Source organism: Pseudonocardia adelaidensis (genome assembly GCF_039543345.1).
Classification (GTDB): Bacteria; Actinomycetota; Actinomycetes; order Mycobacteriales; family Pseudonocardiaceae; genus Pseudonocardia; species Pseudonocardia adelaidensis.
This window is the reverse complement of sequence record NZ_BAABJO010000003.1, coordinates 112,414-333,169: the sequence shown is the minus strand read 5'-3', so window position 1 is coordinate 333,169 and position 220,756 is coordinate 112,414. Positions and strand designations below refer to the sequence as shown.

Sequence of the window (220,756 nt, the reverse complement as noted above, 5' to 3'; positions counted from 1 at the left end):
AAGTTGCTGCGCGACATCGACGTCACCACTCCGCATTCGGCACGCATCTGGAACTACTGGCTGGGTGGCAAGGACAACTACCAGGCCGATCGGGACGCGGGGGACGAGTTCCTCGCGATATACCCCGCCCAGCGCGACAAGGCACGTGCATGTCGACGCTTCCTGCTCCGGGCCGTCCGTTACACGGCGGCCGAGGCCGGGGTGCGGCAGTTCCTGGACATCGGCACCGGGCTTCCGACCGCCGACAACACGCACGAGGTCGCCCAGCGGGTAGCGCCGGAGGCGCGGATCGTCTACGTCGACAACGACCCGCTCGTACTTGCGCACGCTCGTGCGCTGCTGACCAGCACATCCGAGGGCGTCACCCGCTACATCGACGCCGACCTGCGCGACCCGGACGAGATCCTGGCCCAGGCCGCAAGGACACTCGACTTCAGCCAACCGATCGCGCTGCTGCTGATCGGAGTGCTAGGCCACATGGCGGACTACGACGAGGCCCGGTCCATCGTCTCGCGACTGCTGGAAGCGTTGCCCCCGGCCAGCTATCTCGTGCACTGCGACGGAGACGACACCAGCCCCGCGTACACCGCCGCTCTGGAACGCTACCGGGACAGTGGCGGCGTGCCTTACAACGTCCGCACCCGCGAGCAGATCGCCGGCTTCTACGAGGGGCTGGAACCGGTCGAACCAGGCGTAGTGCCGATCCAGAGTTGGCGCCCGGAACCGAATGACATCGGTTCGCCCGTCGATGTCGCCGAGTTCGGCGGCGTCGGCCTGAAGGTCTGACGACCACGGTCAGGGTCGCCGCGTTCCGCGGAACGCGATCGCCCGGCGTGTTCAGGCCGCCGTTCTGATCCGCTTGGGCAGCAGGACGTCCAGGATCGGTTCCGGGTCCAGGCGGTAGAACGGGCGTGCCCTTCGCTGAAGGTCGAGGGCATCGACTCCCGAGGCGACCGGGCTCGCCGACGCAAGCATGATCACCCGCAGGCAAAGGTCCGCAACCGCGTTCCGCGGAACGCCGAACCGAGGCATCGCCCCACGTCAGCGGCTCGTGAACAGCGCCGTGAGGAGCGCGGCCGGAGGACCGGCGCGCCCGCCTCGACTCGGCGCGACCGCTTCGGAGGGGTTGCACCGCGCCGTGCCCTCAGCCTAAGTTTTATCAAATGTTTGACACGACCGAGGCCTCGCCGCCCCCGCTCTCCGGGGTGCGGGTCGTCGACGCCGCGACGATCTACGCCGGTCCGATGATCGCGACGCTGCTCGGGGACTTCGGCGCCGACGTGGTCAAGGTCGAGCACCCCCGCGGCGACGGCCTGCGCTCGTGGGCGTGGCACAAGGACGGCGAGTCGCTGTGGTGGGCCCTCGTCGGACGCAACAAGCGCGCGATCACGCTCGCGCTGTCCGATCCGCGCGGCGCCGCCCTCCTGCGGCAGCTGCTCGCGGAGACCGACGTCTTCGTCGAGAACTTCCGGCCCGGCACGCTCGAGCGGTGGGGCCTCGACCCCGACGACCTGCTCCGGATCAACCCGCGGCTCGTGATCGTGCGGGTCTCCGGGTTCGGCCAGACCGGCCCGTACCGGTCGCGCCCCGGCTTCGGCACCCTCGCCGAGGCGATGTCCGGCTTCGCCGACACCAACGGGCCCGCGGACGGGCCGCCCGTGCTCCCCCAGTGGCCGCTCGCCGACGGCGTCGCCGCCCTCGCGGGCGCGTTCGCGACGATGACGGCGCTGCGGCACGCGGAGCGGACCGGCGAAGGGCAGGTCGTCGACCTGTCGATCTACGAACCGCTGTTCTGGATCCTCGGTGCCCAGACCACCGCCCACGACCAGCTCGGCATCGTGCCGACCCGCCAGGGCAGCCGCACCGCCTTCAACGTCCCGCGCGAGTGCTACCGCACGCGGGACGGGCGCTGGGTCGCGCTCTCGGGCGCGACGACCGCCACCGGGCGACGGATCCTGCGCGCGGTCGGGCGCGACGACCTCGCCGACGCCCCGTGGTTCGACGAGATCTCCGGGCGCATCGCCCACCGCGACGAGATCGACGACGCCATCGCGAGCTGGGTCGCCGAGCGGGACAACGACGAGGTGCTCGCGACGTTCGACGCCGTCGGCGCCACCGTCGGGCCGGTCTACTCGATCGCCGACATCGCCGCCGACCCGCACTTCCGGGAGCGGGGCAGCATCACCACCGTCGAGCACCCCGCGCTGGGCGCGCTGCGGATGCAGGGTCTCATCGCGAACCTCACCCGCACCCCGGGCCGCGTCCGCGCCGCGGGTCCGCGGCTGGGCGAGCACAACGGCGAGGTCCTGCGCGACCTGCTGCGGTGCCCGCCCGACGAGCTCGCGCGGCTCGAGGCCGACGGCGTCGTCGGGCCCACCGCGCCGGACGCCGACTCCGTCCACCCGAGCTGACCCCCGGCACCGCATCTCGAAGAAGAGGACAAACCCGGATGTCGACAACGACCCCACCCGAGCCGCGGCACGTCCGCCGCGTCGCCCTGGCCAGCGCCATCGGGACGATGCTCGAGTACTACGACTTCTACCTGTACGGAGCGCTCTCGGCCACGATCTTCGGATCGCTGTTCTTCCACAGCACCGACGCGGCGGTCGGCACCCTGCTCGCACTGGCGACCTTCGGTGTCGGATTCGTCGCCCGCCCGCTCGGCGGGGTGGTCGCAGGACACTTCGGGGACCGGGTCGGCCGCAAGTCGGTGCTGATCGCCACGCTGGCGTTGATGGGTGCCTCGACCGTCGGGATCGGCCTGCTGCCCACCTACGAGACCATCGGCACCGCCGCGCCGGTCCTGCTCGTCGCGCTGCGCGTCCTGCAGGGCCTCGCGCACGGCGGCGAGTGGGGCGGGGCGGCGATCATGACCGTGGAGCACGCCCCCGAGGGCCGCCGCGCCTTCTACGGCACGTGGCCGCAGATGGGCGTCTACGCCGGCATCGTCGTGTCGAACATCGTGCTCGGCGCGTTCCTGCTCCTGCCGGAGGACCAGTTCCGGTCGTGGGGCTGGCGGGTCCCGTTCCTGCTCGGCTTCGTGCTCGTGGTCGTCGGGCTGTACCTGCGCCGGTCGATTGCGGAGTCACCGGAGTTCGCCCGCGCGGCCGCGGAGGCCGGGGAGCCGGTCAAGGTACCGATCGTGGAGGCCCTGCGCACGAGCGGACGCGGCATCTTCGTCACCTTCGGCGCCAAGGCGGCCGAGACCGGCACGTTCTACCTGATCACCGTGTTCGCGCTGACGCTCGCGAGCCAGGGGTCCGGGCCCGGCCAGGGCGTCGCGCTGAACGGCGTGCTCGTCGCGAGCCTCGTCTCCATCGGCACCGTCGGCCTGTTCGGCACGCTCGCCGACCGCGTCGGGCGAAGGCCGGTGTACGTCTTCGGCGCCGCGTTCATGGCCGTGTTCGCCTTCCCGTTCTTCTGGCTCGCCGGCACCGGCTCCCCCGCCGCGCTGTGGGTCGCGCTGGTCGTCGGGCTCGCGGTCGGCCACGCCTCGATGTACGGGGCGCAGACGCAGTACTTCTCCGAGCTGTTCGACGCGCGCGTGCGCTACAGCGGCGCCTCGCTGGGCTACCAGCTCGGCGCGGCGCTCATCGGCGGGTTCACCCCGCTCGTCGCCGCCGCCCTGATGCTGCGCTCGGGCGGCGAACCGTGGCCCGTGGCGCTCTACGTCGTCGGCCTGTGCCTGGTGACGGTGCTGGTCGTCACCCTCTGGGGCCAGGTCCGCACCCGCACCGCGCCGGCCACAGCCGGCGCGCCCACCACGTTGTGAAGGAGGTCCAGCAGATGACGGCCATTCCCGACCACACGCTCGCGGCGGTCGTCCGCGCGTTCGGTGAGCCGATCGGCATCGAGGAGGTGCCCGTGCCGCCCACCGTCGACGCGGGCGGGCTGCTCGTCGAGGTCGTCGCGTGCTCGCTGTGCGGCACGGACGTGCACTGCTGGGAGGGCTCGCTGGCCCTCGACATCCGGCTGCCGCTGATCCTCGGGCACGAGATGGTCGGCCGGATCATCGCGATCGGCGACGGCGCGCAGGTCGACTCCGTCGGCCAGGACCTGCGGATCGGCGACCGCGTGATCTGGACCCACTCGTTCTGCGGGCGCTGCGAGATGTGCACGCGCAAACGGCCCGCCATGTGCCGGAACCGCACCGCGTACGGCCACGTCTCGATGGAGGACTGGCCGTACCTGATGGGCGGGTTCGCCCGCCACGCGTACGTCCTGCCGGGGTCGGGCCGCGTCCGCGTGCCGGACGCGGTCCCGGACGCGCTCGCCAGCATGGCCAGCTGCGCGCTGCGCTCGGTGGTCAACGCCGTGGAGCAGGCGGGGCGGGTGGGCCCGGAGCACACCGTGGTCGTCCAGGGGGCCGGTCCGCTCGGGATCCTCGCCACCGGGCTCTTCGCGCAGGCCGGTGCGGGGCGCGTCGTGACGGTCGGCGCGCCCGACGCGCGCCTGCGGCTCGCGACGGAGTTCGGCGCCGACGAGGTGATCTCCCTCGACGAGGTGCCGGACCCGGCCGACCGGCTCGCCCGGGTGCGCGAGGCGACCGGTGGGCCGGGTGCCGACCTCGTCGCCGAGTTCTCCGGACACCCCGCCGCGTTCGCGGAGGGGGTCGAGATGGCCGGCCTCGGGGCCCGCTACCTCGTGGTGGGCCAGCTCGGCTCCGGCACCACGCCGATCGCCCCCGGCACGATCACGAAGAAGAACCTCACCGTGATCGGCTCGTTCTCCGGCGACGTCTCGCACTACCACGAGGCGCTCGTGGTGCTGGAGCGCTACGCCGACCGCCTGCCCTTCGACCGGCTGATCAGCGGGCAGTACCCGCTCGACCAGGTCAACGACGTGATCGGGCGCATGCAGGCGTTCCAGGAGATCAAGCCAGTCCTGCTCCCCGGAGGTTCCCCCCGATGACCGGTACCGACCTCGTGGCCACCCTGGCCTCGACCGAGCGGTCGGGCGCCGGTGGCCCGGTCGCCCTGTCGATGCTCCTCGGCGGGGAGTGGACCGCAGCCGCGGACGGCGCGGTGTTCGACTCCTACGAGCCGCGCAGCGGCCGCGTCTGGGCCACGCTCCCCCGCTCGTCCGCCGCCGACGTCGACCGTGCCGTCACCGCGGCCCGGCACGCCCTGACCGGCGAGTGGACCCGCATCAGTGCCGCCGACCGGGCCCGCTTCCTGATCCGCATCGCCGCCGTCGTCGACCGGCACCGCGAGGAGCTGGCCGTCATCGAGTCGCGGGACAACGGCAAGCCGCTGCGGGAGGTCCGCGCCGAGATCGACGCGATCGTGCGGTACTTCGAGTACTTCGCCGGCGTGTGCCAGACCGTCCTCGGCGAGACCCACCCGCAGGCGGCCTCGGCGTTCACCTACACCCGCCGCGAGCCGGTCGGGGTGGTGGGCGCGATCGTGCCGTGGAACTCCCCGCTGCTGATGCTGGCCTGGAAGCTCAGCCCGGCGCTCGCGGGCGGCAACACGATCGTGCTCAAGCCCGCCGAGGAGACCTCGGTGTCCTCGATCGCCTTCGCACACCTGATCGCCGAGGCCGGGCTGCCGGACGGGGTGTTCAACGTCGTGACCGGCCTGGGCGAACCGGCGGGCGCCGCGCTCGTGGCCCACCCGGGAGTCGACAAGATCGCCTTCACCGGGTCCACCGAGGTGGGCAGGCAGATCGCCGCCACGGCCGCGGCCGACCTCAAGCTCGTCACGTTCGAGCTGGGCGGCAAGTCCCCGACGGTCGTCTTCGCCGACGCCGACCTCGACACCGCCGTGCACCGCACCGCGTACGGCATCTTCTCGGCGGCAGGCCAGACCTGCCAGGCCGCCTCGCGCATCCTCGTGCAGGACTCGGTCCACGACGAGTTCCTCGACCGGTTCGCCGCGCTCGCCCGCCGCATCCGGGTCGGGGACCCCCTCGCCCCCACGACCCAGATGGGCGCCCAGATCTCCGCGCAGCACCGCGACAAGATCGCCGGCTACGTCGAGAGCGGCAGGCAGGACGGGGCGACGCTCGTGTGCGGCGGCTCGCGGCCCACCGACCCGGCGCTCGCCGACGGCTACTACTTCAGCCCGACGATCCTGGACGGCGTCGACAACTCGATGCGGATGATCCGCGAGGAGATCTTCGGCCCGGTGACCGGGGTGATGACCTTCACCGACGAGGCCGACGCGCTGGCCAAGGCCAACGACACCGAGTACGGCCTCGCCGGGTCGGTCTGGACGCGGGACGTCGCCAGGGCCCACCGGGTGGCAGCCGGGATCGAGGCCGGGCTGGTCTGGGTGAACACGACCCGCACGATCAACCACCTCGTGCCGTTCGGCGGCTACAAGCAGTCCGGGTACGGCCGGGAGGGCGGCCTGCAGGTCATGGAGCACTACACGCGGGTCAAGTCGGTGTGGGTGGACATGCAGGACGAGCTCCCGAACTGGTACGCAGACCTGTGATGGCACCCGAGAACCAGACGCGGCCGCGGCTGCGCACGCTGCTGTTCGTCCCCGGCGACCGACCGGACCGCATCCCCAAGGCCGCCGCCGCGGGTGCGGACGCGATCGTCGTCGACCTCGAGGACGCGGTCGCCCTGTCGCGCAAGGACGCGGCGCGGCGCGCGGCCGCCGGAGCGCTCGCGGCCCTCCCGGCCGGCGGGCCGGTGGTCACGGTGCGCATCAACGCCGTCGACACCGGCCTCGCCGAGGCGGACGTCGAGGCGCTCGAGCCGGTGCTCGGCCGGGTCGACCTGGTGATGGTGCCGATGAGCTCGAGCCCGGACGCCGTCCGGCGCGCGGCCGCCCTCCTCGCGCAGGCCGAGCGCCGGGCGGGCCTCGAGCAGGGCCGGACCCGCATCATCCCGCTGGTCGAGACCGCGGCGGGGATCGCTGCGGCACGCGACGTCGCCGCCGCCGACGAACGGGTGCTCACGCTCGCCTTCGGCCCGGCCGACCTCTCCCGCGAGCTGGGGGTGACCCCCACCGCGGACGGCGAGGAGCTGTTCGTCGCCCGGTCCCAGCTCGTGCTGGCCGCCGCGGCCGCCGGGCGCCCGCAGCCGATCGACGGGCCCCACCTCGACCTCGACGACGCCGAGGGCCTCGCACGCTCCGCGGCGGCGGCGAGGCGCCTGGGGTTCGGCGGCAAGCAGGTGCTCCACCCCCGCCAGCTCCCCGTCGTCGCGGCGGCGTTCGCCCCCACCGCCGAGCAGCTGCGGTGGGCGCGGCGCGTGGACGAGGCGTTCCGCGAGGCGGAGGCCGCCGGCGTCTCCTCCATCCGGCTCGACGACGGTACGTTCGTCGACTATCCGATCGCCCACCGGGCGCGGGCCCTCCTCGCCGAGGGCGGCTGACCCGACGACCGACCAGGAAGGGGCCCGATGCCGGGCAAGCGGGATCGCGGCGCGACGACGAAGGCCGAGGAAGCCTTCACCGCGATCCGACGGCAGATCGAACGCGGGCAGCTCCCGGGCGGCGCGAAGCTGACCCTGCAGAGCCTCTCGGACGACATGCAGATGAGCCTCACACCCATACGGGAGGCGCTGCGGATGCTCCAGGCGCACGGGCTCGTCGAGTACCGCCCGCACCACGGCCACGTCGTCACCCGGTACTCGATCCCGCGCGCCGAGGAGATCTACCTGCTGCGCCAGACGCTCGAACCGCTGGCGACGAGGCTCGCGGCGCAACGGGCGTCCGCGCAGGAGCTCGAGGAGATCCGCGGGCTGCACGAGGAGTTCCGCGCCGCCGCCGAGAAGGAGGGCGGGGAGCAGGGGGTGGTCGTCGACCTCAACGCCCTGTGGCACCGGGCCGTGTACGAGGCCGCCCACTCCGCGTTCCTCGACGAGTTCATCGACCGCCTCTGGACCGGGGTGCCGTACCAGGCGATCTGGTTCATCCACCGACGCCACCGGTCCGTGCTCGACCACCTCGCCGTCACCGAGGCGCTGCTCGCCCGCGAGGCCGACGCGGCAGGCGGTGCCATGCTCACGCACATCGAGCGCGGCAAGAAGGCCACCATCGAGCACCTCCGCGCCATCGGCGCTCCCGACACCTGACAGCTGCGAGACTCCGCCCGTGGACCTGCGTCAGCTCGAGTACTTCCTCGCCGTCGTGGAGCACGGCGGGGTGCACCGGGCGGCGGCGCTGCACGTCGCGCAGCCGTCGCTGAGCCAGTCCCTGCGCCGCTTGGAGAGGGACCTGCAGGCGGACCTGTTCCACCGCGTGGGGCGCGGCCTGGTGCTCGCGCCCGCGGGCGAGGCCCTCATCGGGCCGGCCCGGCAGATGCTGGCTCTCCCTCGCGCTGGCCTGCGACCTGCGGATCGCGCCCGAGACGGCCGTGTTCAACACCGCGTTCCTCGGCGCCGGTCTGTCCGGCGACCTCGGCGGGATCTGGTTCGCGACCCGCATCCTCGCCAGGCGAGAACCCGCGAGCTGTTCCTGCTCCCGGCGCAGCTGCCCGCGCGGGAGGCGCGGGCCGCGGGCCTGGTGACCAGGGTGACCCCCGCCGAGTCCTTCCCCGCCGACCTCGCCGCCCTCACCGCACAGCTCGCGGCGAGCGCCCCGCGCGCCGTCCGGGCGATGAAGGCCAACCTGCGCGACGCGGACCGGATGCCCGTGGCCGACTACCTCGACGTCGAGAGCGAGCGGATGGTCGCAACGTTCCACACCGACGACGCCCGCGAGGCGGCCCGGGCGTTCCTGGAACGGCGGGAACCGGTCTTCACCGGCAGGTAGTGCGGGTGGCCGCCCGGTGCAGGTCCCGGCAGCGCCGAGCGGTGAGCGGCTCGGGGCCGGCGTACCCGGCCAGTACGGCCGCCGCACCGGCGAAGTCCTGGCCGGCGGTGTAGCCGTTGGTCACCACGACCGTGGCCAGGCCGGCCGCGGTCGCCGCGCGCAGCCCGACCGCCGAGTCCTCCACGGCCAGCGCCTCGGCGGCCGGCAGGCCGAGTGCGGCGAGGGCGCGCAGGTAGACCTCGGGATGCGGCTTGAGCTCGGCCACGTCGTCCCCCGTCACGACGACCTCGACCGGATGCCCGCCCAGCAGCCGGTCGAGGAGCGGCTCGACCCACGACCGGCTGCCCGTGGTGGCCACGGCCAGGCGGATACCGGCCGTGGCGAGATCGGCGACCAGCTCGGGCAGCCCGGGACGGGCGACGATCGCCCCGCTCACGACGCGCTCGGTGAACAGGGCGGTCTTCGTGCGGTGGACGCGGGTGGCGAGCTCCTCCGCGGCCGCGTCGCCGAGACCGCGGGCCCGCAGGTCGGCGGCGATGCGCCGGCTGCCGCCGGTGATCGCGAGCAGGCGCCCGTACTCGGCGACGCCCCACTCGACGTCCACGCCGTGCTCGGCGAACGCGGTGTTGAAGGCGGGCCGGTGGCCGTCGCGTTCGGTGTCGGCGAGCGTGCCGTCCACGTCGAAGACCACGGCACGCAGCTCGGGTCCCATCGCTACCCGCCGTCCGCCGCGACACCGGCGCGGTCGCGGCCGACCAGCCGCCGGGTCGCCCGGGCGACCGCCTCGACCGACAACCCGAGGTGCGCGGCGACCGCGCTCCCGGGCCCGCTCGCACCGAACCGGTCGATGCCGACGACGGCGTCCCGGGGCCCGGCGACCGCCCGCCAGCCCGTGGGCGACCCGGCCTCGACCCACACCACCGGGGCGGCGGGCAGCCGGAACGACCCGGCGCGCAGGGCCTCCTCGAACCGCTCGCGCCACATCACCGACACCACGCGGGCCCGGACCCCACCGGCGCGCAGCACCGCCGCCGCCTCCAACGCCAGTGCCACCTCCGAGCCACTGGCGGCGAGGACCACGTCGATCGCGCCCGGGGGGTCCGCGACGGTCCGCGCGCCGCAGCGCCGGACGTCCGCGAGGCCCTCGGCGCCGAGCACCGGGAGGTCCTGCCTGCTCAGCACGAGGGCGGTGGGGCCGTCGAGGTCGGCGGCCGCGAGCTCCCACGCCAGCCCGGTCTCCGCGGCGTCGGCGGGGCGGAGCACGGTGAGGCCCGGGATCAGGCGCAGCGACTCGAGCTGCTCGACGGGCTGGTGCGTCGGCCCGTCCTCGCCCACGTACACGGAGTCGTGGGTGAACACGTGGACGACCGGGAGCCGCATCAGCGCGGACAACCGCAGCGCGGGGCGCAGGTAGTCGGAGAAGACGAGGAACGTGCTGCCGAAGGGGCGTAACCCACCGTGCAGCGCGATCCCGTTCAGGGCCGCGGCCATCCCGTGTTCCCGGATCCCGAAGTGGATCGTGCGCCCCGCGAAGTCCACCGGGGTCACGTCCCCACCGGGGATCGCGGTGCCGGTCGACGACGCGAGGTCGGCCGAGCCGCCCACCAGCGCCGGATAGGCGTCCGCCAGTGCTGCGAGCGCGGCACCCGACGCCTTCCGGGTGGCCATCGGCCCGCCGGCCGCCCGGTCATCGACCAGCGGGCGGTCGGCGGGGTCGGGGGGCGCCGGGATGCGGTCCAGGGGGAACTCCGCGGCCAGGCAGGGGTGGGCGGTGCGCCAGCGGGCGTGCGCGCGCACCCACTCCGCCCGGTCGGCGGCCCACCGGGCGCGCCGCTCGGCAACCGCGAGCCGCACCGCCGGCGGCACGTGGAACGGGGTGTCCGGCCAGGACCACCGGCGCCGCATCTCCGCGATCGCCGCCTCGCCCAGCGGGCTGCCGTGCGCCTTCGACGTGCCCGCGACGCCGGGGGCGCCGTGCCCGATCGTGGTGCGGACGGCGATGAACGCCGGCCGCTCGTCGTCGGCGGCCTCCGCGTACGCGCGGTCGAGGGCATCCAGGTCGGTGCCGTCCTCCACCCGCAGCGTGGCCCAGCCGTAGGCCCGGAACCGGGCTTCCACGTCGTCGGCGCAGCTGCGCCGGGCCGGTCCGTCGATCGTGACGTCGTTGTCGTCGAAGACGACCGTGAGCCCGCCGAGCCCGAGCCTGCCCGCCAGCGACGCCGCCTCGTGGCTGATCCCCTCCATGAGGCAGCCGTCGCCGACCAGCGCCCACGTGCGGTGGCCGACGACCCGGTGCCCGTCGACGTTGCAGCGCGCGGCCAGCATCCGCTCCGCGAGGGCCATCCCCACCGCATTGGCCAACCCCTGGCCCAGCGGTCCCGTGGTGGTCTCGACGCCGGGCGTCCTGCCGTGCTCGGGGTGGCCGGGGGTGCGGGAGCCGAGCCTGCGGAACCGCGCGAGCTCCGCGACGGGCAGGTCGTAGCCCGTGACGTGCAGCAGCGCGTACAGCAGCGCGGAGCCGTGGCCCGCGGACAGGACGAACCGGTCGCGATCGGGCCAACCGGGGTCGGCCGGGTCGTGGCGCAGGTGGCGCGACCACAGCACCCACGCGGCGGGGGCCGCGCCCAGCGGGAGCCCGGGGTGGCCGCTGGACGCGGCCTGGACGGCATCGGCGGCGAGGAACCGCAGCGTCCGGACCGCCAGGTCGTCGACGTCGTCGGCCGGTGCGGCGAGCACCGTGGCCGCCCGGTCCGCCCGGTGCGTCATGCGATCCCCTCCGCCGCGGCCGCGCGCATCCCGGCGGCCCGGTCGAACATCGTCCCCGGGCCGCTGAACAGGGCGGACCCGGCACAGAACACCCGGGCGCCCGCACGGGCGACCCCCGCGATCGTGGCGGGGCCGATGCCCCCGTCGACCTCCAGCTCGACGGCAAGCCCGCGCCGATCGATCTCGCTGCGGGCCGCGGCGATCTTCGGCTCCATCCCCGCCAGGTACGCCTGCCCGCCGAACCCGGGGTTCACGGTCATCACCAGCAGCAGGTCGACCTGGTCGAGCACGTGCTCGACGGCGGCCAGCGGCGTGGCGGGGTTGAGCGCGACCCCGGCCCGGGCGCCGAGGTCGCGGATCCGCCCCAGCGTGCGGTGCAGGTGGCGGGTCGCCTCCGCGTGGACGATGACGATCCCGCAGCCCGCGTCCACCCACCGGGACAGCATCGGGTCGGGGTCCTCGACCATGAGGTGCGCCTCGAAGCCCAGGTCCACCCGGTCCCGGCACGCGGCGATCACGTCCGGCCCGAAGGTGATGTTCGGGACGAACCTGCCGTCCATCACGTCCCACTGGATCCGGTCGACGCCGGCCTTCTCGATCTCCTGGACCGCGCGGCCCAGCTCGGCGAGATCGGCCGGCAGGACCGATGCGACCAGCAACGGGGAGCCCGTCTCCGCCATCACGTCACCTCCTCGACGGCGGCGACGGTATGCGGGCCCCGCCGGTTCCTCGTCCCCCGCTGCGGGGGTTCACCGGGGGATCGCCGATTCTTCGGTTTTCACTCAAGTGTCCGCGGGGAAGTTTCGATGGACCTAGAGGTGTCGGGCACGCGAGCATCGACGGCATGACGGAGCGATGGAACGCCGGCGTCATCCCCTACGCCGAGATGGGCTACTGGCAGCCCGACTACACGCCCAAGGACTCGGACGTGCTCTGCACCTTCCGGATCACACCCCAGGACGGGGTGCCCCCGGAGGAGGCGGGCGCCGCCGTCGCGGGCGAGTCGAGCACGGCGACCTGGACGGTGGTGTGGACCGACCGCCTCACCACGTACGAGCACTACCAGGCGAAGTGCTACCGGATCGAGGCCGTTGCGGGCACGCCGGGCCAGTACATCGCCTGGATCGCCTACGACCTCGACCTGTTCGAGGAGGGCTCGATCGCGAACCTCACGAGCTCGATCATCGGCAACGTGTTCGGGTTCAAGCCGCTCAAGGCGTTGCGGCTGGAGGACATGCGGATCCCCACCCAGTACGTGAAGACCTTCCAGGGTCCGGCCCACGGGGTCGTCATCGAGCGCGAGTACCTCAACAAGTACGGCCGGCCGTTGCTCGGCGCGACCACCAAGCCGAAGCTCGGCCTCTCGGCGCGCAACTACGGCCGCGTCGTCTACGAGGCGCTGCGCGGGGGCCTGGACTTCACCAAGGACGACGAGAACATCAACTCGCAGCCGTTCATGCGCTGGCGCGACCGGTTCTTGTTCTGCATGGAGGCGGTCAACCGCGCCCAGGCCGCCACGGGCGAGATCAAGGGACACTACCTCAACGTCACCGCCGGGACCATGGAGCAGATGTACGAGCGGGCGGAGTTCGCCAAGGAGCTCGGCTCGGTGGTGGTGATGATCGACCTGACGGTCGGCTACACCGCGATCCAGTCGATGGCGAACTGGGCGCGGGCGGGCGGGGTGCTCCTGCACCTGCACCGCGCGGGCCACGGCACCTACACGCGGCAGAAGACCCACGGCGTGAGCTTCCGGGTGATCGCCAAGTGGATGCGCCTGGCCGGGGTGGACCACATCCACGCCGGGACCGTCGTCGGGAAGCTGGAGGGCGACCCGAACACGACCGCGGGCTTCTACGACACGCTGCGCCTCGACCGGGTGCCCGCCGACCCGGTCAAGGGCCTGTACTTCGACCAGGAGTGGGCCTCGATGCCCGCGGTGATGCCCGTGGCGTCCGGCGGCATCCACGCCGGTCAGATGCACCAGCTGATCCACTACCTCGGCGAGGACGTGATCCTGCAGTTCGGCGGCGGCACGATCGGGCACCCGATGGGCATCGCGGCGGGCGCCGAGGCGAACCGGGTGGCGCTCGAAGCGATGATCAAGGCGCGGAACGAGGGCCTCGACTACTACGCCGACGGCGAGAACATCCTCCGCAAGGCCGCCTCGCGCAACCGCGCGCTGGACATGGCCCTGGCCACCTGGGGCGACATCACCTTCAACTACGAGTCCACCGACACCCCCGACGTCGTCGCGACGCCGACGACGGTGTGATCGAGAGCCCCGAGGAGTCACACTGTGCGCATCACCCAGGGCACCTTCTCCTACCTGCCCGACCTCACGGACGAGGAGATCACCAAGCAGATCGAGTACTGCCTGGGGAAGGGCTGGCCGCTGTCGGTGGAGTTCACCGACGACCCCCACCCCCGCAACACCTACTGGGAGATGTGGGGCCTGCCGATGTTCGACCTGCGCGACCCGGCCGGGATCCTGCTCGAGGTCAACGCCTGCCGCAAGGCCAAGCCGGACGGCTACGTCCGGCTCACCGCCTACGACGCGAGCCTGGGCCGTCAGACCACGGCGCTGTCGTTCATCGTGCAGCGGCCGGCGGAGGAGCCCGGCTTCCGGCTCGAACGGCAGGAGGCGGCCGACCGCAGGGTTCGCTACACCACCCACTCCTACGCGACCGACCGCCCCGCGGGCGACCGGTACGGGGAGCGCTGACCGGTGGCCGGCACGCCTTTCGGGTACCAACCGGACCCTGCGGCCGGATCGGGCGACGAGGAGACCGCCCCGCACCTCCCCGCCGATGCCGTGGTCGACCTGGCCGCGGCCCGGCGGGAGGCCGGCATCGACGAGGTGCTGGGGAGGCTGAACGCGGAGCTGGTCGGCCTGGCACCCGTGAAGACGCGCATCGAGGAGATCGCCTCCCTGCTGCTCGTCGACCGGATGCGGGAGCGGTACGGGATCACCGCGCGGCGACCGACCCTGCACATGTGCTTCACCGGCAACCCCGGCACCGGCAAGACGACGGTCGCGCTGCGGATGGCCGACCTGCTGCACCGGCTCGGCTACCTGCGGCGCGGCCACCTGGTGAGCGTCACCCGCGACGACCTCGTCGGGGAGTACGTCGGCCACACCGCGCCGAAGACCAAGGACGTCATCAAGCGTGCGATGGGCGGCGTGCTGTTCATCGACGAGGCGTACTACCTCTACAAGGTCGAGAACGACCGGGACTACGGTTCCGAGTCGATCGAGATCCTGCTGCAGGTGATGGAGGCCCACCGCGACGACCTCGTGGTGATCCTGGCGGGCTACGCCGACAAGATGGACGTCTTCTTCGCGGCGAACCCGGGCATGCAGAGCCGCATCGCCCACCACATCACGTTCCCGGACTACACGGTCGACGAGCTCGAGCGGATCGCGGTCCTGATGACCGACGAGCTGGCCTACCGGCTCTCCGACGACGCCCGGCTGGTCCTGCGCTCCTACCTGGAGCGGCGCATCGGGCAACCGTGGTTCGCCAACGCGCGCAGCGTCCGCAACGCGATGGAACGGGCCCGGTTGCGGCAGGCGCGTAGGCTCCTCGACCAGGACGACCCGCGGGTCGACCTGGCGGCCCTGACCACGATCGAGGCCGCCGACCTGCTCGCGAGCCGGGTGTTCCGCGAGGACGCCCACGCGAAGACGGTGCGCTCGGCCTGATGGGGACGGACCGGACGACGAGGTGACCACCAACGCCAGGTTGCGCGCTCTGGTCGAGCTGGCCGACAGCGGATCGGTGCGCGGCGCGGCGGAACGGCTCGTGGTCACCGAGTCGTCGGTCTCGTCGGCGGTCAGCGCGCTCAGCGCGGAGGTGGGCATCCCGCTGGTCACCCGCCACGGCCGGGGCGTCCGGCTCACCCCGGCCGGGGAGCGGTACGCCGAGTACGCGCGGCGGATCCTGGGCCTGCACGCCGAGGCCGTCCTCGCCGCCCGCGCGGAGTCCGACCCCGAACACGGCGCGATCCGGCTGGCCGCGGTCACCACGGCCGGGGAGTTCCTCATCCCGGACCTGCTCGCGTCGTTCCGGGCGAAGCACCCCGGCGTGATGCTGCGGCTGGAGGTCGCGCCGCGGGGGCGGGTGTGGCCGCTGCTGGCGCGCCACGAGGCCGACCTCGTCGTCGCCGGTCGGCCCCCGGACGACCTGTTCTCCGCCCGGGTGCGCGCGGTCAGCCCCAACGCGCTGGTGGTGGTCGGTGCGCCGGACGAGCGCGCCGGGTTCGACCCGGCGCGCGCGACGTGGCTGCTGCGCGAGCCCGCGTCGGGGATGCGGGCCACCTGCGAGGCCCTCCTGGAGCGCCTCGACGTCGACCCGCCGCGCATGACGCTCGGCTCGAACGGCGCGGTCGTCGCGGCGGCCGTGGCCGGGCTCGGCGTCACGCTCGTGTCGCGCGAGGCCGTGCGCCGCGGGCTGGACTCCGGCGCGCTCGTCGAGCTGCCGGTGCCAGGTGTGCCGCTCGAGCGGCCATGGCACATCGTGAGCCAGCCGGACCCGACGCCGTCCACCCGGCTGCTGATCGAGCACGTGCTCGCCGTACCGGAGCTCGGCTGGCGCCCGCCGCGGCCCTGACCCCCTGCCAACCCCCCGCGAGGGGGATGTCCGGGCCGGCGGCGGCGGGCAGCCTCGGACCCGGCGGCTGGAACGCAGTCCGCCCTCCATCCGCCGACCGGGTTGGGAGGAAGCCGATGCCCGCCGACCGGACGACCCTCGCGCAGTTCCTCGTCGAGGACCGGCGGCGGCACCGCGCCGAGGGCGCAGACCTGGACTCCCTGATCCTCCATCTCGCGGTCGCCGGCGGGGCCGTCGCCGAGCACGTGGCGGGGGGCGCGCTCCACGGCACGCACGGCGGGATGCGGCACGAGCTCGCCATGATCGCCGAGGACTACTTCCTGCGCGCCGCCGCGCGCAGCGGCCGGCTCGCGGGGATGGCCTCCGACGAGCTCCACGTGCCATCCGCGGTGCACCCGCGAGGCGACTACCTGCTGGCCGTCGACCCGCTCGACGGATCACCGGGCACCGACCCCGACGCGTGCGCCGGCAGCATCTTCTCGATCCTGCGCACGCCATGGCCGGGGGTGGGCGCGACGGCCCAGGACTTCCTGCAGCCCGGCACGGCACAGGTCTGCGCGGGCTACGCCCTCTACGGGCAGGCCACGGCGCTCGTGCTGACCCTCGGCCGGGGCGTGTACGCGTTCACCCTCGATCCCGCGCGCGGCGAGTTCGTCCTCACCCGGGAGGCGCTCCGGGTGCCACCGCTCGCGGGCGGGTTCGTGATCGACGCGTCGCACCGGCGGTTCCGGCAGCCGGCGGTGCACCAGGCCGCGCCGCTCGCCGCCGAGGCGCACCGGATCCTCACCCGCGGCGGTGTGTACGCCGGCCCCGGCCACAAGATCCACGCGGTCAACGCCGTCGCGTTCCTCGTCGAGCAGGCCGGGGGCGCGGCGAGCACGGGACGCGGCCGGGCGCTCGACGTCGTCCCCACCGCCCTGCACCAGCGCTCCCCGCTGATCGTCGGGACGGCGGCGGAGGTCGCACTGGTCGACCGCTGCGCTGAGAGGAGGCAGAGCACATGTCACGGAAGCACCCGATCATCTCGATCACCGGCTCGTCCGGCGCGGGCACCACATCGGTGATGCGCACGTTCCAGCAGATCTTCCGCCGGGAAGGCGTCGACGCCGCATACGTCGAGGGCGACAGCTTCCACCGCTACGACCGCGCCGAGATGAAGGCCGCGATGGCCGACGCACACGCCCGCGGCGACCACACCTTCAGCCACTTCGGCCCCGAGGCCAACCTCTTCGACCAGCTCGAGGAGCTCTTCCGCACCTACGGCGAGACCGGCACCGGCAAGATCCGCAGATACCTGCACGACGAGGGCGAGGCCGCCCCCTACGGGCAGCAGGCCGGCACGTTCACCCCGTGGGAGAGCCTGCCGGACGACACCGATCTCCTGTTCTACGAGGGCCTGCACGGGGCGGTCGTCACGGACACCGTCGACATCGCCCGGCACGCGGACCTGCGCGTCGGCGTCGTCCCGGTGATCAACCTCGAGTGGGTCCAGAAACTGCACCGCGACAAGGTGACGCGCGGCTACACTGCAGAAGCGGTGACCGAGACCATCCTGCGCCGCATGCCGGACTACGTGAACTACGTCTGCCCGCAGTTCTCCCGGACCGACGTGAACTTCCAGCGCGTGCCCACCGTGGACACCTCCAACCCGTTCATCGCCCGCACGATCCCGACGGCCGACGAGTCGATGCTGATCATCCGCTTCCGCGACCCGCACGGGATCGACTTCCCCTACCTGCTCGCGATGCTGCACAACTCGTTCATGTCCCGGCCGAACACCATCGTGTGCCCCGGCGGGAAGATGGACCTCGCGATGCAGCTGATCTTCACGCCGATGATCCTGCGGTTGATGGAGCGCCGCCGGGCCGAGCTGGTGGCATGACGCGGATCGCGGATGGTGTCGTCCGGCCGGGCGGGCACGGTGTCACGTGCGCGGTGTCACGTGCGCGGTGTCAGGTGTCGGCGATGGCCTCGGTGAGCAGCGGCGGCGGCGCCTGCAGGTCGTGGGCCCGGAACAGCACCGCGTGCGCGACCCCCATCTCCTTCCCGTTCATCGCGAGGATCATCGGGATGAAGTCCGCGGGCGCGGGATGGCCCGGGAGCGCGGCCAGGTACGCGGCGTGCGCCTCCAGTGACGCGACGCCGCGCCGCAGCGGTTCGCCGGTGACGTCGACGCCGTGGGTCACGTCGAGGTTCGCGGCGATCCCCGGGACGAGGATCCACCGCACGCTCCAGGGCTCGAGTCCCTCGTCGTCGATCTGCTCCGCGAAGACCCACCGGTTGCCGGCATCGCGCACCGCGTCGACGGTCGACAGGCCGGCGGCCCGGTGGTCCGCCTGGTCGAAGCCCATCGGCGTTTCCACCGCGAACCCGGACCCGATCACGACGTCCGGTCGGAACCGGCGGATCTCCCGGCAGATGTCGCGGCGCAGGTCCAGGCCGTAGACGAGCATGCCGTCGGGGTGTTCGAGCACGGTGAGGTGCTCGACGCCGACGGCCGCGCACGCTGCCCGCTGCTCGGCGAGGCGCAGGCGCGCGGTCTCCTCCGGCGGGTTCGGCATGCCCGCCTCCCCTCGGGTGAGCAGCAGGTAGCCGACCTCGATCCCGCGCGCCGTCCAGCGCGCGACGGCGGCGGAGGTGCCGTACTCCATGTCATCGGGGTGGGCGACGACGCAGAGCACGCGCTCGAAGGACTCCTCGGGCAGGGCAGGCACCAGCTCGGTCATGGGGCGAACCGTCCTTTCGTCGGCGCACAGCACAGCGGATCTCATGCCGTCTGTCATGATCAAGCCTGGGCAGCGCGCCCCCGATTCGGCAATGCCCTCGACTCGCCCGTTCCACCATGTGCGGCGCCGCAGAGGCCCCCGGGCCACGCCTACCCCGGGTGCCGGGACCCCAGGCCGGTCCGTCAGCGGTCGAGCCAGACGGTGGCGTAGAACATGTCTCGCGAGACGTAGCGGACGATGCCCTTCACGTCGGGTTTGGCGATCGTCGAGAGGTAGCCGCGGCTGTACCAGCCCAGCACGAGGTCCTGGTTGGCGAGCAGGTCGACCTGCTGGTAGATCCGCGCCCGCTCCGCGGGGTCGGCGGCGTTGAGGGCTTGGTCCAGCAGCTCGTCCATCCGGGGGTTGGAGTACTTGCCGTAGTTGCCGGGGCCGTCGGTGCGGAAGAGCCGGTGCACGGCCGGGTAGGGCGACTCCCACGGCCCGCCCACCCAGCTCGTGAGCTGGAAGTCGTTGCTCTGCACGACGGCGGACGAGAACTGGGCCAGGTCGTAGAACTGCAGCTGGACGTTGATGCCGATCGCGGCCATCTGCGCCTGGATGAACTCGCCGAAGGCGACCCGGTTGGGTGCGTTGGAGGTCTTGAACGTGAAGTCGGGGTTCCCGCCGGATGCCCGGTACTCGTCGACGAGCTGCTTGGCGCGCTCGGGGTCGAACGCGGGCCACGCGTCCGACGCGGCCGGGTCGTGGTACGGGCTGTCGTCGCCGAAGACGCTCTTCGCGGGCTGCAGCTGGTTGTCGTACTGGCTCACGCTCAGCGCGTTCACGTTGATCGCCCGGATCACGGCCTCGCGCATCCGGTGGTCGTCGAACGGGGGCCGCGCGAAGTTGAAGTACACCCATTCGGCGCCGTTGGCCGTGGCGTAGTACGTCGTGAGGTTCGGGTCGGCCATCGCCCGCGAGAGCTCGACGATGTAGCCGCCGAAGACCACGTCGACGTCGCCGTTGACGATCGACGCCCAGCGCGACTCGGTGTCGGGGAGCGGCCGGAACTCCAGCCCGTCGAGGTGGGGAAGGCCCTGCTGCCAGTAGTCGGGGTTCTTGGCCATGACGAGGCGGTTGTCGCGCACCCAGTCCACGAACGTGAACGGGCCGGCGCCGACCGGGTGCTTGCCGATGTCGTCGCCGTACTTCGCGAGCGCGGCCGGGGAGACGACGAAGGCGAGGCTGCCGGTGCTGAAGGGTTGCGCGAAGCCGCTGGCGAAGTCGCCGGTCGGTTCGGTGAGCCGGAACTCCACGGTGGTCGGGTCGACCGCGCGCATCGACTCGATGCGCTCGGTCAGCTGGTGCGCGGGCGAGGAGACCTTGTCGATGTGCCGCTGGGTGTTGGTGATCACCGCCTCGGCGTCGAACGGGGTGCCGTCGGAGAACCGCACGCCGGGCGTGAGCGCCATCCTCCAGGTGAGCCCGCCGTCGGAGGTGTCCATCGACCGGGCGATGTAGGGCTCGATCTCGCCCTTCGGGCCGAGCTTCAGCAGGTAGTCGTAGATGGCCGACGCGGCCTGGTTCGCGTTCTGGACGGTCGGGTCGAAGCTGACGATCTCGCGGTCCATGCCGAGCAGGAGGGTCCCACCGTCCTTCGGCGCACCCTCCTGGGCCGGGTCACCGCCGTAGGGGTTGATGGTGCGGACCCGGTTCGCCACGTCGGCGGGTGCGTTGATGCCGGGCGCGGCGCCGCACGCCGCGAGCAGCGCGCTGGCGACAGCGGTCGCGACGAGCGCGAGGAACCTCGACGGGCGGTGGGCCTGCCGCATCGTTCTCAACTCCCCATTGAGTTGGTGGGGCCGGATCCGGCGACCGTAGCCCCCGGGCCCGAAGCATGGCAACCATATTGTCGACAATCTTGTGTCGCAGATGTCTAACGATCGAGCCAGAGCGTGGCGTAGAAGGTGTCGCGGGAAAGGTAGCGCTGCATCCCGCGCACGTCCGGCTTCGTGATCGTCGACAGGTAGCTGCGGGCCAGCCAGCCGACGGCGACGTCCTGGCCGGCCAGCAGCTCCACCCGCTGGTAGTCGGCCGTGCGCTCCGCCTCGTCGGTGGTGACCGCGGCCCGGTCGAGCAGCGCGTCCACCTCCGGGTTGGAGTAGCGCCCGTAGTTGAGGTTGCCGTCGCTGCGCAGCAGCCGGGCGACGGCCGGGTACGGGTAGTCGAACGTGTTCACCCAGCTGGCGAGCTCGAAGTCGGTGCCCTGCACGACCCGCGTGGTGAACTCGGCGAGGTCGAAGAACTTCGGCTCGACCTCGATCCCGACGGCGGCCATCTGCGCCTGCACGAACTCCCCGAGCGTCACCTCGGTGCGGCTGGTCGAGAACGTGAACCGCGCCTGGCCGCCGTCCGCCTCGTAGTCCGCGACGAGGCGCCGCGCCTCCTCCGGGTCGTACGCTGGCCACGCGTCCGCGGCCTCCTGCGTGTGGTACGGGCTGTCGTCGGCGAACAGGCTGCTCGCCCGGATCAGCTGGCCCGAGTACTGGCTCGCGCCCAGCGCGTCGAGGTCGATCGCGCGGATCACGGCCTCGCGCATGCGGCGGTCGTCGAACGGGGGGCGGTTGAAGTTGAAGTAGAAGAAGAACCCGCCGTTGCCGGGTCCGTAGTACTCGCGCAGGTTCGGGTCGGCCGCGGCGCGCACCAGCTCGGTGTTGTACCCGCCGTAGATCATGTCGACGTCGCCGTTCTGCATGCTGGCGTAGCGGGTCTCGGTGTCCGAGAGCGGGCGCACCTCGATGCCGTCGAGGTGGGGCAGGCCGGCCTGCCAGTAGTGCTCGTTGCGCACCAGCCGCATCCGGTTGTCGCGCACCCAGTCCTGCAGCACGAACGGCCCCGCGCCGACGGGGTGGGCGCCGATCTGGTCGCCCCACCGGGCCAGTGCCGCCGGAGAGATGATCATGCCGAGCGTCCCCGAGTTGAACGACTGGGCGAACACCACCGGGAAGTCGCCGTACGGCTCGTTCAGCGTGAACTCGACGGTGAGCGGGTCCACGGCCCGCATCCCGGCGATCTCGCTCGCGTATACGTGCGCGGGTGACGTGGCGATGTCGATGTGGCGCTGGGTGTTGATGATCACCGCGTTCGCGTCGAGCGGCGTGCCGTCGGAGAACGTGACGCCTCCCCGCAGGCCCATGAGCCAGGTGCGGCCGCCGTCCGGGGACTCCATCGACCTCGCGAGGTAGGGCTGCGCCTTGCCGTCCGGCGACATCCGCAGCAGCAGGTCGTAGACGGCGGGGGCGATGATGTTGCCGGACTGGACGGTCGGGTCGAAGCCGACGAGCTCGCGGTCGTTGCCGATCAGCAGCGTCCCGCCGCGCTTCGGCTGTCCCTCGGTGGCCGGGTCGGCGCCGTAGGGGTCGACGACGTGCACGCGCCGGTCGGCCGCCAGGTCCGACGCGGGCCGGGCCGCCCCGCAGGCGGCGGTCCCGACCAGGCAGAGGGCCGCCGCGACGGCCGCCACCAGGCGTCTCACCGCACGCTCCTGTTCAACACGGTGAGCACGGCGGCGCGGACCTCCGCCGCCCCGGGGAGGTGGGCGTCCTCCAGCCCCGGGCTCACGGGGATCGGCCGGAAGGGCGCGGCGACGCGCTCGACCGGGGCGTCCAGGTCGTCGAAGGCCGCGTGGCCGACGGCCGCCGCGACCTCGGCGCCGAAGCCCCCCGTGCCGACCGCCTCGTGCGCCACCACCAGGTGGTTCGTGCGCGCGACCGAGTCCGCGATCGTGTCGAGGTCGAGCGGCACCAGCGTGCGGGGGTCGATCACCTCGACCTCGATCCCGTCGCGCGCCAGCTCGTCGGCCGCGGTGAGGGCCTCGTGCACCATCCGGGACAGGGCGACCACGGTGGCGTCGCGGCCCGGTCGCAGCACGGCGGCACGTCCGATCGGCGCCGGGGCCACCACGTCCGGGACCTCCTCGGCCCGGAAGTAGAGCGTCTTGTTCTCGACCACGACCACCGGGTCCGGGTCGGCGATCGCGGCGGCCAGCAGCCCGGCCGCGTCCACCGCCCGGCTGGGCATCACGACCTTGAGCCCCGGCACGTGGCACAGCCAGCTCTCCAGGCTCTGCGAGTGCTGGGCGCCCGCCCGCTGGCCGGCTCCGCCCTGGGTCCGCAGCACCATCGGGACGGACAGCTGCCCGCCCGACATGAACCGCGCCTTGGCCGCCATGTTGACGAGCTGGTCCAGGGCGAGGGTCAGGAAGTCGATGTACATGATCTCGAGGACCGGTCGCAGCCCGGACTGGGCGGCGCCGATCGCGATGCCGGTGATCGCGGCCTCGCTGATCGGGGTGTCCCGGACCCGGTCGGCGCCGAACTCCTCGACCAGGCCGCTGGTGATCGTGAACGGCCCGCCCGCCGAGACGTCCTCGCCGATCACCAGCACGCGCTCGTCGGCCCGCATCGCCTCGCCGAGTGCCCGGCCCACGGCCTTCGCGTACGTGGTCCTCATGACCCGTACACCAGTGAGGCCGCGAGCTCGGGGGTGGGCCACGGGCTCTCCCGCGCCCACGTGACGGCGTCCTCCACCTCGGCGTGCGCCGCCTCCCGCACGGCCTTCGCCTCGTCGGTGTCGAACCAGCCGTGCGCGATGCCGGTGCGTTCCAGCCGCAGGACGGGGTCGCGCTGCTGCCACTCCTCGGTGGCGATGGCATCGCGGTAGCGGTCGGGGTCGCCCTCGTAGTGCCCGCGCAGCCGGTGGGTGAGCGCCTCCAGCAGGGCCGGGCCGTCCCCTGCGCGGACCCCGGCCAGCAGCCGCGCGAACTCCTCCCACACGGCGACGGCGTCGTTGCCGTCGACGGTCGCGGCGGTGATCCCCCACGGCGCGACGAGGTCGCTCACCCGCTCCACCGGGGTGTGCGCCGAGCGCGGGGTGAACTCGGCGAACCCGTTGTTCTCGCAGACCAGCACGACCGGGAGCCGCCACAGTGCCGCGATGTTCACCGACTCGGCGAACGTGCCCGCCTGCACCGCCCCGTCGCCGAAGAAGACGACCGAGACCGTGTCCTCGCCCTCGGTGGACTCACGGCGCATCCGGGCGGCGAGCGCGCTGCCCAGCGCCGCGGGCACCGTCCCGCCGACGACCCCGGTGGCGCCGAGCATCCCGTGCGCGACGTCGACCAGGTGCATCGATCCGCCCATGCCCCGGCACAGGCCGCCCGCACGGCCCATCAGCTCGGCCATCGTCTCCGGCAGCGGTGCGCCCTTCGCGATCACGTGGCCGTGCGCGCGGTGCCCGCTGTAGACGACGTCGCCGTCCCGCAGCTGCCCGCAGACCGCCGCGGCCACGCCCTCGCCGCCGGTGGAGAGGTGGATCAGGCCGTGCACCTCGTCGGAGCGCTTGAGCCGTCCGACCCGCTCCTCGAACGCGCGGATCCGCCACATCGTGCGCAGCAACGATCGCGCCTGCTCGGCGTTCACGCGGCTCCCCGGACCGTTACTCGCCGCACCGCCGCGACGATCTTGTCCTCGTCCGGCAGCACGTAGTCCTCCATCGGCTTCGCGTAGGCGATCGACGCGTCCAGCGCCGTGACCTGGACGATCGGGGCGCGCAGCGCGGAGAAGCCGTGCTCGGCCACCTCGCCCGCGATCACCGTGGCCACCGAGGAGTGCCGCGTCGCCTGGTCGACGAGCACCAGCCGTCCCGTCTTCCCGACCGAGGTGAGGATCGTGGCCGTGTCCAGCGGCGCGATCGTGCGCGGGTCGATCACCTCGACGTCGATGCCGTCGGCGGCGAGCCGCTCGGCGGCGGCGAGCGCGCGGTGCACCGTCCACCCGGTCGCGACGACCGTGACGTCGGAACCGGACCGCTTGACGTCGGCCGTCCCGAACGGCACGAGGTGCTCGCCGTCGGGCACCGGGCCCTGCTCCAGGAGCAGCAGGTAGTGGTGCAGGAAGAGCACCGGGTTGTCGTCGCGGATCGCGCTCGCCATCAGCCCCTTGGCGTCGGCGGGGGTGGAGGGGAGCGCGACCTTCAGCCCCGGCACGCCCATGAACATCCCGTAGATCGAGCCGGTGTGCTGGCCCGCCCAGCCCGCCGTGAACCCGTAGCCGGCCTTGAGCACCAGCGGGGCGGTGACCCGCCCGCCGCTCATGTAGTGGAACCGGTTGGCCTCGTTCACGACCTGGTCCATCGCGACGAGCAGGAACTCGGCCATCGTGCAGTCGACGACGGGGCGCTTGCCCGCCAGCGCCGCCCCGGCCGCCATGCCGATCTCGGCGGTCTCCGAGATCGGCGTGACCCGCACCCGGTCGGGGCCGAAGGCCCGTACGAACGGGTCGTCGGGGCTGCCGGCGACGCTCTGCCCGAACAGCACGACGTCCTCGTCGCGGGCCATCTCCAGGTGCACGGCCTCGTTGGTCGCGGCCGCATAGGTCAGTTCGCGGGTCGTCACACCGGTCACGGCGGCCTCCTCAGGCGTACACGTGGGACAGGGCCGCTGCGGGCTCGGGATGGGGGCTCGCCAGCGCGAAGTCGACGGCGGCCTGCATCTCGGCGCGCGCCTCGGCGGCGATCCGGTCGGCATCGTCCGCGGTGAGCTCCCCGCTCCCGACGAGGCGGGCGCGCAACCGCGGCACCGGGTCACCGCGCTTGGCGGCCTCGTACTCCTCGGCGTTGCCGTACTTCGTCACGGCCTCGTGCTCGGGGTAGTGCAGCGGGACGCCCGGCGGGGCGATCGAGTTGCCGTGCGCGGAGAGCCGGTAGACCCGCGACTCGACGAGCGTCGGCCCCTCCCCCGCCCGCGCGCGCTCCACGGCGGCGGCCACCGTCTCGTGCACGAGCAGCGGGTCGCCGCCGTCGATCGTCACGCCGGGGATGCTGTAGGCGCGCGCCTTCGTGGCGAGCGGTTCGCCCGCGGCGGCGTTGGCGTCCTCCAGGTCGGTGCGCACTCCGGCGCTGTAGCTGTTGTTCTCCATCACGAAGACCACCGGCAGCTTCCAGACGGCCGCGATGTTGAGCGACTCGTGGAAGGCGCCCTGCTTGGACGCGCCGTCGCCGAAGAACGTCAGGACGACCTCGCCGCGCCCGCGCAGCTGCGCGGCGTACGCGGCGCCGGTGCCCTGCGGGATGTTCTGCCCGACGATCCCGGAGGTGCCGAGGAACCCGCGTTCCGGGTCGGCGAGGTGCATCGAGCCGCCGTAGCCGCCGCAGATGCCGGTGGCGCGCCCGTAGATCTCGGCCATCAGCGCCGACGTGTCGCTGCCCAGCGCGATCGGGTAGCCGTGGCACCGGTAGGTGGACACCAGCTGGTCGCCCGGGCGCATCGCCGCCACCGACCCGACGATCGACGCCTCGGCCCCGTCCGCGAGGTGCGTGTGCCCGCGGATCACGCCGGGGTGCTCGGTGAAGGTGCGCTTCACCCGCTCCTCGAACTCCCGGATCCGGATCATGTGCCGGAACATCTCGGCCGGTTTCACGGGCGCACTCCTTCGAACTGGGCCAGCGCCGAGGCGACGGTGCGGCGGAACATCTCGTCGATGGGCAGTGCCCGCAGTGCGTCGGAGAGGACCTCGACGCCCCACGGGCCGTGGTAGCCGATCTCCGCGAGCACGCGGACGTAGCCGGGGATGTCGAACTCCCCCTCGCCGGGCAGGCGCCGGAACCGGGTGGTCTCCTCCGAGTGGTCGGGCATGTTCGCGACCTGGCCGTCGGAGAGCTCGACGTAGAGCAGCCGGCGGGGGTCGATCACCCGCAGGTCCTCCGGGGCGATCGCCATCTTCCCGAGGTGCCAGGTGTCGATCGCGATGCCGCCGTTGGGCTCGTCGGCGCCGTCCAGGATCTGCAGCACGTCGGCGAGCGAGGTCGTGTTGATGTCGAACGGCATCAGCTCGTAGGTGATGAGCGAGTCGTGGTGCCGGGCGGCGTCCCGGCACAGCGCGCCGAAGGCGTCGGTGAGCTGGGCGAGCGACGCCGCCGAGCGGGCGAGGTTGCCGATCTTGATGTGGTGGGCCCCGAGCGCGGCGGCCGCGTCGAACAGCAGCCGCCGCCGCTCGTCGGCGGCCGCCCGGCCGGGGTGGTCGGGGCCGACGAACCAGTCGTCGAGGAACTCCAGCTCGAGGTGCACGAGCCCGTGGTCGCGGAACACCGCGCCGATGTCGGCCAGGGATCGGGTCTCGAGCAGGTGCGCGAGGTCGGCGTGCCACAGCCCGAGACCGGTCATCCCGGACTCGACGGCCTGCGCGCAGCGCTCCTCCCAGCCGAACAGGCTCCATTCGCGCCCGGTGCGGATCGTCACCGGCCCGGCGGTGGTCCAGTACGCGCCCAGGATGTCGGTCACGACTTCCCCTCCTCGATCATCAGGGCCAGCGGGCGTTCGAGCAGCGCCACCAGGCGGGCGAGGAACCGCGCGGCCTGCGCGCCGTCGACGACGCGGTGGTCGCAGGTCAGGGTCAGCGCCATCACCGGCACGGCGACGACCGCTCCGTCGCGCACGCGCGGCAGCTCCCGCACCGCGCCGACGGCGAGGATCCCGGCCTGCGGGGGCACGATCACCGCCGCGAACTCGGCCACGCCGAACATGCCGAGGTTCGAGACGGTGAACGTCGCGCCGTCCAGGTCGGCCGGGGTGGCGGCGCCGGCGCGGGCCCGGCCCACGAGCTCGCGCGCCTCGGCCGCGACCGCCACCGGCGATCCCGGGTCGCGCACCACCGGCACGACCAGGCCGTCCTCGGTGTCCACCGCCACGCCCACGTGCGGGCGGGGGTGGCGCAGCACCGCACCCTCGGCGGCCGATGCGTTCATCGCGGGGTGCTCGCGCAACGCGCGACCCGCCGCGGACACGACGAGGTCGGTGACCGTGGGCGCCGGGTCGGCGAGCCCGGCCAGCTCGGCGCGCAGCCGGGCGGCGGCGCTCGCGTCGGCCTCCGCCGTGAGGGTGAACACCGGCACGGCTGCGGCGTCGGCGAGCCTGCGGACCGTGGCCTGCCGGATCCGGCCGAGCAGCGCCCGCTCCGGGGAGGGGGTGGGTTCCGCGGAACGCGCCGCGCCTTCCACGTCGTCGCGCACGATGCGCCCGTGCGGCCCGGTGCCGGCCAGCCCGTGCAGGTCCACGCCGAGCTCGCGGGCCCGCCGACGCGCCAGCGGGGAGGCGATCGGCCGGGTGGGTGGCCCGGGCGGGGCGCCGCCGAGGCGCGCGATCACCGCGCCGACCGCGGCCGACCCACCCTCCGGCACGACGATCTCCAGCACGCCCGCGGCCTCGGCCTCGAGCCCGACGACCGCCTTGTCCGTCTCGATCTCGGCGATCTCCTGGCCCGCGTCGACCTCGTCGCCCGCCCCGTGCAACCAGCGCACGATCGTGCCCTCGGCCATCGACTCCGACAGCCGCGGCATCCGGACCTCGGCCACGCTCACCAGCCCGCGACCGATCCCGCGTCGACCGGCATCGCCACCCCGGTGACGAACGACGCGTCCGGGCTGCAGAGCCAGACGACGGCCGCGGCGACCTCCTCCGGCTGCCCGAACCGGCTCATCGCCTGAGGGCGCCGGATCTCCAGCGCCCGCTCCGGCGAACCGCGCATCATCAGCGGCGTCACGATCGCGCCTGGGCACACGGCGTTGACCCGGATCCCGTCGTCGGCGTACTCGACGGCGGCGTTGCGCGTCAGGCCGACGATGCCGTGCTTGCTCGCCGTGTACGGCGACAGCAGCCGGACGCCGCGCAGCCCCGCGTTCGACGAGGTGTTGACGATCGCGCCGCCGCCGTTGCCGAGCATCGCCCGGATCTGGTGCTTCATCCCCAGGAACGTGCCGCGCAGGTTGACGGCGATGATGCGGTCGAAGTCCTCGTCGGAGATGTCGGCGAGCCGCCCGTTGCTCCCGCCGATCCCGGCGTTGTTGTGCGCGAAGTCCAGCTGCCCGTACCGCTCGACGACGTGCGCCACGAGCGCCTCGGCGGCTCCGGCGTCGGCCACGTCGCAGGGGAAGAACTCGGCCGTCCCGCCCGCCTTCCGGATCATCGCGACGGTTTCCTCGCCGCCCGCGCGGGCCGACTCCAGGTCGGAGACGACCACCGAGGCGCCCTCCGCGGCGAAGCGGACCGCGCACGCCCTGCCGATGCCCCCGGCCGCACCGGTCACCAGCCCGGCCCTACCCGCCATGCTCCCGGTCATGGCGGCGACGTTAGGAACCGCCGGGGCGTCAGACCATCGGCTCCGCGCGGCGATACGTGGTGCTGCGTGCACGCACCTCGCGCGGGGAGCAGCCGTACTCGCGCTTGAACGCCTGGGAGAAGTGCGTGGCGTCCGAGAACCCCCACCGGTAGGCGATCTCGGTGACGGTGCCGCCGTTCGCGTCGGTCAGGTCCTGGTGGCACCGGGCGAGCCGGGCCCGGCGCACCATCGACGACACGGTGTCGCCGCTGCCCTCGAACGCCGCGTGCAGGGTGCGCAGCGACACCGACAGCTCGGCCGCGATCGCCTCCGGCCCCAGCGCGGGGTCGGTGAGGCGGGCGCGCGCCACCCGCCGGGCGCGCGCCCGCAGCGCCTCCAGCCGGGCCTCCCGGTGGGCGGGCAGCAGCGGTTCCACCGCGGCGCGCAGCAGTTCGAGGGTGACGTCCCCGGCCGTCGCGCGGGTGGCCTCGTCCATCCCCGGGAGCTCCGCCATGACGGCCTCGGTGTAGCGCGCCAGCAGCCGCGCACCCGGGAGGCTGCCGAACCCGGGCACGTCCTGGACGTCGGCCAGGCGCGGGCTGGCGGCCAGCACGAGCTCCCGCGGGAACACCAGCGTGCGCTTGACGAACGGGGCGAGCACCTCGATGCCGAGGCCGCCCGTGCCGTCCCAGATGCCGAGGTCGCCCGCGGAGAGCAGGCGCTCGACCCCGCCGCGGCGGATGCGCTCGGCACCCCGCAGCACGAGCTGCACGCCGAACCGGCCCTCGCCCTCGTCGCCCATGACGCCGGCGCCCCTGCGCCCGACCCACGGGTGGCACCGGCAGTCGACGATGCTGACGGCGCCCAGCCGCCTGCGGACGACCTCGCCCGAGAACGAGCCCGGGGAGTCGTCGGGCACGCGCACGTCGAAGCCGACGTGGGTGGCGGCCAGGAGCCCCTCCCACTCCGCGGTGGAACGGGCGGACCAGCGCTCCTCGTCCGTCATCGCAGGCTCCTTCGACTGCTACGTGGTCACCCGTGAGGAGGTTAGTTGCCCGCCGCCTCCCCGTGCTCGGGTTCGGCGAGCATCTCCACGGCCTCCCTCAGCCGCTCCAGGTAGTCCGCACGTCGCCGCCGGTAGCGCTCCACGGGCGCCGAGATCGTGTACGAGCCCATGAGGATCCCGCCGCTCCAGATGGGCACGGCGATGCAGGCCACCCCGTCGGAGAACTCCTCGACGTCCGTCGCGTAACCCTGCTTGGCCACGCGGGCGAGCTCCTCGGCGAAGACGTCGGCGTCGATGATCGTCCGGTCGGTCATCCGTTCGAGCCCGTGCACGGCCAGGTAGCGGTCGCGGTCTCCGGGCTCGGCGAACGCGAGGAGCACCTTCCCCGACGCACGGGCGTTCGCGGCGCCGCGGTAACCCGGGCGCAGGTTGGTCACCTGCACCGCGTGGGTGCCCTCGAGGCGGGCGAGCACCACCGGGTTCCCGCTGCGCCACGCCGACAGGTACGCGCTCTCCCCGGTGACCTCGGTGATCCGTTTCAGCGGGGTGAGCAGCTCCGGTGGCGGAACGGTCTGCTGGGCGTAGGCGACCGACAGCACCTCCATCGCGAACCCGAACCGGTACTGCTTGCGCTCGTCCCGGGTGAGCAGCTTGGCGTCGACCAGCGTGTTCAGCAGGTGGTACACGGTGGGCACCGACGTGCCCAGCTCGGCCGCGAGGCGGGGCGCCGACCGCTCGTGCTCCGGGAGCGACGCGATCAGCATGAGCAGGTTGGCGGCCCGGGTGACCGACTGGATCCGGGTGCCGGTCCGCGGCCCGGTCGGCGCGGTCCCGCTCACCGCTCTCCCTCGCTGACGCTCGGTCGGCGCTTCGCGCGAGCACTGTGCTGGTGATTCGCTCGCTGACGCTCGCTCATCGGTCCGGGCTCCGGATCGAGACGCCGCCGTCGACCGGCAGCACCGCCCCTGTGATGTAGCGGGCCTCGTCGGACACGAGGAAGACCGCGGCGTGCCCGACGTCCCAGCCGGTGCCCTCGATCGCGAGCGGCGAGGCGGTGCGGCGGCGCTCGCGCAGCTCGTCGGACATCCCGTCTGCCGACACCATCGGAGTGTAGATCGGGCCCGGGGCGATGCAGTTGACCCGGATCCCCTGCGCGGCGTGGTCGATCGCCATGGCGCGGGTCAGCGCGATCACCGCGCCCTTCGCCGCCGTGTACGGGGTGAGCCCGCGCGGGCGGAACGCCGAGATCGACGACAGGTTGACGATCGCCCCACCGCCTCCCTCCGCCATCACCGGGACCACCGCGCGGCTCGCGTTCACGATCGTCGAGACGTTGACCCGCATGATCGTGTCCCAGGTGGTCCCGTCGACGTCCAGGATGGTGCCGGGGCCCTCGGTCCCGACGTTGTTGTCCAGCACGTCGATCCGGCCCCACCGCTCGACGGCGGCACCGGCCATCGCCGCGCAGTCGCGGTCCGAGGTCAGGTCGGCCACGTGGGCCAGTGCCTCCCCGCCGTCCTCGCCGATCATGTCGACGGTTTCCCGGGCGGACTTCTCGTCGCGGTCGACCACGAGGACCCGCGCCCCGTGCCGGGCGAACAGCACCGCGGCGGCGCGCCCCGTGCCGACGCCGGCCGCCCGCGAGCCACCGCCGGTCACGATCGCGACCTTGCCGGCGAGCCGGCGGGCCTGCGGCGCGGTCACCGCGACAGCCCCATCAGCGCCGCCGCGGTGCCGCCCAGCATCTGCCCGACCTCGTCGTCGGTGATCTCCACCCCGTGCCGGCGCGCAGTCTCCGGGAGGGCGCGGAAGGCGTCCACCCAGGTGTGCAGCGGCATCACCTTGGAGATGCCGGGACAGTCGCTGCCGAACACGACCCGGCCCAGCCCGATGCCGTGCTTGATCTCGGAGACCCGGCCGATGAACCGCGCCTCGTCCTCGATCAGCAGGCCCTGCCACAGCGAGAGCTCGAGGTACACGTTCGGCTTCCACCGCGCGATGTCCAGCGCCAGCGGGAACCAGGCGCGTTGCCCGGCGTGCAGGACCACGAAGTTCGTGTCCGGGAAGTCGGCCGCGGGCTCGTCGATGTGCAGTGGGCTCGCATAGGTGCTGACCAGCGGCGCGGCCATCGCGCCCGTGTGCACCGCCACCGGGACGCCGCGCTCGCCCGCGAGGGCGTAGAGCGGGCGGCAGACGGGGTCGGCGGGCGAGTACCCGGAGCACGGGTGCAGCTTCAGGCCGCGCGCCCCGGCGTCGAGCGCGTCCCGGACGATGTCGACCGCGTCGGGCCGGCGCGGGTCGACGCCGACGAACGCGATGAAGTGGTCCGGGTCCGCGCGGGCGAGGTCGGTGGCGAGGCGGTTCTCCTCCACGATCGACCTGTCGCCCTCGCCGAGGCGCAGCCCGTAGTCCGCGAGCAGCAGGCACGAGCGGTCGACGCCCGCCTTCTCCATCTCGGCGCGGATCTCGGCCGCCCGCGCCTCGACGTCCTGCACGGGCGCCTCGGAGTGGGCGTGGATCCCCACGACCCCTCCCCGGGCGGCGATCTCCCGCGCGGCCGCGTACCGCTCGAAGATCGACCACAGGTGGCGGTGCAGATCGATGATCACGAGTGTGCTCCCTCCGTCGTACCGCGGACCCACGCGAGGTGCTCCCGGACCGCGGCCGCGAACTCCCGCGGCCGTTCCAGGAACGCCATGTGCGGTGCGTCCATCTCCACCAGCCGAGCGCCGGGCAGCCGCGCGGCGAGGTCCTGCATGACGGGAAGCGGCGTCGACCTGTCCCGACGGCCCGCGATGCAGGTGACCGGCACGCCGATCTCGCCCAGCCGGTCGAGCACGTCGTGGCGGGCGATCGCGCGCCACGTGTCGGCCAGCGCGCCCGGGTCCATGGCGAGCAACCGCTCGCGCGCGTACGCGAGCGGTGGCGCGTCCGGGTCGCGTTCCAGCGCCTCGGGCGTGAACCACCGCGTCATGGTGTCGTCGAGCATGCCCGCGGCGCCGCGGGCCTCGGTGGCCTCGGCCCGCGCCTCCATCACCTGCGCGTCCCCGCGCGGGGTGGTGCAGGCGAGCACCAACGAGCGGACCAGGCCCGGGTGCGCGAGCGCGAGGTGCATCGCCACCATCCCGCCCAGCGACGCCCCCACCACGTCGAACCGGCCGGTGTGGTGGCCGGCGATCTCGTCGGCCATGTCGGCGAGCGTGAGGCCCGGCCGGGCCCGGCGCCGCTCGCCGTGGCCGGGGAACGTCACCGCGCGGACGGGCAGCAGGCCCAGGAACGCGACGCTCTGCCGGTCGAGCCCGACCGGGTGCAGGAACAGCAGCTCTGCCACGTCAGGACCCGGCCCGCGGTGGGAACACGAACGACCCCTCCGGCGGCAGCTCCGGGGTGATGTCGCGGTAGACGTTGCGTGTGAGAGCGGTGAAGTGCGGCGTGAGCTTCCGGGTCCACTCGCTCGGCGGCTGCATCGCCCGGTACTCGGGGGAGTCGAGGACCTCGGGGTTCTCCAGCTCGTAGAACGCCAGGTACTTCGGTTCACCCTCCACGCTCACGAACCGCCGTGCCGACAGGAACCCCGGGCACTGCATCCGCTCCGGGAAGTGCTCCTCGTCGTACCAGCGGTTGAAGTCCTCCTCGTACGCCGGATCGATGTCGATCATCACCAGCAGCAGCCCCGTGCCACGCTCACCCACGGTTGATCCCTCCCATGCGGTACGCCTCCTGGACCAGGTCCATCGCCGCGGCCATGTCGGTCAGCGACGCGATCGGCGGCTCGCCCGCGCGCGCCCGGCGGAGCACGTCGCGGACGAACACGGGGTAGTGCGGCACGTTCGTGGTGTGCACGCGGAGGTGCTCGACGGCACCGTCCGGCCCGACGACCTCCACGTCCCGCAGTCCCGTCGCGATCAGGTAGTGGGAGCGGGCCTTGACGCTGAAGCGCATGTCGAACGTCGAGTGCCGGGCCGGCAGCAGGTAGCCCGTCTCCACGTGGAAGGTCCGGCCGCCGCTGCGCAGCGTCACGAGCGAGTAGTCCTCGACGTCGAGCCCGTGGGCGGTGTTCGCCATGACGGCCGCCGCCACCTCCACCGGGTCACCGAACAGCACGCGGGCCAGGTCGATCATGTGGACGGAGAGGTTGATCGTGCAGCCGCCGCCCGAGCGGGCCGGGTCGAGCATCCACCCGCAGCCGGAGTCGGTGTAGCGCGCCGGCGTCCCCGCGATCCAGCGGAACGACAGGTGGGCGATGTCGGCGTCGGCGAACCGCTCCCGCATCACCGTGAGCAGCTCGCTCTGCCGCCACACGAACGGCACGGCCGCGAACGCACCCTCCGCCGCCGCGCGGTCCGCGAGCGCGCGCACCTGCCCGGCGTCGGTACCGCACGGCTTCTCCATCGCGAACGGGATGCGCCGGTCGAGCAGCAGCCCGGCCTCCCGCGGCATCTCCGCGTGCTCGCCCAGCGCCAGCACGAAGTCCGGCGACGTGGTGTCGAGCAGCCGCTCGTGGGAGTCCGACCAGGCGCACCCGAGCCGTTCACCGAGTTCCCCGGCGACGCGCGCGTCGACATCGCTGACGCCGACCACGGCGACGTCGGGCAGCTCCAGCAGCGTCGGCAGGTACAGGTCGAGGTGCCAGTGCGACGCCCCGATCACCGCAACCCGCATGGTCCCCATCAGATCGACCGGTTGATCCCGCCGTCGACCACGATCGTCTGCCCGGTCACGAAGCCGGCGCGCGGCGAGCAGAGGAAGGTGCAGAGGTCGCCGACCTCCTCGGGCCGCCCGACCCGGCGCACCGGGATGCGCTCGGCGAAGCGGCGCAGCTGTTCGTCGAGGTCGATGCCGGCCTGTGCGGCCGCCTTGCCCTGCAACTCGCGCAGGCGGCCGGTGAGGATCGGGCCGGGCGCGATGTTGTTCACCGTGACCCCCTCGGCGGCGACGTCGTCGGCCAGCACCTTCGCCAGCACCGTCACCGAGGCCCTGGTGGCCTCGGAGACGACGAGCCCGGCGCTGGGCTCCTTGGTGCCGTACCCGGTGAGGTTGACGATCCGGCCCCGGCCGGACGCCCGCAGGTGCGGGAGGGCGGCGCGGGTGAGCCGGATCGCGCTCATCAGCACCCCCTCGTGCGCCGCGTCCCACGCCGCGTCGTCGGACTGCGCGAACGTCACCGCGGGAGGTGGCCCGCAGTTCACGACGAGCACGTCGAGCCCGCCCAGCAGCTCGACCGCCCGGTCGACGAGGCCGGCGACGGCCGCCGCCACGCCGAGGTCGGCCGCGACGCTGCCGGCCGCCCCGATCTCGTCGGCGGCCGCCGCGAGCCGCTCCCCGTCGCGCGAGGAGATCACCACCCGGGCCCCCTCGGCCGCGAGCGACGCCGCGCAGGCACGGCCGAGGCCCTGACTCGCGGCCGTGACGAGCGCGCGGGCGCCGGTGAGACCCAGGTCCATCAGGCCACCGGCTCGCCGAGCGGCAGCGCATCGGCCGCGGACACGTCGGCCGGGTAGACGGTGCGCAGGTCGCCGCCCTGCCACTGGACGAGGATCGGCACGATGTAGTGGTTGGCGCCCGTGTCGTCGTAGCCCACCTTGCCGGGCGGCACCGCCGATGCAGGGCCTTCGGTGAAGTCCGTCGTGGCGAGGGCTTCGCGGATCCGCTCCGGGTCGCACGTGGCGCCCTTCTCCATGATCTGCGCGAGCTGGTGCACCGCCGCCCAGGACTCGCCCGCCTCCTGCGGCATGAAGACCCCGTGCTTCTGCCGGTAGGCGGCGGCGACCTCGGGCACCCCGGGCAGCTGCAGGTCGGAGTTCCACGCCGCCGCTGCCATGATCCCCTCCGCGTCCGGGCCGAGCGCCGCGGCGAACTGCGGCGTGAGCGCCCCGCCGCCACCGGACGTCGCGATCGGCGTGGTCACCCCGCGCGCCCGCAGGCCCTTGATGATGAGCGACAGGTCGGAGACGTTGCCGCCGAGCACGATCACGTCCGTCTTCGCGTCGGCGAGCCTGCTCACGATCGGGGTCGCGTCGGAGATCGCGTTCGGGAAGATGACCTGGTCGCGGACCTCGAGCCCCTGCGCTTGCGAGCCCGCGACGATGCCGGCGGTCTGCGCCTTCGTGGAGGCGTCGTCGCTGCCGGCGACGGCGACCGTGCGCAGCGGCCGGTTCTGCTCGCCGAACACACCGGCGAGCGCCTTCATCGTCTCCGTGCCGAACGCGGACGCCTTCGGGGCGATCTGGAACAGGTACCGGTAGCCCTTCTGCGTCAGCTCGTCGACGAACGACTGCGTGATCAGCGGCACCTTGTGCGTCTCGGTGGCGATCACGGTGGTCAGGGTCATGCTGCTCAGGTACGAGCCGACGACCGCCGACATGGTGCCGCCCTGCAGCATCTGCTCGGTGACGGTCTTGGCCTGCCCCGGGTTGTCCGAGCTGGTGTCGGCGCTGACGATCTCGACCTTCGCCCCGCCCAGCGCCTTGATGCCACCGGCCTGGTTGATCTCGTCGGCAGCGAACTGCATGCCGGACAGGGAGTTCTGGCCGTTCTCCGCCCAGACCCCGGAGAGCGGGTAGGGCGCCCCGATCTTCACGGTCTCGCCGCACTCGACCGCTTCGCCGGAGCGGTCCTGCGTGGCGACCCCGCCGCACGCCGAGCCGAGCGCGATCAGGCCGGCCGCGGCCACCGCAGCCAGCACCCGCCCGCTCACCGGACCGCTCCGGCCGGGAGGAACGACCCGAGGAACGCCAGCGAGGTGGCAAGGCGCTCCCGCTGGTCGGCCACGCCGGGATGGTTGTCCAGCCCTTCGACCGACAGCCGGTAGGGCTCGGCGCGCCCCGGGTCCGAGTGGGTCGAGGTCAGCACGCCCATGAGCGAGGCAAGGTCGGCGACGCCCTCCCCCGGGTAGCACCACTGCACGTCGAACCCGCGGCGGTGGAAGCGGTCCTCGACGTAGCGCGACTCGATCCGGAAGTCCTTGGCGTGGCCCGCCGGGGCGAGCGGGGCGAGCGTGCGGACCACCGGCAACGGGTCCTGCAGCGCGGAGATGGGGTTGATCAGGTCGAGGAACACCCCGACCCGGTCGCCGCCCACGCCCTCGATGATCTCGACGTACTCCTCGGCGGTGAAGTCCGAGTGGTTCTCCAGCAGGATCCGCCCGTCGCCGGGCACCTCGTCGACGGCCCGGCGCAGGGTCTCGGTGACGTAGCGCTGCTCGGCGACGATCCGGTCCGGGAACGCCATCAGCTCGTTGCGGTAGAAGCCCGAGGAGACGCGCACGAACGGGCTGCCGATCGCCTCGGCCAGCTGTGCCCACTCCCGGATGCGCGCGACGCCCGACCCGACCGTGTCACCGCTGCCCGCGCGACCCACGACGTCGCCGGAGAGCGTGATCTCCAGCCCGAGGTCGGCGGCGAGGGCGCGCAGGGCCTCCAGCCCGGCCCGCGGGCGGCCCCGGACGTGCACGGCGTTGAACTGCACGAACGCCGCGCCGAGGTCCGCGACCTCGCGCATCACGTCCTCCAGCGGGATCTCGCCCTCGGCGAGGCGGCAGTGGTAGGAGAGCGTGTCCACGCCCAGCACGACGGTCACGGCCGGTGTCCCTTCGTCAACGTTGTCGAACGGGCTCGTCAGTTCTCGTGGGTGAGGTCCTCGATCTGCGCGGCGATCCGCTCGGCGTCCGGGAGGAGGCCCGCGACCAGGCTGGGCGCGGCCGGCACCCGGGAGTCGGGCAGCCCGAGCCGCAGCGGCGGGCGGCGCAGGGCGACACCCGCACCGGCGACGCGGGCCACGACCTCGGCCCCGAAACCACCGGTCACGTTCGCCTCGTGCAGCACGGCGAGCCGCCCGGTCCGCCGCACGCTCGCGAGCACCTCGTCGGTGGGCAGCGGGTTGAGCCAGGGCAGTTCGAGGACCTCGACCGACACGCCCCGCCCGGCCAGAGCCTCCGCCGCCTGCAGCGCGCGGGCGGTGATCGCCCCCCACGTGACGACGGTGGCGTCGGTGCCCTCGCGCCGCACCCGCAGCCCTCCCAGCGGCTGCACCGGCCCGTCGAGCATGACGTCCTGCTTGCCGGTGTAGAGCGTGCGGTTCTCGATGACGAGCACCGGGTCGTCGCTGTGCACGGCAGCGACCAGTACGTCGTAGGCGTCCTGCGCGGTCCACGGCATCGCGACCCGCAGGCCGGGGACGTGCAGGAAGAACGCCTCCAGGCTCTGGCTGTGCTGCGCGCAGGCGCCGGGCGCCGAACCCTGCTGCGTGCGGATCACCACCGGCGCCGCCAGCTCGCCGCGGCTCACGTACCGCACGTTGGCCAGCTGGTTGACGATCTGGTCGAACGCGACGAGCGAGAAGTCGACCCACATGATCTCGACGATCGGGCGCCTGCCCAGCATCGCCGCACCGACCGCGGAACCGAGGATGGCCGACTCGCTGATCGGGGTGTCGAACACCCGCTCGCCGAAGTCGCGGCGCAGCCCGCGGGTGACCCCGAAGACCCCGCCCGGCTTCGCGACGTCCTCGCCGTAGAGCAGCGTCTCGGGCAGCTCCGAGAGGCACCGCCGCAGCGCGGCGTTGACGGCCTCGCCGTAGGTCAGCGAGCGGACCGAACGCCCGGCCTCCACCTCGCGGACGGCCGTCTCAGACATAGAGGTGCTCCTTCACGTTCGCCGGGTCGGCGAGGGGCGCGGCGAGCGCCTCGGCCGCCGCGCGCTCCATCTCCTCCCGGGCCGCCCGCTCGGCGCCGTCGATCACGTCCTCGCCGACGCCCGCCGCACGCAGCCGATCGCCAAGCACCACGACCGGCTCCCGTCGGCGCGCCTCGTCGAGCTCGCCCGGGCGCCGGTACTGCTCGGCGTCGCCGATGTAGTGCCCCACGAGCCGGGCCGTCATCGCCTCGACCAACGTCGGCCCGCCGCCCTCCCGGGCCACCGCGAACGCGGCGCCGAGCCGCTCGCGCACGACCGCCGGGTCGTTGCCGTCGATCCGCTCGCCGGGCATCCCGTACGCGGCCGCCCGCCGGTGCAGCCGCGGGTCCCGCACCATCTCCTCGATCGGCGTCAGCTCCGACCACGAGTTGTTCTCGCAGACGAACACGACCGGGAGGTTCAGCGCGGCCGCGAAGTTCATCGCCTCGTGCACCGCGCCCTGGTTCATCGCCCCGTCACCGAACACCGTGAGCGCCACCCGGCCCGAGCCGTCGAACCGCCCCGCCAGCGCGGCGCCGGCCGCGATCGGTGCACCGGCGCCCACGATGCTGTTCTCCCCGAAGAACCGGTGTGCCGGCGCCGTCAGGTGGGCCGATCCGCCACGGCCCCCGTTGATCCCGGTGGCCCGGCCCAGCAGTTCGCCGAACAGGGCCGCGGGCGCCACCCCGCACGCCATCGCCCAGTTGTGCCCGCGGTACGTCGCGAACACGGCGTCCTCGTCCCGGACCAGCCCCGCGGCCCCCACCGCGATGGCCTCCTGGCCGATGCCCAGGTGGATCGAGCCCACCGCATCGCCCGCCAGCCGCAGCTCGCGGACCTTCTCCTCGAAGGCCCGCATCCGCCAGACCTCACGCAGGTCGGCCAGCACCTGGTCGTCCGTCCCGCCGGTGGCCGTCCCGCCGGTGGCCATCCCGCCCGTGTCCATCCCGCCCGTGTCCACCTCAGCCCGCCGCCAGCCGCTGGCCGCCGTCGACGGCGAGCGCGACACCGGTGATGAACGCCGCCTCGTCCGAGGCGAGGAAGAGCGCGGCGTGGGCGACGTCCCACGCGGTGCCCATCCGGTTGCGCAGCGGGACGTGCGCGTTGCGTTCGGCGATCACCTGCTCCCGGGTGGCGCCGCCCCGCCCGACGCGGTTCTCGATCGCCATCGGGGTGTCCATGAGGCCGGGGAGGATCGCGTTGGCCCGGATGCCGTAGGCGGCGTTGGTGATCGCGATGTGCTCGGTCATCGTCACGACCCCGGCCTTCGACGTGCGGTACGCGACGTACGGGTAGTTGATCTCCACCGCGATCGACGAGATGTTCGTGATCACGCCGCCGTCCTGCTCGCGCATCACGGGGATCACGTGTTTGCAGGTGAGCACCATGCCCTGCAGGTTGATGGCGGTGATGCGGGCGAACGCGTCGGCCTCGATCTCGGTGATCGGGGCGTCGCCGCCGGCGATGCTCACGCCCACGTTGTTGTGCAGGATGTCGATCCGGCCCCACTGCTGCACGCAGGCGGCGGTCATCGCGGCGATGTCGTCCTCGCTGGTGACGTCCGCGCGCACGGCGATGGCCTCGCCGCCTTCGTCCAGGATCTGCTTGACCGTCTCCTCGGCCGCGGCCGGGTCGCGGTCGGCGGCCAGGACCTTGGCGCCCTCCCGGGCGAGCAGCACCGCGGTGGCGCGGCCGTTGCCTGCCGTCTGCCCCGGCGTCTGGCCCGCCCCCACCACCATGGCCACCTTCCCGGCCACGCGCTGCCCCATGTCGCAGACCCCTTCGTCACGATGCCTTTTCAAATAGTGAATACTTGCGGCAATTAGTGAACAACGGTAGGCAGGACCCCATCCCCCGTCAAGGACGCCCCGGAGATGGAGTGCCATGGCCCTCGTGCCCTACCTGTCCGAGTCCGACCTCGCCGAGGACGACCGGTCCCTGCTGGCTCGCCCGATCAACCTGTTCCGCGCGCTGGCCAACTCCCCCGAGGCCCTGCGCCACCACTCGGAGTTCGGGCAGTGGATCCGGCACGGGTGCGAGCTCGACCCGCGGCTGCGCGAGCTCGCGATCCTGCAGGTCGGCTACGTCACCGCGAGCCCGTACGAGTGGAGCCACCACATCAAGATCGGGCACGACTTCGGCGTGACCGACGAGGACGTCACCGCGCTGATCGCGGCCACCGCCGGTCAGGAGCACGGGCTCGGCGAGCTGGAGTCGGCCGTGCTGGCCGGGGCGCGCGAGATCACCAGGGACATGCGCATGTCGGACGAGACGTGGGCGTTCCTGCACGAGCGCCTCGGGAAGGCCCGTCTCGTGGACCTCGTCATGGTCATCTCCTTCTACAACGCGGTGGTCCGCATCCTCGGGACGCTGCAGATCGACGTGGAGCCCGACTACGCGGGCTACCTGGAGGCGTTCCCGCTGCCCGACGGCCACCGACCCGCTCAGAGCCCGAGGTAGGCGCGCTCGAGGTAGTCGCTGTCCATCAGCTCCGCACGGGTCCCGCGGAACGTGACCTCCCCGGTGGTGAGCACGATCGCGCGCTCGATCACCTCGAGGGCCTGCGTCGCGTTCTGCTCGATGAGCAGGATCGACACGTCGAGCTCCCGGTGGATCTGCGCCAGGCGCTCGAACATCTCCTCGACGATCACCGGCGCGAGCCCGAGCGACGGCTCGTCGAGCATCAGCAGCCGCGGCCGCAGCATCAGGGCGCGCCCGACCGCGAGCATCTGCTGCTCCCCGCCGCTCAGCGAACCGGCGAGCTGACCGGCCCGCTCGCGCAGCTTCGGGAACAGCGAGTAGACCTCGTCCAGCAACTCGGTGCGCGAGACGTCCGGGGGCGTGACGTAGGCACCGAGCGCGAGGTTGTCGGCCACCGTCAGCGACGGGAACACGCGCCGCCGCTCCGGGACGTGGGCGATCCCCGCGGCGGGAACCTGGTGCGGGCCGAGGCCGAGCAGGTCGACCTCCCCCATGGTGATCGTGCCCGCGCTCGGCCGGACGAGGCCCGAGATCGCCTTCAGCAGCGTCGACTTGCCCGCGCCGTTCGCCCCGAGCACGCCCGCGAACTCGCCGGGACGCAGCTCGAACGACACGTCGACGAGGGCCCGGATGCTGCCGTACGCGGCGCAGAGCCCCTCCACCCGCAGCGTCGCGGGCTCGGTCGGGCGGGCCGAGCGGTGGGCCCACGGCGCCCTCACCGCTGCTCCCGGAGCGTCTCGTGCTCCCGGAACGTCTGGGCGGCCTGCCGCCCGATGTAGGCCTCGACGACGTGGGGATCCGTCATGACCTCCCGCGGTGGGCCCTGCGCGATGAGCACCCCGTGGTCGAGCACGAGGACGCGGTGGGAGAGCTCCATGATGACCCTCAGCACGTGTTCGATGACGATGATGGTGAGGCCGCCGTCGTTGAGCTTCCTGATCACGCCGATGATGGCGCGGGTCTCCTGGTCGGTGAGCCCGCTCATCATCTCGTCGAGCAGCAGCAGCCGGGGTGCCAGCGCGAGCGCGCGGGCGATCTCCACCCGCTTCTGGTCCGCCAGCGGCAGCGCGTCGACCTGGGCGCCCTGCAGCGCCTCCATCCCCAGCAGCTCGGCCACCTCCGCGGCCCGGCGGCCCGCCGCGGCCATCGTCAGGCAGACGGTGCTCGCCGCGAGCGTCACGTTCTCGGCCACGGTCATGGACCGGAACAGCCGCACGGACTGGAACGTGCGCGCGACGCCCATGCGCGCCACCCGCTCCGGTGGCCGACCGCTGATCAGCTGATCGCCGATCCGGATCGTCCCCGACGTCGGCCGGACGGCACCCGCCACGGCGTTGAAGCTCGTGGTCTTCCCGGCGCCGTTGGGGCCGATGATGCCGAGCAGCTCGCCCTCGTCCACCGCGAAGCTCACGTCGTTCACCGCGACGAGGCCGCCGAAGCGCACGGTCATGTTGTCGACGCGCAGCAGCGGGGCGCTCATCGGCTACCCCGTCCCACCGGCTGGGGTGGCGGGTCGGGCGCAGCGGCCGGTTGCGGGGCCGCCGCGGCGCCGGGCCTGCGGCGCGGCCACCGCATCGACATGATCCCGCGCGGCTCGATCCACAGGATCACGAGCACGACCAGCGCGTACACCACCAGGTTGAACCCGGCCGGGTACGCCGAGAGCTGGGAGTTGAGCAGCTGCTGCAGCGGCACGAGCAGCACGGCGCCGATCACCGGCCCCCACAGCTTCCCCGCCCCGCCGACGAACGCGATCACCGCGATCTGGGTGGCGACGGCGGCCCCGAACGCACTGTCGGGGTCGATGAAACCCAGGTACTGGATGTAGACCGAACCCGCCAGCGCGCAGGGAACGGCGCTGATGGCGAGCCCGGTCAGCTTCACCCGGAACACGAGCACGCCGGATGCCCGTGCCGCGTCCTGGTCGGCCTGCACGGCGCGCAGCTGCAGGCCGAGGCGCGAGCGCAGCACCACCCACGTCACGACGAACGCCGCCGCCGCGAGCACCAGCGCCACGTAGTAGAAGGCGAGCTTGTCCTCGAACGCGAACCGCGCCGGGTCGTTGCCGAGCAGGGGCAGCGTGAGACCCACCTCGCCGCCGGTGAAGCCCTCGAAGTGGCCGGTGAGGATCGCGAACACGAGCGTCAGCGCGAACGTGGAGAGCGCCAGGTAGATGCCTCGCAGGCGCAGGGTCACCACACCGAGCAGCACCGCGACGACGACGGCCAGCACGACCCCGAAGCCGAGTGCCGGGTAGGCGTTGATCCCGTAATGCGCCTGCAGGATCGCCGAGGTGTAGGCGCCGAGACCGAAGAAGATGCTGTGGCCGAAGGAGATCTGCCCGCCGAACCCGCTGATCACGTTCCAGCCCAGCGACGTCGCCATGAAGATCAGGGTGAGCGTCGCGACGCTCAGGACGAACTGGGTCTGGATGAACCAGAACGGCAGGCTCGCGACGAGGACCAGCACCGCCGGACCGAGCACGCCGGTGGAGCGCAGCGCCGATCGCAGCCCGGTCATGCGTGGGCCCCCCGCCCGGCCAGGATCCCCTGCGGCCGCAGGACCAGCACGAGCACGAAGGCGAGGAACAGCCCCACGTCCTGCAGGTCGACCGCCACGTAGATGGCGGTGAGCTGCTGGATCACGCCCACGAGCAGGCCGGCGACGAACGCGCCGACCACGTTGCCGAGCCCGCCCATCACCACGGTGACGAACGCGATGATGAGGAAGTTCGCGCCGGTCGTCGGCGTCACGGGGTAGTACGTGGCGAGCACGCAGCCCGCCACCCCGGTGAGCATGATGCCCACGCTGAAGCTCACGGCGTAGACCTTGTTCGGGTCGATCCCGACCATCGCCGCCATGTCCCGGTCGTCGACCGTGGCGCGGATGGCCTTGCCGTACAGGGTGCGCTGCAGGAGGTGGTAGAGCACCAGGAACACCGCCAGCGCGATCACGAACGACACGAGCCGCGCCTGGGCGATGAACACGCCGAACACGTCGTAGACGGCGGGGAGGACGCCCTGCACGGCCCGCGGTGACGGGCCGAACGCCATCAGCAGCAGGTTCGAGATGAGGATCGAGACAGCGAGGGTCAGCACGAGCTGCCCGTGCTGGGCGTCGACGGCGCTGATGCCGCGGATCGAGAGCGTCCGCCGGACGAGAACCCGGTGGACGGCGGCCCCGAGGAGGAACGACACCACTGCGACCGGCACGATGCCGAGCAACGGGCTCAGCCCGAGCGAGGTGAACAGCAGCACCGCTCCGAACATCCCGAGGGTGACGAAGTCCCCGTGCGCGAAGTTGATCACTCGGGTGATCCCGAAGATCAGCGTGAGGCCGCTGCTGAACAGGCCGTACAGCCCGCCGACGAGTATTCCGCTGGCCAGTGTCTGCAGGAAGCTCGTCACGAGAACCTCCACGACGGTGGGTAGGGATCTGGACGCGGCTGCTTCCCCGTGGATTTCACAGATTTCACATCATGAAGCGCTCTTAAAATCCGTGAAGGACATTAACGACGCGTCGACACGCGCGTCAAGGTGCATCCGCACGCCCGGAACCGGTCGGTCAGGTCAGGCACTCGACGGTCCCCCACGACGGGGGTGGGCCGCGGTCGGCTCCGCCCGTCGCCTCCTGCACTCCGGCCCGGTAGGCCGCGAGCCGCTCACCGCGCACGTCCGGTGCGACGCGCAGCACGACCCGCCCGGCCACGAGGGTGTGCTCCAGTGCGAGTGGCTGCCCACCCTCGTCGTAGCCGAACTCCCCGGCGAGACGTACCTGGTCCGCGATCTGCCGGCGCCGCGCGGCGGCCGCTTCCGGCGTCGCGAGGACCTCGACGACGGCGCCGTCCGCGATCCGGCGGGGGTCCTGCGGCCCGGGAAGGCTCTCGTCGTGGAAGGTCGGCGCCACGACGCCCGGCGCGATCGGGGCGCCGGGCGACCCCGGCGCGCACCAGGCCGGCGCGGCCGCCGCCACGCCCCGGTCGCGCAGGGCCGACACCACCGCCGCCGCGGTGCGCCGGTCGGCGTCCTGCGCGCCGCCTGCCCCGCTGCAACCCGCCGTCAGCACCCCGAACAGCACCACCAGCACGGCCGCGCGCGGTCGCGCCGCGTTCACCGGTCAGCCGCCGAGGGCCGCGATCCCGGTGAACGGCTTGCTCGCGTCGATGTCCCACAGCTCGGCGAGCAACGCGGACGCGTCCCACCCGGATCCGGAGAAGTCCACGGCGTCGCGGAACTTCGCCTCCAGCTCCTGCTCGGACAGCGGCGCGCGCCGATCGCCGCGGGGGACGTCGGCGCGCTCCACGAACGTGCCCCGGCCCGCGGTCTCGACCTCGACGACCGCGTAGGCGAACTCCCACTCGGCGGGGCCGACCGGCGGCGTCGGCGACTCGGTGAGGGTCGCGCGCTCCACGAGCGCCCGCGCGTCCGGCCGGGTCACCGCCTCGTCCGTGAACGTACGCAGGCCCAGGCCCCGGTCCAGCACCGCAGCGGCCGCGACGTACTCGGCGCTGAACTTGCCCTGCAGCCCCGAGCCCGGCCGGTGGTGGATCAGCGGGTCCCCGCCGCCCGGCTCCATCGTCACGGTGATCCGCCGGACCTCGTCCGCGTCGATCGACTCGCGCTCGGCGAGCCGGAGCGTCGCGTCGGCGAGGCGCTGCGTGTTGTAGCAGGCGGGGAACTTCTTGACGTTGATGCCGTGCCGCCGCAGCGCCCACGGCTCCCGCAACGCGGACGGCACGGCGGAGAGCCGCGAGCGGTCGGCGAACATCGCGAAGTACCCGAGCGGCGCCTCCAGCTGGTCCGGGTCGGCCGTGAAGCCGTTCGCCGCCAGGGTCGCGGACACCACCGCGTCCCGCGCAGCGAGCCCGGCGTGCAGCGGCTTGGTCATCGTGCCGAAGTTCTGCCTGCTGCCGCCCGCCATCGTCGCCGCGAGGGCGATCGCGCAGCGCGTGCGCTGCACGTCGCTGCCCAGCAGGCGCGAGACCGCGGCGGCGGCGCCGACAACGCCGAGCGTCGCGGTCGAGTGCCAGCCCTTCGCGTAGTGCTCGCGCAGCGACGCGAACCCGTCGGCGAGCGCGGTCACGACGTCGAACCCGACGACGTAGGCCTCCAGCATGTCCCGCCCGCCGGCCCGGGCCTGCTCGCCCGCGGCCAGGATCGCGGGCCACAGCACGACGCTCGGGTGTCCGTAGATCTGGTCGGTGACGTCGTCGTAGTCCAGCGCGTGCGCGGCCGTCCCGTTGACGAGCGCCGCCGTCGCCGCGGACGCGCGGGCACCGGTGGTCAGCAACGTGGACGTCGCCGCGCCGGGCTCGACGGCGGTCTGCGTGAGGATCCGGACGGCGTCCTCGTTCCGCGCCGCGATGCTGATGCCGACCGTGTCGATGAGCGTGCGCCGCGCGAGCTGGAGCACGTCGTCGGGCGCGGCCGAGACGTCGGTCTCGACCGCGTGCTCGGCGACGGCGCGGGTCACCGCGGGCAGGTCCTCGTTCATCACGTCTCTCCCTGTTCTGCCGGGTCCCTCGTCGTGATCAGTGCGTCGAGCGCCAGCGCCCCGGTGACTCCCACCCGCACCGGGTTGAGGTCGATGGCCTCCAGGTCGTCGATGCCGACGGCGGCCTCGGAGAGGGCGACCAGGAGCCGCACGAGCGCCTCCCGGTCGTGCCGCGGGCCGCCGCGGTAGCCGTCCAGCAGCCTGCTGACCCGGGTCCGGGCCAGCAGCCGCCGCGCGGCCCCCTCGTCGACCGGTGCGGGTGCCATGGCGACGTCGCCGATCAGCTCGGTCAGCACCCCGCCGGCACCGACCAGCACGAACGGCCCGAGGTCGGGGTCGACCGTGATCCCGGCGACGACGTCGACGCCGTCGGCCACCAGCTCGGAGACGAGGACGCCCTGGTAGCCGTCCGGGTCGAGCGCGCGGGCGCGGCGGTCGAGATCGGCGAAGCGCTCCCGCACGGCGGCCGCATCGGGCACGCCGACCTCGACGAGGTGCAGCTCGCTCTTGTGCGCGATGCCCGAGCCGGTGGCCTTGAGCACCACGGGACACCCGATCCGGGCCGCGGCCCGTTCCGCGTCGTCCGCCGTGGTGACGAGCTCCTGCACCGGGAACGGGATGCCCGCCGTCGCGAGCCGCAGCCTGCTGTCGTGCTCCGAGTGCGCGCCGCCCGCGGCCCCGGCCGGCGCGGAGGAAGCGGCGACCGGCGGGTACGGCCGCGTCAGCGCCTGCACGACGGCGACGGCGTCGAGCGCGGACGTCGTGACCGGCACTCGGGCGCGGCGGTAGACCGCCTCCTCGTCCTCGTGCAGCGGGGCCGGGCCGATCAGGATGATCGGCAGCCGCGGTTCGGCGGCGGCCACCGCCGCGATGGCCTCCGCGAGGCGGATGCGCCACTGCGGCGTCGGCACCGGGGTGAGGTAGAACAGCAGCGTGCCGGCGGCCGGGTCGCCGGCCAGCGCGCGCAGGTTCTGCTCGGCGGTGTCCGGTCCGGCCGCCCCGATGTCGAACGGGTTGAGCACCCGGGCGAACCCGGCGGTGCGACCCATCGCCCCGGCGGTGCCCGGCGACAGGGCCGGGGGCTCCAGGTCCGCGGCGGACAGCAGGTCGGCGAGCAGGATCGCGCCCGCCCCGGACGTGCTCGCGCCCACCACCCCGCGGTGGGCCGGCATGCGGCCGTCGGCCAGCACCGCGGCGGCCAGGGCGAGGGTCTCCAGCGTCGGCACGGAGACCACGCCGTCGGCGGCGAACACCGCTTCGAACGCGCCCGCCGCACCGGCCAGCCGGGACGAATGCGCCTGCGTCGCCTCGCTCCCCCGCGCCGAGTTGCCGAGCTTCAGCGCGACGAGCGGCTTCCCGCGTTCTGCCGCCTGCCGGGCGAGCGCGCGGAAGGACGGCCCGTCGGACACCCCGTCGAGGATGAGGGCGATGACCTCGGTGTCCGGGTCCTCGAGCAGGTGCCCTGCGATGTCGACGAGCCCGAGGTCCGCCTCGTTGCCGCAGGAGACGAACGTGGACAGGCCGTGGCCGTGCCGGGCGAGCGCGGGCACGAAGCCGCCGAGCATCGCGCCGCTGTGCGACACGAGGCCGACGCGGCCTGCGGGCAGGCGCTGCGAGTGGGTGTGGTTGTAGCCGAGGGGAAGGGGCACGGCCGTGCGGTAGACGCCGTTGCAGTTCGGGCCGAGGATGCGGATCCCGGTGCGCCGGGCGAGGTCGGCCAGCTCGGCCTGCAGCGCGGCGCCCTCCTCGGTGCCCATCTCGGCGAACCCGCTCACCGCGACGATCGCGACCGCCACGCCGGCCCCGGCGAGCTCCGCCACCGCGCGCACCGCCGCCGCGGCGGGCACCAGCACCAGCGCCACGTCGACGTCGGGCGGGAGCTCGGCGATCGAGCGCAGCACCGGGACACCGAGGATCTCGCCGCCGCGCGGGTTGACCGGGTAGACCTTGCCCGGATAGCCGGCGTCGAGCAGGTTGCGCAGCGGCTGGCCGGAGAACTTCCGCTGGTCGGCGCTCGCCCCGACCAGCGCGATCGAACCCGGGTCGAGCAGCGTGCCGACCGCGTCGCGCGTGCTGCGGCCCCGGGTCAACCCTCGCTCCGGAACGGCGAGGTGATGGGCTCCTTCCACGGCGACAACGCGCCGGCGTAGCTCCGGGGCCCCAGTCGGAAGTGCTGCGCCTGTTCGAGCGTCTCGACGAACGGCATGTCCATCGGGTAGAGCCGGTCGCCGCGCGGCCGGCCCCCGGCCTTCGAGACGTGGCCGTACAGCCGGTGCCCGAGGATCTCCTCGGCCAGCACGACGGACTCGATCAGCTTGTCGAGGTCGACGCCGGTGTCGAAGCCGAGCTCGGACAGCAGGTAGATCAGGTCCTCGGTGGGCGTGAGCGCCGCCGCGCGCCCGTTGCCGCAGTAGGGGCAGCCGGCCATGCCGCCGATGCTGGAGTCGAGCACGACGGTGTGCCGGTCGTCGAGCGTCTTCAGCGCCTCGTACGCGCTGATCGGCGCCATCCCGCGGGTGTTGTGCAGGTGCAGGTGGAACGTCGTGACGCTCGGCCAGCGATCCTGGATGGCACGCAGGTCCTCCTCGACCTGGTTGGGCAGGTGCCAGCCCATCGGGTCGCCGAGGAACACCTTCGTGACCGCGACGCCGTTGCCCGTCCACAGCTCGTACTGGCGCTCGAGCATGTCCATCCGCTGCTCGTGGCGGAACAGGCCGAGCCAGTTCGAGCCCCACGCGGCGTTGACGCCCATCTCCGCCTCGGTCACCCCGGCGGCGGCCGCCTTCCCGACGATCTCCTCCCAGGAGGCGATCTCCTGGTCCTGGGACCGGTTGGTGTTGCGCCGGGCGAACACGTCGCACAGGTGCACCCGGGTGAACGGCCGCTCGTCGTCGGGCGACAGCTTCTCCGGCACGTACGCGTCCCGCCGTTCCACGCCGCGCGCGTTGAGCGCGAGCGCCGTGTACGTGACGCCGGGAGCGGGCGTGAACCGCTCGACGATCTCGTCGATGTGCGCCATCTGCGGCGTCCACTTCGGGCTCACGAAGCTCCCGACGACGATCCGCTTCAGGCCCGTCTGCGAGAGCGAGTCGAGCAGCCGGACCTTGTCGTCCACCGGGACCCCGGCGTCCTCGATCTGCAGGCCCTCGCGCATGCCCTCCTCGACCACCACCACGTCGGGGTAGCCGTCGGGGCCGTGGATGGCGCCCGCCATCTGCGTCCCTGTGGTCATCGGTCCTCCTTCCTCCGGTCCGCGAGCTCCGCGAACACCTCGTCGGTGTGCTCGCCCAGGAGCGGCGGGGCCATCCGGAACTCGGGGTAGCGGCCGCCGTCGCGGATCGGCAGCGCCACCGTGCGGTAGTCCTCGATCCGCGGGTGCGGGACGTGCGGCAAGGCCCCGATCGCCGCCACCTGCTCGTGGGCGACCACCTCGTCGAGCGTCTGGATGGGGGTGCACGGGACGCCCACCGAGTCGAGCAGCCGCACCCAGTGCTCGGTGTCCTTCGCCGAGAGCGTCGCCGCGAGCTCGGTGAACAGCTCCTCGCGGTGGGCCACGCGGTCGGCGTTGTGCGCGAACCGGGGGTCGTCCACCAGGTCGGTGCGCTCGATCGCGCCGCACAGGCGCACCCACAGGCCCTCGTTCCCCGCCGCCACGATCGCGTACCCGTCCGCCGTGGGGAACGCCGCGTACGGGTAGATCCCGATCGTGCCCGAGCCCAGCCGCTGCGGCACGACGCCGGCCGCGAGGTAGCCCATGATCTGGAAGGGCAGCCACATCAGCGCGGTGTTCAGCAGCGACGTCTCGATGTGGGTGCCCGTGTCCGTCCGTTCCCGGGTGCGCAGGGCGTCGAGCACGGCGATGGCGGTCCACATCCCGGTGCCCTGGTCCAGCACCGACACCGGGATGCGTGACGGGGGCCGCCCCTCCTCCCCCGTCAGGCTCATCAACCCGCCGAACGCCTGCATCAGCGGGTCGTAGGCGGGCGCCGAGGAGAGCGGCCCGCCGGAGCCGTAGCCGGTCATGTCGCAGTAGACGAGCCGCGGGTTGATCTCGGCCACGTCCGCGTAGCCGAACCCCAGCTTCGCCATCGCGCCCGGCCGCAGGTTCTGCACGAACACGTCCGCTGTGGCGAGCAGATCCCGCATCCGCTCCGCGTCCGCCGGGTCCTTGAGGTCCAGCGAGACGCTGCGCTTGTTGCGGTTGAGCGCCGAGAAGATGCAGCTCTCGCCGTCCCAGAACGGCGGGCCCCAGCCGCGCGTGTCGTCACCGACACCGGGACGTTCGATCTTGATCACGTCCGCGCCGAGGTCGGCGAGGATGAGGGTGGCGAACGGGCCGGCCACGCTCATCGTCGAGTCGACCACCCGGATCCCGTCGAGCGAGCCGGCCATCAGCCGTACTCCCCCGTCGTCAGGACCTGCGGATCATGGCTCGGGATGACCTGCGCGCCGAGGCGGTCCATCTTCGCGAAGCTGTCCATGTAGTCCAGCAGGTTCGTGAACGACCCCGACGGGATGTGCTCCAGCCGGTCGTCGCCCTCCCAGTTCACCTGCATGTCGATGGTGTCGCCCGCGATGAGGAACCGGTCCGATCCGCTCTCGACCAGCACGCCCTGCGAGCCGGGCGTGTGGCCCGGCAGCGCGACCACCTCGACGCCGGGGGCGATCTCCGCGTCCCCGCGCACCGTGCGGAAGCGGTTCACCACCGCCGCCCACGGCGGGCAGATCCGGTCGGTGTTCTCGAATGCCGGGCGCGTCGGGGCGGCCGGGTCGACCGCGTAGAGCAGCTCGTCCTTCTGCACGATGTAGTGCGCGTTCGGGAACAGGTGGTTGTTGCCGCAGTGGTCCCAGTGCAGGTGCGTGTTGACGACCAGCCGGACGTCCTCCGGGTCGACGCCCACGTCGCGCAGAGTCGTGAGCGGGTCCTCGTCGGCGGTCCGGTGGAAGTCGTACCCGTGGTGCTCGCGCACGTACTCCGGCGGCGGCGTGCCGCTGTCGACGATGATCGGGTGCTCGCCCCCGGTGATCACGAACATGATCTGCGGGACGTCGTGGAACTCGCCCCAGTGACGCTGGTACTGCACCGCCGCCACCGGGAAGTTCCGGATGACCCCGGCCGGCAGCGCCTGGATCCGCAGCTTGCCGTTCACGACTTGTCCTCCCCCCCGTCGGCCACCAGCACCGCCCCGTTGACGTACGTGGACCGCCCCGACGCGGCGAACACGATCAGGTCGGCGATCTCACCCGGGGTGCCCCACGCGTGACCGGGGCGCGCGATCCCCTTGCCCCACTCCAGCCGGTTGGCCGCGGCGCCCTCGTCGGCCAGGTGGCCGCCGCCGAACTCGCGGCCCCACTTGGCGAACCGCTCCTCCGTGTCCACCAGCCCCGGGACGACCGCGACGACCCGGATCCCGTACCCGCCCAGCTCGCTGGCCAGGATCTTGCTGAGCCGGTTCTCCGCCGCCTTGGCCGGACCGGTGCACGACGACAGGAACGGCGGAGCCGTGACCCGGATGGCCGTCGCGCCCGACACGTTGACCACCACACCGGAACCCTGCTCGATCATCATCGGCGCGAACCGCTGCGTCAGCCGGAACTGCGCGAAGAAGTTGATCTCCATTCCGTGCCGCAGCTCCTCGTCGGTCACCTCGAGGAACGGCTTGTACGTGCCGGTGCCCGCGTTGTTGACCAGCACGTCGATCCGCCGGTGGCGGTCCCGCACGAACGCCACCAGGCGGTCGAGGTCGTCGAGCCGCGTCACGTCGGCCGAGACGGTGTCGACCGAGGCCGACGTCGACGCCTCGATGCTCGCCGCCGCCTTCGCGAGCTGCTCCTCCCGCCGCGCCGCGATGACGACCCGGGCACCCTCGGCGGCGAACAGCCGCGCGGTCTCGTACCCGATCCCGCTGCTGCCGCCGGTGATGACGACGACCTGGTCCCGCAGGCCGAGATCCATCTCTCTCCTCCTAGTAGGACTTGGGAAGCCCGAGCACCTGGTGCCCGATGTAGGCGAGGATCAGGTTGTTGTTCACCGGCGCCACGACCGGCAGCCGCGCCTCGCGGAACTTGCGCTCGATGCCGAACTCCTCGGCGAGGCCGTACCCGCCGAAGGCGTCCATCGCCGCGTTCGCCGCCGCCCAGTTCGCCTTCGACGCCAGCAGCTTCGCCGCGTTCGCCTCGAACCCCGGCTGCTCGCCGCGGTCGAACTTCGCCGCCGCCTTCCAGCGCACGAGGCTCGCCGCCTCAAGGTCGGCGTAGGCCTGGGCGAGGGGGAACTGCACGCCCTGGTTCTGGCCGATCGGGCGGCCGAAGACGACCCGCTCGCGCGCGTAGGCCGCGGCCCGGTCGACGAACCAGAAGCCGTCGCCGAGCACCTCCGAGGCGACCAGGATCCGCTCGACGTTCATCCCGGAGAGGATGTAGCGGAACCCCTTGCCCTCCTCCCCCACGCGGTTCTCGACCGGCACCCGCAGATCGTTGAAGAACACCTCGTTGGTCTCGTGCGAGGTCATCGTGCGGATGGGTCGCACGGAGATCGCGTCGCCCGCCTCGCGGATGTCGACGAGGAACACCGACAGCCCGTCGGACTTCTTCTCCACGTCCTCGTAGCGGGTGGTGCGGGTGAGCAGCAGCAGGTAGTCCGAGTGCTGGAACCGGGATGTCCAGATCTTCGAGCCGTTGATCACGTAGTGGTCGCCGTCGCGCCGGGCGAACGTCCGGATCCGGGTGGTGTCGGAGCCGGCGTCCGGCTCCGTCACGCCGAACGCCTGCAGCCGCAGCCGGTTCGCCGCGATCTCGGGCAACAGCCTCCGCTTCTGCTCCTCGCTGCCGTGCCGCAGCACCGTGCCCATCGTGTACATCTGCGCGTGCGCGGGCACGCCGGTGCACCCCGACCGGTTGATCGTCTCGAGGATCAGCGACGCGTCCGCCACGGTGCCGCCACCGCCGCCGTACTCCTCCGGGATCAGCACGGCGAGCCAGCCCGCCGCACCGAGCGCGTCGACGAACTGGGAGGGGTACTCGAGCTTCGCGTCGCGTTCCTGCCAGTACTCCTGCGGGAACCGGGAGCAGAGGTCGGCGACCGCGTCCCGGATGGCCACCTGGTCGTCGGTCAGTTCGAAGTCCACGTCACGTCCTCTTCCTCCCCATCAGAGGTAGTCCTCCGCCAGCGCGAGATCACGGATCTCGGCCACGGTCCCGCTGCGCCGCAGCGTCCCGGTCCGCAGCACGTAGCCGCGGTCGGCGAGCTTCAACGCGGGCCGGGCCATCTGCTCGGACAGCAGGATCGCCGTCCCCCGCTGCTGGACCTGCCGGATCGCCGCGCTGGTGTCGCGGATCGCGATCGGCGACAGCCCGAGGAACGGCTCGTCGAGCAGCAGCAGGTCCGGGGCGGCGGCCAGCGCCCGCGCGATCGCGACGATCTGCTGCTGCCCACCGCTGAGGGTGCCTGCCGGCTGCCTCCGCCGCTGCGCCAGCAGCGGGAACGTCGAGAACAGCCAGTCGACGGTCTCCTTGCGTCCGTCGCGGCGCGACCCGTGGCAGCCGCTGAGCACGTTGTCCTCGACGCTGAGGGTCGCGAAGACCCGCCGCCCCTCGGGCGAGAGCCGGATCCCGTGGCGGGCGCGGTGGTTCGTGGAGTACCGGCTGATGTCCTCGCCGCGGTAGAGCACCCGGCCCGCGGCGGCGCGGACCGTGCCGATGATCGTGTGCAGCACGCTCGACTTGCCGGCCCCGTTCGCGCCGATCAGCACCGCGGTCTCGCCGGGCGCCACCGCCAGGTCCAGGCCGTGCACCGCGTGCACACCGCCGTAGCGGACGTCCACGCCGGTGAGCTGCAGCAGCGGTTCGGCCGTCACGACACACCTCCGCCGGTCGGCACCCGCGAGTCGTCCTGGTCGCCCGGGGCGTCCTCCGGCTCCCCGAGGTAGGCGCTGATCACCCGCGGGTCGGCGAGCACCTCGCCCGGCAGGCCGGCGGCGAGCGGCTCACCGGTGTCCATCACGAGCACCCGGTCGCAGATCCGGCGGACGAGGTCCATGTCGTGCTCGACGAGCAGCACCGCGCACCCCCGGTCCACGGCCCAGGCCACGACCTCGTCGACCCGGCGGCGCTCGCTGCGCTCCAGGCCGGCGGCGGGCTCGTCCAGCAGCAGCACCCGTGGCTCGACGGCCAGCGCCAGCACCAGGCCGAGCGACTTCTGCAGCCCGTAGGGCAGGTCGCCCGCCCGGTCGTCCAGGCGGTCGGCGAGGCCCATCCGGGCGAGCAACCGGTGCAGGTCCGCCGGGTCGATCCAGCGGGTGCCGTACGCCCGGGCGCGCTCGAGGTTCTCGCGCACGGACGCCCCGGCGAACACCGAGGTCTGCTGGTAGCTGCGGGAGATCCCCTTCCGCGCCAGCCGCCCCGGCGAGAGCCCGGTGATCGCGTCGCCCGCGAGCCGGACGGTGCCGCCGGACGGCGGCAGCTGGCCGGCCAGGACGTTCACGAGCGTGGTCTTCCCGGCCCCGTTCGGCCCGATCACCCCGAGCACCTCGCCGGGGGCCACGCCGAAGCTGACGCCCGACACGGCCGTCACCCCGCCGAACCGCTTCGACACCGCGGTTACCTCGAGCAGTGCGGGCTCGTCCGGCCGGGCGTCGACGGCCCGCTCCGGCCGGAGCCCCGCCTCGCCTGCGTCGTCGGCGGGACCGCGGGCCCGCGCCCGCTCGGCCCCGTCGACCAGCCCGCGGGCGGCCCGCGCGGCGGACGCGACCAGTCCGGTGACCCCGTCGCGGGCGACCAGCACGACGACCACGAGCACGGCGCCGAGCAGCAGCTGCGCGTACTCGGCCTGTTCGGCGAAGGTGTGGGTGAGCCACGACAGGATGCCCGCGCCGACGATCGGGCCGAGGATCGAGCCGGAGCCGCCCACGACGGCGCCCGCCACGTGGTTGACCGCCATGAACGGGCTGAACGAGTCGGGATGGGCGTTGCCGATCTGGTTGACCAGAACCAGCCCGGCCAGCCCCGCGATCCCGGCACCGGCGGCGAAGGCGAGCGTCTTGTACAGCCACGGGCGCAGGCCGAGGCTGGCGGCGAGCGGCTCGTTCTCCTTGATGCCGGCGAAGTGGCGCCGCCACCGGAGGGTGACCGCCACGACCACCAGCACCCCGACGATGCCGAGCACGACCGAGTAGCGCAGCAGCGGGCCGCGCGCGGCGAACACGCTCTCGCCGAGCCGCGCCGGCGGGAACCCGGAGATGCCGCTGTTGCCACCCAGCCAGGCCGGGCCGGCCTGGACGAGGAGCACCGTGACCTGCGCGAGCACGAACGTCACCAGCGCGAAGTACGTGCCGCGCAACCGCAGCACCATCGCCCCGATGGGCAGGGCGACCAGCGCCGGGATCGCGAAGCACAGCACGGCCAGCACGACCGCGTTGTCGGTGAGCCGGGACGCGGTCAGCGCAGCCGAGTACCCACCGACCGCCATGAACGACGGCGAGGCGAACGAGAGCAGGTCGACGCGCAGGAGCAGCCACACGTGCAACGTGGCCAGCACGGCCACGATCACCGTCGGCGTGAAGAACAGTACGAAGGGGCTCGCGGTCAGCTTCGGCAGCGTGAACGCGACCACGAGCACGGCCAGCGCCACGACCTCGGCGCCCACCAGCCGCGTGTACAACGTGCCGCGGGCGGTACCGACGAGGCTAGACATGCTCCACCTCCCGGCCGGCGAGCCCCGTCGGGCGCACCACGAGCAGCACCAGGACCACGCAGAACAGCAGGAGCGGGGCGACCTGGCCGCCGACGTAGATGCCGGTGAACGACTCGACGAGACCGATCAGCAGCGCGGCGAGCACCGCCCCGGACATGCTTCCCAGCCCACCGAGGATCACCGTCAGGAACGAGACCATGAGCACCTGGTCGCCGATCGAGGGCGAGAGGGCGAACAGCGGCGTCACCAGCGCCCCGGTCAGGCCCGCGATCCCGGTGGCGATGCCGAACGCGACCGGGAACAGGATCTTCGGCCGCATCCCCTGGGTGACCGCGGTGGCCCGGTCGTCGGCCATCGCCCGCAGCCCGCGCCCGGTCTGCGTGCGGTAGAGGAACACGTGGACGGCGGCCACGGCGATCGCCGCGATGCCGATGACGACCAGCCGCCCGTACGGGACCACCGCGCCACCCATCGCGACGCCACCCTCGATCGGGAAGTGGTAGGCCACCGCCCGCGGACCGAAGACGATCAGCAGCGCCGCCGTGATCGCGAGGCCCAGGCCCAGCGTCAGCACGATCGTGGCCAGGTGGTCGTCGATGCGCCGCTCGATGACGAGGATCTCGAAGACCGCGCCCAGCAAGGCGGTGACGGCGACGGCGACGACCACGCCGACGACGAACGGCATCCCCAGCTGGCCGGTGACGGCGTAGCCGACGTAGCCGCCCAGCGCGTAGAAGGCGCCGTGCGCGAAGTTGATGACCCGCAGGATCCCGAAGATCATCGAGAAGCCGAGCGCCATCAGCGCGTACTGCGCACCGAGCGTCAGCCCGCCCACGAGCGCCGCGACGACCTGGCCCATCAGCTCACCTCCAGGCGCACCAGCGGCTGCATCTGCCCGTCCTGGACGAAGCCCGCGTAGAAGGGGAACGACATCTCCTGCTGCACCCCGAACTCCTCCTTCCCGGTCCACACGCCGTGGCCGAGAGAGGCGTCGTCGAGCGGATCGGCCCGTAGCTCCTCCGCGACCGCCTTCGTGTCCGTGGTCGTGCCCGCCGCCGAGATCGCCCGCAGCAGCGCGCGGGCGCCCGGCATCCACCCGAGCGTCAGCGACGTGGCCTCCCGGCCCGCGAACTGCTCGTACCGCGCCGAGAGCTCCTTCATCGCCGGGTCGTCGAGGTCGACCATCGAGTAGAAGAAGAAGTTGCCCAGCACCTCGTAGCCGCCCGCGACCCGGGCGATCTCGGCCGTGCTCTCCCCACCGAGCCGGCAGAAGGCCCCCTGGTAACCGGCCTGCCGGAGCTGCTTGATCATCGTTCCGGCATCGCCGGCCGGACTCGACGCGACGTCGACGAGGTCCGGGCTCGTGCTGAGGATGCGCGACACCAGCGGCGCGAAGTCCTGGGTGCCGCGCTGGTAGCTCTCCTGGGTCACCGGCAGGCCCGCCTCGCGGAACCGGATGGCGTTCACGTCGGCGATGTCCGACCCGCTCTGGTCGTTGGTCGCCACGACCGTCACCTTCTGGAAGTCGAACCGCTTGCGCGCCTCGGCGATGATCGGACCGGCCCACACCGAGGGCCCGGGCGCGACGTGGAACACGAGGGGGTACTTCGGCTCGAGCGCGTCGCGCCCGAACCCGTTCGCCACCAGCAGCATGTCGTTGCGGCCCGCGAGCGGCTTCATCCCGGTGACCTCCGTGGCGCCGAGCGGCCCGATGACGAACCGGATCCCCTGGGAGACGAAGTCACCGGCCGCGTTGGCCGCCCCCGCACTGGTGTAGCCGGTGTCGTACGGGTGCACCGTCACCGTGCAGGTCCGGTCGCCGACGCGGAGCCCGCCCGCCTGGTTGACCTCGTACGCGGCGAGGTCAGCCGTGCCCTTCATCGACAGCCCGAAGTCGGCCGCCGGGCCGGAGAGCGGGCCGAGGGTGCCGATCTCGACCACGCACGGGCCGCCCTCCTCGGCCGCGGCGGCGGTCTCGATCTTGTCCGCGCCGCAGCCGGTCACCGCAAGGGCCAGGCAGGCCGCCACGGCGGCGGCCGTTGCCCTCGGTACTCGCACCTGCTCGTCTCCTTCGCCTCGCCATCGATGCGGGAGCCGTTCTCCACAACGCGCTATCGGCCCTTCCACCGGGGTGGCCGCTTCTCGAGGAAGGCGCGGATGCCCTCCTCCCTGTCCTCGGACAGGTACGGGTTCGGGCCGACGTTCAGCCGGAGCGCGGAGTGGACCGGCAGCTCCCAGCCCTTCGTGGTCATCTCCTTGTAGCGCCGCAGGGTGAGCGGCGCGTTCGCGACCACGGAGCGCGTGAGCTTCTCCGTCGCGTCCCGCAGATCGGCGGACGGGACCACGCGGTTGTAGAGCCCCCAGCGCAGCGCCTCGTCGGCCGTGAGGGGCTCGCCGGTGTAGAGCATCTCGAGCGCGATGGCGCGGGGGATCAGCCGTGGCAGCAGGACCGTGGCGAAGTTCGCGCCCATCCCGCGCTTGGCCTCCGGCATCCCGATGACGGCGTGGTCGGCGGCGATGCGCAGGTCGCAGGCCAGCGCGAGCTCGCAGCCACCGGCCAGGACCGGGCCGTTGATCGACGCGATCGTCGGCTTGTAGGTCTCCGTGATCGCCTCGTAGACGTTGCGCTGGGTGCCGGTCATCGGAACGGGGATCTGCCTGCCCTGCCGGGCGAACTCGTCGAACTCCTTCAGGTCCGCACCCGCGCAGAACGCCTTGTCCCCCGTGCCGGTGAGCACCACGGCCCAGATGCCGTCGTCGATGCTCGCGTCGCTGAACCGCCGCACGAGCTCGGCCGCGACGGCGGTGCTCATGGCGTTGCGCCGCTCCGGCCGGTTGATGGTCACGTAGGCGACGTGCTCCTCCACGCGGAACAGGACCTCGTCGTCCGGGCTCACCGCGGGACCTCCTCCGGTCGGGCCGGGTGTGTTCGAAATATCGACAACATGTACGGTATCTCGATAATCTGGTTCGGACGGTAGGCGACCGGACAGGCGACGGTCAAGGCATGTCGTAGGCTGATGGCAGCTGTTGGGCGCCGCTTATACCTCGACGCTCCGTCCAGTTGCCGATATCTCGAACAGCGTCGGGAGGCGATGCGACATGGCACGCACGGTTCCTGCGGTCAGCCGCGCGATGGACATCCTCGAGCTGTTCCTCGACACCGACGCCGAACTCAGCCCGCGCGAGTTCGCCACGCGGCTCGGCCTCCCCCGCACCACGGTCTTCGAGCTGGTCAACACGCTCGTCTCCCGCGGCTACCTCAAGCGGGTCTCCGCCGAACCCGCCCGCTACCGGCTCGGCGTGCGCGTGTTCCAGCTGGGGAGCGTCTACTCCGACCGGCTCGACCTCGCCCGGGAGGGCCGTGCGGTGGCCGAGGACGTCGCCGCGCGCTGCGACGAGACCGTCCACGTCGCGGTGCTGGACGGGCACCACGTCGTCTACATCGCCAAGGTCGACAGCACCCGCTCGGTGCGGATGGTCTCGGCCGTCGGCCGCCGCCTCCCCGCCCACTGCACCGCGGTCGGCAAGATGCTCCTGGCGGGGCTCTCGCCCGATGCCGTCCGGGCCCGCCTGCCCGAGGACGAGCCCCTCCCCGCGTGGACCCCGAACACGATCACGTCCGTGCGGCGGCTCGAGCGCGAGCTGGAGAAGATCCGCATCGACGGCGTGGCGTTCGACCACGGCGAGTCCCACGCCGACGTCACCTGCGTGTCGGCTCCCGTGTTCGACCACCGGTCGGAGGCGGTCGCCGCCATCAGCATCTCGGTGCCGACGAGCCGGTGGGACCAGAAGAGCGACACGGCATGGGTGGAGCTGGTCGTCGAAGGCGCCGCACAACTGTCGCGCCAGCTCGGTGCCGTCGAGCACGGTGATCCTCCCTCCTAACGGTCGTCGGTCAGGGCGGGCGCCGGTCGCAGCTCCCCGACCAGCGCGTCGGGCAGCGGCACGCAGGCCCGCCACGGCGGGGCGTCCGGCCGGACCCGCGTGGCGATCTGCGTGGCGGCGTCGGGGTCCGTGCCGCCGTCGGCAGGGCCGATGGGCAGGTCGTGGCGCGCGGCCAGGTCCAGCAGCGCGGAGGAGGTCATCGCGGCGGCGCTCTCCTCGAGCCGGTCCCTCACCTCGTCGGCGTGCCGGCGCCGGTCGACGTGGCGGCCGAGGCGCTCGTCGGCCGCCCAGTCGTCCCAGCCGAGCGCCGTGCACAGCCGCCGCCACATGGCGTCCTCGAGGAGCGCGATGACCACGCGCCCGCCGTCGGCCGTGCGCAGGGTGCCGTACGTGGGCTCCCGGCGCCCCTCGACGGCCGACGGCTTGACCCGGCTCCACGCGAGCGCGGCGTCCAGCATGCTCATGTCGAGGTGGACACCGCGGCCGGCGTGCCAGGCCGCGGTGATGGCGAGCGCGGCCGAGCTGCCGGCGGCGAGATCGACCCACGGAACGCCGATCCGATCGACGTCACCGTCACCGGCCAGTGCTCCGGCGACGGCCTGGAGCGAGATGTCGTGCGTGGGGTGGCGCGCGAGCGGCCCGGTCTGCCCCGCTCCGCTGATCGAGCAGTAGACGAGCTCCGGCCGGAGGGCGTGCAGCGCCGGGGCGTCGCAGCCGAGCCGGGCCGCCACCCCGGGCCGGAACCCCTCCACGACGACGTCGTGGCGACGCACGAGCCGGTACAGCCCCTGCCTGCCGTGCTCGGTCTTCAGGTCGAGCGTGATGCTGGACTTTCCGGCGTTGACGTTGCCGAACATCTCCGGGTCGAGGGACCGGGACGCATCGCCGCTCGGCGGCTCGACCTTGGTCACCTCGGCGCCCATCGCGGCGAGGAGCAGCGTGGCGTACGGGCCGGGTAGCTGCTGGCTCAGATCGAGCACGCGCATGCCGTCCAGGGGACGCATCACACCACCGCCAGCGGGTGCAGCGGGCTCGCGGTGCTGCCCTCGAGCAATAGCGGAGCGGCCACGAACAGGAAGGCCGGCGCGGCGAGCGAACCGAGCTCGGTCAGGTCGAGGTTCTCGAGCATCGGGATGCCGTGCTGGTGCAACAGCGTGAGGTGGGCGGGGAAGGTGGTGCCGGGCGGGGACGGCTGGACCTCCACCGCGTAGTTGTCCGCGCCGACGAGCGCGACGTCGCGCTCGGCGAGCCAGGCCGCCGCCTCGCCGGTGAGACCGGGCTCGTCGTCGTGGTAGGCGGGCGCACCGCCGTGCGTCTCCCACCAGCCGGTGCGCAGGAGCACGGCGTCCCCGGCACGCGGGGTGACACCGATCCGGCGGCATTCGGCCTCGAGGTCGTCCGCGGTGACGGGCGCGCTCGGCGCCAGGGCACGGCCACGCGCGGCGACGAGGTCGAGCAACACGCCCCGGGTCACGACCGGCCGCAGCTTGTCCGCCCCGCACCGGCCCGCGCCGCGGGTCGAGCGCACCGACGCGGCCGGGTGGCCGTTGTACAGCTCGTCCCCCGTCCACGCGTGCCCGAGGGCGTCGAGGTGGGTGCCGGTGTGGCTGGCCAGCGTGACGGTGTCCTCGGCGAACCGGAAACCGTCCGGTGAACGCGCCCCGAGCGCGTAGTCGCCCGCATCGCGGTCCATGAAGCGGCGCGGCGGGTGGCGGTGCGGCGGCACCGAGGTGGACGGCCCGATCGGCTGGGCGAGGGAGACGACGCGGCCGTCCCGGACCTCGCGCACCGCGGCCAGCACGGCCTGCGGGCCGAGCAGGTTCAGCGTCCCCGCCTCGTCCTCGGTACCCCAGCGTCCCCAGTTGCTCATGCGGTCTCCCCTTCCCGCGACGCGACGAGCCGGGTCGCCTCCTCGACGAGGGCGCGCTTGAGGATCTTTCCCGTGACCGTGCTGGGGAGCGCCGCGACGACAACGACCTCCCACGGGACCTTGTAGCCGGCGATCCCCTCCCGGCACCACGCCCGCAGGTCCGTTCCCGCCACGGAGGCGTCGCGCGTGGTGACGAAGGCGACCACGACCTCGCCGCGCGTGGGGTGCGGGGCACCGACGACGGCGGCCGACTCGACACCCGGGTGCCGGCAGAGGAACCCCTCGACCTCGGACGGCGAGACGTTGATCCCGGAGGTTTTGATCATCTCGGTGAGGCGGGAGCGGAACTCGACCGACCCGTCGGGGCGCAGCGCCACCCGATCCCCGGTCCGGTACCACCCGTCCTCGGTCATGGCGGCGGCCGTCGCCTCCGGCTGTCCCAGGTAGCCGGGCATGACCCGGCCGCGGACCTGCAGCTCCCCGGTGTCGTCGACGACCCGCAGCTCCACCCCGGGCAGGGGCGGCCCCTGGCTGACGAGTCGATCCTCGAGCGGGGCGTCATGGCGGGTGACGCAGCAGTTCCCGTACGTCTCGGTGGAGCCGTAGATGTTGCAGATCCCACTGATGCCGAGGTCCACCGCGACCTTGCGGATCTGGTCCGGGCGCCCGATCGTCACGCCGGTCCGCAGGGACGGGATCTCCCGGATCCGGTCGGCGAAGGGCATCAGCGCGTCGACCAGGCTCGGGAGCAGGTACGCCGCCGTGCAGCGCTCCCCGGCGAGGAGCCGGGCCGCGTCGTCCGGGGCGAACTGCTCCTGCAGCACCAGGCACGCGCCGTGGGTCAGCGTCGCGACCAGCGCGTTGGCGCTGCCGAAGCTCCAGAACAGCGGCGAGCCGAGCCACACCCGGTCATGACCGCCCAGGCCCATCCGCTCCCCGATGTGGAAGCCGTTCACGACGAGATCGCGGTGCAGCAGCGGCACGGCCTTGGGAGCGGCGCTGGACCCGGAGGTGTAGAGGACGAACGCGGTGTCGCTCCGCGCCGGGTCCACCGGTGGCGCGAGCGCGCCGGCGGAGGCCACGACCTCGGCCCACCGGCGTGCGCCCCTGGGCATCTCCTCGGGCTCGCCGAGCAGGACGACGTGGCGCAGCGCGGGGAACCGCTCGCTGCGCCACTCCCCCGGCGGGGCCGCCCACAGCTCGGGGAGCAGCGTGCGGAGCTCGCCGAGCAGGTCGGTCGAGCGGACGGCCGGTGCCATGACCAGCGCGGCACACCCCGAGGACGCGACGAGCTGGTCGAGGTCCCACGCCTTGACCCAGGTGTTGAACGCGTCCACCGGAGCGCCCGCACGATGGGCCCCCAGGGCGATCGCCGGCCAGGCGGCGACGTTGCCGGCGAGGAGGCCGACGCCGGCGCGCGGGCCGGCGCCGATGGACCGGAGCGCTCGCGCGGCCCGCTCGGCCGCGCGGTCCAGCTCGCCGTACGTCCAGCGGACCTGCCCCGCCACGAGGGCGGGTGCGTCTGGCCGCCGCGCTGCCTCGTCGGCGGCGACCTCGTCGAGGGTGCAGGCCGCGGGTTCCGTCACGGGACGAGCACCGCCCTCCCGGCGACCTGGCGGCGCTCGACGGCGTCGTGCGCGAGGGCCGCCTCGTGCAACGGCCACGTCCGCGCGGCCATGGGCGTGATCGCCCCACTCCTGACCAGGTCGACCACGTCGCCGAGGTCGCTCCGGTCGGCGTGTGCCGATCCGTACACGCACAGCTCCTTCACGATCGCCAGCCCCGGGTCCAGCGGCAGGAGCGCGGGTTCGGTGTTGCCGACGAGGACCAGGCGACCACCCGGGGCCAGCGAGCGCAGCGCCACCGCGAACGCCGGCGCTCCGGTCAGCTCGAGCACGACGTCCGCGCCCCGGCGCCCTCCCAGCTCGGCGACGCGGCGACGCACCCGGGCCGCATCCGGCGCGATCAGCACGGCGGCGGCCCCCAGCCGCAGCAGCGGCTCCTCCTTCGCGGGGCTGCCGGTCAGCGCGACCACGGTGGCGCCGAGGTGGCGGGCCAGCGCCACGGCGTGGACGCCGAGTCCCCCACCGGCACCGGTCACGACCACGACGTCCCCCGGGCCGGTGCCCGCCCGCCGCAGCGCGCGCAGCCCGGTGCCCACGCCGCACGACAGGATCGAGCCCGTCGCGTCGTCGACGTCGTCGGGGATGGGCACCGCGTTCAGCGGGCTCGCCACCACGTACTCCGCGTACCCGCCGGGGAGGTCCTCCCCGTAGAAGCCGGGCCCGAGCCGGCAGTGGGTCGTGCTGCCCGCCGTGCAGTCCGGGCACGCGCCGCACGGGATGCGCTGCACGAGCGCCACCCGGCGCCCCGACCACGCTCCGGGGTCGCGCACGCCGCTCCCGACGGCGACGACCTCGCCGGCGATCTCGTGCCCGATGACCGAACCGGCGGTCGCCGCCAACACCCCCCGCCGGGCGAGCAGGTCGTGCCCGCACACCCCGCAGGCCCGGACCCGGACGAGCAGCTGGTCCGCTGCCGGATGCGGGACCGGTCGCGTGGCCGGCACGAGGACGTCCGGACCCCCCGTCCCGGCGAGCTCGACCACCCGCATGGTCGTGGGCACGGTGTCCGCGGAGGGCACGTCAGCCGCCCGCGGGCAGCTCGAACCAGTAGTCGGCGGCGGTGCCCTGCGGCTCGTCGGCGAATCCCACCTCGACCCGGGTGCCGATGGCCAGCGCCGCGACGGCCGCGTCCTTGTCGCTCAGGTCGAGCCCGCGGACGTAGCCCACGAGCGCGGTGTCGGCGCCGTCGAGCGTCACGTACGCCAGTGCGTACGGAGGGGCCGGGAGGTTGCGGAAGGGCTCGTAGACGATCGTGAACATCTCGATCGCGCCGGTGCGGGCGACCTCGACCCAGTCGGTGGTGTCGACGTGGTCGCGGTCGCAGAAGGACCTCGCCGGTACGAGCACCCGCCCGCACGCCGGGCACCTGCGGCCGAGGATCCTCCGCTCCGCCAGCGCCCCGAGGAACGCCGAGGTGGTCTCGCCGAGGGCGTGCCGGTAGCTCAGGTCCCAGGTCTGCTCGTAGAACTGCGGCCCGCCGGCGGCCGGAGCCGGGATCGTCGTCATGCGATCTCCTCGAGGTCGTCGCTCAGCACGAGCGCGGAGTAGAACTGGTGGTCGCCGCCGATGGCGCTCGCCACGGCGGTGCGGGCATCCGCCACCTGGTGGGCACCTGCCCGGCCCTGTACCTGCAGGGTCGCCTCGGCGAGGCGGGCCACCCCGGTCACCGCGATCGGGTTGGAGCAGAGCACGCCGCCGGACGGGTTGACGACGATGCCGTTCGCCCCGAGCGCGAAGTGGCCCTCGGCGATCCGCCGCGGGGCCTCCCCCTTCGCCGCGAGCCCCGCCGCCTCGATCACGTGCAGCTCGACGCTGGAGAACGGGGCGTAGATCTCGGCGACGTCGAGCTGGCGGCCCGGATCGGTCACCCCGGCCCGGGTGTACGCCCGCTGGAACGCGACGGCGAGCGCATCGGCGTCGGCGTGGTCGGACACCGACCGCGGCCCGACCCGGTCGCCCATCCAGAACGTCTCGGTGTTCTGGCCGATCCCGCGGATCCAGGCAGGATGCAGGCCGTGCGCGCGGGCGTACCGCTCGGACACCAGCACCGCCCCCGCCGCACCGGTGGAGGACGGGCACGCGTCCCCGAGCTTGATCGGCCACGCCAGTACGCGGCTGGCCAGGACCTCCTCGACCGTCACCGGGGTGCGCAGGTGGGCCTTCGGGTTGAGCGAGGCGTGCCGCCGGTTCTTGACCGTCACGCGCGCCATGTCGGTCTCGTCGGCTCCGTAGAGGTGGTTGTAGCGCATGGCCGACAGCGCCAGCATCGTGATGGTGTTCAGCGGCACGGGCCGCTCGTAGCCGACGTCCCACATCTTGTTCAGCACCGACTGCGCCGACCCGGACTCGGAGACCCGGTCGGCCCCGGCGACGAGGACGACGTCGAACATCCCCGAGGCCACGTGGGTCCAGGCCGCGATGATCGCGCTCATCCCGGTGGCGCCACCGTTGTTGACCCGCATGAACGGCTTGCCGGAGGCGCCGAGGGCCTCCACGCACCACCGCTCGCCGTTGCCGACCCCGATGAGCGCGTCGGGGGCCAGCGGGAACACGACGGCGTCGACCTCGTCCATCGTGATCCCGGCGTCGGCGAGGGCGAGCAGCGCACCCTCCCGGACCAGCTCGGGGAACGTGACGTCGGTGCGCCGCGTGACGTACTCGGACTGCCCGACGCCCAGAACGCCGACGTGCTGGCGGTTCATGCCTTCCTCTCCTCGCCGAAGACCATCACCGTCGCGCCCTGCCCGGCGAATCCGTTCAGCCCGATGCCCGCGGCCACGGCGGGTGGGCCGGTGTCCGCCTCCCGGCGCGCGACGGATCCTGCGGCGGCCAGCATGCGGGCGAGGCCTGCCACGTGGGCGGGCGCAGGCGCGGAGGCCAGCGAACCCGACGCGTTGACGGCAGCGCCGTCCGCGAGTCCGAGGGTGGCGGTCGCGGCGACGACGGCCGGCTCGCTGGGACCGGCGATCTCGACGCTCGTCCAGCCCGCCGGACCGCAGCCCGTGGCCGTCACCTGCTCCCGCGCCCCGGCCAGCGCGGTCTGCACCCGGAGATCTCGTGCGCCCATCTCGTACCGGTCGGTCGACCAGCCGGCGTCGTGGACCCAGGCGAGCTCCCGGCCCGGCTCGAAGGAGCCCTCGACGGCGAGCACCGCCGCGTACACGCCGTCGCAGCGCGCCGGGAGGTCGTCGCGGGTGAGCGGCCAGCTCACGACGTCGTCGCCGGACGGCCCGCCGTCGGTGATCCAGGTGGACGCCTGCAGGGCGGCCGCGAGGGTGTCGTTCATGCCGACGGCGCGCAGCACGTAGGGCTCGGCGCTGACGAGCTCCGCGAAGTCCGGGTGCACCGACTCGCTCGGCTTGCCCCAGCCGACGACGAGCACGGTGCGCCCCTGACCGGACAGCAGCCGCAGGTAGCCGTACACCAGCGCGTGCTCGCCGGACGACGCGATCATCGTGACGTCGAGGCCGACCCCGCCCGCCGGGCCGGCGGAGGGCATGCAGGAGATGACGCGCCCGTCGACCTGGTCGTTGCCGCTGAGGACGACACCGTCCAGTGCGCAGCGGTCGAGGCCGGCCCGTTCCAGCACCGCCCGGGACGCCTGGAAGATCATCTCCTCGAGGCTGCGGTGTTCCTCCCGCTCGACCACGTCCGTGTGCACGGCGAGAACGGCGACGTGCGGTGTGTCCGGGTCCACTTCTCGGCTCGCTCTCTCCTCGGATCAGGCGGAGACCGTGTCCGCCGGTTCTGCCAGGTCGTTCTCGATGGCGTGGGACGTGGCCGTCATCCGCCTGACCACGCTGGTGAGGTGCTGGCTCAACGCTGCTCTCAGCGCGGAGACGTGGACGGCCGCGGCGAGCGCCCCGTCCGGGCCGAATACCGGGGTCGCGAGGCCGACGATCCCCTGGATGCTCTCGCCGCGGCTCACGCTGAAGCGCTTGTTCCGGATCGAGGCGAGATCGCGGTCGAGATCGGCCGGGCTCGTGCGCGTCGTGGAAGTGATCGCCGGGCGGGGCTTGGCCATCATCGCCTGGTAGACGTTGCGGTCGAACGCGGCGAACAGTTTGCCGACCGCCGTGCTGTGGAGCAGGAGGCTGCGGCCGAGCTCCAGGTCGAGGTTCACCCGTTGCCGACCCGCGAACCGGGACACGTAGATCACCCGGCTCCCGCTCCTCGTCGCCAGGTAGACGTCGAAGCCGATCGCCTCGACGAGGGCCTCGAGGTGCCGGCGGGCGAGCCGGTTCACCGCGATGCTGTCCATGACGACCATGGCGGACCGGATGGCCAGCGGGCCGATCCCGTAGCGCCGATCCGTGAGGTGCAACAACCCTGCGTCGACCATGGCCTTGAGCAGGTCGTGGGTGCTGCTGAGCGGTGCGTCGAGCGCGGCGGCGATCTCGGTGACGGTGCCCGGGCCGTGGGCGGCGAGGTGCTGGACGACGTGGAAGATCCGGCTCAGGCGCTGCCTATCCACGGATCGTCACCTCCGCTGCGCCGACCACCCGGTCCGCCTGCGAACCGGCCTCGGCGTCCCGCGTGGCGTCGTGTTCGAGCAGCAGGTCACGGCCCGCGGTCTCGGGCTCACTCGCCGCCGACCGAGAGGCCCTGGACGCAGCGGACCAGCACCAGCAGGATCGACGCCGCGACGCCGAGGGCGGCATGAACATGTGGTCGGTCCTCCCGGATGGCGTCATCGACAGGGGAGAGACCTTCGGGTTCTCGAAGTAGTGCTCCGAGGATCCGAAGACGTGATCCGACCGTAAGCGCCGCCCAGGACGAGCTCAAGCAGCCTTCGAGATCCCGGAGGGACTGCGGGTCACCACCTCCGCGGTCAGGAGGTCGCGGGTCAGGAGGTCGCGGGTCAGGAGGTCGCCGCGTCGAGGAACCTCTCGAGCTCGCCGCGGATGTCGGGTCCGCACGGCTGGAACACGATCTCGGTGACGCCCCGGGCGGCGGCCTCGTCCAGCCGCCGCCGGATCCGGTCGCGGGTGCCGCTCATCGTCGCGTCCTGCAGCATCGAGTGACCGCCCGCGTCCCACGCCGCCCGGTCGGCCTCGCTGAGCTCGACGCAGTGCCCGGAGTGGACCGCCAGGTGCCGCTGCTCGCCCGGGGTCCGGTCCACGACGTCCATCCACTCCGCGCCGCCGGGGAGCGCCCGCACGGCCGAGGGACCTCCGAACTCGTACGCGCCGTGGTGGGCGAGTGCCCAGCCCGGGCCGGCCGCGAGCCGCGCGTGGTCGGTGTCGGTGGGCTCGCCCTCGTCGAGCACGGTGCCCCACACGAGGTAGGGCACCCATGGGTACTCGCTCGCGAACGGGGGCAGCTGGAGGGTCACGTAGAGGCCGTCCCCGAGCCGCTTCGCCACCTCGTGGCCCTTCGGGCCCAACGCGCCGATCAGGATCGGGACGTCGACCGGCCGGGCCGGGGCGTGCCCGTCGGGGTGCAGCATCCGCATCCGGGCGCCCTCCCACTCGACGACCTCGCCCCGCAGGAGCCCGCGGTAGGCGCGGATGTAGGACTCCATGTAGGCCCAGGTGATCGCGCGGTGGCCCATGGCGCGGCGCCCGGTGAACCCGGTGCCGAACGAGACCGCGACCCGGCCGGGGGCCAGCGCGGCGAGGGTCGCGGTGGCCGCGGCGTTGACCATCGGGTGCCGCAGGCTCGGGACCAGCACCCCCGGCCCCAGGCCGATCCGCTCGGTCCGCTCGGCAGCCAGCGCGAGCGTCATCCACACGTCCGGGCTCTGCTGGGGTGTGTCGTAGACCCACGCGCGCGCGTACCCCAGCCGCTCGGCCAGGGCGATGTTGTCCGGCGAGTCCAGTGCGGTCGGGAATGCGCAGGACACCTCCATGGGGCCCTCCGTTTCACTCGTCGGACGGGTCAGGGCAGGCCTGCGTGCGGGACGTCCACGTCGACCGCCAGCAGCTGCGCCTCCCGGACCGGCCGGCGCTCGTGCTCGGGGAAGGAGGGAGCCGCGCACAGGAACAGGGTGCGGCCGTCGGCGCCGCCGAGCATGCAGGCGAACACCCCGGTCCCGGCCGGGATCTCCTCCTGGATCTCGCCGCCCTCGCGGACCCGCAGGACGCGGTTGTGGAGGGCGTCGGCCACCCAGATCGACCCCTCGGCGTCCGCGCAGATGCCGTCGGGGGCCACCTCGAGGAGGGTCACGGCCTCACCGACGTCCTCGGTCTGCGGCGGCTCGCCGAACTGCGCCCACACCCGGCGGCCGTGCAGCTCGCCGTCGTCGCCGACGTCGAACGCGGTCAGCCGCCCGGCGAACGTCTCCGCGACGACCAGCACCCGGCCGGGCAGGAGCACCATGCCGTTGGGGAAGCCGAGGTCCTCGGCCACGGTGGTGACTGTGCCGTCGAGGTCGACCCGCGTGAGCGTCGTGTAGCGCAGCGGTGCGCCGCCCATGAGGTCGAAGCCGAAGTTGCCCACGTAGGCACGCCCGTGGTCGTCCACGAGCATGTCGTTCAGGACGCCGGTGACTGCGCCGGACAGGTCGGCGTGCTCCTCCAGCCGCCCCGAGCCGTCGCGGACGAGGAGGCGGTGGTCGCGCACGATCAGCGCCCGGCCGTCGGGCAGGAACCCGATCCCGGACGGCTGGCCGGGCACGTCGGCCACGACCTCGGCGCCGCCCCGGCCGTCGGTGGCCACCACCTGGTTGGTGTAGAAGTCCGACACCCAGAGCCGGTCCTCGTGCCAGCGCGGGCACTCGAGGTACGAGTACCCCTCGAGCACGACCCGTGGCCGCCGGGTGGACAGCTGTTCCCGCCCCATCGTGACCTCGTCTCCCGTACGCCGTCGTCGGCAGTGCGAAGGGCCTTCTTGTCGGGTTCGGTTACTGAGCGCATAGTTATCTCGGTCCCGGGGCGTGTCAAGCCGGACGGCCGGGTGAGGAGGAGCGGCTCATGCCGACGAGCGAGCGCCGCCGCGGCGGCGGGCGGCATCCGGCGGGCGCGCTCCTGGCCGCGCTCGAACCCGGCTCCGTTCCGGACGGGTTCTGGCGCGAGGACACCGCTCCGGTCGCCCGCGCCCTGTTGTCCTCGGCCGTCCGGTGCTTCGCCGGCAAGGGCTTCCACGCCACCACCACCCGCGACATCACGGCCGCGATCGGGCTCAGCCCCGGCGCGCTCTACGTCCACTTCGCCTCGAAGGAGGAGGTGCTGTTCGAGGTCGCCCGCACCGGTCACGAGCGGGCGCTGGAGGCGTTGCGGGCCCGGGCGGGCGAGCGCGACAGCAGGCAGCTGGTCCGGGGGCTCGTGACCGCCCACGTGACGTGGCACGCGCGCCACCACACCGTGGCGCGGGTCTGCCAGTACGAGCTGGCGGCCCTCGCGCCGGAGCACCTCGATGCCGTCCTGGACCTGCGGCAGCGCTTCGCCGCCGAGCTGCGGGCCGCCGTGGAGCGGGGCACCCGGGAGGGCGCCTTCGACGTGCCCGACGTCAACCGGGCGGTGCGGGCGATCCTGTCGCTCGGGATCGACCTGGTGCGGTGGTACCGCCTCGACGGCGCCGACTCACCGGAGGACCTCGGCGACTTCTACGCCGACCTCGCCCTCCGGATGATCGGGTCGAGCCGAGCGGAGCGTCAGGACAGCACGCGGATCTGGAAGGGGTAGTCGTACGGCCGGTCGTCGGCCGCCCGGACGGCGCCCTTGATGTGGCACCACGCGGACACCACGAACAGCACGACGATCAACGGGATGCCGATCACCGCGCCGATCACGGTGAAGATCAGGACCCAGCTGACCAGGTAGAGCACCCAGAAGCTCAGGTTGAAGTTGAACGCCCCGGCGGCGGCCCGGCGGGCGAACGGCTCGTTCTTCAGCAGCAGCCACACGATCAGAGGCCCGAGCAGGCTGAGCGAACCGGCGCTCAGGAGCGCCGCGATCGGCGCCGACAGGTGGGCGAGGATCGCTCCGACCCGGCTGCTCGCGGAGTGCGCCGCGACCGGCGTGGTGTCGGCATCGCGCTGATGGGGCTCGTAGGGCGACGACATGGGGTCCTCACTTCCGGCGGTCTCGTGCGTTCAACGAGCGGAGCCGTTCCGTCGTGCCCGGGCGAAGGGCGGCGACGCGGCAAGCGCTTGCCGCGAGGAGACGCGCCGCATAGCGTGCAGGACGTGCCGTCGCCCACCACGTCCCGGATCGGCGTCCAGGCGATGATGCTCAAGGACGCGGTCGCCGAGCTCGGTGCGTTCGAGACGCTGCGCCGCGTCGTCGACATCGGTTACCGCGTCGCGGAGATCTCCCAGATCCCGCTGACACCCGCCACGGTGGACGAGCTCGCGAAAGCGCGCGACGAGCTCGGCTTCACGTTCTCGTCCACCTCGGCCGCACTCGCCCCGGGCGGGGCGAACGATTCGATCGAGGACTCGTTCGACAAGGTCGTCTCGGATGCGCGCCGGCTCGGCGCGGAGATGGTGCGCATCGGGATGCTGCCGGTGCCCGCGCTGCGGTCGGTGGACGCCGTGCTCGGCTTCTGCGAGCGCGCCGACGCCGCCGCCCGCCGCCTCGCCGACGAGGGGATCCGGCTCTACTACCACAACCACCACGTCGAGTTCGCCAAGCACCGGGGCCGCTACCTGCTCGACGTGATCGCGGAGCACTCGCCGAACGTCGGGCTCGAGCTCGACGCGCACTGGATCGCCCGCGGTGGCCTCGACCCGGCCCGGGTGATCGGGCAGCACGCCGGCCGCGTGCGCATGGTCCACCTGAAGGACTACCGGATCGGCTGGCCGCCCGCGGAGGCGATCGACGCGCACGCCGCGGGCGACACGTCCACCTGGACGGCCGCGTGGCTCGGGGTCGTCCAGTTCGCCGAGGTCGGCGAGGGCAACCTCGACTGGCCGTCGATCATCGAGACGTCCCTCGCCTCAGGGGCCGAGTACCTGCTCGTCGAGCAGGACGAGCTCTACGGCCGCACGGTGTGGGAGTCGCTGCGGATCTCCTACGACAACCTCGTCGGCTACGGGTACGGCCACCTGTTCTGACGCGCACCCGAGCCGTCTCGGCCGGCGGTCAGCGGGCGGCGCTCGCCGCGGCGAGCGCCGGGGCGGCCGCGGCGTACCGGTAGGTCGGGTAGTCGAGGTAGCCGCCGTCGCCACCCTGGTACCAGGTGGCCTCGTCGTCCTCGACGATCGGCAGCCCGGCGCGGACCCGTTCGACCAGATCGGGGTTGCTGATGAAGGGCCGCCCGAAGCTGACCAGGTCGGCACCGAGGCCGAGCCAGTGGTCGGCGGCGGCGCGGTCGGTGCGCCGCGACCCCATCGGGACGGTCGGGTTCACGATCAGCGTGCCGTCCCACGCCGTGCGCAGCCCGAGCAGCGTGTCCGGGTCGGTGGTCGCCTCGAGGTGGACGTAGGCGAGGTCGAAGCGGCTCAGCTCGGCCAGCAGGGCTGCGTAGAGACCGGGCACGTCGGTCTCCTCCGCGCCCCAGAAGCTTGCGCCCGGCGAGAGCCGGATCCCGGTGCGCCCGGCACCGATCGCGTCGACCGTCGCCTCGACCGCCTCCACCGCGAACCGGATGCGGCGCGCGATCGAACCACCGTAGGCATCGGTGCGCCGGTTGGCCGTGGAGGACAGGAACTGGGAGATCAGGTAACCGTTGGCGCCGTGCAGCTCGACCCCGTCGAAGCCCGCGGCAACCCCTCGACGGGCGGCCTCGCCGTACGAACGGGCCTGCTCGGGCACCTCGGCGGTGGCCAGTGCCCGCGGGACGGGCACGGGCCGCGGGCCGTTCGGGGTGAACACCTCGCCGGTGGCCGGGACCGCGGACGGGCCGACCGGTTGCAGTCCGGTGGTGTCGGGATGCGAGACCCGGCCACCGTGCATGAGCTGCGCGAAGATCCGCCCGCCGTTGACGTGGACGGCGTCGGTGACCGCCCGCCAGGAGTCCGCCTGCTCGTCGGTGGCGAGCCCCGGGGTGCCCGGGTTGGACTGGCCGACGCGGTTGGGGTGCACGCCCTCGCTGACGATGAGACCCGCGGTCGCCCGCTGGGCGTAGTAGGCCGCCATCGACGGCGTCGCCCGCCCGTCGGGGGTGGCCCGGACGCGCGTCATCGGAGCCATCACGATCCGGTTGGGCAGGATCAGGTCGCCGAGCTGGTGACGCTCGAACAGTGTGGTCACGGGTGGAGCTCCTCCCTCCTCGGGCCGATCGGTGCGGTCGGCCACCGCGCGCTACGCTAGAACCTGACGCTGACGTCAGAGGCGAGGGTTTGCGTCGCGGATCACACGAGGAGGACCCATGCGGATCGGAGAGGTCGCGGAGCGCGCGGGGGTGAGCGTCCGGTCGCTGCGCTACTACGAGGAGCAGGGCCTGCTCACCAGCAGCCGCAGCCCGAGCGGCCAGCGCCACTTCGCGGAGGACGCGGTCGAGCGGGTGCAGCTCCTGCAGCGCCTGTACGTCGCCGGCCTGTCCAGCCGGACCATCGCCGAGCTGCTGCCCTGCGTCGACTCCCCCAGCGACGCGAACTCCGACGCCGCCTTCGAACGGATGATCCAGGAACGCGACCGGCTCAGCGTCCACATCGACGAGCTGCTCCACGCCCGGGACACCCTGGACCGGGTGATCGCGGCCAACCGCGACCACCGCCGCGAAATGGCGCGCGCGGGCGCCGGCGCAGTACCCGCCTGATCCCGCCTGCTCCCGCTACCGCGGAGCCATGCGGATGGCGCCGTCGAGCCGGATCACCTCGCCGTTGAGCATCGGGTTGGCCACGATGTGCTCGACCAGCCCGCCGAACTCGGCCGGGTCGCCCAGCCGCGCCGGATGGGGCACCTGCGCACCCAGCGACTTCCGCGCGTCCTCGGGCAGGCCCGCGAGCAGCGGCGTGTCGAACAGCCCCGGCGCGATCGTCACCACCCGGATCAGCAGCGGCGCGAGATCGCGCGCGATCGGCAGCGTCATCCCGACCACGCCGCCCTTCGACGCCGAGTACGCCGCCTGCCCGATCTGGCCGTCGAACGCCGCCACCGATGCGGTGTTGACGATGACCCCGCGCTCCTCCCCCAGCGGCTCGGCCGCGGCGATCCGCTCCGCGGCCAGCCGGATCACGTTGAACGTCCCGACGAGGTTGATGCCGATGATCCGCGTGAAGTCGGGCAGCGGGAACGGGCCGTTCTTGCCGAGCGTCTTGATCGCGTTGCCGGTGCCGGCGCAGTTGACCGCCACCCGCAGTGTGCCCAGCTCCCCGGCGGCGTCGAGGGCCGCCGCGACGCTCGCCTCGTCGGTGACGTCGCCCGGGGCGAACCGCACCCGCTCGCCCAGCTTCTCGGCCACCGCAGCGCCGGAGGAGGTGGGCAGGTCGAGGATCAGCACGCTCGCGCCTGCGGCGAGGAGCTTCTCCGCGGTCGCCAGCCCCAGGCCGGACGCCCCTCCGGTGACCAGCGCGACCGATCCGTTGATGTCCACTCGTACCGTCCTCTCGTCAGAAGATCGAGTATGCGCCGCGCACCGCGGCCCTCACGACGTACCGGGCCCCCGGACATGGGTGCGGTCGGTCAGCGGACCGTCCACTCCCCGGTGAACACCGGGTCGCGCTTCGCGTTGAACGCGGCGAACGCCGCCGGGGCGTCGGCGGTGGCGAAGTTGACGGCCTGGGCGCGCGCCTCGGCGGCGAGCGCGTCGCGCAGGGTGCCGTCCGCGCCTTCGTGCAGCAGCGCCTTCGACTGCGCGACCGCGACCGGCGCGGCGGCCGCGAGCCGGTTGCCGAGGTCGGCGACGAACCCGTCGATCTCCTCCGGCTCCACCACCCAGGTGACCAGCCCCAGCCGGTGCGCCTCGGCGGCGTCGATCATCTCCGCCAGCAGGGCGAGCCGCTTCGCCTGCTGCATCCCCACCAGCTTGGGCAGGAGCCACGAGCCGCCGAAGTCCAGGGAGAGACCGCGCTTGGCGAAGATCTGCGAGAACCGCGCGGTGGGGGTGGCGACGACGAGGTCGCAGCCGAGGGCGAGGTTCCACCCCGCCCCGACGGCGACGCCGTCCACCTTCGCGATCGACGGGACGGGCAGCTCGTGCAGCAGCAGGGCCACCTCGTTGATCCGCCGCATCCGGTCCAGCGGGTGCCCGGCCGACCGGCCGCCGGACAGGTCCGCGCCCGCGCAGAAGGCCCCGCCGGCGCCGGTGATCACGAGGGCCCGCACGTCGGCGTCGTCGCGGGCGGCGGTCAGCTGCTCGCGCAGGGCGGCCCACAGCTCGGTGTCGAGTGCGTTCCTGCGGTGCGGGCGGTTGAGCGTCAGGGTCAGCACGCCGCTGTCGCGGGCGGTGAGCAGGACGTCCTCGGCCATCGTTCCTCCCTGGACGCTCGGTGCTCCCGGCGCGTTTGTAGCACGAGCGCCGCGCTACCGGCCGCTCCACAGCGGGGGCCGCTTCTCGGCGAACGCCCGCGCACCCTCGGCGGCGTCCTCCGACGCCGAGACCGGACCCGCGATCTGCGCCTGCCGCTCCCACATCTCGTCCTCGGGCCACCCGCCCACCGACGCGACGATCTCCTTGCTGGCCGCCACCGCCAGCGGCCCGTTCGCGCCGATCTCGGCGGCGAGCTCGAGCGCCGCGTCGAGCGCCGTGCCGTCCGGGACGAGCCGGTTCACCAGGCCCAGCTCCCTGGCCCGCGCCGCGGGTATGTGGTTGCCGAGCAGCGCCAGCTCCATCGCCTGGTGGTAGGGGATCCGCTTCGGCAGCCGGAGCAGCCCGCCCGCGGCCGCGACCAGCCCGCGCGTCACCTCGGGGATGCCGAAGACGGCGCCCTCCGCCGCGACCACGAGGTCGCAGGCGAGCACCAGCTCGAAACCGCCCGCGAGCGCGTACCCCTCCACCGCGGCGATCAGCGCCTTGGCTGGCGGCCGTTGCGTCACGCCGGCGAACCCGCGGCCGGGCACGACCGGACGCTCCCCGCGGACGAACGCCTTGAGGTCCATGCCCGCGCAGAACGTGCCGCCCGCACCGGTGAGGACGCCGACCCGGAGCGCGTCGTCGGCGTCGAGGCGGTCCATCGCCTCCGCGATCCCCTGCGCCACCGCCGCGGTGACGGCGTTGCGGGCCTGCGGCCGGTCGATGGTCACCACGAGCACGCCGTCGGCGGGTGTCGTCACGAGCACTGGCTTGTCGTCGGGGGACACGGCGCTCCTGTCGGTCGGTGGACCCGTCTCCCGACGGGTGTGCCGGTCCGGGTCCCGCGGCTCGTCCGACCGGCGCCGTCACCGTAGCTCTACGCAGGCACCAGCTCCGTTCCGTGGCGCGGCCCTGCAGGTGATGATGGAGACCGACGCGACGGGAGATACCCGCCGGTCCCGCCGCATCCTCGACACCGTCGCCGAGACGGTGTTGCCGGCCCTGACCGCTCGCGCCTGAGCGGGTTGCGCCCTGGGCATACGCTCGCGCCCATGACGCAAGACGATGGGGCGCTGGACAGCCTGGTGCGCACCCGCATCCGCGCCCTGCGGATGGCGCAGGGCTGGTCGCTCGAGGAGCTGGCCGGCCGGGCGCACCTGAGCCCGTCGTCGCTCAGCCGGATCGAGACCGGCCGCCGCCGCCTCGCACTCGACCAGCTCGTCACCATCGCCCGGGCCCTGGACACGTCGCTCGACCAGCTCGTCGAGACCGACACCGACGACGTGGTCGCCGGCCCGACGATCGACGGCGCCCACGGGCTGATGCGGTGGCCGGTCAAGGCGGATCCGGGCATGACCGTCATGCGCCGCCGCATCACCGACCCGCCACCGGACGACCCCTCACGCCTGCGCGCCCACCCCGGCCACGAGTGGCTCGTCGTCCTCTCCGGCACCGCGGTGCTGCTTTTGGGCAACCGGCGCCTGCGCGTGGAGACCAACCAGGCCGCGGAGTTCCCCACGATGCTGCCGCACGCCATCGGCGCGGAGGGGGGACCGTGCGAGATCCTCGGCATCTTCGACCGCGACGCCCGCCGCGGGCACCGGGCCGACGAGGGGCCCGCCGCATAGGGCACTCGTGCGCCGCCGGCAGCCCGAGCACCCACCCTCTTGCCGATGAAGCAATCGATCATGCGCTGTGCGCATGCCCGGCCTACCGTGACGGCATGACGCACACGGCTGACGACCACGGCCAGGCCGAGCTCCTCGACCTCGACGCGGAAGTGCTCGCGGAGCACATCGCCGCCATCGCCGCGTGGCTGCCGGTCGAGGCGAGCCCGCGCGAGATCGTGGACCTGGGCTGCGGGACCGGTACCGGCACCTTCGCCCTGCTCGCACGCTTCCCCCATGCGCACGTCACCGCCGTCGACGCCGCGGCCGAGCACCTGCACCGCCTGCGGGAGAAGGCCCGCGAGCGCGGCGTCGCCGGACAGGTGCGCACCGTCCAGGCCGATCTCGACGAGGCGTGGCCGGACCTCGGCGAGCCCGACCTGGTGTGGGCGTCGGCCTCCCTGCACCACATGGCCGATCCCGATCGCACGCTGCGCCGGGTCCACGACACGCTCGCCCCCCGCGGCCTGCTCGCCGTGGTCGAGCTCGCCGGCTTCCCCCGGTTCCTGCCCGTGGACGCCCCGGAGAACCGGCCCGGCCTGGAGGAACGCCTCCACGCGGCGAGCGAGCCCTTCCACGCCGAGCACGTGCCCCACCGCGGCGCCGACTGGGGCCCGAGGCTCACCGCCGCCGGGTTCACCGCCGCAGGCGAGCGCACGATCACCGTCGACGTCGCGCGCTCCCGGTCCGAGGCGGTCGCCCGCTACGCCCTGCAGGGCCTGCGGCGCCTGCGCGAGGCCGTCGCCGGTGCGCTCTCGGCCGAGGACCTGACCGCACTGGACGAGCTGCTCGACACCGACGGCCCGGGCAGCATCCTGCGCCGGCCCGACCTCGCGGTGCGCACGGAACGGGCCGTGTGGGCCGCCCGGCGCGCCTGAGACGGCCTGGATCGGCCGACGCCGGTTCGACGGGTCAGGCCTCCGTCCACTCGCCCGCGTGATCGCGGACGAACTCGGCGAAGGTGCGGGGTGGGCGGCCGGTCAGGTCCAGCACGGCGGTGGAGACCCGGTCCTCCCGGCCGGCGGCGATCCCGGCGTCGACGGCGGCCAGCGCGTCGGCGAACGGAGCCGGGATCCCGCCGGCCCGGTAGCCGAGCGCCACGTCGGCGATCCCGGTGTGCTCGACCCGGATCCCGGCAGCCCGAGCGCCACCGCACTCGCCCGGCTGGCGGGTGCCCGGTAGGGGAAGCGTCAGCCCAGCAGGTCGTCGAGCGCGCCGAGGACCTCCCTGCTGCGGGCGTCCGCCTCGGCCACGACGCCGAGGAAGGCGAAGTAGCCGTGGATGAGCCCGGGACCGGGCACGTGCCGCACCTCGACGCCGGCCGCGCGCAGGCGTTCGGCGTAGGCGTCGCCCTCGTCGCGCAGCGGGTCGAACTCGGCCGTCGCGACGACCGCCGGGGGCAGGCCGGCGAGGTCGGGCGCCCGCAGGAGGTCGATGAGGGGCGCGGCTCGCTGTGCCCGGGTCGGCAGGTACTGGTCGTAGAACCAGGCCATGTCCGCGCGGGTGAGGAAGTAGCCCTCGCCGTTCTCCCGCATCGACGGCATGCCCATGGACGGGTCGGCGGCCGGGTACACGAGCAGCTGCGCGGCGAGCCCGGGCCCCTTCTCGTCGCGCGCCCGCAGCGCGGCGCCTGCCGCGAGGCTGGCGCCGGCGCTGTCCCCGGCGACGACGTGCCGCCTGCCGGGATACCGGTCCGCGGTCCAGGCGAGCGCGGCCATCGTGTCGTCGAGCGGGGCCGGGTACGGGTGCTCGGGCGCCAGCCGGTAGTCGACCGCCACGAGGGTGGCGCCGACCGCGTTGGCCACCCGCCGGCACACCGGGTCGTGCGTGTCGAGGTCGCCGACCACCCAGCCGCCGCCGTGCAGGTAGGTGACGACCCGCCCGCGGTCCTCGACGGGCGTGTACACCCGGACCGGCACCGGCCCCGCCGGGCCATCGACCACGTCGTCCGCGACCTTCCCCACGGTTTCCGGCGAGTACCCGGCACCCCGCCGGGCCATCGCGAGCGAGCGGTAGTGGCTCCTCGTCTCCTGGCCGGTCGCCCGGACGAGCGGGAGGGCACCTCCCGCCGTGAGCTGGTCGATCACCGTGCGGAACTGCGGGTCGAGCGGCATCGCTTCCTCCACGGGGGAACGGGTCCGGGTCCGGCGGGCGCGCGGAGGCTCCCTGACCCGACGGCCAGTTCGCGGCCCGCGGGGGACGGTGCGCACCGGAACGATCGCTTAGCATGCCAAACGAGCGTCACGGATCACAGCCAGATTCGAGGAGGACGGCCCGTGCCACCGGAGGACGCCCCGCTCCGCACGTTCGACGCCGTGGTGGTGGGTGCCGGCTTCGCGGGCATGTACATGCTCCACCGGCTGAGGAGCCTTGGCTGTTCGGCCGTGGTCCTCGAGGCGGGGGACGGCGTCGGGGGCACCTGGTACTGGAACCGCTACCCGGGTGCCCGCTGCGACTCGGAGAGCTACTACTACTCCTACTCGTTCTCCGACGAACTGCAGCAGGAGTGGGAGTGGAGCGAGCGCTACCCCCGGCAGCCGGAGATCCTCCGCTACCTGGACCACGTGGCCGACCGGTTCGACCTGCGCCGGGACATCCGGTTCGGCAGGCGGGTGACCGAAGCCGTTCTCGACGACGGCGACGCCTGCTGGCGGCTGCGCACCGACACCGGCGAGCGCTACTCGGCGCGCTTCTTCATCACCGCGGTGGGGTGCCTGTCCTCGGCGAACATCCCGCAGATCCCGGGGCTCGAGACGTTCGGCGGCCGGTGGTTCCACACCGCGACGTGGCCGCACGAGGGTGTCGACTTCACGGGTCAGCGGGTGGGGGTGGTCGGGACGGGCTCCACCGGGATCCAGGCCATCCCGGTCATCGCCCAGCAGGCGAAGCACCTCACCGTCTTCCAGCGCACCCCGAACTACAGCATCCCGGCGCGCAACGGGCCGATGGACCCGGCCTTCCAGCGCGAGGTCAAGGCCGGCTACGCCGCGATCCGCCGCGCCCAGCGCGAGTCGACCAACGGCCACCCGTTCGGCATCGACCCGCGGCCCGCGCTGTCGGTGCCGGACGACGAACGCGAGAGGATCTACGAGGAAGCATGGCAGCGGGGCGGGCTCCGGTTCCGGGCCGCCTTCGCCGACCTGCTGACCAGCAAGGAGGCCAACGACACGGCGTCGGAGTTCATCCGCGCCAAGATCCGGGAGACGGTGCGGGACCCGGGGACGGCGGAGAAGCTCGTCCCGTACGACCACCCGTTCGCGACCAAGCGGCCACCGATCGACACCGGTTACTTCGAGACCTACAACCGCGACGACGTCACGCTCGTCGACGTCCGGAAGTCCCCGATCGTCGAGATCACCGCGAGCGGCGTCCGCACGTCGTCGGCGTCGTACCCGCTCGACTGCCTGGTCTTCGCCACCGGCTTCGACGCGCTGACCGGGCCCCTGCTGGCCGTCGACATCCGGGGCGAGGGAGGCCGGTCGCTGCGGGACGCGTGGTCGGAGGGGCCGCGCAGCTACCTCGGCCTGCAGGTGTCCGGCTTCCCGAACATGTTCACGATCACCGGCCCCGGCAGCCCTTCCGTGCTGACCAACATGCCCACCTCGATCGAGCAGCACGTCGAGTGGATCAGCGACTGCATCGGGTACATGCGCGACCGCGGGCTGGTCCGGATCGAGGCGACGGAGGACGCCGAGCGGGCCTGGGGCGCGCACGTGGAGGAGGCCGCCCACCGGACGCTCCTCCCGATGGCCTCGACCTCCTGGTACCTGGGCGCCAACGTGCCCGGGAAGCCCCGGGTGTTCCTGCCCTACGCCGGCGGGTTCGCCACCTACGCCCGCCGGTGTGCCGAGATCGCGGCGGCGGGCTACGACGGCTTCGTCCTCACCCCGGACCGGTGAGCCGCCCGAACCGCTACGGCTAGAGCCGGCGGAAGGTCAGCGTCACCTCGACGACGGCCTTCGCGACCTCCGTCACCAGGTTCCGGAGGTCACCGGGCAGGCCGCGGACGGCCGCCGCCGCGGCGCGCCGGACGACGCCCCGGTCGCAGTCGAAGTCGAGCGCGGCGTCCAGGCGCAGGCGGTCGAGGATGGTGGCGAACGTGGAGCCGACGACGTCCATGTCGTGCGGGGAGCACAGCATGTGCTCCAACTGGACCCGCGGGCCCGCAGCACTCAGCAGGTCGACGGCGGGGAACCTCTCCGCGGCGCCCCGGCGCAGCAGCCCGCCCCGCACCTCGCGCCGGATCACCCGGTCGGCCACCAGCCCGCGCACCACCTGCGCGTACACGGCGTCGCCGACCTCCTCCACCCAGCTGCGCGTGATGTCGCTACCCGCAGGCCCGACCGCGCCGAGGAGGATCGCCTGCACCGCGTCCGCGCCGCCGTCGCGCCACTCGCCTGCCACGGCGATCCGCCCGCCGTCCACGGCGAGCCTGCGCTGCATCACCAGCTCCGCGAGCCCCGCCGTGCCGACCGCGTACCGGATCAGCTTCGGCGGCCCCAACGCCTTGCCCGAGAAGGGGTCGTGCAGGACCAGGAACATCCTCCGGGCCAGCGCGTTCTGGGTCATCCGACACCCGATCTCCCGTTCCTGCTCTCCATCGAGCCGACGGTGCGGCGGCACGGACCCTAGTGCCCCCGGGCACGCACGGACAGCGACCGCGCGGCCCGTTCAGTTCCGGAGGGTCCGCAGGATCCGGGCGAGCGACGCGCGGTCGGCCTCGTCGAGGCGGGCGAAGAAACCCTCCGCCTCGGCGGCCCGCGCGGCGCGGATCGCGGCGGCGACCTCCTGCCCGCGGCCGGTGGGGGCGACGAGGGTGGCGCGCCGGTCCTCGGGGTCGGGCCGGCGCTCGACCAGCCCGGCCTCCTCCAGCGCGTCCACCACCTCGGTGGCGGAGCGCGGAGCGATGCGCAGGTGCTCGGAGAGGGCGCCGAGCCGCACGGGCCCGTGCCGGACGAGGACGCCGAGCGCGCGAGCCTGTGCCGGCGTGACGTCCCACGGAGCGAGCGTGCGCTGGGTCAGGTGGCGCAGCTGCCGCGCGACCGCGCGGAACGCTTCGGCCAGCGACTCCTCCGGCTCCTCGGACACGCGGAATACCCTACCCGCAGGTACCGTTGTCCCCTCACGTTGAGGATACCTCAGCAATCCCCGACGGAAGGACACCCGAACTTGGGACCCGACACCTCCACCGACCGCCCGGGCCGCCCCGGCCGGCACTCCGTCACCGCCGCCGACAAGGCGCGGGCGCGTGACGTCTCACTGCGCCGGATCGCCCGGCTGTTCATCCCGCACCGCTGGTCCATCGCCACCGTCACCGCGATCATCGTCGCGTCGTCCGTCGTCGCGATGGCCTCGCCGTTCCTCCTGCGCGCCGTGATCGACGACGCGCTGCCGGACCGGAACCTACCCCTGCTGGTGTGGCTGGTGATCGGCATGGTCGCCGTCGCCACCGTCACCGCGGCGCTGGGTGTGGTCCAGGCCTGGATCTCGACGAACGTCGGCCAGCAGGTCATGCACCGGCTGCGCACCGACGTCTTCACGCACCTGCAGCGCCAGTCGGTCGCCTTCTTCACCCGCACCCGCACCGGCGAGGTGCAGTCCCGGATCACCAACGACATCGGCGGCATGCAGACCGTCGTCACCTCCACGGCCACCTCGCTCGCGTCGAACCTCACCACCGTCGTCGCCACCCTGGTCGCCATGCTCGCCCTGAGCTGGCAGCTGACGCTGGTGTCCCTGCTGGTGCTGCCGCCGTCGATCTGGCTGACCCGGCGCGTGGCGCGGATGCGGCGCGCCATCACCGCGGCCCAGCAGCGCGAGCTGGCCGACCTGAACGTCGTCATCGAGGAAGGGCTGTCGATCAGCGCGGTGCAGCTCACGAAGACGATGGGCACCGGCCCCGCACTGGTGCGCCGGTTCACCGCATCGTCGGAGCGACTGGTCGACCTGGAGCTGCGCGCCCAGCTCGCCGGGCGCTGGCGGATGGCCGCCACCACCATCGTCTTCGCCGCGATCCCGGCGATCATCTACCTCAGCGCGGGCCTGCCGGTCACCGGCGGGACGATGACGATCGGCACCCTCGTCGCCTTCACCGCGCTGCAGGCGGGGCTGTACCGGCCGATCGTCGGCCTGCTCGACGTCGGGGTGTCGCTGATCAGCTCGCTCGCGCTGTTCGCACGGATCTTCGAGTACCTCGACCTGCCGGTGGACGTCGACGACCCGGCCGCACCCGTGGACATCGACCCGGCGCGGGTCGAGGGACACGTCCGCATCGAGGACGTCACCTTCACCCACACCGGCAGCGACACCGCCGCCGTCGCCGGGATCACCCTGGACGTGCCCGCGGGCTCCACGCTCGCGCTGGTGGGCGAGACCGGCTCGGGCAAGAGCACGATCGCCGCCCTGATCGCACGGCTCCACGACCCCGACGCCGGGCGCATCACCATCGACGGCATCGACCTGCGGGACATGCGACTCGCCGACCTCGCGCGCATCGTCGGCGTCGTCAGCCAGGAGACGTACCTGCTGCACACCACCGTCCGCGAGAACCTGCGCTACGCCCGGTCGGACGCCACGGACGCCGAGATCGAGGCGGCGGCGCGGGACGCGCAGATCCACGACCTGATCGTGAGCCTCCCCGACGGCTACGACACCGTCGTCGGCTCCCGCGGCCACCGCTTCTCCGGCGGGGAGAAGCAACGCATAGCGATCGCGCGGACCCTCCTGCGCGACCCACGGGTACTCGTCCTCGACGAGGCCACCAGCGCGCTCGACACCGCGACCGAACGCGCCGTGCAGCGTGCACTCGACGAGCTCGGCCGCGGCCGGACGACGATCACCATCGCCCACCGGCTCTCCACGGTGCGGGCCGCCGACCAGATCGTCGTGGTCGACCACGGCCGGATCGCAGAGTCGGGCACCCACGACACCCTCGTCGCCCGGCACGGCCGCTACGCGACCCTCGCGGCCTGAGCACCGCGGGAGCGGCGGCGCCGGGCCGTCACGCCGTGGTGGACGGCCGTCCGGCGTGGCGGTCGGCGAACTCCCGGACCAGGTCACGGGTCCGCGTGGGCTGCTCGACCTGGGGCAGGTGACCGGTCTCGGCGAGTACGACGAGCTCCGGCACCCGGGATCGAGTCGGCGTAGGCGCGCCCGTACTCGGGGGTCACGACCCGGTCGCTGACGCCCCAGAGCAGCCGGACCGGGAGGGCGACCTCGGCGAGGCGCCCGCGATCCGGTCGGGGGGCACCGCGGTGAGGTCGGTGATCGGGTGCTCGGGCACCAGGATGCCGACGGGGTCGAGCAGGACGCGCGGCGCTGATGCGCTCGCCGGCACGCGGGTCGAGGAGCATCTCGGCGGCGGTCCAGCCTCCGACGGAGTTGCCCACGGCCGGCTGACGGGGACTCACGCGGGCGCCGCCGTGCTCTCGCGGACCAGCAGCCGCCCGCGGACGCGGACCCGCGACGCACGCGGAGCGGCCTGCTCCCCCGACAGCCGCGACAGCAGCAGCTGCGCGGCGATCATCCCGACCTCGTGGAGGGGCTGCTCGAACGAGGTGAGCGGCGGCTGGCACACCTCGAACCAGTCGGGGTCGCCGAAGGCCACCAGCGACAGGTCGCGCGGGATCGAGACGCCGAGCCGCTGTGCGGCGTGCAGGGCACCGAGGGCGAGCTCGCTGCTCGCGGCGAAGACGGCGGTGGGCCGCGGCCGCAGCGCCCATGCGGCGCGGAACGCCTCGGCGCCCCACGCCCGCGTGTGCCGGCCGTACAGCAGGTACTCGGCGGGCAGCGGCAGACCGGCCGCGTCCAGGGCCTGTCGCGCACCGTCCACCCGTTCGAGGGTGGTGCTGAACTGCTGCTCCCCGACGATCACGGCGATCCGTTCGTGGCCGAGGGCGAGCAGGTGTTCGACCACCTCGCGGGCCCCGTCGCGCTCCTCGCTCTGCACGACGTCGACGCCCGAGCGGCTGGAGTGGCGGTTCATCTCGACGACGGGCACCTGCGCGCCGGGGAGCTCCCACCGGCGCGAGGTCGGGACCAGGACCAGACCTTCGACCTGCGCGCTCGAGAGCCGCTGCAGGGCCTCCCGCTCCCGGGACGGGTCGTTGCGGGTCACCGCGAGCACCATCCCGTAGCCGCGCTGCTCGAACTGCTCCTGGAGCACGGCGGTGCACGCGGCGTAGAAGTTGTTGAGCATGTCCGGGAGGACGACGCCGACCGTGCTGCTGGAGCGGCTGCGCAGCGCCCTGGCCGCGGTGTTGGGGCGGTACCCGAGCCGCGCGGCCGTCGCTACGACCTGCTCCCGGGTCGCCGGGCTCACGCTGGGATGGCCGTTGAGGGCACGGGACACCGTCGAGATCGCGACCCCGCACTCCCGCGCGATCTGCTTCAGAGACGCAACCACGTGGAAACGTTACCGCAAAACTGATGCCTTGACCTGCGCTTAGTGAAGTCTCAGGGTCAGTGGGAGCAAACGATTCCACGAACGAGGTCTCCCCGCATGCGGATCACCGACATCCGGCACGCGGCCGTCCCGCTCACCGGGGCGGTCGCGAACGCGATGGTCAATTTCGAGCGCCACACCGTGTCCCTCGTCGTCGTCCGCACCGACCGGGTACGCGGCGGCCGGCCGGTGTACGGAGCCGCGTTCAACTCGATCGGCCGCTTCGACCAGGAGGGCATCCTCGCCACCAGGATCGTCCCCCGGCTGCTGGCCGCCGACCCGGCGACGCTGCAGCGCGCCGAGGGTCCCGGGCTCCACCCCGCCGCGGTCCGCAGGGTCGCCGCCACCGACGAGAAGCCCGGTGGCCACGGCGACCGGGCCGGCGCGGTCGCCGCGGTGGAGCTGGCCGTGTGGGACCTGAACGCCAAGCTCGCCGACGAGCCCGCCTACGCCACGATCGCCCGCGCGCACGGTCGTCCCGTCCCCCGGGATCCCGCTGTGCCGACCTACGCCGCCGGCGGCTACTACGGCGACACGGGGACCGGCCCCGACGAGCAACGAGCCACGCTGGTCGCCGAGGTGCAGCGCTACCGGGCCGCCGGCTACACCTCGTTCAAGATCAAGATCGGCGGTGCACCACTCGCCGTCGACCTGGCCCGGGTCGAGGCCGTGGTCGAGGCCGCGGGCGACCCGGCGCGCGTCGCCGTGGACGCCAACGGGCGCTTCGCCGCGCCGGACGCCGTCCGCTGGGCCGAGGCGCTGGCGCCGTACGGCCTGCGCTGGCTGGAGGAACCCTGCGACCCGCTGGACTTCGAGGCACTGGGCGCCGCCGCCGAGGCCTTCGGCGGCCCGGTCGCGACGGGCGAGAACCTCTTCTCCCGCCAGGACGTCGTGAACCTGTTGCGGTACGCCCGCCTGCGCCCGGACCGCGACGTGCTGCAGATGGACGCCGGCCTCTCCTACGGGCTCGGCGAGTACGCCGCGATGGTGGGCGCGATGGCCGACGCGGGCGTGTCCCGCAGCCAGGCGGTCCCGCACGGCGGCCACCTGCTCAACCTGCACATCGTCGCCGGGCTGGGGCTCGGCGCGTGCGAGTCCTATCCGGGGGTGTTCGCACCCTTCGGCGGCTACGGGCCGGGGACCCCCGTCTGCGCCGGATCGATCCACCCGACCGATGCGCCGGGGTTCGGCCTGGAGCAGAAGCCCGACCTCGCCGCACACCTCCACCAGCTCATCGCGTGAGCACGCACGAAGGGCCCACCATGACCGCTACGGCCACGCCACCCCCTCCCGGCACCCGCAGGTCCGGCCGCTGGTGGACGAGCCTGCCGTTCCAGGTGCTGATCGGGATGGCGCTGGGCATCCTGCTCGGGCTCGTCGTGCCCGGGGTCGCCGCCCGGCTCAAGGTGCTCGGCGACATCTTCCTGGACCTGCTGAAGGCCGGCATCGCCCCGCTGGTGTTCCTCACCCTGGTCTCGGGCATCGCCAAGGCGGGCAACCTCCGGCAGGCCAGCAGGATCGGGGTCCTCGCGCTGGTGTACTTCGAGGTGATCTCCACCATCGGGCTGGTGGTCGGGCTGGTCGCGGCCAACCTGGTGCCGCTCGGCGCCGGGGCGAGCAGCCTGGCCGGCCGCGCGGACGCGAGCTCGGTGCCCAGCGACGACGGACCGCACGGCTTCGTCGACTTCGTCACCGGGATCATGCCCGACAGCTTCGTCGGCGCCTTCACGTCCGGGCAGCTGCTCGAGGTCGTCATCGTCGCCCTGATCTTCGGGATCGGGCTGCTCACCCTCCCGGCCCGCATGCAGCAACGGGTGCACGGCGGCATGGAGGTCATCTCGCAGGCGTTCTTCGGCTTCGTCAACGTCGTGATGCGGCTGGCTCCGATCGGCGCGTTCGGCGCCATCGCCTACGCGGTCGGCACCAGCGGCACCGACCTGCTCGCCGCGCTGGCCCAGCTGATCGTGCAGTACTGGGTCGTCGTCGCCGTCTTCTTCTTCGGCGTTTTCGGCGGCGTGCTCGCGCTCGCCGGCGTCAACATCTGGCGGCTGGTGCGCTACCTGCGCCTCGAAGTGGGCCTCACGCTGAGCACTGGTTCCTCCGAGTCCGCACTGCCCGGGATCCTCGACAAGCTCCCGCGGCTCGGGGTCTCGCGGCAGGCCGTGGGCCTCGTCGTCCCGACGGGGTACGCGTTCAACCTCGACGGCACGTCGCTCTACATGCCGGTGTGCACGCTCTTCCTCGCCAACGCGTACGGCGTGCCCATGGGGCTGCCCGAACAGCTGGCGCTGGTCGGCATCATGATGCTGACCTCGAAGGGGGCCGCGACCGTCAACGGCGGCACCTTCGTCGTCTTCGCCGCGACCGTCACGGCGACGGGCATCCTCCCCACCGCGGGCCTGCCGATCCTCTTCGGCGTCTACCAGTTCATGTCCCGCGCCACCGCGACCGTGAACACCTTCGGCAACGTGGTGGCCGCGATCGTCGTCGGACGGCTGACCGGGCAGGTGGACCGCAGGACCGTCGACGCCGTGCTCGCCGGCCGGGCCGCGCCGCTCCCCCCGCCCGGCACCGCTGAGCCCGATACCGCGGAGCCCGGCACCGCCGACCGCCCGACCGTGAACACGACGCGCTGAGTGAGGAACCGGCAGAACCATGAGCACCGTCTTCGAATCGGCTCTCTTCCGCGACATGTTCGGCACCGCGCCGATGCGGGACGTCTTCGACGACCACGCGTACCTCCGCGCGGTCGTGCGCGCCGAGGTCGCGCTGGCCGAGGCGCAGGCCCGCGTCGGCGTCATCCCGCGGGAGGCGGCCGACCTGATCGCCACGAAGGCGGAGGCGGGCCGACTGGACCTCGCGGCGCTGGAGCGCGAGACCCAGGTGGTCGGCTACCCGATCCTGCCGGTGGTCCGGCAGCTGGCGGAGCAGTGCGGCGAGGCAGGCGGGTACGTCCACTGGGGGGCGACCACGCAGGACATCATGGACACCGCCACCGTGCTGCAGGTCCGCGACGCGCTGCAGCTGGTGGACGACGCCCTTCTCGGGACGCGGCGGACGCTGCGCCGCCTGGCGGGCGAGCACGTCGACACCGTCACCGCGGGCCGCACGCATCTGCAGCACGCGCTCCCCGTGACGTTCGGCTACCGGTGCGCGGTGTGGCTCTCCGCGCTGGACCGGCACGCGGAGCGGCTGGAGCAGGTGCGGGAGCGGGCGCTGATGGTCCAGCTCGGCGGCGCGGCGGGGACCCTCGCCTCGCTGGGTGCCGACGGGCTGCGCGTGCGTGCGGCGTACGCCGAGGTGCTGGGGCTGCGCGAGCCGGAGATCACCTGGCACGTCGCCCGCGACGGGCTGGTGGAGGTCGTGCAGCTGCTCGCCCTGATCGGGGGCACGCTCGGCAAGGTGGCCTGGGACGTGATGATGCTGGCCTCCAGCGAGTTCGGCGAGGTCGCGGAGCCGTTCGTCGACGGGCGGGGCGCGAGTTCCACGATGCCCCAGAAGCGCAACCCGATCTCCAGCGAGCTGATGTCCGCCGCGGCGAAGCTGCTGCGGGAGCGGGCGGGGTCGATGCTCGACGCGCTGGTGCAGGACTTCGAGCGCGCCACCGGGCCGTGGCACGTCGAGTGGGCCACGGTGCCGGAGGCGTTCCTGCTGGTGGCCACGTCGCTGTCGCAGGCGGAGTCGCTGTTCGGCGGCCTGGAGGTGCACGAGGACCGGATGCGCCGCAACCTCGACCTCACCGGGGGCCTCATCGTGGCCGAGCGGGTGATGATGGAGCTGGCCCCGGCACTGGGCCGCCAGCACGCCCACGAGGTGGTGTACGCGGCGTGCCGCGCCGCGATCGAGGGCGGCACCTCCCTGGCCGACCAGCTCCTCGCCGACGACGACCTGCGCGGCCGGCTCGGCGAGGAGCGCATCCGCGAGCTCACCGACCCGGCAGGCTACCTCGGCTCCGCACGGGAGATGGCCCGCCGCGTGATCACCGGCGCGGGATGATCCCGTTGCTTGCCATCGGAACGGCCGTATGTCAACGTTAACTTATGGCAACGTTAACCGGTGGCGGCGAGCCCAGCGCCACCGTGAAGACGGTAGCCGCGCACGCGGGCGTCAGCGCCCAGACGGTGTCCCGCGTGCTGCGCGGCACCGGGTACGTCAGCGAGGAGACCCGCGCCAAGGTCCTGGCCGCGGTGGCCGCCGTGGGCTACCGCCCCAACGCCGTCGGCCGCAGCCTCCGCGCCGCCCGGACCCCCATGGTCGGGCTGCTGATCACCGACATCGGCAACCCGTTCTACGCCGCACTGCACAAGTCCGTCGAGGCCGTGTTCCGGGGCCGCGGCCTCACTCTGATGCTGCTGAACTCCGACGACGACCGCGAGACCGAGCGCCAGCAGCTCGACCTGCTCGGCTCCTACCGGCCGAGCGGCCTGCTCGTCGCCCCCGCCGTGCACAGCACGCTCACCACCGGCGACCTCGCGGGGTTCGGCGCCGCGGTGCTGGTGAGCCGCACCCTTCCCGACCTCGCGGTCCCCTCGGTCGTCACCAACGAGCCGGAGGCGATGGGCGAGGCCACCCGCGAGCTGCTCGGCGCCGGCCACCGCCGGATCGCCGCCGTGCTCGGCCCCGAGGGCGCCTCCACCACGGCGCGCCGCGAAGCGGGGTACCGGGAGGCGATGCGCGCCGCGAGGGCGGAGCCCCTCGTGTTCTACACGGACCAGACCGGTCCGGGTGCCCGCGCCGCGCTGCGGCAGGCCCTGCACGCGCACCCCGGCATCACCGCCGCGCTCGGATTCAACGCCCCGGTGACGGAGGGGATCCTCGCCGGCCTCCGGGACGAAGGGCTGCGCTGCCCGCAGGACGTCTCCCTGGTCGGGTTCACCGACGCGCCCTGGATGGCCTTCTACCCGCCGCCGATCACAGTGGTGCGGCAACCGGTCGAGGACATGGGGCGGCTCGCGGCCCGGCTCGTCCTCGACCTCGTCGACGGCAAGCCGGTCGCCCCCGAGCCGCACGTGGTGCCCGGCACGCTGCTGCGCCGCGAATCCGTCGCCGCCCCGCCCGGCCCGAATCCCACCGAGCAAGGAACCGTGTGATGTACGAGCTGACCATCCTGTTCCACGGGTTCCCCGGCAAGAGCACCTGCCACGGTGGCCTGGGGTGGAGCACGGTCGCCCTGCTGCAGGGGCACGGCGAGACCCTGCTCGTCGACACCGGGGGCTACGGGTACCGCACCCCGCTGCTCGCCCGGCTCGAGGAACGCGGGGTCCGGCGATCCGACATCACCGGTGTGGTGCTCACCCACTGCCACTGGGACCACATCTGCAACTTCGCGCTGTTCCCGAACGCCCGTGTCGTCGTGCCGCGCCCGGACCTGGAGTGGGCAGCGGCCCAGCCGATCGGGACCTGGGAGCTGCCCGAGTTCCACGTCGAGAAGCTCGCGGCGGCCGACCACGTGCTCCGCGTCGAGGACGGCGGCGAGCCGCTCCCGCAGGTGCACGCCGTCGCGACCCCCGGCCACACCCCGGGCCACTTCGCCTACCACGTCGCCACCTCGGGGGGCCCGGTGCTGTTCGCGGGAGACGCCGTCAAGAACGAGTACGAGCTCCGGACCGGGGACACCGACATGACGCTCGACGCGGCCGAGAGCCGCCGGAGCATCGAGAAGGTCCGGGAGATGCTGCGCGCCGACCCCGACCTGGTGCTGGTTCCGGGGCACGACCGGCTCCTCGGCATGCGCGACGGCGAGATCGTCGCGCACTCGCAGCTGCGGGCGGGCGTCCGCGCGTGGCTGCCCGGCACGGCGGAGCCGACGACCACGGTCGATCTGGTCCCGGCGAGCGGAGGAACCCGGCAGTGACGACCCCCCGGCGCAGATGGCTGGTCTACGGCCTGCTGTTCCTGCTGGTCACGATCAACTACATGGACCGCTCCGCCCTCTCGGTGGCGGCGACCCCGATCTCCGAGGAGTTCGGGCTCTCGCCGGGGCAGATGGGCGTGCTGCTGTCCACGTTCCTCTGGTCCTACCTGATCTGCCTGATCCCGGCCGGGATCCTGACCGACCGGATCGGCACCCGGTGGACCAACGCGATCAGCATCGCGGTGTGGTCGGCGGCCACGGTGCTCGCCGGCCTGGTCAGGGGCTTCGGCGCCCTGGTCGGGGCCCGGCTGCTGATGGGCGTCGGGGAGTCCACGACGTACCCGGCGGCGGGCCGGGTCGTGCAGGAGTGGGCGCCGGCGAGCGAGCGCGGCCGGGTCGTCGCGACCTACAACTCCGGCGCCTACGCCGGACCGGCACTGGGTTCACTCGTCACCGCGGCCCTCGTGACCGCGTACGGGTGGCGCACCGCGTTCGTCGTGCTCGGCGGTGTCGGCTTCGTCTGGCTCGCGGCCTGGCTCGTCTGGTTCCGCGACCCCGCGCAGGCGAGGTGGCTCGGCGCCGAGGAGCGGGAGAAGATCCTCCGCGAGCGCGGCCTCACCGGGACGGACGCCGGGACCGCGGGCGCCCCCGGCGTGCTCGAGCTGCTGCGCCACCGCAGCATGTGGGGGGTGGCGCTGGTGCAGTCCGCCGCCGTCTACACGCAGTACCTGTTCCTCACCTGGCTACCCGGCTACCTGGAGCAGGCGCGCGGGCTGTCGGTCCTGAAGTCCGGGGCGTTCACCGCGATCCCGTACGTCGTCTCGATGGTGCTCGGCATCGCCATCGGCGTGGTCGTCGACCGGATGCTGGACGGCCGGGCACGCGCGGCCGGCCGGCGGCGGATCGTGGTGGCCGGCTTCCTCCTGGTCTCCTCCGTCGTGCTCCTCACGCCGTTCGTCGCCTCGATCGTGGCGGTCATCGCGCTGATCAGCGTCGCGCTCACGTGCGTGTCGAGCGCGGTCTCGATGAACCTCGCGCTGCTGGCCGACCTGCTGCGCTCACCCCGGCTCGCGGGCCGGGCCAACAGCATCGCCATGGTCGGCGGCAACGCGTTCGGCCTCGCCGCACCGATCGTCACCGGCTACGTCGTGCAGTTCACCCACGGCTACACGGCGGCGTTCGTCGTCGCCGGTGTCTTCCTCCTGCTCGGGACCACGGTGGCGCTCACGATGACGCGCACCCCCATCGGCCGCGCGGACCCCGAGCGGCGGATGCCGGTCGCGGCGGCCTGAGACCCGAGGAGGGCACCCCACATGAAGATCACCGCTGTCGTCCCCCACGTCGTGGTCCAGCGCCTCGACCGGCCGTTCGGGATGTCCCAGTGGCTCTGGGACGTGCGCGCCAGCTGTCTCGTGGAGGTGCGCACCGACGACGGCGTCGTCGGCTGGGGCGAGTGCTTCGGACCGGCCGAGGCGAACCGCGCGCTGATCGAGTCGGTCTACGCGCCGATCCTCGTGGGCCGCGACCCGGGCGAACGGGTCGAGCTGTGGGAGGCGATGTACAACCGCAGCCGCGAATGGGGCCGCAAGGGCATCTCGGTCACCGCCGTCTCCGGCGTCGAGATCGCGCTCTGGGACATCGCGGGGAAGGCGGCCGGGCTGCCCGTGCACCGCCTCCTCGGCGGGACCGCACCGGCCTCCTTCCCCGCGTACGCCTCGGCGTTCTACTACGCGGGGCACTGGGACGGCGATCTGGAGGGCGAGGCCGCGCAACTGCTCGCCGCCGGCTACCGCGCCTTCAAGATGAAGGTCGGCGGGCGTCCTGTCGACGAGGACGTCCGCCGGGTACGCCGGGTGCGCAGGGCGCTCGGCCCGGACGTGCGGCTGGGCCGTGGACGCCAACCGGGGCTTCACCGCCGCCGAGGCGATCCGCTTCGGCCGGGCACTGGCCGACGAGGACCTGTGGTTCTTCGAGGAGCCGGTGCTCCCCGAGGACCCCGACGCGTACACGCGCGTGCGCGCGGCGCTCGACGTCCCGATCGCGGGTGGCGAGTCCGAGTTCACGCGCTGGGGGTTCCACGACTTCCTGGCCCGCGGGCCCGTCGACATCCTCCAGCCCGACGCGACGGCGTGCGGCGGCATCCGCGAGACGCTGCTGGTCGCCGGCATGGCGAGCGCGCACGGCGTTCCCACCCTGCCGCACGTCTGGGGCTCGGCGATCACCGTGGCGGCGGGGCTGCACCTGATGACGGCGCTCCCGACCGTGGTGCCGTCGATGGCGCGCGAGCGCCCGCACGTGGAGCTCGACCAGGCACCCAACGTCTTCCGCGACGAGCTGTCCGACCTCGCCTGCGGGCCGGTGATGGCCGTGCCCCACGGGCCCGGCCTCGGCATCGAGATCGACCTGTCCGTGATCGAGAGGCACCGACCGTGACGACACCGACCACGACGACACCGACCACGACGACACCGACCATGACGAAGTGGTGGCGCATCGGCGCCGTGCTGATGTTCGGCCTGTTCATCGCCTACCTCGACCGGTCCAACCTGTCGATCGCCCTGCCCGGGCTGTCGCAGGACATGGGCTTCGCGGGGGACGCGTTCGCCGACACGTCGAGCTGGGCGCTTACGGCATTCCTGTTCGGCTACCTCGCCGCCAACCTGCTGGGCGGCTTCCTCACCTACCGGGTCGACCCCAAGCTCACGCTGGTCGTCACCGTGGCGGTGTTCTCGACGTGCACGCTGCTCGCCGGCTTCGTCCACTCGGTCGGCCTGCTGATCGCGCTGCGGGTCGTGCTCGGCTTCGCCGAGGGCATCTACTGGCCGCAGCAGTTCCGCGTTGCCAAGGCGTGGTTCTCCGAGCGCGAGATGAGCAAGGGCACCGCGATCATCCAGTACTACGGCCAGTACGCGGCGTTGGCGCTCGGCTTCTTCCTGCTCACCCCGCTCTACGACGCGCTGGGCTGGCGCCCGCTGTTCTGGATCACCGGTCTCGCCGGGATCGTGCTGGTGATCCCGCTCTACCTGGCGTTCCTGCGGTCCGCACCCGCCGGCTCCGTGCCCGCCGTGCCCCCGCGCGAACCGGGCACCCGCAGCCGGATGCGCTTCGCCGACTTCGGCGGGCCGCGCTTCCTGCTGCTCGTGTTCAGCTACTTCTCGAACGGCATGCTGTTCTGGGGGATCACGCTCTGGATCCCGCTCGTCATCGAGGCGCTCGGGTTCACCGGCACCGGCCGCGGCCTGCTCGCGGCCCTGCCGTACGTGCTCTCGCTGGCGCTGACCGTCCCGATGATGTCGATCAGCGACCGCACCGGGAAGCGCGTGCTCATCGCGTCGTCCGGGCTGCTCGTCGGCGGCGCCCTGGTGGCCGCGATCCCCCTCGTGGACAGCCCGGTCGGCAAGCTCGTGCTGATCTGCGTCGGCATGGGCTACTTCACCGCGACCTACACCTCGAACCTGTGGGCGATCGCCGTGACCGATCTGCGCCCGGACCTCGTCGGGCCGGCCACCGGGATCATCAACGGCTTCGGTGCCGGGGGCGGTGGCATCGTCGCGGGCTTCGTCGTTGGGCAGCTCAGGGCGGCGACGGGCTCCTACCTGCCCGGCTTCGTCGTGCTGGGCGTCATGGCGATCATCGGCGGCCTCGCGCTGCTGGCATACGGGCGCCTGCGCCCCCGGGAGCCGGGAACCACGCCGGGCCGGGTGGCCGCTGCCGCGACCTGAACCGACCGATCCCGGCGAGCGGGCCGGCACGAGTCACCGGACCGAGGGCTCCTCGATCCGGTACAGGCCGACGCCGGCCACCGCATCGAGGTAGCGGTGGACCCCGTCGATGTCGTAGCCGTCGTTGGCCTCGACCAGGATCCGCGATTCCGGGAAGGCGTCCCGCACGGCGCGCGTGACCTCGACGTCGCGCCGGTCGCCTCCGGCGCGCTCCATCCGCCGGTTCCCGCGTCCGATCTCGAGCTTGAACGCGCGGTGGCCGAGGGCGTCGTCGGCGCGGCACTGACTGCCCAAGCGGGCGTTGCGGCCACGGACATCTTCGCAGGTTCGGAACGATGCCCGAGGTCAGAACGGTGCAGGCCCCTCCTCCCGTGGCGGATCCGGTTCCGGCGGGGGCCGCGGTGGCGAGTCAGCGGCCGGCCGTTCCAGGATCCGTGGTTCGTGGCGGCGGAGCCGCCGGTCCAGTGGCGGCGCTCTCCTCCTGCACACCAGACGCGGGGTCCGGCTCGGGAAGGTCGGGTCGGATCGGTTCTCCCCGGGTGCGGTAGGCGCGGCCCAGTGAGCTGATCCACAGGAACACGCCCGGCTCGGGCTGGGTGAGCGTCCAGCCGCGGTCCTTGTCCGGGTGGTGGCGCTTGCACGCCGGCCCGATGTTGATCTCGACGGTCCGGCCGCCGCGGCCGTGTTCCCGGGTGTGGTCCAGATCGGAGCGCCGGGCCGAGCGGGTGCAGCCTGGTCCGACGCAGTTGCGGTCACGGATGCGGATGTGGTCGGCCAGCGCGCCGCGGGCGAACCGCGCCCCGGGGTGGGCGGCCAGCCGCTCGCGGAACCGGTCGCGGTCGGCCCAGGCGTCGGCGATCTCGGCCAGCACGCCGGCCCACTCGGCGACCCGGGGATCGCCGATGTAGCGGTGCAGTTCCTCGACGGTGATGTGCAGTTCGACCACGCCGCCACGGACGGCACGTGGCCGGGTGACGGTGCGGGGCCGCCGGCGCAGCGGCCCGGCCAGCAGCAGGTAACCGTTGGTGTCGACGATGGCGAACTTCCACGCCGCACCGCAGCGCTGCGCGGCGACCGCGGTGCGGGCCACGTCGGCCCCGACGGGGCCGACGAGTCCGACCACCCCTCTCGCGAGTTCACCCGGAAGACCCAACCGGGCACACGCAAGCCATCCCGCGACCTCGACCCGAGTACGCAAGTCCCGCCTCGTCGACGAGCCGCCGCGACCCGTTGAACCGGGCGGAACCGTTCGGGCCGGGCACATCGCACCGCACGGTGACGGCAGACCAACCTCCGTCCTCGATCTCGGCCTCCCTCTCGCGCCGCTGACACGACAACCGTCCGCCATCACGGCGAGCGATCATCAGCGCCAGCGACGGCCGCGAATGTTCCGATCACCCCGACGGCCTGGCCGATCCCAGCGATCCGGCCTGCGACGCTCGGCTGCCCCATCACCCCTCGCTCGCCATCCGCGCCCGGCGATCGGCGCAGAAGGTACGTCCACACAGCGCTCTCGACGGTGCAGCCCGGGGTCGGCGCTACCGCGCGCGCCGGCTGCTCAGAGGTCGACCCCGTCGACCGAGGGCCCGGTCGGCGGCATCTGGTAGCCGTGGGCCGTCATGCTCGTGTCGGGCCGCAGCCCGGACGGGACGCAGTCGGGCCAGTAGCGCTCGGGCACCGGCACCCGGACGACTGCTCCGCCCGGCGCGCGGCCGGGCGCCCGGCTCACTGCGTGACGCAGACCTGCCCGCGGTCGACCCGGCGCGGACCCTCGGCGTTCGGCCGGAGGTCCTGGTCGAAGATCGCCGTGGGCAGGAAGAGGGAGCAACACGCGTTCGGGATGTCCACGACGCCGCTGATGCGGCCCTCGATCGGGGCGGTGCCGAGGATCAGGTAGGCCTGCTCACCGGTGTATCCCCAGGTCTTGAGGTACTCGATCGCGTTGAGGCACGCGTTCCGGTACGCCTGGGTGGCGTCCATGTAGAGGTTCGAGTTGTCGCGGTGGTCGACCGAGATCCCGATGAAGGTGAGGAACTCCGAGTAGCGCGGCTCGACGTTGCCCGGCATGAAGACCGGGTTGTTGTGGATCGCGAACTTCTCCATCCCGCCCTTGATGAGGTCGACGTGCATGTCGATGAAGCCGCCCATCTCGATGGCGCCACAGAAGTTGATCTCGCCGTCGCCCTGGCTGAAGTGCAGGTCCCCGCCCGACAGCAGCGCGCCCGGCACGTGCACCGGGTAGAAGATCCGGCTGCCGCGGGTGAAGTTCTTGATGTCGTGGTTGCCGCCGTTCTCCCGGGCGGGCACGGTGCGGGCGCCGTCGCGGGCGATCGCCTCCGCCGCCGCACCCGTGGCCGTGCCGGGCAGCACGCCGTCCGCCAGGGGCGGCAGCGCGAGCGGCGGCACGCGGTCCGGGTCGGTGGCGATGAGCGCGCGCTCCCGCTCGTTCCAGCGCGCGAGCAGTTCGGGTGACGGCGCGGTGCCGAACAGCCCGGGGTGGGTGATGCCGGTCATCCGCACGCCCGGCACGTGCCGCGACGTGCACTGCTGGCCCTGGAAGTCCCACACCGCCTTGTAGGCGTCGGGGAAGTAGTCGGTGAGGAAGCCGCCGCCGTTGACCTTGGCGAAGATCCCGGAGTAGCCCCAGCCCTGGCCGCAGGCGTCGCCGACCTCCTGGGGCACCGGTCCGAGGTCGAGGATGTCGACGATCAGCAGGTCGCCCGGCTCGGCCCCCTCGACGCCGATCGGGCCGCTCAGCATGTGCGCGACGTCGAGGTTGACGTCGCGGACGTCGTTGGCCGAGTCGTTGTTGCCGATCTGCCCGTCGGTCCACTCCTTGCACTCGACGCGGAACGTGTCGCCCGGCTTCACCATCACGGCGGGCGGGATGTCCGGGTGCCACCGGTTGTGCCCCGGCACCCGCTGGTCGCGCATCGACTTCGCCTGCTCGACGCTGAACACGACCTCCGGCATGACGACTCCTTCTCATCTCAGACGTGGTGGGGGACGGACGCGGGTGCCGCGGTGCGGCGCCCGAGGACGAACCAGAGCCCGCCGAACAGCAGGACTCCGACGACGAGGTAGGTGACGGCGAGGGCGGCCGAGTCCGACCAGTGCCCGGTGACGAGCAGGAACGCCGGCACGGCAGCGGTGCCGAACGCCTCGGCGACCGTGACCCAGCCGGTGAACCGGGTGAGCCGGTCGAGCCCGAGGCCGAGCACGAGGAAGAACAGCAGCCACAGGAACGACCAGAAGAGCCAGATGACGCCGAACGTGCGGTCGCCGAGGTCGGCGAAGGAGTGCACGGCGAACCCGACGGCGCACAGCGCCACGAACAGCGAGAACCACCCGAGGCCCGCCTGCGGCCAGCCGGTGAGCGCGTTGATCCCGACCCAGAGGTAGGTGAACCCGAACAGGTACAGGCCCGCGGCCGGCGAGATCGCGCGGGCGTCCCCGGCCGCCGCGATGATCAGGTACGTCGGGGTGACGACCTGCAGCGCGCCGACGAAGAGGTTGATCGGCGCCGCGGCCCGCCGTCGACGACGCCGAGGAGCAGCAGCCCGTTGACGAACAGCACGGCCCCGACGTAGAGCAGCCCGACGTTCCCCATCTCACGCGCCCGCCTCAGTGCCTGGGCAGCCGGGCGTGCAGCGGGTGGGCGGGCCGCGGGGTGCGCGGCGCGGGGTCGCGGGTGACGACCTGCGGACGGTCCGCGCTGGCCCCCGCCGTGTCGAGCGCGGCGACCAGGCCGGGGGCGGCGAGCCGCGTGCCCGGGCTCGTGTAGACGCGGCGGGCCTCGGCGCCGCAGCGCGGGCACGCCGTCCGGGGCGTGGCCGCGCCCATCGGGCGGCGGACGTCGACATCGCCGCAGCCGGTGCACCGGTACTGGTAGGGGACCATGCTTGACCTCCATTACTTCCATTTGGAACTTATCCGTTTGGAAGCGAAAGTCAAGCGGCCCGGCGTGCGAGGAGGTCGGGGACCCCGCGGATCAGCGGGTGTCGGTCAGGCGGGTGAGCAACGCCGAGAGGGTGCTGCGCTGGTCGTCGCTGAGCGCGGAGAGCGCGGCCGCCTCGGCCTCGACGACCGCGGGCCGCAGCGATCGGCGCAGCCGCTGCCCGCGGGGCGTGAGGTGCACGAGCACGCGCCGCCGGTCGTGGACGTCGACCTCGCGGTGCACGAGCGCCTTGGTGGCGAGGTCGTCGACGATTCGGGTGAGCGTGGGCCCGGTGACGACGACGGCGCTCGCGATCTCGCTCATCGTCATGCCCTCGCGGTCGGCGAGCAGGTCGAGGATCCGCCACCGCTCGAGCGTGAGGCCGCTGTCGCGCAGCACCTTCTGCACGGCCGAGGAGACGCGGACGGCGGCGCGGTCCAGCAGCAGGGACGGCGCGACGGCGGCGTCCTCCTCGTCGGTGACTCCCACGCCTTCCCCCGATCCACTCGCCGGACCCTCTACCCAACCTAGTGCTTCCATGTGAAAGTAGCTGGGCGAGCCCGTCGCCGTGCCGCAGGTCACCTCGAGAGGGGGGACATGCCCGTCACCGATCTGCCGGACGTCCCCGCCGTCCGGCCGCGCCGCGGGGAGCGTCCCTACCGGGTTGCGCTGGTCATCCCGCTGCAGGGGCCGGCAGGGCTGTTCGGCGCGTCCTGCGAGGCCGTCGCCGCGCTCGCTGCGGCCGAGCTCAACGCCGGGAACGGGCTGCTCGGCCGCCCCGTCGAACTCGTGGTGGTGGACGGTGGCGCCCCGCCCCCGGTGATCGCGAGGCAGGTCGCAGGGCTCGTCGGCGCCGACCTCGTCGACGCCGTCACGGGCTGGCACATCTCAGCGGTCCGCGAGGCGGTGGCGCCGGCGATCGGCGGGCGCGTGCCGTACGTCTACACGTCGCTGTACGAGGGCGGCGAGCACCGCCCTGGCGTCTTCTGCTCCGGGGAGACCCCCGTCGACCAGCTCGCGCCCGCGCTGCGCTGGCTGCGCGACCACCTCGGGCTGCGGCGGTGGGCGATCGTCGGCAACGACTACGTGTGGCCGCTGCGCTCGAGCGTCGCGGTGCACGCCTACGCGGCGGCGCTCGACCTCGACCTGCTGGACGAGCAGTACCTGCCACTGGGTGCCGGCGACTTCGGCGCAGCCGCGGAACGGGTGGGCCGGGGCGGGGCGGACGCGGTGCTCATGCTGCTCGTCGGGCAGGACGCCGTGGCGTTCAACCGCAGCTTCGCCGAGCGGGGCCTGCAGGAACGGATCGTGCGCTTCAGCCCGCTGATGGAGGAGAACATGCTGCTGGCCAGCGGGCCGGGGGCCACGGCGGGCCTGTACGTCGCCGCGTCGTACTTCCGCTCGCTGACCACGGCGGGCTCGCTGGACCTCGTGGGCCGCTACGTCGACCGGTTCGGGCCGCACGCTCCGCCGCTGAACAACGCCGCCGAGTCGTGCTACGAGGGCATCCGCACGCTGTTCGCCCTCGCGCACCGCGCCGGCTCGGCACGGGTGGACCGCATGCTGGCGGTGGCCGACTCCGTCGGCTACGACGGCCCCCGCGGCGTCATGCACCTGCGCGACGGCCACCTGCGCCAGCGGGTGCACCTCGCGGTGGCCGACGACGTCGACTTCTCCGTGCTCACCCGCATCTGACCGGTCGGGTGCGTCAGCCCCCTCGGGACAAGGCGTCCCGCACGGCCTCCTCGGTGCGCGCGACGACGGCCGTGCCGTCGTCCGCGGTGATGATCGGCCGCTGGATGAGCGCCGGGTGCGCGGCCAGTGCCGCCACCCACCGGTCCCGGGACGTCGCGTCCCGGGGCCACGCGCTGACCCCGAGCTCGTCGGCGACGGCCTCCCGGGTGCGGGTGATGTCCCACGGCTCGAGCCCCAGCCGGTCGAGCACCTCCCGGATCTCGTCCGGGGTCGGGACGTCCTCCAGGTACCGGCGGACGGTGTAGTCGGCCCCCTCGGCGTCGAGCACGCTGATCGCGCTACGGCACTTGGAACAGGCCGGATTGATCCAGATCTCCACGCGGACCACGGTATCCGCGGTGCGGCCGCGGCCGGCACGCGCGATTCTGCGCGGATCCGGGCCGCGTCATCGCCCGGTCACGCGGGTGCGGGTACGGGCACGGGTGAAGCAGGCGGCGTGCAGGAACACGCGGGAACCGCGGGTGCCGGGCCAGTCCCGGGTGGCGACGACACCGCCGCAGACGACCTCGGGTACCGGGCAGAAGCACTCCTCGCACAACTGCGGTACCGGGAACGACAGCTTCTCGTGCTGCATGACGACCTCCCACGTCGCCGGGTCGTGCCGACGGCACGGCGGGTACCCGGTGGTCGTCGGCCCACACCCACGGACGGCGACCGGCCCCGGTGCAGGGCCCGGTGCAGCCGGCCGAGCCGCTGGCCACCGGCCTGCCGGGACGGTAGGCAGGAAGCACCCACCCGGAAGGCCCCGTGACAGGAGCAGCGCGTGCAGCACGCCTTCGTCTTCACCGAGGTTGCCGTTCTCGTTCGGCACTGGTTCGAGATCGACCTCATGGACAGCCACCTCGAGCACGGCGCCCGGGTCGAGCTGCGGCTCGTGGTCCCCCAGCCGCGACGCGGTTCCGAGTCGGCCGCCCAGGCGGTCGTGGTCGACCAGCCGGTTTGGCGAGCGGACCTGTTCGACCGCCTCGACGGCACCCCCGGTGCCTTCGAGGCGGCGCACTTCCACCCGTACTTCGAGGGTATCGAGCCGTGCGAACGCCACTGGGACGACGCCGTCAAGGCCGCTCCGTGGGACTGGTTGGCGAGCCGGCTGGCGGACGTCGCGGGCATCGCCGACGCCGCCGGGGTCCGGCTGCGCGACGCGGCCACCTCGAACGCGCAGGTCGCGGCCGAGGCGGAGGCGATCGTCGCTGCCGCACGGGGTCGCGCAGCGGTGCTGTGCGGCTCTGCGGAGCAGTGCCACGACTGGACCCGCGACACCGAGGCGGCCGTGCACACCATGCTCGCCACCCTGCGGCGGCCCGATCTCCTCGACCGGGACCGGGTGTCGCCCTGGCTCCCGGCAGGTGCCTGACCCGCGGGCCTGCCCAGGGGGATAGGCGTGCTCGCCGCGGCCCCTGCACGGGCCGGTGCGACATACCCTCCTCGCATGGTGACGCCGGAACGCGGGCCCGTCCGGATCGTCCTCGTCGACGACCACGAGATGGTGATCGAAGGGCTCAAGGCCATGCTCTCGGCGTTCCGCAACCGGGTACGGGTGGTCGGCCAGGCCGTCGGCGCGGAGAGCGCGATGGCCGTGCTCGACGCGCTCGCACCCGACGTCGTGCTGTGCGACGTGCGGATGCAGGGGTCGAGCGGGTTGGACCTGTGCCGGGCGGTGCGCGAGCGCACCCCGGAACGCAAGGTCGTCCTGCTGTCGGTCTACGAGGACGAGCAGTACCTGTTCCAGGCGATGCGCGCCGGGGCGTCCGGCTACCTGCTGAAGCGGATCGGCGGCGAGGAGCTCGTGGCCCAGATCGAACGCGCCCACGCAGGCGAAACCGTGATCGACCCCGGGATGGCCGCGCGGGCCGTCGACACCGCCGCCCGGCTGCAACGCGACGAGTACTGGCCCGGCGCCCGGCACGGCCTCACCCAGCGCGAGAGCGAGATCCTGTCCTTCATGGTCGCGGGGCTGTCCAACCGGGCGATCGCCACCCGGCTGGTCATCGGCGACGAGACCGTCAAGAGCCACCTGCGGTCCATCTACCGCAAGTTGCAGGTCGCCGACCGGACGGCCGCGGTGGCCACCGCCCTGCGCGAAGGCATCTTCCAATGACGCACCAGCGACCCGGGCCGGGGCTGGTCCGCGGCCTGGTCGACCCGGACGGCGAGGTCGCCCTGCTGCTCGACGTCATCCACCTGACCGCGAGCGGGCCGCAGGTCGAGCCGCTGGCCGCCGAGGTCGCCCGGCTGATCACCGACGCGACCGCGACCGACGTCTGCTTCGTGCACGTCCTCGACGACACCGAGAACGCGCTCACCCTCGCCGGCGCCACCCCACCGTTCGACCAGCAGGTCGGCCGCGTGCACCTGCCGCTCGGGCACGGCGTCTCCGGGTGGGTGGCCAAGCACCGCACCCCGGTGGTCCTCCCCGAGGGCAAGGCGTCCGACCCCCGCTACGTCCCGATCCCGCAGCTGCGCGGCACGGACTTCATCTCGATGGCCTCGATCCCGATGGAGATCGACCCCGGCGGTCTCGTCGGTGTGCTCAACGTGCACACGGTGCAGCGGCGCGAGTTCCTCCCCCGCGACGTCGAGCTGCTCCGCGTCATCGGGCGGCTGGTCGCGGGCGCGCTGAACCAGGCCCGCCTGCACCGCAGGCTCGCGGCCCGCGAGCGCATGCACGAGCAGTTCGTCGAACAGGTGATCGCCACCCAGGAAGCCGAGCGCAGGCGCATGGCGGCCGACATCCACGACGGCATCTCCCAGCGGCTCATCAGCCTCTCCTACCACCTCGACGCCGCGTCCCACGCCGCGGGCGGCGGCGAACCCGCCGAGGTGTCCGCCCAGCTCGTCCACGCGCGCGACCTGCTCGGGCTCGCCCTCGACGAGGCCCGCTCGGCCATCGGCGGGCTGCGCCCGCCCGTGCTGGACGACCTCGGGCTCGCCGGCGGCCTCGCCAGCCTCGCGCGCTCCACCCCCCAGATCGAGACGGAGGTCGAGCTGGCCGACCACCGGCTGCCCGAGCACGTCGAGATCGCGCTGTACCGGATCGCCCAGGAATGCCTGCAGAACATCGCCAAGCACGCCCGCGCCTCGTCCGCCACGCTCCGCTTCGACGTGCGGGACGGCGCCGCGCTGCTCGAGGTCAGCGACGACGGGGTCGGATTCGACACCGCCACGGCCCCCACCGGGTCCGACCCCGACGGTCGCGGCTACGGCCTGCAGTCGATGGTGGAGCGCGCCGAGCTGGTCGGCGGGCGCCTGCACGTCCGGTCGCGGCCGGGCGCCGGGACCACGGTGACGGTCACCGTGCCCCGCCGCCCGTGATCAGGCCGCCCGTGATCAGGCCGCCTGCATCCGGGCCCGCCGCCGCACCGCGTTCGCGTTGGCGGCGACGCGCTCGGCGAGCAACGCCTGCCCGGCCGCGACCAGGGCCGGGTCACCGTGCCACGCGGCCAGCGCCGGGTCCACGAGGGCCCGGCCGAACGAGAACGTCAGCGGCCACGGCGTGCGGTGGTGCTGCATCGCCTCGAGGTTGGCGGTCGCGCGTCCCGGGGGCTGCCCGCCCGAGAGGAACGCGATCCCGGCCAGCTCGTCCGGCCACGCCCGCAGCACGCCGACGGTCGCCTCGGCCACCCGTTCCGGGGTGGCGCGGCAGGCGTGGTCGGCGCCCTCGACCACCATGTTGGGCTTGAGCACGATCCCGGCGAGGTCGACGCCGAGCAGCCCGAGCTCCTCCCGGACCGCGGCGTGCACCTCGGCGGTGGTCTCCGCACAGCGTTCGATCGGGTGGTCGCCGTCCATCAGGACCTCGGGCTCGACGATCGGCACGATCCCGGCCTCCTGGCACGCCGCCGCGTAGCGGGCGAGGGCGTTCGCGTTGCTGCGCACGGCACCCGCGCTGGGCAGCTCGTCGGTGATCAGGTAGACGGCGCGCCACTTGGCGAACGCCGCCCCCATCTCGGCGTACTCCGCGAGCCGGGCCGGCAGGCCGTCGAGGCCCTCGGTGACCGTCTCGCCGGGCAGCCCGCAGCAGGGCTTGGCCCCGGTGTCGACCTTGATGCCGGGCAGGATGCCCAGCCCGCGCACGGCGTTCGCGAACGGGGTCCCGTCCGCGAACGCCTGGCGGAGGGTCTCGTCGCAGAAGATGATCCCCGAGGCGCCGTCGGCCAGGCCGGGCGTCGAGGCGAGCAGCTCCCGGTAGCGGCGCCGGTTCTCGGCGGTGGCCTCGACCCCCGCCTTCTCCAGCCGGCCGGACATCGTGGCGATGCTCTCGTCCGCGGCGAGGACCCCCTTCCCGGGTGCCACCAGCTGCGCCGCGATCTGCCTGCACGAACCCATGTCGGGAGTTCCTTCCGTCGGCGGGCTTCGTCCCGAACGTAGGGACGCGAAGCCCGGCCCGACCTCACCCATCCCGGGGAGGGGCCAGGGGAACGCCGGGTGCCGACCCCCCTGCGACCCCCCGCGAGGGGGATGTCCGCGCCCGCGGCCGCGGGCAGCGTCGGGCCCCGGCGGCTCGGACGCGGTCCGCCGTCCGCCCTCGACGCGAGGTGAGAGGAAGCCCCATGCTCGCCGCCCGCACGACGCTCGCGCAGTTCCTCATCGACGAACGGCGCCGCCACCCCGCCGCACGCCCGGAACTGGAATCCCTGCTCCTCGACGTCGCGCTCGCCTGCAAGGAGGTCGCCGAGCGGGTCGCGCTCGGCTCCCTGCGCCCCCCGGTGAGCAGCGCCGGGCGGAGCAACGTCCACGGCGAGGTGCAGCACGAGCTCGACCTGGTCGCCAACGACCGCTTCCTGCGGGCGACCGAGCGCGGCGGGCGCCTCGCGGGCATGGTCTCGGAGGAGCTCGACGAGCCCCACCTGCCGCCCGCGCAGCACCCGCGAGGGGACCACCTGCTGGTCTTCGACCCGCTCGACGGCTCGTCCAACATCGACGTGAACGTGTCCGTCGGCAGCATCTTCTCGATCCTGCGCGCGCCCCGGCCCGGGGTGGACGCGGCGACGCAGGACTTCCTGCAGCCCGGCACCGCGCAGGTCGGCGCGGGCTATGCCCTCTACGGCCCGGCCACGATGCTCGTGCTGACCCTCGGCCGGGGCGTGCACGCCTTCACCCTCGACCCGGCGCTCGGCGAGTTCGTCCTCACCCGGGAGGCGCTGAGAGTGCCGCGGCAGGCCGCGGAGTTCGCGATCAACGCCTCGAACCGGCGGTTCTGGGAGCCCGCCGTGCGCCGCTACGTCGACGAGTGCCTCGCCGGGCTGTCGGGGCCGCGGCACAAGGACTTCACCATGCGCTGGATCGCGTCCCTCGTCGCCGAGGCGCACCGCATCCTCACCCGGGGCGGGGTGTTCCTCTACCCCCGCGACACGAAGGACCCGGCCAGGCCGGGCCGGCTGCGGCTGCTCTACGAGGCCAACCCCATCGCGTTCCTCGTCGAGCAGGCCGGGGGCGCGGCGAGCACGGGACGCGAACGCATCCTGGACGTGGAGCCATCGGGCCTGCACCAGCGCATCCCGTTGATCTTCGGGGCGGCGGACGAGGTCGCGCTGATCGACCGCTTCCACCGGCAGCACAACGACCGCCGGCACGACTCGCCCCTGTACGGCGAGCGCGGCCTGTTCCGCGTCGCCACGTGATCCGCCCGAAATGGTGCGGACGCGCCGGATCGGACGCCCGCGTCCGGTTGGTGCCGCGGCCGGCTCGCCGAGCACCACCGCGGCCGATGACCCGCCAACGGGGGCGAAGCTCCTACGAGCGGTAGCTCTTCGCCAACGAACGGAGAAGGCCCACACGACCCGGTGCCCACCCTTGCCGAACCAATACACCGGACTGTAACGTACATTTTGCGATATCACACTGAGACAAAGGAGTTGCAGTGAGATTGCCTCTCCGGCGCCGCCACCGAGTCAATTCCGGACATCGCGCGCAACGCGCGGAGTGACGGCACTCGTCGCAGATCCATCGCATCCCGCGATCCCCCTCCACCAGGTTCGGTGAACACGCCCCGCACCTGCGGGAGTGGATCGAGCGGGCCGGAGCGAACGGTGAGCTGTTCGCTCGACCGACGACGCAGTATCCGAACGGTTCACCACTGCGTTCTGCGAGATTTCGTGTCGGCTTTTCCGAGCCGCCGGGAGAAGGGTGCTCAATGACGACTGTTTCAAGCGAGCGAGCGGACGAGCTCGCCGCGGCGGGCCTGGACGGGCAGAACAAGCTCACCCTGGGCCGGCTGCTCGGGACCGGGACCATCGGGCACGCCGAAGAACTACCCGACGGCACGATGCGCGCCACGGTCCGCATCCCGGAGGACGAGATGTGCTGGGAGCCCGGCATCCTCATCCTGCCGCACGGCGGCACGCTCGAGCTCACGCTCATCAACGACGACAAGAACACCCACTGCTCGGTGCTGCCCAACATCGGGGACAACCTGGTGATCTGGATGGTGAACCATTCGAAGGGCACGGCCACCCTCAACCTGCAGGGCCCGGGCATCTACTGGTACGGCTCCGCCACCGGCAACGACGAAGGCCGCGGGCTGACCGGGGCGATCGTCATCGGCGGAGAAGTTCCGCCGGAGGCCAAGCTCGACCGTCCCGCCCAGCCGCGCCCGTAGCAGAAAGGAGCAGGTGATGACCGAATACGTCGACGCCGGCCGGGCCATCCCCCTCTCACAACTCAGCGCCGTCAAGGGGAGCGCGCCGCAGGTCACCGAGAGCGTCAACTACGAGCGCATTCTCGACGCCCGCTCGGAGCCCCAGAACTGGCTCACCTACTACGGCACCTACGACGGCCAGCGCTACAGCACGCTGGACCAGATCAACAAGGACACCGTGAAGCGCCTGGCCCCCGCGTGGGTGTTCCAGGCGGCGATGGTCGGCATGCACTCCGGCGCGTCGACCTTCTCGTTCGAGGCCTCCCCGATCGTCGTGGACGGCGTCATGTACGTCTCCGGCCCGGACGGGAAGGTCTGGGCCCTGGACGCCAAGACCGGCGAGGAGCTCTGGCGCTACAAGCACGCCTCGCCGTACGACGTCTCGCTGTGCTGCGGGAACGTCAACCGGGGTGTGGCGGTGGGGCACGGGAAGGTCTACCTGTACACCCTCAACGCCCACCTCGTCGCGCTCGACGCGACGAACGGCCAGGTCGTCTTCGACGCGGTCAACGGCGACGTGCGCGCCGGGGAGAGCGGTTCGGTCGCGCCGCTCATCGTGAAGGACATGGTCATCGTCGGGAGCGCGGGCGGCGAGTTCGGGGTCCGCGGGCACCTCGACGCGTTCGACGCTCACACCGGGGAGCGCCGCTGGCGCTGCTACACGATCCCCAAGCCCGGTGAGCCCGGCTCCGAGACCTGGCCCGACGACGGCGAGGCGTGGCAGCGCGGCGGTGCGAACTGCTGGGTCACCCCCACCTACGACCCGGAGCTGGAGCTGCTGTTCCAGGGGACCGGCAACCCGGCGCCCGACTTCGACGGCGGTGTCCGCGAGGGCGACAACCTCTACACCGACAGCACCATCGCGGTGGACGTCAACACCGGCGAGATCCGCTGGCACTACCAGTTCACCCCGCACGACCTGTGGGACTACGACTCCACGATGGAGAATCTCCTGTTCGACGCCCCCGACGGGCGCAAGCTGCTCGCGCACGCGGACAAGAACGGGTACTTCTTCGTGCTCGACCGGACCAACGGCGAGCTGGTCCGGGTGTTCCCCTTCGTCGACCGGATCACCTGGGGGGAGATCACCCCCGACGGGAAGGTCACCCCGAAGGTGTACCCGGACAAGGAGGGCGAGCCGGTGCACTTCTGGCCGGGTCCCGCCGGGGGCAAGGAATGGACGCACATGTCCTACAACCCCCAGACCGGGCTGATCTACGTGCCGGTGCAGGAGGTCGGGGCGACGGCCACCCGCCGACGCCGCGAGTTCAAGGAGAGCATGCCGTACTGGGGCGCGGCCGTGGCCGTGGACCTCGAGGACTTCTACGGCTACGTGGCGGCGATCGACCCGCTGACCGGCGAGGAGAAGTGGCGCTGGCGCAACGAGTACCCGATGTGCGCCTCGACGCTGACCACGGCGGGCGGGCTGGTGTTCCAGGGCACGCCGACGGGTGAGTTCGTCGCCCTGGACGCGGAGACCGGCGAGAAGCTGTGGTCGTTCCAGTGCGGGAGCGGGCACCACAGCAGCCCCACCCCGTACAGCATCGACGGCCGCCAGTACATCGCGGTGCCGACCGGATGGGGTGGCTGGATCGAGGGCTTCCTCCCCGGGTTGCTCGGCAACAACAAGGGCGACGCGCTGTTCGTGTTCGCCCTGCCGGAGAGCTAGCCGAGCGCCGACACACGCCGCCGGAACCGTGGAAGGGAGGTGACGGCGTGGAGACCACCACCGAGTGGGAGGCCCCCGAGTTCGAGGAGTTCGGGTGTGCCCCCGAGGTGACCATGTACGTCGCGCGCTCGGAGTCCTGAGCGACGCACGGGTTGAAGGAAGGGAGGGGCACCGGACGAGGGTCCGGCGCCCCTCCTCCCGTTCGGACGTACGACGCAATGGACATGGCCCACGACGGGCTCGAGGTGGAGGTCCAGCACGATGACGACGACGACACCGTCCCGCAACGGGGCGGCGGCTGCGACCGGCCGGAACGGGGCCACGGACCCCGCGACCGCGGCGTTCCTGGAGCGCCTGCGCGCGCACTCGGCGAGCTACCACAGCGCCCACCCCTTCCACGTGCGGATGAACGAGGGCACGCTCTCCCCCGCCCAGATCCGCGGGTGGGTGGCGAACCGCTTCTACTACCAGGAGAACATCCCCCGCAAGGACGGTGCGATCCTGTCCAACTGCCCGGACGTGGAGGTCCGCAGGCGCTGGATCCGCCGGGTCGTCGACCATGACGGCGTCGCCGCCGGGGAGGGCGGCATCGAGGCGTGGCTGCGCCTGGGCGAGGCGTGCGGGCTCACCCGCGAGGAGATCCTCGACCACCGCCACCTCGTGCCCGGCGTGCGGTTCGCCGTCGACGCCTACGTGACGTTCGCCCGCACGAAGCCGTGGGTGGACGCGGTCGCGTCGTCGTTGACCGAGCTGTTCGCGCCGGACCTGATGGCCGAGCGCCTCGCCGCGTTCGAGCGCTGCTACACCTGGATCGACCCGGACGGGCTGGCCTACTTCCGCGCCCGGCTCGAGCAGGCGCCGCGCGACTCCGAGCACGCGCTCGAGGTCGTCACCGCGCACTGCCTGACCCCCGACCAGCAGGACCGCGCCGTGGCCGCGCTGTCGTTCAAGTGCGACGTCCTCTGGTCCATGATGGATGCGATCGACCAGGCCTATGCCGACTGACTCCCCCCTCACCGCACCCGCCCCGCCCGACACTTCGCGTCCCCGGCTCGGGACGCACCTGCGGCTGCACTTCGACCGCTCGCGCGGCAGGCACGTCCTGCTCGGGCCGGAGTCGGTGATCGTCCTCAACGGAACCGGCGCGGACGTCGTCCGCCTGTGCGACGGGTCGCGGACCGTCGCCCAGCTCGTGGACGAGCTGCACGCCCGCTACGACCGCCCGGTGGGCGACGAGGTGCGGGACTTCCTGGCCCGCATGGCGGCCCGCCGCCACGTCGTCCTCGAGGAGGCGGGGTGATGGACCGGCCCTTCGGCCTCCTGGCCGAGCTCACCTACCGCTGCCCGCTGGCCTGCGCCTATTGCTCCAACCCGCTCGAGCTCGCCGGCTACGACGACGAGCTGTCCACGGCGGACTGGCAGCGCGTGTTCGCCGAGGCCGCGGAGATGGGCGTGCTGCAGTGCCACCTCTCCGGTGGCGAGCCGCTGCTGCGCCGCGACCTGGTGGACCTGGTGCGCACGGCCGCCGGGCTGGGCATGTACACGAATCTGGTGACCAGCGCGATCGGGTTCTCCCGGCCACGGGCCGAGGCGCTCAAGCAGGCGGGGCTCGACCACGTGCAGGTCAGCGTGCAGGCCGACGAGCCGGTGACGTCGGACCGGATCGCCGGGATCCCGTCGTTCGAGCGCAAGCTCCAGGCCGCCGCGCTGGTGAAGGACCTCGGCTGGCCGCTCACCGTCAACGTCGTGCTGCACCGGCAGAACATCGACCGGATCGCCGAGATCGTGGCGCTGGTCGAGGAGCTGGACGCCGACCGCGTCGAGCTGGCCAACACCCAGTACTACGGGTGGGCGTGGCGGAACCGGGCCGCGCTGCTGCCCAGCCGCGAGCAGCTCGCCCGCGCCGAGGAGGTCGTGCGCGACGCCCGCGCCCGGCTGGGCGACCGGATGGAGATCCTGCACGTCCTGCCGGACTACTACAGCGAGTACCCGAAGCCGTGCATGGGCGGCTGGGCGTCGCGCCAGATCACGGTGACGCCGAACGGTGACGCCCTGCCCTGCCTGGCCGCGCACCCGCTCCCCCTGCCCCCGGCCAGCGTCCGGACGGACTCCCTGCAGACGATCTGGGACGACTCGCCGATGTTCAGGGCGTTCCGCGGCTTCGGCTGGATGCGGGACCCCTGCCGCACCTGCGAGCGCCGCGAGCTCGACTTCGGCGGGTGCCGGTGCCAGGCGTTCCAGCTGACCGGCGACGCCACCCGGACCGACCCGGTCTGCCACCTCTCCCCCGACCACGCGCTCGTCACCGACGCCGTGGACCGGGCCAACGCGGGGTCCCGTCCGCTGGACGAGCTGCTGGTCCCCCGCCCGCACCGCGGCTGAGCATGGGAGAGGAGGAGACGTCCGGCATGCGGATCGGCGGACAGGTACTGGAGAAGCCGGAGACCACGCGGTGGTTCTGCGAGCCCTGCGGGTTCATCTACGACCCGGAGGAAGGCGACCCGGACGGCGGCATCGCGCCGGGAACACCGTTCGAGGACATCCCGGACGACTGGATGTGCCCCATCTGCGGTGCGACGAAGGCGGACTTCCGCGAGCTGGAGCCGGGTGAGTTCCCGGAGGAGTGGGGACGCTGAGTCGTGATCAGGGGATACGGCCATTTCGTGACGCTCGCCGAGTCGCTGCAGTGGGACGAGACGGACATCGACTACTCGGCCGACCGCGCGGCCTGGCCACGGCTCACCGACGCCGAGAGCGCCAGGGTCCTCGGGCTGATCGCGGGCTTCGTCATCGCCGAGACGTCGGTGTCCGAGGAGCTCGGCTCCTACCAGGCGGCCGCATCCGACGACTCGATGGAGGCGGTCTTCCGCGCCCAGGCCCGTGACGAGGCGCGCCACGCCCGCTTCTTCGACCTCGTCGCGGCCGAGGTCGCCCGCGTCCCGGGGGCCGACGCCGCGGCGCGGCGGGACGCGCTGCGCACCCACGTCGGCCCCGAGCTCGTCGAGCTGTTCGAGGAGCGCCTGCCGGCCACCGCCCGGCGCCTCGCCGAGGACCACGGGGGCCTGACCTCCGCGGTCGGGCTGTACCACATGGTGATCGAGGGCGTCGTCCTCCTGGCGGGGCAGCACACGATGCTCGACACGCTCGAGGGCCTGTCCGTCGCCCTGCCGGGTCTGCGCAAGGGGGTCGAGCTGGTCCTGCGTGACGAGCGCTGGCACATCGGGTTCGGATCGCGCATCGTCCAGAACGCCGACATCGGCCGGGACGAGGCGGACGCGCTGCTCGCCCAGGGGGAGTCGGCCGCGAAGGTGTGGGGGGACCTCATCACACCCGACGCGATCGAGACAGCCGTGCGCCAGCACCGGCGGCGGCTCAAGGCCGCCGGGATCAAGTTCTGGTGAGCGGCCTCGGAGGCCCGGGAACTCAGAGCCCCAGTGCGTCCCGGACGGCGGGCGTGTTCCTCCGCGACACCGGCACCACGTCGTTGGTGCTGCCGTCCATGACCAGGAACAGCTCGTTCTTGAACCCGCGCTCGATCTCCCGGATGCGGCTGAGGTTGACCACGTAGCGGCGGTGCACCCGCAGGAACCCGGCGTCGCCCAGCTCGCCTGCGAGCTTGTCCAGGCCCGGGGAGGCGGCGCGCAACCGCCCCTGGTCGGTGAACAGCCACACGTCGTTGCCGTCCGACTCGGCGAAGCAGACCTCGGGCAGCCGCAGCAGCACCATCCGGTCGCCGCGCACCGCGACGACCCGGCGCATCGGCATGTCGGAGGGGATGGTGGGCGCCCCCGCGGGGAGCGGGTGCCCGTCGTCGGATGCACCGAGCACGATCAGGTGCCCGGCCAGCTGCCCCGCGAAGAAGACGGGCCGGATCGCCACCGGGGACGGCTCGTCGGCGAGGTGGGTGTAGACCTGGGTCGAGCCGACCCAGTCGGGGTCCTTCTCGGCTCGCGCAGTGGCGTACACGGCCACCCGGATCAGGTCCGGCAGGCAGGTGTGCCACCTGATGGCGGGCTCGACCGCGGGCGTGTCGGCGGGAACCCCCATGAGCAGGCCGGCCCGCTCGTCGGCGATCACCACCTTGCCGCCGGTGTCCACGGCGGCCACAGCCGTGATGCCACGCCCCTTGGCCTGGGCGAACGCGGCGATCAGCTCGGCGGCGCTCTCCCGGGCGCGCCCCTTCAGCGCGCCCTGCGTCTGGGCGACCGCATGGGAGAGCCACCGGCCGGTGACCTCGGGGAGCGGGGTGCGCCAACAGGAGATGTTGAGCACCGCGATCGGCTCGCGGGTCACGACGTCACGCACGGCGATACCCGCGCACGCCCAGCCGTGGAACGCCTGGCACCAATGCTCCGCGCCCCTGATCAGGACCGGGCCGTGCGTCTCCAGCGCGGTACCCATGCCGTTCGTGCCGGCCGTGGACTCCGACCAGCAGGACCACGTGGCGAGGTTGGCGTCGGCGGCCCTGGCCACGGTGGCCTGGTCGCCCCAGGTGGCGAGGATCCGGCCGGTGGCGTCGGCCACGGTCACGATGCCGTTGCGGCCCTCGACCTCCCGGGCCACGCCCGCCGCGAGCCCACCGAGCTGTGTGAACACCACGTCCTGTTCGAGCGAGTGGTCGCTACGCGCCGCTGCCCGCGGAGCCTCGGTCAGGTGCGGGTCGACCCGGTACCGCTCCCGGCAGCGGTGCCAGGAGAGCAGCACCTCGGGCCGGACCCCACGGACGTGGTCCTCGCCCTGCACGAACTGTTCCCACGCCGCGAAGACCGAGCCCTTTCCCGTACTCACCGGCGCGACGTTGTGTCGGTGACCATCGCTCATGCCGAAGAACCGCCCTTGGTCCGTCGCCGGCGCCGCACGGCACCCGCCTCGGGGCGCCCACCACCCGTCGCCGCCGAGCCGACCGCAGCCAGGCACCGTGTGGCGCACTTCCCGCTTGATCATTCGGTGCATCACCAAAGGCCAGCACCCGTTCACCATGTCTACCTCGCGCCGACTCCGTCTGTAAACTGAGCCGAAGGCCAGGTTCGTCCGTGGGATCGTCGAATGAATTGCGGTGGCGATCGGCCGTCGGTCAGCGGTCCAGCCAGGTCGTCGCGAAGAACATGTCGCGGGTCAGATACCGCACCACGCCCTTGACGTCCGGTTTCGCCACCGTCGAGAGGTATCCGCGGCTGTAGTAGCTCTCCACGAGGTCCTGGTTGGTCAGCAGCTGCACCCGCTGGTAAAGCCGGGTGCGCTCGGCCTCGTCCAGGCTCGCGGCCGCCTGGTCGAGCGCCGCGTCCACCTCGGGGTTGGAGTACTTGCCGTAGTTCTGGCTGCCTCCGGTGTGGAACACGTTCGACGCGGCCGGGTACGGCGCGTCGACCGGCCCACCGACGTTGCCCCCGACCTGGAAGTCACCGCTCAGCACGACCTCCGACGAGTACTGCGCGAGGTCGTAGAACACCGGCTTCAGAGTGATCCCGACGGCAGCCATCTGCGCCTGCAGGAACTCCGCGAACGCCACCCGGTTGGGTGCGTTGGTCGTCTTGTACTCGATCGTGGCGCTCCCACCGTCGGCCACGTACTCCTGCACGAGCCGGCGCGCCCGCTCCGGGTCGTAGGTCGGCCACGCCGCGGTCGCCTCCGGCGTGTTGTACTCGCTGTCGTTGCCGAAGTAGCCGTTCGCGGGCTCCCACTGGCCGCGGTACTGCGTGGCCCCGAGCGCGTTGCGGTCGATCGCGCGGATGAACGCCTCGCGCATCCGGCGGTCGTCGAACGGCGGCCGCTGGAAGTTGAAGAAGCTCCACTCCGCACCGTGCCCGGAGCCGTAGTAGACGCGCAGGTTGGGGTTCTGGGCACCGCGGAGCAGCTCGGTGTGGTACCCGCCGAAGATCAGGTCGACGTCCCCGTTCTCCAGCGATGCGTACCGGGTCTCGGTGTCGGGCAGCGGGCGGAACTCCAGCCCGTCCAGCCTGGGCAGGCCCGCCTGCCAGTAGTCCGGGTTGCGCGTGAGCTGCATCCGGGAGTCCCGCACCCAGTCGCTGAGCACGAACGGGCCCGCGCCGACGGGGTGCATCGCGATCTCGTCACCCCACTGCTGCAGCGCGGCCGGCGAGATGATCATGCCGAGGCTGCCGCCGGTGAAGTTGGCGGCGAACGCCGCCGGGAACTGCCCGAACGGGCGGTTCAACCGGAACTCGACGGTCAGCGGGTCGACCGCGCGCATCGACGCGATCGGCTCGGTGAACCGGTGGCCCGGCGAGGAGGCCTTGTCGATGTGCCGCTGCACGTTGACGATGACGGCCTGGGCGTCCAGCGGGGTGCCGTCGGAGAAGCGCACCCCGTCGCGCAGGCCGAGCAGCCAGGTCCGTCCCGCGTCGGGCGACTCCATCGACCGCGCCATGTAGGGCTCTGGCTCGCCCCCGTCGAGCTTGAGCAGCGAGTCGTAGACCGCGGTCGCCGCCTGGTTGGTGTTCTGGACGGTCGGGTCGAACCCGGACGCCTCCCGGTCGGTGCCCATGACGAGCACGCTGCCGTTCTTGGGCGTGCCCTCGGTGGCCGGGTCCCCGCCGTAGGGATCGATGGTGCGGATGACGCTCTCGCCACCGCCGCCCGCCGGACCGACGCCGGGGGCCGCCCCGCACCCGGCCACCAGCAGGGCGGCGAGTCCGGCGGCCGCGGCGACGAACGTCCTGGACCTCCGCCCCGCGGTCGTCGTTCTACCCATTTCGCACCAACTCCTTTGTCAGTGGCTGAGTCACATGCCGCTCGCGGATGCGCCGATGCATTCGACCGCGTTGCTCGGCGGGAAGTCGGGCCGGAAACGATTGTCCGTTCTCAGGCCACTGCATCAGCAGGCCGTCGGATGCGCAATACGGCGAATGTCTCGTCGGTGTGCGGCCCCCCGTCACACACCGACACTGGCGCTCACACACCAACTGCAGTTGCAGTGCCGGCACCGAAGTTGGTGTGTCACGCCCCCACGGCCGCGGGCGCGGTGAGGTCGGTGGCGAACCGGACCACCGCCTGGTCGATCCGGCGCAGCAGCCGGACCGCGGCCAGCAGCTCGGCGCGGCGCGACGCGTCCTGCACCCGCGAGGCGTAGGCCTCCGCGGTGTCGACGGCGTCCTCGGCCGACGCGACGGTGGGGGCAGCGGGGCTCTCGCCGTGGTGCAGCACGGCGCGCAGCCCGTCGAGGTTGGCCCGCACCCGCTCGACGGCCGGGTCCAGCGTGGCGGCCCACCCGGGCTCCCGCACCGTGTCGGAGAGCCGCGCGAGCCCGCGGGCGTAGTGGTCCACCGCGGTCAGCGCGCGCAGCGCACGCTGGTACCCGGTCCGCCCCCGGCGCCGCAGGAACGCCCGGTCGAGCGGCTTCGCCCGCTGCCGCAGCGTCCCCAACGCGTCTCCGGCCTCGCGCGCCAGCTCCACGGGCGGGGTCTGCGGTTCGCGGCCCGCGATCCGGTCGGCCGCGGCCTGCAGCACCGCCCGGACCGCGTCCACCTGCTCGTCGAGGGCCTCCTCGAAGGCGTCCCGGGTGCGCTTGGGCAGCACGAGGAAGCCCGCGAGTGCCCCCATCGCCACGCCCACCGCGGTCTCCTCGACGCGCAGCACGAACGTCGCGAGGGTGAACTGGCCGATCAGCCCGTACAGGAGCGCGAGGACCGCGGTGATCCAGAACGCCATCAGCGTCTGGGAGACCCGCACGAGGTAGAGCGCCAGGAACGCGCAGCAGAACAGCAGCGCCAGCACCAGCGGGGGGTGGTCGCCGACGAGGACGGCCAGTCCCATGCCGGCCACGACCCCGCCGATCGTCCCGACCACCCGCTCGTAGCCGCGGCTGAGGACGTCACCCCGGCTGCTGGTGCCCGCGAACACGATGAACGCCGCGATCACGGCCCAGTACCAGCGGGCGGGCGAGACGAGCTCACCCACGACGATCGCGAGGCTCGTGGCGACGCCGACCTGTACGGCCTGCCGGGTGGTGATCCGCAGGCCCGGCGGCTCCGAGTCCGCTTCCCCCGGCTCCTCCTCGCGTGCGGCGTCCCCCTCGGCGGGCTCGGCGCATTCGGGCCCCGCTCTGCGCCCCGCGCCGCCCGGCCCGGCCACCTCGTCCGGTTCGCCGGCGGTCTGCAGCGCGTCGGCGAGCCGGACCACCGCGAACGCCACCCGGTGCACGCGTGCGGCCTCGCCCACGGGCTCCTCCGGCTCCGCGGCCAGTGCGGCGACGCGCTTGGTCGCGTTCTCCAGCAGGGTCGTGCCGAGCGCGGGCGGCGTACCGCTGGCGGACGCCGCGCTCACCCCGTGCAGGGCCGCGACCAGCGCTCGTCCCCGGTCGGCGTCCATCCCGCCCGCCTCGGCCCCGCCGAGGGTGCAGACGAGCCGCTGCGCGGTCAGGGCGAGGCGTTCGGCGGCCAGTTCCGCGTCCAGAACCCGCAGGGCGAGCTCCTCCGGATCGGCCGCAGCGCGCTCGTCCTCCAGCGCGTCGGCCACCAGGAGCGCTGTCTCGTTGAGGCGGGTCCGGCGCCGCTGGACGTCCTCCAGCTCGTCCTCGAGGTCCGGTGGCCGCGCCTGGAGCAGGTCGGCGACCGCGTCGACGAGGGCGTGCACGTGGGCGCGGAAGGCGCGCAGCAGCCGCTCGAGCGCGCGCTCGGGGCGTTCGGCGAACACCACGTCGCGCACCAGCAGCGTCGCCCCGATCCCGGTCGCGGTGGCGAGCACCAACCACGGCAGCTGGGCGAGGTTCGCCCCGAGGAACTGGGTGAAGAAGAACGGCATGACCGCAGACATGCCGAGCGCGACTCCGCGCGGACCGAACCGGCGCACGTACACCGCAGCGACCATCACGGCGACGAACACGACGTCGGCGAGGACCCGGTACGGGGCGAGCAGCGTGCCCGCCACGACCGCGGCGGCGGCCGGGCCGAGCATCAGCACCGTGGTCAGCCGGCGGGCACGCTGGTCGGTCTCGTTGACCGCCAGGTTCCCGGTCATCGCCAGCACGGACCCCAGCAGCACCACCGTGACCGGGAACCCGGCCAGCAGGCGCACACCGCTCATGACGGCCGCGGCGAGGACCATCGCCGCAGTGGCGGTGCCGGCGAGGCGCAGCCGGACCAGGCCGGGATCGAGGCCGGTCAGGGCGGTGCGGAGCTCCGCGAACCGGGCCCTGAACAGCATGCGCGGAGTCTCCCACCCGGAGCGGCCGGCAGCCGTCGGACCGCGCCGGACGACCGGCGCACGTGATCAGCACGTGGTTGCCGTCGACGTCGTGGTGGAGCTGCGCACCGCGGACCCACCGGTCGCGGGCTCGCGGGAGATCGGCTCGACTTCTACGGCGCGATCGACGCGCTCAACGCCGGGGTGACCACCCTGCTCGACTTCTCCCACTGCAACAACACGCCCGACCACGCCGACGGCGCGGCGCGCGGCCTGCAGGAGGCCGGGATCCGGGCGGCGTTCTGCTACGGCTTCTTCGAGAGCGCGCCCGAGGCGACCCGGTTCGGCGACCACGCGGCCCGCGTCGCGGACTTCCACCGGATCGCCGACACCCACTTCTCCTCGGGGCGTGGGCCGCGATCGAACCGATGGCCAGGGAGTTCCACGAGCAGGTCCGGCGCGCCGGCGAGAACCGGGCCGTCGTGAACGAGCGATGGCAGCGCCCGTGACGTGGGTGCCCGACGACGCAGGGGCCTCGGCTCGTCACCTCCGCACTGCGCCGCTGCCGGCCCGTGCACCTTCGGAGTAGGCGCCGGCGGCGATGTCCTCGAGCAGGGTCGGCCCGGTGGTCGTCCACCCCAGGAGTTCCCGCGTCGCGACGCTGGTCGCGGCGAGGTCCATGGCGAAGAACGCACCGATCCACCCGAAGTGGTCCTGGACGTCGTCCGGGGGGATCGAGGTGACGGGCAGGCCGAACGCACGCCCGATCGCCTGCGCGATCTCGCGGGTGGGAACACCCTCCTCGGCGACGGCGTGCAGGCGCGCTCCCGCAGGCGCCTCGGCGAGGCCGAGGCCGACCAGGCGCGCGGCGTCGAGCCGGTGCACCGCGGCCCACCGGTGCGTACCGTCACCGGGGTAGCCGGCGGCCCCCTTCCGGCGGGCGACGGCCGCGAGTGCCGCGATGAACCCGTGATCACCGGTGCCGTGCACGGTGGGGGCGAAACGCACGCTCACCGCGCGCACCCCACGGTCGACGAACTCCAGCGCGAGGTTCTCGCTGCCGCCCCGGGGCGAGTCCGGGCCGTGGAACGGGGACGCGTCGTCCTCGGTGGCGGGCCGCTCCTGGGCCAGGGCCGCGACGCCGGACGCGACGAGGAAGGGCCGGTCGCTGCCGGCGAGCGCGTCGCCGATGGTCTGCACAGCAGCTCGCTCGGCCGCGTTCGAGGCGGCCAGGTTGGCCCAGTCGTGCTTGTTCGCGAGATGGATGACGGCGTCGGCGTCCCGGGCGCCGAGGCGGAGGCTGTCGAGCTCGTCGAGATCGCCCCGCCGAACCCCGGCACCCTTCGCCGCGAGCGCCGCGGCAGAGGCGTCCGACCTCGCCAGTCCGGTGACCTCGTGGCCGGTGGCGAGGAGCTCGTCGACCACGGCGGACCCGATCCAGCCGGAGGCTCCTGTGACGAAGACACGCATGCGGTACTCCCCCAGATTCGATGTCGGTGACTGACGTCACTCACCGACATCACCGTACTCCTTCACGTCAGTGACTGTCATCCCTACACTCGATGTCATGGGTCGTTGGGCGCCGGGAACCGCTGAGCGCCTCCAACGCGCCGCGCTCGAGCTGTTCGCCACGCGCGGGTTCGAGCAGACGACCGCCACCGAGATCGCGGAGTCCGTCGGGCTGACCGAGCGCACCTTCTTCCGGCACTTCAGCGACAAGCGCGAGGTGCTCTTCCACGGCCAGAACCTGCTGGTCCAGGCGTTCGTCGACGGCGTGGCGACCGCGCCACCCGGCGGGTCGGCGATCGAGGTCGTCGGCGTCGCGCTGCAGTCCGCGACGTCCACGTTCCCCGAGGAGCGCCGGCAGTACTCCCGCCTCCGGCAGTCGGTGATCGATCAGAACCCGGCGCTGCAGGAACGCGAGCGGCACAAGCTCGCCAGCCTCGCCAGCGCGGTCGCCGACGCCCTCCGCGCCCGCGGCGTCGACGACCTCGCGGCCACGCTGGCAGCGGAGTCGGGCATCACCGTGTTCGGCATCGCGTTCGGCCTCTGGATCCGCGCCTCCGAGCGCCGCTCGCTCGCCGACATCACCGCCGCGGTGCTGCGCGAGCTGCTGGACATGGCCGCCGCCGCGGCGGTGCCGGGCGCGGAACGGCCGTGATCACGACATCGGCACCCGGGCAGGATCGACACCGGCACGCGGCCCGGCCGCCCGCCCCTCGACCAGGCTGCCGTCACGCCGCCAACGGCCGCCCGGCGCCGAAGGCCAGCGCGGCGAAACGCTCACCGATGCGCCGATGGGTCGCGGCGTCCGGGTGGAGCGCATCGGGCAGGGGGAGCTCGGCAGCGTCCGCCTCGCCGTAGAGCTCGCGACCGTCGAGGTAGGACAGCTGCGGGTCGTCCTGCGCGCGCTGGGCCACGATGCGCGCCAGCTCGTCCCGCACCACCTCCAGGGTCAGCTTCCCCGCGGCACGCTCGGCCGGGTCACCGGTGGCCCGGAACCGCAGCGTGCCGGTGCCGAAGTCCACCGCCCCCGGTCCCGGCGTCCGCTCGTGGATCGGGCAGAGGATGGGCGACACCACCAGCAGCGGCGTGCCGGGGTGCCCCTCGCGGATGGTGTCGAGGAAGCCGTGGACCGCCGGGCCGAACGCCCGCAGCCGCATCACGTCGCCGTTCACGACGTTGATGCCGAGCTTGACGCTGATCAGATCCGCGGCGGTGTCCCGGAGCACCCGGGCGGTGAACGGGTCCACCATCGCGCTGCCCCCGAACCCCAGGTTGACCAGATCGATCCCACCACGCGCGGCCGCGAGGGCGGGCCAGGTCGTCGACGGGCTCGCGGCGTTCGAGCCGTGGCTGATCGAGCTGCCGTGGTGCAGCCACACCCGGCGGCGCGCAGGCGGCACCGGCCCGGCCGGGGCGTCGGTGCGCAGCACGACCAGCTCGGTGATCTCGGTGTGCGGCAACCAGATCTCGACGTCCTTCTCGCGATCGGGCAGCCCGGTGAAGCGGACCGTGCCGGCCGGTCCGGGAAGCGTCTCCGCTGCTCCGGTGGCCATGTCCAGGAGCAGGGTCTTCCCGCCGGTCGTCGCGGCCTGCGCCGTCAGCTCGCCGTCGACGAGCAGGTCGTAGACGCCGTCCGGCCGGGGTGGGATGTCCCGGTAGCCGACCCTGGTCCGCAGCGTGTCCAGCTCGACGACGGTGGCCCGGCTGCGCAACACCAATCGCACCCCGGAGGGCTGCGCCTCCGCCATCGCCAGCTGCCCGTCGCCCTGCGCGCGAGCCCAGCCGGGAAGCCGGTGCGGCAGCAGCCCCTGCGCGGAGCGCTCCAGCTCCAGCGCCCCGCGCACGAGGTCGCCGGTGATCGGGATCGTGTGCATGGCTCCGCAGGCTGTCACACGAGCGCGGCACCGCTGGCGCCGGCCGCGCTGGGCGAGATCGCCGACCGGATCGGCATCCGGGTGGTCGGGGGACCGCCGAGCCTAGGACTCGGGACCGGACAGGTCCGACATGTCGAGGACGAAGCGGTAGCGGACGTCGCCGCGCTGGAGGCGGTCGAGGGCATCGTGCACGCGGGCCGAGGGGAGGAGCTCGATGTCGGCGGTGACGCCGTGCGCGGCGCAGAAGTCGAGCAGGGCGGCCGTGGCCGGTCGGCCGCCGCTGCCCGCGGAGCTGAGCTTCTTGCGGCCGATGAGCAGGTCGAGGGTCTCCACGGTGACCGGCCCGAGGTGCCCGACGTGGCTGAGCGTGCCGTCCATGGCGACCGGCCGCAGGTAGGGCGCGAGGTCGTGCGGGGCGGAGATGGTGTCGATGACGACGTCGAACCGGTCCCGGGCGGCCTCCATCCGCCCCGGGTCGGTGGAGACGACGAGGTCGTGGGCGCCGAGCCTGCGGGCGTCGTCGGCCTTGCCGGCCGATCGGCTGATCACCGAGGTGCGCGCGCCGAGCGCCACGGCCAGCTTGACCGCGAGGTGGCCGAGGCCGCCCAGCCCGGCCACGGCGACGCGGGTGCCCGGCCCCACCCCGAGGCTGCGCAGCGGCTCCCAGACGGTGATCCCGGCGCACAGCAGCGGGGCCGCGGCGGCGGGGTCGAGCCCGTCGGGGAGCCGGTGGGTGAACCGGTCGCGGACGCCGTGGTCATCGCCATGTCCATGGCGTGGTCCCCGGTCAGCAACGTCTACGCGGCCACCGCCGAGGAGCCCCCGGAGGTGCACGAGCGGCGCCGGGCCCTGCTCCGCGAGAGCGTCAGGCGGGCCGTGACGACCGGCTGACGCCCAGGCTCCGTCCGGAGCGGGAGCGGGTCTCAGCGCACCGCACTGCGGGCGTCGTCACCGCGCCGCCCTGACGGGGTGATCGCCCGAGCGACCGCGTCGTTGAGCCGCGAGGCCACGATCTCGATCATCGGGCGGATCCGCGCGCCGCCGTCGCGGGCGAGGGCGCGGATCACCTCCACCGGCAGGTCGAACCGCTCGTAGCCGGTCGGGTCGCGGCGGATCAACACACCCCAGACCACGTGTGCGGGCTTCGTCGGCGGCCCGGTGGGGTACCGGCGTACCGCTCGACGCTCGATCGCGACGAGCTGGACGGTGGCGTCCTCGGGAAGCGGATACCACGGGAAGTCGACGTGCTGTTCCATCCGTCCTCCATCCTGGTGGCCCATCGCCGGGCGGCGCTCCAGGCATTCCCAGGCTTGATCAACCGAATCCCGGTCCCCCGATGAGTGGCCGGAACAGACACGATCCAATGTGCGGGTGGTGCCCTGAAGCGCCGCTGAGAAAAGACGCGGAGCTGAGGAATGCCGAGCGATCTACCGGCTCCTGCCGCCCCGCCGCTTCCGCCACAGCTCCGGCGGGGCGGCGCCGCACGCGGAGAGCAGATCGGCGAGGGCGTGGGCCAGCTCCGGCCGGTCCTGCGCCAGCCGCACGATCTCGCCCCACTCCCCCGCGGAGAGCGCACGAGCGCCGTCGTCGCCCGCGCAGTGCACGTCGTCGACGTCCGGGTCTCGGCTCACGGCGTCCGCCCGGCCTGCGCGTTCGTCGCGGTCGCCCACCCTCGGCGAGGTGGTCAGGGCCGCTTCCTGCGCTGTTCGTCGCGCCGGCGGGCGAGCTCGTCGAGGTGGGCGGCGAAGCGGGGAGCAACGCGATAGGCGGCGTGCTGCACGGGGAGCAACTGGCCGTCCCAGATCACCGCGGCGAGGCGCTGCCCCGGACCCACCCGGCCCTTCCCCGTCGGCTCGACGGCAGGGCCGTTGTGGGCACTCCACGGGATCGGCATGGTCGTGCTATTCATCCGTCTTCTCCGATTCGCGGGTCACCGAACGTCCACGGGAATCATCGGTCGGCGTCACTGTGGACACACTGAGACCAACTGTGAGCCGGCTGAAAGTGTCCGACCCGGGTTCGGTGACGGTCCGCGACCCGACGGCGAGCAGCGCGGGTCACGCAGAAGTCAAGGAGCCCCTGGGAGGTCGACCAGGCCGGCGAGGCGGGCGCGGTGGGCCCCGGCCGTGCCGAACGCGATCTGGTCGGCCTTCGCGCGCTTGAGGTACAGGTGCGCCGGGTGCTCCCAGGTCATGCCGATCCCGCCGTGCAGCTGCACGGCCTCCTCGGCCGCGGTCACCGCGAGATCGCTGCAGTAGGCCTGGGCGAGGGCGGTGGCGAGCTCGAGGTCGGGATCGCCTGCCGGAAGTGCTGCGGCGTAGCGGGCCGCGGCGTTCGCGGAGTCCACTCCGGTGGCGAGGTCGGCGAGCCGGTGCTTGAGGGCCTGGAAGCCACCGACGACGCGGCCGAACTGGCGGCGCTGCGTGAGGTATCCGACGGTCTCGTCCAGGCACCAGCGCGCGACGCCGAACTGCTCGGAGGCGAGCAGCGCCGCGCCCGCCCGCAGCGCCCGGCGGACGGCGGGCTCCGCGTTCGCGATGACCGGCGTCCCGGCCGCGCCGTCCAGGCGGACGTCGGCCAGCTGCCGGCTCATGTCGAGGGAGACGACCGGGACCCGCGTGACGTCCGTGGCGGCGACCCCGTAGAGCGCGAGGCCGTCCCCCGTGGCGGCGGGCACCAGCAGGACGTCGGCCTCCAGTGCCCCGGCCACGCTGGTGACGGTGCCGGTCAGCCGGCCACCGGTCGCAGGCACGGCGGGGATGACGCCGTACGGGGTGGTGGGCAGCGGCACGGCGAGCGCGGCCGTCCGCTCCCCCTCGGCCAGCTCCGCGAGCAGGTCGCCGTCGGTGCCCGCCAGCGCCGTGGTCGCCACGACCGCGCTGGTGAGGAACGGCACCGGGGCCACGGCGCGACCCAGCTCCTCGAGCACGACGGCGGCCTCGCGGGCCGACGCGCCCGCACCGCCGCGATCCTCGGGCACCAGCAGGCCGGCCAGGCCGAGGTCGATGGCCAACGCCTTCCACAGGGGCGCCACCAGCGAGCGGTCCCCGTCGTAGAGGGCGATCACCGCGTGCGGGTCGCAGCGGTCGGCGAGCAGCGCGCGCACCGAGGACCGCAGGTCGTCCTCGACGTCGGTGTAGAGCAGGTTCGGCTCACTCACTTCGCCTGGTCCTTCCACGGGACGTCCTTGTCGACGCGCGGCTCGGGCGGCAGGCCGAGCACGCGCTCGGCCACGATGTTGCGCAGGATCTCCGAGGTGCCGCCCTCGATGGAGTTGCCCTTGGCCCGCAGGTACCGGTACCCGGGATCGCGGCTGGTGAAGTCGACCCGCTCCGGTCGCACCATGGTCCAGTCCGAGTAACGCAGGCCCTGCTCGCCGAGCAGCTCCAGCTCGAGCCCGGACAGCTGCTGGTTCAGCCGGGCGAAGGTCAGCTTCATCGCCGCACCCTCCGGACCGGGCCGGCCCTGGGCGAGCTTCTGCCGCAACCGCACGCCGGTGAGCCGGGCGACCTCCGCCTCGACCCACAGCCGCAGCAGCCGGTCGTGCAGCTCCGGGGTGCGCCGCTCGGGGTGCTCGCGCCAGCTCCTCGCGACCATCCCGACCAGGCCGCCCTCCCGCGGGGTGGCCCGGCCGCCGATGGCCACGCGCTCGGTGTTCAGCGTCGCCGTCGCCACGGCCCAGCCCTGGCCGACATCGCCGAGCCGGTGGCCGTCCGGGATCCGCACATCGGTGAGGAAGACCTCGTTGAACTCGGCCTCACCGGTGATCTGCCGCAGCGGCCGGACGTCCACACCGGGGTCGCTCATGTCGCACAGGAAGTACGTCATGCCGCGGTGCTTGGGCACGTCCGGATCGGTGCGGGCGACCAGGATGGCGAACCGGGCGAGGTGTGCGCTCGACGTCCACACCTTCTGGCCGTTGACCACCCACTCGTCGCCGTCGCGCACCGCGCGGGTGGCGAGCGCGGCGAGGTCGGAGCCCGCGCCGGGTTCGCTGAACAGCTGGCACCAGATCTCCTCACCGGTCCACAACGGCCGCAGGAACCGCCGCTTCTGGTCCTCGGTGCCGAACGCCAGGATGGTCGGTGCCGCCATCCCCAGGCCGATGACGTTGGAGTGCGGGTTGTTGTCGGGTGCGCCCGCCGCCGCGAACAGGTCGTCCACCTCGGGCTGCCACGCCTGCGGAAGGCCGAGTCCGCCGTGACCCTCCGGGAAGTGCACCCAGGCCAGCCCGGCGTCGTAACGGGCGCGGAGGAACTCGAGCCGCTCGGTGGTGGCGGGGTCGTGGGCGGCGAGGAACCGCTCGACCCGCTGCCGCAGGTCGTCGAACGTCATCGTGACTCCTTCCGCGCAGTGGCCTGGCGGCGCAGCTCGGCGCGGGCGAGCGCGTTCTTGTGGGTCTCGTCGGGCCCGTCGGCGAAACGCAGGGTGCGGATGCCGGCATAGGCGCGCGCCAGCGGGAAGTCCTGCGACAGGCCGCCGCCGCCGTGCACCTGGATGGCCTTGTCGAGGATCCACTGCACGGTTGCCGGGGTGGCGATCTTGATGGCCTGGATCTCGGTGTGGGCGCCCTTGTTGCCCACGGTGTCCATCAGCCATGCGGTCTTGAGCACCAGCAGCCGCAGCTGTTCGATCCGCACGCGCGACTCGGCGATCCAGTCCCGGATCACGCCCTGGTCGGCGAGCGGCTTGCCGAACGCGACCCGCTCGTCGGCGCGGGCGCACATCAGCTCGATCGCCCGTTCGGCCACGCCGATGGACCGCATGCAGTGGTGGATCCGGCCCGGCCCGAGCCGGGCCTGCGCCACGGCGAACCCGTCACCCTCTCCGCCGACGAGGTTCTCGACGGGCACCCGCACGTCGGTGAAGACCAGCTCGGCGTGACCGCCGTGCTCGTGATCGTCGTAGCCGAACACCTCCATGCCCCGCACGATCTCCACTCCGGGCGTGTCCCGCGGCACGAGGACCATCGACTGCTGCCGGTGCCGGTCGGCGCTCGGATCGGTCTTGCCCATCACGATGAAGATCCGGGCGTTGGGGTTCATCGCCCCGGTGATCCACCACTTGCGGCCGTTGACGACGTAGTGGTCGCCGTCCCGCTCGATGCGGGTGGCGATGTTGGTGGCGTCCGAGGAGGCCACCGCGGGTTCGGTCATCGCGAACGACGAGCGGATCTCGCCGTCGAGCAGCGGCTCCAGCCACTCCTTGCGCTGCGCCTCCGTGCCGAACATCGACAGAACTTCCATGTTGCCGGTGTCCGGGGCCGCGCAGTTCAGCGCCGCCGGGGCGAGGTGACCGCAGCGGCCGGTGATCTCGGCCAGCGGCGCGTACTGCAGGTTGGTCAGCCCCGCACCGTGCCCACCGGGCAGGAACAGGTTCCACAGCCCGCGGCTGCGGGCCTCCGCCCGCAGCTCGGCGAGCACCGGCACCGAGTCCCACGCCCACCTGTCCGGCAGCGCCCGCAGCTGTTCGTGAAACACCGGCTCGGCCGGGTTCACGTGGTTCTCCATGAAGTCCGACAGGCGGGCGCGCAGTTCCTCGGTGTGCCGGTCGAAGGCGAAGTCCATCAGCGGTGCTCCTTCAATGCGGTGAGTCCGGCCTCGAGCATGACGTGGATGGCGTCGCCGATCCGCTCGAAGCCCGGGCCGACGGTCCGGCCGTGCAGGTGCCGGTAGTGGATGTCCTCCAGGATCGTCGCCAGCTTGAACGCCGCGAGCCCGAGGTGGAAGCCGAAACGCGACAGGTCCCGGTCGCGGTGCGCGGTGTAGCGGGCGACGATCTCGTCCTCGGACAGGAACCAGCGCGTACGTCGCCGGCACCGGCACGGCGGTGTGGCGCAGCGCGGAGATCACCCGGTGCTCACGCGCCACGTAGTGCGCGGAGGCCAGCACGTGCCCCAGCGGCGGGCGGCGCACGATCCACCGGCCGGCCCCGTCGGTGACGAGGTAGTTCAGGTTCGACCGGCCGCCCGCGACCAGCTCGGCGGACAGCCGATCACCCCTCCCGGCACCGCCCTGGCCCACCACGCACCGAGCCCCTCGAGGTCGAGGCCGGGCGGGGCCGTCACGCCGTCGACCCTCCGGCCACGTAGAGCACCTGGCCGGAGACGAACCCGGCACCCTCGCTGACGAAGAAGGACACGGCGTGGGCGACGTCCGCCGGAAGACCGGTGCGGGCCACCGGGACCTGGGCCGCCGCACCCTTCTTGAACTCCTCGAACGGCACGCCGATCCGCTCCGCGGTGGCGGCGGTCATCTCGGTCTCGATGAACCCGGGCGCGATCGCGTTGACGGTGACGCCGAACTTGGCCAGGTCGTCCGGCCGCATCTCCTTGAGCGATCCCTTGCCCGCCCGGCCGATGGGCGAGCGGGCGGTGGCGACGATGACGGCTTCGGGCATCCATACTCCTCGGTGAGTTGCTCGGCGCGGGCGACACGGGCGAGTTACTAAGCGCTTGCTTAATCGGAGCGTGCTACACGCCCGAGACGGCCGTCAACATCCGCTCCCCGCCGGTGCGCGTTAGCCGCGTCACGCAGCCGGAGGGGATAATCGGCGCGCGATGACCGACACGTCCGAGCTCACCCGCGCCGACGCCACCCGCGCCCGCCTGCTCGACGCGGCGATCGCCGCGTTCGCCGAGAAGGGTTTCCACGGCACCACCACGCGGGACGTCGCGGCGGCCGCCGGGATGAGCCCCGCCGCGCTCTACGTGCACCACCGGTCCAAGGAGGAGCTGCTCTACCTCATCTCGCGGTCGGGGCACGAGGACACCCTGCGGCTGGTGCAGCACGCGATCGCGTCCTCCGACGACCCGGCCGCCGCGCTGCGCAAGGTGATCCACGACTTCGCCGTCCACCACGCGCGCGACCACACCAGCGCGCGGATCGTGAACTACGAGCTGGCCGCGCTCACGCCCGAGCACTTCGCCGAGATCCGGGGCCTGCGCCACCGCATCGAGGCCGAGATCCGCGAGCTCGTCGAGCGCGGCGTCGCGGCCGGTGTCTTCGACACGCCCGACCCCCGAATGGCCGGCGTCGCCCTGCTGTCACTGGGCATCGACATCGCCCGCTGGTACCGCGAGACGGGCCCCTGGACCCCCGAGGACATCGCCGACCGCTATGCCGACATGGCCCTGCGGATGGTCGGGGCGTCACCGAAGAGGGGATCGTGATCCGACCCCTCGCGCTCACCCGAGAAGCCGCACGCCCGCAGTGGTCAGCCCTCCTCGGTGAGCGACAACGCGCCCGACGGGCAGTTCGCCACCGCGTCCCGCACCGCCGCCACGTCGGAGGGGTGCTCGTCGAGCACGACCACGATGCCGTCGTCGTCCTGGTCGAACACCGCGCCGGCGGTCAGGACGCACAGGCCCGCCCCGATGCAGACGTCGCGATCCGCATGAACGTGCACCCTGGCCACGAGGTCCTCCTTCACCACGTCACCTGCAGTGACGTCAGACCGTAGATGACGCTGAAGCTGCGGAAGGTCGCAGTGCCGGGTACCTCGGCCAACCCGGGGAACCGCCGCAGCAGTGCCGGGAAACCGATCCTCATCTCCATCCGGGCGAGCGGCGCCCCGAGGCAGTGGTGGATGCCGTGGCCGAAGGCGACGTGACCGACCCCGCCGCGCGTCACGTCGAGCCGCTCCGGGTCGGTGCGCAGCTCCGGATCCCGGTTGGCGGCGGGGAGCGCGCACATCACGAGCTCACCCGCCGCGATCGGCTGTCCGGCGATCTCCGTGTCGACCGTGGCGACCTTGGCGGTGCCGGTGTGCACGATCGTCAGCCAGCGCAGCAGCTCCTCGATCGCGGCGTCCACGCGCTCCGGCTCGTCGCGGACGATCGCGAGCTGGTCCGGGTGGCGCAGCAGGGCGAGCGTGCCCAACCCGAGCATGTTGGCCGTGGTCTCGTGCCCCGCGATCAGCAGCAGCGACGCGATCCCGATCAGCTCGTCGGTGGTGAGGTCGTGGCCGTGCTCGCGCACCAGCATGCCGAGCATGTCCTCGCCCGGGTCGGCCTGGGCCCGCGCCACGAGATCGGCCATGTACGCCCGCGACTGCTCCCCCAGCCGGATCCGTTCCTCCATCGAGAGGCGCAGGTCGAGCTGCCGGGTGCTGCGTTGCTGGAAGGCCGCGCGGTCGGTGTAGGGCACGCCGAGCAGCTCACAGATCACCAGCGACGGCACCGGAAGGGCGAACTCCGCCACCAGGTCGGCGGGCGGGCCGGACCGCTCCATCCCGTCCAGGTGCTCGTCGACGATCTCGCGGATGCGCGGTTCCAGCCTGCGCATCCGCCGCACCGTGAACTCGGGCGTGAGCATCCGCCGCAACCGCGTGTGGTCCGGTGGGTCGGCGGCGAGGAGGTTCCCGGCCCGCATCCGCGCGAGCTCATCGGCGCTCGGCTGCCTGACCCCCTCCGGGCGCCGGAACCTCGCCGGCAGCCGGGCGTTGCTGAAGCGCTCCGGGTCGCTCAGGACCTCGCGGACGTCGGCGAACCGGGTGACCAGCCACGTCTCCATCCCGAACGAGTTGCGCACCCGCTCGATACCCGCCCCGTCGCGCACCTCGGCCATCTCGGGTACGGGTTCGAAGCCGTTGCGCTGCATGTACACCGGCAGTGTTGGTGCTGCTGTCACGGGACCTCCCGAGGACGTGCGCGCCGGGCGGCACGCTCCCGGGATAGACGAGGAGCACCCCCTCCGTGGTTCCGCTCCGCCTCAGCAACCCCTCAGTCGCGCTCCTCGTTCACGCTGATGGGCCCAGAAGTCCTCGGGCCTTGGTGCCGACGTCGAGGCCGGGATCGCGGCCGTCCTGCGCGGTCCCGGCGCCCCTAGGATCGGCGGGGTACGGCGACAGCGCGGGAGGGACGGAGGCACGTGGACGTGCCATCGGGACGGGACCTCGAGGTGGATCTGCAGACCGGTCGGGCACACGGAGCGCGGATCTACGACTACGTCCTGGGCGGCAAGGACAACTACGCCCGCGACCGCGCCGCCGCCGAGGCCGCGATGTCGACGTTCCCGACCCTGCAGATCTCGATGCGGTCCAACCGGGCCTTCATGCACCGCGTCGGCCGGTTCCTCGCCGCCGAGCGGGGCATCCGCCAGTTCCTCGACATCGGCACGGGCATCCCCACCTCCCCCAACCTCCACGAGGTCGTGCAGGCCGTCGCGCCCTCCGCGCGGATCGTCTACACCGACAACGACCCGATCGTCCTGGCCCATGCGCGGGCCCTGATGAAGAGCACCCCGGAGGGGCGGACCACCTACGTCCAGTCCGACCTCCGCGAGCCGGACGCCATCCTGGCGGCGCCGCAGCTCACCGCCACGCTCGACCTGACCGAGCCGGTCGGCCTGCTCGCCATCGCCGTGGTGCACTTCATCGACGACGAGGACGAGGCCCACCGGGTCGTGCGACGGCTGCTCGACGCGGTGCCGTCGGGCAGCTACTTCGCGATGTCCACCGCGACCGGCGACTTCGACCCTGCGGGGACCGCAACCGTGGAGCGGGCCTACCGGGAGCGGGGCGAGGTGCTGAAGCATCGCACGAAGGCGCAGGTCGAGCGCTTCTTCGACGGCTGGGAGCTGCTGGAGCCGGGCGTCGTGCAGGTCCACAAGTGGCGGCCCGACGACTTCGCCACGGCACTGGTCAAGAACGACTCCGACGTCGCGCTGCTCGGCGGGGTCGCGCGAAAGCCCTGACCCGGCGGCGCTCCCGGTGGCGCTCCTCCACCTCTGACGGGCTACGCCACCGACGCCACCGCGCTCTCGAGGAGGAGCTCGGCGAGCTCGGCGGGCCGCGTGATCATGCAGTCGTGCCCGCTGTGCAGCTCGTGGATCCGGGTCGGCTCCCCGTCCGGCCGGGTCGCGGGGACGGGGCGGCGGGTGATGCCCTCGGGTTCGTCGCCGACGCAGAGGATGTAGGTGCGGGGAATCGCGCCCTGTGCGGGGTTGTCCGTCTCGGCGGGCTGGGTGAAGCAGCGGACCGCCTCGTCGCCGAGCGTGCTCCTGAGCCATGCGACGTCGGCGGGGTCGGTCACGCCGAACAGGCCACGCGGCGCCGGGAGCTCCGGCATCGGCGGGATGCGCCACGGTTCGTCGCCACCTGCGGCGCGATCGATCATCAGCTGGGTGACGGGCATGACGTCGACGGCGGTCTCGCCGTGCGCAGGCACCACCGCGTCGACGTACACGAGACCGGCGAGGCGCTCCGGGATGCGGTTCGCCGTGGTCGAGATCACCATCCCGGCGTAGCTGTGGCCGACGAGGACGACGTCGTGCAGGTCCTCGTCGAGGATGAGCCCGACGACGTCGTCCACGTGGGTGGTCATACCGACCTCGGGACCCAGCAGGTGCGCCTTGTCCCCGTGGCCGGTCAGCGAGGGCGCGAAGACACGGTGGCCCCGCGCCGCGAGCAGCGGAGCGACGCGGTGCCACGCCCGCCCGTCGTGCCACGCGCCGTGAACGAGGACGTAGGGGGTGTGCGAGGTGGACATGGCAGTTCCTCTCGGATCGGTGCACGCTCCGCACGACGCTAGGGCGCCGATGGGTACCGATCGGTAACCTTCGGTTCGTGAGCCTCCGCCCCGGGACCGTGTTCCTCAGCGACTGCCCGGCCCGGTCGGCCATCGAGATCATCGCCAGCAAGTGGGCGGTGGTCACGATCTTCGCCCTGAGCAAGGGCCCGTTGCGCCACGGCGAGCTCGTGGAGCTGATCGGCGGCGTCTCGCGCAAGGTGCTCACGCAGACGCTGCGCCGGCTGCAGGCGAGCGGTCTCGTCGAGCGACGGGTCTACGCCGAGGCACCACCGCGGGTCGAGTACGGCCTCACCGAGCTCGGGCGCTCCCTCGAGGAGCCCATCGCGATGCTGACCGAGTGGGCGCGGTCGAACGGTGAGGCGGTCGCCCGCTCCCGGGAAGCGGGAATCCAGGCCGCCGACGCGGACTGATGGCCCATGCGGCCCGGCGGCGTCGGGTGCGCTCCGCGGAACGCGCGCCGGGGCCCACAGCCTCGAGATCGACGTGATGCGTCGCAGTTCGAGATCGAACACGGAGGAGGTCCACGTCGTCCCGGTGGACAACTGGCCGGCCGATCATCGGCGGCGCGGAACCGGGTCGCGGCGCCGTCCGGACCGGTAGCATGCTCGAGGCCCTGCGCCACGCGGCCCAGCGGGCTGGTGACCGGCGGGAGGGCAGATGCACGGCACGCGGTCGTCCGCGGGGCGCGACGGGGGCTCGCGCGCCCGGCGTGACGAGATTCTGCGGCTGGCCGTGACGAGCGGCCTGACCAGCGTCGACGAGCTGTCGGTCGCGTTCGGTGTCACCCCGTCCACCATCCGCAGGGACCTCGCCAAGCTCACCTCCCAGGGCAAGATCGCCCGCACCTACGGCGGGGCGATGGCGCTGACCGCGCACCCGGAGGCGTCGCTGCGCCAGCGCGCGGGCGAGGCGTACCGGGCCAAGCGGTCGATCGCGCGGTGGGCGGCGGGCCGGGTCCGTCCCGGGGAGACCGTGCTGCTCGACGCGGGCTCCACCGTCGCGGCGGTCGCGAACGAGCTGCGCACCGCGACGGACCTCACCGTCGCGACCACCGGCCTGACCACGCTCGAGGTGCTCGCCGACGTCGAGGGCATCCGCGTCGAGTGCCTGGGGGGCACGCTGCGGCACGTGAGCCACGGCTTCGTCGGCCCGCTCACCGAGGCCGCCCTGGAGCACCTCACGTTCGACCGGGTGTTCCTGGGCGCCGACGGGGTGACCGCCGAAGACGGCATCTGCGAGGCGGCGCTCGAGCAGACCCGCCTCAAGCAGCTGATGGCACGACGCTCGGACGACGTCTACGTGCTCGCCCACGCCGCCAAGCTGGGCCGCCGCCCGTTCCACGCATGGGCCCGGCTGCCGGAACGCTGGACCCTGGTCACCGACAGCAGTGCACCCGAGTCGGCGCTCGCCCCGTTCCGGGAGCGCGGGGTCACCGTCCAGGTCGCCCCCGACGTCGCCGGCCTCCCTCCCGCTCGGTGACCGAGGGCGAACGGTCGCTCTCGGAGATCGGGTCGACGACCTGCTGCCCGTGATCAGCGACGTCCGGGCGGTGACCCGCGCAGCGTGCCAACCGGGCACCGATGGCCACGACCTCGCCGGGCGGGAGGGCTCCCCGCTCGGCGATGGTGTCGCTCAGCAACCCGGGGGGCGACATCCCGGCAGTGCTCAGGCGGCCTCGGCCGGGATCGCCGGGGGCTTGTGCCGCTTGTCGCCGCCCAGCTTGCGCTGCCGGAACGAGTGCACCTGCTCGAGCACGATGGCCAGCAGGATCAGCGGCAGGCCCATGGCGGCCAGCAGGTTGAGCGGCGGGAGGCTGATGTTGTTCACGCCCTCGGTGATGAACACCCCGCGCACCGCCTCCAGCGCGTGCACGCTCGAGTTGGCGAGCACGAACCGGCTCCCGGGCGACACGTCGAGCCCCAGGTCGGTGGCCTCGATCGCGACGTTCTCGGCACGCACCGGCTCGGGCGAGCGGACGCGCAGGCCCGCGGTGGGCCCGTTGATCGCGACCGCGGTGATCGTGGCGGGTCCGGTGACCTGGATGCCCGTGGACCCGCCGTTGATCGTGCCGCCACTGACGACGGCGTCCGGCGTGGCGAGACGCAGCGCGCCGTCCTCCACCTGGTTCGCCGTGAGGTCGGTGATGGCGACGTCCTGCGCCCCCGCCGAGGAGACGACGCCGTCCCGGCCACCGTCGATCGTCAGGCCCGTCAGCTGGATGTGCGCCGCGCCGCGCTCGATGCGCACGCCCGCCTTCGCATCGGTGACGTGCACGCCGTTGACCTGGATCTCCTTGCCGCCGATGTTCACACCGGCGACCCGCGAGCCCTCGATCGTGGAGTTCCTCAGCTCCAGGCCGTGGGTGCTCTTCTCGACCACCACGCCGCGCCTGCCGCCGCTCGCGCGGAAGTTGTCGATCACGATCCCGGTGCTGCCGACGTGGGTGAAGATGCCGATCGGCTGGTCGGTGGCGGAGAAGTCCGTCACGGTGACGTCGGCGGCCTGGTTCAACCGCAGACCGCCCGCCTCGTCGGCCTGGGTGCTGATGCCACTGACCTGGACGCCCTGCTGCTTGGTCACGACCAGCCCGTAGAGCTTGTTGCCCTGGGTGCTCAGGCCCGTGATCGGGCGGTCGGCGACGTCGCCGCTGACGAGCACCCCGTTGCCGCCGTTCCCCTCGGCGCGCACGTTGGCCATGCGCGTGCCGTGGTCGTCGTCGAGGAGGATGCCGTCGCCCTCCGACCCGGTGACGGTGAGACCGTCGAGCTGCACGCCCTGCGTGCCGGAGAGGTCGACGCCGATGGTGTTGCGCTGCAGTGTCGTGCGGACCAGGGACCCGGTGCTCCCCGTGCTGAACGAGATCGCCGCCCGCGCGTTCTCCTCACCGCGCGCGGGCAGGCCCATGTCGGTGATGGTGGCGTCGGTCGCGTCGAACCGCCCCTCGCCGGACACGTTGACGAACGGCCTGCCGGCCGCGTCGAACGGGAGTGGCTGCCCACCCCCGTCGACGCCCGCGAGCGTGACGTTCTTCAGCGTCAGCCGGCCGCTGCCCGTGTAGATGACGGCGGCGTCGGCCGGATCCGGCCCGCCCCTGAGGCGGACGGTCGGGATGTCGGTGATCTCGAAGTTGACGCCGGGGGTCAGGACGATGGTCGTGTTCACGCCGGCCGTGTCGCCGTCGACGGTGATCCAGTCGGCGGGCAGCATGCGGTCGAGCGCCTGCAGGTCCAGCGCACCGGGGCGTCGCGGCACGAGCGTGGCGAGCCGCCCGTTGTCGACGACCTCGACGCGGTCGGTGCGGACGGTGACCATCTGACGGGGCCGGCCGCGTTCGTCCCACGACCGGCGGGCGTTCGCCGCTTGGTCGGCCCGTTCGGCGGCATCCTTGCGGGCGCGTTCGACGGCCTTTGCGCGCTGCTCCTCGGCCTTGCGGGCCGCTTCTGCCGCATGCTTCGCATCCAGCTCGCGCTGCTTCTGCTCCGCCTCGTGCCTGCGCTGCTCGTCCCGCTCCTGCTGCGACGGGCCGCTGTGGCCCGCGCCGTTGCCACCTCCCCCGCCACCACCGCGGTTGCCACCGCCGTTGCCACCGCCGTTGCCACCACCGCCGTTGCCACCGCCGTCGTTACCGTGCCCGCCGCCGTCGGGGTTGCTGCGTCCGCCGCCGGAACCGCCGTCGTCGTGGGGCGAGGTGGCCGGGGCCACCGCCGTTCCCGGGCTTGCCGCCGCGGCCGCCGATCCCGCCGTGCCGGGGAGCGCGAGCGCGCCGACGACGAAGCCCGCGACGATGACCCGGGCGAGTCGGCGCCGGGCGGTGCGGTGCGCGGTCATGCCGCCCTCCCGCCCGGGCGAGCGTCCAACCGCACCTCGTGCCCGGTCGTGCGAGCGCGTTCACCCCGCGCAGCCCTCACGACAGCCGCTCCGACGACGCACGTCCTCGACACGTGTGCATCAATCCCCCCTGAGACGACGATCGTCCGATCGTCCCGACGGGTGATCGTGACGCATCCCGGGGAGGCCCGATCGGCCAGGCCAGCCGCTGCGCCGTCGACGGCCGCGGGACCCGGCGGGAAGCTCCGCCCTGGTCAACGCCCTGTGGCCGGCCGTGATTCGGCTGATCGGCGGAGCGCACCCCAGCTCGGGACTCCCCGCCCTTCGGCAGGTGTGATCTGCGTCATCCGGGTGATCACCCGGTCGGCCGATCTCAGCGGGCGGGCACCGTCATGACGGGAGGAAGACCGCGGTCGCCTCGTCGGCGAGCACGGCGGAGTGCGGGCCGTCCGGGTCGGTCTGGGCCAGGTGCAACAGCCCGAGGATGGCCGCGTAGGCCACCCGGGCCCGGGACGCCGCCCGGTCCGGCGGCAGGCCGAGCTCGCGGTAGGTGCGCGTCAGGAGTTCCAGCCGGGCCCTGTTCACCCGGCGGACCACGTCGCCCACCCGTGGGTCGTTGCGGTCGCCGAGCAGGCTCAGGTGCACCGACGGCGCCAGCGGCTGGACGGCGTGCACGACGGCGGCGAGCAGCTCCCGCAACCGCCGCTCGGGATCGGTGATCGCGGCGAACTCGGCGAGCCCGCCTTCGCCGTGACTGCGCGCCCACTCAGCGAGCGCCGCCGCGATCAGCTCGTCCCGGTTCCGGTAATGGGCGTAGAAGCTTCCCTTGGTCACGCCCAGCGTCCGCGCAAGCGGTTCGACCGCGACCGCGGCCAGCCCGCCGTCCGCGATCGCCTCCAGCGCGGCCCGCGCCCAGTCCTGCGCGGACAGCCGACTGGACTCGTTCACCACCGGCACAGGATACGCCGGCGTATTGACGGCACCTCGCCCCGAGGATACGGTGGCGTATCAATACGCTCCAGTATCAATACGCCTCAGTATCAAGGGGTTGTCGAATGGCACGCACGACGGTGCGCCGGGTGGTCACCGGACACGACCGCGAGGGCAGGGCCCGCGTGGTCGACGACCGCGAGGTCGAGCCCATCACGTCCGAGCTGATGCCCGGCTGTGCGATCTACCGGCTGTGGGGCCGGGACGAGCGGCCCACGTTCCCGGACGACGGCTCGCCACACCCCGCCAAGGCGTACTACCCGCCGCGGGACGGATCCCGCTTCATGATCAATACTTTCCCGCCGGGCGAGCTGGTCCCACCTCCGGACCTCGATCGGGCCGCGGCCTCGGCCGAGCTGGAGCGGCAGATGCCGGGTGCGATGGCCAGGATGGAGCCCGACGCCCCGGGGATGCACACCACCGACAGCATCGACTACGTCATGGTCGTCGCGGGCGAGGCCACGCTCGAGCTCGACGACGGTGAGCAGACGGTGGTGCGGGCGGGGGACGTCGTCATCCAGAACGGCACCCGGCACGCGTGGCGCAACGACGGCACCGAGCCCTGCACGATCGTCGGGGTCGCCATCGGCGCGGACCGCACCCCGGCTTCCGCACCGAGGCCGGTCGGCCGGTCCTGAACCCGTCGGCGAGCTGGAACCCGGCGGATCACCGCGTGATGCGGAAGCGGCGGACCTTCCCGACGCTCGTGCGCGGGAGCTCGTCGATGAGGTGCCAGGCGCGCGGCCGGGCGGCGGGGGCGAGGTTGCGGGCGGCCCAGTCCTCCAGTTCGGCGACCGACGGTGGGGCGCTCCTGTCCTTCGCCACGACGTAGGCCTCCGGTACCTGGTCGCGCACCGGGTCGGGCCGGGCCACCACCGCGACCTCCAGGACCCCCGGGGCCTGGGCGGCCGCCGCCTCCACCTCGGTGAGGCTGACGTTCTCCCCGGACACCTTGATGACGTCGTCCACCCGGCCGACGAAGCGCAGCGCGCCGTCGCCCTCGCGGACGGCCAGGTCACCCGTGTGGAACCAGCACCTGTCCCCGTCGGGCGTGAACGCCCTCGCGTTGATCTCCGGGGCGTCGAGGTAGCCGGCGAACAGGTCCCGGCCCCGCTCACCCCGCACCCAGATCTCGCCGGGGACGCCGGCCGCGACGTCGCAACCGTCGACGGCGTCGACGAGCCGGATCTCGCGCCCGGGGATCGGCGGGCCGATGACGTCGTGCGCCGGGGGTTCGCGGACATCCGCCGTGACGATCGCGACGGTCTCGGTCATGCCGTAGAGCTGGCGCGGCGGCACGCCGGCGAGCTCGCCGAACGCCCTGTGGTGCTCGACCCCGAGGCTCTGGGCGAACCAGACGTGCTCGAGGGCGAGCGGGGGCTCCCCCTCCCGGCAGCGCGCCAGGATCATCCGGATCGGTGCCGCGAACAGGCTGGCGTGCGTGACGCCGAGCTCGCGCGCGGCCGGCGCCCACCCCGACGCGGAGAACGACGCCGTCACCGCCACGCTCGCCCCCACCAGGATCGCGGGTGCGAAGCAGTAGTACTGCGCGTTGGCGTGGAAGAGCGGCAGCGTGACGAACCAGCGGTGCCGGGGCTCCAGCCGCGCGGCGGCCGCCATCGCGGCGGCGACGCAGACGTAGTTGGCGTGGGTGAGCTCGACACCCTTCGGCTCGGAGGTGGTGCCGGAGGTGAACATCACCGCCAGCCGGTCCCCCGGCGCCGCCCCGGCGGACCCGAGCACGGGGGCACCACGCACGAGCGGCGCGCCGGCCCGCAGGTCGGAGGCGTCCTCTGCGAGCTCGACGACCGCGAGCCCGCCCTCGCCCGCACCCTCGCGGAAGGCGTCGAGCCGGGCGGTGGCCACGACCGACACGGCCGGGCGCACGCGCGCGACCTGGCTGCGGATGTCGCGGGCCGCGGAGGCCGGGTCGACCGGAACCATCCAGGCCCCGAGCCGGGCGACCGCCAGCCAGGTCGCCACGAACGCCGGGCAGTTGCGCAGGACGAGGTGGACCGCCGCACCGGCCCGCACCCCCGACTCGGCGAGGGTCCCGGCCACCCGCGCGACCACGTCGTCGAACTCCGCGTAGGTCCACGCGGTCGTCTCGCCGGACTCCGCGCGGAAGAGCAGGAACGGGGACTCGCCGTGCTCGTCGACGGCTCGCCGCCAGAGGTCGTCGAACGTTCCGGAGGTATCGCTCACGGATCTTCCCCTTCGGAGGTGGACGCGCTCCAGACTGATGTTCCCCATTCCGCCGCGCAATGCGGTTCTCCGCACGTCGTGCGTGCACCGACGCACCACGCGCGCCGAGGATGAAGCGGCTGCCCTCCGGGGAGGCCCGGTGAGAGGACGACGTCATGACGGACAACACCCACATCCTGTTGATCTCGGGTAGCACCCGGACGGGCTCGACGAACACGGCGGTGCTGAGAACGGCCCAGGCCGTGCATCTCGACGGCGTGACCACCACCCGTCCCGAGCTCCTCGCCGCGCTGCCGGCCTTCAACCCCGACGACGACCACGAACCGTTGCACCCCGCCGTCGCGGAGCTGCGCCGGGAGATCGGGTCGGCGGACGCCGTGCTGTTCTGCACGCCGGAGTACGCCGGAGCGCTGCCCGGCAGCTTCAAGAACCTCCTCGACTGGACCGTCGGCGGCGGCGAGATGTACCGCAAGCCGGTCGCGTGGATCAACGCGTCCTCGCCTGCCGCGCCCACCGGCGGCGCGGACGCGCACGCGTCACTCGCGAAGGTGCTCGGCTACGTCGGCGCCGACATCGTCGAACGGGCGTGTTCCCGAACATCCATGACCAGAGCGGCGATCGGGCCCGACGGCCTGGTCACCGACGGGGCGATGCGGCGCACCATCACCGAGGTGCTCGCCACGCTGCACGAGCACGTGCGAGGCGACGGGCGGCCGGCCGGATCTCCGTAGGAGAACGATCCCGCGATCTCCTCACGGCGGCCGCTGCCCGCCACCGCGGCGCAGGCCGTCGACCAGGACACCCACGATCCTCCGCCCGTGCTCCGGCCCCCGCCCGGGCACCGGCTGGCACAGCTGGGCGATGGCGTACAGGAGGTCCTCGGCACCGATGTCGCCGCGGATCTCGCCCTCTGCCGCGGCGGCGTCGAGCAGCGCCGAGAGGGCCGGTCCCAGCCGCTCCACGAAGTAGCCCGGCAGCCCGGCGAACGCCGGGTCCCCCGAGTGCAGCGCCGAGGCGAGCCCGCGCTTGGTGCCGAGCAGCGCGGTGTACCGGTCGATCCAGCGCGTGAGCGCCTCCGCCGGTTCATGGGCTGCGGCGAGCGCGGGGCCCGCATCGGCGACGGCGTCGATCCCGCTCTCGACCACGGCCTTCACCAGTTCCGAGCGCTGCGGGAAGTGCCGGTACAGCGTGCCGACGCCGACACCGGCCAGGTCGGTGATCTCCTTCGCGGGCGCGTCCACGCCCGAGGTGTCGAAGACGGTCCGCGCGGCGTCGAGCAGGGCGTCGACGTTGCGCCGCGCATCGGCGCGGCGCCGACGCGGCGCCGGTTCCGTGGTCACCGTGGCACCACCTCCACTTGCGTAACCGGAAAGCTCTTCCGTATAGTTTCGGAAAGACGTTCCGCTTACACTACCCGACCGCACGAAGGAAGAGACCACCGTGCAGTACCGCACACTCGGCCGGACCGGCATCAAGGTCAGCCCCTACGCCCTCGGCACGCTGATGTTCGCGACCTCCATGGGCAACGACCCCCGGGACTCGGTCCGGATCATCCGCAAGGCGCTCGACGCCGGCGTCAACGTCATCGACACCGCCGACGCCTACGGCGACTCCGAGGAGGTGGTCGGCAAGGCGCTGGAGGGCCGCCGGGACGACGTCGTGCTCGCCACCAAGTTCGGCCGCCCGACCGGGCAGGACCCGAACCGGCAGGGCGCCTCGCGGCGCTGGATCGTCACCGCCGTCGAGCACTCGCTGCGCCGGCTGCGGACCGACCACATCGACCTCTACCAGCTGCACCGCCCCGATCCGGGCACCGACATCGAGGAGACCCTCGCCGCGCTGACCGACCTGCTCCACAGCGGCAAGGTCCGCGCGATCGGCGCCTCCGGCACGCCCGCCTCCGACATCGTCGACGCCCAGTGGGTGGCGCAGCGGCGCGGCCTCGCGCGGTTCCACACCGAGCAGCCGGTCTACTCCATCCTCAACCGCGGCATCGAGCGCGAGGTCCTGCCGACGACGCAACGCTTCGGCATGGGCACCCTGGTCTGGGGTCCGCTCGGCCAGGGACTGCTCACCGGCCGCGTACGCCGCGACCACAACGACCTGAAGCGCGCCGGGATGGTCCGGCACCTCTCCGACGAGCGCAGGCTCGACGTGGTCGAGACGCTCGTCCCGCTCGCGGCCGAGGCGGGCCTGCCCATGACCCACCTCGCGATGGCGTTCGCCATCACCCACCCCGGCGTCACCTGCGCGCTCCTCGGCGCACGGACCGAGCAGCACCTCGACGACCTGCTCGCAGGCGTGGACGTCACCCTCTCCGACGACGTGCTCGACCGCATCGACGAGATCGTGCCGCCCGGCACCGACGTCGGCGTTCTCGACCAGGCCTTCCAGCCGCCCGCCCTCGCGGACCCCGGCCTGCGCCGCCGACCCCTCGCCGCGCGCGCCGCGGCCTGAGCACCCGGGCTCACCCGACGCGGGTCTTCCCGTGCCGGTCGATGGTCACCAACGCCCCCGCGCCGCAGTGCTACCGCTCGAAGAGCCGGGTCGCCGTGGCGGCGAGCACCGCCTGTCGCGTCGCCGGTTCGGGCAACGCCCGCGGCCGCAGGAACTCGAGGCGGGGATCGAACACGGGAGCGTGGGAGGCGTAGGCCACGCGGTCGGCGCCGACGGCACCGACGACCTGCTCGAGCCAGTCCTGCCGGTAGACGCCGCTGGTGAGCACGTGCAGGTTGGCGGCCTGCCGCAGCGCCGCCAGCATGGCGGCGCCCGAGAGCCCGCTCATGTTCATGTGCCCGCCCCTGGTGGCGACCACCGGAACGGACGGGAAGCGGCGTGCCAGGTCGGCCAGCTGCGCGGGCTCGGCCACCCACGGGAAGCCCGCCTCGACCACGAGGGGGGCGCCGGCCGCGCGCAGCTCGTGCAGGAGCGGGGTGAGCAGGCCGACGTCGTTGATGCGGAAGTTGTCCTCCCACGGGTGCACCAGTACGCCGCGGGCTCCGGAGTCGAGCAGCTCGGCCGCGTCGGCCGCCGCCGACGGCTCCCACGGGTCCACGCGGGCGAGCGGGATGGCGCGGACCGGGTCGGCCGCGGTGCTCTCGGCGAGCGAGACGAGCCGCCGCCCGGCGCGGGCCAGGTCGCGGTCCGGAGGGAGCGGCGGTGCGACGACCACCCGGCCGACGCCGAGCGCGCGGCAGGTGTCGCGCAGTGCGGGCCAGGTGAGCTCGGGGGCGTACCGGTTGGGCCCGAGCAGTGCGAGCGCGTCGATCGCCTGCCCGTCGACCTGCTCGTCGTCCTGGTCGTCGTCCCGGAGGTCGGTCACGCACCCACCCCGTCCAGGAGCCGGCGGGCGTTCTCCCCCAGCACGAGCGCTTGCGCGGCGTCGGTGAGCCCGGCGAGCCGGATCTTGGCCAGCTCGAGGGGCACCGGGCATCCCGGCGCGTCGGAGCCGAACAGGACGCGGTGCGCCCCGAGGCGCTCGACCGCCGCGCCGATGGCCGCCGGGTACGGCATCGCCGCGGTGTCCAGGAGGACGTTGGGGAACTCCTCGGCGACGGCGAGCGCGTCCGCGGTGTGCGCGTACCCGCCCATGTGGGCGAGCACGACGGTCGCCTCCGGTACGGCCGCTGCGGCGGCGGCGATCTCCCACGGGGTGACGAAGGGGTCGTCACCGGAGTGGAACAGCACGGGCGCCCGCCGGGCCGCGGCGGCGCGCAGGACGCGGAGCACGGGCTCGCCGCCCGGGTCGGCGAGCGTCGAGACCCCGTGCAGCTTGACGCCGCGGTAGCCGAGGTCGTCGAGCGCGTGGGCCACCAGCTCGGCCGCCTGCTCGTACCACGGGTGGACGCGGACGAACCCGTGCAGACGCCCCCCGGATGCCGCACAGGTGGCGGCGATCCGCTGCAGCGCGTCCTCGTTGACCTCCGGCGCGTCGGTGATCGTCATGACCACGGCCTGGTCCACCCCTGCCGCGTCCATCTGGGCCAGCACGTCGGACGCCGCGAGGTGCCAACCGAGCGCGGGCACGTCGTCGACGTGGGTGTGGAAGTCGATGATCATCGGTTCACCTGTTCCGGGAGACCTTCCACGACGCGGTCGGCGAGCTCGCCGAACAGCCGTACCCGATCTTCCCCGGCCGACCCGAGCCGATCAACGGCGGCGGCGACGAGCGCCTCGACCAGCGCCATCGCCGGCACGAGGCTGTCGAACGGCGACGGACCCGCGACGTCGGCCGCCAGCACGGCCTCGGCGAACCGGGCGACCGGCGACAACCACCGGTCCGTGAACAGCACGATCACGGCACCCCGCTCGTGCAACTGCTCGGCGAGCTCCACCACGTCGCGCTGGTACCGGCGGTAGTCGAACACCACGGCCACGTCACCGCGCCTGGTGTCCAGCACGGCGCCCGCACGTTCGCCGGAGTCGTGGTCCAGCAGCCGTTGCGCAGCGCACCCCGGGGCTCGCCGCGTACGCGGCCGACGCGCTGCCCGCACTCGGGCTGCGGCCCGCGCCCGCGCTGCGCTCCTGCGGCGCGGACGACTTCGCCTTCTACGCCCCGCACCTGCCGGCACTGATGATGTTCGTCGGCGTCGACGCCCCCGCGGGGCTCCACAGCCCCGCGTTCCTCCCCCCGGACGAGGCCGTGCGCCACACCGCGTACGCGATGCTCGCCGGTTTCGTCGCGGCGCAGTCCGTCACGCGCTGACCCCGCACCCCCCGGGGCCCGGCGGGTGGCAACCGCAGGGCGCGTTCACCACGGCGCCACCGCCCCGTCCGGGGTGTGCCAGACCGGCAGCGTCCAGCCGCCGTCGAAGTCCTCCTCGGTGCGCTCCCGTTCCGGCAGCAGCTCGACGCCGAGTCCGGGCGCGGTCGGAGCGGCCACGTGCCCGTCCACCACCTCGAACGGTGTCCGCACGAGCCCGCCACCCAGGTGCAGCTGCTCCTGCGCGAGGAAACCCGGGACGGTGAGCGCCAGCTGCACGCTCGCCGCGAGGTTCACCGGCCCGAGCGGGTTGTGCGGCGCCAGCGCCGCGAAGTACGTCTCCCCCATCGCCGCGATCTTGCGCGCCTCGGAGATCCCGCCGCAGTGGGCGAGGTCGGGCTGCAGCACCGCCGCCGCGGACTTCTCCAGCACCTCGCGGAAGCCCCACCGGGTGAACAGCCGCTCCCCGGTGGCGATCGGCACCGTCGTCGAGCGGGCGATGTCGGCCATCGCCGCGACGTTCTCCGGCAGGCACGGCTCCTCGACGAACAACGGCGACAGCGGCGCGAGCTCACCGATGAGCACCTTCGCCACCGCGGGCGAGACCCGGCCGTGGAAGTCGATCGCGATGTCCACGTCGTCGCCGACGGCCTCCCGCAGCGCCGCGAACCGCTCCACCTGCAGCTTCACGAACCCGCGTGACTCCACCGGCCGCGCCGGGCCCGGCAACGCGGTCTTGATCATGGTGAAGCCCGCGGCGACGGCGGCCCGCGCCTTCGCCGTCAGCTCGGCGATGTGGGCGTCCTTCGTGGCCCGGTCGAACGCCTCCCAGTCCCCGACGTTGACGTGCTGGTACACCCGCACCCGGTCGCGCACCGCACCCCCGAGGAGCACGTGCACCGGCACCCCCAGGTGCTTGCCGAGGATGTCCCACAACGCCTGGTCGACCGCCGAGATCGCGCTGCAGAGGATCGACCCGCTCGGGTAGAACGTCGACCGGTACATCAGGTGCCACAGGTGCTCGATGCGGCGCGGGTCCTGGCCGACCAGGAGCTCCTCGAACTCGCGCAGCGCCGCCTGCACGACCCGCGCCTTCCCCTCCAGACAGGCCTCGCCGATCCCGACGATCCCGTCGTCGGTGTGCAGCCGGAGGAAGGAGTGGCGCGGCCGCACGTGGACGACCTCGAACTTGACGATCTTCATGAGCACCGTTCCTACTCGCCGGGACGATCGGCGCTCGACACCGCCCTCCCCCGACCCACCGGATGGCAGACTCGGGCGATGACTGAGCGGACGGCGGTCGAGGTGCCGGTCGGGGATGCCCCGCCCGCTCTCAGCCCGGCCATCCTGATCATGACGCTGGGCCGGCGGCTGCGCGCCGAGATCGAGTGCGATCTCGCCGCCTCGGGGCTCTCGCTCCGGCACCTGTCCGCGCTGGGGCACCTGGGGCGGGAACCAGGACTGTCGTACAGCGAGCTCGCCCGGCGCGCGGGCATCACCGTGCAGAGCATGCAGGCCACGCTGCGGCAGCTCGAGGCGCTCGGGGCCGTCGAGCGCCGCACCCCGTCCGGCCGGGGCCGGACGGCCGAGCTGCACCTCACCGAGTCCGGGCGTCGGCTCCGCACGGCCGGCATGGAGACCGTCGTCGCCGCGGACCGGCGGCTGGTCGCGGCGCTGCCCGAGCGGGAAGCGACCGCGCTGGGCCCGCTACTGGCACAGCTCCTCCGGGCCGACGGTCCCGAGCCTCGCTCCTGACCACGGTGCCGCCTGCGCGGCCGGGCACGGCGCTCAGCCGCCGGTTGCGCCGGCCCGGATGCTCGCGCGAACGAGGTCTCGTGCCGGCGCGGTGCATTCGGGCAGGGTGTCCAGCGCGAGCGGTCGGGTGGCGAGAGCGCCCTCGTGCAGCGCGAGGAGCCGCGTGGCGAGGGAAGCCCTACAGAGAGGAAGAGGATGGCTGTGTCCGAGACCATGCGCGCGATGCGGATCGCCCAGCACGGAGGGCCGGACGTCCTGGAACCGGCGGAGGTACCCGTGCCGGCCCCGCGGGCGGGCGAGGTCCTGGTCCGCGTCAGCGCCGTTGCGCTGAACAACACGGACCTGTGGACCCGCGAGGGGGCCTACGGACGCCCGGACGACCCGCAGGCGCGGTCGGGCTGGCGAGGCCCGATCGACTTCCCGCGCATCCAGGGCGCGGACGTCGCCGGCGAGGTCGCCGCCGTCGGGTCCGACGTGGACGCGAGCCTCGCGGGCCGCCGGGTGGTCGTGGATCCCGCGATCTACGACGCCGACGGGCCGGATGCGAACCCGGTGGGCCTGATGGGCAGCGAACGCGACGGCGGTTACGCCGAGTACGTGACCGCACCGGCGAAGCAGGTGCACGACGTGACGGACTCCCCGCTCACCGACGACCAACTCGCGACGCTGCCGACCGCGTACGGCACGGCGCTGGGCATGATCGAACGGGGTCGACTGCGGGAGGGCGAGACCGTCCTGGTCTCCGGGGCTTCCGGCGGTGTCGGCGTGGCACTGGTGCAGATCGCCCGCGCGCGCGGCGCGAGGGTGGTCGCCGTCAGCAGCGGATCCAAGATCGGGTCGGTGCGCGCTGCGGGGGCGCACGAGGTCGTCGATCGCGCTCGGGACGTCGTCGAGCAGATCCGTGCCGCCGCCCCCGAGGGCATCGACGTCGCACTCGACGTCGTCGCCGGGCAGCTGGTGGGTGCGGGCCTGCCGCTGCTGCGCGAAGGTGGCCGGTGGGTCGTCGCCGGTGCCCTCGGCGGATACGACGTGGCCTTCGACGTGCGCCGCCTCTACCTGCACAACACACAGGTGATCGGCTCCGCGATGCACACGCCCACACACTTCGACCTCCTCATGGCCATGGCTCGCAACGCCGAGATCCAGCCCGTCATCGCCGCGACGTTCCCGCTGGACCAAGCCGCCCGGGCGCAGGAGGAACTCGCCCGCAGGCACCACGTCGGCAAGATCGTCCTGCATCCATAGGCGAGCCCTGCGAACGCACCCGTCCAACGGCGATGCGATCCACCCCACACGGCCCTTCCCCCGGTTGCAGGTAGACTGCAACTCGGTTTCAGACGGACTGAAACAGGGAGGTCGTCGATCCAGGTGAACGCCGTTCTGCTCTCGCTGCACGTACTGGCCGCCATCGTCGCGATCGGGCCGATCTGCGTGGCCACCAGCATGTTCCCCGCCGAGGCGCGCCGAGCGCTGGACGGCCGGAACGAGAACGCCGCCACGCGGCTGGCGGTCCTCGGCCGCATCTCCCGGGTCTACGCCGCCCTCGGGATCGCCGTACCCGTGCTCGGGATGATGACGGCCGCATCCATGGGTGTCCTCTCCCAGGCCTGGCTGATCGTGTCGATGGGCCTCACCCTCGTGGCGGCCCTCGTACTCGCCTTCGTCGTGCTCCCCCGTCAGCAGAGCCTGTTGGCCGAGGTCACCGCGCAGTCCGAGACCGGATCCGGGGCCGGTGTGGGAGTGCGGCAGAAGATCGGCCGGCTCGCGATGGCGACCGGCGTGTTCAACCTGCTGTGGGCCGCGGTGACGGTGTTGATGATCGTCCGGCCCGGCTCGACGACCGGGGTCTGAGGCGTGAGCACACGGCTGCTGACCCTGCTCGCCGCGACCGAGCTCGGCTCGCTGCTGGTGCTCCTGGTCAACCTCGCCACCGTGCACGTCCCGGTCGTGGCGTCGATCCTCGGACCGTTGCACGGCTGCACCTACGTCGCGGTGATCATCGGCACGGCCATGCGGGCACGGCCGTTGAGCCTCCCGACGCTGTTCAGCATCATCCCCGGGGTGGGCGGGACGCTCGCCGTGGCCACCCTGAGGGGGTCACCGCGGTGACTGCGCCTCGGTGGTCCCGGCCCAGTGCACGGGCAGCGCGGGGTTGCCCGCGGAGGAGCCGCCGTCCACGCGCAGCACGGCGCCGGTGGTCCAGGCCGCGTCCGGCGACGCGAGGAAGAACACCGCACCCGCGACGTCGTCGGGCTGCCCGATCCGGCCGAGCACGTTGCCGGAGACGGCCGCCGTGTACTCCTCGGTGACCGGGTTGACCTCCTGGCTGCTGCCGGCGACGTAACCGGGCGACACCGCGTTGACCCGGATGCCGTGGCCGCCGAGCTCGACGGCGCAGGCCCGGGTGAGCATCTCCAGCGCCGCCTTGGACGTGCAGTAGTGCGCCGCGCCCGGTCGCGCGCGGATCGCCGCGCCCGAGGCGATGTTCACGACGCTCGCGGGCCGCCCGGCGGCGACCGCCAGCCGCCCCAAGGCCACGGTGGTGAGCATCGGGGCCCTCGTGTTGATCGCCAGCACGTGGTCCCACATCGCTGCGGTCATGTCGAGCAACGGGGTGGCCGGCCAGATGCCCGCGGCGTTCACGAGCACGTCGACCGGGCCGGAGCGCTCCCACGCGCGGTCGACGACGGTTCCGGCCCCGGGGTCGGAGAGGTCGGCGGGGATGGCGTCGACGGCCACACCGTGCGCCGAGGCGAGCGCGTCGACGCTCGCGCGCAGCGGCACTTCCCTGAGGTCGACGCCGGTGATCCGGTCGCCGGCCGCGGCGAACCTCGCTGCGATCGCGCTGCCCAGACCCCCGGCCGCGCCGGTGACCAGTACGTGCCGTCTCACGAGCCGTTCCTTCCGTTGCGGATCGCCTCGTCGAGCTCGACGAGGTTGTCGCGGCGGCGCGGCCTGCCGCGCTCCAGCGCGCCGATCATCGCGAGCACCGCCCCGATCCCCGGGCAGGCGATCCCGTGCGCGGCGGCCACCTCGAGCACCGGACCGTACTGCGCGGGCACCTCGGTGGGCCGGTGCCGCACCGCGATGTCGCGCCATATCCCCGTCCGGGTCTTCGGCTGCGTGCGCAGCCAGGCGCAGAACCGCGCGAGCGCGGCGCGGGTGCGCTCCGGCGGGGCGTCGGAGCGGAAGGCGTCGGCCTCCCACGCGTCGAAGGACTCCGGGGCGATGCCCTGCGCCGCCGCGACCGCGTACACCTCCCTGGCCAGTGCGACGGTCAGGTCGGGGAAGGCCTCGATCGTGGCGAAGATCGGGTCGTCGACGGCGGCGCTCGCGGCGCCGACGATGCCGTAGGCGAGCTTGGACCACAGGAAGCCCGCGACGTTCCCGCTCGCCACCGCGGGGCCCCACGCCTGCAGGTCGGCGACGAGCGCGCGCACCCGCGGGCTCACCGTGCCGTCGAGCTCGCCGACGACCAGCGCGCCCGGCCCGCCATCGGCGATCACGCCCGGCTCGACCAGGTCGGCGAAGAGGTTCACGAACGCGGAGACGGTCCGCGAGGCGCCGACCTCGGCCGCGATCTCCCGCTCGCACAGGCCGTTCTGCAGGCTCGCGACGTACCCGTCACCGGCGAGCCGCGGCGCGATCCACCGTGCCGCGGGTGTGGTGGCGTGCGCCTTCACCGCGAGGATCACCGCGCCGAGGCTTCCGGTCGCCTCGTCCGGCCCGCAGGCCGCGAGGGGTGCGCTGCGCTCGCTGCCGTCGGCGCTGCGGATGACGAGCCCGCGCGCCCGGATCGCCGCCACGTGCGCGGCGTCCGTGTCCACCACCTGCACGTCGTGGCCGGCCCGCGCGAGGTGGAACGCCAGCGTCCCGCCGATCGCCCCGCCGCCGACCACGGTGTACGGCCCGCTCACCAGATCCCGCCCTTCACCGCGCGTTCCAACCAGGTCACCGCCACCGGCAGCACCGCATCGTCCACGTCGAACCGGGGCGAGTGCGGCGGCCCCGGGGTGTCGGATCCGACGATCGCGTAGCCGGCCACCCCGCCCGCCTCCTGCACCGCGCGCATCAAGAGGCTCGCGTCGTCACTCGCGCCGAGGGGGTGCGTGGCCCGGACCTGCGCAAGCCCATCGGCGGCCGCGGTCAGCGCGGCGGCCACCGACGGATCCGTGTGCGCGGCCGTGGCGTGGCCCGTGCGCACCAGGTCGACGCCGGTCTCGTACATCTGCGCGGCCGCCTTCACGACGACGTCGGCGCGGCGGGCGAGCTCGGCGGCGACGTCGGCCGAGTCGGCGCGCGTCTCGAAGGCCAGCTCGGCCGCCCCCGCGATCACGTTGGCGGCGACGCCGGCCTCGAGCCGGCCCACGTTGACCCTGGTCACGGCGCCGGCGAACGGCGGGAGCGCGTGCAGGTTCAGCGCGGCCGTGGCCGCGGCGAGCAGCGCGTTGCGGCCCTGCTCCGGCGCCTTGGCCGCGTGGGCCTGGCGGCCGGTGAACCGGGCGAGGTGTTTCGAGGTGGCGATCAGCTCGGTGGCCGACGGCGCGAGCACGCCGCTGGGCAGCCCGAACGCGAGGTGGGCCGCCACCAGCACGTCGACGCCCCCGGTGACCCCGGCCGCCACCATCGGTTCGGCGCCACGCACCCCCTCCTCCGCGGGCTGGAACAGCAGCCGGACGCTGCCCGGGAAGTCGCGGGAGGACAGGGCGGCCGCCAGCGCGAGCCCGACCGCGACGTGCCCGTCGTGGCCGCAGGCGTGCATCACGCCCGGGTGGCGGGAGGCGAACCCGTCCCGGGACGGGACGTGCCCCGGGTCGTCGACCTCGGCGATGGGCAGGGCGTCCATGTCGAAGCGGAGGGCGATGCGCGGGCCCGGCCGCTCGCCGTCGAGGTCGGCGACCACGGCGGTGCGACCCCCGGACAGCCGCGCCACCTGGTCGGCGGGGACGCCTTCGGCCCGTGCGCGCTCGGCGGCCGCGTCGAGCACCGCGGCGGGCGGCAGCCCGGGATGCCCGGCGGGGTCGACGACGTCGGCGCCGGAGCGGACCCGCCAGCCGAGCTCCCGCAACGCCGTCTCGACGCGCGCGGCGGTGCGGATCTCGGTGAAGCCGAGCTCGGGGTGGGCGTGCAGGTCGCGCCGCACCGCGACCACGTCCGTGACGTCGAGGGGCGTCATTGCGGCAGGTCCGGGCCGCGGGTCGCGAACTCGGCGCGCGCGGCGGCGAACAGCTCCGGGTCGGCGAGCAGGTCGGCACCCGCGCAGGCCAGCGCGGCTGCCATCCGCAGCATCGCCTCCTGCGCGCGGGGCCGGGCGACCGCGTCGGCCATCGCCTCGGAGTGGGTGGGGGTGCCGCGGTCCATCACCTGCAGGTACGGGTGGACGGTCGGCAGCACGAGGCTCACGTTGCCGATGTCGGACGAGCCGGTGCCGCCGCGCAGCACCGGCTGCTCGACCGGTACGCCCTGGCGGCGCAGGTGGTCCGCGACCCGGCCGGCGATCACGTGGTTGTTCTTGCGCTCGGCGTAGGCGATCCCGCGGGTGATCGTCACGGTGGTGCCGGTGGCGCGGGCCGCCCCCTCGGCGACCGCCTCGACCCGCTCCGCGAGGTCCTCCACGACGTCGCCGGTCAGCGCCCGGACCATGAACGCCGCCCTGGTGTAGGCCGGAACGACGTTGGGCGCCTCACCACCGTGCGTGATGACCCCGTGCATCCGGCTGGTCTCCGGCACGAACTGGCGCAGCGCGTCGACCCCGACGAAGAACTGGATCATCGCCGCGAGCGCGCTGCGGCCCTCGTGGGGCGTCGCGGCCGCGTGGGCCGCCTTCCCGTGGAACTCCACGACCAACGGACGGGTGGCGGTGGCGTGCCGGATCGGCATCGTCGTGTCACCGGGGTGGAACATCAGCGCGGCGTCGACACCGTCGAACACGCCCGCGTCGAGCAGCAGCACCTTGCCGCCGCCGCCCTCCTCGGCGGGCGTGCCGATGCACAGGACGGTGCCCGCCAGCTCCGGCGCGGCCCTGCGCAGCGCGAGCGCCGCACCGGCGCCCCCCGCGGCGATGAGGTTGTGCCCGCAGCCGTGCCCGATGCCGGGCAGCGCGTCGTACTCGCAGAGGAACGCCACGACGGGCGAGCCCGCGCCCGCGGAGGCGCGGAAGGCGGTCGGCAGCCCGCCGACCCCCTCCTCCACCGCGAAGTCGTCGCGCAGCAGCCCGGTCAGCCGTCGGACGGCGTGCTTCTCCTGCATGGCCAGCTCGGGGTTGGCGTGCAGGTCGAGGCTCAGCTCGGTCAACGGCCGGGCGAGGCGGGCGACCTCCTCCTCGATCCGGGCGTGGATCCCGGCCGGGGCGCCGGTCACTCCCAGTACCTCCGTCATCGCAGTACCTCGCCGAGCACGCGCTGGGCGTTGGCTCCGAGGATCTTGGTGATGTCGTCGTCGGACCAGCCGTGCCGGACGAGCCAGCCCGCCGCGTTGCGGGGCGCCTCGGCCGGGTTCTCCATGCCCGCGACGTGGTCGGGCAGCGGGACGTCCTCGCGACCGGGCACCGGCTGCGGAGACCAGCCCGCCGCCGCGTACAGGCCGGCGTGGTCGCCGAAGAAGGTGTCGGGGCCGAGCCCGACGTGGTCGACGCCGACCAGCTCCGCGATGTACGCGACGTGCGTCATCACGGCGTCCAGGTCGTGCGCGGGCCGCCCGTCGACGCGGGTCGACCCCGGCGCGGCCTCGACGCCGATCACCCCGCCGGTGTCGGCGACGGCGCGCAGCACGTCGTGCGGCTTCATCCGGGGGCTCGGCCAGCAGGCGCGGGCCCCGGCGTGGGTGATCACGACGGGGGCGCTGCTGACCCGCGCGGCGTCGATGCTGGTGCGGTCGCCGACGTGGGACAGGTCGACGAGCATCCCGAGCCCGTTCATGACCGCGACGGCCTCGCGGCCCAGGCTCGTCAGGCCGTCGTCCCGGGCCTGACCGAGCCCGCCGCCCAGCGGGTTCCCGGCGTTGTAGACCAGCCCGGCGGACCGGTAGCCGGCGACCTGCAGGTCCACGATGCCGTCCAGGTCGGTGCCGATGCTGCCCAGGTCCTCCAGCGCGAGCAGCACCCGCGGGCCGTCGGGGTCGATGTCCTCGCGCAGCCGGGCCGCCCAGCGCAGCAGCCGCTGTTGGTCGGGCTCCGCGAGCGAGCTGGCGAGCACCACGTCGAGGCCCGACGCGCGCAGGCCCGCGTGGCCGAGCCGATCGGTGCCGCCGCGGCTCTGCTCGGCCCACGTCTGCGGGGTGAGCGGGTCGGGCAGCCGGATCGGGTGGTCGTGCAGCGACACCACGGGGCCGGCGAGCAACCGCTCGACGCGCTCGCGCTGTGCCGTGGTGAGGTCCTGCTCGTAGGGCGGTAGGCGGTCGACGTCGCTGGCGAGCGTGATCATGCGCGCATCGCCACGTCGCCGGTGTCCACGCCCTTCGTCTCCTTCATGAAGACGAAGAACAGGCCGGTGACCACCGCGCAGGCGCTGACGTACAGCGGCACGGCCCACAGGTTGTCGCGCGCCCCGAAGAACTGCATGACGCTCGGGGCGGTGCCGCCGAAGAGCGCGTTCGAGATCGCGTATGGCAGCGCGATGCCGATCGTGCGCACCTGCGGCGGGAACAGCTCGGCGAACACCGTGGCCAGGTTGGAGTGGTTGAGCGACAGGAACGCCATCCCGACCAGCGACACGACCAGCACGCTGGTGAAGCTCGCGTCGAGGATCGACAGCAGCGGGAACGGCAGGATCACGAACGCCACCGCGTAGACGAGCATCGTCGGCTTGCGCCCGAAGCGGTCGGACAACAGCGCCGCGAACGGGAGGAGCACCACGAAGAACGCCAGCGCGATCGTGTTCGCCAGCTGTGCGTCGGCGGGATCGGCGCCCGCGGTGAGCGCCGCGTAGGTGGGCAGGTAGGTGAGCCACATGTAGGTGATCACGGAGCCGGCGATCGAGATGCCGAACACGAACCACGCCCCGCGCTTGTGCCCGCTGGCCATGGCCCCGAGCGGCTTGTGCTCGCGCTCCCCGGCCTGCTCGAGCCGCCGGAACGCCTCCGGCTCGTCCAGCCTGCGCCGGATGTAGAGGCCGATCAGCCCGATCACCGCGCCGAGCGCGAACGGCACGCGCCAGCCCCACTCGGCCAGCGCGGCGTGGTCGAGCACCCGGGTGAGGACGGTGGCGCACAGCGACGCGCACAGGATCCCCAGCACCACCGACACCTGCTGGAAGGACCCGGCGAACGCGCGGCGCCCCGGCTTCGCCCACTCGACGAGGAACGACGCGGACGTCCCGAACTCGCCGCCCGTCGAGAACCCCTGCAGCAGCCGACCGACGATCAGCACCGCCGGGGCGAGCCAGCCGACCGCCGCGTAGGTGGGCGCCACCGCGATGAGCAGGCTGCCCAGCGCCATGAGCAGGATCGTGAGCGTCATGCCGTGGCGGCGGCCGTACCGGTCGGCGTAGACGCCGAGCACCGCGGCGCCGACCGGGCGCATGAAGAAGCTGATCGCGAACACCAGCAGCGTCGAGAGCGTCGCCGCTGCGTCCCCGCCCGGGAAGAACTGGCCGGCGAAGTAGGCCGCGAAGAAGCCGTAGACCGACCAGTCGAACCACTCGACGAAGTTGCCGATCGTGCCGCCGACGAGCGCCCGGCGCGTGCTTCGCGCGCTGCGCGGCTCGGCCGTGGTGGACGGGGTCATGTGCGGCTCCACGCGGGAAGTGAACGGAAGGTCGACTCCCATGCTCGGTCGCACATATGCGAATGAGCAATGTTTGACGTGCAATCGCAAGAAGTGATCGGTCGGAGCCGCTCAGATGAGGGATGCTGCTTACATGGACGAGCTCGACCGGCGCGTGATCGCCGCCCTGATCGCTCATCCGCGGGCGAGCTGGCCCGCGGTGGCCCGCGCCGTGCAGGCCTCGGAGGCCACGGTCTCGCGGCGAGCCGCCCGGATACTCGGCACGGAGCTCGTGCACGTCGCCGCCACCCTGGACGTGCTGGCCACCGGCCGCGGCGTGCCGGTGTTCGTGCGCGTGCGCTGCGAGCCCGCCAAGGCGGTCGGGGTGGCCAACGCGCTCACCGGGTGGCCGAGCGTGCGGTTCGTCTCCCTGGTCTCCGGTGCGGCCGACTGCCTGCTGGAGATCGTCGCCGCCGACCGCAACGACCTGCTGGAGCTGACCCTGCTGCGGCTCCCCGAGCTGGACGGGGTGATCGGCAGCAGCTCCGAGGTGGTGCTGCGCCGCTTCACCACCGGCGTCGGCTGGACGCCGGGCTTCCTCGCGCCCGAGGCGGTGGCCGCGCTGCGCGCCGAGCGGATCGACCGCTGGGACCGCGCGCAACCCACGGAGCTGGCCCCTCCGCTCACTGACGTGGACGAGGTGCTGGTGGCCGCGCTGGCCGAGGACGGCCGCATACGCTGGCGGGAGCTCGCCGGCCGCGCCGGGATCATGGAGAGCACCGCGCGGCGCAGGGTGGAGAACCTGTGCCGCAGCGGCGCGATCCGGTTCCGCACGATCGTCGAGCCCGAGACGCTGGGCCTGCCCGTCACGGCGTTCCTCTGGCTCCGCGTCGACCCGCGGCGGGTCGACGCAGTGGCCGAGGAGCTGATCCGCCACCCCGAGGTGATGCTGCTCTGCGCGACGGCGGGTGAGCACACCATGTGCGGGGAGGTGGCGGTGGCGGAGTACCGCGACCTGCACCGCTTCCTGACCGGCACGCTCGGGGGCATCGCCGGCATCCGGGACGTCGACGTGACGCTGGGGCTGCGCACGCTCAAGCGAGCCTCGATCGTGCGTCCCTGGTACCCGGGCGCGGTGGAGCCCGGAACGTCCGAGATCGTGGATCACGTGTGACATGCTGACGCGGTGACCGAGGGACCGGCGGGCCCCCGCGTGTACTCGGCCGGGGAGCTCCGGGACCGGGTGTCGCCCCGGCGGGCGCGGCAGCTGGTCGAGGCGGCGCTCGCAGCGGGCTTCGACCCCGCGGCCGACCCGGCGCGGGTCAACACGCCGGCGGGTGCCGGTCACCTGCTGCTGATGCCGTCGGGGCTGGGTGACTGGGTCGGGGTGAAGGTCGCCTCCGTGGCGCCGGACAACCCGCGTCGCGGGCTGCCCCGCATCCAGGCCGTCTACGTGCTGATGGACGCGCAGACGCTGACCCCGCGCGCGGTCGTGGACGGCGTCGGCCTCACCTCGCTGCGCACTCCGGCGGTCTCCGCGGTGGCGGCAGATCGCCTGGCCCCGCCGGAAGCCGCCGAGCTGCTGGTGTTCGGCAGCGGGCCGCAGGCGGTCGAGCACGTGGTCGCGCTCGCCGACGTCCGCCGCTTCGCGCACGTGCGGATCGTGGGACGGTCGGCCGGGAAGGTGGCCGCCGCGGTGGCGGAGCTGACCGAGCGCGGCGTGGCGGCCGAGACGGGCGCGGTCGCGGACGTGGCGCGCGCCGACGTCGTGGTGTGCGCGACGTCGGCGGCCGACCCGCTCTTCGACGGCGGGCTGGTCCGCGACGGCGCCTGCGTGGTCGCGGTCGGCTCGCACGAACCGGACCGCAGGGAGCTGGACGCCGGCCTGCTGGGCCGCTCGCTCGTGGTGGTCGAGGATCCGGATGCGGCGCTGCGGGAGGCGGGCGACGTCGTGCAGGCGGTGGCCGCGGGCCGGCTCGAGCCGCACGCGCTGGTCGGGCTCGCCGCGCTGGTCCGGGGCGAGGTCACCCGGTGCGAGGACCGGCCGAACGTCTTCAAGAGCGTCGGCATGTCCTGGGAGGACCTGGCGGTGGCCGCGGGCGTGGTCTGATCCGTCGTGTGACCGGCTCCCCGGCCGGCGACCGCCTCAGGCCCGTCCCGTTCTCGTCACGTCCCGGATCGCGGCGACGCAGGCCGCGAGCACGGTGCGCACGAATGCCCGGGGGTCCTCGTGGGCCGCGGGCCGTTCCGGCACCAGTACGTGCACGATGCCCGCGTCGAGCAGGTCGAACGCGCTCACCTTCTGCCGCTCCGCCATGAGCGACGCGTGGGCGGTGTCGTGGTGGACGATCGCGCTCGCGCCCTCCGGGGGCAGCGGGGACAGCCACGCGTGCTCAGCGGCGATCACCCGGTCGGCCGGCAGCAGGGCCAGCGCGGCTCCCCCGCTGCCCTGCCCGAGCAGCACCGACACCGAGGGCACCGACAGGCTGGACATGTCGGCGAGGCAGCGCGCGATCTCCCCGGCGAGCGCGCCCTCCTCGGCCTGCGGGGAGAGCGCGGCACCCGGCGTGTCGATCACGGCGACGAGCGGGAGGCGCAGTTCCTCCGCCAGCCGCATGCCCCGGCGCGCCTCCCGGAGCGCGGTCGGTCCCAGCGGCCGGTCCGGCGTCTGGTGGCGGCGGTCCTGTCCCACCAGCACGCAGGGCACGCCGTCGAACGCGGTGAGCGCGAGCAGCAGCCCGGCGTCGCGCTGACCGTCGCCGGTACCGCTGAGCGGGATGACGTCGTCGGCGCCGAGCCGCAGCAGGTCCCGGACGCCAGGGCGGTCCGGGCGGCGGGTGAGCAGCACGGACTCCCAGGTCGACGTCGTCCGCGTCGCAGGAGGAGCAGGAGGAGCGGGTTCGACCGCGGCGCCCGACGCGGTGTGGGGCGTGAGGAGCCGCAGCACGCGACGCGCGACACCGGCCAGCTCATCGGGGGCCACGACGCCGTCGATGACGCCCTTCCTGACGAGGTTCTCGGCGACCTGGACCCCGCTCGGGAACGGCGCACCGGTGACCGCCTCGACGATGCGCGGGCCGAGGAAGCCGATGAGCGCGCCGGGCTCGGCGACCGTCACGTGCCCCAGCGACCCCCATGACGCGAAGACCCCGCCCGTCGTCGGGTTGCGCAGGTAGACGAGGTAGGGCAGGCCCGCGGCCCGGTGCGCCACGATGGCCTTCGAGATCGAGATCATCTCGACGAACGCGGGCGTGCCCTCCTGCATGCGGGTGCCACCGGAGCACGTGGCGACGAGCAGGGGGAGGCGTTCCCGGGTGGCCCGGTGGACCGCCGTGACGATCCGGTGGGCGGTGGCCCGGCCGATCGAACCGGCGAGGAACGCGAACTCGCTGGCGATCACCGCGACGGCGGTGCCGTCGATCGTGCCTGCGCCGGTCACGACGGCCTCGTCGGTGCCCGCCCGTTCCCGTGCCGCCACGAGCTGCGCCGCGTACTCCGGGTCGAGGCCGGCGAGGTCGACGGGTGTGTCCCAGCTGACGAAGGTGCCGCCGAGGACGAGCTCGATCAGGTCGCGGGCGCGCAGGCTGCTGCGGATCATCACCGCGCCGTTCCCGGGAGCTGCACGCGACCCAGTGTCGCGTGGTCGACGTCGATGAGCAGCCCCTGGCTGCGGGCGATGCCGAAGGCGACCATCGGGCCGGTACTGCCGGTCTCCTCGTCACCGAGGACGAGCAGACCGATGTCGACCAGGAAGTCGACCAGGAAGTGGAATCCGCCTGCCACACCCCTCCACCGGATCTCCTCGGCGCGATCCGGTCGGTCGCCGACGGGAAACCGGTGCTCTCACCGGCCGCCACCTCACGGGTGATCGCCGCGGCCACCGGTCCCCACCCGTCCGACACGCGCAGGACGGCGCGCGAATCGGCGCGCCGCAAGCTCGCCCTCCTCACTCAACGTGAACTCGACACGGCGAACGCCATAGCGGAAGGCATGTCGAACGCCGAGATCGCCTGGCACCTCCACGTCGGCGTCGCGACGGTCAAAAGCACAGGCCGGCAACGTGTTCGCGAAGCTCGCGGTCGACAACCGGGTTCAGATCGCCATCCTCGTCCGCGATGCCGACGGCTGAATCCGCGGCCGAGGAGGGCACCCCATGAGACCCCAGCCCCGACCGGGCGAGGTGGCCACGTCGTCTCCTTCGGTGTCAGTCGGGCAGCCGGTGCATGTCGACGACCTCGAGCCCGAGATCGCCGAATCTCGCGAGCAGCCCGTCGAGGTGGGCCCGGTCGGTCACCGGCCCGTACAAGGTCGTGCCCTTGCCCGACGCGCGGGCGACCTGCAGCTCGGGAAATGCGGCGATCGCGGCCTCGGGCAGTCGCACCGCCACGGTGAACTCGTAGCGCATCCGAACCTCCCGTCGGACGTCGGACGTTCCGCACCACGAGGTTGGGCGACGAGCGGGTGGTCGCGCGTCACCCGTCGCGGATGACGCCGCGCTCGTCACTGCCGCGGGACCGGGAGGTCGCGGGAACCGCCATCGACGTACAGCCTGGTGGTGCCGATCGACTCCTCGTTCGGGCCGGGACCGAGCCGCGCACGTCGAGGTCGATGGTGCCCGTGAAGTCCGAGTCGAATCCCGCCACCCCTACCTCCGGTGCGTCCGCTCGCCCGGGAAGATCCGGGCAGATCCGCAGGTCGGTGAAACCCGGCGGACCGCTCCCGCCCATCACTCACAGGGGATGAGTCGGTCGGTGCCCGCGCGGGCGGCGCGCGGTAGGTCCCGGTTCTTCGGCGTGCTCTACAGCAGGCAGAGCCGGCGTCCCGCGGCGACGGCCTCGCGCCGGTTGGGTGCGCCGAGCTTGCGGTAGAGCGACCGGAGATGGGTCTTGACGGTGTTCACGCTGACCGTGTGCCGGACCGCGATCTCCTCCGCGGTCAGCATCGAGGGCAGGTCGCGCAGCAGCTCCATCTCGCGGGCGGTGAGCGGCACCGCGAGTGCGACGGATCGATGGCCGGACTCCCCGGCCACGGCCGTGCCGCCGACGGAGGCGTCCTGCCATTCCTGGGCCGCCGTCCACGCGCCGAGCAGGTCGCTCAGGAAGGGTTCCAGCCACCCGGCGCGTCCGACCGTCGCGGTCAGCAGCTCACGCACCGGTTCGCCGAGGTCGTAGAACGGCCGCATCACCCGGTTGTGCACGCCGATCTCGAGGGCGCGCAGGACGGCCCGGTGCGCGGCCTCGGGCATCTCGGCGTGGGCGGTGGCGAGCGCCTCGACCAGCCACGCCGTCATCTCGGTGGTCACGACGGTCACGGGGCGCTCGCCGGACAGGACGGGGGCGATCGCGGCTCTCACCTGCTCGTGGCGGTGCCGGTCGAGCGCGACGAGCGCGCGCAGCACGTTCGTCTCACCGGTCTCGGGCAGCAGCTCGTCCACCCGCGCGACCACGGCCACGGCCTGTCCCCGCTCACCGAGCGCGAGGCTCATCCGCAGCTCGGCGAGCTCGGCGTACGCGATCAGTGCCGGTGACGGGTTGCTGTCCGGGATGTGGTGCCACAGCCATCGCATCCGCTGCAGGGCCTCATGACGCTGCGGGTATCGGTCGAACGCGATGACCGCCTCCCCGGACCGGGCCGCGCCCTCGACCTCGGGCTCGACGGTCGCACCACTCTGGAGCACGGCCACCGAGACCGAGGCCCGGCGCGTCGCCTCCTCCATGTCCAGCATCAGATGCGCGCACCAGGCGGCGATCAGGTGGGAGTACGCCAGCCGAGGCGACGACGCCCACCCGCGCTCGGCGGCGAAGGCGATCGCCTCCTCCGCCCACCGGCGGGACTCGTCGACCATGCACCGGCCCGTCGCCGCCCCGGCGAGCTGGTTCAGGCAGTCCAGCGTGAGGTGGTCGTAGCCGTGGCGGCGGCTCAGCTCGAGCGCGGCCAGCAGGTCCGCGTGGGCCCGCTCGTAGTCCCCGGCGGGGATCCGCACCGTGCCCCGGTTGGCGAGCAACAGCAGCTCGAGCTCCGCGTCGTCGGGACCGGCCGCCTCGACGGCCGGCGGAGGATCCGTGTCGAAGACATCGTCGATCATGGTCCCGAGCACGGTGTCGAGCACGGTGGGGTCGGCGCGCAGGCGGGCACGGTAGAGCAGCGCCACATCCCGGAGCCTGCGGACCCGGTGGCTCCCGCGGGTGTGGACGACCGCCGGCACCCGCGCGAGCATCTCCTCGCCGCCGACCAGGTCACCGGCCTCCAATGCAGCGGTCGCCACGAGGAGCCCCACCTCGGGGGTGTCGAGCACCTCGGGTGAGCAGCCGGCCAGTGTGCCGCGCAGGCGGCGCCCACCACCGGACAACAGCAGCCGAAGCCCGTAGCGCGAGAGGAGGACACGCACCATCGTGTCCTCGCCCGCCGCCACGGCGTGCTCGAGGGCGGGCTCGGCCTGGCCCGCCTCGGCGTACCACTCCGCGGCCTGCCGGTGACGCGCACGCGCCGCCGCCTGGCCCCGTCGGCGCAGCTCCCCGAGCAGGTAGGTGCGCAGCAGGGCGTGATAGCGGTACCACTGGCCCACCCGGCCGAGGCGGTGCACCAGCGCGTTCGCCTGCTCCAGCCGCTCCAGCAGCGCGCCCGCGTCCTCCCGCCGGGACAGGACCGCCGCGAGGTCGGCGGTCAGGTCCTCGGCGACGCACGTGTCGAGCAGGAACTGCTGCACGTCCTCGGGTTGCCGGTCCAGGATCTCCGCGACGAGGTACACGGCCACCGCGCGGTCGTCGCCCGCGAAGTTGGCGACGAACCGCGACGGTTCACCCTCCTCCGCGAGCGCCAGTGACGCCAGGCGCACCGCCGCCGGCCAGCCCTCGGTGCGTTGCCACAGCAGCGTGAGATCGTCCTCGCCGAGATCGACGCCCTGCGCCGACAGCACCGCACCGGTCTCGGCGCGGGTGAACGCCAGCTCGTCGGCGCGGATCTGCCGCAGCCGGTCCTCGAGCTGCAGCCGGTGCAGGGGGATGCCGGGGTCGCGCCGGCTCCCGATCATCAGCCGGAGCTGGTCCGGCAGGTTCCGCAGCAGGTCCGACAGGCCGCTCAACGTCCGGGCATCGGTCAGCTCGTGCACGTCGTCGAGCACGAGGGTGATCGGGGTGCCGTCGGCGTCGATCGCTTCGACGAACTCGGCCAGGAACGCCGGATCCATCGTTCGCGGGGGCTCCAGCGCGGCGAACGGGTCCTGCGCGGTGGCCGGGTGTGGTGCGGCGCCCGAAAGGGCGGCGAGGATCGCGTTCCACAGCAGAACGGGATCCGCATCGTGGCGATCGCAGGTCACCCAGCCGACCGGATGCCCTCCGTCCCGCAGCGCACGCGCGTAGGCGGCGAGCAGGGTCGTCTTGCCGTAGCCCGCTGGCGCGCACACCTCGACGACGACACCCGGCTCGCCGGGTTCGTTCGGATCACCCCCGCCGCCCACCGCGGCGAGCAGTCGGGCCCTGTCGAGGACGGTCGTCGAGACCCGTGGAAGCTGGATCTTCGGCTGTGGCACCAGCCGCCTTCCCGATCCGGTCGCCGTCACCCACCCACCGTGGCGGCCCGTGTGACCTGCGTCATCGTCCGCTGCGGGTGAAGTGTCAGTAATGCTGACCGGCCGAGCCAGGGCCTTTCGACCCGCTCCACGTGCGGGTTCCCGCGTCATCCGCGGCGGATGAGGACGAACCAGGAGCTCGGCGCCCGTGCTCGTCGAGGCCACCCGACCGGTGGGTCCGAGGAGGAGAACCGACATGGACGGCAGCGGGCTGGGCGTCCTGGTCATCGGCCTCGTGCTGTGCTTCCTCGGGGTCCGATCGCTGCACCTCGCGGTGGCGTGCTGGTCGTCGTCCTGTTCCGCACGGCGCTTTTCTTCGTCGGCGCGATCTGCGGGGCCGTGATCGGCGCGAAGCTGTTCGGGTTGCTCCAACAGGACGGGAACGTCGTCCTCTCCGTGCTGTTCGTGGCCGCATCGGGGTTCATCATCGGGTTCGCCGTCCAGCGCTTCCGGCACGGGCTGTTGTCCCTCGCCTGTGCGCTCGGCGGTGCCGGCCTGGTGCTGAGCGGCCTGGCGCGGACCTTTCCCGGGGCACTGGGATTCCTCCGGTACCCGCAGACGCCCTGGCACGCGCTCATCACCACGGTCTGCTGGCTCGCACTCGCCGGGGCCGGTTGGGCCGTCCAGCGGCGGATGGTGCGCGACCGGCAGGCGGCCCCGGGTCAGGCGTCGCTCGAGAGGATGCCGTGCAGGCGGGCGCTGGCCACGGCGTCGCGCCGGCTGCTGACGCCGAACTTGCTGTAGATCGCGCGAACATGGGTCTTGACCGTGCTGTGCGAGACGGTGAGGTCGACGGCGATCTCCTCGAACGACCGCTGCGTGGGCAGCAGGCTCAGCACCGCCCGCTCACGATCCGTGAGCGGCACGGGTTGCGCACCGAGCGTGCGCCGCGCCGCGAGCACCCGGGCCGTGGTCGGCTCCTCGGCACCGAAGCTCCCCACGTGGCGGGTCAGCAGGTCGATGACCTCCGGGGGGCTCGACGCCAGCGGTCGCAGGACGTCCATCGCCGCAGTCAGCGACAGGGCGTCGTCCAGCGCCCGGCGCGCCTCCGGGCGGCGTTCGAGACGGAGCGCGAGCTGGCACTCCAGCACCCGCGCCTCGACCTGGATCCACGGCAGCACGAACGGCACCGAGCCGTCGAGCAGGGGCGCCAGCGTCTCGCTCGCCGCGCGGTAGCGGCCGATCGCCGCCTGGTGCCGGGCTCGCAGGTACCCCACCTCTCCGGATCCGCGGAGGCCGTTCTCGGCCCGGCTCAGCGCGGCGCGCGCGAGGTCGGTGCGCCCGAGGAGCGTGGTGGCGCGGTGGACGAGCACGGCGACGGTCGCGGTGACCTCGGGCGAACCGGGACGTCCCGCGGCGACGAGCTGTGCATCGCGGAGCCCGTCCAGCCCCTCGCCCGTGCGGCCCAGGTCGAACAGGGCGGCCCCGCGCAGGGCGGTGCGCAGCACGAGCAGGTCGTCGGAGTACTCCGGCAGCGACCGCTCCGGGCCGGTCTCGTCGGCCGCCACCAGATCGAGGCACTCGGCGGGGTCCGCACGCAGGAGCGCTCCGTACGCCCGCATCGTCGACGACCACCCCGCACCGATCGTCGCCGGCCACGCCGGGTTGCCCGGCTCCGCGTCCGCGGCCTCGGCGAGCTCCGTCATCCGCCGGTAGTCGCCCTCCATCCCGGCGATCACGGCGAGCAGCGTGAGCCCGAGCGCGGCGAGATAGCCGTGGTGCTGCTGGCGGGCCCGTCCGAGCGCGGACCCGACGATGTCGCGGGCCTCGTCGGGGCGCCCCTCGCCGAGGCTCCCGATGCCCCGGTGCAGCATCGCCATCGGCCCGAGCCCCAGCTCCTCCGCCGCCTGGGACCCGGTCTCGCCCGGCGTGTCATCCGGATCGCCCGCGACGATGACCCGCCGCGACCGGACGAGCCCGCGGAGCGCGACCAGCTCGGGTGCCGGGTCGGACGGCCACGCGGCGACGGCCCGGGCGATGTGGGCGTCGGCCTGGGCGAGCGCTCCGCCCTCCGTGGCGACGAGCGCCGCGACCAGTGCGAGCCACGGATCTCCGCGGAACGGAGCGCCCAGCCAGTCGAGCGCGGTACGCACCAACTCGTGCTCGCCGGCCGCGATGAGGGTCGTCGCGTGCTCGCGCAGCAGTCGCACGACCCGGTCCGGAGCCCCGCCCCGGCGGGCGTAGGTGAGGGCCGCCGCGGGCTGCCCCTCGGCAGCAAACCAGTCCGCGGCCCGTCCGTAGAGCCGGACCATCGCGTCCGGGCGCTGCCGCCGCAGATCGGCGCGCAGGTGCGAGCGCAGCAGGCGATGCAGCCGGTACCAGGTGCGCCCCTCCCCCATGCTGAGCACGAGCCCCGTCTCCCGCTCCAGGGAGTCGAGCACCTCGCCGGCGTCCGCCCGGCCCGACAGCGCCACGGCGAGCGGGGCGGAGAGCTCGCTGCAGATGCTCACCGCGCCCAGGAGCTCACGGGTGCCCACGGGGAGCCGCGAGAGGATCTCACCCACCAGGTAGTCGGAGACCGCTCGGCCGTTGCCGACCAGGTCGGTCAGGAACCGGTCCGGGTCGGCGACCTCCCGCAGCGAGAGCGCCGCCAGCCGCAGCCCGGCAGCCCAGCCCTCGGTCTGCTCGACCAGCAGCCGCAACTGGTCCGGGCTGACCGGGGTGTCCGCCGCGACCAGCATCTCGGCCGCCTCGGGCACCGAGAAGCGCAGCAGGTCGGCCCGGATCTCGCGGAGCTGACCCGCCAACCGCATCCGGCCCAACGGCACCGGTGGCTCGGCGCGGCCGGACAGGACGAGGTGCAGCGCGGCCGGACGGTCGCGCACGAGCGCGGCCAGCCCGTGCAGCGGGTCGGGCGCGGTCAGCTCGTGGATGTCGTCCAGGACGAGCCGGACCGGACCCGGCAGGGCGGCGATCGCGTCCACGACCGCAGCCAGGAACACCGGGTCCCGGCTGGGACGTCCGGGAACGATGAGGGCGTGCAGGGGGTTGCCGGCCGGAACCGCAGCGCACGAGCCCAGGGACGCGAGCACCGCGGACCAGAACCGACGGTCGTCCGAGTCGTCGTCGTCGAGGGACACCCAGGCCGTCTGCTCCGGACGCCGGGCCGCCCACTCCGCCAGCAGCAGCGTCTTGCCGTACCCGGCGGGTGCGGTCACCACCGTGACCTGGCCCGCGGCGGCCTCGTCCAGCACCGCCAGCAACCGCGCCCGGGGTACGTGCCGACGAGACAGCTGCGGAACGGCCGTCTTCGCCAGAGGTACCCCCGGACGACGCCCTGTGTACGCCCGCCCACCTGCGGCGCTCACTGTCCGCACGGTACCCGACAGGACCCGCAGGGCAACCGCCGTCAGCCAGTCGTGGACGGACCCGAACAGCTGGTCACAGCCCTGTACGGCCCTTCTCACCCCCGGCCTCGACCCCCGCCCGGGCCCGCTGCTGCCGGCTCGGGCGCGGGGTGCCGGCGCGTCGCGTCGCGATGCCCTGGACGACGAGTGGGACGCCGACGACCACGAGCACGATGCCGAACAACCAGGTGAGCACGACGAGGCTCGTGCCCGGGTAGACGAGCACGACGGCGCCACCGAGCACCGACAGAACCCCGGAGGCGATCGCCCAGCCGCGCCCGGGTCCCTGGTCGGAGCCGAGTGCGTCCACCACACCTGCAATGCCCTGCAGGACCCACAACGCCCCGATCACCAGCCCGAGCACCAGGGCGGTCTGCAGCGTCGCACGCAGGCACAGCAGCCCGACGAGGATGGACAACGCCCCGAGCAACACGGACAGCATGCGCCCACCGGGTCCACGGCCCGCCGAGAACGCCGACACCAGCTGCAGGACGCCGGCAACGATCAGCTGCACGGCGAACAGCCACGCGATGACCACGATCGTGGCGCCCGGCCACCCGAGCACGAGCACACCGATGAGGATGCTCAGCGCGCCGGCGCCGATCACCAGGCCGGGCGAGTCCGCGATCCGCGCGACGCCGCGCACCGCCGCTGTCTGGTCAGCCGCGCCTGCGCTCATGGCTCCTCCTGGCCGTCGTCGCACCGAGCATCCGCGGGAGCCGCGGGCGCCGCATCGCCCGAACCGGATGACGCGGCACCGGCCGGCGATCACCGCGGGGCGCGGGTCACGCCGGCGCCCGCCGCCCCACGCGCCCCGCGTCGTCCTCGCCAGGAGGGACGAGACGAGGCTGAGGATGCACAACCCGATGACGAGGTCGACGATGGCGGTCGCGACTCGCCCGGCGATCGGATCCCCCTGGTCAGCGGCAGGACGACCGCCACCACGGTCGCGAGCCCGACGATCCGGGCGAAGAACGAGCGTGGGCGCGGTGCCGTCACGGCCAGCAGGTGCGCGAGTCCCGTGGGGGCCAGCGCCAGCACGGCCCCGGTGATCGCGTAGCTCACCGCGAACGAGCCGCCGACCGGCAGCAGCGGTGGCTCGGTCATGTCCAGGTCCAGCGCACCGTCGCCGATCAGCACGCCGACCAGTGCGACAAGCGCCACGACCACCGCGGTCGCCGCCCCGCCCGACCAGAGCCGTCCGGAGTCGACGACGAGTCGCGGCTCGGATCTCCGCTCCGCCGGATTCATCGTCGGGCCTCCTCGTCCAAGACCTCGACGCTCGGGATGCGGCCCCGCTCGAGCCTCGCCCGCCGCGGGCGTGCGGCGAGGACCGCCGGCCCGACGCCCCTGCGGGGGGACTCACCCGTGCCGGATGACGAAGACGCGGGTTCCGGTGCGCGACGGTGTCGTACGTCGAACGGCGAAGGGGGAGAACACCGTGACCACAGGGCTTCTCCTGATCGGTCTACTCCTGCCAGTTCTCCTCGTCGCGGCCGTGGTCGGGCCGGGACGGATCGAGGAGGACCTGAACGAGGTCGCCCCGCGCCGGCACCCGCACCGGCCGGCTCGCGAGGAGCGCGAGGAGAGCTGAACGAGGAGGCCGCGATGGGACCGGAGAACCCGAGGCCGGAGACGTTCGCGTTCACCCAAGCGGTGGTGCGGGCGGGCTGGTCGATGCGGCTGCACGCCCTGCTCGGGGAAGAGGTGGCGCGTGCCGTCAGCGCCGACATCCTCACCCTCCGGGAGGCCGAGGCCCTGCTCGACCGGCTGGCGGCGGTGATCGACGAGACCGTCGGTGCGGGCGAGGACTGACCGCGGATCGCATCCCGGACCCGGCCGGGACACGGCCCGCGGCGATCGCGTGCGGCACCGGTCCGCGCATCGTCCGAGGCGGGTGAGGACGACGTGGCAGGCGGGCGCCGACGCTGGCCCACATGGGCGGTGAGGAGGTGCGCAATGCCGGTCGGAGCAGGTGGTGAGGCGCTACGCCGGATCGAGGCGGCCCTGGTGGCGGACGACCCGAGGCTGGCCGAGGCGTTCCGCAAGTGGCACGAGCCACCGGGCAGGGACCCCGGCGACGAGGGGTTCACCTCCGTCGGCCGCTTCACGGGCCTCGTGCCGCTGCTCGGCCTCGCCGCAATGGTCCTCGGGCCGATCGCCACCGTCGCGGCGCTCCTGGTCTGGGCGGTGCTGTTCCTGTCGATCCGCCGGGCGAAGACGGATCCCGGTTAGCGATGCCGGTCGGCTACTCGTCCTCGTCCCGGCCCGACACCTTCCGGTCGACCGCCTGCTGCGCGGCACCGGCCCGATCCGGCGCCGCAACTACTGCCGGTACTTCACCGTCGTGGCCGGGGCGTCTCCGAACGCGGTGACGACGGCGTCGCGAGGATCAAGGAGCTCACCGGCGGTCTCGGCGCCCACTCCGTCGTCGAGGCGGTGGGCACCCAGGAGTCGATGATGCAGGCCATCCGGTCGACCCGCCCCGGAGGTCACGTCGGTTACGTCGGCGTCTCCCACGACGTCACGCTCGACGGCCTCGAGCTGTTCTTCTCCGGCGTCCACCTGCACGGCCGGGCCCGCACCGGTCCGCCCGGTTCCTGCCAGATCACGGAGATCACCATGTCCTGCTCGGACGGCCGGCGACGGTACAGCGCGCTCTTGTCGACCCCGGCCCGCTTGGCGACGGCCTCCGTCGAGAGCCGCCCGTAGCGCACGATCGCGCTCCTGCGGGTTCACGCAGCAGCGGTCGGGCACGCGATCGACCCACCGGTCTTCCACGCAAGCACGTTCCGGCGGCTGGCGCCGGGATCGGCTCAGAGCTCCCGCCCCCGTGCGCGCTGCTGTCGCCCGGGCAACCCGTACGGGTAGTCGCCGACGATCGGGTCGCTGGCCGCGTCCAGCAGCTGCGTCTCCTCGTCGGACAGGTGCAGGCCGGCCGCGGCCAGGTTGTCGTCGAGCTGCTCGACCGTGCGGGCCCCGAGGATCACCGATGTGACCGCCGGCCGGTCCGCGGCCCAGGCCAGTGCCACCTGCGCCATCGACACCCCCCGCGCCGCGGCGATCTTGCCGACCGCGTCGATGACCTGCCAGGTCCGCTCCTGCGCGTTGCGCGGCGCGTAGGCCTCCATGCCGCGCTCGGGGTCGTCGCCGAGCCGGCTGGCACCCGTCGGAACCTCGTCCCGGCGGTACTTGCCGGTCAGCCAGCCGCCGGCCAGCGGCGACCACGGCAGGATGCCGATGTTCTCGTGCTCGCAGACGTCGGTCAGCTCGAACTCGATCTCGCGGACCAGCAGGTTGTACTGCGGTTGCAGGGTGACGATCGGGGCGAGACCGAGGAAGTCGGTGAGCATCGCGGCCTTCTGCAGCTGCCAGCCCAGGAAGTTGCTCACGCCGGCGTAGCGGATCTTGCCGGCCCGCACGGCGTCGTCGAAGAAGCGCAGCGTCTCCTCCAGCGGTGTCAACGCGTCCCATGCGTGTGCCTGGTAGAGATCGACCGAGTCGACCTGCAGCCGCCGGAGGCTGGCCTCGAGCGCACGGGTGAGGCCCACCCGGCTGAGACCGACGTCGTTGGGCCCCTCCCCCATCGAGAAGCGGCCCTTCGTCGCGATGACCACCCGGTCACGGACGCCCGGCCGCTTCTCCAGCCAGCGCCCGATGATCTCCTCGGAGACACCGCGGGAGTAGACGTTGGCGGTGTCGACGAAGTTGCCTCCCCGTTCCAGGAACCGGTCCAGCTGGGCGTGCGACACCTCCTCGCTGCTCTCGTTGCCGAACGTCATCGTGCCCAGGCACAGGGACGACACGATCGTTCCGGTTCCGCCGAGCGTGCGATATTCCATTCCGCTGTCCTCCACGAGGGCGTCCGCAGGTCGCGATCTCACACCGCACATCCTGTCCCCCGTGGCCACCGGTGATCGGTGATCTCCGCCACCGACGTCCGGTCGTGGCGCGCCCTCCTCACCGCAACCGTCGTCCGCTGGTGGCACAGGCGATGCACGTCTCGGCCGCGGGCAACGCCTCCAGCCGCGCGTCGCCGATGTCGTCCCCGCAACGCACGCAGCATCCGTAGCTCCCCGTGCCCAGCCGGTTCACCGCGCGCTCCACGGCCGCGAGGTCCCGGCGAGCACCGGCAAGCAATCCCTGCAGCTGCGCGCGCTGCGACGCGATGGTGACGCCCTCGGGGTCGTGCTCGTCGTCGTGCGTGGTGAGGGCCTGCTCCTCGGCCAGGCCCGCGATCTGCCGCTCCAGCGCGGCGATCCGTCCCACGGTCTCCTCCCGCTCCGCAGTGAGCCGGGCGACGACGTCGGGTCCGTCCATGGAGGGGGAACGGGCCGGCGGGAGCGACGGTTCCGCCGGCGCGCGGCCGGCCAGTTGCACCGTCACCGCGCCGCTGAGCAGTACCACCACCCCGGCCAGCTGCGCCGGCGTGAGCGCCTGGCCGAGCAGCAGCCAGGCCAGCACGGCGGCGACCACCGGTTCCACCAAGGCCAGCACGCACGCCAGGGCCGAGGGCAGATCGCGCAGTGCCCGCAGCCCGACCAGGTAGGGCAGCGCGGTCCCGACCGCGGCCAGCGCCAGCACCACCAGCCACACCGGGGCCCGGATGCCGCCGAGCACCACGGGGGCGGTGAGCAGGCCCGCGGGCAGCGTCCACGGCGGGCTGACCGCGACCAGTACCACCGCGCCGATCGCCAGCCCGGCCGCGGTCAGCCCGAACGGGTCGTGCCTGCTCGCGCCGTGCTCGCCGAGCAGGAAGTAGCCGGCCGAGCAGATCGCGGCCAGCAGCCCCGCAGCGACGCCGAGCAGGTCGAGCCGGCCGCCGCGCCAGATCTCCGCCACCAGGGCCAGTCCGGCCACGGCCAGTCCGATACCGACCCACACCAGCCCGGGCAGCCGGGTGCGCCGCACCACCCGCACCCAGAGCGCCACCAGCGCGGGTGCGAGGTTGACCAGCACCATCGCCACCCCGACCGGCACCCGGGCGACGGCCAGGAAGAAGAACAGCTGCACACCGGCGACGCCGAGCAGGCCGTAGCCGAGGAGAAGCAACAGGTCGGCGCGCCCGAACCGAAGGGCCCGCGGGCGCAGCACCGCGACCACCGGAACCAGCAGCACCGCGGCGAGCGCGACGCGCATCGAGGTCACCGCGGCCGCGGACCAGCCCGTCGCCATCACCGCTTTGGCGAGCGGGCCCGAGCTCGCGAACAGCACCCACGACGTCAGGCTCAGCCCGGTCGCCCGGGCCCTGCCGGGCGCCCGCGTGAACTCCGCCTGCACCGCCACGCCCGCAGCGTGCCTGCGGGGTCAGCCACCCGACCAACGGTTTCCCGGCGGGTGGACCACCGCGGTCTCATCGCGTGGGCGTCCAGCGGAGACCGGCCACCACCGCTGTTCGACCTCGGGAGTGCTGCCGGACCGGCGCGGACCCGGCTCGCTGCGCGGTGAATACTGTGCGGTGAATACTGTGCGGTAGCGAGACCCGACGCGGCATGGTCCATGAGATCGCCCTTTCCGAACTCATCGCACGGTCCGGCGCGCCCGGGACGTGGGAGCGGAGAGTCGGAGGCTTCACGAAGGTGCACGTACGAAGCGGTGACGTGGAGAAGGCGGCGGATGTGCTCCGCGCCGGGGGCCTGGTGGCCTTCCCGACCGAGACCGTCTACGGCCTGGGCGCCAACGCCGAGGACCCCGGCGCCGTCGCACGCATCTACCAGGCCAAGGGACGCCCGCCGTCGCACCCGTTGATCGTCCACATCGGCGGTGCCGAACTCCTGCGCGACTGGGTCGAGGACGTGCCGGCAACCGTGCACCTGCTGGCCGAACGCTTCTGGCCGGGGCCGCTGACATTGGTTCTGAGGCGTGGTCGCCGGGTGCCCCTCGAAGCGACGGGTGGCCTGGAGACCGTCGCCGTGCGCGTGCCCGACCACCCCGTCGCGCTCGCGCTGCTGTCGGGCTTCGGCGGCGGCGTGGCGGCACCGTCCGCCAACCGTTTCGGCTCGGTCAGCCCCACGACCGCCGACCACGTCCGCGCGGAGTTGGGTGATGCCGTCGACTTCGTGCTGGACGGCGGTCCCTGCGACGTCGGGGTCGAGTCGACCATCGTCGATGCCACGGGAGACGTCCCGAGCATCCTCCGGCCCGGCGGGGCCACGCGCGAGGACCTCGAGGCGGTGCTCGGACGCCCGCTCGACGTCCCCTCGACGAGCCGCGTTCGGGTGCCGGGCCAGCACCCGTCGCACTACGCGCCGCGGGCGCGGGTCGTCCTCGTCGAGCCCGAGGTGATCGTCGACGAAGCCGAGCGCGCGCAGGAACAAGGACACCAGGTGGGCGTGCTCCTTCCCCCCTCCCTCGTCGACGCCCCCGTGAAGGCGCACGCCGTGGTGGCGATCCCCGGTTCGACGGCCGCCTACGCGCGCGGGCTCTACGGGTTCCTGCGCGAGCTCGACCGGCGGGGGTGTGACCTCATCGTCGCGTCCTTGCCGGTGGAGGAGGGGCTCGGGCTGGCGATCGCCAACCGCCTCCGCCGGGCCGCCGGGCCGCGATCCTCGGGCTGACCAGCACCAGCACCGACGCCGTTGGCCCGACCCCGTTCCACCCGCCCCCTCAGCCGATCTTCGCGATCATCTCGCCGGCGACGCGGCCGGTGAACACCTCGGGGATCATCTCGAGCCCCTTCGATGACGTGAGTGCCGGCGGCGCACCACGGCCTGACCCGCACCACGTGCGACGCCCCACTCCGGTCACGCTGTTCGGCTACGGGTCCCCGTCGCGCACGTATACTAACTAGTATGTCTTGCCCGGCCGCAGCAGCCGCTCGGGTGACCGAGGAGCCGGCCCGGACGGCCGGGAAGGCAGCGCCGAGACGGTTGGAGCCCCGATGACCCCGATGACACAGACAGCCGGCCGAGCCCGAGATGCCGGCGCGACACAGTCGTCGCCGGTGCGGGAACGGATCCTCGCCGCGGCGAACGAGTACTTCTACGCCGAGGGGATCCGGGCCATCAGCGCCGACCGGCTGATCGCCGCGGCGGGCGTCAGCAAGGTGACCTTCTACCGGCACTTCCCCTCGAAGGACGACCTGGTCGTGGCCTACCTGGAGGGCCGCGCGGCAGTCGAGCGCCACGCGCTGGAACAGCTCCGCGCCCAGGCCGGCCACGCCGGTGCCACCCTCCTGGCCATCGCGCGCGCCATCGCGGACATGAGCTGCTCCCCCGGGTTCCGCGGATGTCCGTTCATCAACGCCGCGGCCGAGTTCGCCGACCCCGCCCACCCCGCGAGGAAGGCGATCGCCACCCACCGGGCCTGGTTCGCGACGTTCCTGAAGGATCTGCTCGGCGAGATGGGGATCCACGACCGCGACGCGGTGGCCGACCAACTGATCATCCTGCGCGACGGCGCCATGGTCACCGGCTACCTCGGGCCCGACCCGGCCGCCCTCACCGACAGGCTGATCAAGGCCGGCCGTGCCGTGCTCAACGCTGCGAGGGCGAACACCGCGGGTGACGTGTCGCCATGAGCCGACGAGAGGCCGCGCCGTCGTGAGCACTTCCTGATCATCGAGCTCAGGAACGCATTCCACCGGGTGTTCCAGCGTGCTCGACGCTCCCCGTCACGGCGTCCGCCGAGAGCGCATGTGATGGCCGTCATGCGGATCGAAAGCTCGCGCGCAGGGATCACAGCCGTGCTACTGTCAGACTTACTAGTTCGTCTACTTCATGAAGGAGCAAGGGATGAGCGAGGCGCTCTACACGGCAGTGGCCACCTCCACCGGCGACGGCAGGGCCGGGGGCCGAGCCGTCACCGACGACGGGCTCCTGGACGTCACGCTGGCGATCCCGAAGTCGATGGGCGGCCCCGGCGGGGCCACCAACCCCGAGCAGCTCTTCGCCGCCGGCTGGGCATCGTGCTTCCACTCCGCGCTCAAGGCCGTCGCCGCGCAGCAGAAGGTCGAGTTCAGCGACTCCGCGGTCGTGGCCGAGGTACAGGTGCACGCGACGCCAGAGGGCGGGTTCACGCTGAGCGCGGCGCTGCACGTGGAGTTCGGCGGGCTGGACCAGGCCACCGCCGACCAGCTGGTGCAGGCAGCTCACGCGATCTGCCCCTACTCGAACGCCACCCGCGGCAACATCGACGTCACCGTGGACGCGACCGTCGGCTGACGGTCCGCGACGCTGTGGGTTCCGGCGCGGCGGGCTCGGCCGGCGACCTGCCGGCTGCGAGGCGCCGGATATCCGGCCTTCGAGGACGTCGGACGCCGCGCGAACGCCGGCCGCGCCCCCGTGCGATCAGGATCCGCACCCCGTCGTCTGCTGCACGGCCTGCGGTCGCGAGGACGATCTGCGCCTGCACCGCCGCTTCATCCACTGAGATGCACGTGCTCGAGCTCGCTGACTTGCCGGTCGACGGGTCCGCGGGCTCGACGGTCGGATCCCATGTCATGCCAGGTGCCCGCCGAGCCGATAACGGCCGGTGAACACTTGTTTGGCCAGAGTGCGCCGCTGGATCTCGTGCTGCTCGTCGACGGCGGCGCACAACGCGTGCCGGAGCAGCTCCAGATCGTCGGTCGTCCCGAGCGTTCCGTCGTGTTCGGTTCGAACGCCGGGGATGATCGGCCCGAGTCACGGGTACGTCCCCGGTACCTTGATCACCCTCCGGCGATCACCCTCCGGCTCAGGTCAGCCGCTCCTGGGTGTCGGTGATGCCGGCCGCCGCCGTCGTCCAACCGCCGGCGGCTCGGAGCGAGCGTCGATCACCGGACGTTGCCGGCCACCCTCTCGACCTGCAGCCGGACGATCACCCGCTCGACTTCCGGACCCTCCACGGCCGGGTCTTCGCCTCGGTACTTGCGGCTCAGCGCTTTCGGCAGCCTCTTGTCCGGATCGGCGGTGATCGTCACCGTGCCACGCAGCTGGGTGTGCCGGTACGGGTTCGTCGCGTCGCTGATCGAGATGCTCACGCGCGGGTCCCGCCGCAGGTTGCGCACCTTCCGCCGGTCCTCGGTGGCGCTGAATACGAGGGTGCCGTCGTCGAGGCCGACCCAGACGATCGATGTCTGCGGCCCCCCGTCCGGGTCGAGCGTCGCCACCGTCGCGAAGTTCGGTCCGTCGATCAGGGCACGCACGCCGGCCGAGAGAGTGATCGCCACGTCAGGCGAACTGCCGCCGGCATGACCGCTATTCCTTCTCTCGACCAACCCGCCAGCTGTCCACAGCGACGACGTAGACACCGTGACGTAGACACCGTGACGTGGACACCGTGCGTGTTCGATCTCGAGCCGAGACGCATGGGGTCTACCTCGAGGCTGTGGACACCCCGGCGCGTACTACTCGTCGATGACGTCCGACTGGTCCTGCGGCAGCACGAGCTCGGGCAGCTGGGCGAAGTGCCAGCCGTCGGCCGTCTTGGTGAACGTCCAGACCACGTCGAACCGGTCGTCCGGCCAGTCCTTGGGCGGCGTGGGCGTCACGTCCGGGAAGGCCTCGGCGATGGTGGGCAGTTCTCCGTGCGCCCAGCAGATCAGCGTGGGTCCCGGCTCCGCGGTCACCTGCTCGACGAGCTTCTCCTCGTCGCCCTTGCCGTAGTCGGTGTTCACCGCGAGGCCGAGCCGCTCGGCGAGCGGCGCGACCGTCTCGCGGGTGCGTGCGCCCTCACCGTCGTCGTTCGCCCCGGCCGCGTAGATCGCCGCCGGGCGGGCGAGCCCCGTCCGGGGCTCTCCCGACCGCGGATCGAGGAGATCCGCGAGCCGCTCCGCGCGTTGCCAACCAACTGCGGTCAACGAGCTGTCGTCCTCGTTCCCCTGTGCGTCGATGCCGGGTTGCGAGCCCTCCGGCTTCTCTCCGTGCCGGATCACCATCACCACCGTGCCCGGCGCCGCGGTGTCCGACGGTCCCTGGCTCGGCGAAGCCGTGGGCGTCGACTGCGGGCCGGCGGCGCACGCGGCCAGCACGGCCGACAGCGCCACCGCGACGACACCCACGAGCACTCGCCGCACCGACCTCCACGTGACGGATGCCACGGACGTCATCGGTCTCACCCCCGTTCTCGTCGTTCTCACTCCACCCGGTCGGACCGGTTCTCGCCACTGCCGGGAGCGCCGACGGAAACGAGGGTCTCCGCCTGCTCCACCGGCCGGGCGGCAAGGTCAGGGGGTTCGACCGGCGCCGAGGCGACGATCTCGCGCTGTCCCTGCACCGGCTGTCCCTGCACCGGCTGTCCCTGCACCGCCGACCCCTGCACCGGCTGTCCCTGCACCGGCTGTCCCTGCACCGCCGACCCCTGCACCGCCGGCCCCTGCACCGCCAGCCCCTGCACCGCCGGCCCCTGCACCTGCAGGCCCTGCTCGGGCTGTCCCTGCCGGCTGACGCCGACCCCGGGCCGGTACCGCACGTCGACGCTCGTGTGCTGGCGCCCGAGGTCGACCTCGGTGACCTCGTGGTACATGACGCGCCCACCCAGCTCGCGCTCGAGGTCGGCCACGAGTGCCGCGTCGCTGTCGTACACCTTCTTCAGCTGGACATCCAGGCGGCGGGACCGGTCGCGCAGCAGCCTGCTGTCGAACACGGCCATTGTCACCAGCAGCAGGACGTTGAGCATGACGACCAGCGCGCGGTCGGCCACGTTCATCCCGTTGACCAGGCCCATCACGAGCGCGACGAAGTAGTAGGCCACCTCCTGCTGGGTCACCGCGCTGGACCGCAACCGGATGATCGACAGGATCGCGAAGAGCCCGAAGCCCACGGCGATGTCCACCCGGACGGTGCTCAGCAGCGACATCACGACGAAGATGCCGATGTTGAGCGTCACGTAGGACAGCAGCAGGTCCGCACGCCAGTGGCGGCGGAAGTACAGCACGTAGGCCATCAGCAGGATGGCCACGAGGTCGATCACGAGGTCGATCAGGAAGCCGGAGTAGTTCGCCACGGCCTGGCTGATCAGAAGGCTGATGTTCACCGCTCGACTCCCAACGTCATCCACAGCGTGCGGGTTCGACCATGTCGAACGGCGCCGCTCCGGCTGCCACGGCGTGCGGGACGGGCAGCCGCATCGAGCGGCCACCCTCCCGGCGCTGCTGTAGCAGCTCGTTTACCAAGCACCACATCAACGTAGCGCTTAGAGGCACCGGATCCACACAGATGTGACGTGCGAGTCAGGATGTGCCACGCGGCTCTGCGGTGAGCCGCCGCACGGGCGGATCAGGCGGAGCCGATGCCGTCGAGCAGGATCTCGACGGCGAGGTCGGCGGCTCGCCCGCACTCCAGGTCGGGGAACTGGAGGGCCACCAGGCTCACGACGCTGTGCAGCAGGCCGAACGCCATGCCATCGGGCAGGTCGGCGCGGATCAGCCCCTCGGCCGCGGCTCGCCCCAGGAAGTTCTCGACCTGCTCGCGCTGCTCGAGGTGCCTCTCGAAGACGCTCGACGAGCAGCTCATCTGGTCGTTGCCCACCGGGTAGGTCCGGTTCGCTGCGACGACACCCTCGACGAGCTTGTGGAGGGCCACGGTGACCGGCGCCTCCATGAGCCGGCTCTGGGCGAGGGCGTCGTCGAGCGCGTCCAGCTTGGCCTGGAACACCCCGCAGAGCAGGGCATCCCGGTTGGGGAACCGGCGGTACACGGTGCGCCGGTCCACGCCGGCGACCGCCGCGATGGCGGAGACGCTCGTTCCGGGATCCTCGGCCAGGAGCCTGGCTCCGGCCTGGAGAACTGCGTCGAGGTTGCGTGCTGCGTCTGCGCGCATCGGGCACCTCCAAAGTTGCGCCTACAGCCTACCTCCTGTGGCAGGTGATGACTCTTACGTCACAGCCATGCGCCTAGACTAACCACAAGCGCTACGTTGCTGTGGTGCTTTGTGATAGACCTGTCACGAAGGCGGAGCGAGCCCCTCGGGGGCTGCCGCTGACCCGTCGGGCAGCACGAATGACCCAGGCATCGGAGTGACGACATGTCCGTGTTGGTGATCGCGGTCATCCTGACCGCGCTGCTGTTCGACTTCACCAATGGTTTCCACGATACGGCCAACGCGATGGCGACCTCGATCGCCACCGGGGCCCTGCGCCCCAGGGTCGCGGTGCTGCTGGCCGGAGGGTTGAACCTGGTCGGGGCGTTCCTGTCGGTGCAGGTGGCCCTGACGATCTCCAGCGGCCTGGTCGACGAGGCCCTCATCACGCCGCAGGTGATCTTCGGAGGGCTGGTCGGGGCGATCCTCTGGAACCTGCTGACCTGGCTGCTCGGGCTCCCCTCGAGCTCGTCGCACGCCCTGCTCGGCGGCCTGATCGGCGCGACGTGGGTGTTCGCTGGATCCGGCGCCGTCCACTTCTCCACCGTGGTGGGCATGGTGCTGGTGCCGCTGGCGCTCTCGCCCATCGTCGCCGGGGTGGTGGCGCTGGCCGCCACGCGGTTGGCATACCGCATCGCCGCGCGCGGCGACCGGCGCACGACCACCCGCGGCTTCCGGAACGCGCAGGTCGTCTCCGCGTCGATGGTCGCGCTGGCGCACGGGACGAACGACGCGCAGAAGACCATGGGCGTGATCACCCTGACGCTGATCACCGTCGGCCTGCTGCCGGCGCACTCCGCTCCCCCGCTCTGGGTGATCCTGCTCTGCGGGCTGGCCATCGCGACCGGTACCGCGATGGGGGGCTGGCGGATCATCCGGACCCTCGGCCACCGGATCAGCAACATCGAGAGCACCCAGGGGTTCGTGGCCGAGACCGCGAGCACCGCGGTCATCCTCAGCTCGGCGCACCTGGGCTTCGCCCTGTCGACCACGCAGATCACCACCGGATCCGTGCTCGGCAGCGCGGCGGGCCGCAGCTGGAGCACCGTGCGCTGGGGCGTGGCCGCCGAGATGCTCGTCGGCTGGCTGCTGACCCTGCCCGCCGCGGCCGCCCTCGGGGCGTTGGCCGCCTGGACGGCCTCCAGGGGCACTGCCGGAACCGTCCTGGTCGGGGTCGTCCTCGTCGTCCTGGCCGCGGGCATCTACCGGCTCGCCCGGCGCAGGCCGGTCACCGCCACCACCGTCAACGACGAACAGCCCGTCCGGCCTGCCATCGCCGCGCCCGCGCGAGCGGCCGCGTAACCAGAGGAGCCAGTCCAATGATCCACTGGGGATCACTGCTCATCGTCCAGCTCGTCTCGTTCGGCGCGACCATCGCCGTCGTCGGGCTGATCTCCCTGGCCATCGTGGGTCTGTCGGCACGCGCCCACGGCGCTCCGGCCTCGACCTCTGGACAGCACGTGACCATGTTCTCCGCCCGATCCGGCACGGCCGTCGGCGCGATCTGCCTCGTCGCCGCCGCGATGATCGTGCTGTTCGGGCTGTGGGAGATCGTGGCCTGAAAGCGCTTGGAGATCGATAACCATGACCGTCGTCGACATCGCGCCGAACCACTGGCGCCCCGTGGACCGTGCGCTGACGCCGGTGCCGTCCCGGCCGCTCGAACCCTCGGTTCGCCAACAGGTCATCATGATCATTCGACACGCGGAGAAGCCGCTGCCCACCGGACCCCGGTCGGGCATCAGCCCGTCCGGGCGGCAGGACAAGCGCTCCCTGACCGTCGACGGCTGGCAGCGGGCCGGCGCGCTGGTCGAGCTCTTCGCCCCGATGCGCGGCGGGCCGCCGGCGGGCCTGTGGCGCCCCGAGGCCGTCTACGCCGCCGCGGCGCGGCACGGCCGCAGCAGGCGCTCGATCGAGACGGTCGAGTCGCTGGCGAGGCAGCTCGGAGTGGAGGTGGACGACCGCTACGAACCGGGCCAGGAGGCGCAGCTCGTCGCGGAGCTCGTCGACCGTCCGGGCGCCACCCTCGTGTCCTGGCACCACAAGTCCCTCAGCAAGATCGTCCACCACCTCGAAGAGATCACGGGCGAGATCACCCCGGCCCCCCCACGGCACTGGCCGGCGGACCGGTACGACATGGTCTGGGTGTTCGTCCGCGTCGGCGACGGGTGGCGCTTCGCGCAGGTCCCGCAGCTGCTCCTTCCCGGAGACCAGCCCGTACCCATCGCCGTCTGACGTGCGGTCGCGCGGTCAGGTCGACCGCGAAGCCGTCGCGGGCCAGGTCGATCCCCGGATGCAGCAGCCGCGCTCCGGGCAGCGCCCCGAACCGCTCGTGCGCCGCCAGCCGGGAACGGACGAGCCGGCCGTAGCGCCGGCCGGCCGACCCTGCCCGAGTGTCAGCATGGTGGCTCTACTGGCGGATTCGGCCAGTAGAGCCACCATGCTGACATCGGATTGCGGGCGCGGCGGCCCATGACGGTCAGAAGCCGTTCGCGTTCAGCAGTCCCTCGATCGCGCGGGCCGACAGGAGGTCCTTCGAGATGAACCCGACCGCGGGGCTGGCCGCGATCAGGTCCACGACATCGTCCTCGGCGCGGGTCGAGGTCAGCACGACCGAACTCCCGAGGTCGGGAACGCTCTCGACGAGGCGGCGAGCAACCTCGAAGCCGCTCTCGCGGCCCAAGCCGATGTCGACGAGGACGACGTCCGGGCGCAACGCCTTGGCCTGCCGCAAGGCCTGCGCCTGGCTCGTCGCGGTGCCAACGATCTTCAGCCCGCCGCGTGCGAGATGGTCCTGGGCGACCGCGAGGAATAGCTCGTTGTCGTCCACGATCAAACACCGCCGTGCCCTCGTGTCGATCGGAGCTCGATCCGCACCAGCCTGGTTCTCGGCGTTCCCGGCTGCCCCGCCCGGCTGGACCTCGACCAGTCGGAAGGACTGCACGGGGCTCTCGTCCTGGCGGGGTTGCTGCTGGCCCATCCCGCACCTCCTGATCGTTGCTGTCCCGTTCGCGGCGGCACCTGGTTCAGACTCGGCCGACGACCCCGGCGTTCGCGCGGCCCCACGCCGCGAGCCCCGCGTGCGCGGCCACCACCAGCGGCTGATCACGTAGCGCTGTTCAGGCGGTGATGACGACCTTGCCCTCGCATGACCCGTGGACGACCGGAGTCACGGCGCCGGCAAGCACGGGGAACCCGCCCGCGCACCGCGCGAAACGGGAATCGTGGATCGGCCGCAACGTGTGCCCGCGGCGGGCGTACCCGGAGAAGATCTCGACGCGGCCCCGGCGCGACCCGGGAGATGTACGGGCCATTTGCTCCGCCATTCCACACGCCGCGCCACCCGCCGTGCGTTCAGCCGGCCCCGGTACCTGCCTCGCCTCGGTACAGCCCGCCCTCGTCAGGCCGGGTGCTGTGAGAGCCGCAGGGCCAGGGCCGCGAGCGTGCGCACCGGGTTGGCGGCCGACGCGATCGGCATCACGAACATGTCGCAGACGTAGACGTGCTCGGTACCGACGATCTTGAGATCCTCGTCGACGACCGATGGACCGAAGGGCTGGTCGATGCCGGGCCGGGCCGGCATCCGCAGGCTTTCCGCCGCGTGGTGGACGGTGCCCCAGCCGAAGCCCTTGCCTCCGCCGCCCCTTCGAGTAGAACACGATCTTGATGTTCGACAGCCGTGGGATGTCGACGTCGTCGATCCCGGTGACGAGCGTGGCGATCTCGTTGGAGGTCGGATGGTCGGTGGGCCCGGTGCGTCAACCGTCACCGTGGCGGAGCTCGACGCAGCACTCGCCCGCGGCAGGCGCGAGCACCGCATCGACGGCATGGGCCTGCAGCCCGTCGAGCATTCCGCTCAGGAACGCGTGGTTCAATCCGCACACGAGTTCCGGCGCAGCCGTGGCGAGCGGGTGGAACGGGCAGTTGTGCAGGCGGACGCAGCCCCGGCCCGGCCGGCCGGGCTCGAAGCCATTGCGGGCCAGCACGTCCTCGGCGAGCGCGAGCGCTCGTTCCGGGCCGAGGCGGCCGGGACGGACCTTCTCCCGCTCGGCGGCCCCGACGTCGATCCCGCGTCTGCGCGCTGCCTCCAGGGAGGCCGACCGTGCGCCGCCGTGCTCGTCCTCGGCGAGCAGGCCGTGCACGAGGATGTCGGCCAGCAGCTCGTGGCGGCGCACCGGGATGCTCACCTGGACGGCGGCTTCGGCGGGCTCGTAGACCTTGGGTTTGCGGCCGACGCCGCGCCGGCCGATGCCGTCGAAATGAGCGCGCAGCAGGCCGACGTCGGTGAGCTTGTCCAGGTGGAACGCGGCGAGCTTGCGGGATATCCCCACCGCCGTCGCGGCCTCGTCCCTGCTGACCGGGCGCCCTGCCGCCCGCACCGCGTAGTAGAGGCGGCGCCGCACCTCCTCACCGAGGACCGCGACGGCCTCGATCGCCCCCGGGGGTTCCGCGTCTGCGCTCACGCGGCTCACCGTACCGCCAACCCCACCTGGTTGATCGCCCCGACGAACCTCCTGGCCTGCGCAGCTTGACGGCACAACCGAATAAGACCAATATCTGTTTGCCATATACGGCACCGCGAGGAGGCGGCCATGGGTGCACCGGCCGAGCAGGCGAAGCAGCCCGTGAATGCTGCGCTGGCCGGCCCGTACGGTCACCCGTTCCACCCGATGCTGGTCACCGTGCCCATCGGCGCGTGGGTGTGCAGCCTGGTGTTCGACATCGCGTCGTACGTGGTCGGCTCACCCGGTTTCCTGACCCAGGGCTCCACCTGGTTGATCGGGATCGGCGTCGTCGGCGCGTTGGCCGCCGCGATCGTCGGGTTCCTCGACCTCACCGCCATCCCGACGGGTAGCCGGGCTTTCCGCACCGGCCTCGTCCACATGACGCTGAACCTCGTCGTCACTGCGGCGTTCGTCGGGAACTTCCTCTGGCGGCAGGCCGACCACGACCAGCCGGCCCCGGTCGCACCCGGCCCGCTGCTGCTCTCGGTGCTGTCGCTCGCCGCGCTCGCCGTGTCCGGATACCTCGGGGGCAAGCTCGCCTACCGCTATGGCGTGCGCGTCGCCAACGAGGCCGTGCAGGCCGAGGGCTTCCGACCCTGATCTCGGCTCCCACCACCGTCGAGGAGGACGCCATGGACATCGCCGCACTCGTGACCTGGGTGCTGACCGCGATCGGCGGGTTCGCCATGTTGGGCATGTGGATCTCCCGGGGCGGCCACCGGGCGAGCAGCCGGAGCAGGCTCGCGCCCGGCCTGATCTTCGCGCACCTCGGGCTGGCCGCCGGCGGGTTGGTGTTGTGGATCGTCTACGTGCTCACCGACGCGGCGGTGATCGGCTGGATCGCGCTGGTCGTGCTCGTTCCCGTGGTGGTGCTCGGGTTCACCATGCTGGCCCGGTGGATTCCGACCTACCGGAGCACGCGCGCCGCGGCGCCCACCGGGGCGGGGCGGGGCGCGGCGGGCGCCGGTGAGGGCCCACCCGAGCGGGCCTTTCCCGTTCCGGTCGTGGGTGCGCACGGCGTGCTCGCCGTGGTGACGGTGCTCCTGGCCCTGCTGGCAAACCTGGGTGTCGGGAGCTGACGCGGCTCACGCGCCCGCCGACGGAACCGCCAGGAGTCAGCCCACCGCACCAGCGAGGCGGGCCCACCATTCCCTCGGCAAGCGGCCCAGCTGCACCACGATCTGGTCGGCGCCGGCGGCACGGTACTCGCCGATGCGCCGGGCGACCGCGTCGAGGTCACCCCAGATGGTCACGCCGTCGACGAGCCGGTTCGACAGCCCGGAGATGTCGTCGTCGTCGAAGCCCATGCGACGCAGGTTGGCGGCGTAACCGGGGAGGGCGGTGAGGAACCGCAGCCGCCGTCCCGGGCGACCTCACGGGCCCGTGCCGGATCGACCTCGGGGATCACGTCCACCAGCACGGCGAGCTGCCGCTCGCCGCCGAGGATGTTCCGCGCCGAGGCGACGTAGTCGGGCGTGACGAGGTAGGGGTACGCGCCGGCCGTGCGGTCACGGGCGAGTTCGAGCATCCGTGGGCCGAGCGCCGAGAGGATCAGCCGGGACCGGGGCACCACCGGTTCGACATCGTCGAGGTAGGCGTTCAGGGTGGCCAGCGGCATCGGCCCGTGCTGCGCACCGCCGAGCCCGACCGTGAACCGGCCGGGATGCGCCTGCTCCAGCGCTGCGTAGGCCGCAGTCACCTCGGCGGCCGGGACGCGGTCGACCGAGAGGATCCCGCTCGCCACGCCGATCCGCGACGTCCCGCGGACGACGTTGTCGATCTGGGGCAGGTTGTTGCCCGGGCCGCCGGCCATCCAGAGGGTCGAGTACCCCAGCCGCTCCAACTCCTCGGCGGTCGTCGCGGCGGTGGCGGCATCGGCGGAGTTGAGATCCGAGTACGCGCCGCCCAGCGGCCCGAGCTTCGTCATACCCGCGAGCAACCCCCCTCGTGCGCGGTGTGTTCCCGCTCACCCCTCCACACCGGCCCGGCAGCCACTGCCCGACCGAGTCCGCGAAGCCCTCGCCCGGGACGCTCGGCGCGGTCGGCTGACCCCGTCGTCATCGGCGACGAGGCGACCATGCCGACGCCTCGACCCGGTTCCGCGACGCCGGAGCCACCGATGTCGTCTCGCCTCTCGGGCCTCCTCCCGGCAGAACGCGGACCCTCGACCTCATAAGACCTTCTCCCCGTGAGACGGTCAGGCCGCCATCAGCGGTGAGCGGCGCCGGCCGGGGAGGGGGCCTCGCGGCCGGCCGTGGCGCGTCCGTGGAGGACGAGTGCCCAGACCAGGCACGCGAACGCTGCCACGGTCGCGATGGTCCGGACCGCGTGCCAGGTGATCCAGCGGGACTCGTCGAAGGCGGCGCGCACGGCCGCCAGATCGGCGATGCGGTCGGGGAGCCCGGCGGCGACGAGGCCGTCGTTGAGCGGGACGTTGACCACCACGGTGATGACGAATGCCACCACGTACAGGCCGAACGCCACCGCGACCCACGGCAGCGGGGAGCGACTGCCGCCACGCCCGTGGAGAACCGCGGCGACGCCGGTGAACGCCAGAGCGCCCGTGAAGGCGAGCATGAACGGGGCGTTGTAGATCGCGTGGTCGAGGGCCTGGAACGCGGCGACGAACGTGCGGTCGTCGGTCGCGTGCAGGCCCGGCATGATCGTGACGGCCCAGTCGCCGAACACGCCGGCGATGAGCCCCGTCGTGACGGTGGCGAGCAGCAGGGTGACGAGCTTCGCGGAACGCGGTCGCACGGTAGGTCCTCCTCGGGTGCCGGGCCGGCCATGACCACGATGGGCCGGGGACGGGCGGCCAACAACGGCGGAGCGCGCAACGACCGTTAACCGGGGGATTCACGAACGAGCGGCCCGGTCAGGAGCTCCTGGGCCATCTCGTGGGCTCACTCTCGTGCGGGTGTCCCGGCACGGACCTTCGCCGGCCTGCGGCTCCGTGCCTCGAGCGCAAGCCGCAGCACCACCGAGCGAGGCGCCCCCAAGGGGGGCGGCTCGACGGCACGAACATCTGCTGCTTCACCCGTGCGATCCGCAGGTGCTTCCCGGACGAACGGGCGCAACCGGCGTCTCACCAGCGTCCCCCGGGCCTGCCGGAGCCCGATCACAGGGGCCGTGCCGGCGACCCCGAGGCCGACGATCAAGGCTCTCTTCTGCACGATCTCCACGTCATCCGACCAGGCCGTCAGTCCGGGACGACGACGGCGCGGGTGCGCCCCTGGTGCGCCCATGCCTCGCCGATGCGGCTGAGCGGGTAGGCGGTGTACGGCGCGTCGAAGGTGCCGTCGGCGAAACGGGCGATGACCTCGGGAAGCTCCGCGATCATCTGCGCCTTCGAGACCGAGCCGGCGCCACTTCCGGTCACCCGGATCCGCCGGCTGCGCAGCAGCGGAGCCGGCAGGGCCGCCTCCGTTCCGGCGAGCGAGCCGATCTGCACGTAGTCGATGTCGGCGTTCTCGTCCGCGCCGCCCCCTCCCAGCGCGGCGAAGGTGGCTTCGGCGACGGGCCCCCACACGAAGTCGAGCACGAGTGCGGGCGGGGCGTCGGCGACGGCCGCGCCGAGGGCGGCCGCCCAGCGGTCGGATTCGGCGTGCGCGAGTGGAACGGTCACGGCGCCGAGACCGCGCAGCCGCTCCAGCGCCTCGGGGTCGCGTCCGGCCGCGATGACCCGCTCCGCCCCGAGGGCCAGCGCCGCCCGCACGGCGAGGCTGCCCGACATGCCGGTCGCCCCGAGGACCAGCACCGTGCCGAGCGCGCCCACCTCCTCGCGCCGGGCGATCAGCGGCATCCAACCCGACATGCCGGGGTTCATGCCGGCGGCCACCGCCAGCGGATCGGCCCCCTCGGGTAGCTCCACCTCGAACGGGGTGACCAGCCGCTCGGCCATCGTGCCCCACGGCGGCCGGGGCAGGCCCGTGTAGACCCGGCGCCCGTCCTCCGCCCGGGCCACGGCGTCGACCCCCGGCACGAGCGGATACGCCTGGCGGCTCGCGTAGTGGCGGCCGGAGGCGAGCCCCCGGACGACGTGGTGCAGACCCGCACCCACGAGCCGCAGCGGCTCCCGGCCGGGCCGCTGCTCCGGGTCGGGGAAGTCCGCGTAGACGGGTGTCGCGTCCGGGGTGCTGACGACTGCAGCGCGCATCAGAGTCTCCTTAACTAAGTTCAATCATCCGGGACCCACCGTCCCTGAACTTTGTTAAGGTGTCAAGCGTGGCGAAGGGCATCTCCCCGGAACGGATCGTGGCGGCGGCACTCGAGCTGCTCGACGAGAAGGGCATGGACGGCATCACCGTCCGTGCGCTCGCTTCCCGGCTCGACGTGCAGGCCCCCGCGCTGTACTGGCACGTCCGCAACAAGCAGGAGCTGCTCGACGAGATGGGCACCGTCGTCATGCGCCGCGTCACGGGCGCCCTGGCGGAGATCCCTCCCGGCGCCGGCTGGCGTGACGACCTCGCCGCCTACGCCCGCGTCCTGCGCTCCGAGTACCTGCTCCACCGGGACGGGGCGCGCATCTTCAGCGGCACGCGCATCGCCGGCCCCGAGGTGCTGCGGGCGAAGGAGCCCTGGCTCGCCCGCTTGACCGCGGCCGGGTTCACCCTCGCCGGGGCGGACGACGCCACCGATCTGGTCACCGCGTTCGTGGTCGGCTTCGTCATCGAGGAGCAGGAGCGGGGGCAGTCAGCAGAGACCGACCCGGCGCGGTACTCGCTCGCCGGGCGCGACGCCTGGCTGGGCGAGGACGCCGAGCTGGTCAAGGCTGCCGGGCACCTTCGAGACGACGGTGACCAGCGGTTCGAACGGCATCTCGGCATCGTTCTCGACGGGCTCGCCGCCCGGCTGGGCAGCTGACGGCCGTGGCCTGCACCGTGCTCGTCGCCGACGACGACCGCGCGATCCGCGAATCCCTGCGCCGCGCGCTGGAGCTCGAGGACGACCGCGTGGCCGGGTCGACGACGGCGTGCAGGCGCTGACCCGTGCTCCTCGGGAAGCGTTCGACGTACTCGTCCTGCCCGAGCCCACCGGACGCCCCGCCTCGTGCGCCTGCACCGCGGGGTCGAGGACAATCAGCGCCGCAGCGGAGGGCAGGAGGTGGGCCACTGATGGCCAGCACCGCGGATCGGACGTCGGCGCGTCGCCCCGGTGGCCGCACCGCGCGGGTCAGAGCGCAGATCCTCGCCGCGACCGTCGAGCTCGTCGCGCGGGACGGCATCGCGGGCTTCCGCTACGAGGAGGTCGCCGAGCTCGCCGGCGTGCACAAGACCAGCGTCTACCGCAACTGGCCCGACCGCGAGGAGTTGGTGGTCGAGGCCCTGCTGCAGTACGTCGACGACCTCGGGGCCGTCGCCGACACCGGCGAGCTCCGCAGGGACCTGGTGGACTTCCTGATGACCATCGCCGAGAGCCTGGGCAAGCCGACCGTCCGGGCGCTCGAACTCGCCACCCAGGCCACCCACGACAGCCCGGCCGTGCGCCGGGCGGCGACCAGGATCCTCGAAGGACGCGCCGCCGCCATGCGCCGCCGGGTCGACCTGGCCATCGACCGGGGCGAGCTGCCGCCCGTCGACTACTCCCTGCTCGGTGAAATGATCTCCGGCCCGGTGCACCTCATCGTGAACCGCGGCCTGCGCCCGTTCACCCGCGCGGACGCGGAGCGCATCGTCGACGTCGTGCTCGCAGGCATCCGGGCCACGACACCGCACACCTGAGCGCGTGCGGATTCGGCACCCCGGGGCCGATCACCGTGCACGGATGCCGTCGAGGATGAGCGACATGACATCCCCCACCGAGCGGTCGAGAGCGGGGCGGTCGGCAAGGTCCTGGTGGACGTCCCGTAGGCGCGGAATCCCCGGGCTCGCCGCCGATTCCACCGCCGAACACATCGACGACGCCCGGCTCGAGCGGCTGCGCCGTCCCGCACGGGGCTCGGCGCGCTACGCGGGTGGGCGAGGGCGGGCCGACCCGCTCGCCCGCCGCGGTGGTTCGCCCGACTTGACGAGGATGGCCCGGGTGTAGAGCAGGTCGAAGCCTATGCGCTGGACGTTCTGCTGGGATCTCGAACCCGGTTGGGTGGTGACGACCGCGACGTCGCAGCCGGCCTCGGCAGCGTCGGCGAGCCGAGCCGAGAGCAGGGCCGTCTGGATGCCGCGCCGGCGGTGCGCCGGTGCGGTCGCGGCGCCGGCGAACTGCGCGATGCCGTCGGCGACGCGGAGGCCGGCCCCGCCGGCGAACGCACCGTCGCGCAGAGCGACGTAGCGTTCCACACCGCCCGCGGCCAGATCCCGCTCGGCTGCCTCGTAAGTAGCGCGGGGGAACTCCTCGTGCCAGGGCAGGCCCTGGGTGTCGGGATGGGCAACCGCGTCGGCGACGACCGCGAGCCAGCGGTCGAACTCGTCGTCGCCGCTGCGCCGGATCTCCACACCGGGCGGCCGGACCCGCTCGCGCGGCTGGTCGAGGACGAGCCCGAGGACGTTCTCGAAGGATTCGAGCCGGTAGCCACGCTCGGTGAGCAGGGCGCCGATCGACGCGTCGGCGAGGTGCGCGAGCTCGACCTGCACCGCGGCGCCACACGCGGCGAAGGCGCGCTCGACCTGGTCGAGCGCGCCGTCGTCCGGCGCTCCGGCGAAGCCGAGTCCGGCGACCTTGTTCAGTGGCGAGCCGGCCTCCGCGAAGCTGGCCACGCCCCCGGCGAAGTCGATCACGAAACCGGGAGCATCGGTCCGGCGCCGCGCAGCCGCCCGGCCGGCCTCGGCGATCAACTGAGCCTCGGCCCGTTCGATCCGCTCGGCCAAGGCGGTGTCGCAGAACAGGGGCGACCGGCCTGTGCTCATCGTGGGTGCGCTCGCTTCCCGACGCGGCGATCGCCTCCACTATGCCGCGCCGCAGCAGCCGACGACGCCTGGGCCTGGACGTGACGGAGCTGCCGCCGCTGCCGATCGGCGGCGGACGCGGTGTGCCGAACGGCGCGCGGGCTCAGGCGGGCCAGCTCGGTGGCGGTCTCCGTCGGGTGTGCCGGGTACCCGGTGCAGGACAGGATCAGCGCCGGCGCGTCGAGGGCGCTGATGTCGGCACGACAGGGCATGTCGGCTCCGGCAGCTCCGCGCACAACGGTGCACGGGTAGCCCCCCACTACTCTTGCTCACCTGGGAGGCGCTCCTGGTTCGTCGCCTAGGAAGGTCGAGACTTGATTGCGGACGACAAGTCCGGTCGCGGGGGCTCTGCCGAAACGAAGATGAGCGCCGACCAGCCGAGCGTGTCAGTGGCTACGGTGCGCGAGTTGCTGGATCAGCAGTTCCCGCATTGGGCTGACCGACCTATCACGGAGGGGCCCGGTGCCGGGGCAGGCAACGCGTTGTTCCGCCTGGGCGATGACTTGGTGGTGCGTCTTCCGCTCCACCGCGGATCAGCGGCGGCCGTCGACATCGAGCTGACCTGGTTGCCGTGGCTGGCCTCGCAGCTGCCGTTGGCCGTGCCTGTTCCCGTCGCCGCCGGCGCCCCAGGTGACGTGTTCCCCCGGCCGTGGGCAGTATTCCGATGGCTTCACGGGTCGGGGTTGGACACATGCGAAGCCGTTGATCTCGTAGATGTTGCGGTGCGCCTCGGCCAGTTCGTGGCTGCGCTCCGGAATATCGAGGTCACCGGTGCGCCGGTTTCGTTACGCCCCCACCCTCTCCAAGGCGACGACAGCGAGCTCCGCTCCGACATCCGTGCGCTCAGCGCGGAGGGCGTGGTGGACGAAGCACTGGCCACTGCGGTGTGGGACAGTGCGCTGGCAGCACCGTCACACCATCTTCCCTCATGGATTCACGGGGACTTGTTCCCGATGAATCTCTTGGCCGACCGGGGCTCAGTGTCTGCGGTGGTCGATTTCGACTTGATGGGCGCGGGCGACTCGGCTGTCGACATGGTGCCGGCGTGGACTTTACTGACCGCAGAGACGCGACCGTTGTTCCGGGAAGCATCCGGTGTCGACGACGACACCTGGATCCGCGGCCGAGGGTGGGCGTTGAAGGCCGGGCTCGGCGCGGTGCGCAGGTACGGCGCGGGTGGCCACCCTCGAGCGGTGACCGGGCGATACGCGTTGTCGCAGACGATCGCCGACCATCGGCGAACTCCTTGACACCCACCCGACGAGGCGGTCAAGGGGATGTCGAGCGGGTGATGCTCGCGAGGGCGCGACGGAGGGTGGAGTCGTCCGGGGCGCGGCCGGGCCAGCGGGCGCCGATGTGGGCGTCGGGTCGGACGAGTGGTGCTCCGTGCCGGCGCAGACCACAGAGGCCGGCGTGCTCGTGGGAAGGCTCGCGCACCGGGCTCGGCGCTACACCTGGTTGCCGAGCTTGAACTCACGAGGATCCTCCCCGGCGCGGGTGTAGGAGAACCCGTCCGCCCCGATCGTCAGGTCGGCCTCGCGGGCTTCCGTGCGTTCCCGCAGCGCACGTGGCTTGCCGTCGAGGTCGAGCACGGGCGACGCCTCGGCGTACCAGGAGGGGACGACCGGGTTGCCCCACCAGTCGCGGCGCTGGTTGTCGTGCACGTCCCAGCGGACCACCGGGTTGTCCGGGTCACCGGTGTAGTAGTCGTGGGTGTAGATCTCGATGCGGTGGCCGTCCGGGTCGCGCAGGTAGAGGTAGAAGGCGTTGGACACGCCGTGGCGGCCCGGGCCGCGCTCGATCATGTCCGGGCGGCGCGCCGCCCCGAGGTGGTCGCACAGGTGCAGGATCTGGCTGCGCTCGTGCGTGGCGAAGGCGATGTGGTGCATGCGGGGGCCGTCGCCGCCGGTGAGGGCGACGTCGTGCACGGTCGGCTTGCGGTACATCCAGGTCGCGTACACCGTGCCCGCGGCGTCCTCGATGTCCTCGGACACCCTGAACCCGAGGCCCTCGTAGTAGCGCTGTGCCGCGGGGACGTCGGGCGTCACCACGTTGAAGTGGTCCAGCCGGCTGATCGCTCCGGCGCCGTGCAGGTCGTAGCGCTGGGTGAGGCGCTCCACGTGCTCGGCGTCGAAGAAGAGCTCCACGGGGAAGCCCAGCGGGTCCTCGATCCGGACCGCCTCGCCGATCCCCCGCGTCGCCCCCGCCGGCACCCGCTCGACGCGCCCGCCCAGGGCCCGGTAGTACTCCTCGGCCCGATCCACCTCGGCGGCCGAACGCACCCGGTAGGCCAGCCGCGCGCACGCGGCCGTCTCGCCGCGGCGCAGCACGAGCGAGTGGTGCAGGTACTCCTCGAAGGCGCGCAGGTAGAGCGCGTCGGGCTCCTCGGCGGTGACGACCAGCCCGAGCAGGTCGACGTAGAACCACCTGGCCGCGGCGAGATCGGTGACCACGAGCTCGGCGTAGGCGCAGCGGATCACATCGGGCGGTGGCACGGACGTCATCGGTTCCTCCCGGCCGGGCCGGCGCCGAACCGGGGCGTGTGCACCTCGCCCAGCGTGACGTGCACGGCCTGCTCCTCGGTGTAGAAGTCGATCGAGCGGTGGCCGCCCTCGTGGCCGAGCCCCGACGCCTTCACCCCGCCGAACGGGGTGCGCAGGTCGCGCACGTTGTGGGAGTTCAGCCAGACCATCCCGGCCTCGATCGCCTGGGCGACCCGGTGGCCGCGGGTCAGGTCGCGGGTCCACACGTAGCCCGCGAGCCCGTACTGGACGTCGTTGGCCAGCGCCACCGCCTCGGCCTCGTCCTCGAACGGGGTGAGCGCCGCGACGGGGCCGAAGATCTCCTCCTGGAAGATCCGTGCGGTCGGCGGGACGTCGGCGAAGACGGTGGGCGCGACGTAGTTGCCCTCGGGCAGGTGCTCGGGGCGCCCGCCGCCCGCGACCAGCCGGCCCTCGGTCTTCCCGATCTCCACATACCGCAGCACCCGCTCGTGGTGTTCGGGGTGCACCAGCGCGCCGACCTCGGTCCGCGGGTCGTGCGGGTCGCCGACCACGACGTTCCGGGCTCGCTCGGCGTAGCGCTCGACGAACTCGTCGTAGACGCTGCGCTGGACGAGGATGCGCGAGCCGGCCGTGCAGCGCTCGCCGTTGAGGGAGAACACGCCGAACACCGACGAGTCCAGTGCCGCGTCGAGATCCGCGTCGTCGAAGATCACGACCGGGGACTTGCCGCCGAGCTCCATCGACAGCCCCTTGAGGTGCGGGGCGGCCGCGCGGAAGATCTCCCGGCCGGTCGTCGTCTCGCCGGTGAACGAGATCAGCCGGGTACCGGGGTGGGCGACGAGCGCCGCGCCCGCCTCCTCGCCGATGCCGTTGACCAGGTTGAACACGCCCTGCGGCAGGCCGGCCTCGGTGAAGATCTGCGCCCACAGGCTCGCCGAGAGCGGGGTGAACTCCGCGGGCTTGAGCACCACCGTGCAGCCCGCCGCGAGCGCCGGGGCCAGCTTCCAGGACTCCAGCATGAACGGGGTGTTCCACGGCGTGATCAGCCCCGCGACGCCGACCGGCTTGCGGTTGACGTAGTTGAGCTGCCGGCCCGGCACCTTGTAGGCGTCGTCGGTCTGGCCGACGATCAGGTCGGCGAAGAACCGGAAGTTCTCCGCGGCCCGCTGCGCCTGGCCCAGCGCCTGTGTGATCGGCAGGCCGGTGTCGAACGTCTCCAGCTCGGCGAGCCGGGCGTCCTGCGCCTCGACGAGATCGGCGATCCTGTTGAGCACCCGGGCCCTGGCTCGCGGCGCCGTCGTCGGCCAGGGGCCCTCGCTGAACGCGCGCCGCGCGGCGGCGACGGCGGCGTCGACGTCCTCCGCCCGGCCCGCCGATGCGGTGGCGTACGTGCGGTTGGAGACCGGGTCGAGCACCTCGAACGTCGCGCCGCCGACCGAGTCGCGCGGCGCGCCGTCGACGAAGTGCTGCAGGTGCGTGGGCAGGCCCTCGGGGACGTGCCGGCTGGCGGGCTGCGTCTGCGTCATGCCGTCACCTCGGCAAGCGCCACGGGGGTCAGGTACTGCTCGGCGGCCGCGGCGAGCGCGCGGACCTCGTGCTGCCCGTTCTCGGTGAGCGGGATGAGCGGGGACCGGACGTGGTCGCTCGCGATCAGCCCGCGCTCCTTCATCAGCCACTTGGCCGGTGCCGGGTTGGTCTCGACGAACAGCAGGTCCACCAGCGGGTGCACGCCGTAGTGGATCTCACGGGCCCGCTGCGCGTCGCCCGCGACCGCCGCCTCGTACATCTGCGCGACGGCGGCCGGGGCGATGTTGGCCAGCGCCGAGACGAAGCCCGCGCCGCCCAGCGGCAGGAGCGGCAGGCACAGCAGCTCGATCCCGGACCAGACGAGCAGGTCGGGGCCCGCGGCGTGCAGCACGCGGGAGAAGTGCTCGAAGTCCTTGGTGGTCTCCTTGACCCCGACGAAGTTGTCGTAGTCGCGGAACAGGCGCCCGACCGTCTCCGGGGCGATGTCCACGGCGGTGCGCGACGGGACGTTGTAGGCCACGATCGGGAGGTCCGGGAACTCACGCGCGACCGTCGAGTACCACACGTACAGCGCTTCCTGGGTGGGCCGCGCGTAGTACGGGGTGATGACGAGCGCCGCGTCCGCCCCGGCGTCGCGCGCGGCGGCGGTCAGTTCCAGGGTCTCGGCGAGCTTCGCCGAGCCCGTGCCGGGCAGGAACGGCACGCGGTCGCCGATCTCGGCGGCGACGGTGCGGATGCCCTCCGCGCGCTCGGCGATCGACTGCGCCGACGGCTCGCCCGTCGATCCGCCCAGCGAGATGCCGTGCGAACCGGCGGCGAGCTGCCAGCGCACGAGGGTGCGCAGGGCCTCGTGATCCACGTCCCCCGCGTCGGTGAACGGCGTGACCAGCGGCGCGATCGAGCCGGTGATCCCCGCGGGGTCGGAGCGGAATCTCATGGCTGTCCTTCCGGTTCGGGTGCGGCCTGGCTCTGCAGGACCGCGCGCACGGTCGCTTCGCGGTGGGCGCGGGCGGCGGCCTCGATCTCGGCCGGGGGCGCGCCGCGCGCGATGAGGTCCAGGAGGGCGTCGTGCTCGCGCACCGACTCCGCCGCGCGGTCGGGCACGAACGAGAACACCGACGAGCGCAGGCCCGACACGCGCGCCCACCCGCGCTCGACGAGGTCGAGCAGGTGCGGGTTCGGGCACGGCTCGGTGAGCACGCGGTGGAACTGCTGGTTGACGCGGCTGTGCCGCAACGGGTCGAGGTCGTCGAGCCCGGCGCGCATGGCCTCGTTCAGGCGGCGCGCCTCGGTGAGCGCCGCGTCCGCGAGACGCGCGGCCGCCATCCCGGTGGCAGCGCCCTCGACGACGGCGAGAGTCTCCACCGCCCAGCGGTACTCGACGGGGTCCAGGCCGCGGACGGTGGCGCCGACGTTGCGGACGACCTCGACGAGGTCCTCCGCCTCCAGGCGGCGGACCGCCTCGCGCACGGGCACGGTCGAGACGCCGAGCTCCTTGGCCAGCACGCCCAGAACCAGCCGGTATCCGGGCGTGTAGGCCCCGCTCTGGATGCGCCCGCGGATGAGGTCGTAGGCGAGGTCGACCTTGGAGACCGGCTGGGCGTCGGAGAGGGAGGTCACGACCGGGCCTGCTCGGCGTCGTACCGCTCGCGCCACGGCCCGGACAGCGGGTAGAGCCCCTGCAGCCCGGCGCCCTCGGCGACCCGGGCGGCGATCCACTGCTCCTCGTGCTCCTGCTGCTCGGCGGCGGCGAGCACCTCCTCGACCAGGCCCGGCGGGATCACCACGACCCCGTCGTCGTCGGCCACGATCACGTCGCCGACCTGCACCGTGGCGCCCCCGCAGGCGATGGTGACGTCGGCCTCCCACGGGACGTGCCGCCTGCCCAGCACGGCCGGGTGCTGCCCCGAGGTGTAGACCGGCAGGTCGATCGCGGCGACGGCGGCGGCGTCGCGGGCGGCGCCGTCGGTGATGATCCCGGCGGCGCCCCGCACCTGCGCGCGCAGCGCGAGGATGTCGCCGAGCGTGCCGGCCGTGGGGTCCCGGCGGGCCTCCATGACGAGGACCTCCCCCGGGCCGATCGAGTCCACCGCCCGCTTCTGCGCGTTGTAGCCGCCGCCGTGCGCGGCGAACAGGTCGGGCCGGAACGGGACGTAGCGCAGCGTGCGCGCGGTGCCGACCAGCCGGCGGCCCGCGACCAGCGGACGCACCCCGTCGATGCTCGCGTCGTCGAAGCCGCGCCTGCGCAGTTGCACCGACAGCGTCGCGACGGCGACGCGGTGCAGCCGCTCGCGGATCTCGGCGGGCAGGCCGGGTGGCCCGGCCGGCGGGGTGCCCCAGGCGTCGGCGCGCACCGCGTCGTCGACGTGTGCGGGTGCGCCCCACGGGGCCAGCGGCGGACCCTCGACGACCGCGGTGCGCAGCCGCCCGGTGCTGCGGGTGCCATCGACCGTGCCGACCTCCACCTCGACCACCTGCCCCGGCCGCGCCACCGAAGCGCCGGCGGGCGTGCCGGTGAGGATGACGTCGCCCTCCTCGAGCGTGAGCATCCGCGACAGGTCGGCGACCAGGTGACCGAAGTCGAACAGGAGGGCGGCGCTGGTGTCGTCCTGCACGAGCTCGCCGTCCAACCAGGTGCGGATCCGCAGGCCCGCGGGGTCCAGCTCGGCCGCGGGCAGGAGCTCGGGCCCGAGCGGGGTGTAGCCGTCACCGCCCTTGGACCGGACGTTCGAGCCCCGGTCGGCGGTGCGCAGGTCCTGCAGGCCCAGGTCGTTCGCCGCCGTCACCCAGCCCACGTGCGCCCAGCCGTCCTCCGGCCGCACGTGCCTGGCCGGGGTACCGATGACGAGCGCGATCTCGCCCTCGAACGCCAGCAGCTCGGTGCCGCCGGGCCTCTCGACGCGGCCGGAGCCCGTCAGCGAGGAGGGCGGCTCGAGGAAGTACGACGCGGCGGTCGGCGTCCGCCCGCGCTGGGCCGCGCGCGACGGGTAGTTGAGGTGGACCGCGACGACCTTCCCGGGCCGCCTGCCCAGCGCTGCGGTCACCGCGTCCGGGGCGCCGGGCTCCGGTCCAGGCATGCGAGTTCCTCCCTGCGATCGCGTCGTCTACGAGATCGTATATCTTCTCGTGTCCGATCGCGACCCTTTGCTCGGGTTTCAGCTCCGCTGCGGGACCTACCCGCCGCGGGTCGAGCACCGTCGCGCCCACCTCCTGCTCGGCCTGGTTCTCCACCCCGAGGTCGATGCCGGTGCGGTCGCGCAGGAGCGCGGTGGCCGCGACCGCGAGCACGAACATGCCTCGGCGGGGCGCCGAGGGCCCGGGCCAGCGTGGCGGCGCCACCGCTCACGTTCGCGCTGAACGTCTCCTGGTCCTCCTCGACGGCGCGACAGGCCGCGAAGCAGGTGACGAGGTGGCGCCCGAGAGACGGCACCCACGCGACCGGCGACTCGTCCAGCAGCCGGCGGTAGGTGGGATACGGGTCGGCCAGCATCGCCGCGGGCTCGACCCAGTCGGCGGTGGGGACCGCGGGAGTCGACGTCGTTGTCATGGACGCTCCTTCGATGGGCTCGGTCAGGCCACGGCCGGCTCCCGGGCGAACGCCTTCAGGCAGAACGCCGGATCGCGGAGCTGTCCGGGATCCGGCGAGCGCCCGGCCGCGAGGAGCCGACGCGCGGCCATGTGGTCGGTGGGCCGGTTGAGCGACTCGACGGCGACGAGCCGCCCGTCGCGGAAGCAGCAGACGGAGAACCGGCCGGCGGCGGGATCACCGGAGAGGACGTCCTCGTCGCCCGGCAGGCGCACCCCGGCTATCTGCAGCTTCAGGGCGCCCTGGTGGCTCCAGAACCACGGCACGTCGTCGTACGGGCGGGCGTCGCCGAGGATCGCGGCGGCGACGTGCCTGCCCTGGCCGGTCGCGTTCTGCACCGACTCGAGCCGGATCCGGGTGCCGGTGTGGCCGCTCGGGTGGCTCGCGCAGTCGCCCACCGCGTAGATCGCCGGGTCGGGTGTGCGCAGGCACTCGTCGACGACGATCCCGTCGGCCACCGGCAGCCCCGCCCCGGCGGCGAGCGCGGTGCGCGGCACCACCCCGGTCCCGACCAGCACGAGGTCCGCCCGGTAATCGGTGCCCGCGCTGCTCACCGCGCCGGTCACGCGCCCCCGGCGACCGGTGAACGCCGCGACGCCCTCGCCCAGCCGCAGGTCGGTGCCCGCCCGCCGGTGCGCCTCGGCGACGTGGCAGGCCGCCTCCCGGGACAGGGCCCGGGCCAGCGGCCGGTCCGCGGCCTCGAGGACGGTCACGGCCTGCCCGTGGGCACGGGCGGCCGCCGCGACCTCGAGCCCCACGAAGCCGCCGCCGACCACGAGCACGGAGCGCGCCCGCGACAGCCCGGCCCGCAGCTCCTGGGCGTCGCCGAGGGTGCGCAGGGCGTGGATCCCGGCCAGGTCCGCCCCGGGAACCGCGGGCACGCGGTTCGCCGCCCCGGTGGCGAGCACGAGGACGTCGTAGGGCAGCGCGGCGCCGTCGTCGAGCAGGACGTTCCGCGCCGTGCGGTCGAGCGCGGTCGCGGTCACCCCGGTCCGCAGCTCGATCCGGCGGTCGGTGAAGAACCGCTCGGCCCGCAGCGGCAGCGGCGCGGCCGTCCCGCCGGGCGCCAGGTGCTCCTTCGACAGCGGCGGCCGCTGGTAGGGCAGCACGGGCTCGTCCCCGACCAGGATGATCGGCCCGTCGTGGCCACCGGCGCGCAGGGCGTCGGCGGCCTGCACGCCCGCGTGCCCGGCGCCGATGACGACGACCCGCGCACCGACGACCCGCTCAGATCTGGGTCGCGGGCACATCGACCTCGACCTCCTCGAGGCCACCGGCGCCGAGCGTCAGCTGGCAACCGAGCCTGCTGCGACGCTCGTCGCGCGGCGCGGCCGTGCACTCGAGCATCTCCTCCTCGTCCTCGCTGATCGCGGGCAGCGCGTCGAGGTGGGGCTCGCGCACGTACACGTGGCAGGTGGCGCACATGGCCTGTCCCCCGCACTCGCCGACGATGCCGTCGACGCCGTTCTGCACGGCGGCGCGCATGACGTTCGAGCCGGCGTCGACGTCGACGACGTCGGTCGCTCCCCCGGCGCGATGGAAGATCACCTTGGGCATGCAGCACTCTCCTGGAAGAACGGTCAGCCCCACCGCACGGGCAGGTCGGTCACGCCGCGGAACACCCAGCCGCCGACCACCGCCGGGCGGGCCGGGTCGAGGCGCAGCCCCGGGAGCCCGGCGAACAGGCGTGGCAGCGCGACGGACACCACCGACGCCCTCGCGATCCACGCGCCCGCGCAGAAGTGGTTGCCGCCGCCGAACGCGAGATGGGGCTTACCCCGCCGGTCGATGTCGTAGGACTCCGGGTCGGTGAAGACCGCGGGGTCGCGGTTGGCGGCGCCGACGACCACCCCGAGGCGCGCGCCGCGCGGCACCGCCATGCCGGCGAGCTCGGTGTCCCGGGTGGCCTCGCGGGGGTACATGCTGATCGGCGCGACCCAGCGGATCGACTCCTCGAAGGCGTCCGACCAGCGCCCGCCTGCGAGCACGCTCGCGAGCTGGTCGGGGTGCGACAGCAGCGCCCAGGTCGTCGTCGCGATCGCGTCGCGGGGCTCGTTCAGCCCGCCGCCGATGGTCATCTTCAGGTTCGCGCGCAACGACTCGAGCGGCATCGGGGTGCCGGCCAGCTGCGCCAGCAGGCTCGCGTCCGGGTCGGCCCGCAGGACGGGCAGCATCTCGTCGATCGCGGCGTCGACCTCGGCGGACGACCGCTCCGCCAGCGCCCAGACGTCCGGGTCGTCGGCGTAGTTGCCGGTGCCGTCGATGAGGGTCTGCGACCAGCGCTGCATGTCCTCCTGGCGGGCGTTGCGGAAGCCGAGGACGACGCGCAGGTTCTCCGCCGCGTACGGCGCCGCGAACTCCGACACCAGGTCCGCGCCCGGACCGGCGTCCTCGAGCCGGGCGAGGTACGTCGCGACGCTGCGCTCGAACACCGCACGCCAGTGCTGCGTGATCGCCTTCGGCCGCAGGACGCCGCCGTAGGCCTTGCGCTCCACGTCGTGCTCGGGGTCGTCCTTGCGGAGCATGCTGTGCCCCATCGACCGCTTCATCAGCGAGCCGGTCTCGTCGGCCGAGAACCGCTCCTGGTCCAGCTCGACCGTGTGGCAGGCCTCGTAGCCGATCACCAGGTACCGGTTCACGGCCGGGACCCAGTGGATCGGGGCGATGCTCCGCAGCCGCTGGTAGATCGGGTAGGGATCGGCGTGCAGGTCCGGGATCGTCACCCAGTCCGCCGCGGGGACCGGCCCGGCCCCCGTCGTTTCCACGGTCATCGTCGGCCGCCCTTCCACTCCGCTCCGCGTCGCCGACGAGTGTGGGCAGGACCACCTCCACAGGTAAAGTTCAAATAAGCTCGCTTCAAGCGAAGGAGAGGTTCGGTATGGCGGCGTACACCCTGCGGCAGCTCGCCTACTTCGTGGCCGTCGCCGATGCCGGGTCGATCTCGGGTGCAGCGGCGACGCTGCACGTCACGCCGACCGCCGTCGCCTCCGCGCTGACCGACCTGGAGCGCGTCCTGCGCACCCAGCTGATGGTGCGCCGCAAGGCGCACGGGGTGGCGCTGACGCCGACCGGCGCGTTCCTGCACGAGCGCGCGCGAACGCTGCTGCGCGACGCCGACGAGCTCGAGCTCGCAACGGCCAACGGCGGGACGGAGCTCGCCGGCCCGCTGGTGCTCGGCTGCTACGTCACCGTCGCGCCGACCGTCGTCCCGATGCTGATGGAGTGGATCGCCACGCACCACCCGAAGGTCGAGCTCACCGTCGTCACGGGTAGCCAGGCGGAGCTCCCGCAGCGGCTCCTCGCCGGGGCGCTGGACCTCGCCATCGGCTACGACATCGCACTGCCCGACGGGCTGGAGTCGGTGCTGCTGTACCGGACACCCGCCTACGTCCTGCTGCCCGACGGCCATCCGCTGGCCGCGCGCGAGGTCGTGCCGCTGGACGCGCTCGCGGCCGAGCCGCAGATCCTCCTCGACATCCCCCCGGCGGCGCAGCACACGCTCCTGCTGTTCGAGCGCGCCGGGGTCACCCCGCGGATCGCCCGGCGCACGTCCGACTTCGAGCTCACCCGCTCGCTCGTGGCCAGGGGGTTCGGCTACGCCATCCTCATCCAGCGGCCGGCCGTCGACCGCACGTACGAGGGCCTGCCGGTGGTCGTCCGGGAGATCACGCCCGCCAGCCCGAGCGGCGGGGTGCGGATGATCTGGCCACGGGAGGTGCGCCTGTCGGACCGGGCCGCCGCGATGGTCGCCTACGCCACCGAGCACGCCCGCGACCTCGACCCGCGGATGCGGCGCCAGGCGCTCGGCCTGACCTGAGGATCAGGGGCGTCCGAGCGAGGACCAGTACTCCACCGCTCGGGTGTGGTCGACGTCGCCCAGGTGCTCGAGCGCCTCGCGAAGCGCGCCGTGCACCCGCTCGCCCGCGCCGGCCGCGGTCGCGGTCCCCCTCAGCAGGTCCAGGGCGATGCCCACGTCCTTCGTCATGAGCGGCAGCGAGAACCCCGACGCGTACCGGCCGCCGACGACGTGCTCGCCCAGCACCTCGCTGCTGACGAAGCTGCGTCCGGTGGAGGTGTTGAGCACGTCGACGAGGACCGCCGGATCCAACCCGAACCGCTCCGCCGCGACGAGCGCCTCACCGCACGCCACGAACGTGGACGCCGCGACGAAGTTGTTGAGCGCCTTCACCGCGTGCCCGGTGCCGAGGCCGCCGGTGCGGTGGGTGCGGGCGCTCATCGCGTCGACGACCGGTTGCGCGCGCTCGGCGGCCGCCGGGTCGTCCGCACCCATCATGATCGACAAGGTGCCGGCGACGGCCCCGGGCACACCGCCGGAGACCGGCGCGTCGACGAGCGCCACCCCGTGCTCGCCCAGCCGGGCGCCGAGCGCCACCGTCTCCTGGGGCACCGACGAGCTCATGTCGACGACGACGGCACCGGCCGGGAGGTGCTGCGGCACCCCGCCCTCCCACTCCAGGAGCGCCTTCGCCACGACCGCCGACGTCGGCAGCATGGTCACGACCACACCGCACCCCGCCAGGTCCGCGGGCGTGCGTGCGACCCGCCCCCCGGTCTCGGCCGCCAGCCGCTCCTCGACCTCGGCCGACTCGTCGCGCAGCACGAGGGAGAACCCGGCGGCGGCGACGTTGCGCGCCATCGGGGCGCCCATCCGCCCGAGCCCGATGAACCCGACCTCCTGCGTCACGCCTGCCCTCCCACCGTCGTCCGCTCCTCGACCGCGGCCCGCGCCGCCCGGAGCCCGTCGACCGCGGCCGGGATGCCGCAGTAGACCGAGGCGTGCAGCATGAGCTCGCGCAGCTCCTCGGGCGTGACGCCGTTCGACAGCGCTCCGCGCAGGTGGATGCCGACCTCGTGCGAGCGGTTCGTGGCGACGAGCATCGCGAGCGTCACGAGGCTGCGGGTCCTGCGGTCCAGCCCGGGACGCTGCCAGATGTCCCCGAAGATGTGCCGGGTGACGAGGTCCTGCAGCTTGTCGTCCCACTCGTCGGTCGAGCCGACCTGCTCGTCGGCGCCTGCGGGGCCGAACATGTCGCGGCGCAGCTCCAGGCCGAGGTCGTACAACTCGTCGTGGATCATCGAGTGCTGGCTCCTTCGGGGTGCGTGGTGACGGTGGTGTCGAAGCTGGACGGGATGCGCCGAAGGGCCACGATCGCGGCGCTGGAGACGGCAGCGAAGCCGATCATGAACAGGCTCACCGAGTAGACCGTCCCCGTCCAGCCCTGCAGCGCCGTGGCGACGAGCGGCGCGATGCCGCCGGAGAGCGCAGCACCGAGGGCGTAGGACAGGGAGGCGCCGCTGGTGCGGACCTCGGCCGGGAAGAGCTCGGCGAACAGGGCCGCCTGCGGCCCGTACGTCGCGGCGAGGCCGAGGGTGAGCACCACGACGGCGACGACCACGAGCCCAGGTTCCCCGGTCTGCATCAGGGCGAAGAACGGGAAGGCCCAGACGGCGATGAACCCGTAGCCGAGCAGGTACACCGCGTGCCGGCCGATCCGGTCGGACCAGGCGGCGAACGCGATCATGGCGACGAACCACGAGACGCAGCCGACGAGCAACACCGCGAGCATGAACCCGCGCGACAGCCCCAGTGTCCCGGTGCCGTAGGAGGGCAGGTAGGCGAGGAACAGGTAGCCGACGGCGTTGTTGCCGACGAACGACGCGATGGCCAGCGCGATCCGCCCGGGGTAGCGCCGCACGACGTCGACCACCGGCAGCCGTGCCGTGCGCTCCGCCGCCCGTACGGCTCGGAACGACGGGCTCTCCTCGACGGCGCGCCGGATGACGAACCCGATCACGACCATGACCACGCTCAGGAGGAACGGGATCCGCCAGCCCCAGCTCTCGAACGCCTCCTGCGGCATCACGGCGACGAGCAGGAGGATCACCGAGTTGGCGAGGAACATCCCGGTCGGGGTGCCGAGCTGCACGAAGTTGCCGAACACCCCGCGCCGGCCGGCGGGAGCGTGCTCGACGGCCATCAGCGCGGCGCCGCCCCACTCACCGCCCGCGGAGAGCCCCTGCAACAGCCGCAGCGCGACGAGCAGCACCGGCGCCCAGATACCGGCCTGCGCGTAGGTGGGCAGGAGCCCGATCAGGGTCGTGGCCGTGCCCATCATGGTGAGCGTGAGGACCATGACCTGCTTGCGGCCGATCCGGTCACCGAGGTGACCTGCGAGCACCCCGCCCAGCGGGCGGGCGACGAACCCGATCGCGAAGGTCGCGAACGCCGCCAGCGTGGCGGTGAACGGGTCCATCTCGGTGAAGAACAGCCGCCCGATCACGAGCGCCGACGCCACGCTGTAGACGTGGTAGTCGTACCACTCGATGCTGGTGCCGACCGCGCTCGCGAGCGCGACCCTGCGGTACATGCCGGGGCTCGGCGCCGGAACGACCGGCGCGCCGCTGTGACTGGTCATCCTTCTCCCTTGAAAGAGCACCGCGTCGTTCGAAGAGCAGCGTCGTACTCCGTCCAGACCGTAGGAGCCGGACACGGCAGCAGGCTTGGCCGTGCGCGACGGGCACCGGTCGATCCGCGCCGCCCACTGCGCGGACCCCGCGGCGCGACGGCGCAGATGCGACGATGCCGCAACGGACCCGCGGAAGGAGTGGGCGGTGCAGGACGACGTCCGGGAGCTGCGGCCGGCCGGCGCGGCGGCGAGGGCCACCGTCGCGGCCGGCAACCTGGAGGAGTGGCGGGACGCCGTGCACGCCGACCACCTGCCGGTCGTGGTCGACGTGCCGGGCGGCGGCGCGTTCTCGGGAACCCTCACGGCGCACCGGTTCGACGAGCTGGTGGTGCGCGAGTTCGAGGCCCGCCCGCACGTCGTCGCGCAGACGTCGCAGGTGCCGGCCGACGACGGCTGCTACAAGTTCGGGGTCCAGCTCGACGGCTACAGCCTGTTCTGCCAGGACGGCCGCGAGGCCGCGCTGACCCCGGGCGACCTTGCATTCTGCGACGCCACCCGCCCCTACGAGCTCGTGTTCCACGAGAGCTTCCGGATGCTCACCGTGATGTTCCCGAAGTCGTGGTTCACGTTCGGGCCGGACACGATGGCGCACTTCACCGCCACGCGGTTCTCGGGCCGGCAGGGTGCCGGACCGCTCATCGCGAAGACGCTGTGGGACGTCGTGCACCACGCGGCGGCACCATGCAGCCGGCAGGCCCAGCGCGAGGTCGCCCGCAGCGTGGTCGGCCTGCTGTCCGGCTACGTCGGAGCCCGCTGCGCCGACGAGATCGCCACGCTGGCGGCGCCGGAGACCCTGTTCTCCCGCGCGACCGAGTTCATCGCCGCACACCTCGCCGACCCGCAGCTCAGCCCGGCCGCGGTGGCCCGCTCCCAGCACGTGTCGCTGCGGCTGCTGCAGCGCGAGTTCGCGGCGCACTCGACGTCGGTCGCCGGCTGGATCCGCGAGCAGCGGCTCGAGCGCTGCCGCCGCGACCTCGAACGCTCCGACGCCCGCACACCCATCGGCGAGGTCGGGGCGCGCTGGGGACTCATCGACGCCGGGACGTTCTCGAAAGCGTTCAAGGCCGCCTACGGCGCCAGCCCTCGGGAGTACCGCGTCGTCCATCGAACGACGACGCAGGGGTCAGGGCCCGTGGCGATCTGACGAACACCACGACCACCGTGCCCAGCCGGGCGGACCCAGGCCGCCCGGCCGCTCACCAGCGCGCGTCTCGAACCGCCTGCTCGTACTCCTCATCGGACACCTCGCCCAGCCACTCGGTGGGGCCGAAGGAGTACGCGGTATGGGTCAGGAGGCTGTCCGGGCCGGCCCCGTGCCAGTGCACCTCGCCCGCCGGGGTCCAGACGCTCTGCCCCGCCGTCAGCGGTGCGCCGAGCCCGTCCTGCCCGACGACGAAGCCGCTGCCGTGAGTGACGACGATGAGCTGGCCGCCATCGTGGCGGTGCCAGTAGGTCCGGGCAGCCGGGGCGAAGGCCACGAGGTTGACGACGGGGTCGCCGGCGGAGATCGGGTCGCACTGGCTCACCGGGTCCGGCGGGTCCTCCGCGAGGTACTACTGGGAGAACTTCCCGCCCGAGCGCAGTGCGCTCGTGCACGTGCCGGCGGCCGTGACGATCTTCCCGCGCGACATCGAACGGCTGCCGCGGTCCTGGGTCGAGCGCCGGTACCGCGATCTGCGCGTCTGGAGCGAAGCCGATCGGGGAGGCCACTTTCCGATGCTCGAGGTGCCGGAGCGGTACGTCGCCGAGCTGCGGACCGCCTTCGCGGTGATGCTGGGCTGACCAACCGGCTCCTCCCGACCGATCCGGAGGTACCGTCGCCCCGCACCCCCGGAAGGAGCTCTCGTGAGCGGCACCACCGCGTACCGCGCCCTGGAAAGCGACCTGCGCGCCGCCATCGGTGGCGAGGTCCGGTTCGACGCGGCCAGCCGCGCGATGTGGTCCGCGGACGCGTCGAACTACCGGGGCGTACCGATCGGCGTCATCTCCCCGCTGGACGCCACCGACGTCGAGGCCGCCATGGCGGTGTGCCGGGAGCACGACGTGCCGGTGCTCCCCGTCGGGTCGCGCACCTCCATCGCCGGGCAGGCGGTCAACACCGCCGTCGCGTTCGACTTCCGCGCCCACATGAACGCGATCGTGTCCGTCGACCCGGACGCGCGGACCGCGACCGTCCAGCCCGGTGCGGTGTGCGACGCCGTCCGGGACGCCGGGAAGCCGCACGGGCTCACGTTCGGGCCGGATCCGTCGACGCACAACCGCTGCTCGATCGGCGGCATGATCGGCAACAACGCCTGCGGGTCGCACTCGGTGGCGTGGGGCAAGACCGTCGACAACGTCCGCTCGCTCGACGTGCTCACCTACCGCGGGGAGCGGCTCACCCTCTGCGGCGACGGCACCGAGATCGGCGCGATCCCGGACGCGCTGCGCACGCTCGGCGCCGACCTGGCGCCGGAGGTCGAGCGCCACGTCCCCGAGCTCACCCGCCGGGTGTCGGGCTACAACCTCGACCAGCTCGTTCCCGGGAACGTGAACCTGGCCAAGGCGCTGGTCGGCACCGAGGGCACCTGCGCGACGATCCTGTCGGCGACGGTCGACCTGGTCGAGTCGCCGCCGGCCCGGGCGCTGGCCGTCCTGGGTTTTCCGGACGCCTACCACGCCGCGGACCACGTCATGACCGTCCGCGAGCAGCGCCCGCTCACCATCGAGGGGATGGACGCCGGGCTGATCGCGTCGCTGCGCGCGCTGCGCCCGGACGAGACGACGTCCCGGATGCTCCCCGAGGGCAAGGGGTGGCTCTACGTCGAGACGGGCGGCGAGGACCGGGCCGCCGCGGAGGCCGCCGCGCAGGCCGTCGCCGACGCGATGAAGCCCTACACCGTCGGGGCCGTGGTGGTGGCCGAACCCGAGCAGATGGCCGCCCTGTGGCGGGTCCGTGAGGAGGGCGCCGGGCTGCTCACCCGTTCCCCCGACGGCGGCGAGGCCTGGCCCGGCTGGGAGGACGCCGCTGTCCCGCCCGAGAGGTTCGGCGCCTACCTGCGCGAGTTCGACGAGGTCCTGCGCAAGCACGGCCGCAAGGGCATCTACTACGGCCACTTCGGCGACGGCTGCCTGCACGTCCGGATCGACTTCGACCTGCTGACCACGCCGGGCATCGCGAACTTCCGGGCGTTCATGACCGACGCCGCGGACCTCGTCGTCGCCCATGGCGGGTCGCTGTCCGGCGAGCACGGCGACGGCCAGGCCAGGGCCGAGCTGCTACCGCGGATGTACCCCCCGCAGATCATCGCCGGCTTCGAGCGGTTCAAGGAGATCTGGGACCCGGACGACCGGATGAACCCGGGCCGCGTCGTCCGGCCGGCGAGGATGGACGAGAACCTGCGCGTCCAGCTCGGCATGCCGACCCTGCCCGACGAGCCGAAGCTGGCGTTCGGCCACGACCGCGGCTCCTTCCACCGCGCCACCCGGCGCTGCCTCGGCGTCGGCAAGTGCGTGGTCGACACCGGCTCCGGCGTGATGTGCCCGAGCTGGAACGTCACCCAGGAGGAGAAGCACTCCACCCGCGGGCGGGCCCGCCTGCTCTTCGAGATGGCGAACGGCCAGATCATCACCGACGGCTGGCGGTCCGACGAGGTCGCCGAGTCGCTGGACCTGTGCCTGTCCTGCAAGGGCTGCAAGTCCGACTGTCCGGTCGGCGTCGACATGGCCGCCTACAAGACCGAGTTCCTCGCCCACCGCTACCACCGCAGGCTGCGGCCGCGCTCGCACTACTCGATGGGTGCGCTCCCGCGCTGGCTGCGGGTCGTCGGGAGGCTGCCCGCCGCCGCCGTCGACGGGCTGAACCGGCTCGCGCGGGTGCCGTTGCTGGCGAAGGTCGCGAAGAAGGCAGGCGGGATCGACTCCCGGCGCTCCATCCCGCCGATCGCCCGCGAGACCTACACCGCCCGCGCGGCGAAGGGCGTGCCGATCAGCCAGGTGGCCGACCTGGGCGTCGAGGCCGGCAGCCGCGGCCCGCTGCTGCTGTGGACCGACACCTTCACCGACCACTTCGACCCGGACATCGCCGCCGACGCCGTCGCCGTCCTCACGGCGCTGGGGTACCGGGTGCAGCTGCCGCCGCGCACCGTGTGCTGTGGCCTGACCTGGATCTCGACCGGCCAGGTCGCCGCGGCGCGGCGGGTGCTGGCGCGGAGCCTGCGCGCGATCGGGCCGGCCCTCGACGCGGGTGTCCCGGTCGTGGGGCTGGAGCCGTCGTGCACGGCGGCGCTGCGCTCGGACGCCGCCGAGCTGCTCCCCCACGAGCCGCGCGTGAAGCTGCTGCAGCAGCAGGTGAAGACGTTCGCCGAGCTCCTCGCGCGGCACGCCGACGAGCTGTCGGCGGCCGCCGGTGCCGGCAACGGCGCTGCGCTGGTGCAGATCCACTGCCACCAGCACGCCGAGCTGGGCAGCGAGCCGGACCGAGCGGTGCTGGCCGCGCTCGGTGTGGACGCCACCGTGCTCGACTCCGGCTGTTGTGGCCTCGCCGGCAACTTCGGTTTCGAGGACGGGCACTACGACGTCTCGATGGCCTGTGCCGAGCGGGCGCTCCTGCCCGCGGTTCGGGCCGCCGACGAGTCGGTGGCGCTGTTGGCCGACGGCTACTCCTGCCGCACCCAGGTCCGCCAGGCCGGGGAGCGGGAACCGGTGCACCTCGCCCAGATCGCGGCCAGGGCGCTGCGCGGTGCGGACCCGGCATGACCGAGCTGCAACGTCCCGGCCGCGCGCAGCGTCACGCGCTCGGCGGGGAGAACCCGCGCGTGCGCCGCTGTCCACAGGGTCGTGACCGGCGCGTGCGACCGGGACGAGCGTCGCTCGACGTGTTCGACCACCCGACCTGATCGAACTCGACGTCGCCGACGCGGCATGGAACCCCGACCCGTCGTGAACCAGCAGACCCGGCGCGCCGTGTCGTTCTTCGAGCCGACTCGCGTCGTCGCGGGCGCCGCGTCCGCCGTCGGAGACTCCCCGACGGCGACGCGATCCGCACGACCCGGGACCCCACCACCCTCGCCGTCGCCGCCTGGATCGGAGCCTGACGTTGCCCGACGCCCCGCTCATCGCGACCCCGCAGGCCTACCCGCTCCTGTGCATCAACGAGCTCGACATGTGCTACTTCGTGGTCGGATGGACCGCCACCGGTACGCCCGTCGGGGTCCCCGAGTCCCCGCTCGCGGCCATGGGTCGCGCCACCACCGACGCCAAGGAGATCAAGGGCGGCGGCAAGCTCACCTACGAGATGCCCAGGATGAACGTCTCCACAGCGGACCCCTGATCACCACGTCACACCGGACGCCGCACCCTCGCGGCCGGCGGCGCGCATAACAGCAGGTCGTGACATCTGCACCCAAGAGGTTTAACCTCTGCGTGTGCAGAGGTCCGACCAGTCCGCGCAGTCCTCCCGAACGCCCCGCCTCTACCTCTCCGTCGCCCAGGACCTGCTGGCCGCGATGGCCGCAGGCGAGTACGTGTCCGGCGTCCGGCTGCCCGGGGACCGCGACCTCGCTGCCCGGCTCGACGTCTCCCGCACCACCGTGCGGGAGGCGATCCTCGCCCTGGAGCTCATCGGCGCCGTCGAGGTGCGCCACGGCGACGGCACGTACGTGCGCGGCCCGCACGGCGGCGTCGCCGGGATCGAGGGGTCGGCGCTCGACGTCGCCCCGCGCGAGCTGATCGAAGCCCGCCGCTCGCTCGAACCGGTGGTCGCGGGGCTCGCCGCCACCCGCATCGACACCGACCGGCTCCGCAGCCTCACGCGGGACCTGGACGAGGCCACCGAGATCGTCGCCGACCCGTCGCGGCTCCCCCGTTTCATGGAACTGGGCCTGCGGTTCCACGCCGACCTCGCGCTCGGCTGCGGCAACACGCTGCTCGCCGGGATCGTCGGCCAGCTCGTCGATGCCGAGACCCACCCGCTGTGGCTGCTGGTCAACCAGCACGCCGTGAGCTCGCCGCAGGCCCGCGAGGGTCAGCTGCACCAGCACCGCGAGGTGCTGGGCGCGATCGCCAGCGGCGACGCCGCCCGCGCCGCCGCCGCCATGACCACCCACCTGGCGTCCGTCGACGCCGTGATCTTCCATCCCGCCACCAGCGACCGATCCACCTCGTAGCAGGGAGCCGCACCGATGTCCTTCCCCCAGCCCGCCGACGTCGTCGTCCACGGCGGCACCGTGGTCAACGCCGGCGGGAGCGGCCCGGCCACCGTGGTCGTGTCCGGCGGCCGGATCGCCGCCGTGCAGTCGCCGGAGCTGCCGCTCCCGCCGCACGGGCGCGCGATCGACGCCACGGGCAAACTCGTCATCCCCGGCGGGGTCGACCCGCACTGCCACATCGGGCAGCGGCTCGGCGAGTACGCCCAGCTCGACGACTACGCGGGCGCGAGCGTCGCCGCGCTCTGGGGCGGCACCACGACGGTGGTCGACTTCGCGATCCCCGAACCCGGCCAGAGCCCGATCGACGCCGTGCACGAGCGCCGCGAGCTCGCCGCAGTCTCCCGGTGCGACACCGCGCTGCACGGCTGCGTCACCTCCTGGGACGACACCACGGCGAAGCAGATCGCCGCCATGGCCGAGGGCGGTGTCCGGACGATCAAGTTGTTCACGACGTACAAGGACGTCGTCATGGCCGAGCCCGACACGGTGCTCGAGGTGCTGCGCACGCTGCACGCCCAGGGCGGCATCGCCTACGTGCACGCCGAGGCCAACCACGTGATCGAGGACGCCCAGGACCTCGCGGCTGCGGCGAACCGGGCCGACGCCGGGCACCACGCGCTCACCCGGCCCGAGCTGGCCGAGGCCGCCGCCGTGGCCGAGGTGCTCGCCACGGCCGAGCACGTCGGCGCGCCGGTGTACTTCGTGCACCAGACGACCGCCGAGGCCGTCGACCTCGTGCGGGCCGCCCGCCGCCGCGGCGTGCGCGCCTACACCGAGACGTGCCCGCACTACCTGACCCTCGACGAGGGCACCTACGCCGACGATCACCCGGAGCGCTACGTCTGCTGTCCGCCGCTGCGGGCGCCCGAGACCGTCGCCCGGCTGCACGCCCGTGCCCTCACCGGCGACGTCGACGCGCTCGGCTCCGATCACTGCTGCTACTCGACGGCGCAGAAGGTCGAGCATTCCGACGACGTGCGGCTCATGCCCAACGGCCTGCCGGGCGTGGAGACGCGGCTGCCCGTGACCTTCACCCGGCTCGTCGCCGATGGCGGGATGCCCGTCGAGCGGTTCGTGGCGTTGTTCGCCACGAACCCGGCGCGGCTCAACGGCCTCACCGGCAAGGGCGTGATCGCCCCGGGCGCCGACGCCGACATCGTCGTGCTCGACCCGCAGGCGCGCCGCCGGGTGGCCGTCGCCGACCTGCACATGCAGAGCGACTACACGCCGTACGAGGGCCGTGAGCTGACCGGCTGGGCGCAATCCGTGCTCAGTGCCGGACGCGTCGTGCTCGACGCCGACGGCTTCCACGACCCCGGCCCCGTCGGCCGGACCCTGCACGCCGACCCGATCCCGGACCACCTGCTGACCTGATCCCCGCACAACCACCCCGCAGAACCACGGAGCCCCCCATGACCGTGCCACCCCCGGCCTCCCGGACCGAGCAGCTACGGGACCAGGCTCAGCGCCAGCTCGGAGCGGCGCTGGACCGCATCCCGTTCCGGCGCGCGCACGTGCTGATCCTGGTGCTCGTGGCGTTCGGCGCGCTGTTCGACGCCATCGAGCAGTACAACGTCGGCCTCGCGGCCCCGCTCATCGCCGCGCAATGGGAGCTGTCGAACGCCGAGGTCGGCCTGCTGACCACCCTGACGTTCGCCGGGATGGCGATCGGCTCGCTGATCGCGGGGGTCACTGGTGACCGCTACGGGCGGCGCATCACCTACATGTACAACCTGGCGCTCTACACCGTGGGGGCGTTGCTCGCCGCGTTCGCACCCGACCTCGGCTGGCTCCTCGTCGCCCGGTTCGTCGTCGGCATCGGGCTCGGCGGCGAGCTCAACACCGGCCTCACCCTGGTCGCCGAGCTCATGCCGACGAAGTACCGCGGCGCGGCCGTCGCCACGGTCAACATCGCCGCAGGCGGCCTCGGGATCTTCGCCTCCTCGGCGCTCGCCGCGCTCATGCTCGGCCCTCTGGAAACAGCGCTCGGCGGCCCCGAGACGGCCTGGCGCTGGTTGCTCGGCATCCTCGCCCTGCCCGCTCTGCTCGTGTTCGTCTACCGCTGGTTCCTGCCGGAGTCGCCGCGTTACCTGCTGGTCGAGGGCCGGGTGAACGAGGCGAACGAGGTGCTGACCCGGCTCGCCGCCAACCGCCTGCGCCCGCTGCGCGGCGGCGGGCCGACCGCCTACGTCGACGCGGTCGAGGGCCAGCGGCTGCCCCGGCAGCGCATCCGGCTCGCCGAGATCTTCGAGGGCAGGCTCGCGCGCAACACGCTGGTGATCTGGGTCGTCTCGGCGATGACGTTCGGCGCGCAGGTCACGATCACCGTGTTCATGCCGACGGTGCTCGTCGCCCGCGGCTTCGACGTCTCCACGTCGCTGGGCTACACGACGATCATCAACGTCGGCGGCCTCGTCGGCGCGGTGCTCGCCAGCGTGTTCGGCTACCGCTTCAAGCGTCGGGTGGTGCTCGGCTACGGCGCGATCGTCGCCGTGCTCGTCGCGATCGCGTTCGGCACGTCGGCGAACCTCGCGATGATCCTCGTCCTCGGCGGGCTGCTGCAGCTGATGTTCATCCTGCTCAACACCACGACCTGGGTCTGGGCCCCCGAGCTGTACCCGACCCGGGTGCGCGCATTCGGCACCGGCGCGTCGGTGACGGTCGCGCTCGTCGCCGCCTCGCTCATCCCGCTGCTCGCCGGCGTGATCGTGGACGCGACCGGCGCCGTCGGCATGTTCGTCATGGTCGGCGTCATGTACGCCGTGATGGCCGTGGCGGTGCGGCTCGGCCCGGAGACGCAGGGTGTCGCGCTGGAGGACGCCGGCTGAAGGTCCGCCCCCCGGTGATGATTCCGGCCGGCGCGATCCGCGCGGACCGTGTTCACTCCGTACCCGCGGACGCGGCGGCGTCGAGTGCGGGCCGCAGTGGCGCCAGCACGGACCGGAGGAGCTCGGGCAGTGAGCCCGACGACACGACGAGCTCGTCGGTCACGAGTGATGCCCCGGCCGGCTGGAGCCATCGCTCCAGCGCGACGTGAACAGCGGCGGCCACGCTCGCCGCGAGCACGCGAGGGGTGTGGTCGTGGGTCTCGCCGAGCCGGCCCGCGATCGCCTCGGCGAGGGGACGTTCGACAGCGGTGGCGGCGTCGATGAACGCGTCGCGCAGCGCTGGACGCGTGGTGATCATCAGCAGTGCGTTGCGGGCGTCTTCACCCGGCTCGGCGTACTGCTCGACGATCGCGTCGATGACGGCATCGGCGAGACCGACGTTCGCGGGCCGACCCGCCACCGCCGCCGCCACGCGTGACCCCCGATCGGCGATGACGGCGGCGACGATCGCCTGTTCACGGCTGGAGAAATAGTTGTTGTAGGTCCGCGGGGAGACCCCGGCAGCCTCGGCGATGTCGTCGACGCGCACGTTGTCCGGCCCGCGCTCCAGTGCGAGACGCAGTGCCGCCTCGCGCAATGCCCGACGAGTCGCCTGCTTCTTCCGTTCACGCAGCCCCGCCGGTTCCGTCGTCACGCCCCCAGCATCCCACGCAACATGCGCACGCGCAAAATTGCGTGCGCGCATGTTGTGCCCGTACGGTGGCTCCCACTCCGACGAAAAGGATCACACCGATGCGCGCCAAGGGCATGACCTACGACACCGGCTTCCTCCGGGGCGGCGCGACCTCGCGCCGACGCTTCGATCGCGCGGTGGTCGAGCGCGAGCTGGCCATCATCCGCGATGACCTGCACTGCAACGCCGTCCAGATCACCGGTGGCGATCCGGAACGGATCGAGCTCGCCGCCGCGTGCGCCGCCGAGCTGGGGCTCGAGATCTGGTTCTCGCCCTACCCGCTGGAGCTGACGACCGGGGAGATCCTCTCGATGCTGACCGACTGCGCCCAGCGGGCCGAGCGGCTCCGCGTGACAGGAGCCGAGGTCGTGTTCGTGACCGGCGTCGAACTGACGATCATGAACCGCGGATTCCTCCCCGGCAACAGCGTCGAAGAGCGGCTCCAACGACTGCTCGGCGACCCCGACGGCCGGCACGAACGGCTCGCCGACGTCAGTGCACGTCTCGACGACTTCCTCGGTGCGGCCGTGGCGGCCGTCCGCGAACACTTCCACGGCCGGATCACCTACGCGTCGATACCGTTCGAGCGCATCGACTGGCGCCGGTTCGACATCAGGTCCGTCGAGCTGATCCGGTCCGCCGAAGTCGCCGACCAGTTCAGGGACGGCGTCCGCACCCTCGTCTCGCAGGGCGAGCCGGTCGCGATCACCGGCTTCGGCGCGTCCACCTACCGGGGCGCGGGGGACATCGGCGCTCGGGCCATGGAGATCGTCGAGCTCGACGGGGACACAGGCGTCCCCGTTCGGCTGAACGGGGACTACATCCGCGATGAGGCCGGCCAGGCCACCTACCTGCGCGAGGTGTTGGAGATCTTCGAGACCGAGGGGGTCGACAGCACGTTCGTGTTCCTCTTCGCGCTCGAGAGCCACCCGCACCGCCCCGATGGCGACCCCCGCGACGACCTCGACCTGGCCAGCCCCGGCATCGTCAAGGTCTTCGAGGACCGCCACGGCGAGACCTACCCGGACATGCACTGGGAACCCAAGGCCGCGTTCACCGCCCTGGCCGACATCTACGGCGACCGACCGTGACGGTGACGTGGTGCAGTACGCCACGCCTCAGCGCACCCCAGGCAGGGTTGGCCTGATGCGGTGCTCCACACGATCTGTGCGTTCCGGCCGAAGCTCCTCGGAGCGCTCCACCTCGAAGTCGGGGCCGACACCCTCGGGACGGGAGGCCGACACCATGCCCGCGGCCTCGAGGGCGAACTGCGCGGGCGACGGATCGCGGTAGACCAGCCGGAGCGGCACCCCGCTGACCGTCGCGCGATCGGCCGCACACAGCAGTACTTGCAGGCCTGCGACGCCGAGGAAGGTGACGTCGTGCAGGTCGAGCTCGATCAACGACGGCCCGCGCTCGAGCTGACGGTGCACGGCCGCACTCAAGCGGGCCGCGGTGGCCGCATCGACCTCACCGACCGCCGCGATCGTGGTCGCGCCGTCGGGGAGGTACTGCACATCCAGCGTGAGCATCTTCTGCGCCTTCTGGGCTCCGTCGCCCGATGAAGCCTCGGCCGTGAGGTGGCCGAGACTGAGCGATTACCCACCGGGGAAGCACGCCACGCCGGCTACCGGTCGCTACTTGCGCGGATCGGCGCTCCGGCCCCCACGCGTCCGCCGGGCCGTCTTGCACACGGCGGCGACGGCCGCGAGGCCGTGCTGATCGCTGCACATCCGCTCACGCCCTCGATGCTGTTGGACGCCATCGCCATCCAGGTCAACGGGCCGCGCACCTGACCGCACAGGTGCGCCCGCGCGAGCTGTTCATCGACGCTCACGTTGTGGATCTCGAGCCGTTCGCCGGCCTCGCAACCGCGGGTATCCCGCATGAGGACATCCAGCTCTCGTTGACGGAGGTGGATCGGCGCCTGCCACTGACGCCCGTGGCCTATCCGGTTGCACTATCACGAATCTCGTCGTTCACGATCTGGCAACCGCAATCGTCGGCACCCTCGGTGGAGCGAGTTCCTACGGTGGCTACCGCCCGCACGGATTGTCAGACGAATCAAGCGGCCACAATGCGGCGCACGGCAAAGCCGGCGGCATTCATCCGCCGCGCGCTGCACCCGATCGGGATCCACGCCGCGCTGCCCCGTTCGCCCGTGCAACAGCTGACACCGCGTGTCACGAGCGGGTCAGGACGACTTCGGGCCTAGATTCACCACCTCTTCCCCGCGTTCCAGCGTTCGCTGCGTCGTCGTCCCCGACGCGGGGCCGGCGCTCCCCCGCCTGATACCAGTACCCCGCGCGGCCGCGAGATCACAACAGCGGGCCGTTGCTGACCGATTCAGATCTCAGTGCGTGGGAACAGGTGCCCGGTGGGAAAGACGCCAGTTCTGATCATGCTTTCCGGTTGATGCGAGGAAGGGGTTGCGCGCACGAAGTGCGGGGGGCTAAATGAGATCCCGGCTGTTCTGCGGGTCGCGTTCGGCGCACGACCGGCGCCCGAGGATGGCAGTGCAGGTCGAGCAACAAGGGAGTCGAGCCGATGATCACAACGACTCCGCTTGATCGCATCGGTCCCGCCTCGACGGCGCCATCCGACGTGCCCGCGGTAGCGATCCGGGCCGTCTGGCCCGATCGTGACCACGCACTGATCGGGGTGGTCGGGGCGGCGGTCCACCTCGACCGCCTCGCCGAGTTGCACGAGCGCGTGGAGGCGCTGCTGATCGGCGGGGTCCGATTCCTGCTGGTGGACCTGAGCGAGGCGCAGGCCTGCGACGGTCGGGTCCGCGCGCTGCTCGCCGACGCGGCCGCCCGACTGGCGGACCGGTCCGGCTGGCTGCGCATTCATCCCCACCTCGACGAACCGCCGTCACGGAATCCGGACGTCGCCGATGCGACGCTGCCGGACCTGTTCCTGATCTACCGCGCGATGGGCGGCGACAGCGGAGGCCGCGATGGCCGCTGACCACCGCCGGGCCCGCACCACCGACCCCCGTCCCCGAAGTGCGCCACTGGCTCGCGCAGACGTCACTCCCGCAGATCACCCACGGCCGGCGTCCATCGGCGGCCCACGGTCGACCTGCGCGAAGCCTCCGTCACACCCGGATGAGGGTGAGGAACGTGGAAGGACCCGGCACCGCCGGCGCCGATGAACGACCTGCTGACAACACGCCCGCCCTCAGCCACCGCCCCGCAGCCCGGGCCGTTGGAGGTGCTGCTGCACACCCCCATACCCGAAGTCGTCCTGGTGCGGGTCAGTGGCGAGCTGGACGCGGCGACGGCCCCGGTCCTCGCCGCCCAGACGGCCCGGCAACTGCGCCGGGGACCGCACATCGTGATCGACCTCGCGGGCGTGCCGTTCCTCGGCGTCCGCGGGTTGGACATCCTGCGCGCACTGCAGGAGCAGGCCACCGCCACCGGAGCACAGGTGCACCTGGCCGCCCCCCACCACGCGGTCCGCCGCCCGCTGCGCCTCAGCGGGCTCGACCAGCTGCTCCCGACGGACTCGTCCGCCGAGATGATCATCGCGCGGCTGACGGTCCGATGCTGGACGCGCTCCACGCCGACCGGCGGTGCCTGAGGATCGTACGGACGGCCTGTGCGGGCCGGGCCACGAACAACACGGCACTATGGGTGCATGCTGCGGGACGGGACGGCGCACGGCGTCGCGGTCGGCATCCGTCGGGGTGAGCGGTGACGTCGGGTTCCGGCCGGGACACGGTCAGCGTTCGCCGGCACAATCTGCGCACCGTGCTCCGCTACCTGCACTTGAACGGACCCACCACCAGGACCCAGCTCGGGAAGATCACCGGACTGACGCGCAGCGCCGTCGGCGACCTGGTGGCCGAGCTGGCCGCGGGCGAGCTCGTCAGCGAGTCCGATGTGGTCACGGAGTTCGCCCGGTCGCGGGGCCGTCCTTCCCTGCTCGTCGCACCCCGGGGCGAGGCGGCGCGCGTGCTCGCCGTGGTGATCCGGGACGACACGCTGCGGGCCGCGTGGGTGGGCCTCGGCGGCAGCGTCGGCACGGTCGCCGAGATGCCCCACGACTACGCTCCCGGCGACCCGGAACCCAGCCTCGACCAGCTCACGACCCTGCTCCGCGGGCAGCTCCGCGACAGCCGGCACCCGCCGCTCGCGATCGGGCTCGCCGTCCCCGGACTGGTGCGGGCCACCGACGGCGCGGTCGCGCTCGCCCCCCGGCTCGGTTGGCGGGACCTGCGGCTCGCCGACGAGCTGCGGCGCCGGATCGACGTCGACGCGCCCATCGTCACCGGCAACGACAGCAACTTCATCGCGCTCGCCGAGCACCTGCGCGGGGCCGGGCGCGACCACGACCACATGATCTACTTGGGCAGCGAGCTCGGCGTCGGCGGCGGCATCATCGTCGACGGCAGGCTGCTGCAGGGTGGGCACCCCGGCTACGCGGGCGAGGTCGGCCACATGGTGATCGGTGACGCCGCGCTCCCCTGCTACTGCGGGGGCCACGGCTGCTGGGAGACCCAGGTCGCCGCCGACGCCGTGTTCCGGCACGCCGGGGTGACGGTTACGGGCGCCCACGCCCGCAAAACGGCGCTCGCCGACCTGCTGGCCCGGTCCGAGCAGCGCGACACCGAAGCCCGGGACGCCCTCACCGCGGTGCTCCCGGCCTTCGCGGCCGGCGTCGCCACCCTGCTCTCGCTGTTCAACCCGGGCCGGGTCATCCTCGGCGGCGTGTTCGCCCACCTGCTGCAGCACGCCGAATCGGATCTGCGCACCGCGATCGCCTACCGCCGCCCGGTCCTGTCGAACGGCCCGGTCGACCTGGTCCCCGCCGAACTGGGGGTGCAGGGCCCACTGCTCGGCGCCGCCGAGGCCGCCGTCGACGCCTTCCTCGCCGGCCTCCGCACCGGGTCGACCGCGACTCCTCGAGCGGCTCGGGGCGCCGACCGCTGACTGCCGCCCTCACCGACGAGGCTCGCGCAACAGTGCGCCCTTCGACGACCGGCGGCGAGCAGTAGCAGTCACACCTGCGAGGGCTAGGTGCGAGTCGGCCAGATCCGCCTGGCCCTCGTCCACCAGGAGAAGATCTCGAGCTGGTTCGCGCCACCCCCACCACCGCCGCCGCAGGCAGCGAGGACCGGGCCAGTGGCCAGCAGCGCGCTCGCTGCGCCAACGCCCTTGATGAATTCCCGTCTTCCTGGCCTCGAGGTGGTCGTCGGTGACTCCTTCCGTCGGGGACAGTAGGCCCTCATGCGGCGAAGCGAATGACCGCCTTGATCCGTTCCGGATCCGTCTCGAACGCCGCGGACCAGTCCGCGAGCGACAGCCGATCGGTGAGCAGGCCGTCGAGCCACGCCGGATCGGCCGAACGGAGCGCATCGTGCGCCGCCTCGAAGTGGAGCCGGTTCGAGTTGACCGTGCCCATCACGGTCTTGTTCTGCGAGATGAGTGCGCGGGCGAGGTCGGCCAGGTTGATCGCCCCGACGGTCCGGGCGTCGCCGACCCCGACCAGGCACACCGCGCCACCGGGCGCCGCCCGCTGGACGGCCTCGCCCACCAGGGCACCGCAGCACTCGATGACCACGTCGAAGACGCCGTGCAGGTCGTCGACGCTCGTGTGGTAGACGGCACCGATCTTGCGGGTCTGGGCGGGCTTCGCCCCGTGCCCGACCCGATCGACGACGTGGACCTCCGCGCCGCGCTGCGCGCCGAACAGGGCGGCGAGGAGCCCGATCGGCCCGGCGCCGAGCACGAGCGCCCGGCGCAACGGCCGGCGCACCGCGCGCTCCAGCTGTGCCCACGCCTTGGCGACCACGCTCGCCGGCTCGACGAGAACCGCGCTCAGACCGAGCGCCGGGTCCACGCGCACGACGTACTCCGGTTCGATGCGGAACCGCTCCGAACCGTATCCGTCGCGGCCCAGGATGCCCCGCTCCGTGAACCGGCCGTTCTCGCACAGGTCGAACTGGCCGGCCGCGCAGAACGAGCAGGGCACCGGGTCCGGCCGCCGCACGATGCCGACCACGTGATCACCCGGCGCCAGGCCGGCTTCCGGTGGGGCCTCCAGGACCCGGCCGAGGGACTCGTGCCCGAGGATCAGGCCCTCGCGACCGGCCGGCAGCGCCCGCGGTCCGCGCAGGACGATCTCGCGATCGGTACCGCAGACGCCCAGGGCGAGCGCCTCGACGAGCAGCGTGCCGTCGGTGGGGTCCGGTTCGGGGACGTCGCCGAGCACGACCCGGCCGCCGTTCCCATGGGGATGAATGCTGAGCGCGCGCAACAGCACGCCTCCTCAGGTTTTGTTTTGTTCCCGCCCTTGGCATATTTGCCAAGGCTCTCCTGTCAACAGCCGGTCGGGGGCCGAGATCCCGCCCCTGACCAGCGAAGATCGACCTCAGAGTCCGGAGTCTGCGAGCGTGTGGCGCAGGCGGGGGCGGTTCATCTTCAGCTGGTGCCAATAGGGGTAGGGCAGCGGCCGGGCCGACACCCGGTCCAGCGCCGCCACCTCCTCGGCGGTGAGCTCCCACGACGCCGCATCGAGGTTGTCCGCGAGCTGCTCCGGCGTGCGGGCACCGATGATCACCGACGTGACGCCGGGACGGCGCAGCAGCCAGTTGATCGCCACCTGCGCGATGCTCGCGCCGCGTTCGCGCGCGATCCCGTCGAGCGCGTCGACGATGTCGAAGCCCTGCTCGAGATCCATCGTCCCGGTGTCGCCGTTCGCCGCGCGCCTGCTATCGGCCGGTGGCGCCTCGCCCCGGCGCTGCTTACCGGTGAGGAAGCCGCCGGCCAGCGGGCTCCAGACCAGCACGCCCACGCCCTGGTCCTGGCTGACCGGCAGGAGCTCGTGCTCCAGCTCGCGGGCGACCAGGCTGTAGTAGGCCTGCAGCGACACGTAGCGCTCGAACCCGCGCCGCTCGGACACCGACAGCGCCTTCATCAGGTGCCATGCGGAGTAGTTCGAGCAGCCGATGTAGCGCACCTTGCCCTGGCGCACCAGGTCGTCGAGCGCGCTCAGGGTCTCCTCCATAGGCGTCCGCTCGTCGACGGAGTGCACCTGGTAGAGGTCGATGTAGTCGGTGCCCAGCCGGCGCAGGCTCGCCTCGCAGGCGGCGATGATGTGGTGGCGGGACTGGCCACGGTCGTTGGGCCCCTCGCCCATCGGCCCGTTGAGCTTCGTGGCGACGAGCGCGTCGCCGCGGCGCTTGCCGAGCGCCTGCCCGAGGATCTCCTCCGACAGCCCCTGCGAGTAGACGTCGGCCGTGTCGAAGAAGTCGACGCCGCGCTCGAGACACATGTCGACCATGCGCGTCGCCTCGTCGACCTGCACCTTCCCGGTGGGCGCGTGCCGGCCGACGCCACCGAACGTCATCGTGCCCATGGTCAGCACCGGCACCTGCAGGCCACTCGCGCCCAGGAACCGGGTCTCCACGCTCTTGTCGTTCATCCAGCCTCTCCCCTCGGCCCGAACCGGCGCAGCCCGATCGGGCGGGCCCTGCTCGGAACGATCACTGTCAGCTCCGGGTGGTCGCGTTCGACCAGCGCGACGGCCCGCGACGGGTGCCCGGGATTGCCCTCGAACATGTCCCAGTGCATCGGGACCAGCACCTCGGCGCCCGCGCGCACGGCGAGCTCGACCGCCTCCTCGGCGGACATGTTGCCGACGATGCCGCGCGCCTCCCGCTCCGCGTCGCGGCCGTTGACCGGCAGCAGCACGACGTGCACCTCCAGCCGGGCCAGCTCCTCCGCCAGGCCGGGGTAGGCCAGGCAGTCGCCGGAGTGGTAGACCCGCGTGCCCCCGAGGTCGACGACGTAGCCGAGGAAGCGCACCAGCCCGCCCGAGAGCTCGGCGCCCGTGCCGTACGCATCGGTCATGTCGACGCCGTGGTGGGCGGGCAGCGGGTCCACTCGTG

Annotated in this window: 230 protein-coding genes and 4 pseudogenes (2 of these 234 running past the window's edge); 90 read left to right on the top strand and 144 right to left on the bottom strand. The window is 73.0% G+C overall.

Annotation, left to right across the window (positions count from 1 at the left end):
• The 8 genes from ABEA81_RS05445 to ABEA81_RS05405 form a co-directional block, all read left to right on the top strand.
• Positions 1 to 786 carry the 3' portion of an SAM-dependent methyltransferase gene (locus ABEA81_RS05445; RefSeq protein ID WP_345603665.1) on the top strand. The gene continues 27 nt to the left of window position 1, outside the view, so only the last 786 of its 813 coding nucleotides appear in the window; its start codon lies off the left edge, out of view; it ends in the stop codon at positions 784 to 786.
• A gap of 377 nt (positions 787 to 1,163) precedes the next feature.
• On the top strand, positions 1,164 to 2,411 hold the full coding sequence (locus ABEA81_RS05440; RefSeq protein WP_345603664.1) for a CaiB/BaiF CoA transferase family protein: 1,248 nt from the start codon (positions 1,164 to 1,166) through the stop codon (positions 2,409 to 2,411).
• Positions 2,412 to 2,449: 38 nt separating this feature from the next.
• Positions 2,450 to 3,772, top strand: coding sequence for an MFS transporter (locus ABEA81_RS05435; protein ID WP_345603662.1), 1,323 nt, complete (start codon positions 2,450 to 2,452; stop codon positions 3,770 to 3,772).
• Between the two features lie 14 nt (positions 3,773 to 3,786).
• The gene (locus ABEA81_RS05430; RefSeq protein WP_345603661.1) at positions 3,787 to 4,911 is read left to right on the top strand and encodes a zinc-binding dehydrogenase; all 1,125 of its coding nucleotides are present in this window, start codon (positions 3,787 to 3,789) and stop codon (positions 4,909 to 4,911) included.
• Positions 4,908 to 6,440 carry an aldehyde dehydrogenase gene (locus tag ABEA81_RS05425; RefSeq protein ID WP_345603660.1) on the top strand — a complete coding sequence of 511 codons (1,533 nt, stop codon included), beginning with the start codon at positions 4,908 to 4,910 and terminating at the stop codon, positions 6,438 to 6,440. The genes ABEA81_RS05430 and ABEA81_RS05425 overlap by 4 nt, the downstream gene beginning before the upstream one ends.
• Positions 6,440 to 7,330 (top strand): HpcH/HpaI aldolase/citrate lyase family protein, encoded by an 891-nt coding sequence (locus tag ABEA81_RS05420; protein WP_345603659.1) that lies wholly within the window; start codon positions 6,440 to 6,442, stop codon positions 7,328 to 7,330. Before ABEA81_RS05425 ends, ABEA81_RS05420 begins: the two co-directional genes overlap by 1 nt.
• A 27-nt stretch (positions 7,331 to 7,357) precedes the next feature.
• Positions 7,358 to 8,032, top strand: a complete 675-nt coding sequence (locus tag ABEA81_RS05415) for a GntR family transcriptional regulator (RefSeq protein WP_345603658.1) — start codon at positions 7,358 to 7,360, stop codon at positions 8,030 to 8,032.
• Positions 8,033 to 8,051: 19 nt separating this feature from the next.
• Positions 8,052 to 8,711 carry a LysR family transcriptional regulator gene (locus tag ABEA81_RS05405; RefSeq protein WP_425570454.1) on the top strand — a complete coding sequence of 220 codons (660 nt, stop codon included), beginning with the start codon at positions 8,052 to 8,054 and terminating at the stop codon, positions 8,709 to 8,711.
• On the opposite strand, the gene ABEA81_RS05400 is transcribed toward ABEA81_RS05405, so the two are convergent.
• From ABEA81_RS05400 to rpe, 3 genes are read right to left on the bottom strand one after another with little or no spacing between them, the layout of a single operon-like run.
• The gene (locus ABEA81_RS05400; RefSeq protein WP_345603657.1) at positions 8,698 to 9,423 is read right to left on the bottom strand and encodes an HAD-IA family hydrolase; all 726 of its coding nucleotides are present in this window, start codon (positions 9,421 to 9,423) and stop codon (positions 8,698 to 8,700) included. The two genes, ABEA81_RS05405 and ABEA81_RS05400, sit on opposite strands and share 14 nt — an antisense overlap.
• A 2-nt stretch (positions 9,424 to 9,425) precedes the next feature.
• Positions 9,426 to 11,477, bottom strand: coding sequence for a transketolase (gene tkt / locus ABEA81_RS05395; protein WP_345603656.1), 2,052 nt, complete (start codon positions 11,475 to 11,477; stop codon positions 9,426 to 9,428).
• On the bottom strand, positions 11,474 to 12,157 hold the full coding sequence (rpe, locus tag ABEA81_RS05390; RefSeq protein WP_345603655.1) for a ribulose-phosphate 3-epimerase: 684 nt from the start codon (positions 12,155 to 12,157) through the stop codon (positions 11,474 to 11,476). The genes tkt and rpe overlap by 4 nt, the downstream gene beginning before the upstream one ends.
• A gap of 164 nt (positions 12,158 to 12,321) precedes the next feature.
• Here rpe and ABEA81_RS05385 point away from each other — a divergent pair, with 164 nt between their 5' ends.
• From ABEA81_RS05385 to ABEA81_RS05360, 6 genes are all read left to right on the top strand, one after another.
• On the top strand, positions 12,322 to 13,752 hold the full coding sequence (locus tag ABEA81_RS05385; RefSeq protein WP_345603654.1) for a form I ribulose bisphosphate carboxylase large subunit: 1,431 nt from the start codon (positions 12,322 to 12,324) through the stop codon (positions 13,750 to 13,752).
• A gap of 24 nt (positions 13,753 to 13,776) precedes the next feature.
• Entirely contained in the window at positions 13,777 to 14,202 is a 426-nt protein-coding gene (locus ABEA81_RS05380; protein WP_345603653.1) for a ribulose bisphosphate carboxylase small subunit, read from the top strand.
• 3 nt (positions 14,203 to 14,205) lie between these two features.
• The gene (gene cbbX / locus ABEA81_RS05375; RefSeq protein ID WP_345603652.1) at positions 14,206 to 15,183 is read left to right on the top strand and encodes a CbbX protein; all 978 of its coding nucleotides are present in this window, start codon (positions 14,206 to 14,208) and stop codon (positions 15,181 to 15,183) included.
• 22 nt (positions 15,184 to 15,205) lie between these two features.
• Positions 15,206 to 16,090, top strand: a complete 885-nt coding sequence (locus ABEA81_RS05370; protein WP_345603651.1) for a LysR family transcriptional regulator — start codon at positions 15,206 to 15,208, stop codon at positions 16,088 to 16,090.
• Positions 16,091 to 16,206: 116 nt separating this feature from the next.
• Complete coding sequence (locus ABEA81_RS05365; RefSeq protein ID WP_345603650.1) at positions 16,207 to 17,154, top strand: class 1 fructose-bisphosphatase; 948 nt, start codon at positions 16,207 to 16,209, stop codon at positions 17,152 to 17,154.
• Positions 17,091 to 17,972 (top strand): phosphoribulokinase, encoded by an 882-nt coding sequence (locus ABEA81_RS05360; protein WP_345603649.1) that lies wholly within the window; start codon positions 17,091 to 17,093, stop codon positions 17,970 to 17,972. Before ABEA81_RS05365 ends, ABEA81_RS05360 begins: the two co-directional genes overlap by 64 nt.
• A 70-nt stretch (positions 17,973 to 18,042) precedes the next feature.
• Here the strand turns inward: ABEA81_RS05360 and ABEA81_RS05355 are convergent, their stop codons facing one another.
• From ABEA81_RS05355 to ABEA81_RS05245, 23 genes are all read right to left on the bottom strand, one after another.
• Entirely contained in the window at positions 18,043 to 18,816 is a 774-nt protein-coding gene (locus ABEA81_RS05355) for a PIG-L deacetylase family protein (protein WP_345603648.1), read from the bottom strand.
• Positions 18,817 to 18,998: 182 nt separating this feature from the next.
• Positions 18,999 to 20,627 (bottom strand): ABC transporter substrate-binding protein, encoded by a 1,629-nt coding sequence (locus ABEA81_RS05350; RefSeq protein ID WP_345603647.1) that lies wholly within the window; start codon positions 20,625 to 20,627, stop codon positions 18,999 to 19,001.
• A 104-nt stretch (positions 20,628 to 20,731) separates the two neighbouring features.
• Positions 20,732 to 22,330, bottom strand: a complete 1,599-nt coding sequence (locus ABEA81_RS05345; protein ID WP_345603646.1) for an ABC transporter substrate-binding protein — start codon at positions 22,328 to 22,330, stop codon at positions 20,732 to 20,734.
• On the bottom strand, positions 22,327 to 23,307 hold the full coding sequence (locus ABEA81_RS05340; RefSeq protein ID WP_345603645.1) for an alpha-ketoacid dehydrogenase subunit beta: 981 nt from the start codon (positions 23,305 to 23,307) through the stop codon (positions 22,327 to 22,329). Before ABEA81_RS05340 ends, ABEA81_RS05345 begins: the two co-directional genes overlap by 4 nt.
• Positions 23,304 to 24,275 (bottom strand): thiamine pyrophosphate-dependent dehydrogenase E1 component subunit alpha, encoded by a 972-nt coding sequence (locus ABEA81_RS05335; protein ID WP_345603644.1) that lies wholly within the window; start codon positions 24,273 to 24,275, stop codon positions 23,304 to 23,306. Before ABEA81_RS05335 ends, ABEA81_RS05340 begins: the two co-directional genes overlap by 4 nt.
• Positions 24,272 to 25,258, bottom strand: a complete 987-nt coding sequence (locus ABEA81_RS05330; protein WP_345603643.1) for an alpha-ketoacid dehydrogenase subunit beta — start codon at positions 25,256 to 25,258, stop codon at positions 24,272 to 24,274. The genes ABEA81_RS05335 and ABEA81_RS05330 overlap by 4 nt, the downstream gene beginning before the upstream one ends.
• Before the next feature lie 10 nt (positions 25,259 to 25,268).
• A complete protein-coding gene (locus tag ABEA81_RS05325; RefSeq protein ID WP_345603642.1) occupies positions 25,269 to 26,273 on the bottom strand; it encodes a thiamine pyrophosphate-dependent dehydrogenase E1 component subunit alpha in 1,005 nt (334 codons plus the stop codon).
• On the bottom strand, positions 26,270 to 27,133 hold the full coding sequence (locus ABEA81_RS05320) for a sugar phosphate isomerase/epimerase family protein (RefSeq protein WP_345603641.1): 864 nt from the start codon (positions 27,131 to 27,133) through the stop codon (positions 26,270 to 26,272). Before ABEA81_RS05320 ends, ABEA81_RS05325 begins: the two co-directional genes overlap by 4 nt.
• Positions 27,130 to 28,203, bottom strand: coding sequence for a dihydrolipoamide acetyltransferase family protein (locus ABEA81_RS05315; protein WP_345603640.1), 1,074 nt, complete (start codon positions 28,201 to 28,203; stop codon positions 27,130 to 27,132). Before ABEA81_RS05315 ends, ABEA81_RS05320 begins: the two co-directional genes overlap by 4 nt.
• Before the next feature lie 2 nt (positions 28,204 to 28,205).
• A complete protein-coding gene (locus ABEA81_RS05310; protein ID WP_345603639.1) occupies positions 28,206 to 28,967 on the bottom strand; it encodes an SDR family oxidoreductase in 762 nt (253 codons plus the stop codon).
• Positions 28,968 to 28,995: 28 nt separating this feature from the next.
• Positions 28,996 to 29,952: a helix-turn-helix domain-containing protein gene (locus ABEA81_RS05305; RefSeq protein ID WP_345603638.1), complete on the bottom strand. Its 957-nt coding sequence runs from the start codon at positions 29,950 to 29,952 to the stop codon at positions 28,996 to 28,998.
• A gap of 41 nt (positions 29,953 to 29,993) precedes the next feature.
• Complete coding sequence (locus ABEA81_RS05300) at positions 29,994 to 30,791, bottom strand: IclR family transcriptional regulator (RefSeq protein ID WP_345603637.1); 798 nt, start codon at positions 30,789 to 30,791, stop codon at positions 29,994 to 29,996.
• A gap of 73 nt (positions 30,792 to 30,864) precedes the next feature.
• Complete coding sequence (locus tag ABEA81_RS05295; RefSeq protein WP_345603636.1) at positions 30,865 to 31,656, bottom strand: SDR family NAD(P)-dependent oxidoreductase; 792 nt, start codon at positions 31,654 to 31,656, stop codon at positions 30,865 to 30,867.
• Positions 31,653 to 32,561: an amidohydrolase family protein gene (locus ABEA81_RS05290; protein WP_345603635.1), complete on the bottom strand. Its 909-nt coding sequence runs from the start codon at positions 32,559 to 32,561 to the stop codon at positions 31,653 to 31,655. The genes ABEA81_RS05295 and ABEA81_RS05290 overlap by 4 nt, the downstream gene beginning before the upstream one ends.
• Positions 32,558 to 33,283 carry an alpha/beta fold hydrolase gene (locus ABEA81_RS05285; RefSeq protein ID WP_345603633.1) on the bottom strand — a complete coding sequence of 242 codons (726 nt, stop codon included), beginning with the start codon at positions 33,281 to 33,283 and terminating at the stop codon, positions 32,558 to 32,560. The genes ABEA81_RS05290 and ABEA81_RS05285 overlap by 4 nt, the downstream gene beginning before the upstream one ends.
• 1 nt (position 33,284) lies before the next feature.
• Positions 33,285 to 33,644, bottom strand: a complete 360-nt coding sequence (locus tag ABEA81_RS05280) for a hypothetical protein (RefSeq protein WP_345603631.1) — start codon at positions 33,642 to 33,644, stop codon at positions 33,285 to 33,287.
• Positions 33,637 to 34,614 (bottom strand): Gfo/Idh/MocA family protein, encoded by a 978-nt coding sequence (locus ABEA81_RS05275; RefSeq protein WP_345603630.1) that lies wholly within the window; start codon positions 34,612 to 34,614, stop codon positions 33,637 to 33,639. The genes ABEA81_RS05280 and ABEA81_RS05275 overlap by 8 nt, the downstream gene beginning before the upstream one ends.
• An 8-nt stretch (positions 34,615 to 34,622) precedes the next feature.
• Positions 34,623 to 35,396: an SDR family oxidoreductase gene (locus ABEA81_RS05270; RefSeq protein ID WP_345603629.1), complete on the bottom strand. Its 774-nt coding sequence runs from the start codon at positions 35,394 to 35,396 to the stop codon at positions 34,623 to 34,625.
• A complete protein-coding gene (locus ABEA81_RS05265; RefSeq protein ID WP_345603628.1) occupies positions 35,396 to 36,649 on the bottom strand; it encodes an ABC transporter substrate-binding protein in 1,254 nt (417 codons plus the stop codon). The genes ABEA81_RS05270 and ABEA81_RS05265 overlap by 1 nt, the downstream gene beginning before the upstream one ends.
• Positions 36,646 to 37,530: a sugar phosphate isomerase/epimerase family protein gene (locus ABEA81_RS05260; RefSeq protein WP_345603627.1), complete on the bottom strand. Its 885-nt coding sequence runs from the start codon at positions 37,528 to 37,530 to the stop codon at positions 36,646 to 36,648. Before ABEA81_RS05260 ends, ABEA81_RS05265 begins: the two co-directional genes overlap by 4 nt.
• Positions 37,531 to 37,568: 38 nt before the next feature.
• Positions 37,569 to 38,585, bottom strand: a complete 1,017-nt coding sequence (locus tag ABEA81_RS05255) for an alpha-ketoacid dehydrogenase subunit beta (protein WP_345603626.1) — start codon at positions 38,583 to 38,585, stop codon at positions 37,569 to 37,571.
• A complete protein-coding gene (locus tag ABEA81_RS05250) occupies positions 38,578 to 39,570 on the bottom strand; it encodes a thiamine pyrophosphate-dependent dehydrogenase E1 component subunit alpha (protein WP_345603625.1) in 993 nt (330 codons plus the stop codon). Before ABEA81_RS05250 ends, ABEA81_RS05255 begins: the two co-directional genes overlap by 8 nt.
• 16 nt (positions 39,571 to 39,586) lie before the next feature.
• Complete coding sequence (locus tag ABEA81_RS05245) at positions 39,587 to 40,393, bottom strand: SDR family NAD(P)-dependent oxidoreductase (protein WP_345603623.1); 807 nt, start codon at positions 40,391 to 40,393, stop codon at positions 39,587 to 39,589.
• 115 nt (positions 40,394 to 40,508) lie between these two features.
• On the opposite strand from ABEA81_RS05245, the gene ABEA81_RS05240 reads away from it, so the two are divergent.
• Complete coding sequence (locus ABEA81_RS05240; RefSeq protein WP_345603622.1) at positions 40,509 to 41,084, top strand: carboxymuconolactone decarboxylase family protein; 576 nt, start codon at positions 40,509 to 40,511, stop codon at positions 41,082 to 41,084.
• Here the strand turns inward: ABEA81_RS05240 and ABEA81_RS05235 are convergent.
• The 17 genes from ABEA81_RS05235 to ABEA81_RS05155 form a co-directional block, all read right to left on the bottom strand.
• Positions 41,069 to 41,824 carry an ABC transporter ATP-binding protein gene (locus ABEA81_RS05235; RefSeq protein WP_345603621.1) on the bottom strand — a complete coding sequence of 252 codons (756 nt, stop codon included), beginning with the start codon at positions 41,822 to 41,824 and terminating at the stop codon, positions 41,069 to 41,071. The two genes, ABEA81_RS05240 and ABEA81_RS05235, sit on opposite strands and share 16 nt — an antisense overlap.
• Entirely contained in the window at positions 41,821 to 42,585 is a 765-nt protein-coding gene (locus tag ABEA81_RS05230) for an ABC transporter ATP-binding protein (protein ID WP_345603620.1), read from the bottom strand. The genes ABEA81_RS05235 and ABEA81_RS05230 overlap by 4 nt, the downstream gene beginning before the upstream one ends.
• Positions 42,582 to 43,625: a branched-chain amino acid ABC transporter permease gene (locus ABEA81_RS05225; protein WP_345603619.1), complete on the bottom strand. Its 1,044-nt coding sequence runs from the start codon at positions 43,623 to 43,625 to the stop codon at positions 42,582 to 42,584. Before ABEA81_RS05225 ends, ABEA81_RS05230 begins: the two co-directional genes overlap by 4 nt.
• On the bottom strand, positions 43,622 to 44,512 hold the full coding sequence (locus ABEA81_RS05220; protein ID WP_345603618.1) for a branched-chain amino acid ABC transporter permease: 891 nt from the start codon (positions 44,510 to 44,512) through the stop codon (positions 43,622 to 43,624). The genes ABEA81_RS05225 and ABEA81_RS05220 overlap by 4 nt, the downstream gene beginning before the upstream one ends.
• Positions 44,513 to 44,669: 157 nt before the next feature.
• A complete protein-coding gene (locus ABEA81_RS05215) occupies positions 44,670 to 45,218 on the bottom strand; it encodes a hypothetical protein (RefSeq protein WP_345603617.1) in 549 nt (182 codons plus the stop codon).
• Between the two features lie 3 nt (positions 45,219 to 45,221).
• Entirely contained in the window at positions 45,222 to 46,598 is a 1,377-nt protein-coding gene (locus ABEA81_RS05210) for an MmgE/PrpD family protein (RefSeq protein WP_345603616.1), read from the bottom strand.
• Complete coding sequence (locus tag ABEA81_RS05205) at positions 46,598 to 48,688, bottom strand: acetate--CoA ligase family protein (RefSeq protein WP_345603615.1); 2,091 nt, start codon at positions 48,686 to 48,688, stop codon at positions 46,598 to 46,600. The genes ABEA81_RS05210 and ABEA81_RS05205 overlap by 1 nt, the downstream gene beginning before the upstream one ends.
• Complete coding sequence (locus ABEA81_RS05200; RefSeq protein WP_345603614.1) at positions 48,685 to 49,830, bottom strand: beta/alpha barrel domain-containing protein; 1,146 nt, start codon at positions 49,828 to 49,830, stop codon at positions 48,685 to 48,687. The genes ABEA81_RS05205 and ABEA81_RS05200 overlap by 4 nt, the downstream gene beginning before the upstream one ends.
• Complete coding sequence (locus tag ABEA81_RS05195; RefSeq protein ID WP_345603613.1) at positions 49,827 to 50,990, bottom strand: CaiB/BaiF CoA transferase family protein; 1,164 nt, start codon at positions 50,988 to 50,990, stop codon at positions 49,827 to 49,829. The genes ABEA81_RS05200 and ABEA81_RS05195 overlap by 4 nt, the downstream gene beginning before the upstream one ends.
• Positions 50,990 to 51,748 (bottom strand): N-acyl homoserine lactonase family protein, encoded by a 759-nt coding sequence (locus ABEA81_RS05190; protein ID WP_345603612.1) that lies wholly within the window; start codon positions 51,746 to 51,748, stop codon positions 50,990 to 50,992. Before ABEA81_RS05190 ends, ABEA81_RS05195 begins: the two co-directional genes overlap by 1 nt.
• Entirely contained in the window at positions 51,745 to 52,554 is an 810-nt protein-coding gene (locus ABEA81_RS05185) for an SDR family NAD(P)-dependent oxidoreductase (protein ID WP_345603611.1), read from the bottom strand. The genes ABEA81_RS05190 and ABEA81_RS05185 overlap by 4 nt, the downstream gene beginning before the upstream one ends.
• A 10-nt stretch (positions 52,555 to 52,564) precedes the next feature.
• Positions 52,565 to 53,725: an acyl-CoA dehydrogenase family protein gene (locus ABEA81_RS05180; RefSeq protein WP_345603610.1), complete on the bottom strand. Its 1,161-nt coding sequence runs from the start codon at positions 53,723 to 53,725 to the stop codon at positions 52,565 to 52,567.
• Positions 53,726 to 53,746: 21 nt separating this feature from the next.
• On the bottom strand, positions 53,747 to 54,454 hold the full coding sequence (locus tag ABEA81_RS05175; RefSeq protein WP_345603609.1) for an ABC transporter ATP-binding protein: 708 nt from the start codon (positions 54,452 to 54,454) through the stop codon (positions 53,747 to 53,749).
• Positions 54,451 to 56,289, bottom strand: a complete 1,839-nt coding sequence (locus ABEA81_RS05170; protein ID WP_345603608.1) for a branched-chain amino acid ABC transporter ATP-binding protein/permease — start codon at positions 56,287 to 56,289, stop codon at positions 54,451 to 54,453. Before ABEA81_RS05170 ends, ABEA81_RS05175 begins: the two co-directional genes overlap by 4 nt.
• On the bottom strand, positions 56,282 to 57,148 hold the full coding sequence (locus ABEA81_RS05165) for a branched-chain amino acid ABC transporter permease (RefSeq protein WP_345603607.1): 867 nt from the start codon (positions 57,146 to 57,148) through the stop codon (positions 56,282 to 56,284). The genes ABEA81_RS05170 and ABEA81_RS05165 overlap by 8 nt, the downstream gene beginning before the upstream one ends.
• Positions 57,148 to 58,347, bottom strand: a complete 1,200-nt coding sequence (locus ABEA81_RS05160; protein WP_345603606.1) for an ABC transporter substrate-binding protein — start codon at positions 58,345 to 58,347, stop codon at positions 57,148 to 57,150. Before ABEA81_RS05160 ends, ABEA81_RS05165 begins: the two co-directional genes overlap by 1 nt.
• A gap of 53 nt (positions 58,348 to 58,400) precedes the next feature.
• On the bottom strand, positions 58,401 to 59,186 hold the full coding sequence (locus ABEA81_RS05155; RefSeq protein WP_345603605.1) for an enoyl-CoA hydratase/isomerase family protein: 786 nt from the start codon (positions 59,184 to 59,186) through the stop codon (positions 58,401 to 58,403).
• Positions 59,187 to 59,391: 205 nt separating this feature from the next.
• Between ABEA81_RS05155 and ABEA81_RS05150 the strand changes: the two genes are divergently transcribed.
• Positions 59,392 to 60,177 carry an IclR family transcriptional regulator gene (locus tag ABEA81_RS05150; protein ID WP_345603604.1) on the top strand — a complete coding sequence of 262 codons (786 nt, stop codon included), beginning with the start codon at positions 59,392 to 59,394 and terminating at the stop codon, positions 60,175 to 60,177.
• Here the strand turns inward: ABEA81_RS05150 and ABEA81_RS05145 are convergent.
• The 10 genes from ABEA81_RS05145 to ABEA81_RS05100 form a co-directional block, all read right to left on the bottom strand.
• Positions 60,174 to 61,181, bottom strand: coding sequence for a CaiB/BaiF CoA transferase family protein (locus tag ABEA81_RS05145; RefSeq protein WP_345603603.1), 1,008 nt, complete (start codon positions 61,179 to 61,181; stop codon positions 60,174 to 60,176). The two genes, ABEA81_RS05150 and ABEA81_RS05145, sit on opposite strands and share 4 nt — an antisense overlap.
• A complete protein-coding gene (locus ABEA81_RS05140; protein ID WP_345603602.1) occupies positions 61,181 to 62,047 on the bottom strand; it encodes a cyclase family protein in 867 nt (288 codons plus the stop codon). Before ABEA81_RS05140 ends, ABEA81_RS05145 begins: the two co-directional genes overlap by 1 nt.
• The gene (locus ABEA81_RS05135; RefSeq protein WP_345603601.1) at positions 62,044 to 63,633 is read right to left on the bottom strand and encodes a class I adenylate-forming enzyme family protein; all 1,590 of its coding nucleotides are present in this window, start codon (positions 63,631 to 63,633) and stop codon (positions 62,044 to 62,046) included. The genes ABEA81_RS05140 and ABEA81_RS05135 overlap by 4 nt, the downstream gene beginning before the upstream one ends.
• Positions 63,630 to 64,661 carry an alcohol dehydrogenase catalytic domain-containing protein gene (locus ABEA81_RS05130; protein WP_345603600.1) on the bottom strand — a complete coding sequence of 344 codons (1,032 nt, stop codon included), beginning with the start codon at positions 64,659 to 64,661 and terminating at the stop codon, positions 63,630 to 63,632. Before ABEA81_RS05130 ends, ABEA81_RS05135 begins: the two co-directional genes overlap by 4 nt.
• A gap of 31 nt (positions 64,662 to 64,692) precedes the next feature.
• A complete protein-coding gene (locus ABEA81_RS05125) occupies positions 64,693 to 65,178 on the bottom strand; it encodes a Zn-ribbon domain-containing OB-fold protein (protein ID WP_345603599.1) in 486 nt (161 codons plus the stop codon).
• A complete protein-coding gene (locus tag ABEA81_RS05120; RefSeq protein WP_345603598.1) occupies positions 65,175 to 66,374 on the bottom strand; it encodes a thiolase family protein in 1,200 nt (399 codons plus the stop codon). The genes ABEA81_RS05125 and ABEA81_RS05120 overlap by 4 nt, the downstream gene beginning before the upstream one ends.
• A complete protein-coding gene (locus ABEA81_RS05115; RefSeq protein WP_345603597.1) occupies positions 66,371 to 67,369 on the bottom strand; it encodes a hypothetical protein in 999 nt (332 codons plus the stop codon). The genes ABEA81_RS05120 and ABEA81_RS05115 overlap by 4 nt, the downstream gene beginning before the upstream one ends.
• Positions 67,370 to 67,393: 24 nt before the next feature.
• The gene (locus ABEA81_RS05110) at positions 67,394 to 68,146 is read right to left on the bottom strand and encodes an IclR family transcriptional regulator (RefSeq protein ID WP_345603596.1); all 753 of its coding nucleotides are present in this window, start codon (positions 68,144 to 68,146) and stop codon (positions 67,394 to 67,396) included.
• Between the two features lie 387 nt (positions 68,147 to 68,533).
• Positions 68,534 to 69,523, bottom strand: coding sequence for an LLM class flavin-dependent oxidoreductase (locus tag ABEA81_RS05105; protein WP_345603595.1), 990 nt, complete (start codon positions 69,521 to 69,523; stop codon positions 68,534 to 68,536).
• A 29-nt stretch (positions 69,524 to 69,552) separates the two neighbouring features.
• Positions 69,553 to 70,455 carry an SMP-30/gluconolactonase/LRE family protein gene (locus ABEA81_RS05100; RefSeq protein ID WP_345603594.1) on the bottom strand — a complete coding sequence of 301 codons (903 nt, stop codon included), beginning with the start codon at positions 70,453 to 70,455 and terminating at the stop codon, positions 69,553 to 69,555.
• A 131-nt stretch (positions 70,456 to 70,586) separates the two neighbouring features.
• Here ABEA81_RS05100 and ABEA81_RS05095 point away from each other — a divergent pair, with 131 nt between their 5' ends.
• A complete protein-coding gene (locus ABEA81_RS05095) occupies positions 70,587 to 71,297 on the top strand; it encodes a TetR/AcrR family transcriptional regulator (RefSeq protein ID WP_345603593.1) in 711 nt (236 codons plus the stop codon).
• Here the strand turns inward: ABEA81_RS05095 and ABEA81_RS05090 are convergent.
• A complete protein-coding gene (locus tag ABEA81_RS05090; RefSeq protein ID WP_345603592.1) occupies positions 71,267 to 71,677 on the bottom strand; it encodes a DUF4870 domain-containing protein in 411 nt (136 codons plus the stop codon). The two genes, ABEA81_RS05095 and ABEA81_RS05090, sit on opposite strands and share 31 nt — an antisense overlap.
• Positions 71,678 to 71,800: 123 nt before the next feature.
• On the opposite strand from ABEA81_RS05090, the gene ABEA81_RS05085 reads away from it, so the two are divergent.
• The gene (locus ABEA81_RS05085; protein WP_345603591.1) at positions 71,801 to 72,670 is read left to right on the top strand and encodes a sugar phosphate isomerase/epimerase family protein; all 870 of its coding nucleotides are present in this window, start codon (positions 71,801 to 71,803) and stop codon (positions 72,668 to 72,670) included.
• Positions 72,671 to 72,698: 28 nt separating this feature from the next.
• On the opposite strand, the gene ABEA81_RS05080 is transcribed toward ABEA81_RS05085, so the two are convergent.
• The gene (locus ABEA81_RS05080) at positions 72,699 to 73,808 is read right to left on the bottom strand and encodes an alkene reductase (protein ID WP_345603590.1); all 1,110 of its coding nucleotides are present in this window, start codon (positions 73,806 to 73,808) and stop codon (positions 72,699 to 72,701) included.
• A 118-nt stretch (positions 73,809 to 73,926) separates the two neighbouring features.
• Between ABEA81_RS05080 and ABEA81_RS05075 the strand changes: the two genes are divergently transcribed.
• Positions 73,927 to 74,316 carry a MerR family transcriptional regulator gene (locus ABEA81_RS05075; RefSeq protein WP_345603589.1) on the top strand — a complete coding sequence of 130 codons (390 nt, stop codon included), beginning with the start codon at positions 73,927 to 73,929 and terminating at the stop codon, positions 74,314 to 74,316.
• Positions 74,317 to 74,331: 15 nt separating this feature from the next.
• Here the strand turns inward: ABEA81_RS05075 and ABEA81_RS05070 are convergent, their stop codons facing one another.
• The 3 genes from ABEA81_RS05070 to ABEA81_RS05060 form a co-directional block, all read right to left on the bottom strand.
• The gene (locus tag ABEA81_RS05070) at positions 74,332 to 75,093 is read right to left on the bottom strand and encodes a 3-hydroxyacyl-CoA dehydrogenase (RefSeq protein WP_345603588.1); all 762 of its coding nucleotides are present in this window, start codon (positions 75,091 to 75,093) and stop codon (positions 74,332 to 74,334) included.
• 89 nt (positions 75,094 to 75,182) lie between these two features.
• Positions 75,183 to 75,968 carry an enoyl-CoA hydratase/isomerase family protein gene (locus ABEA81_RS05065; RefSeq protein WP_345603587.1) on the bottom strand — a complete coding sequence of 262 codons (786 nt, stop codon included), beginning with the start codon at positions 75,966 to 75,968 and terminating at the stop codon, positions 75,183 to 75,185.
• Positions 75,969 to 76,022: 54 nt separating this feature from the next.
• Entirely contained in the window at positions 76,023 to 76,799 is a 777-nt protein-coding gene (locus ABEA81_RS05060) for a crotonase/enoyl-CoA hydratase family protein (RefSeq protein ID WP_345603586.1), read from the bottom strand.
• Positions 76,800 to 77,063: 264 nt separating this feature from the next.
• Between ABEA81_RS05060 and ABEA81_RS05055 the strand changes: the two genes are divergently transcribed.
• Entirely contained in the window at positions 77,064 to 77,639 is a 576-nt protein-coding gene (locus ABEA81_RS05055; protein ID WP_345603585.1) for a helix-turn-helix domain-containing protein, read from the top strand.
• Between the two features lie 95 nt (positions 77,640 to 77,734).
• On the top strand, positions 77,735 to 78,556 hold the full coding sequence (locus ABEA81_RS05050; RefSeq protein ID WP_345603584.1) for a class I SAM-dependent methyltransferase: 822 nt from the start codon (positions 77,735 to 77,737) through the stop codon (positions 78,554 to 78,556).
• 34 nt (positions 78,557 to 78,590) lie between these two features.
• Here ABEA81_RS05050 and ABEA81_RS05045 read toward each other — a convergent pair whose 3' ends face one another.
• Together ABEA81_RS05045 and ABEA81_RS05040 are read right to left on the bottom strand one after the other, a co-directional pair.
• Entirely contained in the window at positions 78,591 to 78,779 is a 189-nt protein-coding gene (locus ABEA81_RS05045) for a hypothetical protein (protein WP_345603583.1), read from the bottom strand.
• An 89-nt stretch (positions 78,780 to 78,868) separates the two neighbouring features.
• The gene (locus ABEA81_RS05040) at positions 78,869 to 79,792 is read right to left on the bottom strand and encodes an alpha/beta hydrolase (protein WP_345603582.1); all 924 of its coding nucleotides are present in this window, start codon (positions 79,790 to 79,792) and stop codon (positions 78,869 to 78,871) included.
• A gap of 228 nt (positions 79,793 to 80,020) precedes the next feature.
• Between ABEA81_RS05040 and ABEA81_RS05035 the strand changes: the two genes are divergently transcribed.
• Positions 80,021 to 81,577, top strand: a complete 1,557-nt coding sequence (locus ABEA81_RS05035) for a flavin-containing monooxygenase (RefSeq protein ID WP_425570455.1) — start codon at positions 80,021 to 80,023, stop codon at positions 81,575 to 81,577.
• 19 nt (positions 81,578 to 81,596) lie between these two features.
• Here ABEA81_RS05035 and ABEA81_RS05030 read toward each other — a convergent pair whose 3' ends face one another.
• Both ABEA81_RS05030 and ABEA81_RS05025 read right to left on the bottom strand, forming a co-directional pair.
• Entirely contained in the window at positions 81,597 to 82,247 is a 651-nt protein-coding gene (locus ABEA81_RS05030) for a GPP34 family phosphoprotein (protein ID WP_345603580.1), read from the bottom strand.
• 102 nt (positions 82,248 to 82,349) lie between these two features.
• Complete coding sequence (locus tag ABEA81_RS05025) at positions 82,350 to 82,766, bottom strand: MarR family winged helix-turn-helix transcriptional regulator (RefSeq protein ID WP_345603579.1); 417 nt, start codon at positions 82,764 to 82,766, stop codon at positions 82,350 to 82,352.
• An 81-nt stretch (positions 82,767 to 82,847) separates the two neighbouring features.
• Between ABEA81_RS05025 and ABEA81_RS05020 the strand changes: the two genes are divergently transcribed.
• Entirely contained in the window at positions 82,848 to 84,650 is a 1,803-nt protein-coding gene (locus ABEA81_RS05020) for an ABC transporter ATP-binding protein (protein ID WP_345603578.1), read from the top strand.
• Between the two features lie 28 nt (positions 84,651 to 84,678).
• On the opposite strand, the gene ABEA81_RS05015 is transcribed toward ABEA81_RS05020, so the two are convergent.
• Together ABEA81_RS05015 and ABEA81_RS05010 are read right to left on the bottom strand one after the other, a co-directional pair.
• Positions 84,679 to 84,804 (bottom strand): alpha/beta fold hydrolase, encoded by a 126-nt coding sequence (locus ABEA81_RS05015; RefSeq protein WP_345603577.1) that lies wholly within the window; start codon positions 84,802 to 84,804, stop codon positions 84,679 to 84,681.
• 279 nt (positions 84,805 to 85,083) lie between these two features.
• The gene (locus tag ABEA81_RS05010) at positions 85,084 to 86,082 is read right to left on the bottom strand and encodes a LacI family DNA-binding transcriptional regulator (RefSeq protein WP_345603576.1); all 999 of its coding nucleotides are present in this window, start codon (positions 86,080 to 86,082) and stop codon (positions 85,084 to 85,086) included.
• Positions 86,083 to 86,178: 96 nt separating this feature from the next.
• Here ABEA81_RS05010 and ABEA81_RS05005 point away from each other — a divergent pair, with 96 nt between their 5' ends.
• The 9 genes and pseudogenes from ABEA81_RS05005 (at position 86,179) to ABEA81_RS04970 (ending at position 95,697) form a co-directional block, all read left to right on the top strand.
• Positions 86,179 to 87,363, top strand: a complete 1,185-nt coding sequence (locus ABEA81_RS05005) for an enolase C-terminal domain-like protein (protein ID WP_345603575.1) — start codon at positions 86,179 to 86,181, stop codon at positions 87,361 to 87,363.
• Between the two features lie 20 nt (positions 87,364 to 87,383).
• Positions 87,384 to 88,757, top strand: coding sequence for a cation:dicarboxylate symporter family transporter (locus ABEA81_RS05000; protein WP_345603574.1), 1,374 nt, complete (start codon positions 87,384 to 87,386; stop codon positions 88,755 to 88,757).
• A 19-nt stretch (positions 88,758 to 88,776) separates the two neighbouring features.
• Positions 88,777 to 90,117, top strand: coding sequence for a class-II fumarase/aspartase family protein (locus ABEA81_RS04995; RefSeq protein WP_345603573.1), 1,341 nt, complete (start codon positions 88,777 to 88,779; stop codon positions 90,115 to 90,117).
• Positions 90,118 to 90,161: 44 nt separating this feature from the next.
• Positions 90,162 to 91,211, top strand: coding sequence for a LacI family DNA-binding transcriptional regulator (locus ABEA81_RS04990; protein WP_345603572.1), 1,050 nt, complete (start codon positions 90,162 to 90,164; stop codon positions 91,209 to 91,211).
• Complete coding sequence (locus ABEA81_RS04985; protein WP_345603571.1) at positions 91,211 to 91,975, top strand: MBL fold metallo-hydrolase; 765 nt, start codon at positions 91,211 to 91,213, stop codon at positions 91,973 to 91,975. The genes ABEA81_RS04990 and ABEA81_RS04985 overlap by 1 nt, the downstream gene beginning before the upstream one ends.
• The gene (locus ABEA81_RS04980; protein WP_345603570.1) at positions 91,972 to 93,267 is read left to right on the top strand and encodes an MFS transporter; all 1,296 of its coding nucleotides are present in this window, start codon (positions 91,972 to 91,974) and stop codon (positions 93,265 to 93,267) included. The genes ABEA81_RS04985 and ABEA81_RS04980 overlap by 4 nt, the downstream gene beginning before the upstream one ends.
• A 21-nt stretch (positions 93,268 to 93,288) precedes the next feature.
• Positions 93,289 to 93,849 (top strand): annotated as a pseudogene (locus ABEA81_RS42530) (enolase C-terminal domain-like protein); the annotation flags it as partial.
• A 16-nt stretch (positions 93,850 to 93,865) separates the two neighbouring features.
• On the top strand, positions 93,866 to 94,408 hold the full coding sequence (locus tag ABEA81_RS04975; protein WP_345603569.1) for an enolase C-terminal domain-like protein: 543 nt from the start codon (positions 93,866 to 93,868) through the stop codon (positions 94,406 to 94,408).
• Positions 94,405 to 95,697 (top strand): MFS transporter, encoded by a 1,293-nt coding sequence (locus tag ABEA81_RS04970; protein WP_345603568.1) that lies wholly within the window; start codon positions 94,405 to 94,407, stop codon positions 95,695 to 95,697. The genes ABEA81_RS04975 and ABEA81_RS04970 overlap by 4 nt, the downstream gene beginning before the upstream one ends.
• Positions 95,698 to 95,730: 33 nt before the next feature.
• On the opposite strand, the gene ABEA81_RS04965 is transcribed toward ABEA81_RS04970, so the two are convergent.
• From ABEA81_RS04965 to ABEA81_RS04935, 7 genes are all read right to left on the bottom strand, one after another.
• Entirely contained in the window at positions 95,731 to 95,991 is a 261-nt protein-coding gene (locus ABEA81_RS04965) for an enolase C-terminal domain-like protein (protein ID WP_345603567.1), read from the bottom strand.
• Positions 95,992 to 96,106: 115 nt separating this feature from the next.
• Positions 96,107 to 96,820 (bottom strand): HNH endonuclease signature motif containing protein, encoded by a 714-nt coding sequence (locus ABEA81_RS04960; protein ID WP_345603566.1) that lies wholly within the window; start codon positions 96,818 to 96,820, stop codon positions 96,107 to 96,109.
• Between the two features lie 435 nt (positions 96,821 to 97,255).
• Entirely contained in the window at positions 97,256 to 97,381 is a 126-nt protein-coding gene (locus ABEA81_RS04955) for a hypothetical protein (RefSeq protein WP_345603565.1), read from the bottom strand.
• A gap of 41 nt (positions 97,382 to 97,422) precedes the next feature.
• Entirely contained in the window at positions 97,423 to 98,670 is a 1,248-nt protein-coding gene (fmdA, locus tag ABEA81_RS04950; protein ID WP_345603564.1) for a formamidase, read from the bottom strand.
• Between the two features lie 17 nt (positions 98,671 to 98,687).
• Positions 98,688 to 99,194: an AmiS/UreI family transporter gene (locus tag ABEA81_RS04945; RefSeq protein ID WP_345603724.1), complete on the bottom strand. Its 507-nt coding sequence runs from the start codon at positions 99,192 to 99,194 to the stop codon at positions 98,688 to 98,690.
• Positions 99,195 to 99,321: 127 nt separating this feature from the next.
• Positions 99,322 to 99,597: an FmdB family zinc ribbon protein gene (locus ABEA81_RS04940; protein WP_345603563.1), complete on the bottom strand. Its 276-nt coding sequence runs from the start codon at positions 99,595 to 99,597 to the stop codon at positions 99,322 to 99,324.
• Between the two features lie 91 nt (positions 99,598 to 99,688).
• Positions 99,689 to 100,123 carry a MarR family winged helix-turn-helix transcriptional regulator gene (locus tag ABEA81_RS04935; RefSeq protein ID WP_345603562.1) on the bottom strand — a complete coding sequence of 145 codons (435 nt, stop codon included), beginning with the start codon at positions 100,121 to 100,123 and terminating at the stop codon, positions 99,689 to 99,691.
• Positions 100,124 to 100,231: 108 nt separating this feature from the next.
• Here ABEA81_RS04935 and ABEA81_RS04930 point away from each other — a divergent pair, with 108 nt between their 5' ends.
• Positions 100,232 to 101,329, top strand: a complete 1,098-nt coding sequence (locus ABEA81_RS04930) for a substrate-binding domain-containing protein (RefSeq protein WP_345603561.1) — start codon at positions 100,232 to 100,234, stop codon at positions 101,327 to 101,329.
• A gap of 13 nt (positions 101,330 to 101,342) precedes the next feature.
• Here ABEA81_RS04930 and ABEA81_RS04925 read toward each other — a convergent pair whose 3' ends face one another.
• A complete protein-coding gene (locus tag ABEA81_RS04925) occupies positions 101,343 to 101,708 on the bottom strand; it encodes an ArsC/Spx/MgsR family protein (protein ID WP_345603560.1) in 366 nt (121 codons plus the stop codon).
• A 66-nt stretch (positions 101,709 to 101,774) separates the two neighbouring features.
• On the bottom strand, positions 101,775 to 101,963 hold the full coding sequence (locus ABEA81_RS04920) for a hypothetical protein (RefSeq protein ID WP_345603558.1): 189 nt from the start codon (positions 101,961 to 101,963) through the stop codon (positions 101,775 to 101,777).
• 189 nt (positions 101,964 to 102,152) lie between these two features.
• Here ABEA81_RS04920 and ABEA81_RS04915 point away from each other — a divergent pair, with 189 nt between their 5' ends.
• From ABEA81_RS04915 to ABEA81_RS04905, 3 genes are all read left to right on the top strand, one after another.
• Entirely contained in the window at positions 102,153 to 102,743 is a 591-nt protein-coding gene (locus ABEA81_RS04915) for a hypothetical protein (RefSeq protein ID WP_345603556.1), read from the top strand.
• A gap of 75 nt (positions 102,744 to 102,818) precedes the next feature.
• Positions 102,819 to 103,487 carry a response regulator transcription factor gene (locus tag ABEA81_RS04910; RefSeq protein ID WP_345603555.1) on the top strand — a complete coding sequence of 223 codons (669 nt, stop codon included), beginning with the start codon at positions 102,819 to 102,821 and terminating at the stop codon, positions 103,485 to 103,487.
• On the top strand, positions 103,484 to 104,701 hold the full coding sequence (locus ABEA81_RS04905; protein WP_345603554.1) for a GAF domain-containing sensor histidine kinase: 1,218 nt from the start codon (positions 103,484 to 103,486) through the stop codon (positions 104,699 to 104,701). The genes ABEA81_RS04910 and ABEA81_RS04905 overlap by 4 nt, the downstream gene beginning before the upstream one ends.
• Positions 104,702 to 104,716: 15 nt before the next feature.
• On the opposite strand, the gene ABEA81_RS04900 is transcribed toward ABEA81_RS04905, so the two are convergent.
• Positions 104,717 to 105,715 (bottom strand): class I fructose-bisphosphate aldolase, encoded by a 999-nt coding sequence (locus ABEA81_RS04900; protein WP_345603553.1) that lies wholly within the window; start codon positions 105,713 to 105,715, stop codon positions 104,717 to 104,719.
• Between the two features lie 224 nt (positions 105,716 to 105,939).
• On the opposite strand from ABEA81_RS04900, the gene ABEA81_RS04895 reads away from it, so the two are divergent.
• From ABEA81_RS04895 to ABEA81_RS04855, 9 genes are all read left to right on the top strand, one after another.
• Positions 105,940 to 107,010, top strand: a complete 1,071-nt coding sequence (locus ABEA81_RS04895; RefSeq protein WP_345603552.1) for a class 1 fructose-bisphosphatase — start codon at positions 105,940 to 105,942, stop codon at positions 107,008 to 107,010.
• Between the two features lie 512 nt (positions 107,011 to 107,522).
• Complete coding sequence (locus ABEA81_RS04890) at positions 107,523 to 107,987, top strand: MSMEG_3727 family PQQ-associated protein (protein ID WP_345603551.1); 465 nt, start codon at positions 107,523 to 107,525, stop codon at positions 107,985 to 107,987.
• A gap of 16 nt (positions 107,988 to 108,003) precedes the next feature.
• Complete coding sequence (locus ABEA81_RS04885) at positions 108,004 to 109,695, top strand: PQQ-dependent dehydrogenase, methanol/ethanol family (protein WP_345603550.1); 1,692 nt, start codon at positions 108,004 to 108,006, stop codon at positions 109,693 to 109,695.
• A gap of 47 nt (positions 109,696 to 109,742) precedes the next feature.
• Positions 109,743 to 109,835, top strand: coding sequence for a pyrroloquinoline quinone precursor peptide PqqA (gene pqqA, locus ABEA81_RS04880; protein ID WP_345603549.1), 93 nt, complete (start codon positions 109,743 to 109,745; stop codon positions 109,833 to 109,835).
• A 121-nt stretch (positions 109,836 to 109,956) separates the two neighbouring features.
• A complete protein-coding gene (pqqC, locus tag ABEA81_RS04875; protein WP_345603548.1) occupies positions 109,957 to 110,700 on the top strand; it encodes a pyrroloquinoline-quinone synthase PqqC in 744 nt (247 codons plus the stop codon).
• Positions 110,690 to 110,995, top strand: a complete 306-nt coding sequence (pqqD, locus tag ABEA81_RS04870; protein ID WP_345603547.1) for a pyrroloquinoline quinone biosynthesis peptide chaperone PqqD — start codon at positions 110,690 to 110,692, stop codon at positions 110,993 to 110,995. Before pqqC ends, pqqD begins: the two co-directional genes overlap by 11 nt.
• Complete coding sequence (gene pqqE / locus ABEA81_RS04865) at positions 110,995 to 112,077, top strand: pyrroloquinoline quinone biosynthesis protein PqqE (RefSeq protein ID WP_345603546.1); 1,083 nt, start codon at positions 110,995 to 110,997, stop codon at positions 112,075 to 112,077. The genes pqqD and pqqE overlap by 1 nt, the downstream gene beginning before the upstream one ends.
• A gap of 2 nt (positions 112,078 to 112,079) precedes the next feature.
• On the top strand, positions 112,080 to 112,331 hold the full coding sequence (locus ABEA81_RS04860) for a rubredoxin (protein WP_425570450.1): 252 nt from the start codon (positions 112,080 to 112,082) through the stop codon (positions 112,329 to 112,331).
• A gap of 3 nt (positions 112,332 to 112,334) precedes the next feature.
• On the top strand, positions 112,335 to 113,096 hold the full coding sequence (locus ABEA81_RS04855; RefSeq protein WP_345603545.1) for a ribonucleotide-diphosphate reductase subunit beta: 762 nt from the start codon (positions 112,335 to 112,337) through the stop codon (positions 113,094 to 113,096).
• A 22-nt stretch (positions 113,097 to 113,118) separates the two neighbouring features.
• Here ABEA81_RS04855 and ABEA81_RS04850 read toward each other — a convergent pair whose 3' ends face one another.
• From ABEA81_RS04850 to ABEA81_RS04840, 3 genes are all read right to left on the bottom strand, one after another.
• A complete protein-coding gene (locus tag ABEA81_RS04850) occupies positions 113,119 to 114,483 on the bottom strand; it encodes a DNA-binding protein (protein WP_345603544.1) in 1,365 nt (454 codons plus the stop codon).
• Between the two features lie 286 nt (positions 114,484 to 114,769).
• Positions 114,770 to 116,407: an ABC transporter substrate-binding protein gene (locus ABEA81_RS04845; protein ID WP_345603543.1), complete on the bottom strand. Its 1,638-nt coding sequence runs from the start codon at positions 116,405 to 116,407 to the stop codon at positions 114,770 to 114,772.
• 245 nt (positions 116,408 to 116,652) lie between these two features.
• Positions 116,653 to 118,857, bottom strand: a complete 2,205-nt coding sequence (locus ABEA81_RS04840) for an FUSC family protein (RefSeq protein WP_345603542.1) — start codon at positions 118,855 to 118,857, stop codon at positions 116,653 to 116,655.
• A 183-nt stretch (positions 118,858 to 119,040) separates the two neighbouring features.
• Between ABEA81_RS04840 and ABEA81_RS04835 the strand changes: the two genes are divergently transcribed.
• The gene (locus ABEA81_RS04835; RefSeq protein ID WP_345603541.1) at positions 119,041 to 119,322 is read left to right on the top strand and encodes a hypothetical protein; all 282 of its coding nucleotides are present in this window, start codon (positions 119,041 to 119,043) and stop codon (positions 119,320 to 119,322) included.
• A gap of 57 nt (positions 119,323 to 119,379) precedes the next feature.
• Here the strand turns inward: ABEA81_RS04835 and ABEA81_RS04830 are convergent, their stop codons facing one another.
• Positions 119,380 to 120,306, bottom strand: a complete 927-nt coding sequence (locus tag ABEA81_RS04830; RefSeq protein WP_345603540.1) for an SDR family oxidoreductase — start codon at positions 120,304 to 120,306, stop codon at positions 119,380 to 119,382.
• Positions 120,307 to 120,403: 97 nt separating this feature from the next.
• Between ABEA81_RS04830 and ABEA81_RS04825 the strand changes: the two genes are divergently transcribed.
• Positions 120,404 to 120,997, top strand: coding sequence for a TetR family transcriptional regulator (locus tag ABEA81_RS04825; RefSeq protein WP_345603539.1), 594 nt, complete (start codon positions 120,404 to 120,406; stop codon positions 120,995 to 120,997).
• A gap of 73 nt (positions 120,998 to 121,070) precedes the next feature.
• Here ABEA81_RS04825 and ABEA81_RS04820 read toward each other — a convergent pair whose 3' ends face one another.
• Together ABEA81_RS04820 and ABEA81_RS04815 are read right to left on the bottom strand one after the other, a co-directional pair.
• Positions 121,071 to 122,216: a GDSL-type esterase/lipase family protein gene (locus tag ABEA81_RS04820; RefSeq protein ID WP_345603538.1), complete on the bottom strand. Its 1,146-nt coding sequence runs from the start codon at positions 122,214 to 122,216 to the stop codon at positions 121,071 to 121,073.
• Positions 122,217 to 122,318: 102 nt separating this feature from the next.
• Positions 122,319 to 122,858 carry a zinc-binding dehydrogenase gene (locus tag ABEA81_RS04815; RefSeq protein ID WP_345603537.1) on the bottom strand — a complete coding sequence of 180 codons (540 nt, stop codon included), beginning with the start codon at positions 122,856 to 122,858 and terminating at the stop codon, positions 122,319 to 122,321.
• 87 nt (positions 122,859 to 122,945) lie between these two features.
• Here ABEA81_RS04815 and ABEA81_RS04810 point away from each other — a divergent pair, with 87 nt between their 5' ends.
• Positions 122,946 to 123,107, top strand: a complete 162-nt coding sequence (locus ABEA81_RS04810) for a transcriptional regulator (RefSeq protein ID WP_345603536.1) — start codon at positions 122,946 to 122,948, stop codon at positions 123,105 to 123,107.
• Between the two features lie 32 nt (positions 123,108 to 123,139).
• Here the strand turns inward: ABEA81_RS04810 and ABEA81_RS04805 are convergent, their stop codons facing one another.
• The 8 genes and pseudogenes from ABEA81_RS04805 to ABEA81_RS04775 all read right to left on the bottom strand — a co-directional run.
• Positions 123,140 to 123,472, bottom strand: coding sequence for a hypothetical protein (locus ABEA81_RS04805; protein ID WP_345603535.1), 333 nt, complete (start codon positions 123,470 to 123,472; stop codon positions 123,140 to 123,142).
• A 171-nt stretch (positions 123,473 to 123,643) separates the two neighbouring features.
• Positions 123,644 to 123,886, bottom strand: coding sequence for a hypothetical protein (locus tag ABEA81_RS04800; protein ID WP_345603534.1), 243 nt, complete (start codon positions 123,884 to 123,886; stop codon positions 123,644 to 123,646).
• A gap of 14 nt (positions 123,887 to 123,900) precedes the next feature.
• Positions 123,901 to 124,125 carry a hypothetical protein gene (locus ABEA81_RS04795; protein ID WP_345603533.1) on the bottom strand — a complete coding sequence of 75 codons (225 nt, stop codon included), beginning with the start codon at positions 124,123 to 124,125 and terminating at the stop codon, positions 123,901 to 123,903.
• 159 nt (positions 124,126 to 124,284) lie between these two features.
• Positions 124,285 to 125,376: an acyl-CoA dehydrogenase family protein gene (locus ABEA81_RS04790; RefSeq protein WP_345603532.1), complete on the bottom strand. Its 1,092-nt coding sequence runs from the start codon at positions 125,374 to 125,376 to the stop codon at positions 124,285 to 124,287.
• Entirely contained in the window at positions 125,373 to 126,551 is a 1,179-nt protein-coding gene (locus ABEA81_RS04785; RefSeq protein ID WP_345603531.1) for an acyl-CoA dehydrogenase family protein, read from the bottom strand. The genes ABEA81_RS04790 and ABEA81_RS04785 overlap by 4 nt, the downstream gene beginning before the upstream one ends.
• The gene (locus ABEA81_RS04780; RefSeq protein WP_345603530.1) at positions 126,548 to 127,783 is read right to left on the bottom strand and encodes an acyl-CoA dehydrogenase family protein; all 1,236 of its coding nucleotides are present in this window, start codon (positions 127,781 to 127,783) and stop codon (positions 126,548 to 126,550) included. Before ABEA81_RS04780 ends, ABEA81_RS04785 begins: the two co-directional genes overlap by 4 nt.
• Positions 127,784 to 128,047: 264 nt before the next feature.
• Positions 128,048 to 128,239, bottom strand: a pseudogene (locus ABEA81_RS42525) (phosphotransferase); the annotation flags it as partial.
• A gap of 40 nt (positions 128,240 to 128,279) precedes the next feature.
• Positions 128,280 to 128,528: pseudogene (locus ABEA81_RS04775) on the bottom strand (SDR family oxidoreductase); the annotation flags it as partial.
• A 247-nt stretch (positions 128,529 to 128,775) separates the two neighbouring features.
• Here ABEA81_RS04775 and ABEA81_RS04770 point away from each other — a divergent pair.
• Entirely contained in the window at positions 128,776 to 129,387 is a 612-nt protein-coding gene (locus tag ABEA81_RS04770) for a TetR family transcriptional regulator (protein ID WP_345603529.1), read from the top strand.
• Between the two features lie 44 nt (positions 129,388 to 129,431).
• Here ABEA81_RS04770 and ABEA81_RS04765 read toward each other — a convergent pair whose 3' ends face one another.
• Positions 129,432 to 129,623 (bottom strand): ferredoxin, encoded by a 192-nt coding sequence (locus ABEA81_RS04765; protein WP_345603722.1) that lies wholly within the window; start codon positions 129,621 to 129,623, stop codon positions 129,432 to 129,434.
• A gap of 20 nt (positions 129,624 to 129,643) precedes the next feature.
• The gene (locus ABEA81_RS04760) at positions 129,644 to 130,846 is read right to left on the bottom strand and encodes a cytochrome P450 (protein ID WP_425570449.1); all 1,203 of its coding nucleotides are present in this window, start codon (positions 130,844 to 130,846) and stop codon (positions 129,644 to 129,646) included.
• Between the two features lie 270 nt (positions 130,847 to 131,116).
• Here ABEA81_RS04760 and ABEA81_RS04755 point away from each other — a divergent pair, with 270 nt between their 5' ends.
• Positions 131,117 to 131,911, top strand: a complete 795-nt coding sequence (locus ABEA81_RS04755; protein ID WP_345603528.1) for an SAM-dependent methyltransferase — start codon at positions 131,117 to 131,119, stop codon at positions 131,909 to 131,911.
• A gap of 41 nt (positions 131,912 to 131,952) precedes the next feature.
• Here ABEA81_RS04755 and ABEA81_RS04750 read toward each other — a convergent pair whose 3' ends face one another.
• Complete coding sequence (locus ABEA81_RS04750) at positions 131,953 to 132,705, bottom strand: alpha/beta fold hydrolase (RefSeq protein ID WP_345603527.1); 753 nt, start codon at positions 132,703 to 132,705, stop codon at positions 131,953 to 131,955.
• Between the two features lie 77 nt (positions 132,706 to 132,782).
• Here ABEA81_RS04750 and ABEA81_RS04745 point away from each other — a divergent pair, with 77 nt between their 5' ends.
• Entirely contained in the window at positions 132,783 to 133,157 is a 375-nt protein-coding gene (locus ABEA81_RS04745; protein WP_345603526.1) for a winged helix-turn-helix transcriptional regulator, read from the top strand.
• Between the two features lie 247 nt (positions 133,158 to 133,404).
• Positions 133,405 to 134,226, top strand: a complete 822-nt coding sequence (locus ABEA81_RS04740) for a DeoR/GlpR family DNA-binding transcription regulator (protein ID WP_345603524.1) — start codon at positions 133,405 to 133,407, stop codon at positions 134,224 to 134,226.
• Between the two features lie 186 nt (positions 134,227 to 134,412).
• Here ABEA81_RS04740 and ABEA81_RS04735 read toward each other — a convergent pair whose 3' ends face one another.
• The gene (locus tag ABEA81_RS04735; RefSeq protein ID WP_345603523.1) at positions 134,413 to 136,575 is read right to left on the bottom strand and encodes a right-handed parallel beta-helix repeat-containing protein; all 2,163 of its coding nucleotides are present in this window, start codon (positions 136,573 to 136,575) and stop codon (positions 134,413 to 134,415) included.
• A 390-nt stretch (positions 136,576 to 136,965) separates the two neighbouring features.
• Entirely contained in the window at positions 136,966 to 137,526 is a 561-nt protein-coding gene (locus ABEA81_RS04730; RefSeq protein ID WP_345603522.1) for a TetR/AcrR family transcriptional regulator, read from the bottom strand.
• Positions 137,527 to 137,630: 104 nt separating this feature from the next.
• On the opposite strand from ABEA81_RS04730, the gene ABEA81_RS04725 reads away from it, so the two are divergent.
• Positions 137,631 to 138,203 carry a cupin domain-containing protein gene (locus tag ABEA81_RS04725; protein WP_345603521.1) on the top strand — a complete coding sequence of 191 codons (573 nt, stop codon included), beginning with the start codon at positions 137,631 to 137,633 and terminating at the stop codon, positions 138,201 to 138,203.
• Positions 138,204 to 138,231: 28 nt separating this feature from the next.
• Here ABEA81_RS04725 and ABEA81_RS04720 read toward each other — a convergent pair whose 3' ends face one another.
• Positions 138,232 to 139,770, bottom strand: coding sequence for a class I adenylate-forming enzyme family protein (locus ABEA81_RS04720; RefSeq protein WP_345603520.1), 1,539 nt, complete (start codon positions 139,768 to 139,770; stop codon positions 138,232 to 138,234).
• A gap of 155 nt (positions 139,771 to 139,925) precedes the next feature.
• Here ABEA81_RS04720 and ABEA81_RS04715 point away from each other — a divergent pair, with 155 nt between their 5' ends.
• Positions 139,926 to 140,501: an NADPH-dependent FMN reductase gene (locus ABEA81_RS04715; protein WP_345603519.1), complete on the top strand. Its 576-nt coding sequence runs from the start codon at positions 139,926 to 139,928 to the stop codon at positions 140,499 to 140,501.
• A gap of 21 nt (positions 140,502 to 140,522) precedes the next feature.
• On the opposite strand, the gene ABEA81_RS04710 is transcribed toward ABEA81_RS04715, so the two are convergent.
• Complete coding sequence (locus tag ABEA81_RS04710; protein ID WP_345603518.1) at positions 140,523 to 141,110, bottom strand: TetR/AcrR family transcriptional regulator; 588 nt, start codon at positions 141,108 to 141,110, stop codon at positions 140,523 to 140,525.
• A gap of 100 nt (positions 141,111 to 141,210) precedes the next feature.
• Here ABEA81_RS04710 and ABEA81_RS04705 point away from each other — a divergent pair, with 100 nt between their 5' ends.
• Positions 141,211 to 142,227: an aldo/keto reductase gene (locus tag ABEA81_RS04705; RefSeq protein WP_345603516.1), complete on the top strand. Its 1,017-nt coding sequence runs from the start codon at positions 141,211 to 141,213 to the stop codon at positions 142,225 to 142,227.
• A gap of 70 nt (positions 142,228 to 142,297) precedes the next feature.
• On the opposite strand, the gene ABEA81_RS04700 is transcribed toward ABEA81_RS04705, so the two are convergent.
• Genes ABEA81_RS04700 through ABEA81_RS04690 form a run of 3 tightly spaced genes read right to left on the bottom strand, consistent with a single transcriptional unit; the run spans position 142,298 to position 144,263 of the window.
• A complete protein-coding gene (locus ABEA81_RS04700; protein WP_345603515.1) occupies positions 142,298 to 143,092 on the bottom strand; it encodes an amidohydrolase family protein in 795 nt (264 codons plus the stop codon).
• Positions 143,089 to 143,829, bottom strand: coding sequence for an amidohydrolase family protein (locus ABEA81_RS04695; protein ID WP_345603514.1), 741 nt, complete (start codon positions 143,827 to 143,829; stop codon positions 143,089 to 143,091). Before ABEA81_RS04695 ends, ABEA81_RS04700 begins: the two co-directional genes overlap by 4 nt.
• On the bottom strand, positions 143,826 to 144,263 hold the full coding sequence (locus ABEA81_RS04690; protein WP_345603513.1) for a MurR/RpiR family transcriptional regulator: 438 nt from the start codon (positions 144,261 to 144,263) through the stop codon (positions 143,826 to 143,828). The genes ABEA81_RS04695 and ABEA81_RS04690 overlap by 4 nt, the downstream gene beginning before the upstream one ends.
• An 80-nt stretch (positions 144,264 to 144,343) precedes the next feature.
• Between ABEA81_RS04690 and ABEA81_RS04685 the strand changes: the two genes are divergently transcribed.
• Positions 144,344 to 144,475, top strand: a complete 132-nt coding sequence (locus tag ABEA81_RS04685) for a hypothetical protein (RefSeq protein ID WP_345603512.1) — start codon at positions 144,344 to 144,346, stop codon at positions 144,473 to 144,475.
• Between the two features lie 45 nt (positions 144,476 to 144,520).
• Here ABEA81_RS04685 and dgoD read toward each other — a convergent pair whose 3' ends face one another.
• Positions 144,521 to 145,675, bottom strand: coding sequence for a galactonate dehydratase (gene dgoD / locus ABEA81_RS04680; protein WP_345603511.1), 1,155 nt, complete (start codon positions 145,673 to 145,675; stop codon positions 144,521 to 144,523).
• A gap of 78 nt (positions 145,676 to 145,753) precedes the next feature.
• Between dgoD and ABEA81_RS04675 the strand changes: the two genes are divergently transcribed.
• From ABEA81_RS04675 to ABEA81_RS04660, 4 genes are all read left to right on the top strand, one after another.
• On the top strand, positions 145,754 to 146,227 hold the full coding sequence (locus ABEA81_RS04675) for a MarR family winged helix-turn-helix transcriptional regulator (RefSeq protein WP_345603510.1): 474 nt from the start codon (positions 145,754 to 145,756) through the stop codon (positions 146,225 to 146,227).
• Between the two features lie 195 nt (positions 146,228 to 146,422).
• Complete coding sequence (locus tag ABEA81_RS04670) at positions 146,423 to 147,472, top strand: zinc-binding dehydrogenase (RefSeq protein ID WP_345603509.1); 1,050 nt, start codon at positions 146,423 to 146,425, stop codon at positions 147,470 to 147,472.
• A 123-nt stretch (positions 147,473 to 147,595) separates the two neighbouring features.
• Positions 147,596 to 148,078 carry a DUF2269 family protein gene (locus ABEA81_RS04665; RefSeq protein WP_345603508.1) on the top strand — a complete coding sequence of 161 codons (483 nt, stop codon included), beginning with the start codon at positions 147,596 to 147,598 and terminating at the stop codon, positions 148,076 to 148,078.
• Positions 148,079 to 148,081: 3 nt separating this feature from the next.
• Positions 148,082 to 148,336, top strand: coding sequence for a hypothetical protein (locus ABEA81_RS04660; RefSeq protein ID WP_345603507.1), 255 nt, complete (start codon positions 148,082 to 148,084; stop codon positions 148,334 to 148,336).
• On the opposite strand, the gene ABEA81_RS04655 is transcribed toward ABEA81_RS04660, so the two are convergent.
• The 6 genes from ABEA81_RS04655 to ABEA81_RS04630 are packed head-to-tail and all read right to left on the bottom strand — an operon-like array spanning position 148,325 to position 154,949.
• Entirely contained in the window at positions 148,325 to 149,119 is a 795-nt protein-coding gene (locus ABEA81_RS04655; RefSeq protein ID WP_345603505.1) for an SDR family NAD(P)-dependent oxidoreductase, read from the bottom strand. The two genes, ABEA81_RS04660 and ABEA81_RS04655, sit on opposite strands and share 12 nt — an antisense overlap.
• Positions 149,116 to 150,144 (bottom strand): ketopantoate reductase family protein, encoded by a 1,029-nt coding sequence (locus ABEA81_RS04650; RefSeq protein WP_345603504.1) that lies wholly within the window; start codon positions 150,142 to 150,144, stop codon positions 149,116 to 149,118. Before ABEA81_RS04650 ends, ABEA81_RS04655 begins: the two co-directional genes overlap by 4 nt.
• The gene (locus tag ABEA81_RS04645) at positions 150,141 to 151,403 is read right to left on the bottom strand and encodes an amidohydrolase (RefSeq protein WP_345603503.1); all 1,263 of its coding nucleotides are present in this window, start codon (positions 151,401 to 151,403) and stop codon (positions 150,141 to 150,143) included. The genes ABEA81_RS04650 and ABEA81_RS04645 overlap by 4 nt, the downstream gene beginning before the upstream one ends.
• Complete coding sequence (locus ABEA81_RS04640) at positions 151,400 to 152,605, bottom strand: amidohydrolase (protein WP_345603502.1); 1,206 nt, start codon at positions 152,603 to 152,605, stop codon at positions 151,400 to 151,402. The genes ABEA81_RS04645 and ABEA81_RS04640 overlap by 4 nt, the downstream gene beginning before the upstream one ends.
• On the bottom strand, positions 152,602 to 153,648 hold the full coding sequence (locus tag ABEA81_RS04635; protein ID WP_345603500.1) for a dipeptidase: 1,047 nt from the start codon (positions 153,646 to 153,648) through the stop codon (positions 152,602 to 152,604). Before ABEA81_RS04635 ends, ABEA81_RS04640 begins: the two co-directional genes overlap by 4 nt.
• Positions 153,645 to 154,949, bottom strand: a complete 1,305-nt coding sequence (locus tag ABEA81_RS04630) for an MFS transporter (protein ID WP_345603499.1) — start codon at positions 154,947 to 154,949, stop codon at positions 153,645 to 153,647. The genes ABEA81_RS04635 and ABEA81_RS04630 overlap by 4 nt, the downstream gene beginning before the upstream one ends.
• Positions 154,950 to 155,082: 133 nt before the next feature.
• Here ABEA81_RS04630 and ABEA81_RS04625 point away from each other — a divergent pair, with 133 nt between their 5' ends.
• Positions 155,083 to 156,102, top strand: coding sequence for an Lrp/AsnC family transcriptional regulator (locus ABEA81_RS04625; protein WP_345603498.1), 1,020 nt, complete (start codon positions 155,083 to 155,085; stop codon positions 156,100 to 156,102).
• Positions 156,103 to 156,114: 12 nt separating this feature from the next.
• Positions 156,115 to 157,038: an ornithine cyclodeaminase family protein gene (locus ABEA81_RS04620; protein ID WP_345603497.1), complete on the top strand. Its 924-nt coding sequence runs from the start codon at positions 156,115 to 156,117 to the stop codon at positions 157,036 to 157,038.
• Positions 157,039 to 157,074: 36 nt separating this feature from the next.
• On the opposite strand, the gene ABEA81_RS04615 is transcribed toward ABEA81_RS04620, so the two are convergent.
• The 4 genes from ABEA81_RS04615 to ABEA81_RS04600 all read right to left on the bottom strand — a co-directional run bounded on the left by ABEA81_RS04615 (position 157,075) and on the right by ABEA81_RS04600 (position 162,486).
• The gene (locus ABEA81_RS04615) at positions 157,075 to 158,526 is read right to left on the bottom strand and encodes a carboxyl transferase domain-containing protein (RefSeq protein WP_345603496.1); all 1,452 of its coding nucleotides are present in this window, start codon (positions 158,524 to 158,526) and stop codon (positions 157,075 to 157,077) included.
• Entirely contained in the window at positions 158,526 to 158,711 is a 186-nt protein-coding gene (locus tag ABEA81_RS04610) for a hypothetical protein (RefSeq protein ID WP_345603495.1), read from the bottom strand. The genes ABEA81_RS04615 and ABEA81_RS04610 overlap by 1 nt, the downstream gene beginning before the upstream one ends.
• Before the next feature lie 421 nt (positions 158,712 to 159,132).
• Complete coding sequence (locus tag ABEA81_RS04605) at positions 159,133 to 159,333, bottom strand: hypothetical protein (RefSeq protein ID WP_345603494.1); 201 nt, start codon at positions 159,331 to 159,333, stop codon at positions 159,133 to 159,135.
• Between the two features lie 393 nt (positions 159,334 to 159,726).
• Positions 159,727 to 162,486, bottom strand: coding sequence for a LuxR C-terminal-related transcriptional regulator (locus tag ABEA81_RS04600; RefSeq protein ID WP_345603493.1), 2,760 nt, complete (start codon positions 162,484 to 162,486; stop codon positions 159,727 to 159,729).
• A gap of 288 nt (positions 162,487 to 162,774) precedes the next feature.
• Between ABEA81_RS04600 and ABEA81_RS04595 the strand changes: the two genes are divergently transcribed.
• The gene (locus ABEA81_RS04595) at positions 162,775 to 163,239 is read left to right on the top strand and encodes a hypothetical protein (RefSeq protein WP_345603492.1); all 465 of its coding nucleotides are present in this window, start codon (positions 162,775 to 162,777) and stop codon (positions 163,237 to 163,239) included.
• Here the strand turns inward: ABEA81_RS04595 and ABEA81_RS04590 are convergent.
• The 3 genes from ABEA81_RS04590 to ABEA81_RS04580 all read right to left on the bottom strand — a co-directional run bounded on the left by ABEA81_RS04590 (position 163,158) and on the right by ABEA81_RS04580 (position 167,093).
• The gene (locus ABEA81_RS04590; RefSeq protein WP_345603720.1) at positions 163,158 to 165,689 is read right to left on the bottom strand and encodes a LuxR C-terminal-related transcriptional regulator; all 2,532 of its coding nucleotides are present in this window, start codon (positions 165,687 to 165,689) and stop codon (positions 163,158 to 163,160) included. The genes ABEA81_RS04595 and ABEA81_RS04590 overlap by 82 nt on opposite strands.
• A 187-nt stretch (positions 165,690 to 165,876) precedes the next feature.
• Positions 165,877 to 166,521: an HdeD family acid-resistance protein gene (locus ABEA81_RS04585; protein WP_345603491.1), complete on the bottom strand. Its 645-nt coding sequence runs from the start codon at positions 166,519 to 166,521 to the stop codon at positions 165,877 to 165,879.
• Positions 166,522 to 166,610: 89 nt separating this feature from the next.
• Positions 166,611 to 167,093 (bottom strand): DUF6069 family protein, encoded by a 483-nt coding sequence (locus ABEA81_RS04580; RefSeq protein ID WP_345603490.1) that lies wholly within the window; start codon positions 167,091 to 167,093, stop codon positions 166,611 to 166,613.
• A 190-nt stretch (positions 167,094 to 167,283) separates the two neighbouring features.
• On the opposite strand from ABEA81_RS04580, the gene ABEA81_RS04575 reads away from it, so the two are divergent.
• The 4 genes and pseudogenes from ABEA81_RS04575 to ABEA81_RS04560 all read left to right on the top strand — a co-directional run.
• Positions 167,284 to 167,436: a hypothetical protein gene (locus ABEA81_RS04575; RefSeq protein ID WP_345603489.1), complete on the top strand. Its 153-nt coding sequence runs from the start codon at positions 167,284 to 167,286 to the stop codon at positions 167,434 to 167,436.
• A 14-nt stretch (positions 167,437 to 167,450) separates the two neighbouring features.
• Positions 167,451 to 167,657, top strand: coding sequence for a hypothetical protein (locus tag ABEA81_RS04570; RefSeq protein ID WP_345603487.1), 207 nt, complete (start codon positions 167,451 to 167,453; stop codon positions 167,655 to 167,657).
• A 144-nt stretch (positions 167,658 to 167,801) separates the two neighbouring features.
• Complete coding sequence (locus tag ABEA81_RS04565) at positions 167,802 to 168,077, top strand: DUF3040 domain-containing protein (RefSeq protein ID WP_345603486.1); 276 nt, start codon at positions 167,802 to 167,804, stop codon at positions 168,075 to 168,077.
• A 93-nt stretch (positions 168,078 to 168,170) separates the two neighbouring features.
• Positions 168,171 to 168,371, top strand: a pseudogene (locus tag ABEA81_RS04560) (zinc-binding dehydrogenase); the annotation flags it as partial.
• Here the strand turns inward: ABEA81_RS04560 and ABEA81_RS04555 are convergent.
• The 3 genes from ABEA81_RS04555 to ABEA81_RS04545 form a co-directional block, all read right to left on the bottom strand.
• The gene (locus ABEA81_RS04555) at positions 168,344 to 168,559 is read right to left on the bottom strand and encodes a helix-turn-helix domain-containing protein (protein WP_345603485.1); all 216 of its coding nucleotides are present in this window, start codon (positions 168,557 to 168,559) and stop codon (positions 168,344 to 168,346) included. The pseudogene ABEA81_RS04560 and the gene ABEA81_RS04555 overlap by 28 nt on opposite strands.
• Positions 168,560 to 168,658: 99 nt before the next feature.
• Complete coding sequence (locus ABEA81_RS04550) at positions 168,659 to 169,684, bottom strand: aldo/keto reductase (RefSeq protein ID WP_345603484.1); 1,026 nt, start codon at positions 169,682 to 169,684, stop codon at positions 168,659 to 168,661.
• Positions 169,685 to 169,802: 118 nt separating this feature from the next.
• A complete protein-coding gene (locus ABEA81_RS04545) occupies positions 169,803 to 171,128 on the bottom strand; it encodes an EamA family transporter (protein WP_345603483.1) in 1,326 nt (441 codons plus the stop codon).
• A 293-nt stretch (positions 171,129 to 171,421) separates the two neighbouring features.
• Between ABEA81_RS04545 and ABEA81_RS04540 the strand changes: the two genes are divergently transcribed.
• The 3 genes from ABEA81_RS04540 to ABEA81_RS04530 all read left to right on the top strand — a co-directional run bounded on the left by ABEA81_RS04540 (position 171,422) and on the right by ABEA81_RS04530 (position 174,004).
• Positions 171,422 to 172,399 carry an L-threonylcarbamoyladenylate synthase gene (locus ABEA81_RS04540; protein WP_345603482.1) on the top strand — a complete coding sequence of 326 codons (978 nt, stop codon included), beginning with the start codon at positions 171,422 to 171,424 and terminating at the stop codon, positions 172,397 to 172,399.
• Positions 172,400 to 172,785: 386 nt separating this feature from the next.
• Complete coding sequence (locus ABEA81_RS04535; RefSeq protein WP_345603481.1) at positions 172,786 to 173,361, top strand: TetR/AcrR family transcriptional regulator; 576 nt, start codon at positions 172,786 to 172,788, stop codon at positions 173,359 to 173,361.
• 214 nt (positions 173,362 to 173,575) lie between these two features.
• Entirely contained in the window at positions 173,576 to 174,004 is a 429-nt protein-coding gene (locus tag ABEA81_RS04530) for an organic hydroperoxide resistance protein (protein WP_345603480.1), read from the top strand.
• 590 nt (positions 174,005 to 174,594) lie between these two features.
• Here the strand turns inward: ABEA81_RS04530 and ABEA81_RS04525 are convergent.
• The 4 genes from ABEA81_RS04525 to ABEA81_RS04510 all read right to left on the bottom strand — a co-directional run bounded on the left by ABEA81_RS04525 (position 174,595) and on the right by ABEA81_RS04510 (position 177,580).
• Positions 174,595 to 175,038, bottom strand: a complete 444-nt coding sequence (locus tag ABEA81_RS04525; protein WP_425570448.1) for a PPOX class F420-dependent oxidoreductase — start codon at positions 175,036 to 175,038, stop codon at positions 174,595 to 174,597.
• A 129-nt stretch (positions 175,039 to 175,167) separates the two neighbouring features.
• Positions 175,168 to 175,869 (bottom strand): histidine phosphatase family protein, encoded by a 702-nt coding sequence (locus tag ABEA81_RS04520; RefSeq protein ID WP_345603478.1) that lies wholly within the window; start codon positions 175,867 to 175,869, stop codon positions 175,168 to 175,170.
• 26 nt (positions 175,870 to 175,895) lie between these two features.
• Positions 175,896 to 176,795, bottom strand: coding sequence for a DUF4956 domain-containing protein (locus ABEA81_RS04515; protein WP_345603477.1), 900 nt, complete (start codon positions 176,793 to 176,795; stop codon positions 175,896 to 175,898).
• 242 nt (positions 176,796 to 177,037) lie between these two features.
• Positions 177,038 to 177,580, bottom strand: coding sequence for a TetR/AcrR family transcriptional regulator (locus ABEA81_RS04510; protein WP_345603476.1), 543 nt, complete (start codon positions 177,578 to 177,580; stop codon positions 177,038 to 177,040).
• A gap of 204 nt (positions 177,581 to 177,784) precedes the next feature.
• Between ABEA81_RS04510 and ABEA81_RS04505 the strand changes: the two genes are divergently transcribed.
• The 3 genes from ABEA81_RS04505 to ABEA81_RS04495 are packed head-to-tail and all read left to right on the top strand — an operon-like array spanning position 177,785 to position 179,854.
• The gene (locus tag ABEA81_RS04505) at positions 177,785 to 178,921 is read left to right on the top strand and encodes an inorganic phosphate transporter (protein WP_345603475.1); all 1,137 of its coding nucleotides are present in this window, start codon (positions 177,785 to 177,787) and stop codon (positions 178,919 to 178,921) included.
• A 17-nt stretch (positions 178,922 to 178,938) separates the two neighbouring features.
• A complete protein-coding gene (locus tag ABEA81_RS04500) occupies positions 178,939 to 179,181 on the top strand; it encodes a hypothetical protein (protein WP_345603474.1) in 243 nt (80 codons plus the stop codon).
• A gap of 22 nt (positions 179,182 to 179,203) precedes the next feature.
• Positions 179,204 to 179,854, top strand: coding sequence for a hypothetical protein (locus ABEA81_RS04495; protein ID WP_345603472.1), 651 nt, complete (start codon positions 179,204 to 179,206; stop codon positions 179,852 to 179,854).
• 244 nt (positions 179,855 to 180,098) lie between these two features.
• Here the strand turns inward: ABEA81_RS04495 and ABEA81_RS04490 are convergent, their stop codons facing one another.
• The 3 genes from ABEA81_RS04490 to ABEA81_RS04480 all read right to left on the bottom strand — a co-directional run bounded on the left by ABEA81_RS04490 (position 180,099) and on the right by ABEA81_RS04480 (position 182,082).
• Positions 180,099 to 180,449, bottom strand: coding sequence for a response regulator (locus tag ABEA81_RS04490; RefSeq protein WP_345603471.1), 351 nt, complete (start codon positions 180,447 to 180,449; stop codon positions 180,099 to 180,101).
• 570 nt (positions 180,450 to 181,019) lie between these two features.
• The gene (locus tag ABEA81_RS04485; protein ID WP_345603717.1) at positions 181,020 to 181,439 is read right to left on the bottom strand and encodes a GMC oxidoreductase; all 420 of its coding nucleotides are present in this window, start codon (positions 181,437 to 181,439) and stop codon (positions 181,020 to 181,022) included.
• The gene (locus tag ABEA81_RS04480; RefSeq protein WP_345603470.1) at positions 181,378 to 182,082 is read right to left on the bottom strand and encodes a helix-turn-helix transcriptional regulator; all 705 of its coding nucleotides are present in this window, start codon (positions 182,080 to 182,082) and stop codon (positions 181,378 to 181,380) included. Before ABEA81_RS04480 ends, ABEA81_RS04485 begins: the two co-directional genes overlap by 62 nt.
• Before the next feature lie 129 nt (positions 182,083 to 182,211).
• Here ABEA81_RS04480 and ABEA81_RS04475 point away from each other — a divergent pair, with 129 nt between their 5' ends.
• The gene (locus ABEA81_RS04475) at positions 182,212 to 182,724 is read left to right on the top strand and encodes a DUF2231 domain-containing protein (RefSeq protein ID WP_345603469.1); all 513 of its coding nucleotides are present in this window, start codon (positions 182,212 to 182,214) and stop codon (positions 182,722 to 182,724) included.
• A 32-nt stretch (positions 182,725 to 182,756) separates the two neighbouring features.
• Positions 182,757 to 183,203, top strand: coding sequence for a hypothetical protein (locus ABEA81_RS04470; RefSeq protein WP_345603468.1), 447 nt, complete (start codon positions 182,757 to 182,759; stop codon positions 183,201 to 183,203).
• Positions 183,204 to 183,239: 36 nt separating this feature from the next.
• Here ABEA81_RS04470 and ABEA81_RS04465 read toward each other — a convergent pair whose 3' ends face one another.
• From ABEA81_RS04465 to ABEA81_RS04450, 4 genes are all read right to left on the bottom strand, one after another.
• The gene (locus tag ABEA81_RS04465; RefSeq protein WP_345603467.1) at positions 183,240 to 183,431 is read right to left on the bottom strand and encodes an LLM class oxidoreductase; all 192 of its coding nucleotides are present in this window, start codon (positions 183,429 to 183,431) and stop codon (positions 183,240 to 183,242) included.
• Positions 183,374 to 184,051 carry an LLM class flavin-dependent oxidoreductase gene (locus ABEA81_RS04460; protein WP_345603466.1) on the bottom strand — a complete coding sequence of 226 codons (678 nt, stop codon included), beginning with the start codon at positions 184,049 to 184,051 and terminating at the stop codon, positions 183,374 to 183,376. The genes ABEA81_RS04465 and ABEA81_RS04460 overlap by 58 nt, the downstream gene beginning before the upstream one ends.
• Positions 184,052 to 184,332: 281 nt before the next feature.
• Positions 184,333 to 184,881 carry an anthrone oxygenase family protein gene (locus ABEA81_RS04455; RefSeq protein ID WP_345603465.1) on the bottom strand — a complete coding sequence of 183 codons (549 nt, stop codon included), beginning with the start codon at positions 184,879 to 184,881 and terminating at the stop codon, positions 184,333 to 184,335.
• A gap of 442 nt (positions 184,882 to 185,323) precedes the next feature.
• Positions 185,324 to 186,280, bottom strand: coding sequence for a zinc-binding alcohol dehydrogenase family protein (locus tag ABEA81_RS04450; protein WP_345603464.1), 957 nt, complete (start codon positions 186,278 to 186,280; stop codon positions 185,324 to 185,326).
• A gap of 68 nt (positions 186,281 to 186,348) precedes the next feature.
• Here ABEA81_RS04450 and ABEA81_RS04445 point away from each other — a divergent pair, with 68 nt between their 5' ends.
• Both ABEA81_RS04445 and ABEA81_RS04440 read left to right on the top strand, forming a co-directional pair.
• The gene (locus ABEA81_RS04445) at positions 186,349 to 186,987 is read left to right on the top strand and encodes a TetR/AcrR family transcriptional regulator C-terminal domain-containing protein (RefSeq protein ID WP_345603463.1); all 639 of its coding nucleotides are present in this window, start codon (positions 186,349 to 186,351) and stop codon (positions 186,985 to 186,987) included.
• A 251-nt stretch (positions 186,988 to 187,238) separates the two neighbouring features.
• A complete protein-coding gene (locus ABEA81_RS04440) occupies positions 187,239 to 187,844 on the top strand; it encodes a TetR/AcrR family transcriptional regulator (RefSeq protein ID WP_345603462.1) in 606 nt (201 codons plus the stop codon).
• 225 nt (positions 187,845 to 188,069) lie between these two features.
• Here ABEA81_RS04440 and ABEA81_RS04435 read toward each other — a convergent pair whose 3' ends face one another.
• Positions 188,070 to 188,966: a GNAT family N-acetyltransferase gene (locus ABEA81_RS04435; RefSeq protein WP_345603461.1), complete on the bottom strand. Its 897-nt coding sequence runs from the start codon at positions 188,964 to 188,966 to the stop codon at positions 188,070 to 188,072.
• Between the two features lie 353 nt (positions 188,967 to 189,319).
• Between ABEA81_RS04435 and ABEA81_RS04430 the strand changes: the two genes are divergently transcribed.
• Complete coding sequence (locus ABEA81_RS04430; RefSeq protein WP_345603460.1) at positions 189,320 to 190,255, top strand: aminoglycoside phosphotransferase family protein; 936 nt, start codon at positions 189,320 to 189,322, stop codon at positions 190,253 to 190,255.
• A gap of 198 nt (positions 190,256 to 190,453) precedes the next feature.
• Here the strand turns inward: ABEA81_RS04430 and hpaD are convergent, their stop codons facing one another.
• The 8 genes from hpaD to ABEA81_RS04390 all read right to left on the bottom strand — a co-directional run bounded on the left by hpaD (position 190,454) and on the right by ABEA81_RS04390 (position 199,393).
• The gene (gene hpaD, locus ABEA81_RS04425; protein ID WP_345603459.1) at positions 190,454 to 191,509 is read right to left on the bottom strand and encodes a 3,4-dihydroxyphenylacetate 2,3-dioxygenase; all 1,056 of its coding nucleotides are present in this window, start codon (positions 191,507 to 191,509) and stop codon (positions 190,454 to 190,456) included.
• The gene (hpaE, locus tag ABEA81_RS04420) at positions 191,506 to 193,035 is read right to left on the bottom strand and encodes a 5-carboxymethyl-2-hydroxymuconate semialdehyde dehydrogenase (protein ID WP_345603458.1); all 1,530 of its coding nucleotides are present in this window, start codon (positions 193,033 to 193,035) and stop codon (positions 191,506 to 191,508) included. Before hpaE ends, hpaD begins: the two co-directional genes overlap by 4 nt.
• Complete coding sequence (gene dapA / locus ABEA81_RS04415; protein ID WP_345603457.1) at positions 193,032 to 193,973, bottom strand: 4-hydroxy-tetrahydrodipicolinate synthase; 942 nt, start codon at positions 193,971 to 193,973, stop codon at positions 193,032 to 193,034. Before dapA ends, hpaE begins: the two co-directional genes overlap by 4 nt.
• Positions 193,970 to 194,656 carry a GntR family transcriptional regulator gene (locus tag ABEA81_RS04410; RefSeq protein ID WP_345603456.1) on the bottom strand — a complete coding sequence of 229 codons (687 nt, stop codon included), beginning with the start codon at positions 194,654 to 194,656 and terminating at the stop codon, positions 193,970 to 193,972. Before ABEA81_RS04410 ends, dapA begins: the two co-directional genes overlap by 4 nt.
• Positions 194,653 to 196,113: a fumarylacetoacetate hydrolase family protein gene (locus ABEA81_RS04405; RefSeq protein ID WP_345603455.1), complete on the bottom strand. Its 1,461-nt coding sequence runs from the start codon at positions 196,111 to 196,113 to the stop codon at positions 194,653 to 194,655. The genes ABEA81_RS04410 and ABEA81_RS04405 overlap by 4 nt, the downstream gene beginning before the upstream one ends.
• A gap of 493 nt (positions 196,114 to 196,606) precedes the next feature.
• Positions 196,607 to 197,872: an NAD(P)/FAD-dependent oxidoreductase gene (locus ABEA81_RS04400; protein WP_345603454.1), complete on the bottom strand. Its 1,266-nt coding sequence runs from the start codon at positions 197,870 to 197,872 to the stop codon at positions 196,607 to 196,609.
• Positions 197,850 to 198,179 carry a 2Fe-2S iron-sulfur cluster-binding protein gene (locus tag ABEA81_RS04395; protein ID WP_345603453.1) on the bottom strand — a complete coding sequence of 110 codons (330 nt, stop codon included), beginning with the start codon at positions 198,177 to 198,179 and terminating at the stop codon, positions 197,850 to 197,852. Before ABEA81_RS04395 ends, ABEA81_RS04400 begins: the two co-directional genes overlap by 23 nt.
• Positions 198,180 to 198,202: 23 nt before the next feature.
• Positions 198,203 to 199,393, bottom strand: a complete 1,191-nt coding sequence (locus ABEA81_RS04390; RefSeq protein WP_345603452.1) for a cytochrome P450 — start codon at positions 199,391 to 199,393, stop codon at positions 198,203 to 198,205.
• A 107-nt stretch (positions 199,394 to 199,500) separates the two neighbouring features.
• On the opposite strand from ABEA81_RS04390, the gene ABEA81_RS04385 reads away from it, so the two are divergent.
• Entirely contained in the window at positions 199,501 to 200,439 is a 939-nt protein-coding gene (locus tag ABEA81_RS04385) for a LysR family transcriptional regulator (RefSeq protein WP_345603451.1), read from the top strand.
• A gap of 3 nt (positions 200,440 to 200,442) precedes the next feature.
• On the opposite strand, the gene ABEA81_RS04380 is transcribed toward ABEA81_RS04385, so the two are convergent.
• Genes ABEA81_RS04380 through ABEA81_RS04370 form a run of 3 tightly spaced genes read right to left on the bottom strand, consistent with a single transcriptional unit; the run spans position 200,443 to position 203,059 of the window.
• The gene (locus ABEA81_RS04380) at positions 200,443 to 201,327 is read right to left on the bottom strand and encodes an NAD(P)-dependent oxidoreductase (RefSeq protein ID WP_345603449.1); all 885 of its coding nucleotides are present in this window, start codon (positions 201,325 to 201,327) and stop codon (positions 200,443 to 200,445) included.
• On the bottom strand, positions 201,324 to 201,719 hold the full coding sequence (locus ABEA81_RS04375) for a carboxymuconolactone decarboxylase family protein (protein ID WP_147259066.1): 396 nt from the start codon (positions 201,717 to 201,719) through the stop codon (positions 201,324 to 201,326). Before ABEA81_RS04375 ends, ABEA81_RS04380 begins: the two co-directional genes overlap by 4 nt.
• The gene (locus ABEA81_RS04370) at positions 201,716 to 203,059 is read right to left on the bottom strand and encodes an MFS transporter (RefSeq protein WP_345603448.1); all 1,344 of its coding nucleotides are present in this window, start codon (positions 203,057 to 203,059) and stop codon (positions 201,716 to 201,718) included. The genes ABEA81_RS04375 and ABEA81_RS04370 overlap by 4 nt, the downstream gene beginning before the upstream one ends.
• A gap of 196 nt (positions 203,060 to 203,255) precedes the next feature.
• Here ABEA81_RS04370 and ABEA81_RS04365 point away from each other — a divergent pair, with 196 nt between their 5' ends.
• Entirely contained in the window at positions 203,256 to 204,254 is a 999-nt protein-coding gene (locus ABEA81_RS04365) for an AraC-like ligand-binding domain-containing protein (RefSeq protein WP_345603447.1), read from the top strand.
• Positions 204,255 to 204,306: 52 nt separating this feature from the next.
• On the opposite strand, the gene ABEA81_RS04360 is transcribed toward ABEA81_RS04365, so the two are convergent.
• Positions 204,307 to 204,588, bottom strand: a complete 282-nt coding sequence (locus ABEA81_RS04360) for a cupin domain-containing protein (protein ID WP_345603446.1) — start codon at positions 204,586 to 204,588, stop codon at positions 204,307 to 204,309.
• A 4-nt stretch (positions 204,589 to 204,592) separates the two neighbouring features.
• Here ABEA81_RS04360 and ABEA81_RS04355 point away from each other — a divergent pair, with 4 nt between their 5' ends.
• The 6 genes from ABEA81_RS04355 to ABEA81_RS04330 all read left to right on the top strand — a co-directional run bounded on the left by ABEA81_RS04355 (position 204,593) and on the right by ABEA81_RS04330 (position 212,126).
• Complete coding sequence (locus tag ABEA81_RS04355; protein WP_345603445.1) at positions 204,593 to 204,892, top strand: hypothetical protein; 300 nt, start codon at positions 204,593 to 204,595, stop codon at positions 204,890 to 204,892.
• A gap of 63 nt (positions 204,893 to 204,955) precedes the next feature.
• Positions 204,956 to 207,847, top strand: coding sequence for an FAD-binding and (Fe-S)-binding domain-containing protein (locus ABEA81_RS04350; protein WP_425570444.1), 2,892 nt, complete (start codon positions 204,956 to 204,958; stop codon positions 207,845 to 207,847).
• Between the two features lie 340 nt (positions 207,848 to 208,187).
• Positions 208,188 to 208,421, top strand: a complete 234-nt coding sequence (locus ABEA81_RS04345; RefSeq protein ID WP_345603444.1) for a hypothetical protein — start codon at positions 208,188 to 208,190, stop codon at positions 208,419 to 208,421.
• Between the two features lie 94 nt (positions 208,422 to 208,515).
• Positions 208,516 to 209,256 carry a FadR/GntR family transcriptional regulator gene (locus tag ABEA81_RS04340; RefSeq protein ID WP_345603443.1) on the top strand — a complete coding sequence of 247 codons (741 nt, stop codon included), beginning with the start codon at positions 208,516 to 208,518 and terminating at the stop codon, positions 209,254 to 209,256.
• A gap of 15 nt (positions 209,257 to 209,271) precedes the next feature.
• Positions 209,272 to 210,672 (top strand): dihydropyrimidinase, encoded by a 1,401-nt coding sequence (hydA, locus tag ABEA81_RS04335; RefSeq protein ID WP_345603442.1) that lies wholly within the window; start codon positions 209,272 to 209,274, stop codon positions 210,670 to 210,672.
• 38 nt (positions 210,673 to 210,710) lie between these two features.
• A complete protein-coding gene (locus tag ABEA81_RS04330) occupies positions 210,711 to 212,126 on the top strand; it encodes an MFS transporter (protein WP_345603441.1) in 1,416 nt (471 codons plus the stop codon).
• Positions 212,127 to 212,178: 52 nt separating this feature from the next.
• Here the strand turns inward: ABEA81_RS04330 and ABEA81_RS04325 are convergent, their stop codons facing one another.
• On the bottom strand, positions 212,179 to 212,820 hold the full coding sequence (locus ABEA81_RS04325) for a TetR/AcrR family transcriptional regulator (RefSeq protein WP_345603440.1): 642 nt from the start codon (positions 212,818 to 212,820) through the stop codon (positions 212,179 to 212,181).
• 98 nt (positions 212,821 to 212,918) lie between these two features.
• Here ABEA81_RS04325 and ABEA81_RS04320 point away from each other — a divergent pair, with 98 nt between their 5' ends.
• Positions 212,919 to 213,950, top strand: coding sequence for a hypothetical protein (locus tag ABEA81_RS04320; protein WP_345603715.1), 1,032 nt, complete (start codon positions 212,919 to 212,921; stop codon positions 213,948 to 213,950).
• Between the two features lie 27 nt (positions 213,951 to 213,977).
• On the opposite strand, the gene ABEA81_RS04315 is transcribed toward ABEA81_RS04320, so the two are convergent.
• Positions 213,978 to 214,391, bottom strand: coding sequence for an STAS domain-containing protein (locus ABEA81_RS04315; RefSeq protein WP_345603439.1), 414 nt, complete (start codon positions 214,389 to 214,391; stop codon positions 213,978 to 213,980).
• A gap of 1,180 nt (positions 214,392 to 215,571) precedes the next feature.
• Here ABEA81_RS04315 and ABEA81_RS04310 point away from each other — a divergent pair.
• The 3 genes from ABEA81_RS04310 (at position 215,572) to ABEA81_RS04300 (ending at position 217,796) form a co-directional block, all read left to right on the top strand.
• Positions 215,572 to 215,829 carry a hypothetical protein gene (locus tag ABEA81_RS04310; RefSeq protein WP_345603438.1) on the top strand — a complete coding sequence of 86 codons (258 nt, stop codon included), beginning with the start codon at positions 215,572 to 215,574 and terminating at the stop codon, positions 215,827 to 215,829.
• A gap of 183 nt (positions 215,830 to 216,012) precedes the next feature.
• The gene (locus tag ABEA81_RS04305; protein WP_345603437.1) at positions 216,013 to 216,444 is read left to right on the top strand and encodes an STAS domain-containing protein; all 432 of its coding nucleotides are present in this window, start codon (positions 216,013 to 216,015) and stop codon (positions 216,442 to 216,444) included.
• Positions 216,445 to 216,614: 170 nt separating this feature from the next.
• On the top strand, positions 216,615 to 217,796 hold the full coding sequence (locus ABEA81_RS04300) for an ROK family protein (protein WP_345603436.1): 1,182 nt from the start codon (positions 216,615 to 216,617) through the stop codon (positions 217,794 to 217,796).
• A 295-nt stretch (positions 217,797 to 218,091) separates the two neighbouring features.
• On the opposite strand, the gene ABEA81_RS04295 is transcribed toward ABEA81_RS04300, so the two are convergent.
• From ABEA81_RS04295 to ABEA81_RS04285, 3 genes are all read right to left on the bottom strand, one after another.
• Positions 218,092 to 219,129: an alcohol dehydrogenase catalytic domain-containing protein gene (locus ABEA81_RS04295; protein WP_345603435.1), complete on the bottom strand. Its 1,038-nt coding sequence runs from the start codon at positions 219,127 to 219,129 to the stop codon at positions 218,092 to 218,094.
• Between the two features lie 108 nt (positions 219,130 to 219,237).
• Positions 219,238 to 220,290, bottom strand: coding sequence for an aldo/keto reductase (locus ABEA81_RS04290; RefSeq protein ID WP_345603434.1), 1,053 nt, complete (start codon positions 220,288 to 220,290; stop codon positions 219,238 to 219,240).
• Positions 220,287 to 220,756, bottom strand: partial view of an MBL fold metallo-hydrolase gene (locus ABEA81_RS04285; RefSeq protein WP_345603433.1) — the 3' portion only. The gene runs 397 nt beyond the window's last position; 470 of the gene's 867 nt are visible here — the last part of the coding sequence; its start codon lies beyond the right edge, outside the window; it ends in the stop codon at positions 220,287 to 220,289. The genes ABEA81_RS04290 and ABEA81_RS04285 overlap by 4 nt, the downstream gene beginning before the upstream one ends.

What these genes read in the sequence shown, in the direction of transcription:
- hpaD (WP_345603459.1), bottom strand. Translation starts at nt 191,509, where the DNA reads ATGACGTCCGTGCCACCGCCCGATGTGATCCGCTGCGCCTACGCCGAG.
- ABEA81_RS04805 (WP_345603535.1), bottom strand. Translation starts at nt 123,472, where the DNA reads ATGGAACAGCACGTCGACTTCCCGTGGTATCCGCTTCCCGAGGACGCC.
- dapA (WP_345603457.1), bottom strand. Translation starts at nt 193,973, where the DNA reads ATGAGATTCCGCTCCGACCCCGCGGGGATCACCGGCTCGATCGCGCCG.
- ABEA81_RS04605 (WP_345603494.1), bottom strand. Translation starts at nt 159,333, where the DNA reads ATGCGCTACGAGTTCACCGTGGCGGTGCGACTGCCCGAGGCCGCGATC.
- ABEA81_RS05140 (WP_345603602.1), bottom strand. Translation starts at nt 62,047, where the DNA reads ATGAGCAACTGGGGACGCTGGGGTACCGAGGACGAGGCGGGGACGCTG.
- ABEA81_RS05420 (WP_345603659.1), top strand. Translation starts at nt 6,440, where the DNA reads ATGGCACCCGAGAACCAGACGCGGCCGCGGCTGCGCACGCTGCTGTTC.
- ABEA81_RS04570 (WP_345603487.1), top strand. Translation starts at nt 167,451, where the DNA reads ATGGGACCGGAGAACCCGAGGCCGGAGACGTTCGCGTTCACCCAAGCG.
- ABEA81_RS04985 (WP_345603571.1), top strand. Translation starts at nt 91,211, where the DNA reads ATGTACGAGCTGACCATCCTGTTCCACGGGTTCCCCGGCAAGAGCACC.
- ABEA81_RS05195 (WP_345603613.1), bottom strand. Translation starts at nt 50,990, where the DNA reads ATGGCCGGCTCGCTCGACGGGATCCGGGTGGTCGACTCGACGATGAGC.
- ABEA81_RS05125 (WP_345603599.1), bottom strand. Translation starts at nt 65,178, where the DNA reads ATGACGACGATCCCGGCTCCGGCCGCCGGCGGGCCGCAGTTCTACGAG.
- ABEA81_RS04845 (WP_345603543.1), bottom strand. Translation starts at nt 116,407, where the DNA reads ATGGGTAGAACGACGACCGCGGGGCGGAGGTCCAGGACGTTCGTCGCC.
- ABEA81_RS05270 (WP_345603629.1), bottom strand. Translation starts at nt 35,396, where the DNA reads ATGGACCTGGGTCTCACCGGCGCCCGCGCGCTCGTCACGGCCGCGAGT.
- ABEA81_RS05365 (WP_345603650.1), top strand. Translation starts at nt 16,207, where the DNA reads ATGCCCGCCGACCGGACGACCCTCGCGCAGTTCCTCGTCGAGGACCGG.
- ABEA81_RS04395 (WP_345603453.1), bottom strand. Translation starts at nt 198,179, where the DNA reads ATGCCCAAGGTGATCTTCCATCGCGCCGGGGGAGCGACCGACGTCGTC.
- ABEA81_RS04375 (WP_147259066.1), bottom strand. Translation starts at nt 201,719, where the DNA reads ATGATCCACGACGAGTTGTACGACCTCGGCCTGGAGCTGCGCCGCGAC.
- ABEA81_RS05425 (WP_345603660.1), top strand. Translation starts at nt 4,908, where the DNA reads ATGACCGGTACCGACCTCGTGGCCACCCTGGCCTCGACCGAGCGGTCG.
- ABEA81_RS04900 (WP_345603553.1), bottom strand. Translation starts at nt 105,715, where the DNA reads ATGGGTTCGTGCAGGCAGATCGCGGCGCAGCTGGTGGCACCCGGGAAG.
- ABEA81_RS04440 (WP_345603462.1), top strand. Translation starts at nt 187,239, where the DNA reads ATGGCCAGCACCGCGGATCGGACGTCGGCGCGTCGCCCCGGTGGCCGC.
- ABEA81_RS05440 (WP_345603664.1), top strand. Translation starts at nt 1,164, where the DNA reads ATGTTTGACACGACCGAGGCCTCGCCGCCCCCGCTCTCCGGGGTGCGG.
- ABEA81_RS04715 (WP_345603519.1), top strand. Translation starts at nt 139,926, where the DNA reads ATGACGGACAACACCCACATCCTGTTGATCTCGGGTAGCACCCGGACG.
- ABEA81_RS05250 (WP_345603625.1), bottom strand. Translation starts at nt 39,570, where the DNA reads ATGGACACGGGCGGGATGGCCACCGGCGGGACGGCCACCGGCGGGACG.
- ABEA81_RS05400 (WP_345603657.1), bottom strand. Translation starts at nt 9,423, where the DNA reads ATGGGACCCGAGCTGCGTGCCGTGGTCTTCGACGTGGACGGCACGCTC.
- ABEA81_RS04400 (WP_345603454.1), bottom strand. Translation starts at nt 197,872, where the DNA reads ATGTGCCCGCGACCCAGATCTGAGCGGGTCGTCGGTGCGCGGGTCGTC.
- ABEA81_RS04330 (WP_345603441.1), top strand. Translation starts at nt 210,711, where the DNA reads ATGACCGTGCCACCCCCGGCCTCCCGGACCGAGCAGCTACGGGACCAG.
- ABEA81_RS04615 (WP_345603496.1), bottom strand. Translation starts at nt 158,526, where the DNA reads ATGATCCGCAGCAGCCTGCGCGCCCGCGACCTGATCGAGCTCGTCCTC.
- ABEA81_RS04495 (WP_345603472.1), top strand. Translation starts at nt 179,204, where the DNA reads ATGACCGTCGTCGACATCGCGCCGAACCACTGGCGCCCCGTGGACCGT.
- hpaE (WP_345603458.1), bottom strand. Translation starts at nt 193,035, where the DNA reads ATGACGCAGACGCAGCCCGCCAGCCGGCACGTCCCCGAGGGCCTGCCC.
- rpe (WP_345603655.1), bottom strand. Translation starts at nt 12,157, where the DNA reads ATGGCGGAGACGGGCTCCCCGTTGCTGGTCGCATCGGTCCTGCCGGCC.
- ABEA81_RS04450 (WP_345603464.1), bottom strand. Translation starts at nt 186,280, where the DNA reads ATGCGCGCTGCAGTCGTCAGCACCCCGGACGCGACACCCGTCTACGCG.
- ABEA81_RS04630 (WP_345603499.1), bottom strand. Translation starts at nt 154,949, where the DNA reads ATGACCCCGTCCACCACGGCCGAGCCGCGCAGCGCGCGAAGCACGCGC.
- ABEA81_RS04920 (WP_345603558.1), bottom strand. Translation starts at nt 101,963, where the DNA reads ATGCAGCACGAGAAGCTGTCGTTCCCGGTACCGCAGTTGTGCGAGGAG.
- ABEA81_RS04435 (WP_345603461.1), bottom strand. Translation starts at nt 188,966, where the DNA reads ATGAGCACAGGCCGGTCGCCCCTGTTCTGCGACACCGCCTTGGCCGAG.
- ABEA81_RS04820 (WP_345603538.1), bottom strand. Translation starts at nt 122,216, where the DNA reads ATGCACACGATCCCGATCACCGGCGACCTCGTGCGCGGGGCGCTGGAG.
- ABEA81_RS04910 (WP_345603555.1), top strand. Translation starts at nt 102,819, where the DNA reads ATGGTGACGCCGGAACGCGGGCCCGTCCGGATCGTCCTCGTCGACGAC.
- ABEA81_RS04635 (WP_345603500.1), bottom strand. Translation starts at nt 153,648, where the DNA reads ATGATCACGCTCGCCAGCGACGTCGACCGCCTACCGCCCTACGAGCAG.
- ABEA81_RS04995 (WP_345603573.1), top strand. Translation starts at nt 88,777, where the DNA reads ATGAGCACCGTCTTCGAATCGGCTCTCTTCCGCGACATGTTCGGCACC.
- ABEA81_RS04905 (WP_345603554.1), top strand. Translation starts at nt 103,484, where the DNA reads ATGACGCACCAGCGACCCGGGCCGGGGCTGGTCCGCGGCCTGGTCGAC.
- ABEA81_RS04520 (WP_345603478.1), bottom strand. Translation starts at nt 175,869, where the DNA reads ATGACGTCCGTGGCATCCGTCACGTGGAGGTCGGTGCGGCGAGTGCTC.
- ABEA81_RS04485 (WP_345603717.1), bottom strand. Translation starts at nt 181,439, where the DNA reads ATGCGGTGCTCGCGCCTGCCGCGGGCGAGTGCTGCGTCGAGCTCCGCC.
- ABEA81_RS05310 (WP_345603639.1), bottom strand. Translation starts at nt 28,967, where the DNA reads ATGACCGGGAGCATGGCGGGTAGGGCCGGGCTGGTGACCGGTGCGGCC.
- ABEA81_RS05255 (WP_345603626.1), bottom strand. Translation starts at nt 38,585, where the DNA reads ATGTCTGAGACGGCCGTCCGCGAGGTGGAGGCCGGGCGTTCGGTCCGC.
- ABEA81_RS05170 (WP_345603608.1), bottom strand. Translation starts at nt 56,289, where the DNA reads ATGTCTAGCCTCGTCGGTACCGCCCGCGGCACGTTGTACACGCGGCTG.
- hydA (WP_345603442.1), top strand. Translation starts at nt 209,272, where the DNA reads ATGTCCTTCCCCCAGCCCGCCGACGTCGTCGTCCACGGCGGCACCGTG.
- ABEA81_RS05415 (WP_345603658.1), top strand. Translation starts at nt 7,358, where the DNA reads ATGCCGGGCAAGCGGGATCGCGGCGCGACGACGAAGGCCGAGGAAGCC.
- ABEA81_RS05105 (WP_345603595.1), bottom strand. Translation starts at nt 69,523, where the DNA reads ATGGAGGTGTCCTGCGCATTCCCGACCGCACTGGACTCGCCGGACAAC.
- ABEA81_RS04315 (WP_345603439.1), bottom strand. Translation starts at nt 214,391, where the DNA reads ATGCTCACGCTGGATGTGCAGTACCTCCCCGACGGCGCGACCACGATC.
- ABEA81_RS05275 (WP_345603630.1), bottom strand. Translation starts at nt 34,614, where the DNA reads ATGCGGGTTGCGGTGATCGGGGCGTCGCACTGGCACCTCGACCTGTAC.
- ABEA81_RS05340 (WP_345603645.1), bottom strand. Translation starts at nt 23,307, where the DNA reads ATGAGGACCACGTACGCGAAGGCCGTGGGCCGGGCACTCGGCGAGGCG.
- ABEA81_RS05065 (WP_345603587.1), bottom strand. Translation starts at nt 75,968, where the DNA reads ATGGCCGAGGACGTCCTGCTCACCGCCCGCGACAGCGGCGTGCTGACC.
- ABEA81_RS04940 (WP_345603563.1), bottom strand. Translation starts at nt 99,597, where the DNA reads ATGGTCCCCTACCAGTACCGGTGCACCGGCTGCGGCGATGTCGACGTC.
- ABEA81_RS04675 (WP_345603510.1), top strand. Translation starts at nt 145,754, where the DNA reads ATGACTGAGCGGACGGCGGTCGAGGTGCCGGTCGGGGATGCCCCGCCC.
- ABEA81_RS04740 (WP_345603524.1), top strand. Translation starts at nt 133,405, where the DNA reads ATGCACGGCACGCGGTCGTCCGCGGGGCGCGACGGGGGCTCGCGCGCC.
- ABEA81_RS04990 (WP_345603572.1), top strand. Translation starts at nt 90,162, where the DNA reads ATGGCAACGTTAACCGGTGGCGGCGAGCCCAGCGCCACCGTGAAGACG.
- ABEA81_RS04565 (WP_345603486.1), top strand. Translation starts at nt 167,802, where the DNA reads ATGCCGGTCGGAGCAGGTGGTGAGGCGCTACGCCGGATCGAGGCGGCC.
- ABEA81_RS04785 (WP_345603531.1), bottom strand. Translation starts at nt 126,551, where the DNA reads ATGACGTTCGACGACCTGCGGCAGCGGGTCGAGCGGTTCCTCGCCGCC.
- ABEA81_RS05035 (WP_425570455.1), top strand. Translation starts at nt 80,021, where the DNA reads ATGTACATGCTCCACCGGCTGAGGAGCCTTGGCTGTTCGGCCGTGGTC.
- ABEA81_RS04500 (WP_345603474.1), top strand. Translation starts at nt 178,939, where the DNA reads ATGATCCACTGGGGATCACTGCTCATCGTCCAGCTCGTCTCGTTCGGC.
- ABEA81_RS05090 (WP_345603592.1), bottom strand. Translation starts at nt 71,677, where the DNA reads ATGTCGTCGCCCTACGAGCCCCATCAGCGCGATGCCGACACCACGCCG.
- ABEA81_RS04830 (WP_345603540.1), bottom strand. Translation starts at nt 120,306, where the DNA reads ATGCGTGTCTTCGTCACAGGAGCCTCCGGCTGGATCGGGTCCGCCGTG.
- ABEA81_RS04640 (WP_345603502.1), bottom strand. Translation starts at nt 152,605, where the DNA reads ATGACGGAGGTACTGGGAGTGACCGGCGCCCCGGCCGGGATCCACGCC.
- tkt (WP_345603656.1), bottom strand. Translation starts at nt 11,477, where the DNA reads ATGACGCACCGGGCGGACCGGGCGGCCACGGTGCTCGCCGCACCGGCC.
- ABEA81_RS04825 (WP_345603539.1), top strand. Translation starts at nt 120,404, where the DNA reads ATGGGTCGTTGGGCGCCGGGAACCGCTGAGCGCCTCCAACGCGCCGCG.
- ABEA81_RS04685 (WP_345603512.1), top strand. Translation starts at nt 144,344, where the DNA reads ATGATGTTCGTCGGCGTCGACGCCCCCGCGGGGCTCCACAGCCCCGCG.
- ABEA81_RS05435 (WP_345603662.1), top strand. Translation starts at nt 2,450, where the DNA reads ATGTCGACAACGACCCCACCCGAGCCGCGGCACGTCCGCCGCGTCGCC.
- ABEA81_RS05430 (WP_345603661.1), top strand. Translation starts at nt 3,787, where the DNA reads ATGACGGCCATTCCCGACCACACGCTCGCGGCGGTCGTCCGCGCGTTC.
- ABEA81_RS04390 (WP_345603452.1), bottom strand. Translation starts at nt 199,393, where the DNA reads ATGACCGTGGAAACGACGGGGGCCGGGCCGGTCCCCGCGGCGGACTGG.
- ABEA81_RS05100 (WP_345603594.1), bottom strand. Translation starts at nt 70,455, where the DNA reads ATGGGGCGGGAACAGCTGTCCACCCGGCGGCCACGGGTCGTGCTCGAG.
- ABEA81_RS04290 (WP_345603434.1), bottom strand. Translation starts at nt 220,290, where the DNA reads ATGAACGACAAGAGCGTGGAGACCCGGTTCCTGGGCGCGAGTGGCCTG.
- ABEA81_RS05185 (WP_345603611.1), bottom strand. Translation starts at nt 52,554, where the DNA reads ATGGATCTCGGCCTGCGGGACCAGGTCGTCGTCATCACCGGCGGCAGC.
- ABEA81_RS04580 (WP_345603490.1), bottom strand. Translation starts at nt 167,093, where the DNA reads ATGAATCCGGCGGAGCGGAGATCCGAGCCGCGACTCGTCGTCGACTCC.
- ABEA81_RS04385 (WP_345603451.1), top strand. Translation starts at nt 199,501, where the DNA reads ATGGCGGCGTACACCCTGCGGCAGCTCGCCTACTTCGTGGCCGTCGCC.
- ABEA81_RS05040 (WP_345603582.1), bottom strand. Translation starts at nt 79,792, where the DNA reads ATGCCGCTCGACCCGCAGTTCCGCACGGTGATCGACCAGCTCACGGCG.
- ABEA81_RS04510 (WP_345603476.1), bottom strand. Translation starts at nt 177,580, where the DNA reads ATGCGCGCAGACGCAGCACGCAACCTCGACGCAGTTCTCCAGGCCGGA.
- pqqE (WP_345603546.1), top strand. Translation starts at nt 110,995, where the DNA reads ATGGACCGGCCCTTCGGCCTCCTGGCCGAGCTCACCTACCGCTGCCCG.
- fmdA (WP_345603564.1), bottom strand. Translation starts at nt 98,670, where the DNA reads ATGCCGGAGGTCGTGTTCAGCGTCGAGCAGGCGAAGTCGATGCGCGAC.
- ABEA81_RS05030 (WP_345603580.1), bottom strand. Translation starts at nt 82,247, where the DNA reads ATGACCCAGAACGCGCTGGCCCGGAGGATGTTCCTGGTCCTGCACGAC.
- pqqC (WP_345603548.1), top strand. Translation starts at nt 109,957, where the DNA reads ATGACGACGACGACACCGTCCCGCAACGGGGCGGCGGCTGCGACCGGC.
- ABEA81_RS05245 (WP_345603623.1), bottom strand. Translation starts at nt 40,393, where the DNA reads ATGGGGCAGCGCGTGGCCGGGAAGGTGGCCATGGTGGTGGGGGCGGGC.
- ABEA81_RS04885 (WP_345603550.1), top strand. Translation starts at nt 108,004, where the DNA reads ATGACCGAATACGTCGACGCCGGCCGGGCCATCCCCCTCTCACAACTC.
- ABEA81_RS05000 (WP_345603574.1), top strand. Translation starts at nt 87,384, where the DNA reads ATGACCGCTACGGCCACGCCACCCCCTCCCGGCACCCGCAGGTCCGGC.
- ABEA81_RS05225 (WP_345603619.1), bottom strand. Translation starts at nt 43,625, where the DNA reads ATGACCGGGCTGCGATCGGCGCTGCGCTCCACCGGCGTGCTCGGTCCG.
- ABEA81_RS04895 (WP_345603552.1), top strand. Translation starts at nt 105,940, where the DNA reads ATGCTCGCCGCCCGCACGACGCTCGCGCAGTTCCTCATCGACGAACGG.
- ABEA81_RS04305 (WP_345603437.1), top strand. Translation starts at nt 216,013, where the DNA reads ATGAACGACCTGCTGACAACACGCCCGCCCTCAGCCACCGCCCCGCAG.
- ABEA81_RS04370 (WP_345603448.1), bottom strand. Translation starts at nt 203,059, where the DNA reads ATGACCAGTCACAGCGGCGCGCCGGTCGTTCCGGCGCCGAGCCCCGGC.
- ABEA81_RS04475 (WP_345603469.1), top strand. Translation starts at nt 182,212, where the DNA reads ATGGGTGCACCGGCCGAGCAGGCGAAGCAGCCCGTGAATGCTGCGCTG.
- ABEA81_RS04860 (WP_425570450.1), top strand. Translation starts at nt 112,080, where the DNA reads ATGGGAGAGGAGGAGACGTCCGGCATGCGGATCGGCGGACAGGTACTG.
- ABEA81_RS04780 (WP_345603530.1), bottom strand. Translation starts at nt 127,783, where the DNA reads ATGGACTTCGCCTTCGACCGGCACACCGAGGAACTGCGCGCCCGCCTG.
- ABEA81_RS05095 (WP_345603593.1), top strand. Translation starts at nt 70,587, where the DNA reads ATGCCGACGAGCGAGCGCCGCCGCGGCGGCGGGCGGCATCCGGCGGGC.
- ABEA81_RS04890 (WP_345603551.1), top strand. Translation starts at nt 107,523, where the DNA reads ATGACGACTGTTTCAAGCGAGCGAGCGGACGAGCTCGCCGCGGCGGGC.
- ABEA81_RS04625 (WP_345603498.1), top strand. Translation starts at nt 155,083, where the DNA reads ATGGACGAGCTCGACCGGCGCGTGATCGCCGCCCTGATCGCTCATCCG.
- ABEA81_RS04840 (WP_345603542.1), bottom strand. Translation starts at nt 118,857, where the DNA reads ATGCTGTTCAGGGCCCGGTTCGCGGAGCTCCGCACCGCCCTGACCGGC.
- ABEA81_RS04795 (WP_345603533.1), bottom strand. Translation starts at nt 124,125, where the DNA reads ATGAATAGCACGACCATGCCGATCCCGTGGAGTGCCCACAACGGCCCT.
- ABEA81_RS05150 (WP_345603604.1), top strand. Translation starts at nt 59,392, where the DNA reads ATGGCACGCACGGTTCCTGCGGTCAGCCGCGCGATGGACATCCTCGAG.
- ABEA81_RS05055 (WP_345603585.1), top strand. Translation starts at nt 77,064, where the DNA reads ATGACGCAAGACGATGGGGCGCTGGACAGCCTGGTGCGCACCCGCATC.
- ABEA81_RS04695 (WP_345603514.1), bottom strand. Translation starts at nt 143,829, where the DNA reads ATGATCATCGACTTCCACACCCACGTCGACGACGTGCCCGCGCTCGGT.
- ABEA81_RS04320 (WP_345603715.1), top strand. Translation starts at nt 212,919, where the DNA reads ATGCGCGCCAAGGGCATGACCTACGACACCGGCTTCCTCCGGGGCGGC.
- ABEA81_RS05360 (WP_345603649.1), top strand. Translation starts at nt 17,091, where the DNA reads ATGTCACGGAAGCACCCGATCATCTCGATCACCGGCTCGTCCGGCGCG.
- ABEA81_RS05305 (WP_345603638.1), bottom strand. Translation starts at nt 29,952, where the DNA reads ATGACGGACGAGGAGCGCTGGTCCGCCCGTTCCACCGCGGAGTGGGAG.
- ABEA81_RS05005 (WP_345603575.1), top strand. Translation starts at nt 86,179, where the DNA reads ATGCGGATCACCGACATCCGGCACGCGGCCGTCCCGCTCACCGGGGCG.
- ABEA81_RS04645 (WP_345603503.1), bottom strand. Translation starts at nt 151,403, where the DNA reads ATGACGCCCCTCGACGTCACGGACGTGGTCGCGGTGCGGCGCGACCTG.
- ABEA81_RS05145 (WP_345603603.1), bottom strand. Translation starts at nt 61,181, where the DNA reads ATGCGTCCCCTGGACGGCATGCGCGTGCTCGATCTGAGCCAGCAGCTA.
- dgoD (WP_345603511.1), bottom strand. Translation starts at nt 145,675, where the DNA reads ATGAAGATCGTCAAGTTCGAGGTCGTCCACGTGCGGCCGCGCCACTCC.
- ABEA81_RS04670 (WP_345603509.1), top strand. Translation starts at nt 146,423, where the DNA reads ATGGCTGTGTCCGAGACCATGCGCGCGATGCGGATCGCCCAGCACGGA.
- ABEA81_RS05240 (WP_345603622.1), top strand. Translation starts at nt 40,509, where the DNA reads ATGGCCCTCGTGCCCTACCTGTCCGAGTCCGACCTCGCCGAGGACGAC.
- ABEA81_RS04735 (WP_345603523.1), bottom strand. Translation starts at nt 136,575, where the DNA reads ATGACCGCGCACCGCACCGCCCGGCGCCGACTCGCCCGGGTCATCGTC.
- pqqD (WP_345603547.1), top strand. Translation starts at nt 110,690, where the DNA reads ATGCCGACTGACTCCCCCCTCACCGCACCCGCCCCGCCCGACACTTCG.
- ABEA81_RS05130 (WP_345603600.1), bottom strand. Translation starts at nt 64,661, where the DNA reads ATGCGGGTGGTCGAGCTCGCCGGGACGGGGGGTCCGGACGTCCTCGTG.
- ABEA81_RS04405 (WP_345603455.1), bottom strand. Translation starts at nt 196,113, where the DNA reads ATGCCTGGACCGGAGCCCGGCGCCCCGGACGCGGTGACCGCAGCGCTG.
- ABEA81_RS04460 (WP_345603466.1), bottom strand. Translation starts at nt 184,051, where the DNA reads ATGACGAAGCTCGGGCCGCTGGGCGGCGCGTACTCGGATCTCAACTCC.
- ABEA81_RS04770 (WP_345603529.1), top strand. Translation starts at nt 128,776, where the DNA reads ATGACCGACACGTCCGAGCTCACCCGCGCCGACGCCACCCGCGCCCGC.
- ABEA81_RS05050 (WP_345603584.1), top strand. Translation starts at nt 77,735, where the DNA reads ATGACGCACACGGCTGACGACCACGGCCAGGCCGAGCTCCTCGACCTC.
- ABEA81_RS04750 (WP_345603527.1), bottom strand. Translation starts at nt 132,705, where the DNA reads ATGTCCACCTCGCACACCCCCTACGTCCTCGTTCACGGCGCGTGGCAC.
- ABEA81_RS05385 (WP_345603654.1), top strand. Translation starts at nt 12,322, where the DNA reads ATGACGGAGCGATGGAACGCCGGCGTCATCCCCTACGCCGAGATGGGC.
- ABEA81_RS05200 (WP_345603614.1), bottom strand. Translation starts at nt 49,830, where the DNA reads ATGACCACAGGGACGCAGATGGCGGGCGCCATCCACGGCCCCGACGGC.
- ABEA81_RS04930 (WP_345603561.1), top strand. Translation starts at nt 100,232, where the DNA reads ATGCCCGTCACCGATCTGCCGGACGTCCCCGCCGTCCGGCCGCGCCGC.
- ABEA81_RS04550 (WP_345603484.1), bottom strand. Translation starts at nt 169,684, where the DNA reads ATGGAATATCGCACGCTCGGCGGAACCGGAACGATCGTGTCGTCCCTG.
- ABEA81_RS04465 (WP_345603467.1), bottom strand. Translation starts at nt 183,431, where the DNA reads ATGGGCTTCGACGACGACGACATCTCCGGGCTGTCGAACCGGCTCGTC.
- ABEA81_RS05210 (WP_345603616.1), bottom strand. Translation starts at nt 46,598, where the DNA reads ATGAACGAGGACCTGCCCGCGGTGACCCGCGCCGTCGCCGAGCACGCG.
- ABEA81_RS04470 (WP_345603468.1), top strand. Translation starts at nt 182,757, where the DNA reads ATGGACATCGCCGCACTCGTGACCTGGGTGCTGACCGCGATCGGCGGG.
- ABEA81_RS05230 (WP_345603620.1), bottom strand. Translation starts at nt 42,585, where the DNA reads ATGAGCGCCCCGCTGCTGCGCGTCGACAACATGACCGTGCGCTTCGGC.
- ABEA81_RS05355 (WP_345603648.1), bottom strand. Translation starts at nt 18,816, where the DNA reads ATGACCGAGCTGGTGCCTGCCCTGCCCGAGGAGTCCTTCGAGCGCGTG.
- ABEA81_RS04585 (WP_345603491.1), bottom strand. Translation starts at nt 166,521, where the DNA reads ATGAGCGCAGGCGCGGCTGACCAGACAGCGGCGGTGCGCGGCGTCGCG.
- ABEA81_RS05350 (WP_345603647.1), bottom strand. Translation starts at nt 20,627, where the DNA reads ATGCGGCAGGCCCACCGCCCGTCGAGGTTCCTCGCGCTCGTCGCGACC.
- ABEA81_RS04725 (WP_345603521.1), top strand. Translation starts at nt 137,631, where the DNA reads ATGGCACGCACGACGGTGCGCCGGGTGGTCACCGGACACGACCGCGAG.
- ABEA81_RS04530 (WP_345603480.1), top strand. Translation starts at nt 173,576, where the DNA reads ATGAGCGAGGCGCTCTACACGGCAGTGGCCACCTCCACCGGCGACGGC.
- ABEA81_RS04505 (WP_345603475.1), top strand. Translation starts at nt 177,785, where the DNA reads ATGTCCGTGTTGGTGATCGCGGTCATCCTGACCGCGCTGCTGTTCGAC.
- ABEA81_RS05120 (WP_345603598.1), bottom strand. Translation starts at nt 66,374, where the DNA reads ATGAACCGCCAGCACGTCGGCGTTCTGGGCGTCGGGCAGTCCGAGTAC.
- ABEA81_RS05165 (WP_345603607.1), bottom strand. Translation starts at nt 57,148, where the DNA reads ATGGGCCAGGTCGTCGCGGCGCTCGTGGGCGGGCTGACGCTCGGTGCG.
- ABEA81_RS05075 (WP_345603589.1), top strand. Translation starts at nt 73,927, where the DNA reads ATGCGGATCGGAGAGGTCGCGGAGCGCGCGGGGGTGAGCGTCCGGTCG.